The sequence below is a fragment of the Nonomuraea sp. NPDC023979 genome (assembly GCF_040639085.1).
Taxonomy (GTDB): domain Bacteria; phylum Actinomycetota; class Actinomycetes; order Streptosporangiales; family Streptosporangiaceae; genus Nonomuraea; species Nonomuraea ceibae.
This window is the reverse complement of the sequence record NZ_JBEZZG010000021.1, coordinates 1-166,380: the sequence shown is the minus strand read 5'-3', so window position 1 is coordinate 166,380 and position 166,380 is coordinate 1. Positions and strand designations below refer to the sequence as shown.

At 71.4% G+C, this 166,380-nt stretch carries 159 protein-coding genes, 3 tRNA genes and 1 riboswitch; of the genes, 71 read left to right on the top strand and 91 right to left on the bottom strand.

The genetic code is table 11. The features are described 5' to 3' along the window. Positions 1-403 precede the first annotated feature (403 nt). From AB0G11_RS31230 to AB0G11_RS31205, 6 genes are all read right to left on the bottom strand, one after another. Complete coding sequence (locus tag AB0G11_RS31230; protein ID WP_357590204.1) at positions 404-2,971, bottom strand: valine--tRNA ligase; 2,568 nt, start codon at positions 2,969-2,971, stop codon at positions 404-406. 90 nt (positions 2,972-3,061) lie between these two features. Next, positions 3,062-4,345, bottom strand: coding sequence for an ATP-dependent Clp protease ATP-binding subunit ClpX (gene clpX / locus AB0G11_RS31225; RefSeq protein ID WP_049576077.1), 1,284 nt, complete (start codon positions 4,343-4,345; stop codon positions 3,062-3,064). Between the two features lie 183 nt (positions 4,346-4,528). Further along, positions 4,529-5,152 (bottom strand): ATP-dependent Clp protease proteolytic subunit, encoded by a 624-nt coding sequence (locus AB0G11_RS31220; protein WP_219516066.1) that lies wholly within the window; start codon positions 5,150-5,152, stop codon positions 4,529-4,531. Between the two features lie 11 nt (positions 5,153-5,163). Then, positions 5,164-5,796, bottom strand: coding sequence for an ATP-dependent Clp protease proteolytic subunit (locus tag AB0G11_RS31215; RefSeq protein WP_219516065.1), 633 nt, complete (start codon positions 5,794-5,796; stop codon positions 5,164-5,166). A 175-nt stretch (positions 5,797-5,971) separates the two neighbouring features. Next, a complete protein-coding gene (gene tig, locus AB0G11_RS31210; protein ID WP_219516063.1) occupies positions 5,972-7,348 on the bottom strand; it encodes a trigger factor in 1,377 nt (458 codons plus the stop codon). Between the two features lie 148 nt (positions 7,349-7,496). After that, positions 7,497-8,363 carry a helix-turn-helix transcriptional regulator gene (locus AB0G11_RS31205; protein ID WP_219516053.1) on the bottom strand — a complete coding sequence of 289 codons (867 nt, stop codon included), beginning with the start codon at positions 8,361-8,363 and terminating at the stop codon, positions 7,497-7,499. 232 nt (positions 8,364-8,595) lie between these two features. Between AB0G11_RS31205 and AB0G11_RS31200 the strand changes: the two genes are divergently transcribed. Next, on the top strand, positions 8,596-9,075 hold the full coding sequence (locus AB0G11_RS31200; RefSeq protein ID WP_219516045.1) for an ATP-binding protein: 480 nt from the start codon (positions 8,596-8,598) through the stop codon (positions 9,073-9,075). 3 nt (positions 9,076-9,078) lie between these two features. On the opposite strand, the gene AB0G11_RS31195 is transcribed toward AB0G11_RS31200, so the two are convergent. Further along, positions 9,079-9,576, bottom strand: a complete 498-nt coding sequence (locus AB0G11_RS31195) for a hypothetical protein (RefSeq protein WP_357590202.1) — start codon at positions 9,574-9,576, stop codon at positions 9,079-9,081. A gap of 94 nt (positions 9,577-9,670) precedes the next feature. On the opposite strand from AB0G11_RS31195, the gene AB0G11_RS31190 reads away from it, so the two are divergent. Beyond that, positions 9,671-9,901, top strand: a complete 231-nt coding sequence (locus tag AB0G11_RS31190) for a cold shock domain-containing protein (RefSeq protein ID WP_357590201.1) — start codon at positions 9,671-9,673, stop codon at positions 9,899-9,901. Positions 9,902-10,012: 111 nt separating this feature from the next. On the opposite strand, the gene AB0G11_RS31185 is transcribed toward AB0G11_RS31190, so the two are convergent. Beyond that, positions 10,013-10,086: transfer RNA gene (locus AB0G11_RS31185), tRNA-Pro, on the bottom strand. Between the two features lie 90 nt (positions 10,087-10,176). On the opposite strand from AB0G11_RS31185, the gene AB0G11_RS31180 reads away from it, so the two are divergent. Next, positions 10,177-10,250, top strand: a tRNA-Gly gene (locus AB0G11_RS31180). A gap of 33 nt (positions 10,251-10,283) precedes the next feature. Here AB0G11_RS31180 and AB0G11_RS31175 read toward each other — a convergent pair. Beyond that, positions 10,284-10,868: a hypothetical protein gene (locus tag AB0G11_RS31175; RefSeq protein ID WP_357590199.1), complete on the bottom strand. Its 585-nt coding sequence runs from the start codon at positions 10,866-10,868 to the stop codon at positions 10,284-10,286. A 79-nt stretch (positions 10,869-10,947) separates the two neighbouring features. On the opposite strand from AB0G11_RS31175, the gene AB0G11_RS31170 reads away from it, so the two are divergent. From AB0G11_RS31170 to AB0G11_RS31140, 7 genes are all read left to right on the top strand, one after another. Further along, entirely contained in the window at positions 10,948-11,613 is a 666-nt protein-coding gene (locus tag AB0G11_RS31170) for a uridine kinase (protein ID WP_357590197.1), read from the top strand. Then, positions 11,610-12,920 (top strand): TrpB-like pyridoxal phosphate-dependent enzyme, encoded by a 1,311-nt coding sequence (locus AB0G11_RS31165; RefSeq protein WP_357590195.1) that lies wholly within the window; start codon positions 11,610-11,612, stop codon positions 12,918-12,920. Before AB0G11_RS31170 ends, AB0G11_RS31165 begins: the two co-directional genes overlap by 4 nt. A gap of 213 nt (positions 12,921-13,133) precedes the next feature. Further along, on the top strand, positions 13,134-13,913 hold the full coding sequence (locus tag AB0G11_RS31160; protein ID WP_357590193.1) for a DeoR/GlpR family DNA-binding transcription regulator: 780 nt from the start codon (positions 13,134-13,136) through the stop codon (positions 13,911-13,913). Then, complete coding sequence (galT, locus tag AB0G11_RS31155; protein ID WP_357590191.1) at positions 13,910-14,992, top strand: galactose-1-phosphate uridylyltransferase; 1,083 nt, start codon at positions 13,910-13,912, stop codon at positions 14,990-14,992. The genes AB0G11_RS31160 and galT overlap by 4 nt, the downstream gene beginning before the upstream one ends. A 65-nt stretch (positions 14,993-15,057) precedes the next feature. Continuing rightward, positions 15,058-15,199: riboswitch (cyclic di-AMP (ydaO/yuaA leader) on the top strand. Between the two features lie 7 nt (positions 15,200-15,206). After that, on the top strand, positions 15,207-16,166 hold the full coding sequence (locus tag AB0G11_RS31150; RefSeq protein WP_357590189.1) for a hypothetical protein: 960 nt from the start codon (positions 15,207-15,209) through the stop codon (positions 16,164-16,166). Between the two features lie 55 nt (positions 16,167-16,221). Then, positions 16,222-16,752 carry a TetR/AcrR family transcriptional regulator gene (locus tag AB0G11_RS31145; protein WP_219515997.1) on the top strand — a complete coding sequence of 177 codons (531 nt, stop codon included), beginning with the start codon at positions 16,222-16,224 and terminating at the stop codon, positions 16,750-16,752. A gap of 81 nt (positions 16,753-16,833) precedes the next feature. Next, positions 16,834-18,498 carry an alpha/beta fold hydrolase gene (locus tag AB0G11_RS31140; RefSeq protein WP_357590187.1) on the top strand — a complete coding sequence of 555 codons (1,665 nt, stop codon included), beginning with the start codon at positions 16,834-16,836 and terminating at the stop codon, positions 18,496-18,498. Here AB0G11_RS31140 and AB0G11_RS31135 read toward each other — a convergent pair. Both AB0G11_RS31135 and AB0G11_RS31130 read right to left on the bottom strand, forming a co-directional pair. Next, entirely contained in the window at positions 18,470-18,835 is a 366-nt protein-coding gene (locus AB0G11_RS31135) for an MmcQ/YjbR family DNA-binding protein (protein ID WP_357590185.1), read from the bottom strand. The two genes, AB0G11_RS31140 and AB0G11_RS31135, sit on opposite strands and share 29 nt — an antisense overlap. Then, complete coding sequence (locus AB0G11_RS31130) at positions 18,832-20,136, bottom strand: site-2 protease family protein (protein ID WP_219515970.1); 1,305 nt, start codon at positions 20,134-20,136, stop codon at positions 18,832-18,834. The genes AB0G11_RS31135 and AB0G11_RS31130 overlap by 4 nt, the downstream gene beginning before the upstream one ends. A 142-nt stretch (positions 20,137-20,278) precedes the next feature. Between AB0G11_RS31130 and AB0G11_RS31125 the strand changes: the two genes are divergently transcribed. Further along, a complete protein-coding gene (locus AB0G11_RS31125; RefSeq protein WP_219515962.1) occupies positions 20,279-20,884 on the top strand; it encodes a response regulator transcription factor in 606 nt (201 codons plus the stop codon). 162 nt (positions 20,885-21,046) lie between these two features. On the opposite strand, the gene AB0G11_RS31120 is transcribed toward AB0G11_RS31125, so the two are convergent. Next, positions 21,047-22,159, bottom strand: a complete 1,113-nt coding sequence (locus AB0G11_RS31120) for a PP2C family protein-serine/threonine phosphatase (RefSeq protein WP_219515955.1) — start codon at positions 22,157-22,159, stop codon at positions 21,047-21,049. 118 nt (positions 22,160-22,277) lie between these two features. Between AB0G11_RS31120 and AB0G11_RS31115 the strand changes: the two genes are divergently transcribed. Next, on the top strand, positions 22,278-23,507 hold the full coding sequence (locus AB0G11_RS31115) for a GNAT family N-acetyltransferase (RefSeq protein ID WP_357590183.1): 1,230 nt from the start codon (positions 22,278-22,280) through the stop codon (positions 23,505-23,507). A gap of 15 nt (positions 23,508-23,522) precedes the next feature. Next, positions 23,523-23,669, top strand: coding sequence for a hypothetical protein (locus AB0G11_RS31110; protein WP_219515938.1), 147 nt, complete (start codon positions 23,523-23,525; stop codon positions 23,667-23,669). 12 nt (positions 23,670-23,681) lie between these two features. Here the strand turns inward: AB0G11_RS31110 and AB0G11_RS31105 are convergent, their stop codons facing one another. Further along, on the bottom strand, positions 23,682-24,155 hold the full coding sequence (locus AB0G11_RS31105; RefSeq protein ID WP_219515936.1) for a ribose-5-phosphate isomerase: 474 nt from the start codon (positions 24,153-24,155) through the stop codon (positions 23,682-23,684). 102 nt (positions 24,156-24,257) lie between these two features. Here AB0G11_RS31105 and def point away from each other — a divergent pair, with 102 nt between their 5' ends. Together def and AB0G11_RS31095 are read left to right on the top strand one after the other, a co-directional pair. Continuing rightward, positions 24,258-24,743 carry a peptide deformylase gene (gene def, locus AB0G11_RS31100; protein ID WP_219515919.1) on the top strand — a complete coding sequence of 162 codons (486 nt, stop codon included), beginning with the start codon at positions 24,258-24,260 and terminating at the stop codon, positions 24,741-24,743. Positions 24,744-24,752: 9 nt separating this feature from the next. After that, on the top strand, positions 24,753-25,478 hold the full coding sequence (locus AB0G11_RS31095; RefSeq protein ID WP_357590181.1) for an SDR family oxidoreductase: 726 nt from the start codon (positions 24,753-24,755) through the stop codon (positions 25,476-25,478). 2 nt (positions 25,479-25,480) lie between these two features. Here AB0G11_RS31095 and AB0G11_RS31090 read toward each other — a convergent pair whose 3' ends face one another. Next, positions 25,481-26,884 (bottom strand): aldehyde dehydrogenase family protein, encoded by a 1,404-nt coding sequence (locus AB0G11_RS31090; protein WP_357590179.1) that lies wholly within the window; start codon positions 26,882-26,884, stop codon positions 25,481-25,483. 103 nt (positions 26,885-26,987) lie between these two features. Next, a complete protein-coding gene (locus tag AB0G11_RS31085) occupies positions 26,988-27,608 on the bottom strand; it encodes a DsbA family protein (RefSeq protein WP_219520008.1) in 621 nt (206 codons plus the stop codon). A 90-nt stretch (positions 27,609-27,698) separates the two neighbouring features. On the opposite strand from AB0G11_RS31085, the gene pepN reads away from it, so the two are divergent. From pepN to AB0G11_RS31040, 9 genes are all read left to right on the top strand, one after another. Next, positions 27,699-30,230, top strand: coding sequence for an aminopeptidase N (gene pepN / locus AB0G11_RS31080; protein WP_357590177.1), 2,532 nt, complete (start codon positions 27,699-27,701; stop codon positions 30,228-30,230). A gap of 123 nt (positions 30,231-30,353) precedes the next feature. Then, positions 30,354-31,802 carry an ROK family transcriptional regulator gene (locus AB0G11_RS31075; RefSeq protein WP_357590175.1) on the top strand — a complete coding sequence of 483 codons (1,449 nt, stop codon included), beginning with the start codon at positions 30,354-30,356 and terminating at the stop codon, positions 31,800-31,802. Positions 31,803-31,866: 64 nt separating this feature from the next. After that, positions 31,867-32,796 (top strand): sugar ABC transporter permease, encoded by a 930-nt coding sequence (locus tag AB0G11_RS31070; RefSeq protein WP_357590173.1) that lies wholly within the window; start codon positions 31,867-31,869, stop codon positions 32,794-32,796. Next, entirely contained in the window at positions 32,789-33,595 is an 807-nt protein-coding gene (locus tag AB0G11_RS31065; RefSeq protein WP_219519792.1) for a carbohydrate ABC transporter permease, read from the top strand. The genes AB0G11_RS31070 and AB0G11_RS31065 overlap by 8 nt, the downstream gene beginning before the upstream one ends. Positions 33,596-33,607: 12 nt before the next feature. After that, positions 33,608-34,867, top strand: a complete 1,260-nt coding sequence (locus tag AB0G11_RS31060) for a sugar ABC transporter substrate-binding protein (RefSeq protein ID WP_357590171.1) — start codon at positions 33,608-33,610, stop codon at positions 34,865-34,867. Positions 34,868-34,897: 30 nt separating this feature from the next. Next, complete coding sequence (locus tag AB0G11_RS31055; protein WP_219519798.1) at positions 34,898-35,983, top strand: glycoside hydrolase family 15 protein; 1,086 nt, start codon at positions 34,898-34,900, stop codon at positions 35,981-35,983. After that, entirely contained in the window at positions 35,980-38,190 is a 2,211-nt protein-coding gene (locus AB0G11_RS31050; protein ID WP_357590169.1) for a TIM-barrel domain-containing protein, read from the top strand. The genes AB0G11_RS31055 and AB0G11_RS31050 overlap by 4 nt, the downstream gene beginning before the upstream one ends. Before the next feature lie 77 nt (positions 38,191-38,267). Continuing rightward, positions 38,268-39,551: a serine/threonine-protein kinase gene (locus AB0G11_RS31045; protein ID WP_219518721.1), complete on the top strand. Its 1,284-nt coding sequence runs from the start codon at positions 38,268-38,270 to the stop codon at positions 39,549-39,551. Positions 39,552-39,614: 63 nt separating this feature from the next. Then, a complete protein-coding gene (locus AB0G11_RS31040; RefSeq protein ID WP_219518718.1) occupies positions 39,615-40,478 on the top strand; it encodes a hypothetical protein in 864 nt (287 codons plus the stop codon). On the opposite strand, the gene rarD is transcribed toward AB0G11_RS31040, so the two are convergent. Further along, the gene (gene rarD, locus AB0G11_RS31035) at positions 40,372-41,334 is read right to left on the bottom strand and encodes an EamA family transporter RarD (protein ID WP_357590167.1); all 963 of its coding nucleotides are present in this window, start codon (positions 41,332-41,334) and stop codon (positions 40,372-40,374) included. The two genes, AB0G11_RS31040 and rarD, sit on opposite strands and share 107 nt — an antisense overlap. Positions 41,335-41,500: 166 nt before the next feature. Here rarD and AB0G11_RS31030 point away from each other — a divergent pair, with 166 nt between their 5' ends. Further along, positions 41,501-42,457: a hypothetical protein gene (locus AB0G11_RS31030; RefSeq protein ID WP_219518708.1), complete on the top strand. Its 957-nt coding sequence runs from the start codon at positions 41,501-41,503 to the stop codon at positions 42,455-42,457. Positions 42,458-42,545: 88 nt separating this feature from the next. Here the strand turns inward: AB0G11_RS31030 and AB0G11_RS31025 are convergent, their stop codons facing one another. Then, the gene (locus AB0G11_RS31025) at positions 42,546-42,908 is read right to left on the bottom strand and encodes a TPM domain-containing protein (RefSeq protein ID WP_357590165.1); all 363 of its coding nucleotides are present in this window, start codon (positions 42,906-42,908) and stop codon (positions 42,546-42,548) included. Between the two features lie 5 nt (positions 42,909-42,913). Beyond that, the gene (locus AB0G11_RS31020; protein WP_219518701.1) at positions 42,914-43,204 is read right to left on the bottom strand and encodes a hypothetical protein; all 291 of its coding nucleotides are present in this window, start codon (positions 43,202-43,204) and stop codon (positions 42,914-42,916) included. Positions 43,205-43,257: 53 nt separating this feature from the next. Between AB0G11_RS31020 and AB0G11_RS31015 the strand changes: the two genes are divergently transcribed. Next, entirely contained in the window at positions 43,258-45,024 is a 1,767-nt protein-coding gene (locus AB0G11_RS31015; protein WP_357590163.1) for a serine/threonine-protein kinase, read from the top strand. On the opposite strand, the gene AB0G11_RS31010 is transcribed toward AB0G11_RS31015, so the two are convergent. Next, positions 45,012-45,737 (bottom strand): winged helix-turn-helix domain-containing protein, encoded by a 726-nt coding sequence (locus AB0G11_RS31010; RefSeq protein ID WP_357590161.1) that lies wholly within the window; start codon positions 45,735-45,737, stop codon positions 45,012-45,014. The genes AB0G11_RS31015 and AB0G11_RS31010 overlap by 13 nt on opposite strands. A gap of 239 nt (positions 45,738-45,976) precedes the next feature. Here AB0G11_RS31010 and AB0G11_RS31005 point away from each other — a divergent pair, with 239 nt between their 5' ends. The 4 genes from AB0G11_RS31005 (at position 45,977) to AB0G11_RS30990 (ending at position 50,623) form a co-directional block, all read left to right on the top strand. After that, positions 45,977-46,753 (top strand): nuclease-related domain-containing protein, encoded by a 777-nt coding sequence (locus tag AB0G11_RS31005; RefSeq protein WP_308126235.1) that lies wholly within the window; start codon positions 45,977-45,979, stop codon positions 46,751-46,753. 98 nt (positions 46,754-46,851) lie between these two features. Next, complete coding sequence (gene ilvD / locus AB0G11_RS31000) at positions 46,852-48,690, top strand: dihydroxy-acid dehydratase (protein WP_219518690.1); 1,839 nt, start codon at positions 46,852-46,854, stop codon at positions 48,688-48,690. 71 nt (positions 48,691-48,761) lie between these two features. Beyond that, a complete protein-coding gene (locus tag AB0G11_RS30995) occupies positions 48,762-49,268 on the top strand; it encodes a WYL domain-containing protein (RefSeq protein ID WP_357590159.1) in 507 nt (168 codons plus the stop codon). 479 nt (positions 49,269-49,747) lie between these two features. Continuing rightward, positions 49,748-50,623 carry a serine hydrolase gene (locus AB0G11_RS30990; RefSeq protein WP_357590157.1) on the top strand — a complete coding sequence of 292 codons (876 nt, stop codon included), beginning with the start codon at positions 49,748-49,750 and terminating at the stop codon, positions 50,621-50,623. 9 nt (positions 50,624-50,632) lie between these two features. On the opposite strand, the gene AB0G11_RS30985 is transcribed toward AB0G11_RS30990, so the two are convergent. The 3 genes from AB0G11_RS30985 to AB0G11_RS30975 all read right to left on the bottom strand — a co-directional run bounded on the left by AB0G11_RS30985 (position 50,633) and on the right by AB0G11_RS30975 (position 52,276). Further along, positions 50,633-50,842 (bottom strand): zinc ribbon domain-containing protein, encoded by a 210-nt coding sequence (locus tag AB0G11_RS30985; protein WP_357590155.1) that lies wholly within the window; start codon positions 50,840-50,842, stop codon positions 50,633-50,635. A 9-nt stretch (positions 50,843-50,851) separates the two neighbouring features. Beyond that, positions 50,852-51,655, bottom strand: a complete 804-nt coding sequence (locus tag AB0G11_RS30980; protein WP_357590153.1) for a GNAT family N-acetyltransferase — start codon at positions 51,653-51,655, stop codon at positions 50,852-50,854. 114 nt (positions 51,656-51,769) lie between these two features. After that, on the bottom strand, positions 51,770-52,276 hold the full coding sequence (locus AB0G11_RS30975; RefSeq protein WP_219504114.1) for an HNH endonuclease: 507 nt from the start codon (positions 52,274-52,276) through the stop codon (positions 51,770-51,772). A 292-nt stretch (positions 52,277-52,568) separates the two neighbouring features. Here AB0G11_RS30975 and AB0G11_RS30970 point away from each other — a divergent pair, with 292 nt between their 5' ends. After that, positions 52,569-54,623 carry a prolyl oligopeptidase family serine peptidase gene (locus AB0G11_RS30970; RefSeq protein ID WP_357590151.1) on the top strand — a complete coding sequence of 685 codons (2,055 nt, stop codon included), beginning with the start codon at positions 52,569-52,571 and terminating at the stop codon, positions 54,621-54,623. Between the two features lie 18 nt (positions 54,624-54,641). Here the strand turns inward: AB0G11_RS30970 and AB0G11_RS30965 are convergent, their stop codons facing one another. The 9 genes from AB0G11_RS30965 to purU all read right to left on the bottom strand — a co-directional run bounded on the left by AB0G11_RS30965 (position 54,642) and on the right by purU (position 61,430). After that, positions 54,642-55,433, bottom strand: coding sequence for a polyphosphate polymerase domain-containing protein (locus AB0G11_RS30965; protein ID WP_219504111.1), 792 nt, complete (start codon positions 55,431-55,433; stop codon positions 54,642-54,644). After that, positions 55,430-55,981, bottom strand: coding sequence for a DUF4956 domain-containing protein (locus AB0G11_RS30960; RefSeq protein WP_219504108.1), 552 nt, complete (start codon positions 55,979-55,981; stop codon positions 55,430-55,432). Before AB0G11_RS30960 ends, AB0G11_RS30965 begins: the two co-directional genes overlap by 4 nt. A 161-nt stretch (positions 55,982-56,142) precedes the next feature. Continuing rightward, positions 56,143-56,703: a class F sortase gene (locus tag AB0G11_RS30955; protein WP_357590150.1), complete on the bottom strand. Its 561-nt coding sequence runs from the start codon at positions 56,701-56,703 to the stop codon at positions 56,143-56,145. 1 nt (position 56,704) lies between these two features. Continuing rightward, complete coding sequence (locus AB0G11_RS30950; protein ID WP_357590148.1) at positions 56,705-57,076, bottom strand: hypothetical protein; 372 nt, start codon at positions 57,074-57,076, stop codon at positions 56,705-56,707. Between the two features lie 87 nt (positions 57,077-57,163). After that, entirely contained in the window at positions 57,164-57,826 is a 663-nt protein-coding gene (locus AB0G11_RS30945; protein WP_219504024.1) for a response regulator transcription factor, read from the bottom strand. After that, positions 57,823-59,223 (bottom strand): HAMP domain-containing sensor histidine kinase, encoded by a 1,401-nt coding sequence (locus AB0G11_RS30940; RefSeq protein WP_219504021.1) that lies wholly within the window; start codon positions 59,221-59,223, stop codon positions 57,823-57,825. Before AB0G11_RS30940 ends, AB0G11_RS30945 begins: the two co-directional genes overlap by 4 nt. Before the next feature lie 12 nt (positions 59,224-59,235). Then, complete coding sequence (locus AB0G11_RS30935) at positions 59,236-59,619, bottom strand: hypothetical protein (RefSeq protein WP_357590146.1); 384 nt, start codon at positions 59,617-59,619, stop codon at positions 59,236-59,238. A 60-nt stretch (positions 59,620-59,679) separates the two neighbouring features. Continuing rightward, positions 59,680-60,543, bottom strand: coding sequence for an SDR family oxidoreductase (locus AB0G11_RS30930; RefSeq protein ID WP_219504016.1), 864 nt, complete (start codon positions 60,541-60,543; stop codon positions 59,680-59,682). A gap of 35 nt (positions 60,544-60,578) precedes the next feature. Continuing rightward, positions 60,579-61,430, bottom strand: a complete 852-nt coding sequence (purU, locus tag AB0G11_RS30925) for a formyltetrahydrofolate deformylase (protein WP_357590144.1) — start codon at positions 61,428-61,430, stop codon at positions 60,579-60,581. A 95-nt stretch (positions 61,431-61,525) separates the two neighbouring features. Here purU and AB0G11_RS30920 point away from each other — a divergent pair, with 95 nt between their 5' ends. The 3 genes from AB0G11_RS30920 to AB0G11_RS30910 are packed head-to-tail and all read left to right on the top strand — an operon-like array spanning position 61,526 to position 63,550. Then, entirely contained in the window at positions 61,526-62,470 is a 945-nt protein-coding gene (locus tag AB0G11_RS30920) for an inorganic phosphate transporter (RefSeq protein WP_308125715.1), read from the top strand. Further along, positions 62,467-63,099, top strand: coding sequence for a DUF47 family protein (locus tag AB0G11_RS30915; protein ID WP_219504010.1), 633 nt, complete (start codon positions 62,467-62,469; stop codon positions 63,097-63,099). Before AB0G11_RS30920 ends, AB0G11_RS30915 begins: the two co-directional genes overlap by 4 nt. A gap of 4 nt (positions 63,100-63,103) precedes the next feature. After that, positions 63,104-63,550, top strand: a complete 447-nt coding sequence (locus AB0G11_RS30910) for an NUDIX domain-containing protein (RefSeq protein ID WP_357590142.1) — start codon at positions 63,104-63,106, stop codon at positions 63,548-63,550. Here AB0G11_RS30910 and AB0G11_RS30905 read toward each other — a convergent pair. The 6 genes from AB0G11_RS30905 to AB0G11_RS30880 form a co-directional block, all read right to left on the bottom strand. After that, on the bottom strand, positions 63,532-64,314 hold the full coding sequence (locus AB0G11_RS30905; RefSeq protein ID WP_219504003.1) for a hypothetical protein: 783 nt from the start codon (positions 64,312-64,314) through the stop codon (positions 63,532-63,534). The two genes, AB0G11_RS30910 and AB0G11_RS30905, sit on opposite strands and share 19 nt — an antisense overlap. Before the next feature lie 30 nt (positions 64,315-64,344). Next, positions 64,345-64,797 carry a hypothetical protein gene (locus tag AB0G11_RS30900; RefSeq protein WP_219504000.1) on the bottom strand — a complete coding sequence of 151 codons (453 nt, stop codon included), beginning with the start codon at positions 64,795-64,797 and terminating at the stop codon, positions 64,345-64,347. 12 nt (positions 64,798-64,809) lie between these two features. Then, positions 64,810-66,396: a tetratricopeptide repeat protein gene (locus tag AB0G11_RS30895; protein ID WP_357590140.1), complete on the bottom strand. Its 1,587-nt coding sequence runs from the start codon at positions 66,394-66,396 to the stop codon at positions 64,810-64,812. 309 nt (positions 66,397-66,705) lie between these two features. Continuing rightward, positions 66,706-67,926: a DMT family transporter gene (locus AB0G11_RS30890; protein ID WP_219503997.1), complete on the bottom strand. Its 1,221-nt coding sequence runs from the start codon at positions 67,924-67,926 to the stop codon at positions 66,706-66,708. A 263-nt stretch (positions 67,927-68,189) separates the two neighbouring features. Further along, positions 68,190-68,675 carry a GNAT family N-acetyltransferase gene (locus AB0G11_RS30885; RefSeq protein ID WP_357590138.1) on the bottom strand — a complete coding sequence of 162 codons (486 nt, stop codon included), beginning with the start codon at positions 68,673-68,675 and terminating at the stop codon, positions 68,190-68,192. Next, a complete protein-coding gene (locus tag AB0G11_RS30880) occupies positions 68,672-70,237 on the bottom strand; it encodes an XRE family transcriptional regulator (protein ID WP_219503991.1) in 1,566 nt (521 codons plus the stop codon). The genes AB0G11_RS30885 and AB0G11_RS30880 overlap by 4 nt, the downstream gene beginning before the upstream one ends. Before the next feature lie 313 nt (positions 70,238-70,550). Between AB0G11_RS30880 and AB0G11_RS30875 the strand changes: the two genes are divergently transcribed. The 4 genes from AB0G11_RS30875 (at position 70,551) to AB0G11_RS30860 (ending at position 74,113) form a co-directional block, all read left to right on the top strand. Next, positions 70,551-70,799 carry a hypothetical protein gene (locus tag AB0G11_RS30875; RefSeq protein WP_308125713.1) on the top strand — a complete coding sequence of 83 codons (249 nt, stop codon included), beginning with the start codon at positions 70,551-70,553 and terminating at the stop codon, positions 70,797-70,799. A 480-nt stretch (positions 70,800-71,279) separates the two neighbouring features. Beyond that, complete coding sequence (locus AB0G11_RS30870) at positions 71,280-72,194, top strand: mechanosensitive ion channel family protein (RefSeq protein WP_219503983.1); 915 nt, start codon at positions 71,280-71,282, stop codon at positions 72,192-72,194. Between the two features lie 9 nt (positions 72,195-72,203). After that, entirely contained in the window at positions 72,204-72,584 is a 381-nt protein-coding gene (locus tag AB0G11_RS30865) for a globin (protein WP_308125712.1), read from the top strand. A 5-nt stretch (positions 72,585-72,589) separates the two neighbouring features. Beyond that, entirely contained in the window at positions 72,590-74,113 is a 1,524-nt protein-coding gene (locus AB0G11_RS30860; protein WP_357590136.1) for an alpha-amylase family glycosyl hydrolase, read from the top strand. On the opposite strand, the gene AB0G11_RS30855 is transcribed toward AB0G11_RS30860, so the two are convergent. Together AB0G11_RS30855 and AB0G11_RS30850 are read right to left on the bottom strand one after the other, a co-directional pair. Further along, positions 74,106-75,284, bottom strand: a complete 1,179-nt coding sequence (locus AB0G11_RS30855) for an MFS transporter (RefSeq protein WP_357590134.1) — start codon at positions 75,282-75,284, stop codon at positions 74,106-74,108. The two genes, AB0G11_RS30860 and AB0G11_RS30855, sit on opposite strands and share 8 nt — an antisense overlap. After that, entirely contained in the window at positions 75,281-75,655 is a 375-nt protein-coding gene (locus tag AB0G11_RS30850) for a thioesterase family protein (RefSeq protein WP_219503980.1), read from the bottom strand. Before AB0G11_RS30850 ends, AB0G11_RS30855 begins: the two co-directional genes overlap by 4 nt. A 155-nt stretch (positions 75,656-75,810) precedes the next feature. On the opposite strand from AB0G11_RS30850, the gene AB0G11_RS30845 reads away from it, so the two are divergent. Together AB0G11_RS30845 and AB0G11_RS30840 are read left to right on the top strand one after the other, a co-directional pair. Further along, complete coding sequence (locus tag AB0G11_RS30845) at positions 75,811-76,707, top strand: SDR family oxidoreductase (protein ID WP_219503968.1); 897 nt, start codon at positions 75,811-75,813, stop codon at positions 76,705-76,707. Between the two features lies 1 nt (position 76,708). Further along, positions 76,709-77,530, top strand: coding sequence for a MaoC/PaaZ C-terminal domain-containing protein (locus AB0G11_RS30840; protein WP_357590132.1), 822 nt, complete (start codon positions 76,709-76,711; stop codon positions 77,528-77,530). A 24-nt stretch (positions 77,531-77,554) separates the two neighbouring features. On the opposite strand, the gene AB0G11_RS30835 is transcribed toward AB0G11_RS30840, so the two are convergent. Next, positions 77,555-78,160: a TetR/AcrR family transcriptional regulator gene (locus tag AB0G11_RS30835; RefSeq protein WP_219503963.1), complete on the bottom strand. Its 606-nt coding sequence runs from the start codon at positions 78,158-78,160 to the stop codon at positions 77,555-77,557. Between the two features lie 105 nt (positions 78,161-78,265). Between AB0G11_RS30835 and AB0G11_RS30830 the strand changes: the two genes are divergently transcribed. Then, complete coding sequence (locus AB0G11_RS30830; protein WP_219503961.1) at positions 78,266-79,420, top strand: acyl-CoA dehydrogenase family protein; 1,155 nt, start codon at positions 78,266-78,268, stop codon at positions 79,418-79,420. Positions 79,421-79,437: 17 nt separating this feature from the next. On the opposite strand, the gene AB0G11_RS30825 is transcribed toward AB0G11_RS30830, so the two are convergent. The 15 genes from AB0G11_RS30825 to AB0G11_RS30755 form a co-directional block, all read right to left on the bottom strand. Next, positions 79,438-79,893 (bottom strand): hypothetical protein, encoded by a 456-nt coding sequence (locus tag AB0G11_RS30825; protein WP_357590130.1) that lies wholly within the window; start codon positions 79,891-79,893, stop codon positions 79,438-79,440. Positions 79,894-79,965: 72 nt separating this feature from the next. Then, entirely contained in the window at positions 79,966-81,102 is a 1,137-nt protein-coding gene (locus tag AB0G11_RS30820) for a thiolase (protein ID WP_308125711.1), read from the bottom strand. Then, a complete protein-coding gene (locus AB0G11_RS30815) occupies positions 81,099-81,506 on the bottom strand; it encodes a Zn-ribbon domain-containing OB-fold protein (protein ID WP_357590128.1) in 408 nt (135 codons plus the stop codon). Before AB0G11_RS30815 ends, AB0G11_RS30820 begins: the two co-directional genes overlap by 4 nt. A gap of 88 nt (positions 81,507-81,594) precedes the next feature. Next, on the bottom strand, positions 81,595-82,107 hold the full coding sequence (locus AB0G11_RS30810) for a VOC family protein (protein ID WP_219503955.1): 513 nt from the start codon (positions 82,105-82,107) through the stop codon (positions 81,595-81,597). A gap of 171 nt (positions 82,108-82,278) precedes the next feature. Continuing rightward, positions 82,279-83,943, bottom strand: a complete 1,665-nt coding sequence (gene ettA, locus AB0G11_RS30805) for an energy-dependent translational throttle protein EttA (RefSeq protein WP_219503938.1) — start codon at positions 83,941-83,943, stop codon at positions 82,279-82,281. A 653-nt stretch (positions 83,944-84,596) separates the two neighbouring features. Then, the gene (locus AB0G11_RS30800) at positions 84,597-85,886 is read right to left on the bottom strand and encodes a GGDEF domain-containing protein (RefSeq protein WP_219503935.1); all 1,290 of its coding nucleotides are present in this window, start codon (positions 85,884-85,886) and stop codon (positions 84,597-84,599) included. 872 nt (positions 85,887-86,758) lie between these two features. Beyond that, positions 86,759-87,358: a single-stranded DNA-binding protein gene (locus AB0G11_RS30795; protein WP_219503930.1), complete on the bottom strand. Its 600-nt coding sequence runs from the start codon at positions 87,356-87,358 to the stop codon at positions 86,759-86,761. 351 nt (positions 87,359-87,709) lie between these two features. Beyond that, complete coding sequence (locus AB0G11_RS30790) at positions 87,710-89,332, bottom strand: GTP-binding protein (protein ID WP_357590127.1); 1,623 nt, start codon at positions 89,330-89,332, stop codon at positions 87,710-87,712. Continuing rightward, entirely contained in the window at positions 89,329-91,713 is a 2,385-nt protein-coding gene (locus AB0G11_RS30785) for a dynamin family protein (protein ID WP_357590125.1), read from the bottom strand. Before AB0G11_RS30785 ends, AB0G11_RS30790 begins: the two co-directional genes overlap by 4 nt. A gap of 23 nt (positions 91,714-91,736) precedes the next feature. Further along, positions 91,737-92,969 (bottom strand): uroporphyrinogen-III C-methyltransferase, encoded by a 1,233-nt coding sequence (cobA, locus tag AB0G11_RS30780; RefSeq protein ID WP_357590123.1) that lies wholly within the window; start codon positions 92,967-92,969, stop codon positions 91,737-91,739. 83 nt (positions 92,970-93,052) lie between these two features. Next, positions 93,053-94,066, bottom strand: a complete 1,014-nt coding sequence (gene speB, locus AB0G11_RS30775) for an agmatinase (RefSeq protein ID WP_308125710.1) — start codon at positions 94,064-94,066, stop codon at positions 93,053-93,055. Positions 94,067-94,102: 36 nt separating this feature from the next. Continuing rightward, complete coding sequence (locus AB0G11_RS30770; RefSeq protein ID WP_308125709.1) at positions 94,103-95,257, bottom strand: nicotinate-nucleotide--dimethylbenzimidazole phosphoribosyltransferase; 1,155 nt, start codon at positions 95,255-95,257, stop codon at positions 94,103-94,105. 14 nt (positions 95,258-95,271) lie between these two features. Then, the gene (locus AB0G11_RS30765) at positions 95,272-96,117 is read right to left on the bottom strand and encodes a sirohydrochlorin chelatase (RefSeq protein WP_219503903.1); all 846 of its coding nucleotides are present in this window, start codon (positions 96,115-96,117) and stop codon (positions 95,272-95,274) included. Between the two features lie 67 nt (positions 96,118-96,184). Then, on the bottom strand, positions 96,185-97,360 hold the full coding sequence (locus tag AB0G11_RS30760) for a bifunctional cobalt-precorrin-7 (C(5))-methyltransferase CbiE/decarboxylating cobalt-precorrin-6B (C(15))-methyltransferase CbiT (protein WP_219503901.1): 1,176 nt from the start codon (positions 97,358-97,360) through the stop codon (positions 96,185-96,187). Positions 97,361-97,430: 70 nt separating this feature from the next. Beyond that, entirely contained in the window at positions 97,431-98,510 is a 1,080-nt protein-coding gene (locus AB0G11_RS30755) for a GNAT family N-acetyltransferase (RefSeq protein ID WP_357590121.1), read from the bottom strand. Positions 98,511-98,585: 75 nt separating this feature from the next. On the opposite strand from AB0G11_RS30755, the gene AB0G11_RS30750 reads away from it, so the two are divergent. Together AB0G11_RS30750 and AB0G11_RS30745 are read left to right on the top strand one after the other, a co-directional pair. Beyond that, positions 98,586-98,996 carry a DUF2795 domain-containing protein gene (locus AB0G11_RS30750; RefSeq protein ID WP_219503895.1) on the top strand — a complete coding sequence of 137 codons (411 nt, stop codon included), beginning with the start codon at positions 98,586-98,588 and terminating at the stop codon, positions 98,994-98,996. 3 nt (positions 98,997-98,999) lie between these two features. Continuing rightward, positions 99,000-100,010, top strand: a complete 1,011-nt coding sequence (locus AB0G11_RS30745) for a Vms1/Ankzf1 family peptidyl-tRNA hydrolase (protein WP_357590119.1) — start codon at positions 99,000-99,002, stop codon at positions 100,008-100,010. Here the strand turns inward: AB0G11_RS30745 and AB0G11_RS30740 are convergent. Genes AB0G11_RS30740 through AB0G11_RS30730 form a run of 3 tightly spaced genes read right to left on the bottom strand, consistent with a single transcriptional unit; the run spans position 100,000 to position 102,678 of the window. Further along, positions 100,000-100,572, bottom strand: coding sequence for an LUD domain-containing protein (locus AB0G11_RS30740; RefSeq protein ID WP_219503890.1), 573 nt, complete (start codon positions 100,570-100,572; stop codon positions 100,000-100,002). The two genes, AB0G11_RS30745 and AB0G11_RS30740, sit on opposite strands and share 11 nt — an antisense overlap. Further along, a complete protein-coding gene (locus AB0G11_RS30735) occupies positions 100,559-101,950 on the bottom strand; it encodes a lactate utilization protein B (RefSeq protein ID WP_357590117.1) in 1,392 nt (463 codons plus the stop codon). Before AB0G11_RS30735 ends, AB0G11_RS30740 begins: the two co-directional genes overlap by 14 nt. Then, positions 101,947-102,678, bottom strand: coding sequence for a (Fe-S)-binding protein (locus AB0G11_RS30730; RefSeq protein ID WP_357590116.1), 732 nt, complete (start codon positions 102,676-102,678; stop codon positions 101,947-101,949). The genes AB0G11_RS30735 and AB0G11_RS30730 overlap by 4 nt, the downstream gene beginning before the upstream one ends. A gap of 95 nt (positions 102,679-102,773) precedes the next feature. On the opposite strand from AB0G11_RS30730, the gene AB0G11_RS30725 reads away from it, so the two are divergent. After that, positions 102,774-103,466 (top strand): FCD domain-containing protein, encoded by a 693-nt coding sequence (locus tag AB0G11_RS30725; RefSeq protein WP_357590114.1) that lies wholly within the window; start codon positions 102,774-102,776, stop codon positions 103,464-103,466. A 50-nt stretch (positions 103,467-103,516) separates the two neighbouring features. After that, positions 103,517-104,428 carry a class I SAM-dependent methyltransferase gene (locus tag AB0G11_RS30720; RefSeq protein WP_357590112.1) on the top strand — a complete coding sequence of 304 codons (912 nt, stop codon included), beginning with the start codon at positions 103,517-103,519 and terminating at the stop codon, positions 104,426-104,428. Positions 104,429-104,654: 226 nt separating this feature from the next. On the opposite strand, the gene AB0G11_RS30715 is transcribed toward AB0G11_RS30720, so the two are convergent. After that, a complete protein-coding gene (locus tag AB0G11_RS30715) occupies positions 104,655-105,503 on the bottom strand; it encodes an NAD(P)H-binding protein (RefSeq protein ID WP_357590110.1) in 849 nt (282 codons plus the stop codon). A gap of 50 nt (positions 105,504-105,553) precedes the next feature. Between AB0G11_RS30715 and AB0G11_RS30710 the strand changes: the two genes are divergently transcribed. Next, complete coding sequence (locus AB0G11_RS30710) at positions 105,554-106,273, top strand: helix-turn-helix domain-containing protein (RefSeq protein ID WP_357590108.1); 720 nt, start codon at positions 105,554-105,556, stop codon at positions 106,271-106,273. On the opposite strand, the gene AB0G11_RS30705 is transcribed toward AB0G11_RS30710, so the two are convergent. Then, positions 106,262-107,722 carry a sulfatase gene (locus AB0G11_RS30705; RefSeq protein WP_357590106.1) on the bottom strand — a complete coding sequence of 487 codons (1,461 nt, stop codon included), beginning with the start codon at positions 107,720-107,722 and terminating at the stop codon, positions 106,262-106,264. The two genes, AB0G11_RS30710 and AB0G11_RS30705, sit on opposite strands and share 12 nt — an antisense overlap. A gap of 53 nt (positions 107,723-107,775) precedes the next feature. Between AB0G11_RS30705 and AB0G11_RS30700 the strand changes: the two genes are divergently transcribed. Then, positions 107,776-108,777 carry an LLM class F420-dependent oxidoreductase gene (locus tag AB0G11_RS30700; protein ID WP_219503852.1) on the top strand — a complete coding sequence of 334 codons (1,002 nt, stop codon included), beginning with the start codon at positions 107,776-107,778 and terminating at the stop codon, positions 108,775-108,777. Between the two features lie 84 nt (positions 108,778-108,861). On the opposite strand, the gene AB0G11_RS30695 is transcribed toward AB0G11_RS30700, so the two are convergent. The 3 genes from AB0G11_RS30695 to AB0G11_RS30685 all read right to left on the bottom strand — a co-directional run bounded on the left by AB0G11_RS30695 (position 108,862) and on the right by AB0G11_RS30685 (position 112,807). Then, positions 108,862-109,848: an NAD-dependent epimerase/dehydratase family protein gene (locus AB0G11_RS30695; RefSeq protein WP_357590104.1), complete on the bottom strand. Its 987-nt coding sequence runs from the start codon at positions 109,846-109,848 to the stop codon at positions 108,862-108,864. A gap of 356 nt (positions 109,849-110,204) precedes the next feature. Continuing rightward, positions 110,205-112,133, bottom strand: a complete 1,929-nt coding sequence (locus AB0G11_RS30690) for an FtsX-like permease family protein (RefSeq protein ID WP_357590103.1) — start codon at positions 112,131-112,133, stop codon at positions 110,205-110,207. Then, positions 112,130-112,807, bottom strand: coding sequence for an ABC transporter ATP-binding protein (locus AB0G11_RS30685; protein ID WP_357590101.1), 678 nt, complete (start codon positions 112,805-112,807; stop codon positions 112,130-112,132). Before AB0G11_RS30685 ends, AB0G11_RS30690 begins: the two co-directional genes overlap by 4 nt. 90 nt (positions 112,808-112,897) lie before the next feature. Between AB0G11_RS30685 and AB0G11_RS30680 the strand changes: the two genes are divergently transcribed. Together AB0G11_RS30680 and AB0G11_RS30675 are read left to right on the top strand one after the other, a co-directional pair. Beyond that, a complete protein-coding gene (locus tag AB0G11_RS30680) occupies positions 112,898-113,545 on the top strand; it encodes a response regulator transcription factor (RefSeq protein WP_219503836.1) in 648 nt (215 codons plus the stop codon). A 68-nt stretch (positions 113,546-113,613) separates the two neighbouring features. Next, positions 113,614-114,297, top strand: coding sequence for a DUF4328 domain-containing protein (locus AB0G11_RS30675; RefSeq protein WP_357590099.1), 684 nt, complete (start codon positions 113,614-113,616; stop codon positions 114,295-114,297). Here the strand turns inward: AB0G11_RS30675 and AB0G11_RS30670 are convergent. The 3 genes from AB0G11_RS30670 to AB0G11_RS30660 all read right to left on the bottom strand — a co-directional run bounded on the left by AB0G11_RS30670 (position 114,294) and on the right by AB0G11_RS30660 (position 118,718). Continuing rightward, entirely contained in the window at positions 114,294-115,544 is a 1,251-nt protein-coding gene (locus AB0G11_RS30670; protein ID WP_219503830.1) for an extracellular solute-binding protein, read from the bottom strand. The genes AB0G11_RS30675 and AB0G11_RS30670 overlap by 4 nt on opposite strands. A gap of 21 nt (positions 115,545-115,565) precedes the next feature. Then, positions 115,566-117,443: an ABC transporter permease subunit gene (locus tag AB0G11_RS30665; protein ID WP_219503827.1), complete on the bottom strand. Its 1,878-nt coding sequence runs from the start codon at positions 117,441-117,443 to the stop codon at positions 115,566-115,568. A gap of 165 nt (positions 117,444-117,608) precedes the next feature. Continuing rightward, positions 117,609-118,718, bottom strand: coding sequence for an ROK family transcriptional regulator (locus AB0G11_RS30660; protein WP_219503824.1), 1,110 nt, complete (start codon positions 118,716-118,718; stop codon positions 117,609-117,611). Positions 118,719-118,778: 60 nt separating this feature from the next. Between AB0G11_RS30660 and AB0G11_RS30655 the strand changes: the two genes are divergently transcribed. Both AB0G11_RS30655 and AB0G11_RS30650 read left to right on the top strand, forming a co-directional pair. Continuing rightward, a complete protein-coding gene (locus tag AB0G11_RS30655) occupies positions 118,779-119,900 on the top strand; it encodes an MFS transporter (protein ID WP_357590097.1) in 1,122 nt (373 codons plus the stop codon). Further along, positions 119,897-121,528, top strand: coding sequence for a beta-N-acetylhexosaminidase (locus tag AB0G11_RS30650; RefSeq protein ID WP_219503819.1), 1,632 nt, complete (start codon positions 119,897-119,899; stop codon positions 121,526-121,528). The genes AB0G11_RS30655 and AB0G11_RS30650 overlap by 4 nt, the downstream gene beginning before the upstream one ends. 85 nt (positions 121,529-121,613) lie before the next feature. Here AB0G11_RS30650 and AB0G11_RS30645 read toward each other — a convergent pair whose 3' ends face one another. The 3 genes from AB0G11_RS30645 to AB0G11_RS30635 all read right to left on the bottom strand — a co-directional run bounded on the left by AB0G11_RS30645 (position 121,614) and on the right by AB0G11_RS30635 (position 126,108). Further along, positions 121,614-122,141: a hypothetical protein gene (locus AB0G11_RS30645; protein ID WP_357590095.1), complete on the bottom strand. Its 528-nt coding sequence runs from the start codon at positions 122,139-122,141 to the stop codon at positions 121,614-121,616. 125 nt (positions 122,142-122,266) lie between these two features. Continuing rightward, positions 122,267-125,842, bottom strand: coding sequence for a DNA polymerase III subunit alpha (gene dnaE / locus AB0G11_RS30640; protein WP_357590210.1), 3,576 nt, complete (start codon positions 125,840-125,842; stop codon positions 122,267-122,269). Then, a complete protein-coding gene (locus AB0G11_RS30635; protein WP_219503810.1) occupies positions 125,842-126,108 on the bottom strand; it encodes a DUF6504 family protein in 267 nt (88 codons plus the stop codon). Before AB0G11_RS30635 ends, dnaE begins: the two co-directional genes overlap by 1 nt. A gap of 187 nt (positions 126,109-126,295) precedes the next feature. Between AB0G11_RS30635 and AB0G11_RS30630 the strand changes: the two genes are divergently transcribed. Continuing rightward, positions 126,296-127,246 carry a hypothetical protein gene (locus tag AB0G11_RS30630; protein ID WP_357590093.1) on the top strand — a complete coding sequence of 317 codons (951 nt, stop codon included), beginning with the start codon at positions 126,296-126,298 and terminating at the stop codon, positions 127,244-127,246. Positions 127,247-127,252: 6 nt separating this feature from the next. Further along, complete coding sequence (locus tag AB0G11_RS30625; protein ID WP_308125706.1) at positions 127,253-128,878, top strand: serine/threonine-protein kinase; 1,626 nt, start codon at positions 127,253-127,255, stop codon at positions 128,876-128,878. Between the two features lie 7 nt (positions 128,879-128,885). Here AB0G11_RS30625 and AB0G11_RS30620 read toward each other — a convergent pair whose 3' ends face one another. Then, positions 128,886-129,434, bottom strand: a complete 549-nt coding sequence (locus AB0G11_RS30620; protein WP_219503804.1) for a TetR/AcrR family transcriptional regulator — start codon at positions 129,432-129,434, stop codon at positions 128,886-128,888. Positions 129,435-129,592: 158 nt separating this feature from the next. Here AB0G11_RS30620 and AB0G11_RS30615 point away from each other — a divergent pair, with 158 nt between their 5' ends. Together AB0G11_RS30615 and AB0G11_RS30610 are read left to right on the top strand one after the other, a co-directional pair. Next, positions 129,593-131,113 (top strand): ABC-F family ATP-binding cassette domain-containing protein, encoded by a 1,521-nt coding sequence (locus tag AB0G11_RS30615; RefSeq protein ID WP_357590091.1) that lies wholly within the window; start codon positions 129,593-129,595, stop codon positions 131,111-131,113. Next, entirely contained in the window at positions 131,104-131,976 is an 873-nt protein-coding gene (locus AB0G11_RS30610) for a virginiamycin B lyase (protein WP_357590089.1), read from the top strand. The genes AB0G11_RS30615 and AB0G11_RS30610 overlap by 10 nt, the downstream gene beginning before the upstream one ends. A 240-nt stretch (positions 131,977-132,216) precedes the next feature. Here the strand turns inward: AB0G11_RS30610 and AB0G11_RS30605 are convergent, their stop codons facing one another. Beyond that, positions 132,217-132,360: a DUF1330 domain-containing protein gene (locus AB0G11_RS30605; RefSeq protein ID WP_357590208.1), complete on the bottom strand. Its 144-nt coding sequence runs from the start codon at positions 132,358-132,360 to the stop codon at positions 132,217-132,219. Positions 132,361-132,479: 119 nt separating this feature from the next. Here AB0G11_RS30605 and AB0G11_RS30600 point away from each other — a divergent pair, with 119 nt between their 5' ends. Together AB0G11_RS30600 and AB0G11_RS30595 are read left to right on the top strand one after the other, a co-directional pair. Continuing rightward, on the top strand, positions 132,480-133,427 hold the full coding sequence (locus AB0G11_RS30600; protein ID WP_219503795.1) for a quinone oxidoreductase: 948 nt from the start codon (positions 132,480-132,482) through the stop codon (positions 133,425-133,427). A gap of 69 nt (positions 133,428-133,496) precedes the next feature. Next, positions 133,497-134,102, top strand: a complete 606-nt coding sequence (locus AB0G11_RS30595) for a LysE family translocator (protein ID WP_357590088.1) — start codon at positions 133,497-133,499, stop codon at positions 134,100-134,102. 314 nt (positions 134,103-134,416) lie between these two features. On the opposite strand, the gene AB0G11_RS30590 is transcribed toward AB0G11_RS30595, so the two are convergent. From AB0G11_RS30590 to AB0G11_RS30580, 3 genes are read right to left on the bottom strand one after another with little or no spacing between them, the layout of a single operon-like run. After that, positions 134,417-135,436: a helix-turn-helix domain-containing protein gene (locus AB0G11_RS30590; protein ID WP_357590086.1), complete on the bottom strand. Its 1,020-nt coding sequence runs from the start codon at positions 135,434-135,436 to the stop codon at positions 134,417-134,419. 2 nt (positions 135,437-135,438) lie between these two features. Further along, positions 135,439-136,230 carry an ABC transporter permease subunit gene (locus AB0G11_RS30585; protein WP_219503787.1) on the bottom strand — a complete coding sequence of 264 codons (792 nt, stop codon included), beginning with the start codon at positions 136,228-136,230 and terminating at the stop codon, positions 135,439-135,441. Then, positions 136,208-137,119, bottom strand: a complete 912-nt coding sequence (locus AB0G11_RS30580) for an ABC transporter ATP-binding protein (protein WP_219503784.1) — start codon at positions 137,117-137,119, stop codon at positions 136,208-136,210. Before AB0G11_RS30580 ends, AB0G11_RS30585 begins: the two co-directional genes overlap by 23 nt. A gap of 121 nt (positions 137,120-137,240) precedes the next feature. On the opposite strand from AB0G11_RS30580, the gene AB0G11_RS30575 reads away from it, so the two are divergent. After that, positions 137,241-137,699, top strand: coding sequence for a winged helix-turn-helix domain-containing protein (locus AB0G11_RS30575; RefSeq protein WP_357590084.1), 459 nt, complete (start codon positions 137,241-137,243; stop codon positions 137,697-137,699). A gap of 25 nt (positions 137,700-137,724) precedes the next feature. On the opposite strand, the gene AB0G11_RS30570 is transcribed toward AB0G11_RS30575, so the two are convergent. Then, positions 137,725-139,218: a cobyric acid synthase gene (locus AB0G11_RS30570; RefSeq protein WP_357590082.1), complete on the bottom strand. Its 1,494-nt coding sequence runs from the start codon at positions 139,216-139,218 to the stop codon at positions 137,725-137,727. Between the two features lie 122 nt (positions 139,219-139,340). Between AB0G11_RS30570 and AB0G11_RS30565 the strand changes: the two genes are divergently transcribed. The 4 genes from AB0G11_RS30565 (at position 139,341) to AB0G11_RS30550 (ending at position 141,932) form a co-directional block, all read left to right on the top strand. Next, entirely contained in the window at positions 139,341-140,717 is a 1,377-nt protein-coding gene (locus AB0G11_RS30565) for an MFS transporter (protein ID WP_357590080.1), read from the top strand. 99 nt (positions 140,718-140,816) lie between these two features. Next, a complete protein-coding gene (locus AB0G11_RS30560; protein ID WP_357590078.1) occupies positions 140,817-141,401 on the top strand; it encodes a helix-turn-helix domain-containing protein in 585 nt (194 codons plus the stop codon). 22 nt (positions 141,402-141,423) lie between these two features. Continuing rightward, positions 141,424-141,639, top strand: coding sequence for a hypothetical protein (locus tag AB0G11_RS30555; RefSeq protein WP_357590076.1), 216 nt, complete (start codon positions 141,424-141,426; stop codon positions 141,637-141,639). Between the two features lie 59 nt (positions 141,640-141,698). Further along, positions 141,699-141,932: a hypothetical protein gene (locus tag AB0G11_RS30550; RefSeq protein ID WP_219503765.1), complete on the top strand. Its 234-nt coding sequence runs from the start codon at positions 141,699-141,701 to the stop codon at positions 141,930-141,932. Between the two features lie 19 nt (positions 141,933-141,951). Here the strand turns inward: AB0G11_RS30550 and AB0G11_RS30545 are convergent, their stop codons facing one another. Both AB0G11_RS30545 and AB0G11_RS30540 read right to left on the bottom strand, forming a co-directional pair. Next, positions 141,952-142,887 carry a cobalamin biosynthesis protein gene (locus AB0G11_RS30545; RefSeq protein ID WP_357590074.1) on the bottom strand — a complete coding sequence of 312 codons (936 nt, stop codon included), beginning with the start codon at positions 142,885-142,887 and terminating at the stop codon, positions 141,952-141,954. Positions 142,888-142,895: 8 nt separating this feature from the next. Beyond that, complete coding sequence (locus AB0G11_RS30540; protein WP_219503760.1) at positions 142,896-143,678, bottom strand: aminoglycoside phosphotransferase family protein; 783 nt, start codon at positions 143,676-143,678, stop codon at positions 142,896-142,898. 45 nt (positions 143,679-143,723) lie between these two features. Here AB0G11_RS30540 and AB0G11_RS30535 point away from each other — a divergent pair, with 45 nt between their 5' ends. Then, positions 143,724-144,794 carry an NADPH:quinone reductase gene (locus AB0G11_RS30535; RefSeq protein ID WP_357590072.1) on the top strand — a complete coding sequence of 357 codons (1,071 nt, stop codon included), beginning with the start codon at positions 143,724-143,726 and terminating at the stop codon, positions 144,792-144,794. Between the two features lie 54 nt (positions 144,795-144,848). Next, positions 144,849-144,922: transfer RNA gene (locus AB0G11_RS30530), tRNA-Arg, on the top strand. 222 nt (positions 144,923-145,144) lie between these two features. Here the strand turns inward: AB0G11_RS30530 and AB0G11_RS30525 are convergent. The 8 genes from AB0G11_RS30525 to AB0G11_RS30490 form a co-directional block, all read right to left on the bottom strand. Further along, positions 145,145-146,527 (bottom strand): tyrosine-type recombinase/integrase, encoded by a 1,383-nt coding sequence (locus tag AB0G11_RS30525; protein WP_357590070.1) that lies wholly within the window; start codon positions 146,525-146,527, stop codon positions 145,145-145,147. Further along, entirely contained in the window at positions 146,524-146,715 is a 192-nt protein-coding gene (locus tag AB0G11_RS30520; RefSeq protein ID WP_357590068.1) for a helix-turn-helix domain-containing protein, read from the bottom strand. The genes AB0G11_RS30525 and AB0G11_RS30520 overlap by 4 nt, the downstream gene beginning before the upstream one ends. After that, the gene (locus AB0G11_RS30515) at positions 146,712-148,325 is read right to left on the bottom strand and encodes a replication initiator (protein WP_357590066.1); all 1,614 of its coding nucleotides are present in this window, start codon (positions 148,323-148,325) and stop codon (positions 146,712-146,714) included. The genes AB0G11_RS30520 and AB0G11_RS30515 overlap by 4 nt, the downstream gene beginning before the upstream one ends. Next, complete coding sequence (locus AB0G11_RS30510; RefSeq protein ID WP_357590064.1) at positions 148,322-149,746, bottom strand: FtsK/SpoIIIE domain-containing protein; 1,425 nt, start codon at positions 149,744-149,746, stop codon at positions 148,322-148,324. The genes AB0G11_RS30515 and AB0G11_RS30510 overlap by 4 nt, the downstream gene beginning before the upstream one ends. 84 nt (positions 149,747-149,830) lie before the next feature. Next, complete coding sequence (locus AB0G11_RS30505; RefSeq protein ID WP_357590062.1) at positions 149,831-150,142, bottom strand: hypothetical protein; 312 nt, start codon at positions 150,140-150,142, stop codon at positions 149,831-149,833. Then, complete coding sequence (locus tag AB0G11_RS30500) at positions 150,139-150,366, bottom strand: hypothetical protein (RefSeq protein ID WP_357590060.1); 228 nt, start codon at positions 150,364-150,366, stop codon at positions 150,139-150,141. Before AB0G11_RS30500 ends, AB0G11_RS30505 begins: the two co-directional genes overlap by 4 nt. A 39-nt stretch (positions 150,367-150,405) precedes the next feature. After that, positions 150,406-150,828 carry a plasmid replication, integration and excision activator gene (locus AB0G11_RS30495; RefSeq protein WP_357590059.1) on the bottom strand — a complete coding sequence of 141 codons (423 nt, stop codon included), beginning with the start codon at positions 150,826-150,828 and terminating at the stop codon, positions 150,406-150,408. Positions 150,829-150,843: 15 nt separating this feature from the next. Then, positions 150,844-151,098: a hypothetical protein gene (locus AB0G11_RS30490; RefSeq protein WP_357590057.1), complete on the bottom strand. Its 255-nt coding sequence runs from the start codon at positions 151,096-151,098 to the stop codon at positions 150,844-150,846. Positions 151,099-151,267: 169 nt separating this feature from the next. On the opposite strand from AB0G11_RS30490, the gene AB0G11_RS30485 reads away from it, so the two are divergent. From AB0G11_RS30485 to AB0G11_RS30475, 3 genes are read left to right on the top strand one after another with little or no spacing between them, the layout of a single operon-like run. Beyond that, positions 151,268-151,597, top strand: coding sequence for a hypothetical protein (locus AB0G11_RS30485; RefSeq protein WP_357590055.1), 330 nt, complete (start codon positions 151,268-151,270; stop codon positions 151,595-151,597). Positions 151,598-151,599: 2 nt separating this feature from the next. Continuing rightward, the gene (locus AB0G11_RS30480; RefSeq protein WP_357590053.1) at positions 151,600-152,151 is read left to right on the top strand and encodes a hypothetical protein; all 552 of its coding nucleotides are present in this window, start codon (positions 151,600-151,602) and stop codon (positions 152,149-152,151) included. 24 nt (positions 152,152-152,175) lie between these two features. Beyond that, positions 152,176-152,547 (top strand): hypothetical protein, encoded by a 372-nt coding sequence (locus AB0G11_RS30475; protein ID WP_357590051.1) that lies wholly within the window; start codon positions 152,176-152,178, stop codon positions 152,545-152,547. 369 nt (positions 152,548-152,916) lie between these two features. On the opposite strand, the gene AB0G11_RS30470 is transcribed toward AB0G11_RS30475, so the two are convergent. Then, a complete protein-coding gene (locus tag AB0G11_RS30470; protein WP_357590050.1) occupies positions 152,917-153,504 on the bottom strand; it encodes a hypothetical protein in 588 nt (195 codons plus the stop codon). A 407-nt stretch (positions 153,505-153,911) separates the two neighbouring features. On the opposite strand from AB0G11_RS30470, the gene AB0G11_RS30465 reads away from it, so the two are divergent. Together AB0G11_RS30465 and AB0G11_RS30460 are read left to right on the top strand one after the other, a co-directional pair. Further along, the gene (locus tag AB0G11_RS30465) at positions 153,912-154,391 is read left to right on the top strand and encodes a GntR family transcriptional regulator (RefSeq protein ID WP_357590048.1); all 480 of its coding nucleotides are present in this window, start codon (positions 153,912-153,914) and stop codon (positions 154,389-154,391) included. A 237-nt stretch (positions 154,392-154,628) separates the two neighbouring features. Further along, positions 154,629-155,492: an RNA-binding domain-containing protein gene (locus AB0G11_RS30460; protein ID WP_357590046.1), complete on the top strand. Its 864-nt coding sequence runs from the start codon at positions 154,629-154,631 to the stop codon at positions 155,490-155,492. A gap of 64 nt (positions 155,493-155,556) precedes the next feature. Here the strand turns inward: AB0G11_RS30460 and AB0G11_RS30455 are convergent, their stop codons facing one another. The 5 genes from AB0G11_RS30455 to AB0G11_RS30435 form a co-directional block, all read right to left on the bottom strand. After that, positions 155,557-156,666, bottom strand: a complete 1,110-nt coding sequence (locus AB0G11_RS30455; RefSeq protein WP_357590044.1) for a hypothetical protein — start codon at positions 156,664-156,666, stop codon at positions 155,557-155,559. 1,186 nt (positions 156,667-157,852) lie between these two features. After that, positions 157,853-158,905, bottom strand: coding sequence for a hypothetical protein (locus AB0G11_RS30450; protein ID WP_357590042.1), 1,053 nt, complete (start codon positions 158,903-158,905; stop codon positions 157,853-157,855). After that, positions 158,902-163,317, bottom strand: coding sequence for a hypothetical protein (locus AB0G11_RS30445; RefSeq protein ID WP_357590040.1), 4,416 nt, complete (start codon positions 163,315-163,317; stop codon positions 158,902-158,904). The genes AB0G11_RS30450 and AB0G11_RS30445 overlap by 4 nt, the downstream gene beginning before the upstream one ends. Beyond that, a complete protein-coding gene (locus AB0G11_RS30440; RefSeq protein WP_357590038.1) occupies positions 163,314-164,045 on the bottom strand; it encodes a hypothetical protein in 732 nt (243 codons plus the stop codon). The genes AB0G11_RS30445 and AB0G11_RS30440 overlap by 4 nt, the downstream gene beginning before the upstream one ends. Continuing rightward, positions 164,042-165,574, bottom strand: coding sequence for a hypothetical protein (locus AB0G11_RS30435; RefSeq protein ID WP_357590036.1), 1,533 nt, complete (start codon positions 165,572-165,574; stop codon positions 164,042-164,044). Before AB0G11_RS30435 ends, AB0G11_RS30440 begins: the two co-directional genes overlap by 4 nt. Positions 165,575-166,042: 468 nt before the next feature. Between AB0G11_RS30435 and AB0G11_RS30430 the strand changes: the two genes are divergently transcribed. Both AB0G11_RS30430 and AB0G11_RS30425 read left to right on the top strand, forming a co-directional pair. Continuing rightward, the gene (locus tag AB0G11_RS30430) at positions 166,043-166,201 is read left to right on the top strand and encodes a hypothetical protein (protein WP_357590034.1); all 159 of its coding nucleotides are present in this window, start codon (positions 166,043-166,045) and stop codon (positions 166,199-166,201) included. A 27-nt stretch (positions 166,202-166,228) separates the two neighbouring features. Then, the coding region (locus AB0G11_RS30425; protein WP_357590206.1) for a glycosyl hydrolase family 18 protein at positions 166,229-166,380 on the top strand (152 nt) is incomplete at its 3' end.

Below are 166,380 nucleotides of genomic sequence, written 5' to 3'. Positions count from 1 at the left end.
GGCAACATTATCTCCGTCATATTTGACGAGGTGTTGCATGAAAAACTTCATGCACTGGCTTTTGACACACTGTTGAGTTCTCAAGAAACGGACGCGTACTTCCTTGACCGAGACCGTGGGTCTCAGCGCCGGAGGCGCTCGTTTCAGCTCCGCTAGCTTATCAGATCCGGACGATCCTTGTCAAACCGCCCGATCCGGTAGCTTCCGGACGCCCCTTCCGAGGCAACCCTCGTAACTTACCCGAACTTTCGCGCCGTGTCCAATCACGCTCTGACACGGCCGGTTGCCCGGAGATCCGTTGCAAGGGGTTTGGGGGCTGAACCGCCCCGCGTGGAAAACTGTAGCAGCCTCTGGACCGTGGAAGGTCCATTCTCGGTAACGAATGAACCTTCCCCTCGTCCGGCTAGCTCAAACCCAGCGCGGCGAGCTGGGACTCGAGGCGCTCGATGTCGGCGGCGGCCTGGTCGGCCCGCCCCCGCACCTTGGCCACCACGTCGGCCGGCGCCTTGGCCATGAACTGCTCGTTGCCGAGCTTGCCGGCGACCTGGGCGGCCTCCTTGCGCGCGGCGGCCAGGTCCTTCTCCAGTCGCTTGCGCTCGGCGACCACGTCGATCGCGCCCGCCGTGTCGATCTCGACGCCCACCCCGCCCACGGCGAACCTGGCCGTCGGGTTGAAGGTCTCCGACGGCTCGGTGAGCCGAAGCAGCGAACGGGCGGCCGACTCCTGCCCCTCGAGCGGGGTGCCGGCCAGCGCCAGCCGCGCGGCCACCTTCTGGCCGGGCTTGAGGCCCTGGTCGGAGCGGAACCGGCGCACCTCGGTCACCAGCTCCTGCAGCGCGACGATCTCCGCCTCCGCCTCGGGATCGGCGTAGCGCTGATCGGCCTGCGGCCAGGAGGACACCACGACGGACTCCCCGCCGGTGACCGCCCGCCACAGCTCCTCGGTGACGAACGGGACGAGCGGGTGCATGAGCCGCAGCAGCGCGTCGAGCACGTGCCCGAGCACCAGCCGGGTGTGCTCCAGCCCCTCGCCGAGCTGGATCTTGGCCAGCTCCAGGTACCAGTCGCAGACCTCGTCCCAGGCGAAGTGGTAGAGCAGGTCGGATGCCTTGGCGAACTCGAACTCCTCGAACGCCTCGTCAGCCGCCTTGATCACACTCTGCAGCCGCGACAGGATCCACCGGTCGGCCGCCGTCAGCGTGAGCCCTTCGAGGGGGCCGACGGTGGCGCCGTTCATCAGCGCGAACCGGGTGGCGTTCCAGATCTTGTTGCAGAAGTTGCGCGAGCCCGCCGCCCACTCCTCGCTGACCGCCACGTCCGCGCCGGGGTTGGCCCCGCGCAGCAGCGTGAAGCGGGTGGCGTCGGCGCCGAAGCGCTCCACCCAGTCGAGCGGGTCGACGACGTTGCCGAACGACTTCGACATCTTCTTGCCGTACTGGTCGCGGACCATGCCGTGCAGGGCCACCACGCGGAACGGCGGCTCGCCGTCCATCGCGTACAGGCCGAACATCATCATCCGCGCGACCCAGAAGAACAGGATGTCGTAGCCGGTGACGAGCACCGAGGTCGGGTAGAAGCGGGCCAGCTCGGGCGTGGCGTCGGGCCAGCCGAGCGTCGAGAACGGCCACAGGCCGGAGGAGAACCAGGTGTCGAGCACGTCCGGGTCCTGGACGTAGCCCTCCGGCGGGGTCTCGTCGGGGCCCACGCAGACGACCTCGCCGCCCGGGCCGTACCAGACCGGGATGCGGTGACCCCACCACAGCTGCCGGGAGATGCACCAGTCGTGCATGTCGTCGACCCAGTCGAAGTAGCGCTTGGCCAGCTCCGGCGGGTGGATGCGGGTGCGCCCGTCGCGCACCGCGTCGCCGGCCTCCTTGGCGAGCGGCGCCACGTTGACGAACCACTGCAGCGACAGCCGCGGCTCGACCACGGTCTTGCAGCGCGAGCAGTGGCCGACGGAGTGGACGTACGGGCGCTTCTCGGCGACGATGCGCCCCTCGGCGCGCAGGGCCGCGACCACGGCGGGCCGTGCCTCGAACCGGTCGAGCCCCTCGAACGGGCCGTGCGCGGTGATGACGCCGCGCTCGTCCATGACGGTCAGCGACGGCAGCGAGTGGCGGCGGCCGATCTCGAAGTCGTTGGGGTCGTGCGCGGGCGTCACCTTGACGGCGCCGGTGCCGAAGGCCGGGTCGACGTGCTCGTCGGCGACCACCGGGATCATGCGGCCGGTCAGCGGCACCTCGACCAGGGTGCCGACCAGGTGCGCGTAGCGTTCGTCGGACGGGTGGACGGCCACGGCGGTGTCGCCGAGCATGGTCTCGGCCCGGGTGGTGGCGACCACGATCTCGTCGGAGTAGCGGATCGAGACGAGCTCGCCCTCGTCCTCGCTGTGCTCCACCTCGATGTCGGACAGCGCGGTCAGGCAGCGCGGGCACCAGTTGATGATGCGCTCGGCGCGGTAGATCAGCCCGTCGTCGAAGAGCTTCTTGAAGATGGTCTGCACGGCCCGGGACAGGCCCTCGTCCATGGTGAAGCGCTCGCGCGACCAGTCGACGCCGTCACCGAGCTTGCGCATCTGGCCGAGGATCTGGCCGCCGGACTCCTCCTTCCACTCCCAGACCCGCTGGACGAACGCCTCGCGGCCCAGGTCGTGGCGGGACAGGCCCTCGGCGGCGAGCTTGCGCTCGACGACGTTCTGCGTGGCGATGCCGGCGTGGTCCATGCCGGGCAGCCACAGCGTCTCGTGCCCGCGCATGCGGGCGCGGCGGCTCAGGGCGTCCTGGATGGAGTGGTCGAGCGCGTGACCGATGTGCAGCACGCCGGTGACGTTGGGCGGGGGCAGGACGATGCTGTACGGCTCCCGCGAGCTGCCCGGGTCGGCGTGGAAGTAGCCTTCGGACACCCATCGCTCGTAGCTTCGGGTCTCGACGTCGGCCGGGGTGTACTGGGTAGGCAGCTCTGGCGTTGTCACAGTGACCAATTCTAGGGAGACGGGAAAGGGAAACGCCCCATGGACCGGGTCCACGGGGCGTTGCCGCTGTCGCGGCGGCTCGGCGGCGGCTCAGGCCGACTTCTCGCGCGGAGTCCGCTGCTGCTTGGCGGCGAGCTGGTCGCGCGGGACGAGCGTCGGGATGGCGTGCTCCAGGACCGATTCGCGGGTGATGACCACGCGGGCCACATCCTGCCGGGACGGTACCTCGTACATGACCGACAGGAGCACCTCCTCCAGGATGGCGCGCAGGCCGCGGGCGCCGGTGCCGCGCAGGATCGCCTGGTCGGCGATGGCCTCGAGCGCGTCGTCGGTGAACTCCAGCTCGACCCCGTCGAGCTCGAAGAGCTTGCGGTATTGCTTGACGAGGGCGTTGCGCGGCTCGGTGAGGATCTGGATGAGCGCCTCGCGGTCGAGGTTGTGCACCGAGGTGATGACCGGCAGGCGGCCGACGAACTCGGGGATCATGCCGAACTTCAGCAGGTCCTCGGGCATCACGTCGGCGAAGATGTCGACCGAGTCGATCTCTTCCTTGGAGCGGATGACGGCGTTGAAGCCAATGCCCTTCTTGCCGATGCGCGACTCGATGATCTTCTCGAGGCCGGCGAAGGCGCCACCGCAGATGAACAGCACGTTGGTGGTGTCGATCTGGATGAACTCCTGGTGCGGGTGCTTGCGGCCGCCCTGCGGGGGCACCGAGGCGGTGGTGCCTTCGAGGATCTTCAGCAGGGCCTGCTGCACGCCTTCACCGGAGACGTCGCGGGTGATCGACGGGTTCTCGCTCTTGCGGGCGATCTTGTCGACCTCGTCGATGTAGATGATGCCCGTCTCGGCCTTCTTGACGTCGTAGTCAGCGGCCTGGATGAGCTTGAGCAGGATGTTCTCGACGTCCTCGCCCACGTAACCGGCCTCGGTGAGGGCGGTGGCGTCGGCGATGGCGAAGGGCACGTTGAGCATCTTCGCCAGCGTCTGGGCGAGCAGCGTCTTGCCCGAGCCCGTGGGGCCCAGCAGCAGGATGTTGCTCTTGGACAGCTCCAGGCCGTCGTCTCTGCCCCGGTCGCCGGACTGCACCCGCTTGTAGTGGTTGTAGACCGCCACCGAGAGCGCCTTCTTCGCCTTGTCCTGACCGATGACGTAGGCGTCGAGGAACTCGAAGATCTCCCTCGGCTTGGGCAGGTTGTCCCACTTGAGCTCGGAGGACTCGGAGAGCTCCTCCTCGATGATCTCGTTGCAGAGATCGATGCACTCATCGCAGATGTAGACGCCTGGACCGGCAATGAGCTTTTTGACTTGCTTCTGGCTCTTTCCACAGAACGAGCACTTCAGCAGGTCTCCCCCGTCGCCGATGCGTGCCACCCCAGATACTCCTTTGCGTGGGACCGCCCTGCTCATCGAGCAGTGTCGCCGGACATCCTCCGGACTAGGCCGAACCGCTCAGGTTTCGACGTTACCGTCTTCTGGGCCCTCAGTGAGCCCCCTAGCGGCGAGTCGCACCGGAACGTGCCCTATTGGGCACCGCTCCGGTGCGGGTCGTCTCGTCTAGGAAGCCACAGCCTGAGCTCGCTTCTTCCTGGACGGGATGATGTCGTCGATCAGACCATACGCCTTTGCCTCATCCGCGTTGAGAATTTTGTCGCGTTCGATGTCCTTGCGGACTTCGGCAGAGGTCTTTCCCGAGTGCTTCGCCACGATGTCCTCAAGGAGGGTCCGCATGCGAAGGATCTCGCGGGCCTGGATCTCGATGTCGCTGCCCTGGCCGCCGCCCTCGGTGGACGGCTGGTGGATCAGCACCCGGGCGTTGGGCAGCGCGAAGCGCTTGCCCGGGGTGCCGCCGGCCAGCAGCACGGCCGCCGCGGAGGCGGCCTGGCCGAGGCAGACGGTCTGGATCTCCGGCCGGACGAACTGCATCGTGTCGTAGATCGCCGTCATGGCGGTGAAGGAGCCGCCCGGCGAGTTGATGTAGATGCTGATGTCACGGTCGGGGTCGAGGGACTCCAGCGTCAGCAGCTGCGACATGACGTCGTTGGCCGACGCGTCGTCGATCTGCACGCCGAGGAAGATGATGCGGTCCTCGAACAGCTTGGTGTACGGGTCCATGGTCTTGGTCCCGTAGGACGTGCGCTCGGTGAACTGCGGGAGCACGTAGCGGCTTTCGATGTTCACAGTAGATACCCCTAGGAAACCGGGCCCTGCGAGGGCACCTGCCGAGCACTGCGCACGACATGGTCGATGAAGCCGTAGTCCTTGGCCTCGTCGGCCGTGAACCAGCGGTCGCGGTCGGAGTCGGCCTCGATCTGCTCCAGCGGCTGGCCGGTGTGGAAGGCGATCCGCTCGGCCAGCGTCTTCTTCACGTAGAGCATCTGCTCGGCCTGGATGGCGATGTCGGCCGCGGTGCCGCCGATGCCGCCCGAGGGCTGGTGCATCATGACGCGGGCGTGCGGCAGCGCGTAGCGCTTGCCCGGCGCCCCCGCCGAGAGCAGGAACTGCCCCATCGAGGCCGCCATGCCCATCACCACGGTGGAGACGTCGTTGGGCACGTACTCCATCATGTCGTAAATCGCCATGCCGGCACTCACGGAGCCGCCGGGCGAGTTGATGTAAAGACTGATGTCGCGATCCGGGTCGTCGGCGGCCAGCAGGAGCAGCTCGGCGCAGATCCGGTTGGCGATCTCGTCGTTGACCTCCTGGCCGAGCACGATGATGCGCTCGCGCAGCAGGCGCTGGTAAAGCTGGTCCTCAAGCCGGAAGGACGTGCCGTTCTCACGGCCTCGCGACTCAGGCTGATAGAAGGTCGGCGGGCTGGTCACAGCGTCACCTTCCGATGCGTCGTAATCGATGGGCTTTGCTTGTGACCCTAACGCGCGCCGCCCCCCGGTCATGCCCGGTCCACGTACTGTTCGCTGACGGCGCAGGTCGGGTCTCCGGCACGCGCGAAGCCCCCAGGCCAGGGGCTTGGGGGCTTCGCGCGCGCTGGGGCGGGGATCAGGCCTCGGCCTTCTCCTCGGACTCGTCCTCTTCCTCGACGACCTCTTCACCGTTGATCTCGGTGTAGATGGCCTTGAGGTCGACCTCGTTGCCCTCGGTGTCGACGACCTTGGCGGCGTCACCGATGACGGACTTGGCCTTGTCACGGACGATCTCGACCATGGCCAGCGTGAGCTGGTCGTTGTCGGCCAGGTGCTGGGCCAGCTGGTTGGGCTGGACGCCCATCTCCATGGCGCGGCGCACCACGAAGTTGGTCAGCTCCTGCTCGGTCACGCCGAGCTCCTCGGCCTTGACGATCTTGTCGAGCACGAAGCCGACCTTGATCGCCTTGGCGGAGCTGGTCTCGAACTCGGCGAAGCGCTCCTCCTCCGTCGTCTGGTAGAGACGGAAGAAGGCGTCACGGCTCAGGCCGCTCTCGGCGATCTGGTGGTCGAGGTTGTGCTTGCGGGCGTCGATCTCGGCCTTGAGCGCGCTGTCGGGGATCGGGATGTCGATCTTCTCGAGCAGCGTGTCGAGGGCCTTCTCGCGGGTCTGGACGACCTGCTCGATGAGCTTGTTGCGGCGGGCCTGCTCGCGGATGCTCGCCTTGAGCTCGTCGAGCGTGTCGAACTCGCTGGCCAGCTGGGCGAACTCGTCGTCGAGCTCGGGCAGGACCTTCTCCTTGACCGACTTGACGTTGATGATCACGTCAGCCTCCTCGCCGGCGTTGGCGCCGCCGACGAGCTCGGTCCTGAAGGTCTTCTCCTCGCCCGCGGACATGCCCTCGAGGGCGGCGTCGAGGCCCTGGAGCACCGAGCCGGCGCCGACCTCGTACGAGACCTCGCTGGCCTGCTGCTCCTCGATGTTCTGACCGTCGATCTCGGCACGCAGGTCCATGACGACGAAGTCGCCGGTGGCAGCGGGCCGCTCGACGCCGGTCAGCGTGGCGAAACGCTGGCGCAGCGAGTCGAGCTGGGCGTCGATGTCGGCGTCGGAGACCTCGGCGGCGTCGACGGTGACCTCGGCGCCCTTGTAGTCGGGGACGTCGAAGTTGGGCCGGATGTCGACCTCGGCGGTGAACTCGATCTGCTCACCGTCCTCGATCTTCGTGACCTCGATGTCGGGCTGGCTGACCGGGAACACGTCTACCTCGTCCACGGCCTGGCCGTAGAGCTTGGGCACCGCGTCGTTGAGGGTCTCCTCCAGCACTACCGCCCGGCCGAAGCGCTGCTCGATGATGCGGGCCGGGACCTTGCCAGGACGGAACCCGGGGACGCGCACCTGCTGCGCGACCTTCTTGTACGCCGCATCCATGCTCGGGCGCAGCTCGTCGAACGGCACCTCGACAGTGAGCTTCACCCGGGTCGGGCTGAGCTCCTCGACAGCGGTCTTCACGGGGTGGTCTCCTTGATCAAGCTTCTGGTGATCGCGGGCGCGTCCATTCGGTACGGCTCGCGCGCCGCGCCCACGTATTGGCGCTGGGCATGCTCCGCCACGGCGGATCCAAACGCCGTCCGTCAGTCTAGGGCAGAGCAGGTAGCTCTCAGAACTCTTCGGCGATGACGCGCAGCAGCTCGATGGTCTCGTCCGGGGTTGTGCTGACGGCGCACAACCTCTCCATGACCTCGGTGTAGCGGTCCACGTCCTCACGCTTGTCCAGGTAGAGGGCGCTGGCGAGCTGCTCGACGTAGATCACGTCGGGCAGGTCGCTGTCGGGGAAGCGCAGGATGCTGAACGCGCCGCCCTCCGCGCTGTGGCCGCCGAAGCTGAACGGCATGATCTGGATGGTGATGTTCGGCTGGCGCATGAGGTCGATGAGGTGCTGCAGCTGCGCCTTCATGACCTCGGCGCCGCCGATGGGCCGGCGCAGCGCCGCCTCGTCGATCACCGCCCAGAAGACCGGGCCGTCGGGCCTGTCGATCACGCGCTGGCGTTCGAGCCGCAGGTCGACCCGCCGCGCGATCTCCTCCGCGCCGACCCCGGCGGATCCCGCCGTGACGACCGCGCGCGCGTACTCCTTGGTCTGCAGCAGTCCCGGCACGAACTGGACCTCGTACGTCCTGATCCGGGCGGCGGCCTCCTCGAGGCCGACGTACGCCTGGAACCAGGTGGGGAGGATGTCGTTGAAGCGGTGCCACCAGCCGGGTTCGTTGGCGGTCGCGACCAGGTCCAGCACGGCTGCGCGGGCCCCGTCGTCGACCACTCCGTACAGGGTGAGCAGGTCGGCCACGTCACGCTCCTTGAACCCGACCCGGCCCAGCTCCATACGGCTGATCTTGGACTCGGACCCCCGGATGAGGTGGCCCGCCTCCTCGCGCGTGACGCCCCTGCTTTCCCTGAGCCTGCGCAGCTGGGAACCCAGGAGGATGCGCAGCGCCGTAGGCCCGGAACCCGGCTGGTTCTGCGTCACTTTGCCTCCTATCAAGGTCCGCACACACAGTGACATCTGTTTGCCGGGTATGACAAGGTCTCAACCTGGTGTCCGATTCGGATACGTATGCGGAAATCGCTCATGCTGCTGCACATTGCACATGCACGTGCATTTGGGTCTTGCAGCGACACGGGATCGTGACCCATGATGGCCTAGTGCATATTGGGCCAAACATGCACTAAACCGAAGGCGACTGGGAGGTATCGGCGGGATGGTGGAGGATCCTCTGGCCACTGCCGACTGCCTGCAGATCACCCGTGAGGTGGGCTTCGACCAGCTCCTCACCTCGGGCAAGCCGTACACCACCGCGTGCCCGCTGCCCTTCCAGGCCGACTCGGTCAAGACCGCCAGGGACGTCACCCGCACCACGCTGAGCGGCTGGGGCCTGTCCGAACTGAGCGACGACGCGGCGCTCGTGGTCTCCGAGCTGGTGACGAACGCGGTCCGTTACGCCATGTACGCCCGGGGCGGGCGCGAGATCACGCTGCTGCTCATGCGCGTGGCGCCGCACGTCCTGCTGGCCGTGGCCGACCCGAGCGACGACGTGCCCACGCCCAAGGAGCCCGACTTCATCTCCGAGAACGGGCGCGGCCTCTACATCGTCGAGACGTACAGCCAGTGCTGGGGCTGGGACCCGCTGGCGCGCGGCGGCAAGGCCGTGTGGGCCCTGTTCCGCACCGACGAGTCCTGACCTTCAGCGCGTCCGCCGCTGGTAGGCCAGCGTGACGGCGGCCAGCAGCGGCGCCCACGTGACCAGCGGCAGATAGACGAACCCCACCAGCAGGTGCCCGGTGGCCGTCATGTCACCGTGCGGCACCGCCCACCAGAACAGGAACGGCGTCCACAGCACCGCCAGCACCACGACGCCCGCCCACGCCACCGCGAGCACCGCGCGGCGCGGGATCACCCTGCCTCCCGCGTACGGGACCCAGCGCGGCACCACCTCGCCCCACGGCCGCACCAGGCCGAGCGTCAGCAGCCCCGCCCCCTCGGTCAGCACGCTCAGCGCCACCAGGTACGCCGGCCCCGCCGCCCCCGTCCCCAGCAACGCGCGCAGGCCCTCCTCCGTGTAGCCGAGCGGGAAGCCGAGCACCAGGCCGATCCGCCACAGCCCGGACGGGAGCGCCACGAGGGCGGCGGCGTGCGCGGCCACCACCGGCCAGCGGGGGACGACGACGAGGTTCGTACGCATGGGTCCATCGTCGTGATCACGCGCTGGCGCCGCCTCCCGCCCGCGGGCCACCGCGCTCCCCCGCCCGGGGGACGCCCGTGCCAGGATGGGCGGCATGTCCGACAGCACGGTTCACGGCACGGTCAAGGTCTGGCACGCCGAGGAAGGATGGGGCGTCCTCTCCTCGCCGTCCCTTCCGGACGGGCACGACGCCTGGGCGCACTTCAGCGACATCATCGCCGACGGGTACCGGAGCCTGCGGGCGGGCGAACGCGTCACGTTCGAGTTGGTCCGGCGCGAGCAGGACGGCTTCCAGTACGTCGCCGAAAACGTACGGAGCCTCTGACCGCCGCCGCCCGGTCCGGCGTCCTGGAACTCGACCCGCGACCTCCCAAAAGCCACCCACTCAGTCACGCAGAAGGCCCCACCCGGGATCGGATGGGGCCTTTGAGCTGGGTCGGGGCGACAGGATTTGAACCTGCGACTTCTTGCTCCCAAAGCAAGCGCGCTGCCAAGCTGCGCCACGCCCCGTCGGCGCCGGGTACGCACACGCTCCGGGACTCCGGTACGCTTACGCCCTGACGACCGGATGAAGTCTAGACCAGAGTTCGACCGGTTCGCGCGGACGTAGCTCAATGGTAGAGCCCTAGTCTTCCAAACTAGCTACGCGGGTTCGATTCCCGTCGTCCGCTCCACAGCCGTAAGGCCCGCTCCGGCCCCCTGCCGTGTCAGGCGGGGGTGCACAGTCTGTTGAGTTCCGCGATGTCGGTCCGGATGTCTGCGAGCACCTCGTTCGGGTCGTTCATGACCATGCCGGTCAGGCGGAAGTTCAGTTCCTGGAACTCTCTGGCCAGCCTGGTGACCTTCTGCCCGACCGCTCCCTGGGCGTTCAGGGCCACGCCCATCAGCTCCGAGTACGCCTGCTGGGCCGCGCCTGCATGGCTGCTGCGGGTGTCGCCGGCGTTCCGGCTGTAGGCGTTGAGTGCGGCCGTCGCCTCGGCGCAGCCGATGGGGGGAACCGGGGGCAGCACCACGGACGTGACAGGGGCAGCGCGGGTGGTTTCCGGGTCGGGGGGCGGCGGGTCCGAAGGCGGGCGGCTGGTCTCCCGGTCGCGCGACGGGATGTACGGGGACGCGGACGGGGACGGAGTTTCTGTCCCGATGGGTTGCCCGGCGGGCGGGGCCAGGTACGCGATCAGCGCGACCACGGCCGCCACCGAGGCGGCGAGGGCGCTCACGGTCGCCGGCCAGTTCAGCTGACGGCCCTTGTCCCCGTCCGTCGCGGGCCGCTGCGCCGATCCGTTCTGCGTCATGGCCTCATCGTGGCCGAGTGATCGGGCCGGGTCCAGGAACGCGGGAGCACGCGCATCGGAGCCCGTAGGCTCGGACGTGATGCGTGCACGACCGATCTCGATGGAGGCGCTGGTCGAGGAGCTGGCCGAGGCGATCGCGGCGGGGCCGGGCGACGGCTGGGCGCGGGTGGTCGTCGACGGGGCTCCGGCGGCGGCGCCCGGGGAGCTGGCCGACCGGCTGGCGGCGCCGCTGCGGGTGCGCGGGCGGCAGGTGCTGCGGGTGTCGGCGGGTGACTTCCTGCGGCCTGCGTCGCTGCGGCTGGAGCACGGGCGGACCGATCCTGACGTGTTCTACGACGACTGGCTCGACGTGAAGGGGCTGCTGCGGGAGGTGCTGGAGCCGCTGGGCCCGGGCGGCTCGGGGCGGGTGCTGCCCGCGCTGTGGGACAGCCGCATCGACCGGGCCTTCCGGCTGCCGTACGAGACGCTGGCGCCGGGCGGGGTGCTGCTGCTGGACGGGACGCTGCTGCTGGGGCGGGGGCTGCCGGTCGAGCTGAGCGTGCACCTGTGGCTGTCGGCGGGTGCGCTGGAACGGCGCACGCCCGAGTCCGAACGGTGGCGGTTGCCGGCATATGACCGCTACGAGCGGGACGTGCGGCCCGCCGAGACGGCGGACGTGCTCGTACGGGCCGATCATCCGGGGCGGCTGGCCATGCGGGAAGGCGACTGGAACGGCGGCGCGCGGCGGCGCAGACTGGGTGGATGATCCCCAGCCACTGGTACAACATCGTTCCCGACCTGCCCGCTCCGCCTCCTCCGCCGCTGCATCCGGCCACCCGGGAGCCGGTGGGGCCGGACGATCTGGCGCCGCTGTTCCCGATGGAGCTGATCGGGCAGGAGGTGAGCCAGGAGCGGTTCGTGCCGGTGCCGCAGGAGGTGCTCGACGTCTACCGGCTGTGGCGGCCGACGCCGCTGGTGCGGGCGCGCCGGCTGGAGCGGGCGCTGGGCACCCCGGCCAGGATCTACTACAAGTACGAGGGTGTCTCGCCCGCCGGGTCGCACAAGCCCAACACGGCGGTCCCGCAGGCGTACTACAACGCGCGTGAGGGCGTGCGCCGGCTCACCACCGAGACCGGCGCGGGGCAGTGGGGCAGCGCGCTGGCGTTCGCGTGCGCCCAGTTCGGGGTGGAGTGCGAGGTCTGGATGGTACGGGCCTCCTACGACCAGAAGCCCTACCGGCGCTCCCTCATGGGGGTGTACGGCGCGACGGTGCACGCGAGCCCGTCACCGGTGACGATGTCCGGCAGCAAGGTGCTGGCCGGCCACCCGGACTCGCCGGGGAGCCTGGGCATCGCGATCAGCGAGGCGGTCGAGGCGGCGGCCGGGGCGGCCGACACCCGGTACGCGCTCGGGTCGGTGCTCAACCACGTGCTGATGCACCAGACGGTGATCGGCGAGGAGGCGCTGGCGCAGCTCGACGAGCGGCCCGACCTGGTCATCGGCTGCACCGGCGGCGGGTCGAACTTCGCCGGGCTGGCCTTCCCGTTCCTGCGCGGCAAGCTCGCCGGGGAGGGCGGGCCGGTGCTGCGGGCCGTCGAGCCGGCCGCCTGCCCGTCGTTCACACGCGGCCGCTACGCCTACGACTTCGGCGACACGGCCGGGCTGACGCCGCTGCTCAAGATGCACACGCTCGGCCACGGGTTCGTGCCCGACCCGATCCACGCCGGCGGGCTGCGTTATCACGGGATGTCGCCGCTGCTGTCGCACCTGTACGAGCTCGGGCTGTTCGAGGCGGTGACCCGGTCGCAGACCGAGTGTTTCGAGGCCGGGGTGACGTTCGCCAGGACGGAGGGCATCGTGCCCGCGCCGGAGCCGACGCACGCGCTGGCCGAGACCATCGCCGAGGCGCGGCGGTGCGCGGAGAGCGGCGAGGCGAAGGTCATCCTGACGGCGCTGTGCGGGCACGGGCACTTCGACCTCGCCGCCTACGACCGTTACCTGTCGGGCGAGATGACGGACTTCACGCTGCCGCAGGAGCGGATCGACGAGGCGCTGAGCGAGCTGCCCGGGTGAGTCAGCGCGCCGTGGGGCGCTTGCCGTGGTTGGCCTTCTTCTTCTTGCGTGCCTTGCCCTTGCGTGCGCGCTTGGCCATGTCGCATCCCTCCTGGTGATGGGGCTCTCTCAATGTCTCCCGCATCGGGGCGCTGGACAAGCGTCCCGGTGACCTAACATTCCCCAACATATTCGTGTCATAATTTGGTGGAATCTGTTGGAAGGAGCGGGGGCGTGCTCGCACAGCAGCGTCAGCAGGCGATTCTCGAACGCGTCCGCAGCGCAGGCGGGGTCCGGGTGGCCGATCTCGTGCGCGAGCTCGGCGTCTCCGACATGACGATCCGCCGCGACCTGGAGGTGCTCGCCGAGCGCGGGCTGCTGGAGAAGGTCCACGGCGGCGCCACGACGCTCGGCCCCGGCTCGACCGAGGAGCCGGGTTTCACCGCCAAGTCGGCCCGCCAGCAGCAGGAGAAGGAGTCCATCGCGCGGCGCGCCGCCCAGCTCGTCCGGCCCGGCACCGCGGTCGCCCTGTCGGCCGGCACCACGACGTGGGCGCTGGCCCGTCACCTGATCGGGGTGCCGGAGCTGACCGTCATCACCAACTCGATCCCCGTGGCCGAGGTCTTCCACCGCAATCCGCGCGCCGATCGCACGGTCGTGCTCACCGGCGGCGTCCGCACCCCCTCCGACGCGCTCGTCGGCCCGGTGGCCGTGGCCGCGATCCGGCGCCTGCACGTGGACACCCTGTTCCTGGGGGTGCACGGGATGAGCGTGCGGGCCGGGTTCACCACGCCCAACCTGCTGGAGTCCGAGACCGACCGGGAGCTGGTCAGCGCCGCGCACCGGCTGGTCGTGCCCGCCGACCACACCAAGTGGAACACGGTCGGCATCAGCACGATCGCGGAGCTGCGCGAGGCCGACGTGGTCATCAGCGACCCCGGGCTGCCCCAGGAGGCACGTACGGAGCTGGCCGAACGCGCCGGCGAACTGATCATCGCGGAGGGCTCGCAGTGAAGCGCACCATCACCCATCTGGCCGACGGCCGGGAGCTGATCTACTTCGACCGGCGTGACGACGCCGACCGGAGCGCGATCGACCGGCGGCCGCTCGATCCCCGGCCGGTGGCGTCGGAGCTGCGCTACGACCCGCTGACCGAGGAGTGGATCGCGATCGCCGGGCACCGGCAGACGCGCACGTTCCTTCCTCCGGCCGACGAGTGCCCGTTGTGCCCGTCGTCCGACACGCGGGCGTCGGAGATCCCGGCGGACGACTACGACGTGGTGGTGTTCGAGAACCGGTTCCCGTCGTTCTCCCGCAATCTCGGCAGTTACGCGGACGTGGGCGGGCTGAGCGAGGTCCGGCCGGGGGTGGGGCGGTGCGAGGTGATGTGCTTCACCTCCGAGCACGCCTCGTCGTTCTCGCAGCTCTCCGACGACCGGGTGGAGCTGGTCATGGAGGCGTGGGCCGACCGCACGGCCGAGCTGTCCTCGATCGAGGGCGTGGAGCAGGTGTTCTGCTTCGAGAACCGGGGCGAGGAGATCGGCATCACGCTCTTCCACCCGCACGGCCAGATTTACGCCTATCCGTACGTCACGCCGCGCACCAAGCTGCAGCTCGGCGCCGCCAGGCGCTATGCGGCGCGGCGGCCGGGGCGCAACCTGTTCGCCGACGTGCTGGCGGCCGAGCGGGAGGCGGGCACCCGGGTGGTGGCCGCCAACGAGCTGTGGACGGCGTTCGTGCCCGCCGCCGCGCGGTGGCCGTTCGAGGTGCATCTCTACCCGCATCGCCGGGTGCCGGACCTGGCGGCGCTGTCGGAGGCCGAGCGGGCGGCGTTCGCCCCGCTCTACACCTCGGTGCTGCGCGCGCTGGACGGGCTGTTCGGCGTCGCGATGCCGTACATCTCGGCCTGGCACCAGGCGCCGGTCCGGCAGGACCGTGAGCTGGGCTATCTTCATCTGGAGCTGTTCAGCATCCGGCGGGCGCCGGGCAAGCTGAAGTACCTGGCGGGATCGGAGTCGGCCATGGGAGCCTTCGTCAACGACGTGCTCCCGGAAGAGGCGGCACGCATGCTTCGATCACAGGTAGATCACTAATTGATTTCCGATTGATGTCGCATTACTCGTGATCTACCACTACTATCCCTTCAAGCGCGGTCATAGCACCGTGTACGCCTAATCCCGGGCGAGTTGCCCGGGAGCCGGGGACCCATCCGCACCTGGGGTGAATCCACTTCGGTGGTAGGGAAGCGACTCCCATGCCCGAACCCGTCAGCTAACCCGGCCGGCAGAGGGAGAGGAAACCCCGCACGTGGCGTCAGCGTCCCCCACGCGACTTGCCATCGGCGTCGTCACCGCGGCAGCGATGATGTTCGCCACCTGGTCAGCACCGGCCGCGGCCGAGCCCAAGCCGTCCGAGAGCCAGCTCCGCGGCGACCTGAAGCAGCTCAACAAGAAGGTCGACCAGCTCATCGAGCGCTACAACGCCAAACGCGTCGAGCTCGCCAAGGCCCGCGAGGCCGCCGAGGCGGCCAAGAAGCGGCTCGCCGCCGCCGACCAGGCGCTCGCCGCCGCCCAGTTGAAGGTGGGCGAGCTCGCCAGACTTCGTTACCAGAGCGGCACGCTGGGTCTGCCCTACTACATGGTGCCGCCCGACGGGGCCGGCGCGGCCGTGGTCGAACAGCTCACCGCCGAGCAGCAGGCCATCGTGGCCGGCGTGGCCGCCGCCCGCGACGAGCAGAAGAAGGCCGCCGACGCGGCCGCCGCCCTGGCCCGCCGGCTCAGCGCCGACACGACCGAGGTGGCCAAGCAGCGCGACGAGGCCGAGGACGTCATCGGCGACATCGAGAAGAAGCTGGAGGACCTGATCCCGTTCAGCACCGGGCGGCGCTCCGACGGCACCTGGGCCCCGCAGCTGCCGAGCGGCACCGACAACATCACCGCCCGCACCCGGGCGATGAAGGCGCAGATCGAGAAGAGCTTCAAGCTGCCGTTCAGCGTCGGCTGCTTCCGCTCGGGCTCCAGCGGCGAGCATCCGCTGGGGCGGGCCTGCGACTTCATGATGAGCGCCGGCGGCTCCATGCCCACCGCGGCCAACAACGCCCTCGGCGACCGCATCGCCGAATGGACCGTGAAGAACCGGGACAAGCTCGGGGTCAAGTACGTGATCTGGAAGCAGCGGATCAATCACGGCTCCGGCTGGAACGCCATGTCCAACCGCGGCAGCATCACCGAGAACCACTACGACCACGTCCACATCTCGATGCACTGACGTGGCCGACCGGCTCGGCGTTGACAGAATATGTAGATCGGTCTAGTTTTTCGGCATGGGCAAGAAGGGGGCCGAGACCCGGCTGCGGATCCTGGAGGCGACCCAGGAGCTGGTCGAGGCGGGCGGCTATGCCAATGCCGGGCTCAACCAGGTGATCGCCGCCAGCGGGGCGCCGCGCGGGTCGCTGTACTTCCACTTCCCCGAGGGCAAGGACCAGCTGGTCGGCGAGTCGATCCGGCGCGCCGGGGCGGCGATCGGGTCGGCCTTCGACGACCTGGCCGTGGACGAGGTGCTGCGGCTGCTGGGCGACCGGCTGGAGGAGTCGGGCTGGCGCAAGGGCTGCCCGGTGGCCACCGTGGCGCTCGAGATGGCCGCCGCCAGCGACCCGCTCCAGCAGGCGTGTTCGGAGGTCTACACGTCGTGGGAGGCCGCCCTGCGGGCGCGGCTCGCGGGGCGGCCGGACGCCGACGATCTCGCCGTCACCGTCCTGGCGCTGATCGAGGGGGCGCTGCTGCTGGCCAAGGCGCACCGCAGCCGGGAGCCGCTGGACCGCGTCGCCGCCGTGCTCGCCGGGCTGCTGCGCTGACCCCTGGGGCCGCCTCCCCGCCACGGAGGCGGCTCTTTTTATGGCCAGAAAATATGTAGACCGATCTATTAATGAGCTTCCTTGGACGCGATCGTCTTCGGCGCGACCGGCTTCGTCGGCCGGGCACTCGTCGCCGAGCTGCTGGGCCGCGGGCAGCGGGTGGCGGCGGCCGTGCGGACCGACACCCTCACCCCGTGGCTGGCCGAGCGGGGCGTCGCCACCGGCGGGCTGAACGTCGTCACCGCCGACCTCACCCGCCCGCTCACCGGACTCCCCCAGGCACGCGACGTCTACAACGCCGCGGCGCGCTTCGCGTTCGGCCTCGGCGTCGAGGAGGCTCGCGCCGTGAACGTGACCGGGGCGCTCCACGTGCTCGAATGGGCCGCCACGCTCCCCCGCCTGCGGCGGCTCGTGCACATCAGCGGCTACCGGGTGAGCGGCGTCCGCCCCGACTACGCCCGGCTGGGCGCGTACGAGGCGTCCAAGGCCGAGGCCGACCTCGCCGTTCATGCCAGGGCGCGCGAGCTGGGCGTCCCGCTGACCGTCGCCAACCCCAGCACGGTGATCGGCCCCGGCCAGCACCTCGGCCTGGCCTCCCTCGTCGGCGACCTGTGGAACGGGCGGCTCGCGGCGCTGCCCGGCGGCCCGGACGTCTTCCTGCCGGTCGTCACGTTGGACTACTTCACGCGCTTCCTGGCGGAGATCCCCGCCGCCCCGGCGGGCGAGGACCACTGGGTGCTCGACGACGACACGCCGCCGCTGCCCGAGCTGATCGGCCTGGTCGCCCGGCACCTCGGCGTGCGCGCGCCGCGCCGGACGATCCCCGTCGGCCTGGTGCGGCGGCTGCCGCGGGCGCTCACCGGCGCCGATCCGGAGACGCTGTCGTTCCTGTCGCCGGACCGCTATCCGACGGCCTCGGCCCGCGCCCTCGCCGCCCGGGCCGGCCTGGAGATGCCGCCGGTCGCCGACGCCCTGCGCGCCTGGGCGGACGACCTGGTGGCGGCCCGCTTCGGCGCGGCGACGCCGGGGCTGCGCCCGTACGGGTTCCGGGACCGTACGTGGGTGATGGGGGACGCCCGCGACCCCGGGCACGTGCTGCTCCACGGGCTGCCGGTGAACGCCGACGTGTGGGCGCGGGTGGCCGCCCTGCTGCCGGGGCCGGTTCTCGCGCCCGATCTGCCCGGGCTGGGGCGGTCCGCGCCTTCTGACCGGCCGGTGGAAGCGTGGCTGGCCGGGCTGATGGGGGGCGTGCGGACGCGGCCGACGCTGGTGGCGCACTCGCTGGCCTGCGGGCCCGCGCTGCGGTTCGCGGTCGAGCATCCCGAGCGGGTGGGCGGGCTCGTGCTCGTGGCTCCGGCGTTCCTCCAGGCTCCGGCGTCGTGGGCGGCGCGTTCGGCCGTGGCCGCGCCCCTGCTGCGCCGCATGTCCGCCGCCCGGCTGGCCGCCACGCTGGGCGTGCCGGAAGGGCCGGAGGTGGCGAGCGCCGCGCTGGACCTGCGCCGCCCGGGGGTGGCGCGGCGCGTGGTCGCGGCGCTGCGGGCGGCGTCGGCCGCGCGGGACGCCACGCGGGCGCTGCTGACACGGGTGCGGGTGCCCGTCGAGATCGTGACGGGCTCGGCCGACCCGCTGACGGCCGACCCGGGGCATCCGGTGACCGAGATCGCCGGAGCCGGGCACTATCCGCAGCTCACCCACCCCGACCAGGTCGCCCGGGTGCTCAGCCGGCCGGTGGCATCCGCTCGATGAGGGACTTGGGCGCGACCTGCCGGTAGGCGTCGGCGACGATCTCGCCGATCTCCGCCCAGTCGACGTCCACGTCCAGGAAGACGCCCAGCCAGCCGCGATGGCCCACGTACGGGGGCCGGAAGAAGCGGGCCGGGTCCTCGGCCACCAGCTCCTGCTGGACGCCGGGCGGGGCCGCGCACCAGAACGCGAGGCGGTCGTCGTGGTGGTGGTCGGCGAACATGACGAACGTCTTCTTGCCCCGCACGAACCAGGTGGGCTCGCCGTGGCTGAGCCGCTCGGTCGTCTCCGGCAGCGCGAGGCACAGCCGCCGGAGCTCGTCGAGCGGGCCCGCGGTCATCCGGTGAGCCTCAGCGGGTTGATCAGGTCGGCGTAGACCAGCAGCCCGGCCATGATGATCATGACGAAGGCGAGCGCGTAGGTGAGCGGCAGCACCTTGGCGATGTCCACGTACGCGGGCTCGGGGCGGCGGCGGACCCGGGCGTAGGCCCGCTTGAGGCCCTCCCACAGGCCGCCCGCGATGTGGCCGCCGTCGAGCGGCAGCAGCGGGATCAGGTTGAACATGCCGATCGCCAGGTTGAAGCCGGCCAGCAGGTTGACGAAGATGTGGAACTTCTGGATGCCGGTCAGGTCGGAGGCGAGGATCTCGCCGCCCATCCGCCCGGCGCCGACGACGCCGACCGGGCCCTCGGGGTCGCGTTCCTCGCCGGAGAAGGCGGCGTGCCACACGCCGACCATCTTCTCCGGCAGGTTGACCAGCGACTGCGCCACCCTGCCCGTGAGCTCGGCCATGTGACCGGCGACCGCGCCGATGCTCTGCTGCTGCATGACCTCGGTGGGCATGACGCCGAGGAAGCCGACGTTCTTCTCGATCACCTTGGGGTCGTCGGGCTTGGGCCGGTCCTGGGCGATGAGCGTGACGTCGAGCGTCATCGGCTTCCCGTCGCGCACGATGCCGAGCGCCACCTCGCCCGCGCCGTGGGAGCGGATCAGCCGGGTCGCGTCGGCCCACGAGCCGATCTTCTGGCCGTCGAAGGAGACGAGCTGGTCACCGACCTTGAGCTTGGCCTTCGCCGCGGGCGTCGCCTGGTCGCCGGGCCGGCACTCGGTGCGCTGCTCGCTGACCGGGATCACGCACGTGGTGGTGTCGGGCGAGACCACCGGCACCAGCGTGGGCATGCCGATGCCGACGAACAGCAGCGTGTAGAGGACGAAGGCGAGCACGAAGTTCATCGCCGGGCCGCCGGACATGATGATGACCTTCTGCCACCACTTCTTCCGGTAGAAGACCCGCTCCTCGTCGCCCGGGCGCACCTCTTCCTGGGCGGCCTCCCTGGCGGTCTCGATGAGGCTCTGGAACGGGCCCGTCGAGCTGCCGCGCAGCTTGGTCGGGTCGTCGCCGGGCCGGGGCGGCAGCATGCCGATCATGCGGATGTAGCCGCCGAGCGGCAGCCACTTGATGCCGTACTCGGTCTCGCCACGACGCCAGGACCAGGCGGTGGAGCCGAAGCCGACCATGTACTGCGTCACGCGGACGCCGAAGAGCTTGGCGGGCACGAGATGGCCGACCTCGTGCAGCGCGATGGACGCCATCAGTCCGATGAAGAAGATGACGATGCCCGCGACGAAGAGCCAATCCATGTACGCGCGCTCCAGGGAAGACGGAAATCCCGACCTACCCAAGGGTAGTCGAACTCCGCACACCTGGACGGGGGCTGCGCATGAACCGCCGTTGACAGTCCGCAGTCGGACGATCACCCTGGGACGTGACGGAGGGAGCGATTTGATCCGGATCCTGGTCGCCGAGCATCTGGCGCTGGTGCGGCGTGGTCTGGTGGCCTCGCTGGAGGCCGAGCCGGACCTGCGGGTGGTCGCGGAGGTGGCGAGCGCCGAGGACGTGCTGCCTCGCGCGCTGGAGTGCGAGCCGGACGCGGCGGTGGTCGACGCCGACCTGCCGGGCGTGGGCGGGCTGGGCGCGGCGGAGGCGCTGCGGGAGAAGGCGCCCGGGTGCGCGGTGCTGATCCTGTCGGCCCAGCCGCATCCGGGGCAGGTGCGCGGGGCGCTGGCGGCGCACGCCCGCGGGTTCATGACGCTCGACGTGGCGCCGGAGCAGCTCGCCGAGGGGTTGCGGCGGATCGCGGCGGGCGGCCGGGCGATCGACGCCGAGCTGGCCGTGGCCGCCCTGCAGTCGCCGGTCAATCCGCTGACCAGGCGGGAGATCGACGTGCTGCGGATCGCGGCGGGCGGCGCCCGGTCGGCGGAGATCGCCGACGAGCTCTTCCTGTCGGTGGGAACCGTGCGCAACCACCTGTCGCGGATCATGTGCAAGACCGGCGCGCGCAACCGGGTCGACGCGGTGCGCATCGCCAGCGACTCGGGCTGGCTGTGAGCGGGCTGGTGGTGTGCGGGCTGGTGATGCGGGCTGGTGGTGTGCGGGCGGGCCCCGGAGGAGCCGCGCCGTTCCCCCGGAGCCCGCGACTCTATGACGATCTCAGGATGCCGGGCCGGCGGCCAGTGACCGCGATCACGACCGCACCCGTGTGATTCGTCACTACGGGCGCCAGATGAGCACCAGCGCGCAGTCGTCGTTGTGGCCCGAGGCCATGGCGTTGACCAGGGCCCTGGCGCCGTCGCGGAACCCGGAGGGCAGCAGCCGCTCGGCCTCGCCCAGCAGCCGGTCGAGCCCGGCGTCGATGTCGCGGCCCGGCTGCTCGATGAGCCCGTCGGTGTAGAGCAGCAGCGCGTCGCCCTTGCGCAGGGTGCCGCTGTCGGGCTCGCAGTGCAGGTCGGGCACCACGCCGAGCACCACGCCCTTGGCGGAGGCGACCTGCCAGTTGCCGGTCCCGGCGTCGAACTTGACGACCGGCGGATGCCCGGCCGAGGTGATCGTGTAGTCGCCGGTGGCCAGGTCGAGCCGGACGTGCACGGCGGTGACGAAGCCCTCGTCGCCGCGCTGGCGGTGCAGGTAGGCGTTGCACGCGGGCAGGAAGTCGTCGACGGAGCCGAGCAGCCCGCCGAACGTGCCCGACAGCAGCAGTGCCCTGGTGCCGGCGTCGACGCCCTTGCCGGACACGTCGACGAGCGCGATGTCGACCCGGTCGCCGTCGCGCAGCGACACCAGGAAGTCGCCGCCGAACGAGGAGCCGCCCGCCTGCTTGAGCACCACCTTGCCGCCCCAGTCCTTGGGCAGCGGCGGCAGCTCGCCCTGGCTCCTGAGCCGGTCGCGCAGCTCCAGCAGCATCGCGTCGCCGCGCAGTCCCTGCACGCCGAGCTTGCCCCGGGTGCGGGCCATGAGCACGGCCAGCACCGTGGTGAAGCCGATCGTCACGAGCAGGCCGAGCCCGACGCTGCCCGGGCCGAGCTGCGTGGCCACGTAGCCGAGCGCGACGGCCACGGCGACGAGCAGCTTGACCAGGCTGCGCAGCCGCAGTTGCAGCCCGCCCACGAGGGTGACGAGGATGAGCAGCGACGGCGAGAACCACTCCGTGGACACCTCGGCGGCCAGCAGCCCGATCACCAGCGACACCACGGTCAGCGTGAGGAGCAGGTTGCGGTCGCGGGCCAGCGGGCGCCGCACCAGCCGTACGGCCTGCACCAGCAGCGGCACCCGCACGAGCAGGGCGCGGAGCCGTGGCGGGATCAGCGGCGCCGGACGGGAACTCATGATGCGCCTGACTGTATCGGTCTGGACCATGTTTGGGCAGCCCACTTGACCAGAGCCTTGATCATCGGGACCGGATACCCGGTGGCCGAGGCGCGGCGGCGCCTCGTACGGTGGACGGATGACGTTTCAGATCCGCCCGATAGCCGAGGCCGAGTGGCCGGCGTTCTCCGACGTGCTGGGCGAGGGGTTCGGCTGGACCCCGCATCCCCGCCAGCTGGACCGCTGGAAGAAGCAGACCGAGTTCGACCGCACGCTCGCGGCGTTCGACGGCGACACCATCGTGGGCTGCACGGGGGTGTACAGCCTGCGGATGACGGTTCCCGGCAGGGTGCTCCCGGTCGCGGGGGTGACCGCGGTCAGCGTGCTCCCCTCGCACCGCCGCCGTGGCGTGCTGTCGTCGCTGATGCGCAGGCAGCTCGCCGACGTGCGCGAGCGTGGCGAGTCGGTGGCCGCGCTCTACGCCTCCGAGGCGCCCATCTACGGCCGGTTCGGCTACGGCAGGGCGGCGGAGCTGATGTCGTTCACCATCGACAGGGCCGGCTCGGCGTTCGTGCGCGACGCGCCGCAGGACCCGTCGCTGCGGCTGCGGGTGGTCAAGCCCGCCGAGGCGCGCGGCGACTTCGAGGCGCTGTTCGCCGCCGTGTCGCCCCGGCGTCCGGGGATGTACGAGCGCCGGGCGGAGTTCTGGGACGCGGCGCTGGCCGACGAGGAGTTCGACCAGCAGGGCGCGGGCGCGCTCCGCTCGGTGGTCGCCGAGGACGACCAGGGGGTGCGCGGCTACGCGACGTTCCGGATCAGGCCCGGCATGGACGCCAGCGGCGTGCCCGACGGGGAGCTGAAGCTGCACGAGCTGTTCGCCGCCGATCCGGCCGCCTGCGCGCTGCTGTGGCGCAGCGTCCTCGACCGTGACCTGGTCGCGAGGGTGGTCGTCGAGAGCCGGCCGGTGGACGACCCGCTGTTCGCGCTGATGGCCGACTCGCGCCGGCTGCGCGCCCGCTGGACGGACGAGCTGTGGGTGCGCCTGGTCGACGTGGCCGAGGCGCTGGCCTCGCGCTCCTACGCGGCGCCGGTCGACGTGGTGATCGAGGTCGAGGACGACGTGTGCCCGTGGAACGCCCGCCGCTGGCGGCTGACCGCCGACACCTCGGGGGCCGCGTGCAAGCCGGTGGACGACGAGCCGGACCTGGTGCTCAAGGTCGCGTCGCTGGGCTCCGCCTACCTGGGCGACGGCGCGCTGGCCGAGCAGCACGCGGCGGGGCTGCTGGAGGAGCGCACCCCGGGCGCGGTGCGGGCGCTGACGACGGCGATGTCGTGGAGCCCGAAGCCGTGGGCGGGGCTGACGTTCTGACGTAGGGTCGGGGGCATGGCCCTGCAGAGCTTGCAGATCACCGCGATCACCGCGATGCGGGCGCGCGACGTGTCGCGCCCGTCGAAGGAGCAGCAGGAGGCCGCCGACCGGCGGCCCCTGCGTGACGAGACGCCCAGACGCGAGGCCCGGCGCCGCTCCTAGCCGCCCTCGGTGCTACTCCTGGGGCAGCGACGGGAGCTGGCCGATGGTCTCGTACGTCTCCAGCTGGGCGATGCGGCGGCTGTGGCGCTCGCTGCCGGAGAACGAGGTGGCCAGGAACGTCTCGACGAAACTGGTGGCCTCGTCGGCCGAGTGCATGCGCGCGCCCACGGCGATCACGTTGGCGTTGTTGTGCTCGCGGGCCAGGCGGGCCGTGTCGTCGCTCCAGGCGAGCGCGGCCCGGATGCCGCGCACCTTGTTGGCGGCGATCTGCTCGCCGTTGCCCGAGCCGCCGATGACCACGCCGAGGCTGCCCGGGTCGCCGGCCACGCCCTCCGCGGCCCGAAGGCAGAACGCCGGGTAGTCGTCCTCGGCGTCGTAGACGAAGGGACCGCAGTCGGTCACCTCGTGCCCGTGGTCCTTCAACCAGGACACGAGATGGTTCTTGAGCTCATAGCCGGCATGGTCGGCACCGATGTAGACACGCACGCCACCAGTCTTCCACAGCCCGGCCGACGCGGCTCCTGGCCCGCGCCCGCTCGCTAGAGTAAGGGTCAGCACCGCCCAGTAGTCCTTACGAGAGGAGCCGCCATGCGCGAGATCCGTTCGATCGGCGACCCGGTCCTGCGCACGCCCGCCGAGCCCGTCGAGGCGTTCGACCGCGAGCTGCGCAAGCTGATCGACGACATGTTCCAGGCCATGTACGCGGTCGACGGGGTGGGCCTGGCCGGTCCGCAGATCGGCGTCTCGCGGCGGCTGTTCGTCTATGACATCAGCGGGCGCAAGGGTCATCTCATCAACCCGGTGCTGACCGTGGACGACCCGGCGGAGGTCCTCGACGAGGAGGGCTGCCTGTCGGTGCCCGACCGGCGGACCGGCAGCCCGATCTACGCGCCGGTGGCCAGGGCGGCCGGGGTGACGGTCGAGGGGGTCGACCGGCTGGAGCGGCCGGTGCGGATCACCGCCAGGGGCTCGCTGGCGCGCTGCTTCCAGCACGAGACCGACCACCTCGGCGGCAAGCTGTACGTCGACCGGCTGCCGAAGAACGAGGCTCGCAAGATCATGCAAAAGGCGTAAGTTGGCCGTATGACTGTGCTTTCCGGCAAGGGCGCACTGGTGACGGGCGGCTCACGCGGCATCGGCAGAGCGGTCGTGGAGCGGCTGACGTCCGACGGGGCGAGCGTGGTGTTCAGCTATCGCCATGACAGGGAGGCGGCCGAGCGGGTCGCCAAGGAGACGGGCGCGCACGCGGTCCAGGCCGACCAGGCGGACAAGGACGACCTGCGGCGGCTGTTCGCCGAGGCGGAGGCCCGGCTGCCGGGCCTGGACATCCTGGTCAACAACGCGGCGGAGACCGGCCAGGCGCTGATCTCCGAGGTGACGGACGAGGTCTACGAGCGGGTGTTCGCGGTCAACGCCCGCGCGACGTTCCTGGCCATCCAGTGGGCGGGCCGGGTGATGCACGACGGCGGGCGCATCGTCAACGTCTCGACGCTCAACACCGAGCTGGCCGCCCCCGGCGTGGCCGTCTACGCCGCCAGCAAGGCCGCGGTCGAGCAGTTCGCCAAGGTGGCGGCGCGCGAGCTCGGCGGGCGCGGCATCACCGCCAACACGGTGCTGCCCGGCGCGACCGACACCGACATGCTGCGCTCGTCCAACCCGCCGGAGGCCCTGGTCCAGACGGTCGCGCTGACCTCGCTGGGCCGGCTCGGCCGGCCCGAGGACGTGGCGTCGGTGATCGCGTTCCTGGCCGGGCCGGACGGCGGCTGGGTGACCGGGCAGAGCATCCGCGCCACCGGCGGGCTCTACTAGCCCTACAGCTGCATCGACTTGACCTCGAAGAACTCCTCCAAGCCGTGCTCGCCGAGCTCGCGGCCGATCCCGGAGCGCTTGTAGCCGCCGAAGGGGGCCATCGGGTTGAACCGGCCCCCGTTGACGGCCACCTGCCCGGTGCGCAGCCTGCGCGCCACGGCGACCGCGCGCTCCTCGGTGCCCGCCCACACCGCGCCGGCGAGCCCGTACGGGGTGCCGTTGGCGATCTCGACGGCCTGGTCCTCGGCGGTGTAGGGGATGATCGTCAGAACCGGGCCGAAGATCTCCTCCTGCTCGATCGTCATGCCGGGCTCGACCGCGGCGAAGACGGTCGGCTCGACGTAGAAGCCGCGGGGCAGCGGGCGCTCGGTGCCGCCGGCCACCAGCCGGGCGCCCTCCTCGTGGCCCCGGTTGATGTAGCGGACGACGCGGTCGCGCTGGGCGGCGGAGACGAGCGGGCCGATCCTGGTGGCCTCGTCGAACGGGTCGCCGACGGTGTACTTGGCGGTGGCCTCGACGGCCAGGCGGACGGCCTGGTCGTACTGGTCACGGTGGACGATCATGCGTGACCAGGCGGAGCAGGTCTGGCCGGCGTTGACGAAGCAGTTGGCGACGCCCGCCTTGACGGCGGCGGTGAGGTCGGCGTCGGGCAGGATGAGGTTGGCGGACTTGCCGCCGAGCTCCAGCGCGACGCGCTTGACGCCGTCGGCGGCCAGCGTGGCGACCCGGCGGCCGGCCGCCGTGGAGCCGGTGAAGGAGACCAGGTCGACGGCCGGGTGGGCGGCCAGGGCCTCGCCGACGACCGGGCCGCGCCCGCTGACCAGGTTGAACACGCCGGGCGGCAGGCCGACCTCTTGCAGGATGTCGGCCAGCGCGTAGGCGGCCAGCGGGGCGACCTCGCTGGGCTTGAGCACGACCGTGCAGCCGGCCGCGAGCGCCGGGGCGACCTTGGCGACGATCTGGTGCAGCGGGTAGTTCCACGGCGTGATGGCGGCGACGACGCCGACCGGCTCCTTGACGACGAGCGAGTTGCCGACGCGGGTCTCGCGCGGGTGGGTCTCGGCGAGCTGGGCGTAGGAGGCCAGGACGCCGGCGGGCATGAGCGTCTGCACCTTGAGCGCGAAGCCGAGCGGCGAGCCCATGTCGGCGGCGATGGTCCTGGCGATGTCGTCGGCGCGCTGCACGAGCAGCTCGGCCGCGGCGGCCAGCGGTTTGGCCCGGTCGGCGGGCGGCAGCGACGACCAGGCGGGGAAGGCCCGCGCGGCCGCGCGCACGGCGGCGTCGACGTCTCCGGACGCGCCCGCGGGCACCCGGTCGATGATCTCCTCGGTGGCCGGGTTGACGACCTCGACGGCTTCTCCCGAGACGGAGGCGGTCCAGGCACCGCCGATGTAAAGCTGACGCATGACGCCATCCTGGCGTGCTCCGCGTCACAATGCGAGGCGGCCACGGATCCGGGGATGAGCACTGCCACCCCCGGACGCAGCTTCTTCTACCGGCGCGGGGTGTTCAGTCGAAGCGCGGCGAGCCGTCGCGGGTGCGCTTGAGCTCGAAGAAGTTCTCGAAGCCGGTCACGAGCAGGACTCCGTCCCAGAGCCGGCCGGCGTCCTCGCCCCTGGGGATGGAGTTGATCACCGGGCCGAAGAACGCGTTGCTGCCGACGCGAATGACGGGCGTGCCGACGTCCTGGCCGACCAGGCCGATGCCCTCGTTGTGCGAGCGCCGTACGGCCTCGTCGTGGGCGTCGGAGTCCATCGCGGCGGCGAGCTCGCGGTCGAGGCCGGCGCCGGCGAGGGCGTCCTCGACGGTGGCGCGCAGGTCGTCGAGCCGGTCGATGGCGCGCTGGTTGTGCAGGCGGGTGCCGAGCTCGGTGTAGAGGGGGCCGACGACGTGGTCGCCGTACTTGGCGGCCGCCGCGGCGACGACGCGCACCGGGCCGATGGCCTTGGCGATCTGCTCCCGATAGGCCTCCGGGACGTCCTTGTCCTCGTTGAGCACGTTGAGGCTCATGATGTGCCAGCGCGCCTCGACGGGACGGACCTTCTCGACCTCTACCAGCCACCGCGACGTCGCCCAGGCGAACGGGCAGAAAGGATCGAACCAGAGATCCACAGGAGTCTTCTCAGTCATGTGTGGTCATAACCTGGGGAGGTCGGCGTCCTATTCCTGGCGTGGCAGGATACCGACAAACCCCAACGAAGTGGTGAAAAGGAGCGCAACTTGGCAGGCAACCTCACCCGGGACGAAGCGCGCGAGCGGGCCCGGCTGTTGAAGGTCGAGTCGTACGAGGTCGCACTCGACCTCACGACGGGGGACGAGCGCTTCGACAGCGTGACGACGGTCCGTTTCGGCAGCACCAGCCCCGGCGCTTCCACCTTCGTCGACCTGCACGGCGCGCGCGTGCGCAAGGTCACGCTGAACGGCGAGGAGCTCGACCCCGGCAGCTACGACGCCGACCAGGGCCGCTTCCCGCTGCCCTCGCTCGCCGCCGCCAACGAGCTGCGCGTCGAGGCCGAGTGCGCCTACATGCGCACCGGCGAGGGCCTGCACCGCTTCGTCGACCCCGTCGACCAGAACGTCTACCTGCACAGCCAGTTCGAGACGGCCGACGCGCACCGCATGTACGCCTGCTTCGACCAGCCCGACCTCAAGGCCACCTTCCAGCTCGCCGTGCGCGCTCCCGAGAGCTGGGAGGTCGTCTCCAACGCCGCCGCGGGCAGCGTCGAGCCCGCCGGCGACGGGGCCAAGCAGTGGACGTTCCCCGCCACGCCGGTCATGTCCACCTACATCACGGCGCTCGTCGCGGGCCCGTACCACAAGGTGACCTCCGAGCACGACGGCATCCCGCTGGGCGTCTACTGCCGCGCCTCGCTGGCCGAGCACCTCGACGCCGACAACATCCTGGAGGTCACCCGGCAGGGGTTCGACTTCTTCCACTCGGTGTTCGGCGTGCGCTACCCGTTCGGCAAGTACGACCAGCTCTTCGTGCCGGAGTTCAACGCCGGAGCCATGGAGAACGCCGGCTGCGTGACGTTCCTGGAGGACTACGTCTTCCGCTCCCGCGTCACCGACGCCGTCGTCGAGCGGCGCGCCGAGACCATCCTGCACGAGATGGCCCACATGTGGTTCGGCGACCTGGTCACCATGCGCTGGTGGGACGACCTGTGGCTGAACGAGTCGTTCGCCACCTACATGTCCGTGCTCGCGCAGGCCGAGGCCACCCGGTGGGGCGGCGGCGCGTGGACCACGTTCGCCAACGTGGAGAAGGCCTGGGCCTACCGCCAGGACCAGCTTCCCTCCACCCACCCGATCGCCGCCGACATCCCCGACATGCAGGCCGTCGAGGTCAACTTCGACGGCATCACCTACGCCAAGGGCGCCTCGGTGCTCAAGCAGCTCGTCGCCTACGTCGGGCTGGACAACTTCCTGGCCGGGGTGCGCGACTACTTCGCCGAGCACGCCTGGGGCAACACCGAGCTGAAGGACCTGCTCGGCGCGCTGGAGCGGACCTCCGGGCGCGACCTGTCGTCGTGGTCGAAGGAGTGGCTGGAGACCTCCTGGGTCAACACGCTGCGCCCGTCGTTCGAGGTCGCCGACGGCCGCTTCACCTCCTTCGAGGTGCTGCAGGAGGCCCCGGCCGACTACCCGACGCTTCGCTCGCACCGCGTCGCGATCGGCCTGTACGCGCTGCGCGACGGCGCGCTCACCCGCACCAAGCGGGTCGAGCTGGACGTCGTCGGCGCCCGCACCACCGTGGCCGAGCTGATCGGCGAGGAGCAGCCCGACCTGGTCCTCGTCAACGACGACGACCTCACCTACGCCAAGATCCGGCTCGACGAGCGGTCGCTGCGCACGCTCGTCGACGGCGGCATCGCGGCGTTCACCGAGTCGCTGCCGCGCGCGCTGTGCTGGTCGGCGGCCTGGGACATGACCCGCGACGGCGAGATGTCCACCCGCGACTACGTCAAGCTGGTCATCTCGGGCATCGCCACCGTCAAGGACCTCACGGTCCTCCAGGCGGTGCTGCGGCAGGCCCGGCAGGCCGTCCAGCAGTACGCCGAGCCCGCCTGGCGCGGCGAGGGCCTGGCCCTGCTGGCCGACGCGCTGCGCTCGCTCATCGGCTCCGCCGAGCCCGGCTCCGACCACCAGCTCGCCTACCTCCAGGCGTTCGCGCCGGTGGCCACCTCCGAGGCCGACCTGGCCATGCTGGCGGCCATCCTCGACGGCTCCGAGGTGCCCGACGGGCTGACCGTCGACGCCGACCTGCGCTGGACCCTGGTCAACGCGCTCGTCGTGGGCGGCAAGCTCGGCGAGGCCGACATCGAGGCCGAGCTCAAGCGCGACCCGACGGCCACCGGCGAGCGGTCGGCGGCGCAGTGCCGGGCCGCCGTGCCCACCGCCGAGGCCAAGGCCGCCGCCTGGGAGCGGATCATCGGCGGCAAGCTGGCCAACCACATCGCCCGTACGACGATCGGCGGCTTCCAGGACCCGCACCACCCCGAGCTGCTGGAGCCGTACCGGGAGAAGTACTTCGCCGAAGTGGGGCGGATCTACCGGGAGTGGACGTTCGACCAGGCGTCGACGTTCGCGGTCGGCTGCTTCCCGACGCTGATCATCGAGGAGGCGACCGTCCAGGCCGCCCGCGACTACCTGGCCGCCGAGCAGCCGCCGCAGGCTCTGCGCCGGCTCATCCTGGAGGGCGCCGACGGCGTCAGCCGCGCGCTGCGCAACCAGGCGCGGGACGCCTCCTAGTCCCCCGCACACAGACCCCGGAAGGCCGTGCGCCTTCCGGGGTTTTCTGTTGCCCCTTGACAGGCGGGCGGCCCCGGGCTCATATTCTTCACCACTAACTTTATGTCTAAAGAAAGTGGTGGCATGGCCGGAAGCGACCGCGGCGACCTCACCAGGACCGCGATCCTCGCCCTGCTCGGCACCGTCGGGCCGCTCAGCCGCAGCGAGATCGCGCGGGAGCTGGACGTCAGCCCCGCGACCGTCACGCAGCTGACCCGCGAGCTGATGGGACACGGCATGGTCGAGGAGCTCGACCTCAAGCCGTCCCGGGGCGGGCGGCCCGCCCAGCGGCTCGGCCTCGTCGGCGGCGCCGGGCGCGCCCTCGGCGTCAAGGTCACCGCCGACCACCTCGTCCTCGTCGACGTGCGGCTGGACGGCGAGGTGCTCGGGTCCTGGGTGCGGCCCTTCGATCCCGCGGCCGCCGACGCGCCCGGCGACCTCGCCGACGCCGTCTCCTCCGTCCTGACGGCCATCACCGGGGGGCCGCCGCTGCTCGGCGTCGGCGTCGGCGTGCCCGGCTCCGTCGACGACCAGGGCGTCGGCACCGTCAACGCGCCCACGCTGGGATGGCAGGCCATGCCCGTCGGCGAACGGCTGCGGCGGCGGCTCGACCTGCCCGTGCTCGTCGAGAACGACGTCAACGCGCTCGCGGCGGCCGAACGGCTGTACGGCAGGGGGCGGACGCACCGGGACTTCCTCGTGCTGACCATCGGGCGCGGCGTCGGCGCGGCCATCGTCGCCGACGGGCGCGTGTACCGGGGGGCGCGCGGTGGCGCCGGCGAGTTCGGCCACCTGTGCGTGGACCCCGCCGGGCCGCCGTGCGGGTGCGGCGCCCGGGGCTGCCTGGAGGCCTTCGTCGGCTCCACCGGCCTCCTCGCCGCCGCCCGGGCCAAGACCGCCCACCCCAACCCCAGCACCCCCTCGGAGGGAGCACCCCACGGCGAGGGCACCCCCCTCACGGAAAGCGGGCCTCTCGGGGGGACCGGGGCCCTCGGGGGCAGCGGGACCCTCGGGGAGATCGGGGCCGTCGGGGGCAGCGGGATCCTCGGGGAGATCGGGGGCCTCGGGGGAACCGGGGGCCTTGGGGAGGGAGCGGCTCACCGGAGCCCCGCCCCCCTTAGGGACGGCGCGCCCCTTGGGGAGGGGGCCGGGGGGGCGTTGGGAGCGGTGGCGGCGTTGGGGCGGGCGGCCGTGCGGGGGGACGCGGTGGCGCGGGAGGTGTTCGCCGAGGCCGGGGAGATCCTGGGGCGGGCCACGGCCGGGCTGGTGAACGTGGTGGACCCGGAGGTGGTGGTGGTGCTCGGCGAGGGCACCGCCGACTGGCCGTTCTGGCAGGTGGGGTTCGATCGGGCGCTTCGGGCGCAGCTCTACCCGGGGCGGCGGGACATCGCGGTCGAGGTGGAGAGCTGGGACGAGACGAGCTGGGCGCAGGGAGCGGCGGCGCTGGTGCTGGCGACGCCGTTCGACGCGGCCGGGGCCGCCGGGGAGCAGGGCCGCCTGGTGCGCGCCCGCCTCATCGGGACCACGCCGTGAGCGCCGTCCGTGACCGCGCGGGCGTTCTCGCGCGCGGCACGCGTACCGGAGAGGGAGCGAGCTGATGACACTCACCGCGGCCCCGCCCGAGGCGGGGGCCACGCACGGGCGGAGGGCGCCGCGACGGCGGTGGCGTCACGCGGGGACCGTCGCGGTGTTCCTGCTGCCGAGCCTGGTGCCGCTGACCCTGTACACGCTGGTCCCGATGGTGGCGTCGCTGTGGACGAGCCTGCACGAGTGGGATCTGATCACGGAGATGCGCTGGGTGGGCCTGGGCAACTACGTGGAGCTGATCGGCGATCCGGGGACGCGGGCGGCGTTCGGGCACACGCTGTACTTCATCGCCGGTTACCTGCCGCTGGTCTACCTGGGCGGGCTGGGCCTGGCGCTGCTGCTGAACCGGGCGATGGCGGGCCGGAGCCTGCTGCGCGGGATCTACTTCCTGCCGGTCATCACGAGCTGGGTCGTGGTGGCGCTGATGTGGAAGTGGCTGCTGAACCCGGCGAGCGGGATCGTGAACTGGGCGCTGGGGCTGGTCGGGGTGAGCGGGCCGGGCTGGTGGACGGATCCGGCCTGGGCGATGCCGTCGGTGATCCTCGCCTCGGCGTGGAAGGACCTGGGCTTCGTGATGATCATCCTGCTGGCGGGGCTGCAGGCGATCCCGAAGGAGTACCAGGAGGCGGCCATGGTCGACGGGGCGTCGGCGGTGCGCCGGTTCCGGCACATCACGCTGCCGCTGCTGTCGCCGTCGTCGTTCTTCGTCGTGGTGATCTCGCTGATCAACGGGTTCCAGGTGTTCGACCAGGTCAAGATCATGACCGGGGGCGGGCCGGGCGGGGCGACGCAGGTGGTGGTGTCGCAGATCTACGACCTGACGTTCCGTTACGGCCGGGCGGGGGCGGCCTCGGCGCTGTCGTGGCTGCTGTTCGCGCTCGTGCTGCTGGTGACGATCGTGCAGATCCGCGGGCAGAAGCGGTGGGTGACCTATGGGTAGGGCGCTGCGCTACCTCGCGGTGGGGCTGGGCGCGGTGGTGATGCTGTTCCCGTTCGCGTGGGCGCTCATCACCTCGATCACGCCGAGCGACGCGGTGCTGGCGGTGCCGCCGGACTTCACGCCGGAGGGTGCGAGCCTGGACGCGTACGGCAAGCTGCTGGAGACGCTGCCGTTCTGGCGGATCGTGGCCAACAGCGCGTGGATCGGCGCGGCGTCCACGCTGCTGCAGCTCGTGACCAGCGCGATGGCCGCGTACGCGTTCGCCCGGCTGCCGTTCCCGGGGCGGGGGGCGCTGTTCGCGGTCTACCTGGCGACGCTGATGATGCCGCTGCCGGTGCTGGTGGTGCCGCTGTTCATCGAGATGCGGATGTTCAACCTGGTCGACACCTATTTCGCGCTGCTGGCTCCGACGATCGCCTCGGCGTTCGGGGTGTTCCTGCTGCGGCAGGCGATCCGGCAGGTGCCCCGGGAGTTCGACGAGGCGGCCGTACTCGACGGCGCCGGACATTTCAGGATCTTTCTGTACGTGGTCCTGCCGCTCATCCGCCCGGCCCTGGCCACCTTCGCCATCTTCGGCTTCATGGCCAGTTGGAACAGCTACCTGTGGCCGCTGATCATCATCAAGTCGCCCGAGTTCATGACGCTGCCGCTGGGCCTGGCCACGCTGCACGGCCAGTTCACCACCGAGTGGGACGTGGTCATGGCCGGCTCGGTGATCAGCGTCGTGCCGATCCTCGTTCTCTACGTCTTCGCCCAGAAACACGTCATCGCCAGCGTCGCGCAGAGCGGGCTCAAGTAAAGGAAACCCCCCATGAAGACACGTACCAAGGTGGCCGCCGCGCTCGCGGCCGCGCTGCTCGCCTCCGCCTGCTCCCAGGGTTCGGCCACGAAGGCGCCGAGCGGCGAGGGCGGCAGGACGACGCTGCGCTACTTCACGTTCTCGGCGGCGCCGGACCACGTGAAGGACCTCGACGCGATCGTGGCCGCGTTCGAGAAGCAGAACCCGTCGATCGACGTCGTGGTGGAGACCGCGCCGTTCGACGAGTACTTCACCAAGCTCCAGACCAGCATCGCGGGCGGCACCGCGCCCGACACCTTCGAGCTGAACTACGAGAACTTCGTCACCTACGCCGGCGCCGGTTCGCTGCTCGACCTGGGCGCCGTGGGCGGAGACGGCGACCTGTCGGCGTACGCGGCCGAGTCGCTGAACGCCTTCAAGCGCGACGGCAAGCAGTACGCGCTGCCCGCGTCGTTCTCGACCGTGGTGCTCTTCTACAACAAGGACCTGTTCGAGAAGGCCGGCGTCGACCTGCCCACCGCCGACTGGACGTGGGCGGACGAGCAGGCGGCGGCGGAGAAGCTGACGGACAAGAAGAAGGGCGTCTACGGCGACTTCCAGCCGGTGCAGTTCTTCGAGTTCTACAAGACGCTCAAGCAGGCAGGCGGCGAGTTCCTGTCGGCCGACGGCAAGAAGTCCGCCTTCGACAGCCCGCAGGGCGTCAAGGCGGCCGAGTGGCTGGTGTCGAAGGTCGGCAGGACGATGCCCACCGAGGCGGAGATCGGCGGCACCGCAGACTACGACACGAACCTGTTCAAGTCCGGCAAGCTCGCGATGTGGCACAACGGCATCTGGCAGTTCGCCGGGCTGAAGGACGTGCCGTTCGAGTGGGACGTCGTCGTCGAGCCCGGTGACGCGGGCAAGGCCAGCGCGGTCTTCCACAACGCGGTCGCCGTCTCGTCCACGACCAAGCTGGGCAAGGAGGCGTACGCCTGGGCCCGCTTCCTGTCGTCGTCCGACGTCGCCGCGAGCACCCGCATCGCCTCGTCGTGGGAGCTGCCACCGGTCGCCGACCAGCAGGTGCTGGCCGGCTACCTCAAGGACCCGAAGCCCGCCAACCGGCAGGCGGTCTTCGACGCGCTGGAGTCGATCGCGCTGCCGCCGGTCATCAAGCGCCAGCAGGAGATGCAGGACGCCGTGACCAAGGAGCTGAGCGAGGCCGCCTCCGGCCGCAAGCCGGTGCCGGACGCGCTCAAGGCGGCCGCCGCCGAGGTCGACGCACTGCTCGGCTAGATCCCCGACCCTTTCAGGAGACCAGTTCCCGTGACCCTCGTGTCGCACAGCCTCGACGTGATCCAGAGGCTCCAGTCGTCCACCGGCGCCTATCCGGCCTCGCCGACCTTCTCCGCCTACCGCGGCTACTCGTGGCTGCGGGACGGCTCGTTCATCGCCGAGGGGGTGAGCAGGCACGGCGACGTGGCCGGGGCCGACGCCTTCCACGCCTGGAGCGCCCGGGTGGTCGGCGACCGCGCCGGGCAGGTGGACGCGCTCGTCGCCCGCGCCGCGCGCGGGGAGCCGGTCGCGCAGGCCGAGATGCTGCCCACCCGGTTCACGCTGGACGGCGTGGACGGCACGGACGAGTGGTGGGACTTCCAGCTCGACGGCTACGGCACCTGGCTGTGGGCGCTGCGCGAGCACACCGCCCGGCACGGGCGCGCCGTCCCGGGCGTGGAGAAGGGGGTACGGGCCACCGCCCGCTACCTGTCGGCCTTCTGGGACCGGCCCTGCTACGACTGGTGGGAGGAGCACGTCGAGCAGCGGCACGTGGCGACGCTCGGCGCGGTGCACGCCGGGCTGCGCGCGGCCCTGGAGCTGGACGTGCTGAGCGCCGCCGAGGCCGAGGCCGCCTCGGCGGCGGTGGCGGGCGTCGCGGCGCTGGTGGCCGCCGAGGGCGTCGCCCCGGGCGGGCACCTGCGCAAGTGGCTGGGCAGCGACGCCGTGGACGGCAGCCTGCTGGCGTGCGTGGAGCCGTTCGGGCTGTACGCGGCCACGCACCCGGTGGGGGCGGCGACCGTGGCGGAGGTGGAGCGGCAGCTCGCCCGCGACGGCGGCGTCTACCGCTACCTGGACGACACCTTCTACGGCGGCGGCCGGTGGGTGCTGCTGGCCGGGTTCCTCGGCTGGAACCACGCGCGGGCCGGGCGGCCCGGCCGGGCGCGGCATCACCTGGACTGGATGGCCGCGCAGGCGACGCCCGCGGGCGACCTGCCCGAGCAGGTGCCCGGCCTGCTGCTCTGGCCGGAACGCCGCCAGGAGTGGCTGGACCGGTGGGGCCCGGTGGCCACGCCGCTGCTGTGGTCGCACGGCATGTACCTGATCCTCGCCGACGAGCTGGGGGTGCGGGCATGATCCGGCATCGTCCCTTCGGGTCCGGGCACCCGTACGCGGTCACCGAGGACCAGCGCGTCCCGGCGCGCCCGCTCGCCGGTGAGGCCGTGGAGCTGCGCGTGCGCGCGTCGCCCGCGGTGGCGTCGGTGGTGTGCGAGTGGGTGACGGACGGCGGGGCTCCGCTGGAGCTCGCGCTCGCGCCGCACGGCGGCCCCGGCGCGTGGGAGGCGGGCGCCGACGGCGGGCACCTGGCCGCCGCGCAGGCGCGGGCCGCGCGGGCCGCCGCCGGGTCGTGGGCGGTGCGGACGCCGCCGCTGGAGGCCGGGCGGCGCTACGCCTACCGGTTCCGGGCCGCCGACGGGGAGGGGCGGACCCGTGCCTCCCGGTGGTTCGAGGTGACGGCGGCGGTGTGGGGCGCGGCCGGCGGCAAGCTGGACGTGCGCGGCGGCGACCGGGTGGTGCCGGGGAGCGTGCGGTGGCTGGCCGACGGCGACGGGCCGCTGCGCGTCCGGTTCGAGCTGGAGCTGCGCGACGGCGAGCACGTGGTCGGGTTCGGCGAGCGGTTCGACGCGGTGGACCAGCGCGGCCGGGAGCTGGACGCGGTGGTGTTCGAGCAGTACAAGGCGCAGGGCGCGCACGGCAGGACGTACCTGCCGATGCCGTTCGCCCTGGTCGTCGGCGCGCGGGCGACGTGGGGCCTCCACGTGGTCACGAGCCGCCGGACCTGGTACGACGTGGGCGCGAGCGTGCCCGGCCGGCTGCGCGTCGAGGCGGAGCTCGGCCCGGACGGCGAGCTGGCCGTCGAGCTGTACGAGGGCGGCGCCCCGGCGGACGTGCTGCGGCGCTTCCTGGACGACGTGGGGCGGCCGGAGGAGCTGCCGTCGTGGGTGTTCCGCCTGTGGGCCAGCGGCAACGAGTGGAACACGCAGGAGCGCGTGATGGCCGAGATGGACCGGCACCGCGAGCACCGCATCCCGGTCGGCGCGCTGGTCATCGAGGCGTGGAGCGACGAGACGACGTTCACCGCGTTCCGCGGGGCCCGCTACGAGGCGTCGGAGGAGCCGCACCGGCTGGCCGACTACGCCTTCCCGGCGGACGGGCCGTGGCCCGACCCGAAGGGCATGGTGGACGAGCTGCACGAACGCGGCGTCAAGGTGCTGCTGTGGCAGATCCCGCTGCAGAAGACGCGCCCGCACCCGCGCCACCAGGCGGCCGTGGACGCCCGGCAGCTCGTCGAGCGCGGCTACGGGGTCAAGGAGGCCGACGGCCGGCCGTACCGGAACCGGGGCTGGTGGTTCCCGCTGGCGCTCATGCCTGACCTGTCGTCGGCGCGGGTGCGCGACTGGTGGACGGCCAAGCGGGCGTACCTGGTGGACGAGGTGGGGATCGACGGGTTCAAGACCGACGGCGGCGAGCACGCCTGGGGTCACGACCTGCGTTACGCCGACGGCCGCCGGGGCGACGACGGCAACGGGCTGTTCCCGGTGCACTACGCGCGGGCGTTCGGCGACCTGCTGCGGCGGCACGGCAAGGCGCCGGTGACGTTCAGCCGGGCCGGGTTCGCCGGGTCGCAGGCGCACGGCGCGTTCTGGGCGGGGGACGAGGACTCCACGTGGGAGGCGTTCCGCTCCTCGGTCAGGGCGGGGATCACGGCCTCGGCGTGCGGGATCGTCTACTGGGGCTGGGACCTGGCCGGGTTCTCCGGCCCGGTGCCGGATGCGGAGCTCTATCTGCGGGCGGCCGGGGCGGCGGCGTTCATGCCGATCATGCAGTATCACTCGGAGTTCAACCACCATCGCACGCCGATCCGGGACCGGACGCCGTGGAACGTCGCGGCGCAGACCGGGGACGAGCGGGTGATCCCGGTGTTCAGGCGGCTTGTGGAGGTGCGCGAGCGGCTGGTGCCCTACCTGGCGGAGCAGGCGCGCCGGGCGCTGGACGGGGCGCCGCTGATGCGCGGGCTGTTCTTCGACCATCCGGGCGATCCGGCGGTGTGGCGGCGTCCGTTGCAGTTCAAGCTGGGGGACGCGTTGCTGGTGGCACCGGTGACCGATCCCGACGTTTCGGAAATTTCGGTCTATCTCCCTGAGGGGGACTGGGTGGACGTCTGGACCGGCCGCCCGCTCGGCGGCGGCCGGGAGGTCGTGCTGCCCGCCCCGCTCGACCGCCCGCCGGTGCTGTGCGCGGCGGAGCGCTGGCCAGAGCTGTCGCCCGTGTTCGCCGCTTGAGGGGCGCCACGACGGGCGCGTTCTGAGCGGCGGCGAAAGGGCGTGTGCAGCCGAGCGGCGGTGTTAGCCTCGATAACGTGCTCGGTTCCGGGACCACGCTCAACGACCGCTACACGCTGACCAGCCGCCTGGGCGGTGGCGGCATGGGCGAGGTCTGGCGTGCCGACGACACGGTCCTCGGCCGCACCGTCGCCGTCAAGGTGCTGATGCCGGCCCTGAGCGAGGACGCCACGTTCCTGCGGCGCTTCCACAACGAGGCCAGGGCCATGGCCACGCTCCGCCATCCGGGCGTGGTCGACGTCTACGACTACGGCACCTGCGAGATCGGCGAGCGCCGGCTCAGCTTCCTGGTGATGGAGTTCGTCCAGGGCGAGTCCCTCGACCGGGTGCTGAGCCGCGGCCCGCTCAGCCCGGCGGCGACCATGCGGCTGATCGCCGAGGTCGGCGACGCGCTGGCCGCCGCCCACCGGCAGGGCATCGTGCACCGCGACGTCAAGCCCGCCAACCTGCTGATCAGGCCAGGCGGCTCGGTGGCGCTCACCGACTTCGGCATCGCGCATTCGGCGTCGGCAGGTCAGCTCACCGCCACCGGGGCGATGCTCTGCTCGGCCGGCTACTGCGCGCCCGAGCTGGCCACGGCCAGCGAGGTGACGCCCGCGGTCGACGTCTACGCGCTGGGCGTGGTGGGCTTCGAGTGCCTGACCGGCCGGCTCCCGTTCGAGGGCGACACGCCCGTCCAGATCATCTACAAGCACCTGCACGCGGCCACGCCCACGCTGCCGTCGGAGGTGCCGCCGGGGCCGCGCCACGTCGTGGCGAAGGCGCTGGAGAAAGCGCCCGAGCGGCGCTGGGAGTCGGCCGAGCAGATGGCCGAGGCCGCCCGCCGCGCCTTCGACGCGCCCGCCTCGTTCGCGGAGCCGCGCCGCCGCCGCCTGGCCCCGGCCGTGCTGGCCGTGGCCGCCGCCGTGATCGTCAGCGCCGCCGTCGCGGGCGGGGTGTGGCTGCGCCCGGCCCAGACCGCGGGCGGCGAGCAGGGCGTCGTCCCGGCGCTCACCCAGCAGGCGTCGGCGGGCGTCACCACCGGCGCCGCGCCGTCGCCGGGCACGAAGCTCGCCCCGCCGTCCAAGCGCTCCCCCGGCACGCGCCCCAGCCAGGCCACGCCCACCCCGACGCCCACGTCCACCGTGACGGCCGGCCCGACCGTCACGCCCACCACGACGCCCACTCCGCCGCCGGACCCCGAGCCCGAGCCCGAGCCGACGGAGCAGCCGACCACCCCGCCGTCCGAGGAGCCGACCAGCGAACCGACCGTGTCGGAGCCGCCGGGCGACATACAGTGCATCCGGGCACCCTGCCCGTGACTCTCACCATGATCGACTATATTTGCGCCTTGTCCCCCCACGCCCTGCCCTGGGAGCCCCCTGGTGAAGAGGCCCGCCAAAAGGCATTCGATCATCGTCGACCCCGTCCTGATCATCGGCACCGGCCTGTCGGTCCTCCTGGCGGTGATCTTCTACGTCCGTGAGGACGCCGCGCAGGCGCTGGGCACCGTGGCCGGGCTCATCGGCGGCGTCATCACCCTGCAGATCCAGACCCTGCTGCGGGAGAAGCGCCGGATCGACCACGAGACCCGGGTCGGCCACATGGTCTCCACCATCGAGAAGATCCCCTGGCTGCCCGACCTGATGGAGCCCATGCTCCGGGCCGCCAAGCACGTCGAGCGCGAGTACAAGGGCACCCCCGCCGAGGACGCCTGCCGCAACGCCTTCGAGGAGTGCCTGCGCACGCTCGCCGACCTGGAGCGCGGCCACTTCCGCGCCCCCTACGGCGACGCCGGGGTGTTCCTCAAGCTGATCGAGCAGTCACGCGAGTCGATGTGCGTCACCAGCGTGCCGTCGGTCGACCTGTCGTGGTGGCTCCAGCCTGTGGGCAGGCAATACTGGCAGGCGCAGGTCGAGGCGCTCAGGCGGGGCGTGGAGATCCGCCGGGTGTTCATCTACCACGAGTGGACCGACGCGCTCGACGCGCTGGCCCGCGAGCAGATCGAGGCCGGGGTCAAGGTGCGCCGCGTGCAGGTCGACCGGCTGCCCCCGGCCATGCGGGTGATCACCGGCGTGTGGGACGGGGCGTGCGGCCACGAGCTCAGCTACACCGCCGCGGGCGAGGCCGTGCACGACACGTTCACGGTGTCCCCTCCTGACCTCGAACGTCTGATGCGGCAGTTCGAGATGATCGAGCGGAGCGCGCTCGAGGTGGGCGAGCGCCGCGACCCCGACCCCGTGGCCTGAGCCCGTCGGCCGTCAGCACCGCCAGCGCCACCCACAGCAGCCCGAAGGCCAGCCAGCGGGTGGCCGGCATCGGCTCGCGGAAGACCAGCAGCCCGACGAGGAACTGCACGATCGGCTCGATGTACTGCAGCATGCCGGTCACGCTCAGCGGGATCTTCGTCGCGGCGGCGCTGAACAGCAGCATCGGCACCATCATGACGAACCCGGAGCCGATCCCGAGCAGCGTGTTGGCCCACGACACGTGCCCGAACGTGGCCTGTCCCGACGCCTGCAGCCACACCGTCCAGACCAGGGCGAACGGGAACAGCACCGCGGTCTCCACCATGAGCCCCTCGATGGAGCCCACGGCCAGCCGCTTCTTGATCAGGCCGTAGCTGCCGAACGTCACCGCCAGGCCCAGCGCGATCCAGGGCGGCCCCCCGTACTCGATCGTCAGGACGACGACCGTGACGGCGGCGAGCGCGATCGCGGCCCACTGCCACGGGCGCAGCCGCTCCCGGAAGACGATCACCCCGAAGGCGACGCTGACCAGCGGCGTGATGAAGTAGCCGAGCGAGGCGTCGACCACGTGCCCGTTCATCGTCGCCCAGATGAACAGCGCCCAGTTGACCGAGGTCAGCAGGCTGGCCAGGGTGAGCAGCGCCACGTCGCGGGGCCGCCGCAGGATCTCCAGCACCCGGCGGGCGCGGCCGAGGGCGAGCACGAGCAGGCCGATCGCGACCGGCGACCAGACCACCCGCAGCGCCAGGATCTCCATCGGCCCGGTCGGCTCGACCAGCGGCCAGTAGAGCGCCGACAACCCCCACAGGACGTACGCCGCGACACCGAACAGGACTCCACGCGACGCAACGGACACCCTGCCCAGACTACGTGGTGATCAGCTCCCGTCGCGTTCGTCGTCGAGGTGCACGTAACTTGACACAGTCCAATGCATGTCCATGGCTGACAGTCCAGCGTGCCGGTGCGCCCGCGGCCATCTCTAAGGTTTCAGGATGGTTCGCGCACCGTGAGAGGGTGATCAAGTGGAGACGACCCGTGACCTGTTCATCGCACTGGCCAGGCGCTACGCCTTCGCGGACCTCGGCGCGCTGGCGCCCGGCGAGCGCATCGCCGAGGTCTGCGAGTTCGGGCAGCGGCTGTTGTCACTCGACGCCGAGGATTTCGCCGCCGACGCCAAGGCGGTTCCCGCCGGGCTGCGGCGCCAGGCGCGCGCCTGCCACATGCCGCAGACGCCGCGCGAGCAGCCCAGGGGCGCGCTGGAGTCGCTGCGCCCCGCCTACGAGCTGCTGCTCGAGGTCATCGCCGTCCGGTGGCACCGGCGCGAGCTGAGCCCGATGATCGCCGCCGTGCACATCGCGGCCGAATACCTGCCGCTGCTCGCCTTCGAGCCGCATCTCGGCCACGCCGGCGACCCGGCGCGCTGGCCGGCCGGGCTGAGCGCGACGGGCAGCAGGTTCGGCGTGATCGGCGACCGCGACTGCGACCACACCAAGTCCGAGCAGTCCGCCACCAACCGGACCCTCCGCGTCGCCGGTGAGCCCGCCGAGGGCTGGCGCGCGTACTTCGACCGGCAGCACAGCCAGGTCGCCGGGGCGCTCGCCGTCTGCGTGGCGGGCTGCCGCAACCCCTGCACGGCCATGGACTGGATCGAGCCGGAGCCGCGCGCCGACCTGCACGTGCGGGCCCGCACCGCGCTGGCGTTCGCGGACACCCCGCTGGTACGGCTGCGCCACGCGGCCCCGGTGGGCCACGGCTTCGGGGTGCCGTCGCCGGAGGAGGTGCTGGAGGCGTGGGAGCGCAGCCGGGCCGTCCTGGACAAGAACCCGGTCGGCGCGGCGGCGGCCAAGGACGACGGCTTCCCGCTGCCGGGGCTGCCGTCGCTGTTCTCGGCCGTGGCCGCCGCGCCGCTCGGCCCGGCCACGCTGCTGGCCGGGGTCAGCCGGCACATCGTCGAGCTGCTGGAACAGCAGACCCCCTGAAACCCTCCAGGCTGACCCCGGCGGCCCCCTCGGCTAGGAAGGAGCATGAGGGCGCCGCCTTCCGCGGGGGCGCAGGTGGCGCCTTCGCCTACCGTCTGGCGGTGGCCTGTTCGGCGAGCGCGCCGATGCCGTACAGGATGCCGCCGACGAGGTCGCCGGCGCCGAAGGCGGTGGCCATGGACATGCCGGTGAGCCGGCAGGAGGCGTCCGGGAGGCGGCGGCGGGCGTTCTCGCCGGTGACGATCTCCAGGGCGCGGCCCCGTACGTCGACGAGGACGACGACCGCGTCGGGCGACTCGGCGCCGAGCGCGGCGTGCAGCTTCTCGGCGAAGTGGCGGCGGCCGCCGCGGGGCGGGCCGAGGTAGAGGCCGAAGCGCAGCCCGGTGCGCCGCTCGGCGGCGAGCAGCGCGCGCCTGACGTCGTCGGCCTGCGGGGCGGTGAGCGTGCGCATCGCGGTCACCAGCCCGCCGACGCGCCGCCGACCCGTCTGCTGGGCTCGGCCGTCTCGGCGGCCGTCGCCCAGTCGGCGCCGGGCTCGGGCAGCCAGCTCGGCGGCCGGTCGACCAGCACCAGGCCGGACGTGCTCACGCCGTGCTCGCCGCGCCCCGGCCCGCCGAACCACACCGGCGCCGCCTCCGCCCTGCGTGCCGAGCCCCGGCCCGGCACCATGACCAGCAGGCTGATCAGCAGGAACAGGGCCAGCGACATCCCGACGAGGAAGAGCAGGATCTCCAGCGCGCTGTCCACACCAAGACCGTAATCCCGGTTCGTCTGTCCGGCCAGACCCTCCCATGAGAGTCTTGACACAAGATCCCCAAGACGAGGTCAACATCACGGTGGTAGCTCCAGAGACGATCGGCCGGTATCCCGTCGAACGCCCCCTCGGCTCGGGCGCCTTCGCGACCGTCTGGCTGGCCATGGACGAGCGGCTCGACTCGTACGTGGCGATCAAGGTGCTGGCCGACAACTGGGCAGCCGAGCCGGAGGTGCGCGAGCGGTTCGTCAAGGAGGCGCGGCTGTTGCGGCAGGCCGACTCGCCGCGCATCGTGCAGGTGCACGACATCGGCGAACTGCCCGACGGGCGGCCGTATTTCGTCATGACTTATGCCGACATGGGCTCTTTGTCCGGCCGGTTGCGTGACGGGCCGCTGCCGGTCGGCGAGGCCGTCCGCGTCATCGGCGAGGTCGCCGAGGGCGTCGAGGTGCTGCACCGGATGGGCATCGTGCACCGCGACCTCAAGCCGTCCAACGTGCTGTTCCGCTCGCTGGCCGGAGGCGGCGAGCGGCTGATGGTGGCCGACCTCGGCGTGGCCCGCTCCCTCGCCGACGCCACCAGCCACACCATCGCGGCCGGGTCGCCCGGTTACATGGCGCCCGAACAGATGCGCATGGACGGCTCCCCCGACCGGCGCGCCGACGTCCACGGGCTCGGTGCGATGGCCTACCACCTGCTTACCGGCCGGATCCCCGGCTCAGGCGCGGTCCGCCTCGCGCCCCACCGGCTGCGGCCCGACGTCCCCGAGCACGTGAGCGCGGCCGTCATGAAGGCCATCGACCCGGACCCCGAGCGCCGCTGGCCCACCGCCGCCGCCTTCGCCGCCGCGCTCGCGGCCGATCCTCTCCCGACCGGCCACCTCCCGGCCGGCCACGTCCCGGCCGGGCCGCTCCCGGCCGGGCCGCCGGAGGGCCACGGCGCCGCTGGGGTCCAGCCGCCCGTGGAGACGATCCCCCCGGGTGCCGCGAGCGAGCCGTCAGGCGGTCGCGGCGCCCCCACGACCCCGTCCGCCATCCACGGACTCCACGAACCCGGCCCGGGGGTCTCTCCGCACCCTGCGGACGCCCCGGCGGCCTCCGCCCGGCCCGGAGAGGAGCAGGCGGGGCCGGAGCACACCGTGCCGCCGTTCCGGCCCGCCGCGGGCGAGCCGCCGGAGCCCCCCGCCCCTGAAATCCTGGAGAAGCGGCCGGTCGACCGGATGCGCGTGGTCACGGTCGCCGGGGCGGCGCTGGCGCTGGCCGTGGCGGTGACCGCCGCCGTGCTGGCCCTGCGCACTCCGGGCGGCGGGACACCCCAGGGCGGCACGACGAGCACGGGCAGCACAGTGGCGGCGGGCCTGCGCACCGACGCCGGCATCCCGCCGCAGTACCGGGAGCTGATCATCGAGGCCGGCACCTGGTGCCACGACGTCGACGGGCTCTCCCCCGCGCTGATCGCCGCGATCCTCAAGGTGCAGAGCGACTTCGACCCCGACCTGAGCGACCCGGAAGGCGACGAGTACGGCATCGCCCGCTGGACGCCCTCGGTGCTGCAGCACTGGCAGCCGGGCGGCCTGGAGGACCCGATCCCGAAGCCGCCGCTGAGCCCCGAGCTGTCGATCCCGGCGATGGGCCGGTTCTTCTGCGCGCTCGGCCCGAAGGTCGCCGACGTGCCGATGGACCCGGCGGCCCGGCTGTCGGCGCTGTTCGTGACGGGCGTGGACCCGGTGCGCCGCGACATGGGCGTGCCGTCGAAGTGGAAGAAGCACGTCGAGGAGGTCCTGCGCTACCGCGACCAGTATCAGGAGAAGTGACCGCCCGCCGCTGACGGCCCCGGCAGCAGCCGCAGGTCGGCGTCCCTCACCAGGTCGAAGCGGAGCGCCAGGTTGATGAGCGCGGCCCGCTGCCAGTCGGCCTTGCCGGCGTCGTCGGCCTGCTTGACGCGGAGCTTGGTCCTGGCCAGGTAGTCGATGTGGAAGTTGACGCCGCTCCTGGTCAGGCCGTGACCGGCCAGGCGTTCGATGAGCTGGGGCACGGTGGGCACGACGGTGCTGGACGGGTCGCGCAGCCGGGGCTCGCAGAGCGCGACGAGGATGAGGAAGTACTTGGCGGTCCTGTCCAGCGGGTAGACGCCCCGGGTGGCCTCGCCGGTGGCCGCGGGCGCGGCGGCCGTCCCGTACAGGTGCTCGGGCGCGAACACCAGGAAGCCGGTCGTGCCGTGCTCGCCCGGCAGGATCACCCGCGAGAACTCGAACGGCACCGGCATCGACAGGCGGCGCGGCGGCACCTTGACGAACTCGCCGCCGCCTTCGGGGTTCTCCACGACGTAGGTGCGGTCGGGGGTGAGGTTGCTGATGAGCCAGTAGTCCTCGACGGCCTGGATGCGCCCGGCGAGCCTGGACACGGCCCGGTCGGCCACCACGATGTCCACGGGGACGTCCTGGGCGCCGCGGCCGAACGTGGCGGTCTCGCCCGGCGCGAGCTCGGCGGCCACGCTGGTGTCGGTCTGGATCAGCACCGTACGCATGCGCATGGTTGTACGCCCTCCGCTGGTCGCGCGGCCACCTGTAATCTTGCAGGAGCCGGGGCGCACCTCTCTAGAGAGGAAGGTATAAGTACCCGGAAATCGGGCGTAGAACACGGTGAGCTGGGCCATAAAACTATGGACAAGGCAACACTAGGAATCGATCGAAACCTCGGGCTACGGTGAGTTGCGTGGACTCCGACCCTCAGCGTGAAGACGGTCACAACACCTCTCCCATCTGGGTGAGCGACAGACCCGAAAGCGAGCAGACCGCCGCCGCCAAACCTTCGGCGCCCACCTCCACGTTCGCGCCGGTCGAGCGCGCGTCCGTGCGCAGCCTGTTGCAGCAGCCGAGGTTCCGCCGGCTGCGCAACAGGGCGCTGGTGGCGCTCGCGGTCGGCGTCGTCGTGGGCTTCCTGGTGAGCGACTGGCGCGCGGGCGCGACCGCGGCCGTGGTCGCGGCGATCCTGGAGACGGTCTACCGGGCCCGCTCCAACTCGACGGTGCCGGCGTGGCGGCGGTCCTCCGTGGCCGAGCGCCGCACGGAGGCCCAGCTGCGCAAGCTGGAGCGCGGCGGCTACCGCACGCTCCACGCCAGGGCGATCCCGGGCAGCGAGGCGCAGATCGACCACCTCGTGGTCGGCCCCACAGGCGTCTACGCGGTCGACTCGGAGAAGTGGGACAAGCGCCTTCCCGTACGGGTCCAGATGGGCAAGAAGCTCTTCCACGGCCCGTTCGACATGAAGCCCCGCATCACCGAGGCCAAGTGGGAGGCCGCCCAGGCCAGCGAGCTGATCAGCAAGTCCTACGGCCGGGAGGTCTCGGTCACGCCGTCGCTGGCGATCTACGGCCCGCCCGTGCCCTGGAAGATCATGACGATCCGCGGCGTCGACGTCTACGAGGGCGGCCGCGCCCGCAGGTGGATCACCAAGCGGGAGCGCGCGCTGACCGACACGGAGATCGACCGGATCTACGAGATCGCCGAGCAGGTGCTGCCTCCGCGCTACGGCGAGGGCTGACACTCCACCCGTCGCTGGTGTCCGCGCTGTGGACAACCGTCTCAGCTACCGAGCGGTTGGCCGTACCATGTGTAGACGCTAGCGATGGGAGAACGCCGATGCCCGCCCTCAGGTCACGTACAGTCACCCACGGCAGGAACATGGCCGGTGCCCGGGCCCTGCTCCGGGCGACCGGCGTAGCCGGGAGCGACCTCGGGAAACCGATCATCGCGGTGGCCAACAGCTTCACCCAGTTCGTCCCCGGTCACGTGCACCTGCGCGACGTGGGTGACGTGGTGTCCGCGGCGATCCGCGAGGCGGGGGCCATCCCGCGCGAGTTCAACACCATCGCCGTCGACGACGGCATCGCGATGGGCCACGGCGGCATGCTCTACTCGCTGCCGTCGCGCGAGCTGATCGCCGACGCCGTCGAGTACATGGTCAACGCCCACTGCGCCGACGCGCTGATCTGCGTCTCCAACTGCGACAAGATCACGCCGGGCATGCTGCTGGCCGCCTTCCGGCTCAACATCCCCACGGTCTTCGTCTCCGGCGGGCCGATGGAGGCGGGCAAGACGCCCGGCCGCAAGCTCGACCTCATCGACCCGATGATCGCCGCCGCCGACGAGTCGGTGTCCGACGCCGAGCTGCTGGAGCTGGAGGAGAACGCCTGCCCCACCTGCGGCTCGTGCTCCGGCATGTTCACCGCCAACTCCATGAACTGCCTGGCCGAGGCGATGGGCCTGGCCCTGCCTGGCAACGGCACGATCCTGGCCACGCACAAGCGCCGCAAGCAGCTCTTCGAGGACGCCGGCCGCACGCTCGTGGAGATCACCCGGCGCTACTACGAGGACGACGACGCGTCGGTGCTGCCGCGCTCGATCGCCACCCGCGACGCCTTCGAGAACGCGATGGCGCTCGACGTGGCGATGGGCGGCTCCACCAACACGATCCTGCACATCCTGGCCGCCGCCCGCGAGGCCGAGGTCGACTTCGGCCTCAAGGAGATCAACGAGATCTCGCAGCGCGTGCCGTGCCTGTGCAAGGTCGCCCCGGCGACGAACAAGTACCACATCGAGGACGTCCACCGGGCCGGCGGCATCCCCGCCATCCTCGGCGAGCTCGACCGCGCCGGGCTGCTCCACCGCGACGTGCCCACGGTCAACGGCGGCACCCTCGGCGAGACGCTCGCCGCCTGGGACCCGGCCTCCCCGACCGTGCTGCCCGAGGCCGTCGAGCTGTGGCACGCCGCGCCGGGCAACGTCCGCACCGTCAAGCCCTATTCGCAGGACAACCGCTGGGACGACCTCGACCTCGACCGCGCCGCCGGATGCGTGCGCGACCTGGAGCACGCCTACACCGCCGACGGCGGCCTGGCCGTCCTCTACGGCAACATCTCGCGCGACGGCGCCGTCGTGAAGACCGCCGGGGTCGACGAGTCGATCTGGAAGTTCAGCGGGCCCGCGGTCGTGTTCGAGTCGCAGGAGGACGCCGTCGACGGCATCCTCGGCGGGCGCGTCAAGGAGGGCGACGTGGTGGTCATCCGCTACGAGGGCCCCAAGGGCGGGCCCGGCATGCAGGAGATGCTCTACCCGACCTCGTTCCTCAAGGGCAAGGGCCTGGGCAAGGCGTGCGCGCTCGTCACCGACGGCCGCTTCTCCGGCGGCACCTCGGGCCTGTCCATCGGCCACGCCTCCCCCGAGGCCGCCGAGGGCGGCGCGATCGCGCTCGTCGAGGACGGCGACCTGATCGACATCGACATCCCGGCCCGCAAGCTGGAGCTGCGCGTTCCCGAGGCCGAGCTGGCCGCCCGCCGCGAACGGCTGCTCGCCGACCTCGGCGGCTACCGGCCGCGCGAGCGCCAGCGTCCGGTCAGCGCCGCCCTCCAGGCGTACGCGGCCATGACCACGTCCGCCTCCACCGGCGCGTCCCGCGACCTGTCGCAGCTCTCCCGCTGACCTCGTCAACCTGTACGGCGATGCCGTACAGGTTTTCGAAAACTGTCGGTGGCGTTACCTATTCTTGGGGTATGGCTACAGTCGTGAAGCCCCAGACCCGCCCGCTGACGACCGCCGAGATCGCCGCCCTCGCCCTGTCCCTCGCACACCTGGGATCGGGCCCCCAGGCCGTCACCGCCAGGCGCGGCCTCCAGCACGCCTTCGACCATCTGGACCTCGACGACGCCGTCATCGCGACCACGCTCGCGACCCTCACCGACCCGCTCCCCGTCGACGTCGCCTCCCGCGCCCGGCTCATCGCCGACGCCATCACCAGCCGGATGATGGTCCGCCTCCACTACCGCGACGCCTCCGGCACCGTCACCAGCCGCGACGTCGAGCCCGTCACCTGCCTGGTGCACCGCGAACACTGGTACCTCGTCGGCGTCTGCCGGATGCGCCGGGGCATCAGGGCGTTCCGCTTCGACCGCATCATCGCCGTCGAGCCCACCCTGACCCCCTCCCGCCCCCACCTCGCCGACCGCTTCCTCCCCTTCCAGCGCCGCAAGCGCCCCAGGCCCACCCAGATCCCGGCCTGACGGCCCTGTCTTGGGCTGCGGCGCCCACCCAGGCGCGCCGCAGCCTTTTGAACGTGATGCCTGGCCTGGGCAGCCGTGACTGAGCCCCTTGGGATGGGCCCCTGGGACGGCCCCTTCCTCCCGGAGCCTCCCGCCGTCCGCGCCACCCGGCCTGGGGCGCGGGCCGCGAAGGCGGTGCTCTCCCAGGGGAGCGGCCCTGCCCCGGAACTGGCCCTGGCGCGCGGCCCCTCCGCGCGGCCCCCGTACGGCCCCTCCATACGGCCTCCTCCGGAGGCGGCCGCCAGGCCGACTCCGGAGGAGGCGGCCGCCAGGCCGACTCCCGTAAGCGCCGCCCCGCCCGAAGCGCGCGCCTTCTCGGGCGGTCGTCCGGGGCGGGCTCGTGGGCCCGTGGAGGGAGGGGCCCGGTGGGGGGAAACGTGGGGGTGGCTTGACCGTTGGGGACCCCGGGGGTTGGCATCGGGGGTGGCAGGCTCGCGTGCATGCGCGCTCGGGGGATCTCGCTGATAGGCGTCCTGCTGGTCGTCGTGTCCGGTTGCGCCGAGGGGCGGGCCGGGGCGCCGCGTCCCGTCGCGCAGGGGGTGGTGGCCCAGCAGGTCCCCCGGGTGGCGGTGGCCGAGGGGGCGTTGCCGGCGCGGGAACGGGAGCGGCTGGATCGGGCGCTGGGCCGGTACGTGGCGGGCCGGCCGGGCCGGGTGGCGGTGGCGGTGTTCGACCGGACGGCGAACGTGCGGTACGCGTTCCGGGACCGGGAGCCGTTCATGCTGGCCAGCGTGGCGAAGGTGGACATTCTGCTGGCGTTGCTGCTGCGGCGGCAGCGTGAGCGTCGCGGGCTCGACGCGTACGAGCGGACGCTGGCCTCGCGCATGATCCGCTACAGCGACAACGACTGCGCGCACGAGCTGTATCTGACGATCGGCGGGCGGCGGGGCCTGGCCCGGATGCTGCACGCGCAGGGAGTGCGGCACACGACGCCGGGGGCGGGCCTGTACTGGGGGGCGACGTTGAGCCGGGCGTCGGATCAGGTGCGGGTGCTGGAGCGGCTGACCGATCCGGTGGGGCCGGTGTCGGCGGCGAACCGGCGGTACGCGCTGGGGCTGATGTCGTCGGTGGAGCCGTCGCAGGCGTGGGGGGTGAGCGCGGCGGGCAAGCGGGTGGCGTTGAAGAACGGCTGGCTGCCCGCCGACGCGCACGACGGCCTGTGGACGGTCAACAGCGTGGGGCGGCTCGTGGTGCACGGGCACGAGGTGCTGGTGGCCGTGCTGTCGGAGCGCAGCCCCACGATGGAGACGGGGGTGGCGACGGTGGAGCATGTCGCCGAGCTTGCCGTGGGGGCGGTCACGGCGTCGGCGCTGTGACCGTGGGGGCTACCCGCAGCAGCCGCCTCCGCAGCAGCCGCCGCCTCCGCCGGTGGGGCGGGGGGTGGCGGCCGAGCCGGTCATGGCGACGGTGGACAGCAGCTTGACCGTGTCGGCGTGGCCCTCGGGGCAGGTGGCCGGGTCGTCGGCGGCCGACATGGGGCGGGACAGCTCGAACGTGGAGCCGCAGGCGCGGCAGCGGTAGTCGTATCGCGGCATGCCACCAGGTTAAGCCTGGAAGGTCACCTGGGCGTAGTCGGAGACGGGTTCGAAGCCGATCGAGCGGTAGATCGCGTTGCTGGTGGGGTTGGCCAGGTCGGTGAACAGGACGACCTGGTCGCAGCGTTCGGCGAGGCCGGTGCGGCTGGCGAAGGCGGTGACGGCGGCGCCGTACCCTCGTCTGCGCCGGGACGGCGGGGTGTAGACGGGGCCGATGCGGCAGACGCCGCCGGCGGCGGGTGAGAGCGCGGCGAGCGAGACGGGGGCGCCGTCGTCCTCCCAGAGGAACAGCTCGCGGGCGGCGAGCCGCCGGGCGGTGTGGGTGACGAGGTCCTCGCCGGCGTTGAGGCGCACCTCGGCGAAGAACGCCTGGGTCCAGGCGATGAGGACGGGCAGGTCGGCGCCGGTGGCGAGGCGGCCGGCGCCGGGCACGCCGGGGGTGGTGAGGGCGCCGAGCCGGTAGAGGCGTTCGGCGAGCACGTCGCCGGTGCGGCCGAGGGCGCGGGCGACGGCCCGGGTGAGTTCGAGGGGGCCGACGACTTCGGGGATGTCGCCGCCGAGCGCCTCGACCAGCGGGGGGACGGCTTCGGCGGGCATGAGGCCGAGGCAGACGGGCCGGGGCGGGGTGCGGAAGGCCGCACCCCGCACCTGCCCGCCGTCGGTCCACCAGCCGAAGCGGGCGCCGTCGGCGGGCATGCCCTGCCTCAGGTCGGCGAGCACGGTGAGGAGCACCGTGTTGCCGACCGGGTCGGTCAGCAGGAACGGCTCGGCCTCGCGGGCGTAGGCCTCGACGTCGGTCGTGATGGTCCACATGCGTGCATGGTGCCAGGGCGCAAGGCAAGCCGTCAGGGCAGGCCGTCAGGGCAAGCCGTCAGTGCAGGCCGGTCAGTGCAGGCCGTCAGGGCGGGGGGAGGGCACGCCGGGGGCTCATGCCGCCGCTTCCAGGTAGGGCGCCCATTGGGGGTCGCCGACGAGCGAGGCGCCGATGAGCCTCCAGTGAGCGCCCCGTGGCACCGCCGGGGCGACGCGGAGCGTCCACCCCAGCTCCTCCAGGAACTTGTCGGCCTTGCGGTGGTTGCACTGCGAGCACGAGGCGACGCAGTTCTCCCACGAGTGGGGTCCTCCCCTGGACCTGGGGATGACGTGGTCGATGGTCTCGGCCCGCTGCCCGCAGTAGGCGCAGCGGTAGTCGTCGCGCCGCATGAGGGCGGCCCTGGTCAGCGGGATCCGGGACCGGTAGGGGATGCGGACGTATCGTCTGAGCCTGATCACCGAGGGCACGTCGAGCGTGCAGGTCGCGGAGCGCAGCACGGCGCCGCGGCCGTCGCGGTGCACGACGTCGGCTTTCTCCCGCAGCACGAGCACGATGGCGCGGTGCAGCGAGAGCGTGGTCAGGGGCTCGTAGGTGGCGTTCAGCAGCAGAACCTGGCGCATCATCGGGCCTCTCCCCGCTGCGCGCGAACCAGAGGAGACATGCCGTGGCATGTCCCGGCTATTCGCCCCTCCTGGGGCTTGGACGTTACCGTCACGTGGACCTCCGCCGGACGGTCCAGCGGATGGACACCACGGCACCGTCCTGTCAGCAGTCTGGCGTTTCCCGCGTGGTCCCCGCCACCCCTTAACCTCCAGCCGGAATGACCAGAGGGACGCACGGTACGTTTTATGCCCGCATCACCTGGGCTTTACGCCATCCCCGGAGCGTTCGCCGTTGCCGTAGGGTTCGAGCATGACGCGAGAGCCCTATCCAGCCGCCCCCCGCGAGGAGACCGTCGATCTGGTCCACGGCACGCCGGTGCCCGACCCGTACCGCTGGCTGGAGGATCCGGACAGCCCGGAGACGGAGAGATGGCTGCTCGCGCAGGCTGAGCTGTTCAAGCGGGAGGCGGAGCCGCAGCGGTTCAAGGAGCGCATCGGGGAGCTGCTGCGCTCGGGGTCGGTGGGCACGCCGGCGTGGCGGGGCGAGCGGCGCTTCTTCAGCCGCCGCACGCCGGACCAGGAGCACGCCGTCTACTACGTGGCCGACGGCGACGGCGCGGAGCGGGCGCTGGTCGACCCGATGGCGCTGGACCCGACGGGGCTGACGACGCTCGACACGGTGCAGCCCGACAAGGAGGGCCGCCTGCTGGCCTACCAGATCTCGGTGGGCGGCACCGAGGAGTCGGTCCTGTACGTGCTGGACGTGGCGACGGGCGAGCGCGTCGAGGGGCCGATCGACCGGTGCCGCTATTCGCCGGTGGCGTGGCTGCCGGGCGGCGAGGCCTACTACTACGTGCGCCGGCTGCCCGCCACGGAGGTGCCGGAGAACGAGCGGCAGTTCCACCGCCGCGTCTACCTGCACCGGGTGGGCACGTCCACCGAGGACGACGTGCTGATCTTCGGCGACGGCATGAAGATGACCAACTACTACGGCGTCTCGGTGTCGCGTGACGGCCGCTGGCTGCAGGTGTCGGCCAGCGAGGGCACGGCGCCGCGCAACGACCTGTGGGTGGCCGACCTGACGCTCTCGCCGCCGGAGCGGCCGGAGCTGCGCGTGGTCCAGGAGGGCGTCGACGCGCAGACGGGGCTGGTGTTCGGCCGCGACGGCCGGCTGTACGTGCACACCGACCGTGACGCGCCGCGTGCCCGGGTGTGCGTCGCCGACCCGGCCGAACCGGGGTTCGAGGGCTGGCGTGACCTGATCCCGCAGGACCCGGAGGCGGTGCTGGCGGACTTCGCGATCCTCGACGACCTGGAGCGCCCGGTCATGCTGGTGAGCTGGACGCGCCACGCGATCAGCGAGATCACCGTGCACGACCTGGAGACGGGCGAGCGGCTGGGCGAGGTGCCGACGCCGGGCCTGGGCACGATCGGCGGCCTGGCCGAGCGGCCGGAGGGCGGCCACGAGGCGTGGTTCGGCTACACCGACAACACCACGCCGCCGTCGATCCAGCGCTACGACGCCCGCACGGGCGAGACGACGCTGTGGGCGGCCTCGCCGGGCGCGGTCGAGGTGCCGCCGGTCCGCACCGAGCAGGTGGTCTACCGGTCGCAGGACGGCACCGACGTGCGCATGCTGGTGATCTCGCCGGTGTCCGGCTCGGGTCCGCGCCCGACCATCCTGTACGGCTACGGCGGCTTCGGGCTGTCGATGACGCCTGGTTACTCGGCTTCGATCCTGGCCTGGGTGGAGGCGGGCGGCGTCTACGCCATCGCCCAGTTGCGCGGCGGCGGCGAGGAGGGCGAGGACTGGCACCGGGCGGGCATGCTCGGCAACAAGCAGAACGTGTTCGACGACTTCCACGCGGCGGCCGAGCACCTGATCGCGACCGGGGTGACCACGGCCGACCGGCTCGGCATCTCGGGGGGCTCCAACGGCGGCCTGCTGGTGGGGGCCGCGCTGACGCAGCGTCCTGAGCTGTACGCGGCGGCCGTCTGCTCGGCGCCGCTGCTCGACATGGTGCGGTACGAGCGCTTCGGCCTCGGCGCGACGTGGAACGTGGAGTACGGGTCCGCCGAGGACCCCGAGCAGTTCCGCTGGCTGCTGGCCTACTCGCCCTACCATCACGTCGTGGAGTCGGTGAACTATCCGGCGACGCTGTTCACGGTCTTCCAGTCCGACACGCGTGTGCATCCCCTTCACGCGTGGAAGATGTGCGCGGCGTTGCAGCACGCGTCCACGGGTGACCGGCCGATCCTGCTGCGCAACGAGACCGAGGTGGGTCACGGCGCCCGCTCGATCAGCCGCAGCGTCGACCTGTCGGCCGACACGCTCACGTTCCTGGCCAAGCACCTGCGCCTGTAGCCGGCCCGCCCAGGCACGCTACCGTCCCTGACGGGCGGGCTGCCTGGGGAAGTAGTGGCGCAGCACCGGGTGCCACGGGTTGGCGGTGACTCCGTGCAGCGCCGCCACGCCCAGGCAGTACTTGCTGACGCTGACCGGCCGCACGCCCAGGCGACGCAGGATGCGGTCGGCCGCCGCGTCGCCGCCCGCCGACTTCGACTCCAGCAGCACCCGGTCGTGCCGGGTGGCCAGGGCGCGCCGCCCGTCGCCGCAGACCAGGCCGGTGTCGCAGGTGAGCCGGGCCGAGCCGGAGCGGTCGACCAGCGTCACCCGGCGGTAGTCGGTGGACAGCACCGGCCCGAGCGACTCCGGCCTGGCCAGCCGCAGCCCGCCCGCCAGCGTGTCGGCGACGTAGTCGAGCGCCTCCTGGGTGAGCGCGTCGGACGGGCCCGAGTCGTACGGGATGCGGTGCTTGTCGGTGCTGCCCGAGGCCCCCTTGAGCTTGACCTCCAGCCACCGGCCGCCGCCGTCCAGGTACGTGCGCGTACGGATCTTGTAGCGGAGACGGCGGTCCTGCCGGTGCTGGCGGTAGGTGAGCAGGTCGGGGGTGTCGAAATAGGTCGAGGTATAGCGGAACTGGCGCCGCCCGCCGATCCGCAGCACCGCGAACCGGTCGCCGAGCTCGGCCGCGAGCCGGGCCATCGTGGCGGCGCTCACCAGATACTTGCGGTCCACCCGGGACATCAGCCGGGAGGTCGCCAGGACCTCCTCCAGCGTGACCGGCGGCAGCCCCGCGGCCACCCCGGCGAGCACGATCCCCGCGTCCGTCATCGCCACGCCCCCGCCTTCGTCTCGCGCGGCTGCGGCACCTGGTAGCGCACGTCGACCACGGACACGTCCCTCACGTAGTCCACCTGGGTGACGGAGCACTGCAGCACCTGGGCGCCGAGCCGGCTCTCCAGGTCGGCGCGGAGCAGGGCCGGGTCGGAGTGCACGACGTCCAGCGTCACCACCTGGTGGCGGGTGCGGCCCAGCAGCCTGGGGTGGTCGGCCACGTACATGACGGTCAGCAGCACCACGTCCAGGAAGAGCGCGGTCAGCGGCCAGGTCGCGGCGATGGCGTTCACCAGGCCGAGCGCGATCGCCACGAAGTAGTAGGCGATCTCCTCCTGGGTGATCTCGTCCGAGCGGAGCCGGATGATCGCCAGCACGCCGAACAGGCCGAACCCGACCGCCAGGTCCACCCGCTGCACGAGCAGCAGGGACACCACGGCGAAGATGCCGACGTTCAGCGCCACGTAGGCGAACAGCAGGTCGCGCCGGTGATGCCGGCGGAAGTACAGGCCGTAGGCGAGCGTGATGATCGCCGCCAGGTCCATCGCGAACCCGAGAATCGTGGTCGCCCGCAAGGTGTGCCTCCGTCTTTCTGAGCTGTCGGTGAACAGCCTGGCGAGCGGCGGTGAAGCGTCAGTGAGGCGATGGTGAGGGTGTTCTCATGCGCGTGCCGCCGGGGGGCTGCCCCCGGCGGCACGGCGGATGTCTAGGACGCGAAGACGATCACGTTGTCGCGGTAGCTGCGGCGCTCGCGGTCGAACGCGCCGCCGCAGGTGATCAGGCGGAGCTCGGCGCCCTTGCCCGGTCCGTACACCTTCGCGTCGGGGATGCGGTTCTTCGGGTAGCGGGCCTGGCCGGTGACCGTGAACGTCACCGTGGTGCCGTCGGCCCGGTCGACGTGCACGCGCGCGCCCCGCCTGAGCTCGCGCAGCCGGTAGAAGACGGCGGGGCCGGTGCGGGAGTCGACGTGGCCGGCGATCACGGCCACGCCCTTCTCCCCCGGCTCGGGCCCGGCCCGGTGCCAGCCCGCCCGGTCGAACCGCTCGGGCGCCATCAGCCGGCCCTTGGCGTCGAGCCGCAGCGGGACGACCGGGGTGGTGACGCCGATGGCCGGGATGCGTAACCGGACCGGGTTCGCCGCGTCGGCCACGGCGACCACCGGAGCGGCGTGTGAGAGTGTCGTGCCCGCCGCACCGGCCGGCGAGGCGGCGGCCGTCACGGCGATGACGCCCGCGGCGAGTGCGGCCCGCGTCCCTCGCGCCGCCACCTCAGCTCCCGCCCAGCTTCCGGGACGCCAGGTACGCGCCGCCCAGCAGGAGGCTGATGCCGCCCAGGGCCAGCACGACGGTCGTGACGTCGGAGCCGTCGGCGCTCTGCGCGGACACGGGCTGCTGGTCGATCGACCAGGTGGCGTCGCCCTCGACGGCCGCCGTGCCGCCCTGCCCGGTCTCGACCCCGCCGCGCGGCCGGTCGTCGTCATCGTCGTCGTCAGCGCCGTCGTCGTCAGCGGCGTCGTCGTCAGCGGAGACGTACGCGGTGCTCGTGGCGAGCGCGTGGGGAGCGGCGAGCGACATGCCCGCGATGCCCAGCCCGGACACGATCGCGATGGCGAGCATCAGCCGCCGTAGTGCCAGTACCATCGGTGCCTCCTGTGGAGCCGTTCCTGTGGACGTCTCCACCTTCCGGCGCGCCGGTTGGCCCACCGTGAGCACCACATGAGAGACCTGTCACGAAGCCCGCAGCCGGTAGCCGGTGCCCCGGACGGTCTCGATCCGGTCGGCGCCGATCTTGCGCCGCAGGTAGCGCACGTACACGTCGACCACGTTCGAGCCGGGGTCGAAGTCGAACCCCCACACGTGGCTCAGCAGCTGCTCGCGCGTCAGCACCTGGTCGGGGTGGCGGCAGAACACCTCCGCGAGCGCGAACTCGCGCGTGGACAGGTCCACCGACCGCTCCCCCACGTACGCCCGCCGGGTCCGCAGGTCGAGCGCCAGGTCGGAGACGCGCAGCACGGTCACCTCGGGCGCCCGGTCGGCGCGCAGCCGCAGCCGGACCCGCGCCAGCAGCTCCTCGAACGCGAACGGCTTGGCGATGTAGTCGTCGGCCCCGCCCTCCAGCCCGGCGACGGTGTCGGTGACGCTGTCGCGGGCGGTCAGGATGATGACGGGGATGGCGACCTTGGCCTCGCGCAGCCGCCGCAGCACGGTGAACCCGTCGCTGAGCGGCAGCCCGATGTCGAGGATGAGCAGGTCGAACGCGCCGCTGCTGGCGACGTCGTAGGCCGCTACGCCGTCCTCGACGACGGCGGTGACGAAACCGTTGCCGCGCAGCCCCTTCTCCAGGAAGGAGGCGATCCTGGCCTCGTCCTCGGCGATCAGAATGCGGTTCACAGCATCTCCCGGAGCGGAATGGTCATGACGAAACACGCCCCGCCGCCGGGGGCGTCCACCACTTCGACGGTGCCTCCGTGCGCCTCGGCGATGGTGGTGACGATGGCCAGGCCGAGCCCGGCGCCGTCGTGCCCGCCGGTGCGGCCGGAGCCGCGCATGAACCGGCGGAAGATGCGCTCGCGGTCGGCCGGCGGCACGCCGGGCCCGCTGTCGCGTACCCACAGCTCCACCGAGGAGCCGCGGACGGCCGAGCCGACGGCGATGAGGTCGCCGTCGCCGGTGTGGCGGACGGCGTTGGCGACGAGCTGCATCAGGGCCTGGGTGAGCCGCTGCCGGTCGGCGGGCATGCGGGCCTCGGCCACCTCGTCGACGCGCCAGCGCCGCTCGCCGAGCGCGCGGGCCTTGGCGACGACGCTCACGGTGAGGTCGGCCAGCTCGACCTCGTCGATGTCGAGGAAGCCGGGCTGTTCGGCCTTGGCGAGCGTGAGCAGGTCGTCGACCATGCGGTTCATGCGGTCGAGCTCGTCGGTGACCAGGGCGAGCGTCTCGGCCCGGTCGGCCGGGTCGTCGCCCATGAGCTCCAGGTGGCCGCGGATGACGGTGATCGGGGTGCGCAGCTCGTGCCCGGCGTCGTCGACGAAGTGGCGCTGCACGGCGAACGCCTGCTCCAGCCGGTCGAGCATGTGGTTGAAGGTCGCGGCGAGCGCGGCCACGTCGTCGTTGCCGGGCACGTCGAGCCGCCGGGTCAGGTCGGAGGAGTCGCTGATCTGCTCGGCGGTCTGGCGCACCAGCCGGACGGGGGCGAGCACCCGGCCGGCGACGAACCAGCCGGCGGTGCCGGCCAGCGCGAGCGCGCCCAGCGCGGTCAGCGACAGCACCCGGATGGCGTCCATGGTGTCGTCGCGGTGCTGGTCGTAGAAGAGCGCGATGACGAAGTGCCCCTGGCGCGGGTCGCCGGCCACGGTGACGGGGATGACCGCGTACCAGACGGCGCCCGCGGCGCTCTCCCACCTGCCGTCGACCGGCTCCGTCGCGGTGGCCAGCTTGGCGACGAGCGCGGCGTCGTTGTCGAGCGGGGCGGGCGGGGTGACGCCGCTGACCTTGTCGGGGGCGCCGTCGACGATGCTGAAGAACGTCTCCCACCGGTCGGGCGGGTTGTAGGCGAGGTAGCCGGACATCAGCTTGGCCACGTCGTCGACCGGCCGCCCGGTCTGCGGGTCGAGCGCGGTGACGGCGTAGCGGCGCAGCTTCTCGGCCTCGTTGCTGAGCTCGGACTCCATCCGGCCGTCGAGCCGGTTGAGCAGGATGGTCCAAGTGGCGAAGATGGAGACGAACAGGGCCAGGCCGACGACCGCGAGCATCCAGCCCACGATCCGGCCCCTGGCGGTCACGCGCATGCCGGAGCCTGATCAGTCGTCGTCATCGCCGCCGTCGTCATCGTCATCGTCGTCGCCCCCTGGCCTGGGTGACGGCGGTCTGACCGGTTCGGCCTTGGTCTTGCGCTTGGACGGCGAGGCCGCCGGCTCGGGCGTTCCGGCGGGGGTCCCCTCCGGCGTGGCCTCCGGCGTGGCCTCCGGCGTGGCCTTTGGCGTGCTTTCCGGCGTGGTTTCCGGGGCCGGCTCCGGCGCGGTCCGCTCCGGGGTGGCGGCGCCCTCCGAGCCGGCGCTGCGTGACACGACGACGGGACCGCCCAGCTCCGGCCCGCTGCCCGCGGCCAGCGTGAACCCGTACACCATGAACCCGGCCAGGACCACGCCGGCCACGATCATGACCAGGGGTGCTCGACGTTTCATGGCACCGAGCATGCCGTCTTCCGAGGAGACGAGTCTGAGGCTCTGATGAGAAAACTCTCATCAGCCGGGCAGCGTCTCCCCTCCGATCGGCGCCAGGATCTCGCCGGTGTAGTACGAGGAGAGCCGTTCGGCGGCGAAGAAGACGTACGAGGGCGCGATCTCGTCGGGGTCGGCCGCCCGTTTCATCGGCACCTGCTTGCCGAACTCGTCGACCTTCTCCGGCGGGAACGTGGCGGGGATGAGCGGGGTCCAGACCGGGCCGGGAGCCACGGCGTTGACCCGGATGCCGCGTTCGACCAGGTTCTGGGCCATCGAGTAGGTGAAGGCGTTGATCGCTCCCTTCGTGGCGGCGTAGTCGATGAGCGTCTTGTTGCCGCGCAGCCCGTTGATGGAGGAGGTGTTGATGATGGCGGCGCCCTCGCGCAGGTGCGGCAGGGCGGCCTTGGTCACCCGGTAGTAGCTGTGGATGTTGACGGCGAACGTGTGCTCCCACTGCTCGTCGGTCAGCTCGTCGAGCGAGTCGACCGGGGCCTGGTAGGCGACGTTGTTGACGACGATGTCCAGGCCGCCGAGCTCGGAGACGGCCCGTTCGACGGCTTGCAGGCAGTTGTCGCGGTCGGCGAGGTCGCCGGGGATCAGCACGCAGCGCCGCCCGGCCTCCTCGACGAGCTTCCTGGTGTGGTTGGCGTCCTCGTGCTCGCTCAGGTAGGCGATGGCCACGTCGGCGCCCTCCTTGGCGAAGGCGACGCAGACCGCCCGGCCGATGCCGGAGTCGCCCCCGGTCACCAGCGCGCGCTTGCCGTCGAGCAGGCCGCGGCCGGTGTAGCCGCGCATCTCGTCGCGCGGCTCGGGCGCCATCTGCCCGGTGTGTCCGGGGTAGGGCTGGTCCTGGGCCGGCGGCGTGGAATTCGGTTGTTCTGGCATGCCGTCGCCGTGCCCCCTCCGGCGGCCGGTTAACGTCAGCGAGGGAAGACGACGGTCTTGTGTCCGTCAAGAAGAACCCGCTGCTCGGCGTGCCATTTCACGGCTCTGGCCAGGGCCGTGCACTCGACGTCGCGGCCGATGGCGGCCAGGTCCTCGGGCGAGTGGCTGTGGTTGACCCTGGCCACCTCCTGCTCGATGATCGGCCCCTCGTCGAGGTCGGAGGTGACGTAGTGGGCGGTGGCGCCGATGAGCTTGACGCCGCGCCCGTGGGCCTGGTGGTAGGGCCTGGCGCCCTTGAACGACGGCAGGAACGAGTGGTGGATGTTGATCGCCCGCCCGGCGAGCTTGGCGCACAGGTCCTCCGACAGCACCTGCATGTAGCGGGCCAGCACGACCAGGTCGATCCGGTAGTGCTCGACCAGCGCCAGCACCTCGGCCTCCTGCCTGGGCTTGGTGTCGGGGGTGACGGGCAGGTGGTGGTAGTCGATGCCATGCGACTGGGTGAGCGGGCGCAGGTCGGGGTGGTTGGAGACGACGGCGGCGATCTCGACGTCGAGGCTGCCGGAGCGCACCCGGTAGAGCAGGTCGTTGAGACAGTGGTCGAACTTGCTGACCATGATGAGCACGCGCGGCCTGGTGGCCGTGTCGCGGAGCTGGATCTGCATGCCGAACTCCGGCGCCAGCGCGGCGAACGCGGCGCGCACCTCGTCGCCGGGCAGCGTGGCGGTGAACTGCACGCGCATGAAGAAGCGCGCCTGCTCCCGGTCGCCGAACTGCTGGCTCTCGGTGATGTTGCAGCCGTGCCGCGCCAGAAGGCCGGCGACGGCGGCCACCACCCCGGGGCGGTCCGGGCAGGACAGCGTGAGGACGTATTCGGCAGCGTTCATGGTGGTCAGAGCCTACCGGCCGGGCGGGTGCGCTGATCCACCCGATCTTGGGTAGGTATTAGGACATTACGGACGTTTCTTGCCAGGGGGTGTGTGTGCCGCTCGACGCGGTGGTGCTGGTCGCGATCGCGGGCCTGTTCGCCGTCGTGACCGGGATGAACGACGGCGGGGCGCTGCTGGCCACCGGCCTCAAGCTGCCCACGGTCCGGCCCGTCACGGGCATCCTCACGCTCGTCGTGCTCGTCGCGCTCGTCCCGCTCGTCACGCACCAGGTGGCGCTGACGTTCGTGACGCGACTGGCCACCTTCGACGGCCCCGGCGGCCGGATCGCCACGATCATCGCCGTGCTCAGCGCGCTGACCGTGGTGCTCGTGCTCAGCGCCAAGGGCAGGCCGACCAGCCTCACACTGGCCGTCGTCGGCGGCCTCACCGGGGCCGGGCTCGGCTGGGGGCTGCCGGTCTCGGGCGGTTCCGTCGCGCTCGTGCTCGCCTTCGGCCTGGCCGCCCCCGTCGTCGGCGGGCTGCTGGCCTGGGCGACGACCGTGCTGCTGCTCAAGCTCACGACCGCGCGCGGCCTGTGGAACTGGCACCGGGCCGGCTTCCTGCTCCAGACCGTCGCGTACGCGGCCAACGACGGGCAGAAGATGCTCGCCGTCTTCATGATCGCGCTCGGCTTCTCCGGCGCGCCGCTGCCGTACACGTCGCTGGTGGCCGTCCTGTTCGGCCTCGGAGCCCTGTACGGCCTGCCCAAGGCGGGCCGCACGCTCAGCCGGGAGATCATCGCCTTCCGCCCGCTGCACGGGGTGTCGGCGGAGCTGTCGGCCGGGGCCGCGGTGCTGGGCTGCTCGGCCCTCGGCATGCCGGTCAGCATGACTCAGGCCATCGCCGGCGGGCTGATCGGCGCCGGAGTCAACCACGGCGGCGGCCGGGTCCGCTGGTATGCCGCCGTCAAGATCGTGACCGCGTGGCTGCTGACGCTGCCGGCCAGCGCGGCGCTCGCGGCACTGGCGGCGTACGCGGGGAAGGGAGTTGCGGGGTGAGGCGGCTGCGCCGGATCCGGGACCTGCTGGCCGGGCGGATGGACAGCGCGCTGTCCGAAGCGCTGCTCGGCCAGCTGGCGGCGACCAAGGAGGGCGCCTGGCTGGCCATGGCGATGATCGGCGGCGAGGTGGGCAGGACGGGCGCGCACGAGCAGATGCGCTCGATCGAGCACCTGGGCGACGAGGAGCGCCGCCGCCTGGTCGAGGAGCTCAAGTCGGCCCTGGTCACGCCCATCGACCGGGAGGACCTGTTCCGGCTGTCGCGCTCGATCGACGACGTGCTCGACTCGCTGCGCGACTTCGTCCGCGAGTCGCACCTGTACCAGGTGAAGGACCAGATCCGCTTCACGCCCCTGCTCGACCAGGTCATCGTCGGCATCGACGCGCTGGAGAACGCGGTGCGCGACCTGGTCTCCAGCCCGTCGGCCGTGGTGCAGGACGCGCTGGAGGCCAAGAAGACGGGCAGCGCGATCCGGCGCATGTACCAGTACGAGATCTCGCGCATCTTCTCCGGCGAGCTGACGGCCGAGGCGATGAAGGAGCGCGAGCTCGTCCGCCGCCTGGAGATCGTCGGCATCGCGATCAGCGAGGCCGCCGATGCCATAGCGGACGGAGCCATGAAACGCTGACCGGATGGAGCTCACCAGCGACCGCCCCGCCGCCCGGGTCGTCTGCCTCGACCGCGACGGCCGGGTGCTGCTCATGCACTGGTACGACAAGGTCAGCGGCCAGGACGTGTGGGAGCCGCCGGGCGGCGGGCTCGACCCGGGCGAGACGCCGCTGGAGGCGGCCAGGCGGGAGCTGACCGAGGAGACCGGGCTGCCGGGCTCGGCCGTGCTGGACCGGCACGTCGCGGTCGAGCGCGACTTCACCTGGCTGGGCGTGCGCTACGTCAAGACCGAGGCGTTCTTCCTGGCGCGCTTCGACGCCGCCCGGCCGCCGGTCGAGCCGCGCGATCTCACCCCGGAGGAGCGCGAGGCCTATCTCGGCCACCTGTGGGCCCGGGAGCTGCCCGAGCGGGTCGACCCGCCCACGCTGGCCGCGGTGGTCGCCGAGCTGGGTCAGGGCGTGTCGCGGTAGCCCAGCTCGGCCAGCGTCTCGGCCATCAGGGCGCGCAGCAGCGGCCCCGCTATCCGCTCGTGCTCGCCCTCGACCGGCTGCCCGTCGGCCGCCCTGGCGTGGTAGGTCTCGCGCTCGTGCGCGTCGGTGTAGGGCTGGGCGGTGAGCGCGACCACGACCGTGGCCCGGGTGCCGCCGCTGGGCAGCACGGCGACCGCGTGGGTGCGCAGGCACGTCTCGTCCGGCTCGCCGAACCAGCCGCACTTGACCCCGGCCTCCGGCGCCTCCAGCACCTCACGCGCGCCGAACGCCTGCGAGCCCTCCACCCGGCGCATCCACTCCAGCACGTCGCCCGCGACCGGGTCGCCGGCCAGCGCCGCCTGGGCGAGCGCGGCGTAGGCGGTGGCGACCTCCTCGGCGGCCACCTCGACGGAGCCGAACCGTGACGGGTCGCCGTTGTGCATCGACCAGGCGACGCCGGTGCGCTGGTAGATGTCGTCGAGGATGACCAGCGGCCCGACGGCGAGCCACAGGCTGCGGGTGTCGGCGTTGGACGAGATCACCACGGCAGGCTCGGCGTGGCGGCGCCAGCGCTCGGCGTCGGGGATGCGCCCGGCCGTCACCCAGGCGTACAGCGGCTTGAGCAGCGAGGCGCAGCGCAGCCGGTGCGGCCCCGACCTGACGGCGACGGTGCGCGCGGGCGGGCCGCCATGGCCCCGGCTGATGCCGGCCGCCTGGGCGCCGGCTCCTCGTTGCAGATCACGTAGCAGCGCGTTGAAGCCCACCCGCCCACCGTAACCGGATTCCGGCGGCATTCAGAGTGGCGCGCGGAGCCAGATCGCCATCAGGGCGAGCGGCACCAGCGCCAGCACCCCGAGCGCGGTCAGCCGCCGCCACCGGGCGGCCAGGCCGGGCGTGGTGGCGAACCCGGCGGCGCCGCCCGCGACCGCGAACGCCGCCGCCGCGGTGGCGGCCTGCGGCCAGGAGGCGGTCCACGACGGCAGCGCCTCTCCGGCGAGCCGGAGCACCGCGAGCATCCAGGCGGCCCGCACCGCCACCCGGCGGCCGTGCGCGACCCCCACGCGGCCCAGCACCCAGGCGGCTCCCGCCAGGAACGCCGCGGTGATGAGGACGAGCGCGGCGACGCTGGGAGCCAGGCACGGCCAGTCGCCGCAGGACATCCCCCTCCGGGCGAGCCGGATCGTGGCCCACCAGAGAAGCCCGAGTGCCGCGTACACCCCTGCGGATCGCCCGGTTCGTCCTGCCATGCGGCCATGATGTCACCGGGAGGCGCGCTCGTCGTCCGCCTCGGCCTCGGCCGTGCGGCCCAGCGCCCGCAGCGCGACGGCGCGGTTGGCGTACAGGTCGGGCTGCGGCTCCAGCGTGATCGCCTGGGTCAGGTCCGCGACCGCGCCCGCGAGGTCGCCCGCCTCGTAGCGGAGCACGCCCCGGTTGCCCCATGCGGCGGCCAGCCCGGGGGCCAGGCCGATGGCCGCGTCGAGCGCCCGCCTGGCCTCCGGCAGCCGCCCGGCGGCCGTCTCGAGCTGGCCGAGCACCGTGAGCAGGTGCGGGCTGTCCGGCTTCAGCGCCAGCCCGGCCGTGACGTCGGCCCTGGCCTCGTCGTCGCGTTCGAGCGCGGCCAGCAGCCCGGCGCGGTTGACGTAGGCGTCCACGAAGGACGGGTCGAGCTCGACGACCCGGCCCAGGTCGGCCAGCGCCCCCTCCACGTCACCTGCGGCGATGCGCAGCTCCGCCCGGTTGTAGTGCGCCTCCGGCAGCGGCGGCCCCACCCGCAGCGCCGTCTCGTAGTCGGCCAGCGCCTCGGCGTCGCGGCCCAGCCTGGCCAGCAGGTTCCCGCGGTCCAGGTAGTGGTCGGGGAACATCGGGTCGATCGCGATCGCGGCGGCGTAGTCCTCCAGCGCCTCCTTGGCCCGGCCCGTCGCCGCCAGCAGCTGCGCCCGGTTGGCCAGCAGCACCATGCGGTGCACCGGATGCCGTTCCCCCAGCTCGCGGGCCAGCTCGATGGCCGACTCGACCAGCGCCAGCGCCCGGTCGGGCCGCCCCTGCCTGAACTCGATCAGCGCCAGCCCGTTACGGTCGAAGCCGAGCTTGAACGCCCGCTGCGCCGGGTCGGGCAGCAGCGTCGAGATGGCGATCGCCTCGTTGATCCAGCCCCGGGCCCGGCCCAGGTCGCGCCGCTCGGGGTCGGGGTCGCGGGCGTCCAGCATGGCCAGGCCGTACGCGCTCGCGGCGTGCACGGCGGGGTCGCGGCTGGCGCGGCGGGCCTGCTCCCACAGCTCCCGCGCCTCCCCCCGCCGCCCGAGCCCGCCGAGCGCCGTCGCGGCCCGCTGCGCGAACCGCCACCACTGCTCGCCGCCCGGCTCGCTCAGCGTCAGCCCGCGCCCGGCGAGCTCGGCCACCGCGTGCAGGAACCCTTCGTGTACGCACCGGTCCACGAGGGTCCAGAGCTCGGCGGCGTCACGGGTGTCGGGAGGCGGTTCGGGGCCGCCGGAGTAGAGGGTGATGGCCAGCGTGGCGGGCGGCACGCGGCGCATCAGCACGCCGATCAGCTCGACGTCGGTGGGGTCGGCCTGGTCGCCGTTGCAGACGGCCAGGTCGTGGCCGGGCGGCACGGCCGTACGGACGAACTCGGCGATCCCGTTGGCCAGCCGGAGCGTGCGGCGGGGGGCGGGCACCAGGATGCGCTCGTCCTCGGGCAGGTCCGCGTCGACGGTCACCCGCCGGGCGGGCACCAGGCGCCGCAGCTCGGGCGCGACGGCGCGGATCTCGATGTCGTGGCGGGCCACCAGGTCGGCGGACCGTTCCAAAACGGCCGGGACCAGGTGGGCCAGCAGCGCTGCTCCCACGGTGTAAGGACCGCGCGGCCGCCGATGCCCGTCGATCATCGGCATCAGCGGCCGCGCCTCTCGCGTGCGGGCGGACGGACCGCCCACGACCTCGAGGTGGGACCTTTCCTCGATCACCCCTTGTGAATGACGCTGGAGGTCCCACCCAACCGCGCGGTACCGGGCTTGCGGACGGCGATGCGTTTCATGGTGCACCTCTCCACTGGGGGTAATTCTATTATTCGGACACTCCACCGATTATCAAGATTAACGATGAATAAGTGAGGGCATAATAGCCATTCGTGCTCTTAGTTTTGTGGTGATTTGTGCCTATTGAGGACGAAACCAGCCGGGCAAAGGCTGAGAAGATCCCCTTTCTTCAGATTCCGCCATCAGCTCGCACAGGCATCGGCCCAGCAAGGTCACCGATTGGCAGCAGCCGGGAGGCGAAAGATTCTTGGAACGCACGATCAAAGTCGCGCGTTCGATCAGCCGCTCCAGGCTCGGCTCGCGCACGCCCTTGAGCGAATGCTCGGTCCGCGGACATTGCCCGATGCTCGCGCACGAGCGCTTGACGAGCACGGGGGCGATCTCGCCCGACAGGTTCAGCGGGTCGCCGCGCCTGACCTTGAGCTCGCCCAGCACCCGCGAGGCCCGCCGCGACACCACGAGCAGGCGGCGGCGCTCGGCGTCGGTCTCGTCGACCGCGCCGGACGACGGCACCGCGAGCAGCATCGAGACCGCCATCAGCCCGCCGCCCACCACCATGCTCCAGCCGAGCGCCTCGTCGAACCAGATCACGGCGATCGCCGCCACCCAGAACGGCTGCGACGACATCAGCACCGCACTGGGCACCGCGGGCACGTGCGCCTGACCGTACGAGCGAGCCAGGAAGCCCAGCGCGCAGGAGATGACCGACAGGTGCGCGAGCACCGCCCAGTCGGGCACGGACGCCGGCAGCGAGACCCCGTCGCGCACCGCCAGCACGCCCGTCAGCGCCCCGATGGAGCCGAGCTGGATCACGGTCAGCGCGTAGGCGTTGAAGCCCTCGCCCTTCCTCGACAGCCGCGCCAGCATCAGCGTGTGGCCCGAGTAGAGCGCCGCGGCCGAGAGCGTCACGCCGAGCGCCAGCATCTCGACAGGGTGGTCCTCCGAGTTGCGCAGCAGCGTGAACACGGTCATCCCGGCCAGCGCGAGCCCCACCCCGATCCAGACCCGCACCGGCACCCGGACCCGGAACAGCGCCAGCGCCATCAGCGGCGTGATCACCACGTTGCAGCCGACGGCGAACCCCGACACGGACGCCGACAGGCTGTCCAGCGCGACGGCCTGCGCCGCCTGCCCGACCCCGAACATGACCCCCAGGACGATCCCGTTGACCCACGTCCCCCGTGACAGCCCGCGCAGGCAGCGGGGCCGGATGAGCAGCAGCGTGACGGCCGCCAGCGAGTAGCGCTCGGCGAGCAGGTCGTCCACTGGTAACCGCTCGATGAGATCCTTCATCAGCGGGAACGCCGACCCCCATGCGGCGCTGACGAACAACAGAAGCACGGCTCCCGTAAGGGGGCGGGGAGCGGGCACGACTGCCATGCCAGGAAGCATGCCACTACGATGTGAAGCCGCCGGAGTACAGGCAGCGTCTGGTGATGTTCCTCTACCACCTGGAGTGAAGACCCTCACTCGAAGGACCGGGCAACCTTATCCTCTGGCTCAGCCGAAACGCCGATTCCCCTCCATATCGCCGCGCCCCTCCGGCACCGTCCGGAGAGGCGGGGAACAAGGCAGGTGGCGCGTCCGGGAGGGGCGGACCGGAGCTACAGCTCGACGGTCGCCGGGACGAGGCGCTTCTCACCGTAGACGACGGTGAGCGGGCCGATCTGGCGGCGGGAGGTCTCACGCCAGCCCTGACGGGCGTACAGGGCCAGGGCGGCCCCCTGGTTGAGCGTGGTGTCGCCGCGCAGGCAGCGGAAGCCGAGCTCGACGGCCCGGGCCTCCAGCGCCGACAGCATGGCGGCGCCGAAACCGCGCCGCTGGTGCGCCGGGTGGACACGGAGCCGGCACACCTCGGCCGTCTCCGTGTCGACCGGCTTGAGGCCGCCCATGGCGACCACGTGCGAGTCGGCCTCGCCGACCAGGAAGTCGCCCCCGCACGCCAGGTAGAGCTCCTGGATGCGGGGGAAGTCGTCGTCGTAGTAGACACCGTCGCCCGGCGTCAGGCCCACCTCGGCGAGGCAGATCTTGTGCAGGGTCTGGATGGTGTCGAGGTCAGACCAGCGGTAGCGGCGTATCCGGAGACTCATGCACCGCCACTCCCTTCCTTGTGGAGCTGGCGGGGCTGCCGCAGCTCCTCCCTGAAGGCCGGCAGGTCCGGATGGTTGGGGTTCTTGGCGACGATCGCCTGCTCCAGCGCCATCGCCGGCCGCATGATGAAGTCGGTGCGGTATTCGGGCCCGAGCAGCCGCAGCGCCTCCCGGCCGATCCTGATCGCGTCGTCGAGGTCGCCCTCGATGACGCGGCACTGCGCCCGGTCGAACCTGATCAGCGTCTGATCGAGGATGTGGTCCTGATACTTGTCGAGGGCCTGGTCGAGGACGACCTCGGCCTCCAGGGTCTGGCCGAGCTTGGTGAGCACGTCGCCCTGGTAGAAGTAGAGCTGCTTCTCGGTGTAGCCGAACGCCATGTCCTCCTGGTCGTCGGTCTTCATGTGGGCGAACGCGCTGCGGGCCCGGGCCAGCGCCCGCTTGGCCTGGTCGACGACCTCCTTCTTGCTGTCGGTGCCCGACAGCATGGCCAGCGCCCTGGCCTCGACGACCGGCGCCATCGCCTGGGCGACGCAGGGCGTCTGGCCGGCCAGGTCGCGGCTCTTCTTGGCCAGCGTGAGCGCTTCGCGGGCGTCGCCGTAATAGAGCGGGACGAGCGCTTCGCGGGCGGTCACCCAGGCGCGCAGGGCGCGGTCGCCGGTCTCGTCGGCGGCCGTGCGCCCGGTGCGGAAGAACGAGCGGGCGAGCCGCTGGTCACCGAGGTTTATCATGATCATGCCGCTCAGCCCGGCGAGCTGCGCGGCCATGCGGCACAGGCGCTCCTGGAGGTCGATCGGCTGCCGCCGCGACATCGCGTTGCGCACGGCGCTCAGCTCCAGCAGCACGTCGCACAGCAGCCGGAGCGGAGCCGTGGTCGTGTATTGCCGGCCGAACGCGAGCGTCGCCTCCTCCCACTGGTCGAGCATCGCCGGGGAGACGGTGGCCGACACGAGCGTGTAGTCCATCCGCCGCCGGATGCCTTCACAAGCGCCGAGCACCGGCCCGTCGAGCTTGGCCTCGCTCGGATCGCTGGACAGAAGCTGTAAAAGCGTGCGCCGGAGGATGTTCTCATCCTCCTCGCTGTCGGAGATCCGGTCCGGATGCGCCGAGGGCTTCGGCAGATCCGGCGGCACCGCCAGCGCGGCGCCGTGCCGCCCCTCCAGATCGAGGGCCACCGTGCCCGGCATCCGGTGGTTGTGGCCGCAGATGCACGGCCCGTCGAAGCCGAGCGCGGCCGGCTCCACCCGGTAGACGGTGCACAGGTAGTGCAGGTATTCGGGGCCTGGGCGTTTCAGCCCGCTCTCGTAGGCCGACAGCAGCGTCTCGCCGATGCCCGGCGCCGCCTTGTCGTCACGCTGGAACAACGCCCGGATCTGCTCGATGACGTCGGCCAGCGCGATGCCGCACGCCAGCCGCTGAGCCTTGACCCGGGTCGTGCCGTACTGGGCGCTGCACGCCTCGTAGATCTCTTCAGCGATCTGGGCAGCGGTGCGCCCGACGGCAAGGCCCTTGGCCCTGATCCGCCGTGCCTGCTCCGTTTCCCTGTGCTGTCTGCCGGACATCCCGGCCCCTCTCACGCTGAGTCCTGACCGGCTCACAGCCTAGTCACTCTGAGTAGCGTCTAGGTTGCAGTCCGCCTAACCACGACTATGGACTATTGATGACAGGAAGAAAACGCTCTTCTGAAGCTTACGGTTAAGGATCGTCCTACCGCGGACTGTTTCTTACATCCCCCGGGTGAGAAGGCAACTCCCTGTGAGCAGAGGGCCGCGTTGCGCCGCCCGCCGCCATGAGTCATCTTTGGCGCACCGGTTCCGGAATCACAGGGAGGGACGAAAGGTGGGGGACGACAACTTCGGGCATTTGGAGCGTCTGGTGTCCGAACTCGACGCCCGCGGCTTGCTCGCGCGAGTGGTCAGAACACAGAGTGGACGCGTTTTCGTCCGCGTGATCAATCCGAACGCGACGAGCCTGACCGAGAACGTCACCTGTCGGCCGGCGCAGGCCGCCGACCTGCCGGACTGGTGGTACTGCTGGTCCTGGGGGGAGCGGATGCACACCGTCGACGATCCGGCCGGCGCGGCGACCAAGGTCGCCCGCGTGCTCGCCGCCGTGGGGGAGTGACAGGGCGGTGATCCCGGTGGAGCGCAGCCACCGCGGTTCACCGTCCCCACGGCGGCTCCACGGAGCCGGCGGGGCGGCCGGTGCGGAGGGTCCCCGGTTCCGGGGGCCTCTGGCCACCCCGTCGGCTCCGACCATCACAGAGAGTAACCAGACCACGTCTCCCGGGCAGTCCCGGGAGACGTCGGGGACCCCCTCCCCGGAAACGGAACGGGACGCGCTTCCGGGTGCGCGTCCCGTCCGAGCCGTCCGTCATCGGAGCGTCAGGCACCGCCCTCCGCGGCCCAGGTGCCCGGCGACCCCGTCTTCCCCGGCGTGATGTGACGGCGGCCGGTTCGGTCGGCGGTATCTTTTGGGGCGAATCGGCCCTATGCCGCCGACCGAACCGCTTCCTAGGAGGGCCCCTCCGTGCTCGTGCTGTCCCCGCCGCCAAAGACTCCGGAATCTACCGGACTGCCCGATTTGGACAAGGTAGGCAGCCAGATGGCGGACATCTGCAACGCGGACACGTTCCTCTGCAAGGCCCTGGTCGGCTGGTTCCAGAACGCGACCTGGGCCCCGTTCGTGGCCAGCGCGATCACGATCGCGCTGATCCTGATCATCGGCTTCGTGATCCGCAACATCGCGCACCGGCTGATCACCAGGGTCGTCAACCGCGCCGCCACCCGCAGCTCGCTGGCCAGCCGCTTCCGGCGCGGCCCCGCGCCCGAGGGCATCGACGCCCTGCTGCACGAGCGCCGCAGGCAGCGCGCCGAGACGATGGGCTCGGTGCTCAAGCACGTCGCCACCATCGTGATCCTCGGCACCACGGTGCTGACCGTGCTCGACCGGCTGACGATCCCCATCGCGCCGCTGCTCACCAGCGTCGGCATCCTCGGCGTGGCCATCGGCTTCGGCGCCCAGGAGCTGGTCAAGGACTTCATCGCCGGCATGTTCATGCTGCTGGAGGACCAGTACGGGGTCGGCGACGTGATCGACGCGGGCGCCGCGGTGGGCACGGTCGAGGCGGTCACCCTGCGCGTGACCCGGCTGCGCGACGCCGACGGCCGGGTCTGGTACGTACGCAACGGCACCATCACCCGCGTCGGCAACGAGTCGCAGGGCTGGTCGCGCGCCTACATGGACGTCCCGGTCGGCTACGACAGCGACATCACCACCGTCCGGCTGATCCTGGAGCAGGTGGCCGAGGAGATCTGGGCCGACTCCGAGTTCCGCGAGTCGAAGATCGTGGAGCCGCCGGAGGTGTTCGGCGTGGAGCAGCTCTCCGACAGCATGCTGGTCTTCCGCCTGGCGGCCAAGACGCTGCCCGCGCAGCAGGCTCCGGTGGCGCGTGAGCTGAGGGTGCGGGTGAAGGCGGCGCTCGACTCCGCGGGCATCGCCATGGTCCCCAACGCATAGGCTGGAGACGTGACTGAGATCTCCTTCTATGAGGCCGTCGGGGGTGAGGAGACGTTCCGGCGTCTCGTCCACCGTTTCTACGAAGGGGTGGCCGACGACCCGCTGCTGCGCCCGCTCTACCCGGAGGAAGACCTCACGGGCGCCGAAGACCGGCTGCGCGGCTTCCTGATCCAGTACTGGGGCGGCCCCAACACCTACAGCCAGCAGCGCGGCCACCCCCGGCTGCGGATGCGGCACGTGCCGTTCGTGATCGGCGAGGCCGAGCGTGACGCGTGGCTCAAGCACATGCGCGACGCCGTCGACTCGCTGGAGCTGCCCGAGGACCAGGACAAGCGCCTGTGGGACTACCTCGTGTACGCGGCGCAGAGCTTGGTGAACTCCCCTGCATAACGGGCATGACACGCCACATGGACATCCCCTGGTGGCGCGACGCCGTCGTCTATGAGATCTACGTTCGCAGCTTCGCCGACGCCTCGGGAGACGGCGTCGGCGATCTGGCCGGCGCGCGCGAGCGCCTGACCCATCTGAAGGAGCTGGGCGTCGACGCCGTCTGGCTCACCCCCTTCTACACCTCCCCCATGGCCGACGGCGGCTACGACGTGGCCGACTACCGCGACGTCGATCCGCTGTTCGGCTCGCTGGCCGACTTCGACGCGCTGGTGGCCGACGCGCACGCGCTCGGGCTGCGGGTGCTGGTCGACATCGTGCCCAACCACAGCTCCGAGGCGCACCCGTGGTTCCAGGCGGCGCGGCGCGGCGAGGGCCGCGACCGCTACATCTTCCGCGACCGGCCCAACAACTGGCAGTCGACCTTCAGCGGCCCGGCGTGGACGCGGTTGCCGGACGGGAGCTGGTACCTGCACCTGTTCGCCCCGGGACAGCCCGACTTCAACTGGCGCAACCCCGAGGTGCGCGCGGAGTTCCTGGACATCCTGCGGTTCTGGCTGGACCGGGGCGTCGACGGGTTCCGCATCGACGTGGCGATGGGGCTGTTCAAGGCCGAGGGGCTGCCGGACGTCGAGGACCAGTCGTTCATGTCGGACTCGCCGGTGTGGGGGCAGCCGGAGGTGCACGGCGTCTACCGGGAGTGGCGCGAGCTGCTCGACAGCTACCCGGGCGAGCGGATGGCCGTGGGCGAGGTGTGGACCGACACCCTGGAGGATCTGGCGCTGTACGTGCGGCCGGACGAGCTGCAGCAGAGCTTCAACTTCGCCTGGCTCCAGGCGCCCTGGTCGGCGACGGCGTTCCGGAAGGTCATCGACGAGACGCTGGCGACGGTGCCGTTCGCCACCTGGGTGCTGTCCAACCATGACGTCGTGCGGCACGTCACCCGGTACGAGACCGCCGACCCCGGGACCGGACTTTCCCGGGCGAAAGCTGCATTGCTCGCCATGCTTGCGCTGCCCGGGTCGGCATATCTCTACCAGGGGGAGGAACTGGGCCTCCCCCAGGTACAGGACATTCCACCGGAGGCGCGGCAGGACCCGGTGTTCATCCAGTCGGAGGGCAAGCTGCCGGGCCGGGACGGCTGCCGGGTGCCGATGCCCTGGTCCCCCGGCGGCGACTCCTTCGGGTTCTCGCCCGAGGGCGTGACGCCGTGGCTGCCGCAGCCCGGCTCGTTCGCGGCGCTCAGCGTGGCGAGCCAGACCGGCGACCCGGGCTCGACGCTGGAGTTCTACCGGCGCGCCCTGGCCTGCCGCCGCGAGCTGGTCCGCACGATCCCGTACGAGCTGGAGTGGCTCGCCTCGGACGAGGACGCGCTGGTGTTCGCGCGCGGGCCGCTGGTGTGCGCGCTCAACTGCGGCACCCGTCCGGTACGGCTGCCGCCCCACGAGAACGTGCTGCTGGCCACCGGCCCGGTCGAGGGCGGCCTGCTGCCTCCGGATCACGCGGTGTGGCTGCAGCGCCAGGTCAGCTAGTTTCCCTCTTCTCGTCGCGTACCGGGATGACCGGGATGGAGAGCAGCGCGCACGCGAGGCCGGCCGCGAAGGCCGCCCAGTAGCCGGAGCTGGTGATCAGCAGTCCGGCCAGCGGCGCCACGGCCAGCAGGACCACGTTCTGGACGGTGTTGTGCAGGCCCAGCACGCGGCCGGCCGCCGCGGGCCCGGCGAGCTCGCCCGCCTTGAGGTAGGCGAGCCCGTTGCCCGCGACGGTGATCACCGCGCCCGCGGCCAGCGCGGCCGAGCCCAGCCAGGACCCGGTGAGCGTGGCCGGGACCAGCAGGGCCAGCACGGCGACCGTGGCGTAGGTGAGCAGCCGCAGCGGGGCCATGCGCAACCCGCTCACGTCGGACCAGCGGCCGACGGCGACCCTGGTGATCGCGCCGCCGATGGCCGCGAAGCCGAACAGCCACCCGGCGTCCACCCCGCCCCACCCGTACAGGTTGACCAGGCAGGCCACGCCGTAGGTGCCGACGATCACCTGGGGCACCGCGTGCAGCGCGCTGGTGGCGTGCACGCGCCAGAGCGCGGGCCGGCTGTACGGGGAGCCGGGGGGCGCGGCGACGACCCGGGTGCGGGCGTGCGGCGGCTCGGCCAGGAAGAGCGCGGCCAGGACGGCGGCCAGCAGGCACACGCCCGCGCAGACCATGAGGACGCCGGAGATCCCGTGGGCCCGCGCCACGGGCGGCAGCAGGAACGCGGCGACGGCCATGCCGAGCGTGTAGGACACCTGGCGCACGCCCATGGCGACGCCGCGTTCGGGCGGCTCGAACCAGCCCAGCACGATCCGCCCGCCGCCGACCAGGGCGGCGCAGCCCGCGGCGCCGGCCAGCGCGAGCAGCACGACCACGGCCCAGGTCCGCTCGGCGAGTGAGACGGCGGCGAACAGCAGCCCGGCCAGCCCGACGCCGACGCCCAGGACCAGCCGCTCGCCGTGCCGGTCGGCCAGCCAGCCCCAGGCCACCAGCGCGAACAGCACGCCGATGCCCGGCGCGTTGCCGATGATGCCGGCGACCGGCAGGGAGACGCCGAAGTGGCGTTGGATGTCCGGGATGACCAGGGGCAGCCCGGACAGGCCCAGGGTGACGCCGGCGTGCGCGTTGACCCCCAGGGCCAGCATCAGCCAGCGCCGCGGGGTCGGCTCGCTCAAGCGAAGCGCTTGAGGTAGGCCAGCTCGTCGGCGGTGAGCCGGCGCGGGGCCTCGCGCTCCACGTCGTAGGCGACGAGCACCGAGCTCGCGGTCACGTACAGGTCGTCGTCGTCGCGGATCTCGTAGCTGAGCGTGAAGCGGACCGGCCGGATCTCGGTGACCCAGGTCTCGACGCGGACGGGCTCGGCGCGGTAGCCGAGCGGGCGGCGGTAGTCGATCTCGTGGCGGGACACGACCAGGCCCTTGAACGGCACCTCGCCCGCCTTGAACGGGTCGACGTGCAACATTCCCCAGCGGGCGTCCTCCAGGTAGTCGAGGAAGCGGACATTGTTCACATGTCCTTGGGAGTCGATGTCCGCGAATCTCACCATGCGAAGGAAGACGTGCCGCTGTGCGAGGGAGTGTTGAACCACGGGACAAACGCTACCGGGTCGGTGCGTGAGGTCCGTCGTGGCCTGGGCCTACCATTTCTAGATTTGGTTACTAGAATTTTGTTCGCATCGTCTGCGAAGGAGCGAGGAGACACATGAGCGGGATCGTCGACGGCCGCGTGGTGATCGTCACGGGCGCGGCCAGGGGCATCGGGCGCGGCCACGCGCTGGAGTTCGCCAGGCAGGGGGCCAAGGTGGTGGTCAACGACCTGGGCGCCGAGGTGGACGGGACCGGCTCGTCCGGCGCCGCCGCCGAGGTCGTCGCCGAGATCGAGGCCCTGGGCGGGGAGGCGATCGTCAACGGCGAGGACGTCTCGGACTTCGACGGCGCCGAACGGCTGGTCCGGGCCGCGATCGAGCGCTTCGGCGACCTGCACGTGCTGGTCAACAACGCCGGCATCCTGCGCGACCGGATGCTGGTCAACATGTCGGCCGAGGAGTGGGACGCGGTCATCCGGGTCCACCTGCGCGGCACGTTCGCGCCGCTGCGGCACGCGGCCGCCTACTGGCGGGGCAAGGCCAAGGCGGGCGAGGCGGTCGACGCCCGGATCATCAACACCACCTCGTCCTCCGGCATCTACGGCAACCCCGGCCAGGGCAACTACGGCGCGGCCAAGGCGGGCATCGCCGGGCTGACCGTGATCGCCGCCAGGGAACTGGAGCGCTACGGCGTCACGGTGAACGCGATCGCGCCCGCCGCGCTGACCCGCATGACCGAGGGCCTCATCCCGAGCGGCGCGAACGCCGACGCCGACGACATCGCGCCGCTGGTCGTGTGGCTGTCGAGCGCGGAGGCGCGCGGCATCACCGGCCGGGTGTTCAACGTGCGCGCCGGGGTGATCAGCGTGGCCGAGGGCTGGCACGCCGGCCCGGCCGTGGACAAGGGCGGCCGCTGGGACCCGGCCGAGCTCGGCGCGGTCATCCCGGCGCTGGTCGACAAGGCGGCGCCGAACGCGCTGACCAACGGCCAGATCCCCGGACGGGAGGCCTGACATGCCGCTCGACCACTCCGTCGTCGGCGTCGAGGGCGAGCCCTGCGAGCGGAGGTGGACCGCCAAGGACACCATGCTGTACGCGCTCGGCGTCGGCGCGGGCACCGGCGAGCCGGCCTTCGCCACCGAGAAGGGCCAGCGGGTGCTGCCCACGTTCGCGGTGCTCGCGGCCCAGGCGCCAGGGCGGCGGCTCGGCGACTACGACCCGGCCATGCTCGTCCACGCCGAGCAGTCCTTCGAGCTGCACCGCGAGCTCCCGGCGGCGGGCGCGGTGCGGACGACGTCGAAGGTCACCGGCATCTACGACAAGGGGTCGGGCGCGCTGGTCACCACCGAGGCGCTGGCCGTCGACCCCGGCAGCGGCGAGCCGGTCGTCACCAGCCGCAGCGCCGTCTTCATCAGGGGCGAGGGCGGCTTCGGCGGCGAGCGCGGGCCCCGCGAGGAGTGGGCGGCGCCGGACCGGGCGCCCGACCACAAGGTGACCTACCCGACGCGGCCCGACCAGGCGCTGCTCTACCGGCTGTCGGGCGACTACAACCCGCTGCACTCCGACCCGGAGTTCGCCGCGCGGGCCGGGTTCGACCGGCCGATCCTGCACGGGCTGTGCACGTACGGGATCACCGGGCGGGCGCTGCTGCACGCGGTGGCGGGCTCGGACCCGGCGCGGTTCCGCGCCATGTCGGGGCGGTTCAGCAGCCCGGTCCTGCCCGGGGAGTCGCTGACGGTGTCGATCTGGGTGGACGGGCCCGCCGTGCTGTTCCGCACGGCGAAGGACGACGGGACCGTGGTGATCGACCGGGGCCGTGCAGTGATCAGCCCGTGATCAGCCCCGTGATCAGGCCCGGGGTCAGCTCAGGGGCTTGAGCGGGTCGAGGCGGCGGATGAGGGCCATCGCCGCCTCGGCCACCTCGCGCGCCTCCTCCTCGGTGTCGCTGGTGGCGACCTCGCGGGCGGCCTCGCCGATGATGCTGGTCAGCACCGCGACCGTGAACCTGTCGAGCGGGTCGCCGCCGGCGCCGAGCAGCACGGCGTTCTGCCGCACCCACTCGCGGCCCCGGGTGCGGCGGATCAGCTCGAAGCCGGGCGGGCCGTCGCCGTCGATGAAGAGCCTGACCAGGTCGCGGCGCTCCCAGGCGCCGTCGAGGTAGGCGCGGGCGCCGGCGATGAGCAGCTCGACCGGGTCGGAGACGCCCGACTGCTTGGCCCGCGACACGCTGGTGGCCGACGCCTGCTCGTGGGCGGCCTGGTGGTCCTCGTAGAGGGCCAGGAACAGCTCGGTCTTGCCGCCGAAGTGGTGGTAGAGGCTGCCGACGCTGGATCCGGCGCGGGCCACCACCTCCGAGACGCTGGCCTCGGCGAAGCCGTGCTCGCCGAACACCTCGCGCGCCGCCTGCAGCATGCTCTTGCGCGTCTGGGCGGTGCGGCTCCACTCCCAGGAGGACTTGCGTGCCATGGAGGACATCGTACTCCGTCGAATTCTAGAATCATGTTCTTGACACGTCGCGGACCGGCGTTGGAACCTCTTCCTAGAGGACGGTTCTAGAAATGTGGAGGCGGCGTGGACTTCTCGCTCAGCACCGAGGAACGGCAGATCAGGGACACCGTGCGGGCGTTCGTCGAGAAGGAGGTCATGCCGCTGGAGCCGGAGGTGCTGCGCAACGAACGCGCCGGCCTGCCGGGAGTCCCCGCCGACGTGCTGCGCGAGCTGCGGCTCAAGGCCAAGCGGATGGGCTTCTGGGGCATCAACACGCCCGAGGAGTACGGCGGGGCCGCGCTCGGGCCGATCATGTCCGCCATCATCGCGATGGAGCTCGGCCGGACGTTCGTGCCGTTCAGCTTCGGCGGCAGCGCCGACAACATCCTCTACGCGGGCAACGAGGAGCAGAAACGGCGCTACCTCATCCCCACCATCGAGGGCGAGCGGCGCTCCTGCTTCGCCATCACCGAACCCGGCGCCGGCTCCGACGCCCGCAACATCCGCACCCGCGCCGTGCGCGACGGCTCCGAATGGCTGATCAGCGGCGAGAAGACGTTCATCACCGGCGGCAGCGAGGCCGACTTCGTCATGGTCTTCGCCGTGGCCGAGCCGTACGGGGTGACGTGCTTCCTGGTCGACCGCGACATGGGCTGGAAGTCCGAGCCGATCCCGACCATGGGCGAATGGGGTCCCGCCTCCCTGGTGTTCGAGGACGTACGGGTGCCGGAGGAGAACGTCCTGGGCGAGCTCGGCAAGGGGTTCGAGCTGGCCATGCAGTGGATCGGGCAGGGCCGGTACATGATCCCGGCGCGGGCCATCGGCTCGGCCGAGCGCATGCTGGGCATGGCCGTGGACTACGCCAAGATCCGCAAGTCGATGGGGCAGGCGATCTCCGAGTATCAGGCGATCCAGTGGATGATCGCCGACTCGCAGGTGGAGATCGAGGCGGCCAAGTGGCTCACGCTGTACGCCGCCTGGCGGGTGCAGGAGGGCATGGACGCCCGGCACGCCTCCTCGATCGCCAAGCTCAACGGGGCCGTGATGGCCAACCAGGTCGTCGACCGGGTGCTGCAGATCCACGGCGGCATGGGCTACACCAAGGAGCTGCCGATCGAGCGGTGGTACCGGGAGCTGCGGCTGCTGCGCATCTTCGAGGGCACCGACGAGATTCAGCGCCGCACCATCGCCCGCAACCTGCTCAAGGGCCACGCCCGGCTCGGCGCCATCGGCGAGTGACGGCGCCGAGCCCGGCCTCAGGGCATCTGGTACGCAGCGGCGGGGCCGCAGTAGCTGATCCCGATCGGCGTGTTGCTGAAGCGGCACACGCGCACCACCACCTGGTCGATCCCGGCGACCCCGGCCGGGTCGGCCAGCTCGAAGGTGAACGAGGCCTCGCCGTCGTCGGCCTTCACCGACTCGGTGTCGACCACGGCGGCGCCGTCGTAGGCGGTGAACGTGGCCCGGGAGTACAGGCCGTCCGCGGTGCACCACGACAGCGGCCCGCTGTCGGACAGGGTGCCCTCGACGCGCACGGTCGGCTTGACCACCGGGCCCTCCAGCCAGTCCAGCACGCCTCCGGTGACCCCGTGCGGGCAGGAGTCACCGGAGTCGGCGTGGAACCTCACCTCCGCCTGCGCCGCCGCCGGGGTGGTCACGGGCAGGGCCATCAGGAGGGCGGCGACCAGCACCGCCCACGCGCGTGCACGCATGGCATCGACCTTCCGTGTGATGGGGGATCCGCGCCCCCATCGTGAACGAAAGATCGATGCCCGGCCAGCGGATCAGGGCAAGCGGTTGGCCAGCACCAGCGTCGCCGCCGAGGCGAACATGCCGCCGTTGCCCAGCACCACGCTCACCTCCACACCCGGCACCTGCGCCGCCGCCTCGCCGCGCAACTGCCTGACCGCCTCCTGGATGGCGAACATCCCGTACATCCCGGTATGGGTGTACGACAGGCCGCCGCCGTTCGTGTTGAGCGGGAGCCTCCCGCCCGGCGAGGTGTGCCCCTCCGCGATGAACGCGCCCGCCTCGCCCCGCTTGACGAACCCGAGATCCTCCAGTCCGTAGATCGGCACGTGCGCGAAGGCGTCGTACACCATCAGATGGTCCACGTCGTCGTGCGAGATGCCCGCCTCGGCGAACGCCGCCTCGCCCGACAGCCGGAACCCCTTCGACGTGGTGAAGTCCTCCATCTGGGAGATCATCGGCGCGTCCATCGCCTCACCGGCGCCCAGCAGGTGCACCGGGTCACGCCGCGACCGCTCCCGCGAAGTGACGACCAGCGCCCCACCCCCGTCGGTCACCAGGCAGCACTCCAGCAGGTGGAACGGGTAGGCGACCAGCCGCGAGGCCAGCACGTCGTCCACGGTGATCAGGTCCCGGTACATCGCCCGCGGGTTCAGGTGCGCCCAGCGCCGCTGCGCCACCGCCACCTCGGCGAGCTGCTCGTGGGTGAGCCCGGTCTCCTTCATGTAGCGCAACGCCGTCAACGTGAACGTCGACGGCGGCCCCACCACCCCGTACGGCAGCTCGAACTGGCCCATCAGCGAGTCCGCGCCCAGCCCGAACCTGCCCGCCCCGACCCGCGACCTGCCGGACTCGCCGTGCGTGATCAGCACCGTGGTGCACAGGCCCGCCCGGATGGCCGCCGCCGCGTGCCGTACGTGGAACAGGAACGACGAGCCGCCCACGCCCGTGCCGTCCAGCCACGACGGCGTGATCCCGAGCGCGTGCGCCACCTGGATCGGGCCGGGCGTGCCGACGGTGGCGATGCCGTCGATGTCGTCCTTGGTCATGCCCGCGTCGGCCAGCGCGTTGCGGGCCGCCTCCAGGTGCAGGGACAGCGTGGAGTGCTGCGGCAGCCGCCCGACCTCGTCGGTCTCGGCGGCGCCGGCGATGACGATGCCCTCGGTGCTCACGCGGCGCCTCCGGCGGGCTCGAACAGCGGCACGTGCACGTCGCCGCGCCGCTCGAAGACGACTTTCAGGGCCAGGTCGAGCGGCAGGTTCTCGGGGGTGATCTCGGTGTTGACAATGTTGGTCATCATCCGCACCCCCTCCTCCAGCTCCACCACCGCGATCGCGTACGGGCCGCCCTCCTCGAAGCCGGGGGCCGGGCGGTGGTTGATCACGTAGGAGTAGAGGCTGGCCCGGCCGCTGGCCCGCACCCACTCGACGGCGCCCGAGCCGCAGTGGGGGCAGCTCGGGCGGGGGTAGAAGTAGTGCCGTTCGCAGGTCCGGCAGCGCTGGATCCTGAGCTCCCCGGCCGCCGTGCCGTCCCAGAACGGCTGGGTGTCCGGAGTCGGCTTCGGTACCGCCTTCATGGGGTCCCCAATCTCGTCGGATTTAGAACCCTATTCTAGATTTTAGTTCTACTCAGACTCAAGAGCCTGGCACCCGCCCAGCGCACGCTCAAGGGCTGGGGATGCCGTTGCCGTTCCTGCCGTTGCCGGCCAGCACCTCCTCCAGCGACGGCCGGGGCTCGCCCGGCTCGCGCGGTCCCGGCTGGGCGAGCTGGATGAGCACCCCGTGCGCCTCCTTCGGATGCAGGAACACCTCCCGCCAGCGGGGGTCGGACACGTTCAGGCCGTGCAGCCGGTAGCCCCGCTCGGTCAGCCGGGCCACCGCCGCGTCGAGGTCGCTGACGTGGAAGTTCAGGTGGTGCACGCCGCCCCGGCCTCGGGTGAGCTCGAAGAAGCTGTCGAAGAACGTGGACCCGGCCAGCGGCTCCATCAGCTCGACCTTGCTGCCGTTGGCGTAGGTCAGCTGGAAGGTGCGGTAACCGGCCACCCGGTTGTCACCTCCGCCGCCCAGATGCCGGCCGCCCAGCAGGTCGCGGTAGATGGGCAGCAGGTCCCTGATGCGGGGGGCGGCCACCGCCGTGTGGTCGAACGCGATCTCGATACCGTCGAGCTCCAGCTCCATGCGGACTCCCTTCGGGCCAATCCTAGAACTGTATTCTAGTCATGCCCCGGTGATCCGGCACGAACCGGTCTGCCGTCCTGCCGACCGGCCCACCCCTGGCCGAACGCGAAAACGCCGCACGGCAGGCCCTTTACGAACCTGCCGTGCGGCGCAATGCCAGCCGTCAGCCGATCAGTCGCGGTGCAGCTTCCGATACGTCACCCGATGCGGACGGGCCGCGTCGGCGCCGAGGCGCTCGATCTTGTTCTTCTCGTAGTCGGCAAAGTTGCCCTCGAACCAGAACCAGTTGGACCCCTCCTCCCACGCCAGGATGTGGGTCGCGATCCGATCGAGGAACCACCGGTCGTGAGAGGTGATGACCGCGCAGCCCGGGAACTCCAGCAGCGCGTTCTCCAGCGACGACAGCGTCTCCGTGTCGAGGTCGTTGGTGGGCTCGTCCAGCAGCAGCACGTTGCCGCCCTGCTTGAGGGTCAGCGCCAGGTTGAGCCGGTTGCGCTCGCCGCCCGACAGGACGCCGGCCTTCTTCTGCTGGTCAGGCCCCTTGAAGCCGAACGCGGCGATGTAGGCGCGCGACGGCATCTCGACGTTGCCGACCTTGATGTGGTCGAGCCCGTCGGAGACGACCTCCCACACGTTCTTGGCCGGGTCGATGCCGCCCCGGCTCTGGTCCGCGTACGAGATCTTGACGGTGTCGCCGACGACGATCGACCCGCTGTCAGGCGTCTCGCTGCCCGTGATCATGCGGAACAGCGTCGTCTTGCCGACGCCGTTGGGGCCGATGATGCCGACGATGCCATTACGCGGCAGGTCGAACGTCAGGCCCTCCATGAGCAGCCGGTCGCCGAAGCCCTTGGTGAGATCGTCCGACTTGATCACCGTGGTGCCCAGACGCGGGCCCGGCGGGATCTGGATCTCCTCGAAGTCCAGCTTGCGGTGCTTGTCCGCCTCGGCCGCCATCTCCTCGTAGCGCTGGAGACGGGCCTTGCTCTTCGTCTGGCGGGCCTTCGGGTTCGAACGAACCCACTCCAGCTCGTCCTCCAGGCGCTTCTTGCGCTTGACGTCCTTCTGACCCTCGACCTTGAGCCGCTGGGCCTTGGCCTCCAGGTAGGTGGAGTAGTTGCCCTCGTAGGCGTAGGCGCGGCCCCGGTCGAGCTCCAGGATCCAGGTGGCGACGTTGTCGAGGAAGTAGCGGTCGTGGGTGACGGCCAGCACGGTGCCCGCGTACTTCTCCAGGTGCGACTCCAGCCACTGGACGCTCTCCGCGTCGAGGTGGTTGGTGGGCTCGTCGAGCAGCAGCAGGTCAGGCGCCTCCAGCAGCAGCTTGCACAGCGCGACCCGGCGGCGCTCACCACCCGACAGCTTCGTCACCTCGGCGTCCGGCGGCGGACAGCGCAGCGCGTCCATCGCCTGCTCAAGCTGGCTGTCGAGATCCCACGCGTTACGGTGCTCAAGCTGCTCCTGCAGCTTGCCCATCTCCTCCAGCAACTCGTCGCTGTAGTCGGTGGCCATCTGCTCCGCGATGTCGTTGTAGCGCTGGAGCATCGCCACCGTCTCCGCGACGCCTTCCTGCACGTTGCCGAGGACGGTCTTCTCCTCGTTCAGCGGCGGCTCCTGCTGGAGCATCCCCACCGTGAACCCAGGCATCAGCTTGGCCTCACCGTTGGACGGCTGCTCCAGGCCGGCCATCATCCGGAGCAGCGTCGACTTCCCGGTGCCGTTCGGCCCCAGGACACCGATCTTGGCTCCAGGCAGGAACGACAGCGTGACGTCGTCAAGGACAACCTTGTCGCCATGCGCCTTGCGCACGCGCTGCAGCGTGTAGATGTACTCCGGCATGCCACCTAGCTTAGGGGCTCCCGCCCCACACTTCCGCCGCCCAGCACCCCCATCCCCCACCCACACCCCAGCAGCACCCCGGTCACCCCCACTCGGTCGGCACACCCCACGGTCGCCCCCCTCTCCGGGCGGCACACCCCGTTCGCACCCTCCCCGGTCGGCGCGCCCCAATCGCACCCCTCCCCGCCAGCACACCCCGGTCGGGCCCCCGGTCGGCGCACCCCCGACCGCGCCCCTCCCCATCGGCGCACGCCGGTCGCGCCTCCGGTCGCCCCATGCCGGTCAGCACCCTCCCGGTCGCACCCTTTGGTCGGTACACCCCGGTCGCACCCTGCCGGTCGGCGCTCCCCAGTCGGCGCTCCCCAGGCAGCACCCTGTCGGTGGACACCCCCTGGCCTGCGCAGCCGGGTCGACACCAACCCCGTGCTCACCGTCCGCAGCCACCGCCCAGCGCCCGCCACCTCGCGCTCGCCACCGCAGCCCCAGCGGCAGCGCCAGCGCCAGGGTCACTGCAGCCGCAGAACGCAGCCACCATCCTCAGCGCCAGCAGCCGTTCACCCCAGCGCCACGGCCGAACCGCCGAGCCTCGGCCACGACCCGGCCCGCACCACACTCAGGCTGGCCGACTCTCTCACCCGTACGCCCGCTGGCCGTCAGGCCGACGTCTCTCCCGGTAGGCGGGGGCGTGGGGGCGCGGCCGGGATGCAGACGCGGTTCCGGCCCAATTCCTTGGCGCGGTAGAGGGCGAGGTCGGCGGCGGCCAGCAGGTCTATGAGGTCGTCACCGTGCACGTTCATGAGCGCCACCCCCACTGAGATGGTCACCGTGATGAGGGCTTCGTCCACCGGAACGGACATGCGGCCGATACGGGTGCGGAGGCGTTCGGCGACCTGCCGGGCTTCCAACAGGTCGGCACGCGGCAGCAGGACGACGAACTCCTCGCCGCCGAAACGCCCCACCACGTCGTAATCGCGCAGCTGGCTGCGCAACATGCCCGCCACACCGATCAGCACCTGGTCGCCGACCAGGTGCCCATGAGCGTCGTTGACCCGTTTGAAGTGGTCGATGTCGACGATGAGCAACGCCAGCGTCTCACCCGTGCGCCGGGCCCGGACGATCTCGGTGTCGGCCTCCCGCTGCCAGGCGGCGGCGTTGAGCAGCCCCGTCTTCGGGTCGGTACGCGCGGCCGCCTGGAGCTGGGCGTGCAACAGGCTGCGTTGGAGCAGGACGACAGGCGGCAGCGCCAGCACAAGCAGGGCGAGGTTGAGCGCGCACGCGATGGCGACGATGACGCCGAGGCACAGCTCCACGACGTCGAGCAGCGCGCTCTCCCGATCCCACAACACCTCACGCCAGCGTGAGTCGGGATTGGCGGTGTGCGCGGCCACGGCCACCAGCCCGGTGTTGAGCAGCGCGAACACGAGCGCCGCCGCCACCGCCAGCATGATCGCGCTCCCGCTCCCCTGGGCCAGCAGCAGCGGATCGGGCACGAGCCGGTGGTACGTCAGGGACGCGGCGCCTCCGGCCAGCCCGATCGCCGCCGAGCTCAGCACCCGCCGGTGCAGCACGGTCGCCCGAACCCGGAACTGGAGCAACGCCTGCAAAACGATCGGCGCCAGCAGCGCGTAGAGCGGCGGCAGCAGCAGCGCTACCGGCAGCCACCAGGCCGACAGCAGGTCACGCGAGACTCCGGCCGGCATGCCAAGCCGCCGGGTCGCCTCGATGCAGACCGCCCCGCAGCTCATCAGCGCGGCGAACGTCAGCACGTCGGGCCAGCGAATCGCGGTGGAGGCGGCGAAGAACACGATCGCCGCGAGGTCGAGCAGGACGATGGCGCTGACGTAGGCGACGAGCAGCCGCCCCTGGCCCAGCAGCGGCCATCGGCCGACCAGACTCGACACACCGCCGCGAGGCTTCGTCGAGGTGTGACTGGTCGCCGCCATCTCGTCTCCTCCCTGACTAACGATGTGTAACACAATAATTGCGGAGTGTGCGATGTGCGAAGGGAAACGATACGTTGGGCGGAGCGACCACATACGTGATGTGGTTAGTTACGGGACATTGCTCAATCCGCGAGCAACCGTTCGGAAAGGAGCACTCATCGTGCGGGGCGTAACCTGGACCTGATAGATGCCCTGGCCAGCTTTCGGGCAGCACCCATCGGCCGCTCCCCCGGTGCCTGAGCACCGTCGGCCGATCCCCCCTCCGCCCGACCACCCCTTTCAGGCCCAGCACCGCTCAGCCCCGCACGCCGCCCCACCCAGCCTCGTCCATGTCGGTCACTGATCACGTACGGCCAGTGGGCTGTCAGAACTGGCGCCGCGTACGATCCGCCGAGCTCCGCAACAGACGCCGACCCCGGCCGACAGGTGAGCGTGACCCTGTACGTGACGGCCACCATCACGTACGCGACGGCCACCAACCCGTCACCATCACGGACATGACCGCCACCGGCCCATCTCGATCACGGACGTGACCGCCACCGGCCCGTCTCGATCATGGGTATGACGGCCACCAGCCCATCTCGATCACGGACGTGACGGCCACAGCGCGTTCCCATCCCGGACGTGACAGCCACCGACCCGTTCCCATCCCGGACATGGCGGCGTCGTCCCGCGTCGGCCTCAGCGTGTGGGCCCACGCCGAACCCCTCGCACGCCGTACCGACTTCACCTCCCTTACGCCGTGCGCGAGTTCCCCGAGAGCTGGGCAGCAACGAGGGAACGGGCAACTGGAAGGCGCGACGGCCCAGCCCAGCGAAGCGCCGAGCCGTCGCCCTCGACGCCCAGGCGGAAACCCGAAGCCCGGGCCGGGGTCAGGCTGCGGCGCGCTCCTCAACCGGCCACTCGGCGTCCTCGCTCTCGGTCTCGTTGTCGTCCGCGCCGAGGATGCGCACGGTGGCGCCCTCCGGTGGCTGGAAGTCGGCGGCCGGGTCGGGGATCGAGTCCAAAGCGCCCCGGCGGGAGCCCGTGCGGGTGGCGCCCATCGCCCAGTCCTGGATCTCCTCGTCGAGCCGCTCACGCACCTCGGGGCTCACCGACGACGCGGCGCCGCCCCGCTCCGGCTTGACGAAGGTGCCGGTGCCCCAGCGCAGGTCGTGACCCACAGCGCTGGCCTCCACCTCCGGCATGAACCGGCGATCCCCCTCGGGCCCGAACTCCCGGATGCGCAGCTTGCCGGAGACCACCACGGGCTGCCCGACGCGGACCGAACGCGCGACGTTGTCGGCCAGGGTCCGCCAGCAGCGGATCGCGAAGCAGACCCTCTCCCCGTCCATCCACTGGCCCGTCTTCCGGTCGAAGTAGCGGTGAGAGGTGAGCACCCGCAGCGAGGTCACCTTGACGCCGTCGTCGAAGGTGTGCTGCCTGGGCTCTGCCGCGACGTTGCCGGTTAGCGTGATGTAGATGTCGTTCATTCCGTGCCTCCCATGCAGCGGGCCGGACGCCCGCGACCTGGGAACACAGTGCCGCGCCGGGGACCTCCGGCAGGCGGGCGAACCGCGTTCTGTGGATGACGCCGCCGGAGCGCGACCCGCCCTGTGGACGACCGGCACAGACGGGCGACACGGGCCAACAGCGCAGAGGAGCGACGCGGGCGAACAACGTGGGAGGACGGGCGGCAACAGGCGGGCTACCACGGACGGGCGGCCGCGGACGGGCGGGCACAGGGCGAGCGGGCACGGACGGGCAAGCACGCACAAAGCAGGCACACGGCGGAACGAGCCGCGACGAGCGGCCGGGGCCGCGTCGTCCGCGCGAAGTGGGCGTCAGCCTGCCAGGCCGCGCATCGCCTGGTAGAACGCGTGATGCCGGCCCAGCTCACGCTCCACCGGCTCGACCACCGCCTTCTCGGCGATCACCGCCACCCGACGGCGCATCTCCCGCTCCAGCCGCTCCCGCTCACGGGACGCGCCGAGCTCCACGAAGTTGCGTGACGCGATGCCGGACAAAATGCCCAGCCCCAGCACCGAGGCCATCATCAGCGCCACCCACGGCAGCGCCGACGTGTCGCCCAGCAGTTGCAGCGACGCCGGCAGCCGCCCGGGCAGCAGCAGCCCGAACCCGAGCCACACCAGCCCGACGCCGAACGCCGCCACCAGGGCGTACTGCCACACCTTGAGCGCCCGCCACCATCCCGGCACCCTGTCGAGCCGGGGCGCGACCTGGGTGAGGTCCTCGGTGAGCGTGCGCGGCAGCATGCCGAGCTGCGAGCGGGCCGCCCGGTGCACGGCGCTGCGCCACACCGGGTGCATCCCGACCGTCAGGCCGTCGGCCAGCGCCTGCACGGCGTTGGCCACCTCGGCCGACTGCGCGCTGACCGAGCCCGTGGTGATGCCGCGGATCTCGTCGCCCACATCCTGCAGCCGCAGGCGCTTGACCGGGTCGGGGCGGAAGCGGTCCAGCCAGCGCGGGTACGGCCAGCCGACCCAGCGGCCGGAGCGTTCGGCGTACACGTTCTCCATGGCCTCGCCCACGGCGGGAACGCCGACGGCGTCGCAGAGCGCGTCGGTGAGGCCCATGCGGCGGGCCTCGTCGACGGACGCCGGCACGTTCAGGGCCTCGCCCACCGGCATGCTGCGAGTGAGCCGCTGCTCCAGCCGGTGCAGGTCGGCCTCCAGCTTCTGGATGGCGGCCCGGCGGCGGGACACGGCCCCGGCGATGACGCTCTTGAGGCTCTCGATTCCGCGCCCGCTGACCGCCGAGGTGGGCACCACGCTCGGATGCTCGACGCCCTCGCGGCGGAGCAGGTCGTTGAGGTCGATCACCAGCTCGGCCAGCTCCTCGGCGGACAGCCGGTCGGCCTGGTTGAGCGCGAACACGGTGACCGCGTCGTGCCCGGCCAGCTCGGTGACGTAGCGGCGGTGGGTGGAGGCGTCGGCGTACTTCTGCGGGTCGAGGACCCACACCACCAGGTCGGCCAGGCCGATGAGCCGGTCGGCCTCGGTGTCGGTGAGCGCCCGGATCGAGTCGTGGTCGGGCAGGTCGAGCAGGATCAGGCCGTGCAGCTGGCTCTCGCCCTTGTCGAGCGCGCTCGCCCTGGCGAACCGGTGCCGCCACTCGATCTGCAGCCAGTCGAGCAGCGGCGCCGCCCCCTCCAGCCCCCACACGCAGGCGTGGGTGTGGGCGGTGGTGGGCCGGCGCACGCCGGTGGGCGACAGCTCCAGCCCGGACACGGCGTTGAACAGCGACGACTTGCCGCTGCCGGTGCCGCCCGCGAGGGCGACCACGGTGTGCTCCGACGACAGCTTGAGCCGGTCGCCGGCCCGCAGCAGCAGGTTCTGGGCCTCGGACACCAGCTTGTCGTCCAGCCGGCCGGGGCCGAGCTCGACGACCTTGGTGAGGGCGGACAGCCGCGGCGCGAGCCCCGGCCTGGTCGTGACGGTGGTCATCGTGCGACCTCGAGGTTGTACGTCGCCTGGTAGAGGTGGGTGGCGGCGGACTCGTCGGGGATCCCCGCCGAGTCGAGCGCCTGCACGTAACGCATGGACTCCTCGTCGAACAGCATGCCGATCCTGGCTCTCAGATCGCTGAGCGCCTTGGCGCCGATGCCGCGCAGCGACTCGGCCCCGAGCAGCGCCTTGACCAGCCGGTGCGGCACCCCTTCGGTGCGTCCGCCGCTGAACATCGCCACCATGAAGATCAGCGACAGCGAGTCGGCGTCGAACGACACCAGCTTGGACACCGACCGCTTGGCCACGCCCTCGGTGCGGACCAGCTCGATCACATGCTCCTGCCAGGACGCGACGGCCCGGCCCGCATGCCGTACGAGCTCGTCGGACGGCCGCTCCAGCCCCTCGGCCAGCGTGGCGCCCACCTCGGCGCGGTGCCGCCAGCGGCCCGCGACCTCCTCGGCCGCGCGGCCGGCCGCGGCCACGATCACCGACTCCAGCCCCGCCTTCAACGCCCCACGGAACGCGGTGATCCGCTCCGGCGCCTGCGAGGAACGGGGGCGCTTACGCAACTGGAGCGAGCGCATCAGGTCGCCCGAACCGGCGAAGTCCTGCCAGCGGGCCAGCACCTCACCCTGAATGATCATGCCGCTGCGGAACGCCTTGTCGATCTCCGTCAGGGCGCTCATGTAGGCCGCCTCGACGTCGCCGCGCAGCTCGCTGCGGAACGCCACCTGCAGCTCAAGCTGCTTGGCCAGCGCCGGAACCCGGGTGCGGAAGCTGTCGAGCACCCCGTTGAGCGTCTTGCGCACGGCCTGCGCGCGGCGCTTGTCATCGACGGACAGCTCGGCGAGCCAGAGCCGCAGATCGGTCATCTCGCTGTCGGGCAGCCTGCCGTCGGTGACCGCCGACTCCTCGATGACGAACCGGTCGATCTCCCCCAGGCCGTATTCGGTGAGCATCCGGACGAAATGCTTGAGCACCACCTCGCGCGCCCTCGGCTGCACCCTGGACAGCACGATCGCCAGCCGGGCGCCGCGCTCCTTGGCCAGGCGCAGCAGGTTCCACGCGGGGGCGTCGGCGTAGCGGGCGGCGGTGGTGACGAAGATCCACAGGTCGGCCGCGTCGAGCATGCGGTGCGCGATCTCGTGGTGCTCCTCGACCACCGAGTCGATGTCCGGCGTGTCGAGCAGCGCGACGCCCTGCGGCAGCTTCTCCGTGGCGACCACGACGACGCTGCGCATGCCCGCGCCGGGCTCCGGCTTGTCGAGCCGCCGCAGCCCGCCCAGCAGCTCACCCTCGGTGAACCACTTGCGGTCGTCCGGGTGACACACGAGGACCGGCACGCCGGTGGTCGGCCGCCGTACCCCGGTGCGGGAGACGTTCTTCTCAGCCAGCGAGTTGACCAGCGTGGACTTGCCCGCGCCGGTCGAGCCCGCGATCACGATCAGCGCCGGCGCCGTCCGGGTGCGCACCCTCGGCAGCACGTAGTCCTCGAGCTGCGCCTGCAGGTCGGCCCGCGCCTGCCGCGCCTCCTCGGCACCCGGCAGGTCGAGCCCGAACCGCAGCCCGGCCACGCTCTCCCGCAGCGCCCCGAGCGCCGCCGTCAGCGCCTCGACGGTCTCGGGCGGCAGGTCCTCTTCGGCTTCACCGGGTACGTCCTCCGCCCCGGCGTCATCGTCAGCCGTGGCGGAAGCGGTCTCGTCCTCGTCGGAGGCGTCCTCGGCGACGTCGGAAGCGCCGTCGCCGTCGTCGGCGTCGGCGTCGGCGGCGTCGGCGTCGGCGGCCCCGGCGTCGGCGTCGGCGGCCCCGGCGAGGTCACCGGCCACGTCCGCCTCATCGGAGGGGGCATCGTCCTCTTCGGACGGGGCCTCGTCGGACGGCGCGTCGTCAAGCGGGGTTTCGTCGGAAGGGACGGCGTCGCTCTCGTCGTCGCCCCACAGCCACGCGCTGTCGGCGTCCTCGTCGGAGTCGTCCTCTTCGGCGAGGGCAGCCGTGGCGTCCTCAGGGGCGTGGTCGCTCTCAGCGGGAGCGTCCGCGCTGTCGGGAAGGTCCTCGTCGTCGGAGGAGGCGGCGGCGGTCTCCGTGAAGAGATCCTCGTCCCTCTCAGGGGAGGCGGGCGGGGCGGCAGGGGCCGGGCGGGACGGGCGTTCCCATACGGAGGTCGGCGCGGCGGGCGGGCGGCGTACGGGGACGTCCCACACTGACGTGGGCGCCTCGTCCTGGTCGCCTGTGTCGGCCTCCGCCGCAGGTGGAGGGGACGGCCGTGTGGGGCCGGGGGCGTCGGGGACCGCCGGGGCGGTGTCGGACGGGGGCACGTCAGTGATGGCGCGGAAGGTCAGGGTCTGCTCCCCCGGCGACTCCTCGCGCCCGTCATCCATGCGCCCGTCATCCATGGCCGTGTTCACGGCAAGCGCTCCGCTCGAACCATCTCGACCTCCTGGCCGACCTTTACGACGTCGCCGACGACGACGATCGCCGGTGGCCGTATCCCAGCCGCGGACACGCGGTCGGCCACGGTGGAAAGCGAGGCGCTTACCGCCCGCTGGGTCGGAAGGGTACCGTCCTGCACCACCATTACGGGAGTCTCCGGCGGACGTCCGTCTCGCACGAGCGTTTCGGCCACCTTGGCGAGCCGTTCGACGGCCATCATGAGCACCAGGGTGCCACGGGAGCGCGCCAGGCCGGGCCAGTCGACGGTGGATCGGGGGTCGTCCGGGGCGACGTGCACCGATATGACGTGGAACTCCTGGCTCACGCCTCGATGGGTCACCGGGACGCCCGCGGCGGCGGGCACGGCGACGGGGCTGGTGATGCCGGGCACGACCATCACCGGGATGCCGGCCCGGGCGCAGGCGATCATCTCCTCGCCGCCGCGCCCGAACACGAACGGGTCGCCGCCCTTGAGCCTGACCACGAACTTGCCCGCCCTGGCCCGGTCGACGAGCAGCTCGTTGATCGAGTCCTGGGACAGGGAGCGGCCATAGGGGACCTTGGCGGCGTCGACGAGCTCGACGTCGGGGGCCAGCTCGTCGAGCAGCGCGCGGGGCGCGAGCCGGTCGGCGATCACGACGTCGGCCTGCGCCAGGAGCTGGCGGCCGCGCACGGTGATGAGGCCGGGATCGCCGGGGCCGCCGCCGACCAGGGCGACGCCGACGGGTTTGGTGCGGTTGCGGCGGGCGTCGACGGTGCCGTCGCGCAGGGCGTCCACGACGGCGTCGCGGATGCCGGCCGCCCGGCGCGGGTCGCCGCCGGCGGTGATGGCCACGCTGACCTCGTCGACCCGGCCGGAAGCGGGGGTCCAGGCGGCGGAGGCGTCCTTGTCGTCGGCGCGCACGCACCAGATCCGCTTGGCCTCGGCCTCGGCGGCCACGGCCGTGTTGGCCGACCGGTCGTCGGTGCAGGCCTGCACGAGCCAGGCGCCGTCGCAGTCGCCCACCTCGTACGGGCGGGCGTGCCAGGTGATGCGGCCGGCGGCGATGAGATCGTCGAGAGCGGGGGTGACGCTCGGCGAGACCACGGTCACCTCCGCACCCGCCGCGAGCAGCGCCGGCACCCGCCGCTGAGCCACGCGCCCGCCGCCCACGACGAGGACCCGGCGGCCGGAAAGCCGCAGGCCGAGGAGGTAGGGACCCATTGTCGGGAATCTCCCGTTCGCGAAGGTTGGTGTGCTAGGACGTAAACCTACCGGGTCTCATCGCGTCATTCGTTTCGCATGGGTCAACGCCCGTCGAGAAGGGGTTGCCGAGGGTCCCAGCGCGGCCCGCCTTCGTCGTCCTTACGGCGTCTGGCCATCGCGGAGAGCGCCTCAAGGATAACCCTGTTCCCGAGGAACGCGGTCACGTCGGCGTGATCGTACGGCGGGGCGACCTCCACCACCTCCATCCCGGCCACGGGCAGCTCGTAACAGATCCGGCGGACGGCGTCGAGCAGCTCCCTGGCGGTCAGCCCGCCCGGCTCGGGGGTGCCGGTGCCGGGCGCGTGCCCGGGGTCGCACACGTCGATGTCGACCGAGAGGAAGATCCGGTCGCACTCGTCGAGCGCGATGCCGAACGCCTCCGTCAGGCACGTCTCCAGGCCGCGCGCCACGATCTCGGTCATCTCGTACGAGCGCATGTTCTGCTCGGCCATCCAGCTCAGGGTCTCCGGATCGGGCCAGTAGCCGCGCAGGCCGATCTGGAGGAACCGGTCACCGCGGATCGCCCCGGACTCGATGAGGCGGCGCATCGGCTGCCCGTGACCGTACAGGTGGCCGAACGAGATGTTGCCCGTGTCGGCGTGCGCGTCGAAGTGGATCATCGAGGTGCGGCCGGGGGCGTGGGCCCGCGCGGTGCCGCGCGCGTCCGGCAGCGCCACCGTGTGGTCGCCGCCCAGCACCAGCGGGATCGCGCCCGAGGACGCCACCCGGTGCACCGCGTCCTCGATCGCGGCCAGCGAGCCCTCCACGTCCCCCGAATAGCACTCCACGTCCCCGGCGTCGAGCACGCGCAGGTCGCGCAGCGCGTCGACGCGCAGGGCCAGGCTCGGGCGGGAGCCGTCGTGCGGCAGGTAGCAGGCCTGGCGCAGCGCCATCGGGCCGAACCTGGCGCCCGGGCGGTTGGAGGTGCCGCCGTCGAACGGCGCTCCGATGATCACCACGTCGGCGTCCGCGTACGTGGCGGGATCGCCGACGTCGCACCGCTCGACGCCGAGGAACGTGATGTCGGGACCGAACATCGGGCCGTATCGGGACACTGGTCACCTCACGTGGTCGTTGCCGTGTCCCCATCATCACACGGGCTTTTCGGTCACTCCCGCCGCGTCGAAGGTCGCCACGTCGTGCATCACCCGTACGGCGGCGCACACCAGCGGGTGGGCCAGCAGCCCGCCGGTGCCCTCGCCCAGGCGGAGCTCCAGGTCCACCAGGGGGCGCAGGCCCAGGTGGTCCAGGGCGGCCGAGTGGCCGGGCTCGGCCGAGCGGTGGCCCGCCACGCAGTGGTCGGTCGCGGCGGGGTCGAGCGCGGCGGCGGCCAGGGCGGCGGCGCCGGCGATCACGCCGTCGAGGATCACCGGAACCCGCAGGGCCGCGCCGCCCAGGATGAACCCGGCGATCGCGGCATGCTCGAACCCGCCGACGGCGGCGAGCACCCGCAACGCCTCGACCGCCTCCATGCCCTCCCCGGGAAGCCGCGCACCCTCCGCGCCTTCCTCTCCAGGAAGCCGCGCACCCGGGGCGGGGATGGCGTTGGCGTGGAGGGCCCGGCGGACGGTGCGGACCTTGAGGGCGTGGGTCTCGTCGGTGATGCCGGTGCCGCGCCCCGTGACGTCGGCCGGGTCGCGGCCGGTGAAGGCGGAGATGAGGGCGGCCGAGGCCGTGGTGTTGGCGATCCCCATGTCGCCGGTGATGAGGCAGCGGGCGCCCTGGGCGACGAGGTCGCGGGCGACGGCGATGCCGGTCTCCAGCGCCTGGACGGCCTGGTCGACGGTCATCGCGGGCCCCTGCGACAGGTCGGCCGTGCCGTACGCGACCTTGCGCCTGACCAGGCGGGGATCGTCCGGGAGGTCGGCGGCGACGCCGACGTCCACGACGGTGACGGTGGCGCCGGCCTGGGCGGCGAAGGCGTTGGCGACGGCGCCGCCGGCCAGGAAGTTGGCCACCATCTGGACCGTGACCTCCTGCGGCCACGGGCTGACACCCTGGGCGTGGACGCCGTGGTCGGCGGCGAAGATGGCCAGGGCGGCGGGCTCGGGCATGGGCGGCGGGGTGACGCCTGCCGCGCCGGCGAGGCGTACGGCGACGTCCTCCAGGGCGCCGAGCGAGCCGCGGGGCTTGGTGAGGCGGTCCTGGTGGGCGCGGGCGTCGGCGAGGACGGCGGGGTCGGCGGGGCGGATGGCGGCGAGGACCCCGGGTAGGGGCGACTGGCCGGGCTCGGTGTCGGCGGGCACTGCACTACCTCCGGTCACGGGACGAGCTGGAGTGCTTCCTCGTAGCGGTCGATGACGACGTCGGCGAGGGTCTCGCAGTCGCCGATCACCTCGGCGCAGCGGATGTCGAGCTCGGGGTGCCCGGCTCCGTAGGCGAGGGCCTGCGCCCAGACGCGCTCCAGCGTGGCCCCGGCGAACAGCAGGTAGGGCACGACGATGACGCGCTTGGCGCCGAGGCGGCGGCAGCGCTCCAGGCCGCCGGGGACGCCGGGCGGGGTGAGCGACACGAACGCGGTCTCGACGGTCATGAAGTCGTAGGCGTGCGTCTCCCAGAACAGCCGCGACACCCGGTGGACCTCGGCGTTGGCGACGGGGTCGGTGGCGCCTTCGCCGACCAGGACGACGGCGGTCTCGCCGGGCTCGACGTGCGTCTGGAGGCCGTCGGCGGGGGGCGTGTCGACGGCGCGGAGGCGGGGCCGGGCGCCGACGAGCTCCAGCGGGCGCAGCCGGGGGATGTCGGTGGCGGCGTCGTTGAGTCGTTCGGCCAGCAGGGAGAGCACGCGAGGGTCGGGGCCGAGCGGCCTGCCGTAGTCGTACATGAGCGTGGGGTGGCGGCGCTGCTCCTGCTCCAGGGCGGCGGGCAGCTCCTCGCTCAGCCGGTTGAGGCTGAGCGGCATGGCGACGAGCCGGTGGTGGCCGCGGGCGACGAGGGAGGCGACGGACTCGCTGAGGCGGGGCGTGGCACGCTCCAGGTAGCCGCCCGAGACGTCGGCGGCCGTCTGGTCGAGCCGGCAACGGAGCCGGTGGACGAACCGGCCGAACTCCGCGGAGTCGGCGTCGTCGTTCGATCCCTGCCCGATGAGCAGGAGCGGGGGCTTCATGGGAAGGTGCTCCGGTGCGTAGAGGAAGACACGCGAGGATAACCGATGGGCGCCGGTGGGCGACAGGTCACGCTGTGTGCGCGGGTGTCGCGTGCACGACGAAGACGGGGTCGGCGGCGGCCAGACTGTGGGAGCCGTCGGGTTCGAGGGCGATCCTGGCGGCCAGGATCTGGCTGCCTTCGGCGCGGTAGCCCTGCTCGCGCAGCAGGCCGAGCACGGTGGGGACGCGTTCGACGGAGTTGAGCGCGCACACGAGCGAGCGGGGGCGGCGCGCGGCGCAGGCGGCGACCACGTCGGGGCCGCCACCGCCGACGAACACGGCGTCGGGGTCGGGCAGCGGTTCGAGGGCGGGCGGGGCCTGTCCCCTGGTCAGCGCGACCTTGACGCCGTAGTGGAGGACGTTGGCGCGCAGCCGGTCGCAGGAGGCGGCGTCGCGTTCGACGGCGACGACGGCCGCGCCGAGCCTGGCGCACTCGACGGCGATCTCGCCGCCGCCCGCGCCCACGTCCCAGACGAGGTCGCCGAGCCGGGGGCCGAGCTTGGCCAGCACGTACGCCCTGACCTCCGCGGGCAGCCTGGACTCCAGCGGCAGCGCCCATTCGGCGGGGCCGGGGCGGGCGCCCGCCACCCAGCTCGGCTCCTTGGGCCGGTGCAGCGGGTCGAGGACGAGCACCACGTCGGGGTCCTTCCAGGGGCGCGTGGTGGCCTCGCCCATGCGGCTGTGGGTGACGCGCTCGCCGGGGCCGCCGAGGTCCTCGCAGACGATGAGGGAGCGCGGCGTGGTCGGGGCGAGCTCGCGGGCGACGTCGCCGGGGCCGACGCCGGGCGCGACGACGAGGGCGACCTTGGGGTGCGCGCGGCAGGCGTTGACGACGCGGTTGAGCTGATGCGCCCCGGCGGGGGCGACGACGAGGGCGTCCTCCCAGTTGAGGCCGGCGCGGGCGAAGGCCCGGCTGACGAGGGAGGTGGCGGGCAGCACGTCCGGCTTGAGCCCGTGGCCGCGCAGGGCGCGGACGGCGCCGAAGAAGCCGGGGTCGCCGGCGGCGAGCACGACGGCGGGGCCGGAGCCCTGTTCGAGGTGGAGGTCGAGGGTGTCGAGGAGGGCGTCGTCGGGGGCGGTCACGGCGGTCAGTGTGAGCCTGCCGAGCAGCGCCGCGGGCCCGACGACGAGGGTCGCCTCGCGCAGCCGGTCGACCGCCTGGGCCGACAGTTCGGATCCGTCCCACCCGACCACTGTGATCATGCGCCTCACCGTCCCCTCGTACCCAGAGTGACGGTTCTCCCGGCTTTTCACCACAGGGAGGCGGGGCGCTTCAGGGCAGGTCGGCCGGGATGAGGCTGAACACCACCAGGTCCTGGCCGCCCAGCGCGGCACGTTCGACGCCTTCGCGGACGAACCCGGCCTTCTCCGCGACGCGGAGGGAGGCGGTGTTGGCGGGGGCGGCGCGCAGGCGGAGCCGCTGGAAGCCCCGCTCGGCGAAGAGCCAGCGGGCGACGGCGGCGACGGCCTCGCCGGTGTAGCCGTGGCCGCGGGCCCACGGCGCGGCCATGTAGCCGACCTCGCAGGTCCGGTTGATCCAGTCGACGTCCCTGACGTCCAGGCTGAGCAGGAACCGGCCGGTCGTCCGGTCCGTCGCCGCCCAGGCGGCGCCGTGGCCGCGCAGCCTCGTCCGTTCGGAGGCGGCGACCCACTCGCGGGCGTCGTCCTCGGTGTAGCCGCGCGGGACGCCGGTGCCGGCCTGGGTGAGCGGGTCCGCGCCGGTCGCGGCCAGATCCGGTATGTCCTGCTCGGCGAGCGGCCTGAGCAGGAGGCGTACGGTGCTCAGTTCGGCGCGGGGCAGGGTGTCCGAGGGAAGCCGGGAGTCGCCGCGCAGCAGCCCGAACATGACCAGGTCGTGCGGCCCGTCGTCCTCCAGCACGGCGGCGCGGAGCACGCCTTCCCAGGTGAAGCCCGCTTTCTGGGCGACGCGCAGCGAGGCCAGGTTGTCCAGGTTGGCGGTCAGGTCGATGCGGCGCAGCGCGGTGGTGTCGAACACCCAGCCGGTCAGGCCGCGCAGCGCCTCGGTGGCGTAGCCCCGGCGCCGGTGCAGGGGGTGGACGCCGTAGCCGACCTCGGTGGTGCCCGCGCCCCAGGAGGTCTTGAACAGGCTGATCGCGCCCACGATGCGGCCTTCGGCGTCGGTCATGGCCAGGTGCCTGCCCTGGCCGGAGCGGTGCAGCTCGTGCACGCCGTGGGTGAGCCACTGCCGCACGCCCGACAGGTGGCCGGGGGCGCCGGGCGGCAGGAAGGGGACCCGCGCCTCGACGATCGAGCGGATCCGGCGCTCGTCGTGGGGGCCGAACGACCGGAGCACCAGCCGTTCGGTGGCGATGTCGGCGTCAGCGTCGAACACGCTCGGCAGCGTACACACTGGTGATGTTTGTCCACCAAAGCGGGGGTAGGGGCGCTTTGGGGAGGAGTGACATCTATGGAACGCGGAAGCTCGAAGCACGGTCCTCGCATCGATGAGCATCAGAAGCAGGAGACCGAGGGCCTGGTCCGAGGTGGGGGCACCTCGCACGCCGAGGAGTGGAAGGAGCCCGAGCCCATGCCCGCGCCCGGCGAGGAGGAGTCCGTCCGCAGCTACGCGCCCGGACGCGAGCCGGGAACGGCGGAAGGCATCACCGCCGAAGGGGTGGATGTCCGCAGCGATCTGGCCAAATGGCTCAGTGACACCGATTTCCCGGCGAAGAAGGGCGATCTGCTGCGGCACGCCCGTGAGATGGACGCCCCCGACAAGGTGACGGAGATGCTGCACGCCCTGCCGGAACGCCGCTTCGCCAACATCGCGGAGGTGGCGCGGGCGCTCGGGCTCGGCGTGGAGAAGCGGAGGTGGTGACCGGTGCGGCTCGACTTCATCCGTCCCCTCTATGAGCGCAGCGGGCCGTACGCGTCCGTGTACGTGGGCGCGATCACCGAGCGGGACAGGTCGACGCAGTGGACGAGCCTGCGCGACAAGCTGGAGCAGGCCGGGGTGAACCCGCCCGCGGCGCTGGAGGACGAGGTGCTGCGCCCGGCGCCCGGGCGGGCCGTGTTCTGCGCCGGGGGTGAGGTGGTGCTGGCCGAGACGTTCAGCGGGCAGCCGGTGCCGCTCGCGCACGTCTCGCCGCTGCCGCTGGTCACGCCCATGCTCATGCGGCGCGGCGAGAGCGTGCCGCACCTGCGCGTGATCATCGACCACGCGGGCGCCGAGGTGAGCGTGTACGCCAACGGCTCGCCGCGCACCGCGACCATCGAGGCCGAGTCCTGGCCGTTGCAGAAGACCGCGCAGGGCGGCTGGTCGCAGAAACGCTACGAGCGGGCCGTCGACGAGACCTGGGAGAAGAACGCCACGGCCGTCGCCCACGAGATCGACGAGCAGGTGCGGCGGATCGGCGCGGAGCTGGTCCTGGTCGCGGGCGAGCCGAAGTCGCGCTCGCTGCTCGGCGACCACCTCGGCACCAAGTCGGCCGACCGGATGCTCATGGTCGAGCACGGCCACCGCGGCGACCACGGCGGCTTCGAGCGCGACGTGCAGAGCGCGCTCGACAGCTGGCTGGACCGCAGGCGGGCCGAGCTGCTCAACCGCCACCGCGAGCAGAACGGGCCCACCGGGCTCGCCAGGGTCGCCCAGTCCCTGCGCGACGGCCGGGTGCACGCCCTGCTCCTGCCGGGCGAGCTGCCCGGCCGCGTCTGGACGGGCGAGAGCGCCACGCAGATCTCCACCGACGCCGGCGAGGTGCGCGCCTGGGGCGTGGCCGAGCCGGTCGAGGAGCGCGCCGACTCGGCGCTGGCCAGGGCGGCGGCCATGACGGACGCCGAGCTCTGGTTCTGCGACGACGTGGCGGACGTCGCGGCGGTGCTCAGATACTGACGATCACTTCGAGCGTCCTGGGGCCGTGCACGCCCTCCACCCGGTTGAGCTCGATGTCGCTGGTGGCGGACGGGCCGCTGATCCAGGTGAGCGGGCGGACCGGGTCGAGCCGGGCGACCGCCTCCGGGACGCTCGCCACGACCTGGTCCGCCCGCACCACGCACAGGTGGTAGTCGGGCACCAGCGTCTGGGCGCGGGTGCCCTGGCCGGGTCCCGCGTCCAGCACGATCGTGCCGGTCTCGGCGATCGCCACCGCGCAGCCGGTGACCACACCGTCGGCGCCGCTCAGCTCGGCCCCGCCCGCCGCGCCGCCCGTCCATTCGTCCGGCAGCCCGTCGGGGACGATCATCCGCCTGCCCCGCACCAGCTCCGCGACCTTGGCCGGCACCTCGGCCGCCGGCAGCACGTGCACGACGGCCCGGTAGTCGTCCACCCGCTCGGCGAACAGCCCCACCGGGTCGTCCACCGGGACACTCGTCCGGTAGTCGCGCGGGATCTCCACCTCGGGCGCGTCGCGGACGGCCCGCCTGATCCGGCCGAGGATCTCCTCACGGGCGCTCATGCCGCTCCCACCAGTCTCTGAACGATTCTTCCGGGATCTCGGGCAGATCCCTCGTGTCGGTCCAGGCCGACAGCGGGCCGGGCAGCCTGCGCGGCACCAGCCCGCGTACGCGCGAGGCCAGCCGCTGCGCCTTCGCCAGCCGCGCCTCGTCGCCGAGCACCCAGCCCGCCACCCGCATGCCCGCCCGCTCCGCGGCCCCGTGCGGGGCCTTGGCGCGCAGGTCGACCAGCACCTCGGGGATGTCGATCGCCACCGGGCACACGTCGAAGCACGCGCCGCACAGGCTGGAGGCGTACGGCAGCGAGGCGTCCAGCTCCGAGCCCATGCCGCGCAACTGCGGGGTGAGGATCGCGCCGATGGGCCCCGGATAGACCGACCCGTACGCGTGGCCGCCCGTACGCTCGTAGACCGGGCACACGTTCAGGCAGGCCGAGCAGCGGATGCAGCGCAGCGCCTGACGGCCCACCTCGTCGGCGAGCACGTCCGTGCGCCCGTTGTCGAGCAGCACCAGGTGGAACTCCTGGCCCTCGGTGGCTCCGGTCCACATGCTCGTGTACGGGTTCATCCGCTCGCCGGTCGAGCTGCGGGGCAGCAACTGCAGGAAGATCTCCAGGTCGCGCCAGGAGGGCAGCAGCTTCTCGATGCCGACCACGCTGATCAGCGTCTCGGGCAGCGTCAGGCACATGCGGCCGTTGCCCTCGGACTCCAGCACGACCAGCGTGCCGGTCTCCGCGATCATGAAGTTGGCGCCGGAGATCGCGACCTTGCTCCTGAGGAAGCGCTCGCGCAGGTGAAGCCGGGCGGCCTCGGCCAGCGCGGCGGGCTCGTCGCTCAGGCCGTCGGGCGTCTCGGGCATCCTCTCCAGGAAGATCTCGCGGATCTCTGCCCGGTTGCGGTGGATCGCCGGCACCAGGATGTGGCTCGGGAAGTCGTCGCCGAGCTGCACGATCAGCTCCGCCAGGTCCGTCTCGTACGCCGTGATGCCGTGCTCGGCCAGCGCCTCGTTGAGGCCGATCTCCTGGGTGGCCATCGACTTGACCTTGACGACCTCGCTCTCGCCGGTGGCCTGGACCAGGCCGGTGACGATGCGGTTGGCCTCGGCGGCGTCGCGGGCCCAGTGGACGTGGCCGCCCGCCCGGGTGACCGCCTCCTCCAGCTGGACGAGGTAGCGGTCGAGGTGGCGCAGGGTCTCGTCCTTGACGGCCTTGGCGGCGGCGCGGAGCTCCTTCCAGTCGGGCAGCTCGGCCACGACGCTCGCGCGCTTCCCCCGGATGGTGTGCGTAGCCTTGCGGAGGTTGAAGCGGAGTTGCGAGTTCTGAACCGCCTTTTCGGCATTTTTCGGGAAATTGCCTGGCATGCCGAGGAAAGTGCCGCTCATCCCGTCGCCTCCGTCGTGGCCAGGATCTCGGCGAGGTGCATGACCCGTACGCCCGCCTTCTGCCGGTCGAGCGTGCCGCCGAGGTGCATCAGGCAGGAGTTGTCCGCCGCGCACAGCACCTCGGCGCCGGTGCCGAGCACGTTGCGCACCTTGTCGGCGCCCATGGCGGCGGAGACGGCCGGGTTCTTCACCGCGAACGTGCCGCCGAAGCCGCAGCACTCGTCGGCCGCCGGGAGCGGGACCAGCTCCAGGCCGCGCACGCGGCTCAGGAGCCGGGCCGGGCGGTCGCCCAGGCGCAGGCCGCGGAGGGAGTGGCACGTCGGGTGATATGTCACCCGGTGCGGGAAATATGCGCCGACGTCCTCCACCTTCAGGACGTCCACCAGGAACTCCGACAGCTCGTACACCTTCGGCGCCACCTCCGCGACGGCCGCCGCTCCCCTGCTGCCGGGCCGCACCAGCTTCGGGTACTGCTCGCGGACCATCGCGGCACACGAACCGGAAGGCGCCACCACCGCGTCGTACCCCGAGAACACCTCGGTGAAGTGACGCGCCAGCCGTACGCCGTCCGCGCGGTAGCCGGTGTTGACGTGCATCTGCCCGCAGCAGGTCTGCGCGGCGGGGAAGTCGACCTCGCAGCCCAGCCTGCGCAGGAGCGACACGACGGCCTTGCCGGTGCCGGGGAAGAGCGTGTCGTTCACACACGTGATGAACAGGGCGACTCGCACGCCTCTCCTTCAGGTATGGTCGGACCACAGTATGGTCAGACCATATCCGATGGCATCGGCGGACCGCATCCCCGCCACGCTCCGAGGGGGCCTCGTTGACCGACACCCGCTGGCGTCCCGTCAAGCGGACCCGCACGTTCGAGGACGTGCTCGCGCAGATCGAGCACCGCATCTCCGAGGACGGCCTCACCGCCGGCGACCGGCTCCCCGCCGAGCGGCAGCTCGCCGAGCAGCTCGGGGTCAGCCGGTCGTCGGTACGCGAGGCGATGCGCGTGCTGGAGACGCTCGGCGTCGTGTCCTCCCAGGCCGGCCGGGGCCCCGACGCGGGCGCCGTGCTCGTCTCCCGTCCCGACACCGCACTGACTGACCTGCTCCGGCTGCACCTCGGCCTGGCCGCCCTGGAGCTGCGCGAGGTCGTCGACACCCGGCTGATGATCGAACGCTGGGCCGCCGGCCACGCCGCCACCGCCCGCGCCGACACCTCGGCCCTCACCGCCGCCTACGAAGGGACGGCGGCGGCGCGCACGCCGGAGGAGTTCGTGGAGCACGACACCGCCTTCCACTGCGCGCTCGCCGACGCCTCAGGCAACCGGCTGACCGGGGCCATCATGCGGTCGCTGCGCGACTCCATGCGGCGCTACGCGGTCGAGGCGGTGGAACGGCTGGGCGACACCACGGCGCTCCAGGCCGACCACGCGCGCATCCTCGCCGCCATCACCGGCGGCGACCCCGGCGAGGCCGAGCGGGCGGTCACGGACCACCTCGCCCGCGCCTACCCCTCGCTCTGACGGCGTAAATAGCTGGCGACGTCCGGAACGTCCTGGCTAGTCTCGCCCGGGTGATCCACGAGCACCCCCTGGCCTACCTGCTGGGCATCGAAGGGGCCGCCCTGCTGCGGTCCTTCACCGGCGGGCACGACCGCGCGTTCGTCGAGGCCCGCATCGCCGAGATCCGCAGGCTGCTGGACGACGAGGCGCTGGCCGACGCCGCCGTCGAGGTCGCGCGGGTGGAGTCGGCCGAGGGATACCGGATCTGGTCCGGCACCTACGACGGGCCGAACGGGCTGTTCGACATCGACGAGCCCCTCGTGGCCGGGATCGTCGGCGAGCTGCCGCCGGGCGCCGCCCTGGACGCCGCCTGCGGCACCGGCCGGATGGCGGCGGCCCTCGCCGGGCGCGGCCACCGGGTCATCGGCGTGGACAGCTCGCCGGACATGCTCGCCCTGGCCCGCGAACGGGTGCCGCAGGGCGACTTCCGCCACGGCGAGCTGGACCGGCTGCCGGTGCCCGACGACGCCGTGGACCTCGTGACCTGCTCCCTGGCGCTGACGCACGTGCCGTCGCTCGGGCCCGCGATGGCGGAGTTCGCCCGGGTGCTGCGGCCCGGCGGCCACCTCGTGATCTCCGACATGCACCCCGAGGGGGTCGCGCGCGGCTTCGTCCCCACGGTGCGCCTGCCCGACGGACGGCCCGGGCGGATCGCCACCTACCACCACCCGGTGGGCGACTACCTGCGCGCCGCCCTGGCCGCCGGCCTCCAGCTCCGCGCCTGCGAGGAACCCCGCCTCCCCCCGGCTCCCGCCCCGGCCGAACCCCTCACCACCTCGGAGGCGGTCGCCCGGTGGGACGTCTGGCCCTGGATCCTCACCGCCGTGGTCCCCGAAGCCACCCAGGCCGCCAACACCGACCGCCCCACCATGATCATCTGGCACTTCACCCTCCCTGCCGAAACCCCCGCCTCCACCGACTGACGAGCACTACCGTTTCCGCCGTGCGCACCCCACGGAAGGGCGGTGCCGGCTTGTGGCGGGAAGCGTTCGGGCACTTGGCCGGGGTGCTGCGGTGGTGTCTTTCCGGCCGTACCCGGTCCAGGGTGACCGGGTACGCTCCGGCGCCCGGGTCGCGGTGGGCGGCCCTTCCGGCGGCGGCCCGCCGACTGGGCCGGGGAGGTCGTGCCTCGGGCGGGACGTACGGCGATCAGCTACCGGTGAAGGCGGTCAGGTGGTCGGCGGCCCAGGTGGCGTAGGTGGCCGCGGGGCGGCCCAGGATGCGCGGGACCGTGTCGGTGACGCCCGGCGAGCCGCCGTCCCGGAGCATCGCCCAGCCCGAGGCGGCGAGGTCGGCCAGCACCGGGTCGGCGCCGGCGGCGACCATCTGCTCGCGGGCGGCGGCGGCCGGCACGTCGACGGCCTCCAGGGGGCGGCCGAGCAGCCGTGCCAGGGTCGCGACCTGGTCGGGGACGCTCACCATCGCGGGCCCGGTCAGGTCGTGGGAGCGCCCCTCGTGGCCCGGCGAGGTGAGCGCGGCGACGGCGACCGCCGCCACGTCGCGCGGGTCGACGACGGGGTGCGTGCCGTCGCCGGTGAAGTTCGGGATCGGCGCGCCCGTCCGTACGGCCTCGGCCCAGGCCAGCGAGTTGGACGCGAACCCGGCGGGCCGCAGCAGCGTCCAGGCCAGGCCGCCGGCCGCGACGGCCCGCTCGCCGGGCCGGTGCCAGGCGCCGGGGTCGGCGCCGCCGGTCGCGGCGACGGGGATGGTGGAGAGCTTCACCACCTTCTTGACGCCCGCCGCGCGGGCGGCCTCGACCAGGGCGAGGTCGTGGGCGGGCAGGGCGGGGCCGAACGCGGTGGCGAGGAACGCGGCGGTGACGCCGTCGAAGGCGGCGGCGAGCGAGCGGGGGTCGGCGTAGTCGGCGCGGACGACGCCGGCCCCGGCGGGGGCGCGTGCCGGGTCGCGGACCAGGACGCGGACCGGCTCGCCGCGGCCGGTGAGCAGGCGGGTCACGTGGCCGCCGATGGTGCCCGTGGCACCGGTGATCAGGATCATGGGTTCACCGTGCCGCCGCACCCGCCCGCGACTCTAGGAAGAATCGGCATATGAAGGACGCCGCCTCCGCTCACCTCTCCTTCCACGTCCGCGAGCCCGACACGGCGGCCACGGTGGCCTTCCGCACGGGCACCGACGGCGCGGGCGAGCTGTACGCGCTCGGGCCCCGCACCCGGGCCTCGTGCCTGGAGCCCAAGCTGGTGCCGCACTGCGTGACGGTACGGCTGCGGCCGGGGCGGGCCCGGCCGCTGCTCGGGGTGGCGCTGGACGAGCTCGCCGACCGGGTCGTGCCGCTGCGGGAGCTGTGGGGCGTACGGGCCGACCGGCTGGCGGACGAGCTGGCCGGGCAGGCGGGCGGCGACGGCTGGGAGCGGCGGGCTCGGGAGCGGATCGAGGCGGCGTTCCTGGAACGGCTGGCCGGGCAGCCGCGCGCCGACCTCGACCGCGCGCACCTGGTGGACGCGGCGGCGAGGCTGCTGCCCCGGGCCGGCGTGCGGGCGGTGGCGGGCGAGCTGGGGGTGAGCGAGCGGCATCTGCGTGACGTGTTCACGGCGGGCGTCGGGGTGGCGCCCAAGCGGTTCGCCAGGATCGACCGGGTACGTCGGGTGCTGGGCGAGGTGTGCCGCCGGCCGGCCGCGGCGCTGGCCGCCGACGCGGGCTACTACGACCAGTCGCACATGACCGCCGAGTTCCGCGCGGTGATGGGGGTGCCGCCGAGCGCCTACCGGGCGGGCCGGCTGCCCGCGCCCGCTCCGTGCTCAGCCGCGTGAGTCGGCCACCCGGCACGACGCCCCGGAGCACGCGCGCATCCCGTCGAGCCGGGCGCGCAGCCGCGCCACCAGCCTCGGGTCGGCGTCCGCGGCCAGGTTGTGGAGCTGGTACGGGTCCGTCCGCAGGTCGTACAGCTGCTCCTCCCCCGTCGCATATCTGACGTACGTGTGGCGTTCGGTGCGCAACGCCTGGTAGGGCGGCACCGGGGTCTGCGCGGCCGAGGACCGCTTGGCCGGGCGGGCGAACTCGACCAGCACGTTCCTGCGCCGCGTGGCGGGCCGCTCGCCGCGCAGCAGCGGCGCCAGCGAGCGCCCCTCGGCGAACGGCGGCACCTCGGCCCCGCCGAGCTCGGCGAACGTCGGCGCCAGGTCCACGGTCGCGCCCAGCTCGCTGATCGTCGTCCCGGGGCGCACCCCGGGCCCGCGTACGGCCAGCGGCACCCTGATGGCCTCGTCGAACGGCGTGGTCTTGCCCTGCGCGAGCCGGTGCGTGCCCTGGTGGAAGCCGTTGTCGGAGCCGAAGAACAGGTACGTGTTGTCCAGTTTGCCGCTCTCCTCCAGGGCGGCGACCACGGCGCCGACGAGGTCGTCGACGCCGAGCATGGCGCGCATCCGGTTGCGGTGGCGCCGGTCGACGGCGGCGAGCTCGCGTTCGTCCAGCGGCGGCCGGGAGCGCAGCCAGAGGGGTTCGCGGCTCACGTCCTCCTGGTTGAACGACGGCGGCCGGGGCGCCCTGGCCCAGGCGAAGGCGTCGGTGTGGCGCAGCGCCGGGTTGGCCGGCAGGTGCGGCGCGATGGGGTTGAGGAACAGGAAGAACGGCCCCCGGGAGCCGGTGATGAAGTCGCGCGCCTTGTCGGCCAGCACGTCGGCGAGGTAGTCCTGCTCGCCCCAGCCGTACTCGGCCAGGTCGCCGTTGGCATTGAGCCGGTAGCCGTACTCGTCGTACAGGTTGCGCACCGGGACATGCCATTCGTCCCAGCCCGGCGGCACGTAGTCGTCGGGGGCCGCCCTGTCCGGGTAGTGGTTGAGGTACTTGCCCATGAGCGCGGTGCGATATCCGGCATCGCGCATCCACGTGCCGATGGTGGAACGTTCCCGGCCGAGCTCGTGAAAGCGCTCGAATCCGCCCTCGGGTGGCGTGTTCGTCCAGACGCCGTGGCTGTGGACGTACTGGGATCTGAGGATCGAGGCGCGTGACGGGCAGCACCAGGAGTTCGTCACGAAGAATCGGTCGAACGACGCGCCCTGCTGCACGATATGGCGCGAAATATTGGGAAATTGCGCCAGATTTCCCGCTTCGAGGTCGTCCGCCATGACGAACACGATGTTCGGCCGCGACCCGCCGGAAACGACCACCGGCTCGGCTCCAGGCACTAGGAGGAGCAGGACGCACACCACATGCCGCAGACCCTTGAGCACGAAAGCACTCGTCCCCGGATGATCCCGCATTGACACCCGCCCCCGCGCCACCCGTAAATGGAACTTGATTCGGGAGGCGCCTCATGAAGCTCGGCCTGAACCTCGGCTACTGGCAACGCCACGCCGACGACGCGACCGACTCGGTGCTCGCCGCCGAGCGGCTCGGCTACGACTCGGTGTGGACCGCCGAGGCGTACGGCAGCGACGTGTTCACCCCGCTGGCCTGGTACGGCGCGCGCACCACGCGCATCAAACTGGGCACCTCGATCGCCCAGATGTCAGCCCGGCCGCCGGTCACCACCGCCATGACCGCGATGACGCTCGACCACCTCACCGGCGGACGCCTGCTGCTCGGCATCGGCGCCTCCGGCCCCCAGGTCGTCGAGGGCTGGTACGGCCAGCCGTTCGCCAAGCCGCTGGCCAGGACCCGCGAGTACGTCGACATCATGCGCCAGGTGTGGCGCCGCGAGCACCCGGTCACCTCCGGCGGCCCCCACTACCCGCTCCCCCTGCCGGGCGGCCTCGGCAAACCGCTCAAGCCCATCACCCACCCGCTGCGCCCCGACATCCCCGTCTACCTGGGCGCCGAAGGCCCCAAGAACGTCGCCCTGGCCGCCGAACTCGGCCAGGGCTGGCTCCCGCTGTTCGCCCTGCCCGGCAAGATCGAGGAGATGTACGGCCCGGCCCTCGCCGGCCGCGACCCGGGCTTCGACATCGCCGCCATGGTCATGGTCGTCATCTCCGACGACGTCCGGTCCGCCCTGGACGGGGTCAAGATGATGCTCACCCTCTACATCGGCGGCATGGGCGCCAAACAGCGCAACTTCCACGCCGACATCATCGGCCGCATGGGCTACGCCGAGGCCGCCGAGCGCATCCAGGCGCTCTACCTCGCCGGGCGCAAGGACGAGGCGTTCCGCGCCATCCCCGACGAACTCGCCGACGGCATCTCCCTGGTCGGGCCGCCGGGCCGCATCAAGGAACGCCTGGAACCCTGGCACAAGTCCCCCGTCACGACCCTGCTGGTCATGGGCCCCCGCGACGAGCCCTCCCTCCGCCTCACCCGCGACCTCGTCCTGAGCTGACCCCGCCAACCCGAGCCCTCCCGGCACGGAGACCCGCCCGCCTGCCGCAGGCCGGCCCCGGGAGGCGCCGGCCCGGAAGGGACGTCAGCCAAGGGCGGCCAGGAGTTCCTGTTCGCGGGCGGCGCTGAGACCGGCTCGGCGCTCGCGGTCGAGGCCCTGCTCGCGCTCCCAGCTCAGGATGTCGGCCAGCAGCTCGGCGCGCGGCCGGTGGCTGAGCCCGGCGGCGCGCGCGGCCGCCCCGGTGCGGGCCGACCAGCCCTCCCAGCCCGGCTCCGGCAGCCACATCGGCAGCGACTCAGGCCCCATGTACTGGCCCACGCCGTTGGCCACCAGCCAGTCGGAGCTCGCGGTGACGACCGGACCGGTGTGGCCGCCGACCGTACGGGCCAGCTCGATCCACTCCCCGAACGGCACCGTCGGCCCCACGGCGTCGAACGTGCCCGTGCCGCCCTTCTCGGCCGAGTCCAGCAGCCACGCGCTCAGGTCACGCACATCCACGGCCTGCGTCGGGCTGTCCGGTTCGTCCGGGACCAGCATCGGGCCGAGCGGGTCGCGGGCCGCCCGCGCCACCCAGTAGCCGGAGCGCCCGCTGTGGTCGCCCGGCCCGCCGATGAGCCCCGCCCGGGCGACCAGCAGCCGGTCCCCGGCAGCCGCCGCCGACGCCTGCTCGCAGGCGACCTTCGCCTCACCGTAGAGCTCACGGTCCACCTCGTCCCGGTCGGTGGGCGCGAGCAGCTCCGCCGACTCGTCCGCGCCCGGGGAGGCGTGAGAGGCGTACGCGTTGACGGAGGAGACGTACGTCCAGTGCCGCGCCCGCCCGGCCAGCGCGTCCAGCGCCCCGCGCACGAAGCCCGGCTGCCACGACACCTCGACCACCGCGTCCCAGTCACGCCCGGCCAGCCGCTCGTACGCCGCGGGGTCACGCCGGTCGGCGGCCACCAGCGTCGCCCCGTCGGCCACCTGCCCGCTCTCGCCGCGCGCCAGGCACGTCACCCGGTGCCCGCGTTCGATCGCCTGCCGCGACAGCTCCCGCCCCACCCAGGCGGTCCCGCCCAGTACCAAGATCTCCATTCCGCCATCCAAACACCCCACCCACCCCAAACCCACCCAGATTCGCCCACAGCGCACCCACGCACCACCCCGGCCCACCCCCGCAACGCCCTCACGACGGCACCCCCCTTACGGAGCCGGCGGCGACCTCGCAGCGCCGAGCGGCCCACACCGCGAGCGGCCGGTCCGCCACCCCGGGGCCGACCGGGTGGGACAGCCGGGGGCGCGCGCCACTCTCCGGAGGCCGAAGACCGGGGGTGGCGGAGGAGCCGCCCGCCCGCTCGGCGGTCGGGAGCGGGCGGGGCCGCCGATCTGCTCGGCGGCCGGGGGCGGCGGTCCTTCCCAAGGGGCAACCCCGGTCCGACGTCCCGTGAAGGTCAGTCGGGGCGGGGGGCGGGGTCGGTGGTGACCGCGCGGAGGAGGGGGCGGCTGAGGGCGCCGGCGGCGAGGACGCCGGCGAAGCCGAGCCCGACGCACACCAGCAGCATGATCAGCCCATTGGCGTTCGGCGCGCCGAACATGAACGGCGTGGCGCAGAAGGCCCCGACCAGGATGGAGCCGCCGCCCATGACGGTGAGCGGGATGAGCGTCTCGGCCCGCCGGGCCCGGTCGAGCACGGCGAGGGGGGTGCCCGCGAGCCTGAGCAGCCCGTACGTCTGCCGCCGGTCCAGGATGGAGGAGGCGGCGGTGATGCCGGCGCTCGCGATGGCGACGAGGAAGGACACCGACAGCACGACGACGGTGCCGACGCCGATGTCGGCGAGGAGCTGGGCGCCGGTGTGGTCGTCGTCGGCCCCGGTGGTGGCGGTGCGACCGGGGACGAGGCCGGCGAGCGCGGTGCGGCCGCGGTCAAGAGTGGCGGGGTCGTCGCGGTCGGCCACGGTGACGGCGACGACGTCGTCGGACTGCTTGACGGTGGCGGTGACGCCGGCTTCGCGGAGCCGGTCGCGGGCGTGTTCGGCGACGGTGGCGGACGAGCCTTCGGGGACGAGGACGCGGAGCTGGCCTGGGACGGCGTCGCTGGTGAGCACGCCGGGGCTGAGCAGGGCGAGGAACCCGGCGACGAACCCGGTGAGCGCGACGCCGCTGACGGTGCGCCAGGCCGAGCGGGGGTCGTCGACGAGCCGCCGTCCGGCCAGCAGCCGGGCGGGCCCGCGGGCGCCGCGGGCGGTGATGCGGCCGATGAGGGCGACGACCCACGGCCCGACCAGGTTGACGGACAGGAACGCGAGCCCGATCGCCGCCACGATGATCGCGATGCCGGTGTCACGCCCCATCAGAGGGAACGCGGCGAGCGCGGCGAGCAGGACGAGGACGCGCAGGAAGCGCATGGCGGGCGGCGTCTCGCGTTTGGCGACGCCGAGCGGGCTGACCACGACGCGGCGCAGCCCGGCGACGGCGGACAGGCCGACCAGCAGGGGCACGGCGACGACGGTGGCGGCGAGCACGGGCGGGTCGGGCCACAGGTCTGCGGCGAACCAGGGGCCGCCGCTCATGCGGATGCCGGTCAGCAGCGGCAGGGCGAGGGCGTAGGCGACGGTGCCGGTGAGCACGCCGGCGAACGCGACGATGACGGCTTCGGCGACGGTCATGCCGACGACCTGGCCGGGGGTCGCGCCGACGAGCCGGAGGGCGGCGAGCCGCTGGTCGCGTCTGGCGACGGTGAGCCGGGCGGCGGCCCCGCCGAAGACGAGCAGCGGCACCACCATGAGCACGCTGCCGATGAGCGCGAGGATGCGGTAGCCCTGGGAGTCCATGGACGGCTCCCCGGCGAGGTCGGCGACGCGTACGGGGGCGTCGTCGGCGCCGCGTGGCGCGGTCATGACGGGCGCGTCGGGGCGCTGGCCGACGACGGCGACCAGCTCTTCGGGGTGGACGAGGGCTTCCTCGCCGAGCACGCCGGTCATGGCGGGGAAGCGCCCGGCGAGCTGCGCGGCGGGCAGTTGCTTGGCCAGGGCGGCGAGCGCGGGCGAGAAGTACGCCTCGCCGGGCGCGGGGAAGCGCGGCATGCCGGGCGGGACGGGCGGGGAGCTGCCGAGGGCGGCGAGGTCGACGATGACGATCTGCCGGTCGCGTACGTAGTCGAGCCGGGTGCCTTCGACGGCGACGGCCCGCTGCCCCTGGGCGGCGGGGACCGGGTTGCGCCAGGCGCCGCGCTCGCCCCTGTCCTCGAAGGCGAAGTTGGCGGTGACGGCGAACAGCAGCAGCGCCGTGGAGACCGCCACGGCGCCGAGGGTGAGCCAGGTGCCGAGCAGGCCGCGGCGGCCGCCGCCTTTGAGCAGCCGCCAGGTGAGTTCGAGGTTCACGCCGGGACCCCGCCAGCGAGGAGCTTGCCGTCGCGGACCTCGACGGTGCGGTCGCACCAGGCGGCCACGTTCGGGTCGTGGGTGACGACGATCAGGGAGGCCCCGTTGGCGCGGGTCGCCTCGACGAGCAGGCGCATCGTGTCGTGGCCGGTGCTCTGGTCGAGCGCGCCGGTGGGCTCGTCGGCGAACACGACGGCGGGCTTGGTGACGAGGGCGCGGGCGATCGCCACGCGCTGGGCCTGGCCCCCGGACAGCTCGCCGGGCCGCCGCGTCTCCATGCCCTGGAGCCCGAGGGGCCCGAACCACTCGCGTGCCTGGCGGACGGCCTGGGCCCTGGCGACGCCGCCGAGCATGAGCGGGAGCGCGACGTTCTCCTCGGCGGGCAGCTCCGGCAGGAGCTGGCCGAACTGGAACACGAACCCGAACCGGGTGCGGCGCAGGGCGCTGCGCTCGCGCTCGCCCATGGCGTCGATGCGCTGCCCGAGCAGGTGCACCTCGCCGTCGTCCGGCTTCATGATCCCGGCCAGGCAGTGGAGCAGGGTGGACTTGCCGGAGCCGCTCGGCCCCATGATCGCCACCGCTTCGGCGGCCCGTACGGTGATGTCCACGCCACCGAGGGCGACTGTCTGCCCGAACCTCTTGGTCAGGGCCAATCCCGCAAGCACGTCGTTCATGCGGGCAAGCCTCCCGCCGGGGCGGGGTGCGGCGGATCGGCCTTGTGACCGGTTGCGCCTCGGCCGAACGGCTGATCCTAGAGTTGGGCCGTGACTATTCGGGTACTCATCGCCGACGACCAGCAGCTCGTGCGCACCGGCTTCCAGATGATCCTGGACGCCCAACCGGACATGGAGGTCGTCGCCGCGGTGGCCGACGGCGCCGACGCGGTCGCGGAGGCCAGGCGGCTCAGGCCGGACGTGTGCCTGCTCGACATCCGGATGCCGAGGCTCGACGGGCTGGAGGCGACCCGGGCGCTGGCCGGCCCGGGGGTGGAGAGCCCGCTGCGGGTGGTCATCGTCACCACGTTCGACCTGGACGAGTACGTGTACGGGGCGCTGCGGGCGGGGGCGACCGGGTTCCTGCTGAAGGACAGCGGGCCGACGCTGCTGGTGGAGGCGGTCAGGGCGGCGGCGAGCGGGGAGTCGCTGGTGTCGCCGTCGGTGACCGTGCGGCTGCTGCGGCATCTGGCGCAGCCGCAGCGCCGGGCCGCGCCGCTGCCCGAGCCGCTGACCGACCGGGAGCTCGACGTGGTGCGGCTGATCGCGCGGGGGCGGACCAACCAGGAGGTGGCCGCCGAGCTGTTCGTGTCGCTGTCGACGGTCAAGACGCACCTGGGCAGCATCTTCGCCAAACTCGGCGCTCGGAACCGGGTGGAAATCGCGGCTTGGGCGTGGGAATCGGGGGTCGTGAGCTGATTAACCGAGGTGCCCGCGGGATAGAAGTGAAGGCAGAACCTCAGCGCATGGCCCGGGGGGAGAACATCGTGCGCTTTGCCCAGGCACCGCCCGTCAAAGCGGCCAATGCCGTCTACCTCACGCTTGCCGCGCAGGTCGTCTCCTTGAGCGCTCTGGTCGTCTTCGAGCAGGTGCGCGGGCGCAGCCTCGCCGCCCAGCTCGCCGCGTACGGGGGCCGCCCGCAGGGGGCCGACGCCGAGGCCGTGGTCGGGGCGGTGACGGCGTTCGCGGTGCTGATGATGCTGGCCACGGGCGCGACCGTGGCGGCCGGGGCCGCCTACGTCACCTGGCTGGTGCGCGCCCGGCAGGTCAACGACCCGGCGGCGACGACCGGGCCGGTGGCTGCCGCGTGGCTGATCCCCGGCGTCAACCTGCTGGCCCCGGCGATGCTGGTGCACGAGGTGTGGCAGGGCGCCCGCCCGCCCGAGGGCGAGCGGTGGCGCTGGCTGGCGCTCGTGTCGGGCTGGTGGCTGAGCTGGCTGACGGCGCTGGCCCTGATCACGATCGTGCTGCCGCTGGACGCCGCCGAGGGCGACCTGACCGGCCTCGGCGTCCCGCAGCTCGCCTGCGCCGCGCTGGCCGCGCTGCTGTGCGCGGCCACCGTACGGCGGATCACCCGGGTCCAGCAGTCGGCCTGCGCGGAGCGTGAGGCTCCCGAGCCGGTGGCGGCGCTGGCGCCGTTCACGCCGCCGGGGCTCGGCAGCGCCACCTAGGAGCCTTCGGCGATCTTCTGCAGCTTGTCGAGGGTCGCGCGGGGGTCGCCGGTGGGGGCGAGGGCGTTGCCCAGGTCGGCCGCCATGGTGCCGCGCAGCTCGGCCCAGACCGGCTGCGACGTCGGGTCGAAGCGGGCCTTGGCCACCATGTCGACGTAGGGGCTGACCTTGGGGTCCTTCCGCATGGCCTCGGTGGCGGAGGCGGTGGTCGGCAGCAGGCCCTCGACCTTCAGATACTTGGTGTAGTTGTCGACCTGGTAGAAGTAGTCGAGGAACTCGCGGACGAGCTGCTGGTTGCCGTCCTTCTTGAAGGCCATCAGATAGTCCTGGATGCCGTGCGTGGCGGGCTCGGCGCCGTGGTTGGTGGGGTGCGTGGTGGCGCCGTAGTCGATCTTCGCCTGGTCGACCTGCTCCAGGAAGGCGCGGGTGCCGAAGGAGGCGTAGACCATGCCGACCTTGCCCTGGGCGAACAGCGGCCAGGTGCCGTCGGGCCGGTTGGTCTGGCCGGGGTTCGGCTGGGTGTAGCCCTCCTGCGCGAGCGACTTGAGGAACTGCAGCGCCTCGACGCTGCGCTCGCCGTTGACGGTCCACTTGCCGTCGGTGCGCCAGTCGCCGCCGTTGGCGCGCACCCAGGTGCCGAGCTCGTAGTCGCCGGCCTCGGCGCCGAGCGCCAGCGCGTAGGGCACGTAGCCGCCGGGCAGCGCCTTGATCGCCTTCGCGGCGGCGCGGAACTCGTCCCAGGTGGCCGGGGGCTTGTCGTAGCCGGCCTCCTTGAGGATCTTCTTGTTGTAGTACATGCCGTTGACGGTGGCGACGAACGGCAGTCCGTACTGGGCGCCGTCGTAGGAGGCGTTCTCGGCGAAGGACGGCAGGAAGTCCGACAGCACCTCCTTGGAGACGACCTCGTCGGCGCGGTAGAGCAGCCCGGCCTCGGCGTAGTCGGCGAAGACGTTGATGTTGAGCACGTCGGGGAACTGCTTGGTCTGCACCATGGTGTTGACCTGGCTCTGCAGGTTGCCCCAGTCGATGACCTGGAGGTCGACGTTCTTGCCGGGGTGCGCGGTCTCGAAGGACTTGATCAGCTCGTCCCAGTAGGGCCGGGTGCCCTCGGTGTACTGCGCGACGACCAGTTTGATCGACTGCTGGTCGCCGCCGCCACCGCCCGAGCCGCCGCCGCACGCCGCCGTCGTGAGGACGAGGCCGGCCAGCGCGGCCAGGGCGCCAAGTCGTGATCTTCTTCTGGTCATGTCACGCCAGTCCTTCTCTAGTCACTTGGTGCTGCCTGCGGTCAGGCCGCTCACCAGATGCTTCTCGATGAGCGCGAAGAGGATCACCGCGGGCACGATCGCCATGAGGGCCGCGGCGAACAGGTACTGATAGTTGGTCTCGTACAGGCCGATGAACTGCTGGACGCCGACGGTGAGCGGCACGCGGCCGGTGGCCGGGTCGTTGAAGAGGGTCAGCGCGATGACGAACTCGTTCCACACCTGGATGAACGTGAAGATCATCACGGTGACGAGGCCGGGGGCGGCCAGCGGGAGGATCATCCGCACCATGATCCGGAACCGGCCGAGGCCGTCCATCATCGCCGCCTCGTCGATCTCCACGGGGATCGAGCTGAAGTGCGCGTGCAGGATCCACACGGCGAAGGCCAGGTTGAACGCGGAGTTGATGGCGATGATCACGCCGTAGCTGTTGATCCCGTCGACGAACAGCGCCTGCTGGTAGAGGCCGATGAGCAGCGCGACCGCGGGGAACATCTGCGTCACGAGGATCACGCCGAGGAACGCCGTACGCCCCCGGAACCTGGAGCGTGCCAGCACGTACGCGGCCGGCGCGGCGACCACGAGCACGAGCGCGGTGGAGACGAGTGCGACGGTCAGGCTGACGCGGAAGTAGTCGGCCAGCGGGATCTTGTTCCACACGTCGGCGTAGTTGGACCAGGCCCAGGTCCCGGGCAGGTAGTCGGCGGGGACGGCGAACAGCTCGGCGTCGGTCTTGAGCGAGCCCGACAGCATCGCGGCGTAGGGCGCGAGGAAGAACAGCGCCACGGCGAACCCCACGACCGGCAGGACGACGGGCCGCACGCGCCGCCAGGCCCGGCCGGCCCGGACCAGCGCGGGACTGCTCCGCCTGATCCGCGCGGGACGCGCCACGGCGACGGCCGCCGCAGTGGACGCAGCTGTGGACGGAGCTGCGACCTTCGTGGAGCGCTCCTCGGTCGTCGCGGGGTTGCGGTGGGGCCGCAGCACCAGCACGAAGAGCAGGATGAGCAGCAGCAGGAAGACGACGTTGAGCACGCCGAGCGCCGCCGCCTCGCCGGAGTCGAGCTGGGCGGTGAACGCGATCTTGTACAGCCAGGTGACGGTGGTGTCGGCGTGGTTGCCCGACGTCTTGCCCATGATCACCCAGATCACGGTGAACGCGTTGAAGACGTGCAGCATGTTGAGGATCAGCGCGATCATCAGCGACGGCCGCAGGATCGGCAGCGTCACCCGGCGCCAGGTCGCCCACGCCCCGGCCCCGTCGATCTTCGCGGCCTCCAGCACGTCGTGCGGCACCGTCTGCAGTCCCGACAGCAGCACGTACGTGGTGAACGGCATCGAGGTGATGATGCCGACCGCCATGACGGAGTAGAGGGCGGTGGCGGGGTCCTTGTACCAGTCGACCGGGGCGGAGATGATCGACAGGTCCATGAGCAGCCGGTTGAGCAGCCCGTTGCCGCCCTCGTAGATGAAGCGCCACACGGTCGCGGTCATCACCAGCGAGGTCGCCCAGGGCACCAGCAGCGCGAGCCGGACGAACCTGCGGCCGAAGAACTCCTTGGACAGGAACTGCGCCAGCCCGAGCGAGAGCAGCACGGTCAGGCCGACGACGATGACCAGCCACAGCAGCGTGTTGCCGACGACGGTGCCGAGCGCGTCCTCGGCCAGGAGCCTGGCGTAGTTGTCGAACCCGGCGAAGCCCCTGACCAGCCCGATCCGGCTGATGTCCAGGAAGGACATGTAGACCATGTAGAGGGCCGGGAAGAGGACGACGCACGCGATGAGGACCGTGCTCGGGGTGAGCCAGCGCCAGGGGACGGTGCGATGCCACAGGTCGGCCGTTCGCTGCATCAGGCCGGCGCCCTCGGTGCGGCTCCTCATCTCACAGGACCTTTCGTCGACAGTGGGCGCAATGGTGTTCCACCATTTTGAGCAATGTCAAGCGATTGGCCGCAAATTCAAGCATCTTCAAGCAATGCCGCGCATGTACCGCTCACTGCCGCGAATCGGGCGCCAGGCATCGAACATGCCTGGTCAGCCCGCTCGTCAGGTCGTCAGGCCGAACGTCTGCCGGTGCAGCCGCTCCAGGGCGATGACCACGGCGCCGCGCAGCACCGGGTCGCCCTCCACGGTGCCGGCGGCGACCTGGGTGGGCAGCGGGGTGGCCTCCCGGAGCCGCTCCTCCACCCGGGCGGCCAGCGCGGGCCCGCCCGCCCGGCCGACCTCGCCGGCCAGCACCACGAAGCCGGGGTCGAGGACGGCGCAGACGCCCTGGGCGGCGACCGTGACCCGCTCGGCCAGCTCGTCCAGGAACCGCGGGGTGGCCTGCCGCACGGCCTCGACCGCGTCGCCGGCGGGCAGCCCGTGCCGCGCGGCCAGCGCACGGACGGCAGGCCCGTCGACGAGCTGGTTCAGCCTGCCGCCGCCGACGCCGGTCGGGGCGTAGGCGAGCTCGCCCGCCCCGCCGGACCTGCCCCGGTGCAGGCGGCCGTCCAGGATCACCGCCCCGCCGAGCCCCTCGCCGAGCGACAGCAGCGCGAACGTGTCGTGCCCGCGGGCCGCGCCCAGCCGGTGCTCGGCCAGGCCGACCAGGTTGACCTCGTTCTCCACCAGGACGGGCACGCCGAGCCGGGCACGCAGGCCGGGCAGCAGATTGGAGTGCCAGGTGGGCAGCGCCTGGATGTAGGCGACGTCGCCGCTGACCGGGTCCACCACGCCGAGCGTGCCGATGACGACGCCGTCGAGGCCGCCGATCCGGGCGTCGGCCAGCGCCGCCGTGATGGCGTCGTAGACGAGCCTGTCGGGCTCGGCGGCCGGGTCCTGGGGCAGCTCGGCGGTGCCGAGCTGGTGTCCGGTGACGTCGTTGACCGAGACGAGGATGCGGTCGGGGCGCACCTCCACGCCCGCCACGTGCGCCCGGTCGGCGACCACGCCGTAGAGCAGCGCGTTGGGGCCGCGCCTGCGGGTCTGCGCCTGACCGGCCTGGGAGATCAGGCCCGACTCCACCATGCGGTCGACCAGCTCGGCGACCGTCGCCCTGGACAGGCCCGTGCGCTGCTGCAGCTCCGCCCGGGACAGCGGGCCGTGGGACAGCAGCACCTCGTACGCCATCCGGTCGTTGATCAGTCGCGCGGTGTGCGGGGAGGCGGTGTGCATGGCGACTGTGTATCACACGGCCTCTTTCTTTCTGGATCCCATCCTGTTAATTTGCCGGGTATGCCCCTGTCGCTGTTCTTCTTCCTGGACGGCGTCGTCTTCGCCACCTGGGTGGTGCGCATCCCCTCCATCAAGGACCACCTGGGCGTCACCACCGGCGGCCTCGGCGTCGCGCTCATGTGCATGTCCATCGGCACCGGCCTGGCCATGACCGTGAGCGGGCGGCTGTGCGCGCGGTTCGGCACCCGGCCGGTCGTCCTGGCCGCGATCACCATGCTCAGCCTGGCCGTGCCGCTGATCGCGCTGCCCGGCACGATCGTGGCGCTGTGCGTGACGCTCGCGGGCACCGGGCTCTGCTACGGGGTGCTCAACATCGGGCTGAACAGCGCCGCCGTCGAGGCCGAACAGGCCACGGAACGGCCGGTCATGTCGATGCTGCACGGGCTGTGGAGCGCGGGCGGCCTCGCGGGGGCGCTGCTCGGCGGCCTGCTGGCCACCCTGCTCACCACCCTGCAGCACTTCCTGCTGGTGTCGGCCCTCGTCCTCACCTGCACCGCCGTGCTCGCCCGGCCGCTGCTGCGCGGGCGGCTGCCCGCCGTGCGGCCCGCGCGGGGCGGGCGCGGCGGGTTCGGCCTGGCCCTGGCCCTGTGCGGGGCGCTGGCCGGGTGCGCGGCCTTCGGCGAGGGCGCCGTGGCCGACTGGAGCGTGCTCCACCTGCGCGACGACCTGCACGCGGAGGCGAGCCTGGCGGCCTTCGGCTTCTCGGCCTACTCCGTGGCGATCGCGTTCGCCCGGCTGACGGGCAGCCACCTGGTGCGCCGGCACGGCCCGACGGCCGTGCTCGTCACCGGCGCGCTGCTGGCGCTGGGCGGCATCCTCGCCGCCTCCTGGACGGGCTCGGTCGCGGTGGCGTTCGCCGGGTTCGTCGCGGTCGGGCTCGGGCTGGCGAACGTGTTCCCGCTGGCCATCGCGCAGGCCGGGGCGCTCGGCGGGCCCTCGGGCGTGAGCCTGGCCTCCACCATCGGGCACACGGGGATGCTCGGCGGGCCGCCGCTGATCGGCTTCCTCGCCGAGCAGATCGGGCTGGCGGGCGCGCTCAGCGCCGTCGCCGTCACCTCGGGCGCCATCGTGCCCCTCGCTCTCTATTTCCGCACCGGAAGCTCACGAAAGGCACTGACATGACCGATCCGTACCGGACATTGCTGCCCGCTCCCCGTCGTGCGGCCGGCTCCGGGGGCACGTTCGCCCTCGGCGCCGTGCACGGCGAGCCCGCTTTGGTCGAGGCGGTCCAGTCGCTGCTCGGGCCGCTGCCCGTGGCCGCCGGGCCCGAGGGCGCGCTGTCCGTGCGCCTGGAGGCGGGCCGGCCCGAGTCCTACCGGCTGCGCGTCTCGGCCGGCGGCGCCGAGATCGTGGCCGCGGACCTCGCCGGGGTACGGCACGCCGTGCAGACGCTCAGGCAGTTGCGCGGCCCTGACGCGTACCGGGTCGCCGGGCGGGCGGGCGGCGTGGTGCCGTGCGGCGAGGTCGAGGACGAGCCCGCGCTGGGCTGGCGCGGCGGCATGCTGGACGTCGCCCGGCATTTCATGACCAAGCACACGTTGCTGCGCTATGTCGACCTGCTGGCCATGCACCGGATGAACCGCCTCCACCTGCACCTGACCGACGACCAGGGCTGGCGCATCGAGAGCAGGAAATATCCGGAGATCAACAGGCTGGCCACACACCGCCCCGAGACCATGTCCGGCCACCACCACGGGCCGACGACCTTCGACGGCACCCCGCACGGCGGCTACTACACCCTCGACGACCTGGCCGAGGTGGCCGCCTACGCCGCCGAGCGCGGGATCGTCGTCGTCCCCGAGATCGATCTGCCCGGCCACGCCTCCGCGCTGCTGACCGCCTTCCCCGAGCTGGGCACCGGCACCCGCGAGGTGCTGCGCGGCTGGGGCATCTCGGCCGGGGTCCTCAAGCCGGTCCCCGCCGCGGTCAAGCTGGTGTGCGAGCTCCTCGACGAGCTGCTCACCGCCATCGACACCCCGTACGTGCACCTGGGCGGCGACGAGTGCGTCACCTCCGACTGGCCGGGCGACCCGGAGGTGGCCGCGCACATGGCGGCGATCGGCGCCAGGACGCCGGGCGACCTGCACGGCTGGTTCCTGCGCGAGGTCGGCGCCTACCTGGCCGGGCGCGGCAAGCGCATGGTGGTGTGGGACGAGGCGTTCCAGACGGGCGGCGTGCTGCCCGACACGATCGTGATGTGCTGGCGCGGCGACGCCATCTCCCGGGAGGCCGCCGCCGCCGGGCACGACGTGGTCCGCGCGTCCACGTACCCGACCTACCTCGACTACGACCAGTCCGACCGGCCCGACGAGCCGCTGGCCATCGGCGGACCGATCACGCTGGAGGACGCGGCGGCGTTCGCGCCGCTGCCCGCGTCGTGGACGGACGAGGAGCGGGCCAGGGTGCTCGGCGGGCAGTTCCAGGCGTGGAGCGAGTACATCCCGCACGAGCGGCACCTGGACTACATGGTGTTCCCCCGGGCCTGCGCCATCGCCGAGGCGGTCTGGTCCGGCGCGCCGGTCGGCTACGCGTCGCTGGTCGAGCGGCTGAGCGGGGGGCATCTGGCCCGGCTGGACGCGGCGGGCTGCGAGTACCGGCCGCTGGAGGGGCCGCGACCCTGGCAGATGGGCGGCACCGGGGCGCGTGCCCACTCCTCGGAGGTGCGCACCACCCGGGAGCACTGGCAGGAGTGGGCCGCCCGGCTGCCCGACTCCGGCGTGGTCGCGGAGCCCACCGCCCACAGCGCCTGAGCACCGCACCCGCCTGAGCACCACCCGCGCTTGAACGCGACGCCGCCCACCCCGGAGGAGACCGGGGTGGGCGGCGGGGGCGCGGCTATCGGAGCCAGGGAGTGCGGCGCACGACCGGCAGCCCGCCCAGGCCGAACGTGGTCCCGGCGTCGGCCAGCGCCAGCCCGGCCAGCACGACGGCGTAGATCAGGTGGTCGTCCAGGAACGGGTTGGTGGCCAGCGGCAGCGCCGCCGCCCACATCAGCACGAGCAGCAGGCCGCCGGTGACCGCGGCGACCCGCAGCCCGACGCCCAGCACGAGCGCGCCGCCGATCCCGAGCAGACCGGCCATGAACAGCCAGTCGACCCACGCCTGACCGGCAAGGCCGGCGAAGAAGCCGCCGAGCGCGTTCTCCCCGGCCCCCTTCAGGAACCCGGTCGTCGGGCTCCCTCCCGCGATCCACGCCTTGTCCGCTGGGGTGGCGAGCCCCCAGCCGAACGTCTTGTCCAGGAAGGCCCAGAGGAAGATCCAGCCGAGCGCGATCCGGGCGACCGCCCAGACGTGGTCGGCCGGGCGGCGGGCGCCGGCGGTGACGGTGTGACGCCTGACGGGCTGCTGCACATGGACGGCCATGACGGGCACCTCTCTGCGTGGATCGCTGTCGTCACGTCCCATCACATCGGCTCCGGCCCGCGCCCGGCAGTGCCGCAAGGCCCGCCGTCGAAGGACTTCGGTCCCTGTTGGACCTCGGTCCCCGTTCACGCCGCCGTGGGCCCGGAGCTGCCCGGGCTGGTGTGCCAGAGGCGACGCGGCGGCTCGGTGATCGCCGGGCCGAGGTCGGAGTAGGGCGACAGCCTGAACCCGTTGGCGTACTCGATCGCCCGCCCGCCGACGCCGCCCCGCTCCTCCGGGGTCTCGGCGATGATCGCCCGGACCGCGTCGAGCCCGCGCGAGCGCCAGACGGCGTCGAGGTCCACCAGGTTCCAGCAGTCGACCGCGCGCATGGAGACGGCCCGGGCGCCGGTGCGCCTGACCACCCCCCGCACGACCATGAGCCACGACCCGAACACCGTCGAGGCGCACCTGCCCTGCACCGACTCGAAGAAGGTCAGGTCGACCGGCCCCGTCGAGTCGTCCAGCGTGACGAAGACGATGCGCTGGCCGGAGCGGATGGCGGGCGTCTGGGTGGCGACCTTGACCCCCGCCACCAGCACCTCGGCGCCGTTGCGCAGCGTGAGCAGGTCCTTGGCGCGCACCACGCCGAGGCCGTCGAGCAGCTCGTCGTGGAAGCTGATGACGTGGCGGCTGACGTCCATGCCGAGGATCTCCAGCTCGGCCTCGACCATCTCCGTCTCGGTCATCTCGGGCAGTTCGCCGGGCGGGATGTGCTCGGCGAACCCGAGCGGGAGCTGCACGGCGGCCAGGTGGCGTTCGGGGGCGGCCTGGCGGGGCGTGTAGCGCTTGGTGGCGCGCGGCCCGGACCGCACGCCGTGGGCCGAGGTCCGCTCCAGCACGCCGACCTGGGCGATCAGGTCGCGCCTGGTGAGCTCGCCGGGCTTCCAGCGGGGGCCGCCGGGGCGCAGGCCGTGCAGCGCGTCCAGGCCGCCGACCTGGACGATCCGCTCCAGCGTCGGCCTGGACGGGCGGGCCCGGTCCCAGAAGTCGGCGAGCGAGGTGTACGGCTGGCCCTCGACCATGCGCGCCACCTCGGCCTCGCTCACCCCCTTGACCGCCGAGAACGGCACGCGCAGCGCGTAGCCCTTGCCGATCTCCTCGATCCTGAAGTCGCGCCGCCGCCGGGGCGGCTCGTCGCTCCCGGCCAGGTCGGCGGGGTCGACGCGGAGCTGGAGTCGTTCGACCCGCCAGTCCTTGGCCGACTTGTTCACGTCCAGCGGCAGGATCCGCACCCCGCACTGGCGCGCCTCGTCGATGAGGACGCGCGGCGGGTACATGCCGGGGTCGTGCGTCAGCACCCCGGCGAAGAACGCGGCGGCGTGGTGCCGTTTGAGCCAGGCCGACTGGTAGGTGGGCAGCGCGAACGCCGCCGCGTGCGCCTTGCAGAACCCGAACCCGCCGAACGCGTCGAGCACCTTCCAGGCGCGTTCCACGGCGCCGTCGTCGAACCCGTTCGCCTTGGCCAGCGGCACGAAGTGGCGGCGCACCCGGTCGCGGCCCTCGGGCGTGCCGAGCGTGCGCCGCAGCGCCTCGGCGTAGGACAGGTCCCTGCCCGTCATCACCTGGATGATCTTCAGCACCTGCTCGTGGAAGACCACCACGCCGTGCGTCTCCTTCAGCGCCTCGCGCAGCTTCTCGTGCGGATAGTACGGTCTGCGCCATCCGTGCCTGGCCTCCAGGTACGGGGTGACCATGTCGGAGTTGACCGGTCCCGGCCTGAACAGGGAGATGTCCACGATCAGGTCGTGCATCCTGCGCGGCTCCAGCTTGGCGACCAGCTCGCGCTGTCCCGGCGACTCGATCTGGAAGCAGCCGAGGGTCCGGCCCGCGCAGATCATGTCGTACGTCTCCTGGTCGTCGTGCGGGACGTACTGGACGCCGGGCTCGTCGCCGCTCTGCGTGTCGAGCTCGACGACGACGTCGTCCACCCGCTTGATCTCGCCGAGCGCGTACGCGAGCGCCGACTGCATCCGCACGCCGAGCACGTCGAGCTTGAGCAGCCCGGCCTCCTCCACGTCGTCCTTGTCGAACTGCGACATGGGGAACTCCAGCAGGCTGCGCTCCACGGGCGTGCGGTCGCGCAGGCCGGAGTTGCCGACGAGCACCCCGCACGGGTGCAGCGCGATGTGCCGGGGCAGCCCGTCGAGCTTCTCGGCCAGCCGGAACACCCGGTCCAGGCCGGCCTCGCCGAGGCGGCTGTCGCGCAGCTCCGGCAGGTCGCGCAGGGAGGCGGTGATCTGCATGGCCCTGATGTGCGGGAACGCCTTGGCGATGGCGTCGATCTCGTGCGGCGGCAGCCCCATGGCCCCGGCCACGTCGCGGATCGCGCTGCGCGCCCGGTAGGTCTCCATCATGGACACGCAGGCCACCCGCGACTCGCCGTAGCGGTCGAAGATCGCCTTGTAGCAGTCGAGGCGGCGGGCGGACTCGACGTCCACGTCGATGTCGGGCAGCCCGACGCGGCCCTCCGACAGGAAGCGCTCCATGAGCAGGCCGTGGTCGAGCGGGTTCACCTCGCCGATGCCGATGAGGTAGTTGACCAGGCTGCCGGCGCCGGAGCCGCGGATGGCGCAGCGCACGCCCATCTCGCGGATCATGTCGGTGATGCCGGCGACCGCGATGAAGTAACCGGACAGGCGCTTCTTCTCGATGATGTGCAGCTCGGCCGCCAGCCGCTCCCGCGCCTCCCGCGACCTGTCCAGCCCGCGCTCGGCCAGCCCGTCCTCCACCCGGTGGCGCAGCAGCGGCACCGGGTCGCGGCCGATCTCCGGCAGGTGCAGGTCCGGCGGGCTCTTGCGGAGCGCGAGCAGCTCGGCCGCCTCCATCGCGCACGCCTCGGCGACCTGCCGGGTGGCGCGCAGCAGCCGGGTGACGCGGTCCTGGTCGCCGCCGCAGATCTTGGCGGCCACCTGCAGCATCTCCTTGCCGCTCTTGAGATAGGCGTGCGAGGTGGTGCGTTCCAGGTGGCGCGGGTGCAGCGGGACGAGCTGGCGGGCCGCGTCGAGCACGTCGCCCACCTGGTGGTCGGCCGGGTCCAGGTAGCGCGCCGCGTTGCTCAGCACCGCGGGCACCCCGGCCGACTCGGCCAGCGCGAGCATCCGCAGCGCCGTCGTGGCGTCGCCGAACCCGTACTGGTCGACCACCTCGACCACCACGCCGGGCAGCGCGTCGCGCCAGAGTGCGAGCAGCGCGCGGGCGCGGTCGTCGCGCCGCTCGGCCACCGCCCGGCCCACGTCGGAGCGCGGCCCGAGCAGCACCACGAGCCCGCCGTCGGCGCCGTCGTGCTCGCCGATCAGCTCCCGGCTCACCCGGGGGTCGCCGCGCTCGCCCGTGTAATGGGCGGCCGTGACCAGCCGCGCCAGCCGCGACCAGCCGTGCGAGCGCGCCAGCACGGTCACCCGGTCCTGCGCCCCCGGGCCGGTCCGCGGCCGCCGCTCCCCCGTCGGGGCGAGCGCCAGGTTCGCCCCGAAGACCGGGGAGATCCCGGCGTCCGCGCACGCCTGCGCGTGCTTGACCGCCCCGTACAGCCCGTCGCGGTCGGTCAGCGCGAGGATGTCCATCCCGTGCTCGGCGGCCCGCGCCACCAGCGCCTTCGGGAACGCGGTGCCGTAGCGCATCGAGTACGCGGAGCTCACGTTGAGGTGCGGGAACGGCGCCATCAGTCCCACGCCCGCAGCAGCAGCCAGCCGTTGCTGGCGGTGTCGAACCTCAGCTCGTACGAGCCGACCTCGCGGCCGGGGCTGGCCTCGACCCGCCAGAACCGGCGCTCGCCGGGGTCGCCCTCGCCGGTCTTCCACCACTCGCGCGCCACGACCCAGTGGTCGAGCACGCGCCTGACGAGATAGAGACGATCGCGCCAGACGAACTGGGTCGGCTCCCCGTCCCGGGTCCACACCTCTATCGGATCGCCATAGAGTCTGCTCAAGACGCTTCTCCCCGCGGCTCTCGTTCTTCCTGCTGAGCCACCCGGGGGAAGGCGGGCGCTTACGAATCGAACATAAGTTCTCACGCCCCCTCAACGCAAGTCGCGGCGGCGTTCTCCCCCGCGCGGGGGACTCGCCTGGCCCCGGGCGGGGATCCGCGGGCCGCGCCGCCGCAGCAGGATCGGCGTCATGGACAGCACACGACCCGACCGGCTCACCGCGTTCGCGCTGGCTCTGGCGCTCCTGTACGGGGCGCTGCGCACGTACTGGCAGCTGGGGCACATGCCGGAGCGGCTCTCGCCGGTCGGACCCGACCTGGTGGTGTTCACCGGGTGGTGGGCCGTCGCGCTGTGCGCGGCGGCGGCGCTGCTCCTGGCCGCCATGCTCGCGGCCGACCCGCCGAGGCCGGTGCGGGCGGCGCTGCCGGTGGCGTCGTGGGCCGTGGGGGCCGCGCTGATCGTGGCGGGGGCGCTGCTGCTGCTCGACGTCGTCGGCGGCGTCCTGCCCGGCCTCGGGATCTCCTTCCACCCGCTGGGCGCGCTGAGCAAGGCCGCCTGCGTGACCACGGGGGCGCTGCTGCTGCGGGCCGCGTTCCGCTACCGGCGGCGGACCGGCCGGCACGCCCTGCCCTCGCTGGCCTCGACGCCCCGGTGGGCCTACGCGGCCGCCTACACCGCCGTGGCCGGCTGCGCGATCAGGGTCGCGGCGCAGGCCGTCGTGGGGTTCGGGGAGACGCCTCTTGAGGACGGCTGGATGATGCCGGTGTTCGAGGCCGGCTTCCTGCTGGGCGGAACGCTGCTGCCGCTGGCGCTGGTGCACCGGTGGGGGCGGATCTGGCCGCGCTGGGTCCCCGGGCTGGCCGGGCGGCGGGTGCCCAGGCCGCTGGTGCTGTGGCCGGGCGCGGGCGTGTCGGCCGGGCTGGTGGCCTACTTCGGCGCGGGGCTCGGGCAGATGGTGTCCGAGCGGCTGAACGGGCGCAACCCCTTCCCGCCTCAGGACGGGCTCGCGCTGCCCGAGGCGTTCTTCTGGGTGTCGGTCCCCGCGTACCTGGTGTGGGGCGCCGGGATGGCGGTGGCGGCGATCTCGTACGCGCTCCGTACCCGCGACACTGCGCGTGAGGGGCACCTGTCGGTAAGCTGACCCGCCGTGAGCGGTGATTCCTCCCACATCGGGCGCTACAGACTGCTGAACGTGCTGGGCAGGGGTGGGATGGGCACGGTCCATCTCGCCGAGGACCCCTCCGGGCAACAGGTCGCCATCAAGGTGATCAACCCGGAATTCAGCCAGCACGAGCAGTTCCGCATGCGCTTCCGCAGGGAGGCGGACGCGGCGCAGCGGGTGCGCCGCTTCTGCACCGCGGCGGTGCTGGAGGCGGCGCTCGACGGCGGCCAGCTCTACGTCGTCACCGAGTACGTGCCCGGCCCCAACCTGGAGCAGGCCGTCCAGCAGTCCGGCCCGCTGCGCGGCTCCAGCCTCGACGCGCTGGCCGTCAGCGTCGCCACCGCGCTCACCGCCATCCACGCGGCCGGGGTGGTGCACCGCGACCTCAAGCCGTCCAACGTGCTGCTCTCCCCCGTCGGCCCGCGCGTGATCGACTTCGGCATCGCGCGGGCGCTCGACACCCTCGGCGGCGTCACCGGCACCGGCGAGCTGATCGGCACCCCCCGCTACATGGCGCCCGAGGTCCTGCGCGGCGACCCCGTCTCGCCGGCGTGCGACGTGTTCTCCTGGGGCTGCCTGATCGCGTACGCGGCGAGCGGCCGCTCACCGTTCGGCGGCGAGACGCTGCCGGCCATCGTCTACCAGGTGCTCAACACCGAGCCGAACCTCGACGACGTCGAGCCCGGCCTGCGCGAGCTCGTGCGGGCCGCCCTGCACAAGGACCCCGCCCAGCGGCCTACCGCCCAGCAGCTCCTCGACCACCTCGTCGGCCGGGCCGCCGGGCCCGAGCAGGTGGCCCAGACCGTCCAGGTCGCCTGGCAGCGCGCCACCACGCCGCTGACCGCCGCCGGCGGCCCCCCGCCGGGCCCGCCGCGGCGGGGCCGCCTCTACGCCGGGATCGCGGCGGCCGTGGCCGTCGCCGCCGGGCTCGGGATCGCCGGCTGGGTCGCCCTCTCCTCCGGCGGGCCGCCCGAGCTGGGCGTCCTGCACCGCGAGGACTTCACGCAGACCTCCGGCGGCTGGTCCGGCACCTACGACGCCGAGGACGAGGCCAGCTTCGGCTACCGCACCGACGGCACTTATGGGCTCGACGTCGAGCAGGGCGACGAGGAGAACTGGGCCGAGGCCGCCGTCCCCTTCCTGACCGAGACGCCCACCGCCGCCCCCGAGCCGTCCGCCACGCCCACCCCGATGCTGCCCGAGACCGTCCTCGTGGCCGTCAGCGCCGAGGTCGAGCACATCACCGGGAGCGGCGTCTACGGCGTCTACTGCCACGCGGCCGAGGACGGCACCTACTACGAGTTCGGCCTCGACACCGCCGGCACCGCCCGGATCCGGCGCATCTGGGACGGCTCCGGCGGCACCCTCGCCCAGGGCGAGGCCGGCAAGCCGGAGGGCAAGGTCCGCATCGAGGCCGCCTGCGAGCAGACGGGCAAGACGGTGCGGCTGTCCATGTGGGTGAACGGCGACCGCGTCGTGCAGGCCGACGACCCCAACGGCATCGCCAACGGCCCGGTCGGGCTGTTCGCCCGCGTCCCCAAGGACGGCGAGTCCCTGCTGAAGACCACCTGGGACGACTTCGAGCTGCGGGGCGCCCGGCAGCAGCCGTGACCCGCGCTCAGAGCACCCCCGCGCGGGCCGCCGCCAGGGCGGCGTCGGCGGCGCGGTCGGCGTCGTCCCGCGTCACCGGCTCGTGGGCGACGAACAGCCGGTAGTAGATCGGCGCGACCGCCACTCTGATCACCTCGCGCACGTCCACCGTGTCCGGCAGCTCGCCGCGCTCGACCGCCCGCCGCACCACCTGGGACGACTGCTCGTGGCGCGACTCGAAGAAGTCGTGCAGGGCGCGGGCCGCCTCGGGACTCTGCATGGCCGCCGCCACGAACGCCGACGACACCGGCCCCAGCTCCGGGTCGTCGAACCCGCTCTGCACCAGCCTGGCGACGCCGCGCAGGTCGCCCTCGACGCTGCCGGTGTCGGGGATGGGCCACGGCTCGGTGCGGGCCAGCTCCAGCGCGTCGGAGACCAGCCCTTCGACGCTGCCCCAGCGCCGGTAGACGGTCGTCTTGTGCACGCCGGAGCGCTCGGCGACGTTCTCCACGGTGAGGCCGCGGAAGCCGTGCTCGGCGAGCTCGGCGAGGGTGGCCTGGCGCACGGCGTCGCGCACCCTGGCGCTCCGCCCTCCCGGACGTTTGCTCGTCTCCAAAGACTACTCCAGTTGCGTTTGTCGGGCAGGCTGTGGCAAGCTAAAGCTACCTCAGTTGCGATTGGAGCTCCATCCTGACCATCCTCCGAGACGTTTCCAAGACGTACGGCCTGCACCGGGTGCTGGCCGGCGTGTCGATGGCCGTGCGGCCGGGCGAGCGCCTGGGCATCGTCGGCGAGAACGGATCCGGCAAGTCCACGCTGCTCCGCCTCCTGGCGGGGGTCGAGCGGCCCGACGAGGGCGAGGCCGTCCCGCCCGCCGACGCGGGCTATCTCGGCCAGACGCTCGACCTGCCGCCCGGCCACACGGTGCGGCAGGCGATCGACGCCGCCCTGGCCGGCCTGCGGGCCATCGAGCGCCGGATGCGCGAGCTGGAGTCCGACCTCACCCCCGACCGGATGGAGGAGTACGGGGAGCTCGCGACCGCGTTCGAGACCCGGGGCGGCTACGAGGCCGACGCCCGGGTGGACAAGTCGCTGCACGGGCTCGGCCTGACCCATGTCGGGCGCGACCGGGTGCTGTCCAGCCTGTCGGGCGGGGAGCAGGCCCGGCTCGGCCTGGCCTGCCTGCTGGCCGCCTCCCCCGAGACGCTGCTGCTCGACGAGCCGACCAACCACCTCGACGAGTCGGCGCTGACCTGGCTCGAAGAGCGGCTGCGCGACCACCGCGGCACCGTCGTCGCCGTCTCGCACGACCGGGCCTTCCTCGACCGGGTGGCGACCTCGGTGCTGGAGGTCGAGTCGGGCGGCGTGACGCGCTTCGGCGGCGGCTACTCGGGCTTCCTGGAGGCCAAGGCCGCCGCCCGCGCCCGGCAGGAGCAGGCCCACGCGGCCTGGCGTGACGAGGTCCGCCAGGTGCGCGAGCACGCCGCCACCACCGCCCACCGCGTCGCCGCCGGGCGGGCGATGCGCGACAACAACAAGATGGCCTACGACCGCAACGCCGGCCGCGTGCAGAGCTCGATCGCCAGCCGCGTCCGCAACGCGCAGGAGCGCCTGCGCAGGCTGGAGGCCGACCCGGTGCCGCCGCCGCCCCGGCCGCTCCGCTTCCGCGGCTCCTTCGCCCAGTCCCCCCGCTCCGGCCAGGCGCCGGAGGAGGTCGGGCGCGTGCTCGCCGAGGTGCGCGACGTACGGGTGGGCGACCGGCTGGTCGTCGAGCGGTTCAGCGTCGCGGCCGGTGACCGGGTGCTGATCCGCGGGGCCAACGGCGCGGGCAAGTCCACGCTGCTCCACACCGTCGCCGAGCAGGCGCGCGGGTCCGTCGGCCTGCTCCCGCAGGAGGTCGCCTACGATCCGGCGCTGCCAGTGCTGGACGCCTACGGGCACGGCCCCCGCCACGAGCGCCGGGCGGCGCTGCTGGCCACCGGGCTGTTCCGGCCCGAGACGCTCGACCTGCGGGTGGGGGCGCTGTCCGTCGGGCAGCGGCGCCGGCTCGCGCTGGCCACGCTGCTGGCCGGCGAGCACGACCTGCTGCTGCTCGACGAGCCCACCAACCACCTGTCGCTGACGCTGGTGGAAGAGCTGGAGCAGGCACTCGACCACTACCGGGGCGCGCTCGTCGTCGTGTCCCACGACCGCACGCTGTGCCGCCGCTGGCGGGGCGCCACGCTGGAGATATCGGGGGAACTCGCATGCACGTAACCAAGATCACCGCAGGTGCCCCCTACGGCATCGCGACCGGGGCCGACGGCGCGCTGTGGTTCACGCTCGTCCACGAGGGCCGCATCGGCAGGCTGCTCCCCGGCGGTGAGCCGGTGATCCACCAGCTCACCCCGGCCGACGGCGGGCCCACCGTCATCACGCCCGGGCCGGGCGGGGAGGCGATGTGGTTCACCGAATTCCAGGGCGGCCGCGTCGGGCGGATCTCCGCGACCGGCGAGGTCACCTCGTACGAGGCCGACTCGCCCTACGGCATCGTGGCCGGGCCCGACGGGGCCATGTGGTTCACCTCGATGCGCTCCGACACGATCGGCCGGATCGCGCCCACCGGCGAGATCACCGAGTTCCCGGTCCCGGTGCCGGGAGGCATGCCCTCGGGCATCGCCGCCGGTGCCGACGGCGCGCTCTGGTTCACCCTCAACCAGGGCAACGCCGTCGGCCGGATCACCACCGGGGGCGAGGTGACCGTCCACCCCCTGCCCACGGAGGGCGCCGCCCCGGTCCACATCACCCCCGGCCCCGACGGGGCGCTCTGGTTCGCCGAGATCGGCGCCGGCCAGATCGGGCGCATCGACGTCACAGGCAAGATCGACGAGTTCCCGCTCCCCGACCGCGCCTCCCGCCCGCACGCCATCGTCACCGGTCCCGACGGGGCGCTCTGGTTCACCCTCTGGGCGACCGGCCGCCTGGGCCGCATCACCACCACCGGGGCGGTGGACGAGCACCCCCTCCCCGCCACCCCCGACACCCCCGCCGAGCCGCACGGCCTCACCCTGGGGCCCGACGGCGCCATCTGGACGGCCCTCGAATCCGGCGCCCTCGCCCGCATGGAACCTCCTGCCTGACGACCCCCGGGGCACCGGTGCGCCGGGGGCACCGGGTGTGCGGGTACGGCGTGTGCGCAACCGGCACCCGCCGTACCGGCCGTCCCATGACCGGCGCACGCGAGGTCCCGTCCTCCGCGACCGAGCTCCCACTCTCCGATCCGGCCGCTCCGAGCTTGCGGGAGGCGTACTGCATCACGCTGGCCGCACCAGCGAAAGCCGAGATGGTGGATCTTCAGTGATGAGCCGGCCGGACCTCGGTCAGTCGAGGCCTTCGATGATGCGGAAGTCGCGCTCGAAGCCGTCGGGGAGTTCGGCCAGCGCCTTCTGGTAGACCGCGCTCGCGCGTGCGGCGACCGCCTGTTCGAAGCTGTCGAACTCGATCAGGACGACGCGCTCGGCGATTCCAGCTCCGTATGCGTCGACTGGGCGCAGGGGTTGGGGTTGGGCAGGTTCTGGGGGCGGATTCGCTGGAGGGGTGGGGCGGTGCGGGGGGAAGGGCGTGGGCGGGGTTGACTAGGGGCATGCGTGCCATCGTGATCGCCGCCCAGGGCGGCCCAGAGGTTCTCGAGTACGTCGAGCGTCCGGATCCGGAGCCCGGTGCCGGGGAGGTGGTGGTGGATGTCGCTGCGAGCGGCGTGAACTTCATCGACATCTACCACCGCTCCGGCCTGTACCCGCTTCAGCTGCCCAGCGGGATCGGGTCGGAGGGCGCGGGGGTGGTGTCGGCCGTCGGGTCCGGGGTGGACGGGGTGGCCGTGGGCGACACCGTGGCGTGGGCCGGGGTGATGGGGTCCTACGCGGAGAAGGCCGTGGTCGCGGCGGACCGGGTGGTGCCGGTGCCGGACGGGGTGCCGGCCGAGCTGGCGGCGGCCGTGATGCTCCAGGGCATGACGGCCCACTACCTGACGCACTCGACGCACGAGGTGAAGCCGGGCGACACGGTGCTGGTGCACGCGGCGGCCGGCGGGGTGGGGCTGCTGCTGACGCAGCTGGCGAAGCTGCGGGGGGCGCGGGTGCTGGCGACGGCGTCGACGGAGGCGAAGGCGAAGCTGGCCCGCGAGGCGGGGGCGGACGAGGTCCGGCAGTACGACGACTTCGCGCAGGCGTGGCGCGGCGAGGTCGACGTGGTCTACGACGGGGTGGGCGCCGCGACGTTCGACGCGGGGCTGGAGGTGCTGCGGAGGCGCGGGCTGATGGTGCTGTACGGGGCGGCGAGCGGGCCGGTGCCGCCGGTGGATCCGCAGCGGCTCAACCGGGCGGGTTCGGTGTTCCTGACGCGGCCGACGATGGTGGATTACGTGGCGGAGCGGGAGGAACTGCTGTGGCGGGCGCGTGACCTGTTCGGCTGGATCGCCTCGGGCGAGCTGAAGGTGACGGTGTCGGGGCGTTATCCGCTGGCGGAGGCGGGGCGGGCGCAGGAGGATCTGGCGGCCCGCCGGACCACGGGGAAGCTGCTCCTGATCCCCTGACGCGACCGGCCCTCGCCTCCATCTCTTCAGGGGAAATCTCCCCGCACGAAATCCCTTACTGTGACCCGCATGGACATAGCGGGATTCGCCTTAGTTGTCGCGCTGTTGACCGTCACGCCGGGGCTGGACACGGCGCTCATCCTGCGGACGTCGCTGCTGGCCGGGCGGCGTCCGGCGTGGGGGGTGGCGCTGGGAGTCCAGCTCGGGGTGCTGGTGTGGGGGCTGGTGTCGGTCGCCGGGCTGTCCACGCTGCTGGCGGCCTCGCAGTTCGCCTACGACGTGCTGCGCTGGGCGGGGGCGGCGTACCTGGTGTGGATGGGGCTGCGCCTGCTGTTCGTCAGGAAGGACGCGCACGTGGAGGCGCCGGCCGAGCGGGAGGTGAGGTTCCGCACCGGGTTCCGGCGCGGGCTGGTCACGAACCTGCTCAATCCCAAGGTGGGCGCCTTCTACGTGGCGATGCTGCCGCAGTTCCTGCCGTCGGACCAGACGGACGCGGCGTCGGGCCTGCTGCTGGCGGGGGTGCACGTGGCGGAGGGGCTGGTGTGGAGCGGGGTGCTGATCGCGTTCGCGGCCGTGATGGGCGGGCTGCTGCGCGCCCCGGCCGTGCGCCGGCTGCTGGACCGCGTCACGGGGGTGGTCATCGTGGGGTTCGGCGTACGGCTCGCGGTGGAGTGATCACATCTGGTACGCGGTGGTCCAGAAGTCGCGGTGCAACCGGGGCGTCGTGGCGGAGTCCATCGCGGCCTGGGTGAGCAGCCTCCCTCGAACACGGGCGGCCTGCTGTACTTGCCGCCTTCGGCCTCGTCCCAGACGACGAGCTCGCCGGTGACGGGGTCGTGCGCGTAGCTGGCCGGCAGCCGGTGCAGGTCTCCGGCGGGCACGTGGAAGCCGGTGTCGGTCATCCCCTGGGCCTGATCGAGCTGGGGCCGAACCTGCTGCGACAGCCGGAGCGGCTGCTCGCTTCCTCGACGGCCTGCAGACCAGGCTCGTCACTCCCACGGCCAGTCCAGCAGGCGGGCGCCGAGAACGGCGGTCTCCAGCGTGAAGCGCTGGGTGGGGTCGTCGGGCGAGAAGCCGGTCAGGCGGCGGATGCGCTGCAGCCGGTAGGTGACGGCGCGGGCGCTGAGCCCGAGCCTGCGGGCGGCGGCCGTCTGGTTGCCCTGGGCGGCGAAGACGGCCTCCAGGGTCTCCAGGAGCGGCGCGTGACCGCCGCGCGCCTCCAGCAGCGGGCTCAGCACGCTGGTCACCAGGTCCTCCATGGCGCTCCTGTCGCGCAGCAGCACGGGGAAGACGAGCAGGTCGGCGGCCCTGACGACGTCGTGCTTGAGCCCGAGCCTGTCGGCCAGGTCCAGGGCTCCGGCGGCCTCGCGGTAGGAGGCGACGATGCCGCCGGGGCCGCGCTGCGGACGTCCTACGCCGACGCGCCAGCCTGCCGGGAAGCGGGCGCGTACGTGATGGGTGAACTCGCCGACGGCGGCGGGCAGCGTGGCGGGGGCGACGCACACGAGCAGGCCGTCGCGGACGGCGAGCAGGATGTTGTGGGAGCCGAAGCGGGCGATGAGGTCGCGTTCGATGCGTTCGGGCTGGGCGGCGTCCGCCGGGTCGGCGAGGCCGCGGGCGGCGGCCACGACGTACGACTCGGCCAGGCGCAGGCCGAAGTGCTCGGCGCGTTCGGCGAGGCGTTCGGCGCGGCCCAGCAGCAGGTCGTCGACGAACTGCCGGCGCTCGGCCGAGGCGCCGCGCAGGGCGTCGAGCTGGGCCTGCTCGTACCCGGCGAGGAGCGCGGCGATGGCCCTGCGCAGGGCGGGCAGCACGCCGGGGAGCCCGTCGGCGGCGGCGAGCGCGGCGTCGACCAGCGCCGGGAGCGGGACGCCCAGCTCGGCGGCGCGGGCTCCGGCGGCGCGGTTGGCGTCGAGCGCGGCCCGGTCGGGCAGCCGGCCGCTGCGGGCGGCCAGCCGGAGCGCGTGAAGGTGCCCGCCGAGCAGCTCAGCGGGCACCTCGGGGGTCACGGTCAGACTCCTACGTCGCGTCTGTCGAAGGCGAGCACGGCGGTGAGCACGAGCACGGCGCTCGCGCCCGCCAGCACAAGGTAGTCCCCCACGGGAAGCCCCTGGTAGAGGGGGCGTCCGGCGGCGTAGTAGTGGAACGGCGAGATCCACTTGAGCCAGGCGACCGCCTCGACGTTCTGGCCGACGGTGACGACCACGTAGCCGAGCACGGCCCACACGCCGGCCAGGGCCAGCGAGGGGGCCCGGCGGCCGGAGGCGGCGCCGGCGGCGAGCGTGAGGCTGCCGAAGAAGAGCCCGACCAGGTAGACGCCGATGTGGGCGGCGATCAGCCGGTCGGCGCCGACGCCGAGCGCGACGCCCTCGGCCAGCGCCCAGGTGACCAGCAGCGTGACGACGGCCACGGCCAGCAGGCCGAGCGCGAAGGCGGCGAAGCGCTCCAGGAGCAGCCGCCGCCGGGCCACCGGCAGCGTGACGACGAGCTCCAGCGTGCCGGCCTCCTCGGGCTGGGCCAGGGCGCGGTTGGCGACGAGCATCGCGCACACCGCGAACAGCATGGGCACGAACAGCTGGTAGACGACCGACTGCAGGTAGCCGGCGCCGCTGGTCATGTCCTGCAGCCCGCCCATGAGGTCACGCAGCGCGCCGGGGAACTTGGCCAACGCCTGCGCCCCATAAAGATCGGGATTCTCCCGAATACTGGGATAAATCCCTAAATACATGGTCATGAAGGCGCTGATCCCGATCGCCCACCAGATCAGCGACCGCCTGAAGTCACGCAGGCTCTTGGCGATCATCGTCTCGCCCCTCCTCGCTGTAGTAGGTGAGGAAGATCTCCTCCAGATCCGGCTCCTCGCTGACCAGGTGCACCACGGTGAACCGGGCCGCCGCCTTGACCAGCGCGTCCGGCCGCCCGTCGATCGTGCAGCTCAGCGCCGCCCCCTCCACGCGCAGCTCCCGCACCCCGGGCAGCCCGGCGAACGCCTCGGCCGGGACCGGCGCGTCGAAGTGCAGCTCCACCCGGCGCACCGCCTTCTCCCGCAGCGCCGCCACGTTCTCGACCGCGACCAGCCGCCCGGCCCGTACGATGCCGACCCGGTCGGAGACGTGCTCCACCTCGGCCAGCACGTGCGAGGACATGAGCACGGTCCGGCCGGAGGCGCGCACCTCGCGCACCATGGCCAGGAACTCCTGCTGCACCAGCGGGTCGAGCCCGCCGGTCGGCTCGTCGAGGACGAGCAGCTCCGGCTCGTGCATGAACGCCTGGATGAGCCCGACCTTCTGCTTGTTGCCCTTGGAGAGCTTGCGCATCGGCACGGACAGGTCGGCGTCCAGCCGTTCGGCCAGCGCCCGGATCCGGGCGGGCGGCACGCCGCCGCGCACCCGGGCGAGGAAGGCGAGGTAGTCCCGGGCCCGTTCCCTGCCCTCCAGCGCCAGCTCGCCCGGCAGGTAGCCGATCCTGGCGCGCACGGCGGCCTCCCGCGAGCCGGCGCCGAGGACGGTGACGTGGCCGCGGGTGGGCCTGATCACGTCGAGGAGCAGCCGGATCGTGGTGGTCTTGCCCGCGCCGTTCGGTCCCAGGTAGCCGAAGACCTCTCCCGGCCGGATCTCCAGCGTGAGATCCTCCAGGCCCCGGCGCCTGCCGTAGTACTTCGTCAGCCCTTCGGCCCGCACCACCGCTGTCATGCCGGAATGATCCCGCCCGATGCCCGTCCGCGTCACCGGCCGGATCCGGCAGCGAGGGAGGCGGTTCGCTTCCGGCACCCGGCAACACCGTTTATCCGGATTTCCTGAGTACAGTGCTGGCGTGGACATCGAGGAACGGATGCGCGCCCTGGAGGCCCGCGTCGCCGCCCTGGAAGGCGGGCAGGCCGTCGCGGCCCCCGCCGACGACGACACCGGCCGCGTCGTCTACGGCGGCGAGGCCAGGCTGGGCGGCTACCGGTGGCGGTGGGAGTCGGCCCGCTCCCCCGGCTGGCTCGTCGAGCGCCCGGCCGCGCCGATGGCCGCCGTGCTCGCCGCCGCCGGCCACCCCGCCAGGCTGCGCATCCTGCAACTGCTGCTCAGCGGTCCGCGCCCGATCGCCGACCTCCAGAGCGAGCTGGCGCTGGCCTCGCAGGGGCAGCTCTACCACCATCTCAAGACGCTCGCCTCGGCCGGCCTGGTCGAGCAGCCCGAACGCGGCGTCTACCGGGTGCCGCCGCAGGCCGTGTTCCCGGTGCTGGCCCTGGCGGCCGCGGCCACGGACGTCGCCGGCCGGGAGTGAGCCGGGGCGGAGACCGCGCTGGAGGTCATCGGCGCCTGGGTCGCGGAGCGCCGGGCGGCAGCGTCGGCGCCCCGGGCGGGCCGTCCGTGATGAGGTCGAGCAGCGCGCCGGTGTCGAGGTGCTGCTCGACGAGGTCGCCGAGCGCGTCCAGGCGCTCCTCGCGCAGCCGGGCGAAGTCGGTGGCGGGGTCGGGGACGAAGTCACGCCCGGCGCGGGCCGCCACGTCGGCCAGGAAGGCGCGCCTGAACCCGTCGTTCTCCAGCGCGCCGTGCCAGGTGGTGCCCTGAACGGCGCCCACCCGGCAGCCGTCCAGGAACGGCTCGCCGCCCTCGACCGTGGCCCGGCCGTGGTGGATCTCGTAGCCGCGCACCGGCTGCCCGTACGCCTCGCCGTACGGCCTGCCCAGGATCTTGCCGGCGGCGAACTCGACGCGCACGGGCAGCAGCCCGAGGCCGTCGACGCGGCCCGCGCCCGACTCCACCTCGTCGACGATCTCGCGCCCGAGCATCTGGAAGCCGCCGCAGATGCCGAGGATCGGCCCGGTACGTGACACGAGCGCGTCGGCCAGGCCGGTGCGGCGCAGCCAGGCCAGGTCGGACACGGTGGCGCGGCTGCCGGGCAGCACCACGAGGTCGGCGTCCTCCAGCCCGGCGGGGTCGGTGACGAAGCGCACCACCACGCCCGGCTCGGCGGCCAGGGCGTCCACGTCGGTGAAGTTGGAGATGCGGGGCAGCCGCACGACCGCCACGCGCAGCGTCCGCCTGCCGTACGGGGGGCGCGCCGCGACCGTGCGGCCGTCCAGGGCCAGCGAGTCCTCCACGTCCATCCACAGCCCGTCGAGCCAGGGCAGCACCCCGTACACGCGCCGCCCGGTCAGCTCCCTGAGCTGGTCGAGGCCCGGTTCGAGCAGCTCACGCGCGCCGCGGAACTTGTTGACCACGAACCCGGCGACGAGCGCCTGGTCGGCGGCCTCCAGCAGGCCGACGGTGCCGTAGAAGGCGGCGAACACCCCACCCCTGTCGATGTCGCCGACCACGATCACCGGCAGGTTCGCGGCCCTGGCCAGGCCCATGTTGGCGATGTCGCCGGGGCGCAGGTTGATCTCGGCGGGGCTGCCCGCGCCCTCGCAGACGACCACGTCGTAGCTGTCGCGCAGCCGCGCCAGCGACTCCAGCGCGGTGGCGCGCAGCAGGTCGCGCAGCTCGCCGTACTCCATCGCGTCGACGTCGGCGACGGGGCGGCCCATGAGCACGACCTGGCTGCGCCGGTCGCTACCGGGCTTGAGCAGGATCGGGTTCATGTCGGCGACCGGCTCCAGGCCCGCGGCCTGCGCCTGCATCGCCTGCGCCCGGCCGATCTCCGCGCCGTCGGCGGTGACGTACGAGTTGAGCGACATGTTCTGCGCCTTGTACGGCGCGACGCGCACGCCCTGGCGGGCCAGCCAGCGGCAGATGCCCGCGGTGACCACGCTCTTGCCGGCGTCGGAGGTGGTGCCCGCGACCAGGAGTGCGCCCTTCACCTGGAGCAGGTTAGTGGGAAATCGTGAGGAACCACCCATTTACGAATCCTGTGACTTCTGCCACTCTAACTAGAACGTTCGCCTAGAACAGAATTCTAGATTTTCCTCCTGGAAGGTGAGGCATGGTCGGAACGCTGGGTTCGCCCCGGACCGGCAGGATCGACGCGGCCGCCCGGGCGCCGTTCGGCTGGGCGCCGCTGGTGGTGCTCTTCATCGTCGGACTCGTCGACCGCATGGAAGCCAACCTGCTGTCGGGCGTGCTCCCCCTGGTGCAGCGGGAATGGGGCTTCAGCGACACCGCGGCCGGCTCCATCCCCACGGCGGCGGCGCTGGCGGGGGCGATCGTGGCCATCCCGGCCGGCTACTTCGCCGACCGGTACAACCGCACGCGGATCATCGCCGTCGTGGTCTTCATCTGGGCCGTCGCCACGCTCGGCACCGGCCTGGCGACCGGATTCGTCATGTTCTACCTGATGCGGGTGCTGCTCGCCGCCGCCGAGAACATCGACAACCCCGCCTCCGGCAGCCTGCTCGCCGACTACTACCCGCCTGTCACCCGGGCCAAGGCGTACGGCCTGACCCGCGTGACGACCTACCTGGGCGGCGTCGGCACCCTGCTCGGCGGGGTGCTCGGTGAGGCGTACGGGTGGCGGAACGCGTTCATGATCATGGTGATCCCGGGCCTGCTCACCGCCGTTCTCGTCTGGATGCTCAAGGAGCCCCGCCGGGGCGAGCTGGACCGGATCGTCGCCCGCTCGGCCGCCGCCACCGGCACCACCGGCACCACCGGCACCGTCGGCGCCGAGCCGGTGCCCGCCCCGACGCCCGACACCGTCCCGACCACGGAGAAGGTGCCGTTCGGCAGGCAGATGCGGCAGGTGCTCACCATCCCGTCGCTGGTGTTCGTCTGCGTGGGGCTCGGGCTGCTCACGCTGGGCCTGGCCGGGGTGTTCTTCTGGCTGCCGACGCTCATGGTCCGCACCTTCGGCGTCGCGGCCGGCACCGCGGGCTCGGTGTCCGGCCTGATCACCATCGCGGGCACGCTGACCGGCACGCTGATCGGCTCCTGGCTGGGCCGCACCTGGCACGGCACCCGCAAGGGCGGACGTCTGCTGGCCGGAGGCGGCGGCATCACGATCGGCGCGCTCGTCCTGGCCGTCGCGCTGTCGATGGACTCGCTGTGGCCGATGGCGATCCTCACCCTCATCGCCTGCACGTCCATGTCGGTCGCCATCCCCAACATGACCGCCTGCCTGGCGGACGTGGTGCCGGCCAGCGCCCGGGGGCTCGGCTTCGCCGCGCTCCAGCTCCTCATCACCGGCTGCGGAGCGTTCGGCTCGCTCATCGTCGGCATCGCCTCGGACCAGCTCGGCTCGCTGGTCGGCGGCATGTACATCCTGATCGTCCCGATGGTGATCGGCGGCCTGCTCACGCTCGGCGCCCGCGCCTCCTTCGAGCGCGACGCCGCGAAGGTCCTCGACGCCGCCCGCCACTCCTGACCCGCCCCCGGCCCCCGCACACCCCGGGGGCCGGGCCTCAGGGTGCTGAGATACGAAAGAAAAGTTGCGCAATTTTTGCTTCGCATCTACGCTCGGGGCATGGCACGGGATGAGAACCGCCGCATCACCGATCTCGGCACGCTCAAGGCACTGGCCCACCCGCTGCGCCTGAAGCTCTACCGGGCGCTGTCCCACGCGGGCACGGCCACCGCCTCCCACCTGGCCGACCAGGTCGACGAGGCGGTCTCCCTCGTGAGCTACCACCTGCGCAAGCTCGCCGCCCACGGCCTCATCCTGGAGGCCGAGCCGCAGAGCGCCGACGGCCGCGAGCGCTGGTGGCAGATCGACCGCGGCCTGCAGATCCAGGACCGCGACTTCCGCGACGCCCCCGAACGGGCAGCCGCCTACGCGTCCTTCACCCGGCTGGCCTTCCGCGAGCACAACGAGCTCTACGAGCGCTACCTCGACGAGCAGTCCGCCTGGGACCCGGAGTGGCGCGCCGCCGCCTTCAGCTCCCAGTATCTGCCCCGGCTCACCGCCGACGAGCTGACCCGGCTCAACGACGAGCTCGCCGAGGTGCTGCGGCGCTGGGAGGCGCACGCCACGTCAGCCGCCGAGGCGGGCGACGTCGAAGGCCGCGAGAACGTCGTCCTGCACCTCTACGGATTCCCCACGCGCCCCTGACCGGCGCAAGGAGGCCACCCCCATGCATCCCGACATCCACTTGCGCCTCGACCGCATCCGCGCCGCCGAGCTGCGCGCGGACGCCCGGCGGTGGCGGCGGGCCCGCCATCACCGGCCCGCCCGCACCGCCTGGGCGGGCGCGCTCGGCTGGGCCATGATCGAGGCGGGTCTGAGGCTGGTGCAACACAGCGCGACCAGGCGGGCAGCAGTGACTGAAATTTCAGGAGATTTGATCTGAACTTATGGTGTATCAAGGTGCACGGCCCGTACTCCTTCTGGGTGTCAGAGGAGGCTTTCGTGAATTCTTCAGATGGCCGCGTCATCCTGTTCCTGATCATCGCCGTCACCGTGTTCGTCGCCGGGCGCCGCTACCAGTCGCTGATCTCGTCACGTCAGGTGTGGCGCGACACCATGAAGGCGGCCTCGGCGCGCAAGCTCGTCGCGTCCAACGCCGCCAGGTCCATGCTGTGGGTGGGCGTCGTGACCCTGTTCGTCTTCTGGCTGGTCGCCAACCTCAATCGCATCATGTGAGCCTCGCCGCCGGGCGCGCTCAGGCCCGCCGCCGGGCCACGCGCCCGGCGGCGGCCAGCACGGCGGCGCCGGCGGCAGCCCAGCACACGGCCCGCGTCAGCCGCACGGCCCGCCGGATGTCGGCCACCTCCGGCTTGCGCCCGTCGCCCATCGTGGGCCGGTGCTCCGTACGCCCCCCGTACACGTTGGCCCCGCCCAGCGTCACGTCCAGCGCCCCCGCGAACGCCGCCTCGCACCGCCCGGAGTTGGGGCTGGGGTGCCGCCCGCCGTCGCGCAGCAGCACGGCGAGCGTCCGCGCCGGCGCGGGCCCGGCCAGTACGGTGATCAGCCCGGTCAGCCGGGCCGGCGCGTAGTTGGCCACGTCGTCCAGCCGCGCCGCCGCCCATCCGAAGCGCCGGTAGCGCGGCGAACGGTGCCCGACCATCGCGTCCAGCGTGTTGATCGCCCGGTAGGCCAGCAGCCCCGGAATCCCCGCCACCGCCCCCCAGAACAGCGGCGCCACCGCCGCGTCCGAGGCGTTCTCGGCCAGCGACTCCACCGTGGCCCTGGCCAGCTCGGGCGCCTCCAGCCCGGACGGGTCGCGCCCGCACAGGTGCGGCAGCCGGGCCCGGGCCGCCGCCAGGTCGCCGGCCTCCAGCGCCGCCGCCATGTGGGCGCCCTCGCGGGCCAGCGTGGTGCCGCCGAGCACGGCCCACGTCGCCGCCGCGGTCAGCGCGACGCGGGCCGGACGGTTCGGCACCCGCTCGGCCAGCACGCCGAGCGCCGCCGCGCTCCCCACGCAGATGCCCACGTGGAGCACGCCGTTGGCCTTCGCGTCCGCGTACAGCCTGGACTCCAGCTTGGCGGCGGCGCTGCCGAACAGCGCGACGGGATGCCCCCGGCGCGGGTCGCCGACGACCGCGTCGAGCACCACTCCCAGCGCGAGCCCGGCGGCACGATCACCCTGAATACGCATGAAGCACATCAGATCAGATGCGCGTACAGCTCATCCTCGTGGGAGTCCAGCCAGGCCGACGCCCGGCGGATCCGCTCCCCCGCGCCGTCCGCCCACATCCGCGCCCAGTTCCCGCCGCCGTCCGCGCGGGTGCGCATGACCTCGTACGACCGGTGGAAACGCAGTCTGGCCAGCTCCAGCAGCCGGCGCCGATCCCGGGGCGGAACCCCGTACACGTCGCAGAACACCCGCAACCGCTCCCCCACCTCGACGCCGCGCAGCAGCGGATGCCGGTCGACGGGGTCGGCGATGGGCGCCCAGTGCCGCAGCGTGGTCACGACGTCGAACAGCCGCGTGGTCGGCCGGGCCAGGTCGAAGTCGATCATCCCCACCGGCACCTGATCACGAAAAATCACGTTGTCCGGTCGTAAGTCACAATGCCCGATGATCTGCGGTGGCGCGTCGTCGTTCGACCCGCCCTCCCACCGGTGCCCGCTCAACGGGAACCCGGCCGTCGCGTCATGGAACTCGCGCAGCAGCCCCGCCACCCCCGCGAGCGCCTCCTCACCGGCGCTCGCCGCGCTCAGCCCGCTCGCGCCCGGCAGAAAACTGAGCACCTCACGCCCGAGCCCGTCGACCCCCAGCACCCTCGGCGCCCCCTCGAACCCGGCCGCCTCCAGGTGCCTGAGCAGGGCGTGCACAGCGGGCGTGGCCGGACTGACGGGCCTGCGCACGGTGTCACCGACGCGCACCACCCCGTCGGTCACATCCCCGCCCTGCAGGGGTATTTCATGCAGGAGCGTCGCGAACATGCCAAGAGATCCTAGACCGAAACCGCCGTTCCGATGGAGAAAATCATGCACGCCGCCTACATCACCGCCCCCGGCCCGCCGGAGGCCATCACCTGGGGCGAACTCCCCGTCCCCGGCCGCGGCCCCACGGACGTGCTGGTACGGGTGCGCGCCGTGGCGGCCGACCCGGTGGACACGTTCGTACGCTCCGGCGCCTACCCCGTCCCCATGCCCCTCCCCTTCGTCATCGGCCGCGACCTCGTCGGCCACGTCGAAGCGTCCGAAACCACCGCCTTCCCGCCCGGCCTGCCCGTCTGGTGCAACAGCCTCGGCCACGGCGGCAGGCAGGGCTCCTTCGCCGAGTACGTCACGGTCCCCGCCGACCGCCTCTACCCCGCCCCCGACGACCTCGACCCGCTCGACCTGGTCGCCGCCGCGCACCCCGCCGCCACCGCCTGGCTCGCCCTCGTCCGCCACGGCCACCTGCGCCCCGGCCACCGCGTCTTCATCGGCGGCGCGGCCGGGAACGTCGGCTCCGCCGCCGTCGCCCTCGCCGCCTCCTCAGGCGCCACCGTCATCGCCACGGCCCACCCGCGCGACCACGCCCACGTCCGCGCCCTCGGCGCCGCCGACGTCCGCGACTACCGCACCGACCCCCCAGCCGCCCACCCAGCCGCCCACCTGGTCCGCGACCCCGATGACTCCGGCGACCCCGGTGACTCCGGCGGCCCCGGCGACTCCGGCGACCAGACACCCGACCACCCGGACATCCGCGACTCCATCGACCTGTACGTGGACACCTCCGGCCAGGGCGACCCCGCCACGGCCATCGACCGCCTCGCCCACCGCGGCCGCCTCGTCATCATGTCCGGCCTCCGCCAGGCCCCCGCCCTCCCCCTCGGCCGCCTCTACACCAAGTACGCCACCGTCACCGGCTTCGCCATCAGCAACGCCACCGTCCCCGAACTCGCCGACGCGGCCGCCGGCGTCATCCACCTCCTCCGCACCACCGCCTGGCGCCCCCGCATCACCGCCCGTCTGCCCTTGTCACAGGCGGCCGAGGCCCACCGCATGCTGGAGGACGGCCGAGCCCGCGGCAGGGTGATCCTGGAGGCGCCCGGGGGCGGCGGGAGCTGACACGGAGAAAACGTGTGCATGACAAGTCGCCGGATCATGCACAATAAGGCAGGAGCGCCCTTAGCTCAGCTGGATAGAGCACCGGACTTCTAATCCGACGGTCGCAGGTTCGAATCCTGCAGGGCGCGCTTCCGAGACCAGCTCAAACACCGTCTGAGCTGGTCTTTTGCATGATCGACCCAGTTGCGCCGTACGCAGCGGGAGGCCGCCGAAAGCAGCCCTGTGCCACTGCTCGCGGAACATACGCGGAATGCTCGCCGCCACGTTTCCCCAGGTCGGAGCGGCTGTTTGGGTGCCCGGAACGGCGAAAGGACCCCGAGGTGTCCCGGGGTCCTGCCGTAGCTCCTGCGTCACGCCGCGAGTGCTTCCAAGATGCGCCGGTTGGCGATCTCCTGTTGGCCGTCGATGCACTTGGCGTAGACGCGGAGCATCACGTCCACGCCGTGTCCCGCTCTCTCAGCCGCTTCCGGGGCGTGCACGCCCGCGTTGAGCCAGAGTGACACGGCCGCGTGCCGGAGATCGTACGGTCGGCCCGCCAGAGGAGAGGCAACGTGGTCGGGGGTGAAGGCGTACGTCCGAGCCTCCTGCCATACCTTCGCGTAAGCCGAACCGGAGATCACACCACCCGTGCGAGTACGGAAGAGCCGGCCGTCCTCGCCGACTCCGAACGCCGCGATGTGAGCCCGCAGGATGGCCACCAGTTCGGGCGGGATGGGCACGGTGCGCGTGTCCTTCGCGTCCCGGTGCTTCAGTCCGCGCTCCTCGTAAGCCTGTCCAGAGTCGGTGTACCGGCTGTTGCTCTGTGGCCTGGTCTTCTCCAGGGTCAGCAGCCCCCAGCCCCTCTCTGGGAGTCGGCAGTCCTTCTGCCTCAGTCCCGCCGCCTCCGCCGGACGAAGACCGCCGAAGTACATGCAGGCGAACATGGCGGCCAGCATCGGCCCGCGCGACCTCCCCACGTAGGTCACTGCGGTGAGCAGTTCACGCGCCTGGCTGGGGCTGACCACCGAGCGCCGATCGACCTCGCCGCTCACCTTGGCCTTGCGGAACTTGACCTTGTGCAGCGGATTTGCCGAAAGCTCTTCCAGCTCCACGGCGTATTCGAGCGCGTGATGGAAGACGGCCCGCTTGCGGCGGTAGGTCGAGGTCGCCGCAGGCTTGCCGTCCAGGCACAGCGCCAGGGCTTCCAACGCCGCACGGGCGTGCTTGGTCTCTTCCAGAGCGCTCAGCGGAAGCGAAGCACCTTCCAGCCAGCGGACAGCGCGAACGATCTCCGGTGTCGGCTCTTGCCTGCGCTCGTCGGGCAGGAAGGAGTACTCGCGCAGTGCCCGCCGGATGATCTCGTCGGATGGACGGCCGGGCGCGTCGCCGGCCAAGACGCGGGTAACGGTGGCCAGCGTGTCGGTCATGCCCTCTCGGGACTTCGCCGCCGCATGAGGCCACCACGCACGGACGTACGCGACGGCGAAGGCGTACCAGGTCCGCGCATTCTTGGCCTTCGCCATCGAAGCGGGAAGACCGCTATCCAGATCGAAGGCTTCGCCCTTCTTGGCCGCCTGCCGCAGATCGGACAGAAAGCTCTCGGCCAGGCCCTTGGTCTTGAAGGTCTGCGACTTCTCGCGGCTGCCGACCGTCCACCGCACGGTGTGGGAGACGATCCGGGGCTTCTTGCCGGGCTTGTCTGCTCTGGTGTTGGTACGGATGTCCCAGAATTTGACCTTGTAGGAGGTGGTCATGCGGCGCTCCTGAGGGATTCGAGCCAGGCTTCGAGGTCGCTGCGGTAGATGCGGAGTTCGCCGTTGGGCAGGCGGATGCCGTTCGGTGCCTTGCCGATCTCGCGCCAGCGGTAGAAGGTGCGGCGGGAGACGCCGCCGAGTTCGTCGAGGACCTGGGCGACGGTCAGCAGCTCATCTCGTCTGCTCACGCGGCCCTCCCCATGTCCTCGGTTGCCGAAGGATCTTGTCCGGCTGCTCTCGCTTCCAGCTCCCTGAGGTGGGCTCGCCAGCGTTGGCGTTCGGCCACGGTGCGCAAGAGGCGCACGGCGAGGGGAGGCACGTTGGCGTCTCCGGCTGGGAGGGGACGCCAGATGTAGCGGTGCGGGTCGGTCGGTTCGTTGGCCTGGCCGAGGGCTTCCAGGACCCAGGTGCGGCGGTCCTGCCGGTGTTCGGCGAGGGTCTTGTTGGACCACTTGCGGGAGACCAGGACGCGGCGCCCGCCGTAGCCGAGGTGTTCGGGCTTGTGCGCCTTGGACCGGCACCGGCCGGGCTGCATGCCGGGCTTGGCGTTCTTGGGCTGGACGCCGTAGCGGAGCCAGTTCGGGCAGGTGGGCGAGCAAGGTTCGTAGCGGAGGGCGTCGACCATGCGGGCGGCGTGCTCGCGTTGGGCCTGGCCGTCGTCGAGGGCGTCGCCGATGGACTTGGTCAGGTACTTGGACAGATACCGGATGCACTGGTCAGCGTCCGGCGTACCGGCAAGAACACCTTGTACGTCCACCTGATCGCCGAAGCGGATCACGTGGAGCGGCTCGGCGTCCTCGTCGAGGGAGTCGAGTGCCTCGTCCCAGGTGGCCAGGACCTCACCGGTGATCGGGTCGAGATAGCCGGCCTCCTCGTCCCACACCGGTAGTTGATCACCGTCGAAACGCGCTTCGTCGGCTTGAGGCCACCACACCTGGTGATAGGTGGCCGCCACGATCTGCTTGATCTCCGTGCGCGGCAGGGTGCCCCGGATGGCCATGTGCAGGTGCGGAGCGAGTCGCTTCTGAGGCTCGACAGCCGCGAAGTACTGCACGTCATAGCCCGCGACCCGGCGAAGGTTCTGCACGAAGCGGTCTACGAGCTTGGAGAAGTGCAGCGCGTCCCGCGCGGCGCGCCGGTAGTCGTAGGTGTCGGGATCGGTTGGGACGCCGTCGCGGATCTTGCCGTAGCTGGGCAGGGTGAGCGTGACGAACAGCGACGGCCGGTAGGTCTTGCCGTCCGTGCTGGTGAAGGTGCGCCCAAGAGTGGTGTTGGTCATCTTCCGCTTGGGCAGATCCGGAGCATCCTGCCGACGCCGGGTCGAGCGGGAGCGCTTGGGCACCGCGGATCCGGTGACGCTGCCCCGCACGCCAGCGGCGTTGATCTCGACATCGAGGCCGGACAGGACGGCGTCCAGGTCGGTCGTGTCGTCGCCGGCCTGCTCAGCGGTATCACGCTTGGCCTGCATGTCAGCGCGGAACTCGACCAACCAGCGCTGTTCCTCGTTCGGCTCATCCGGCGTGATGGCCGGTTCGGTGCCGAGGTGCCAACCCTCGCGGCATTGCGCCATGCGGAGCTGCCGGTTGCGCTTGGCGCACGGCGGGCACTTGCTGTCGAGGACGGCCCCACACGGAACGTCAATGATCTCGGACTTGCCGGTGACCATGTCGAGTCGCCGCAGCGGGACGGGCCTGATGCAGACCCCGTGAAGCTTGGCGACCTCTTCGAGTACGTCACGGGCCATCGGCATGGCCTGGCGGACGGCCCGAGGTAGAGCGCGGTCGTGCACATGGGTCATGCGGCCCTCCCTTCGTCGGCGGCGGCGACCATGGAGCAGATGTCGTGATCGGAGACGTAGGTGGCGCGGACCCGGACGGGTTCGGGGCTGGCTTCCAAGCGGACGTAGCCGACGCCCGCGCCCAGCTCCGGAACGGGTGAGATGTGGTCAGCGAGGGCGCCCTGGTCGCGTGCGCCGTCGCCGAGGACCATGTCCACCTGTTCCGACTCGTCCAGCCGCAGGGCGATCTTGTCGGGGAACAGGTTGCGGATGTTCATGACCTCTTTGCGTGGGTCCTGGAGCGCGGCCAGGACGCCGACGCCGACCGCGCGACCTTGAGTGGTGAGCGTGGCCAGCGCGGCGGAGATGCGTTGCCGCAGTTGCCGGTCGGACTGGTAGGCGGTCAGGAACGCCACCTCGTCGACCACGACCAGAACGAACGGGTCATCGACGGTGGGGGTGTGAGAGCGCTGGAGACCGGCGAACCGGGTGGCCCGCTTCTGCATGACGCTCACGGCCTCGTCCAGCAGGTCGGCGCACTCTTCCGGACTGGCCGCGTACCTGGAGCCGAAGAGAGCGCGTCCGTAGGAGAGCTCCATCAGCTTGGGGTCCAGAGCCCACAACTCGACCAGGCCCGCTCTGGCGGCGGGGAGCAGGGCGCGGATGACAGACCAGATGATCGACCCCTTGCCGGCCCCGGTCGCGCCAGCGACGAGGACATGGGTGCCATGCACCTTCAACCGCCACGGTCGCCCGTCTTCCCGTCTGCCGATCTCGACCGGTCCCACGGTCGGTTCTTCTCGCAGGGGAAGGGCTGGTAGAGGCGAGGCGAGTGGGTCCTTACGTGGGAAGGTCAGTGTCAGCCGACCGGCCTGAGACAGAGCGACTCGGCACGACTTCGCGCCGAACCCCTGGGCCAGGTGATCGCTACGGTCGGTCCAGTCCTTGACCGCCTGGCCCTTGAGCATGCGCACGGTGACCAGGTCGGCCCACGATGAACACGTGACCTTGCACAGCCGAGGCAGGTAGTCACGGCCCCGAAGGTGACGGCCGAGACCTGAGACGACCATGACGGGCTGCCAGTGCCGCCGGTAGATCCAGACGAGGCGCCACCAGGCCAGTAGCCGGTAGCCGACCAGGAGGGCGAAGGACGGCCGGTCGATGTACCCCCATGAGGCCAGGGCCAGGGCGACTGTGCCGAGCAGGGACGCCGCCATGGGCCAGCCGTAGACGTACCAGGTAGCGCCGAGGACAGCCGGGACGGCGGTGGCGATGGGGTGGCGGCAGATCGTACGGACGAGCCCGGCGAGCAGACGCCAGGCGAGGATGATGATGGTGAGGATGGCGGGAGTGGTGACGACGGCCGGGCGGAAGACAACGGCCGTGTCGGGCGTGGTGGAGACGAGGTTGCGCGCCTCGTCGCCAGGCAGCCGCTTGAACATAAGCTGGGAACCTCTCGTGATGTGGAGTCAGGGGAGAACCGAGGGGCCGCCGGAAGTTGCCGCTTCCAGCGGCCCCGCCTCATGTCAGGTCGCCGGGTCGGTGGCGTCCTTGTCGGCCTGTTCGGCGTGCAACTGCTCGCAGTCGGCCAGGTAGCGGGCAGCGGCGGTGAAGATCTCGCGGGCGGTGGCCAGGTCGGCGTCGGTGACCGGGCCGGCTCCGGTGGTGGAGATGTGCACGTTCGCCTCCGGGGAGCTGAACTTCAGGTACGGTTGCGGCTCGTTGAGCAGCAGCCCGGCGCAGACCGTCAGGCGCGGCGTGTAGAAGGAGACGTGGACCTGAGGCGTGGACTCCGGTCGTATGAACAAGGTGACGTAGGTGTACGAGCCGAGAGTCACGCCGCCACCCCCTTGCCATCGGGCAGTCCGTAGAAGCTGCGCTCCAGGGATCGGGCAAAGCGGTGGGCCTCGCGAGCGAGCTGGCGTGCGAACTCCAGGTCCTCCGCCGTCACGGGTCCATCCGTGGTGACCAGGACGGAGGTCGCGCCGAAGTCGAGCGCCAGGACGGGCTGACGGCGCGGGAACGGGTGGTTGAGCGTGCGAGCGGCATGCCCGGTGGTCAACCGGATCACGCTGTTTCGCGGGGTACGGCGACGAGTCATCTAGGCGGCGTCCTTTCCGGCCGAAGCCTTGCCCGCTGCCTGCGCGGGCTGGGTGAGTGCGTGCATCTCACGGACCTTGATCGAGTACGCGAGACGGCCCGTGGCGTTGACGTACGGCGTAACCGTGATGCCGTCGAAGGCGACCGGGGTGAACGGCAGGCCCGGCATCGGCTGAGGCGGGACCGGTTGAACCGGCGCCAGGATCTTGACCGCGACCGTCTTCTGCGCGGGCTTGAGGGTCGGGTCACCGTCCATGACCGCGACCTGCCAGACCAGCTCTCCGGTCTGCTTGTCGCGGGCCTGCACGAACCGGCCGCTGGACGAGGCGTCGAAGTCCTTGACGGGCTCGACCTCGCCCACGACGTAGCAGCCGTGCGGGAAGACCATGGCGAAGGTAACGGGAATGGGGCCTTGCAGAGCCATAACGGCTCTCCTCTCTTACCTGTCTGACGTTTGAGCTCGCGGTGCTTCCGCAAGCACCGTTACGTGCTTCTGAAAAGCGCCCGCAGACGCGTCTGGGCAGTGCTCCAGGATGTCCGCCACGGCGTGAAGCGCAATGATCACTATCAGCAGCACCGTGGTGGCCAGCACCGTGGAAGCCAGGCCATCCGCGCAGTTGTCCATCAACTCGGCCACGATGCGGATAGTCATGATCAAACGGGAGCGTTTGGCATCTTCGAGACCCAACACCATTGATCACTCCAATCCCTCATCGTTGGCCGCAGCAGCCGTTTCCCCTGACGGGGCCCCGTGTAGGGGGGGCTGCACGAATGAACGTACAGGGGGCCCTACACGTCCGTCAAGGGGGGGCTACACGTGTTGCGGTATAGCCCCCTCTGAACGGAGCGCGTACGCTGCCCCCATGGCGAAGGAAGACGTGAGCGAGGCGGTTCAGACCGCGCTTGCATCCCTCGAACACGCCTTCGATGCCGCGCTTGCAGTGATCAATGCAGAGCCTGACCCGAGTCAGGCGTATGCGGGTGCGACGGAACTGGTCGAGACGCTCAGGCGGCTTGTCGAGACCTCAGGCGATCAACGAGCCCTGTCCGCAGCCCGCATTTTTGAGCATGAGCAGATGTCGTTGGCCGGCCTGGCTGACCGCATCGGGGTATCGAAAGCTCGCGCAGCCCAACTGATGAAAACTGCCAAAGATGTCGGTGGGCGAAGCGGAAATTCAGCGGAGGGAAGCTAATAATGAGCAAGCCGACAGAGGTGATCGTTGAGGTCTGGCCCGTTTCGGCCGACAACGTTGGCCTATGGCTCATCAGCGGCACCGATGCCTGGCGCTCGGGTCCAGTACAGCAGGACAGCGATCCTCACAGCGCCGTAATCGGCCTCCTGGCGAAGTACGACGCGGAAGACGGCGTAAAGCTCCTCCACTCGACATCCTGGCGCGCAGATGGAACCGCCGTCATTCTCACTTACGTAGCCGTACTCGGATGCGGCGCTTTCGTACGCGATAAGTGGGAGCAGGCTGCCCCGATCAGTCCCGCCCTCCCCGATGCGGTCGGAAAGCCGATTCCCGTCGAGGCCACGGACGCACCGATCCCGAGGTATATCGACGTCCTCATGCATGGCTTGCGACATCTGCAATTCCTACTGCAAACAGACTCTGCCGCGCGTACGGCCTTGTGTGGGAGGTGGCCGGATCACCTAGCAGCCTTTCGCCCAGCGCTGGCCGGTATGTACGACCACGAGCACGGACAAGAGCCGATCACTCTTCCCGAAGGGCTGGAGGCGCGCTAGTCGGGGAGACCTATGCACGATGACATGGAAACGATCGGCGAGAACGGGGAGCGTTTCGTGCAGGAGCGGGAACAGACAAGAAGCGCCGAACTGGATCAGCTACATGTCCAGCAGCGCGCCATGGAAGCACTTCGGGACCTTCTTTCACGTACCGAGAATGAGGGCCTTCCAGTACTCACCTGGACTATCGCAAGCAGCCCATCAACATCAGCCCTCGTCGCGGTCTGTGACACAGGTGATGCAGGCGAACGCCGCAGAGGATTCGAAGAATGGTGCGACGCTCTCGGGGCTACCCGACTAGCCGACGAGGTTAGTGGCCAAGGGAGTACCAGGCTGCGGGCACGAGTGGTGGACACCTATCTTGACCTGTCCATCGATCTTGTTGCTGACGTGTGAGCTCCGTCCAGGCAGGTCAGCGTGCCGAAGGCTGCCAAAGCCCTCGGGCATGCAGCTAGGACGCGGCCCTGCGACGGGCGGCCCTGATTAGCTGATCTGCGCGTGCCTTCGAGATACCCAGCTTGTCCGCCAACCTCCTTCGCGAGAGATTCTCGGCGTCAGAAATCTTTGCAGCACACCTGGCCCGAGCCAGCGCAGCATCATCGGCGAGCTTTCGCATGCAATCCGCTAAACAAGTGGCAATATGGTACGCCGCATCGAGGTCAGCCATTCCCTGGAGGCTCGCGTTGATCTGCTCGTATGCATGCTTGATCGGTTCGAGGGCGGCAGAATCATTCGACGTACGAGAGATGTCTTCTCCAGGGGAGTTCATTCGGCAGCCTCGCTCGTCGTATCCTTAACTCTCCCTCTTTTCTGCGCGCCAACCTTCCGAACCATCGGCAGATGCGTTTTGCGGTGTTCTTCCAGCAGGTGATCCCATTTTTGGCGTGCGAACCTATATTGTCCTCTGGCTGTTTCTAGAAGGCCGTCGGCGGTACGCTGGAGCACGAAGAAGAGTCCGCCCTGAGACGCCCATTCGTATATGCCGCAGCAGGATGTCTCACGGATTCGGACTGTGCCCGCCGGCACGAATGGTATCCAGGTTGTCTCAGCACTATGTGACATCTTTGGCACTCCGTACTGACTCAGTATCTCGTGATGTTGCTCATGTGCCAGCACTAGAATGTCCCAGACGGGGCGAGCCTCTTCCCATGCGCCTCTTGCTGCCATTTCCGGGCCGTCTTTCGTTTTCCGCAGGACGACGTATGTGTCATTATCGATTGCCCATACATACGTATTGCAGCACGCAATGACTTCGATGATGGACGGCTCCTTTGAAGAGTTGAAAGGCTCCCATGAGATGCCTGCCGCATGTTTGATCGCCGCGAACCTGGCCGCCCTACCCTTCCTGCCCATTGGCCGACTCCAATCAGAAATAGCCGACGGTTGCACGGCGGTTCCTGCGCCAAATGCACAGAATGGCCAGCGAGATCACAGAGTCCGCCGTCAGTTCGGAAGCGCTACAACGGGAGCCCTCAAACGCAGTCACCTTTGGCATTGGTCTCGCATGCCACAGGCCCGAGGTGTCGCGCCAGACATAGAAGCGCCGGAAGGCCGCACGCAAGCTCGGGTCAAGCAACTGACCCGAGCGCGCGTCTTCGGCCGGGCGGTGTCGCGGCAGGTTAGGGCCCTCTCGATCTCCATGGCGAGTCACACAAGAAGCATACCTCTATAGGTATAGCCTCCTTTAGTACTTGTACACACTCCTACATCTACGGGTAGCGCACTGATAGTGCAGGTAGGCGCTTGCTTAGTGTTCGAGCGTGCTCGACCGTGAGGGGCCTGTACTCCTATATGTGCAGATTGCAGACCAGATCAGGCAGCGCGTCGCTTCCGGCGATCTCGCGCCCGGTTCTGCCGTGCCCTCCGAGGTAGAGATGGTGAGGACCTACGGTGTGACACGACAGACGGTCCGTCGAGCGATCCAGCTCCTCAAGGAGGAGGGCGCCGTCTACACCGAGCAAGGACGTGGCACCTTCGTCGGGCCGAGGAGCGCACCCCAGAGTCCTCGCAAGGTCCCGGTCTATCAGCAGATCGCCAACGAGATCATCGAGGAGATCAAGGCAGGGGTCTACGCCCCGAACCGCCTCATCCCCAGCGAGAAGACGCTCGGGCAGCGATTCGACAGAGCGCCAGGGACGATCAGGCAGGCGATCGCCTACATGCGTGAGCTTGGTTGGGTCTTCACCGTGCCGCAGAAGGGCACGTACGTCTCCAAGCGCGAGGACTGGCCCGAGAGATAGGCCAGGGCTGCCAACGCCCGCACGACGCCGGCCGTCCTCAGCTCAGAAGAGCTGGCACAGCTCGCGGTGCGCTGCCGAATTGTTCTCTTAGGTATCAAGGGCGGCGCTGCGCGCCGCCACGCGGCCCGAGCTTGCGGGCCGCGCGCTGCGCGTGCGGCCTGGGGGCCGTTCTCGCGCGCACCCGCCACTCGGGCCGCGCCACACCAGCAAGCCACAACTAGGCCTTATCGTACGTTCATGGAATTACTCGATCGCTTCGGCGTGCCAGCTGACCTTACATCTCTCCGAGGGCTTGAACGCTTGGTAAGCGAGCACACGCCAGAGACGAGGCACCTCGACTTCAAGCGTCAACTTAGCAGCTCCGAAGATCTCGCTGACGACTTAGTTGCGATGGTAAACAGCGGTGGAGGCGTGCTAGTGATTGGAGTGGGCACGGACCGACACGATCGCGCATCATCCCTACACCCCCTCGCACTCCGAACTGCTGAACAGCAGGCCGTCCAAGCCGCTCGCGAAGGCGTAGATGAATCCATAAGGATCGACCCGATTCCGATCCCGATAGAAAATGACCCAGGTGCTGGCTACCTTGTCATCCTTATACCACCGAGCAGCAGGCTTCCGCACCTAAGCTCGAAGCGAGGGCGAGTTCTTCACCGAGTCGGGACGCACAACAAGCCCATGACGCGAAGAGAAATAGGTGCCGCCTTCTGTGCGGGTGGAGCAAATTTTGCACGCGAGTTCGGGTTAATTGCAGCGAGCGAACCTGCATCCTTAGTGGCATCTGTGAGCCAGCAGTACGCCAGCACACAAGGACGTATTCATTTAACAAACAGGGGTGGATCCACCGCCTTCAACATCACAATTTCTGCTCTAGCGTGCCCGCTTCTATATGAAGCACCGCCCGGCCCCGACGATCCACCCTGGGGGCCGATTGAGACCGAGACTCCGCCATACCTTCCTATAATCGCTCTACCGCCGGGCACAGAGGTCAGCTTCGCCGTTACTCGCACCTTTGGGGCCACTAGCCAGGACGTTCTCACTTTTACGTGGGATGACGAATTAGGGAGAACCCATCAAGCTAGTCAGGCGGTTACCTGGTAGTCGTGATTATTAGCGATGGCGCTTCAGGTGTACCCACTCAACACGCCTCCCTATTCGGCCCAATCTACTGTCCCTCGATCGATGGAATCTGACCTCTACGCAAAAGGGCACGACCTGCGGCTAGAGTGCTGTGGATCTGCTGGGCCGTAATTGGGATGGAGTCTTCGCCACTGCGCCTCACAATACTGATGTATGCGCCCTCCACGCGGCCATCAACGATGGCTCCGTGAACAAGGAAAGGCTTCAGTTCCTCTTCTTGTGCTGGAACAGAAATGACAACCAGGCCATGACCAGGAGTAGTTTCGACGGGCTCAATTTTGAGCGCTGCAGGAAACGGGAAGATTCGACTCTCTATAGCCTGCCGATAGCGGCGGATAGTAGCCGTGTCAACAGGAACTGGCCTAACGGACTTGATCACCTCGCCGCCAGGAATTCGCTTCGTATCCATGCCAACGACTACGACGCCGCCTTCCTCTGCGTTAGCAAACCGGCTCACGGCTTCGGCTAGCGATATCCTGCCCCGATCTACTGATAGGTCGTAATGGCAAGCCTTAACATCAAGCCATGGACCTTCCGAAAGGCCAATGAGAAGGTCAGGCCGTCCTCCTAGAACAAGATCTGCAACGGTTTTACGACTTACCTGTCTGGCGCAAGAGGCTTCCAGTAGGGCATTGATGCTAACCCCGATATCGTATAGCTGATTCAGGGTTTTATCGCGCGTGGCGGCTGTAATGAGAATATCGTGATAGTAAGGGGCGGTAGAGCGGTAGCTGTCCGCTCGAACGGCAACCAATTTAGCTCTCAGGCGTCGCAGTAGCGGTTCAATGAGTGGCGCGACTATTTCATGTACTTCTTCATCATCGTCCGCGTAGACGTCAGTAGAAAAGGTGCAGCGAATCGCGAGACTGCCATTACTAAGCAGAGTGAAAGAGGTGGGGTCAACGACGGATTCCTTCGGCGAGTATTCATCGTCGGGAGCGAGGTCGATAACTACATCAACCGGACAGGCGTCGTTCTGTCGCGCCCTCCGAAGAGCGCGAACAAGGTCAGTAGCCGTAGCTACATATAGATCAGCGCGCTTAATAACGAGAGAGTCGGCGCCGTCGAACGACCGCCGTTCATCACCGAACGACCACGCGTCGTTGCGAGGGACGTATCGAACCGTGGGAGTCACATCTGTTAGGTTCTCACAGATGCGGAGATCCGGCAGGCGACTATCTGTCTAGTAAGTGGAGGCAAGTAACCTCCTCGTCGGATCCAATGCGACCATTTGGTCGCGTCAATCCAGATGGGCCGCAGGGCGAGGCCAGCGCCCTGCCGTAAGGTCAGCTCCACTATCGTGCAGATACCGCTCTCACGATCGCCCGAAGCGGTCGAGCACCGTGCGTGGTCGGGGGCGATCGACGGATCGAAACTTCGTTCCTCAGCTCCGATCCACCGAGCAGCGCGGGTTGGGCAAGGTCGACGGGAGACCGACATCATAAGATCCGGAACATATGCGGAATGCTAGCTGTCTTGCAGGTTGAAACAGGAACATCAGTGGCAGGTCAGCATGCCGTCTGGCGAAGAAACAGCGTTCCACTTCTAATCCGACGGTCGCAGGTTCGAATCCTGCAGGGCGCGCTTCTCCACCAGCGGAAACTCCAGCCACGCCCTGGGCGGCATGGGGCAAACATGAAGGGAAGCTGAGTCAGCCGCCCCAGCACGGACGCAGCGGTCAACACCAGTCGGGCCGTCTCTCGGGCGGCGTGGTGGACCACGCAGCCACTGTCCAAGGGTGTTGCACCGTCGTGGTCGGCCGCGGCCAGGGCGCGGCCTCCGGCTTGGGCCTCCTTGGGGTCGGCGAAACCGCCCTGGTGGATGCGATGCCGCTGCCCGTCCAGATCGCACAACTGCACCGCGAAGTACCAGCTGCCGTGATCATCATCTACCGGCAGACGCGGACACGTCACTCCTCGCTGACGTCCTGTTTCCGTATCCACGCAGCCGCAGCGCCGGCTGCCTTCACACGAGTTTGTTTGCCATCTGTCCCACCTCCACCCCACGATGTGCTACGACAGACGCGCCAGCCAGGGCTCGCACTCGATCAGGGATGACCTCAGGTCACGTGTCCGGGGAACGGGGAGGCTCAAGCCGCGACGGAACTGCTCAGTTGGCGCGAACGCGGGCTTGGTCACCTGCCGCTGCAATACGGTCAACTGGTGCCGTAACACCAGGATTTCGACCTCCATGCCACTACCGGTTTTCGGCGAAGCAGTTCCAGGGACGAGAAGGTGGTCGGCACCGTGGGGTAGGCCAAGACGGCGGACGAGTCACCTTACCCTCACACCAACCTACCCACCAAGATCCTCGGAACACTCCTAAACCCTGTAGAGCACATCCGGGCAAGTCGACAACAGCTCGTATCCAACCGCTTCCTGCGGAAGCCGGATGCCACTGACCAGCACGTTCCTGGCTCGTCCGGCGAGCAGGCCCAGCCACGCCGACACGCGCGCAGCCGAATCCGCTGGTACGGGCGCGGCAGGCCGTTCGCGGCCTGCCGCGAAGAGCAGTTCGTAGAGCGGAAGTGCCGGCACAACCGCGGGGAGGCCGGCAAGGACGGCGCTGGCGCTGGCCGCTGCGGGGATCTGCAGTCCTTGCAGATCCACGTCGCCGAAGTAGACGATCCGATTGGGTCTCGGGGACAGCAGCGGTACCGACAACACCGCCGATGGGAACTGGTTACCGGTACCGTAGCCCACATGCCGTCCCGGACCTGCGGCGGCGTGGCGCCGAGTGGCCTCCAGGAGCGAGGTATACGTGTGGTGGTTCTCCGCGATCAGCAGTGCCGTACCACGGGGGTCAGGGCGCCCAGGAACCCATTGCGAGACGAACGGGATGGGCACCGGGTGACAACGCAGCAGTTCGAGCGTCAGCGCCCCTGAGACGAAAAGCCGGGTCGTCACGAGCCCATCAAGCCGTTTCTCATCGCCGAACAGTTCCAAGGAGCGTTCTCTCATCGGCACGCTCGGCCGCGTCGCGCCTCCGTCGCGAAGAAAGGCGGCCACCGCCTCGAGCACGCTGAGCTCGTCGTCCCTGGTTGCGATCCGTCCGGCGGATTCAAGCGCGGGCGGCCAGACCCGTACCGCTCTCGCCTCGCGCACGACCCGTTCACGAGGAGGGCGGCGGACCCAGAGCGGCATGGGAGGCGCGTCTCGCGTATCGAAATGCCGGGAGGTGCTCGGGAATATCACCGACTCGGTAACGGCCAGCTCGTTCAGCGCGTCGCGTATCTCGGCACGCGCGGTCGGCGCCGTCGCCAGGCGTCGATCGAATGCGACCGCTGCGTCGTACAGCGTCTCGATCTCAATCTTCTGTCGCGGTGATGCCGCGACCTGATCGGCGAGATGTTGGGCCAGGGAGCTCAGCTTCACGACGCGGCGCCGTCCGTCGTCTCATCACGTGTCAGACGGACGGCGGTGATGCCCTCCACTGCAGATCCGAAGCGTTCCTCCAGAACAACGTATCTCCGCGTACGGAGTGCCCCTGGCGCGTTGCGCATTCGCAGCACGTTTGGGAACTGGCCGACAGCGCCGAGGTCCTCTACCCCGGTGGTGTAGACGAGTTGCACGCCATGAGCGGTCGCCACCTCACGCTGCAGTCTCAGGAGCGCCACGTGGCTCGCGGTGCCCAGCGGATTGTCCAGCACGAGGGTGCCGCCAAGCGCTGCCCTGCTCCTGCCCCGGTTGACGGCGCGCAGCCGGGCGAGTGTGCAGTAGAGCGCGACGCACACGGTCAGCTTCTCGCCGCCGGAAAACTTGCCGAGGCGGGTCACGTCGACCGGTTCGACCGCCAGATCGCTGTTGGGTTTGAGTACCTTGACGGTGAACCCGCGTGGTGCCACAGCTTCGTGGACACATCGCTTGAGGAGCGCGAAACCCTCGGGTTTCGACTTTTCAACCACGATCCGGTCGACGACTGCGTCAATGCGTGCATGCAGGTCCTCCTCGCTGCTGGGGCGGGCGAACCGGATTCGGAGGAAGTGCTGATCGGCCCATCCGCCCAGGGTTCCGGGCAGTTTAGAGTGCCGGTTTGCGGACTCCAGGTTCGCGAGCACGTCCTGAACTAGTGCAGCGATCTCCACCACGACGAGCCGCTGGTCGCGTCCGATGTCGGAGAGCTGGCCGTCTATGGTGGTGCGGCGCGCCCGCATCTCTTCGGCGCGGGCGGCGGCACGCTCGCCGAGCGTTACAGGATCGTCACTGGCGAATCGTTCTCTGATCGCATCGGGGATCCCGGAGAACCTGCCCTCCGACGCCAGCCTGCGCACAGCGTCGATGGCTTCGTTCGTCTTGATCCTCGCTACGGTTACGATCTCCGCTGTAGAGGCCAGACGACCGAGTACCGCCTGTGTCTCCGCCTCGGCCCGCGCATCGTCGCCGTCGAACGCTGCCACTCCGTCCACCACGTCGGCCGGCGCGGCAGCGTCGGTGAGACGATGTGCACGCTGTGCGAGCACCTGCGCCGCGGTGTCCGCCTCGCTCGCGGCTGAGGCTGCGTCGTCGGCCTCCCTGTTCAGGGCCGTCACCTGTCCACTCAGTTCGGTCGCAGTCGCCGCCTGTCGCGCGGCGAGCTCCCGCGCCTCGACTTCGCCTGCGGGCTCGACGTCGAGTTGGGCGTGCCGCAGCCTGTCGCGCGGCGTCCGCTCAGTGACCTCTTTGCGCGCCTGTTCGAGCTGGAGATTGGCACGGCTCAACCCCTGCTGGGCCTGGTCGGCCTTCTCCCGGGATCGGCGTCGCGCGATGGCACGCCGTTCAGGGTCCTGCCCATTGCCGGTTTCGAGCAACGACGCCGCACGTTCGCGGATGGCCTCCGCATATCCCGCGAGCGCCTGTTCGGCGCGCTCGGCGCGCTCGATGAGCCCCGCGAGCCGTTCTGCGAGCACGGATTGCGCCGCCACCGTACGCCATTGCGCGTCGAGATCCTTGAAACGGCTCGTCAATATGGACAGGGGGTCGCCCACCGGGTTGGCCACGTCCTGGCGGTCCGCATCGAGCATGGAGATCGCGCGGCCTTCGCGTTCGTATCGTTCCTTGTTGGATCTGTGCTCGGCGGCTTCTCGCTCGGCGGTGCGCTCGGTCTTGCGCCACTCGTTCGCGCGAGTAGTGGCTTCGTCGGCGACCCGCGTGTACGCCCGGACGTCCCGGTCTCGTTGTTCGATTTCTCGCTCGAGTTCCGGCAGTGTTGAAACCTTGGCGACGAGGGCTGTCAGGCGCTCGATTCTGCCCGCGAGAAGGGTGAGCTTGCCGGACAGCCATTCCTCCGTGGCCGCATCCGTGAGGTCATCGGCTTCGAGCTCGTCGATCTGAGAACCAAGTGTCGCGTCGGTGTCGTCAATCATGTCGATGGCCTGCCGGCATTCCTCAGCCTTGATCTCCAAGGTGTGCAGGTAACCGGTTGGGCAGTCGCGCAGCAGGGCTTCGAGCACCTCCAGCAGCGTTCGGTCCGCCTGCGTCTGCTGGTGAAGTTCGGCGATCCGCTGTTCCTGCTCATGGCGCCGCTGTTCACGTTCTACCCGCGCGTGCTCCGCTGCGGCCGGATCGTACAACGCCGGGTCGCTGGGAACCGCCGACCATTCAGGGGCGGTCGAACTCAACGCCTGCTGCATCTGCGTCGCGGAGCACACAGTGACGTGAGCGATCGACCGGCAGCTCTGCTTTTCCAGAGCGAGGAGGGCGTTGCCGAGGTCGGCGTCCGCGACGACCACGCCTGCGGCGAGTTCCGCAACGGTGGAGTTCCGCAACGCGACGGCGCGTGCGGGCTCGGTCACCAGGTCGCGCAGCAGCTCCCACCCCGGCCGCGCCGTCACTTCGCCGGCGATCGCCTCAGCAACACGCTGGGCATCACGCGTGGTCGGGAGGAACGCGTCGGTGCGCAACCCGTCCAGCGCACGATCGTCGTCGGCCGCATCGACACGGGTTTCCACGATGACCGATTCGGCTGTCGAGATCGCATGTGTCAGCGCGGCACGAAGGTTGGCCGCTTCGGCCCACAGGTCGAGCCGCCCATCCTCGCTGAGCTCCATGAGTTCGGCGAACCTGGCGTTGGTGGCGAGCATGTTGACGCGAGCGGAGAGCTTCTCATGGTCGGAGACGAGTTGATCCCGTTCTGCGTTCCTGGCGGCCCGCTCAGTCGCCAGGGCCCTCCGCTGCTCACTCAGTGATGTGCGCCGCGCCGGCCGGTCAGCGCGCCGTGCGCGTACCCCATCCAGCAGTTGGTCCGCCTCATTCTTGGCTGCCCATGAGTCGCCGAGGACCTCAGCGGGAACCGCTTCTCGATCGGAAAGGTCACCCTGGTTGGCTGCGGTTTCGATTGCTTCTTCGATACTTGCCGTCTGCAGGCGGAGGTTGTCCGCGCGTTCCTCCGCCTTGGCTGAGAGCTCCCGATTGGCGCGCACGCACTCCTCTTCGGTCGCGGCATTGGATCTCGCGGTCTCCGCCGCTGAGATCTTCTGCTCCTCAGCGGTGCGTTCATCAGCCGCGAGAGCGGCGTAGCGGGCCTTGAGAACGGCTGCGGCGTCATCCCGTGCCTCGCGCAGCGGAGCGGTCGTTCGCTCCGCCTCGGTCATCTGCTGGCGCACCGACCGTGCTTGATCCTCTGCCTCCGCCCGCTCGGCCAGGGGGCCGACCGCTTCCCAGGCCAGGTCGTCATCCCTTGTGGCCGTGGCTGCCGACTTCGCCTCATCGGCTGCCTTGGTCATCGCAGCGAGCCGATATGTAGCCGCGATCCTGAGCAATTCATTCGCGACGTCATTGAGTCGGCCGCGTTCGCTGTCCAGCCTATGCGCCTCGCCGCGAAGCCGCTGCGCCTCCCCGGCGAACCATTCTCTGTCGGTTTCCTGCGCCGAAGCCGCGCTTTGAAACGCGGCTGCCAGCAGTGCGGCCGCCTGCTTCGCCTCACCTGCTTCTCGGCCCGCTTCGTTGGCGAGATCGTGTCTTTCGGCCAGCGTGTCAAGTCTGCCTGACATCTCAGCGCAGAAGTCGCGATCCACAAGCAGATCTGGTTTCCGACCAAGGACGTCGATGACTTTCCGCAGATTGGCCGCGACGAGCTCCGGTTGAGCGCTGTCCACGGTCAAATCGATCAGGAAGTCGATGAACTTATCCGTGGAGGGGAAATTGAACAGCTCGGCGACCCCGCCCTCTGAGTGGTTCATCTCCTTCTGATAGCTGAACAAGGTCGGGTCGAGATTTCGCGCAATGAGTGTTTCGGTCCACACCCCGCGCTGATCGGTGATCGCGAACGAGAACTGCTGCGGCCGTGACGCCGCAGTCTCCCGCAACAGGCGAACGAACTCGGCCATCGGCCGACTGCGGCCCGTTTCATCGTGAACGGGAAGGTGATCGAGATCGAGCACACCAGGAACCTCGAAGAACGAGTAGTACCAACCCCGGAGCTTTTCACGATCACGATCGGGGTCGACGGGCCTGCGGCGGTCGATCCATTCGTACACGGCTCCGGTGATGAGCCGCGGCGGGGGCAACAAGCTGTCATCGGACTGCGCGATCCATTCAGCGACTGTGTGGCTCGTGTCGCCGGAGGCGACGTAGTCCTCCAGATACCGCTTGACGGACCTGCCCATGAAGTCTTTCCGCAAGGGCAGGAGCAGGGCGAAGAAGAGCGAGAGCAGACTCGACTTGCCGCCTCCGTTACGCAGCCAGAGGATTGAGTCAACGGGCTCACTCGAACCGTCTGCGCCTGACGACACGTCCAGCGTGAGATCTGTGAACCGGGCAGCCCTGTCGCCGACGTTCGCCAGCCGCAGACGAGACAGCTGATAGGTCACGGTGCCACCCTCCGGTCGTGATCGCCACGTCTGATGGCGGCCAATATGTCGTATGCGGCGTTGCCGGCGAGTTCAGCGGCCTGGATCCGGAAGCGTTCGAGCAGTTGGAAGACCTCAGGGCCGCGTGAGGGCGCCGATCGGGCGAGCGCCTGGTCGACCATCCAGGTGAGCACGTGCGCTATCCAGTAGGTAGAGGACGCGGGGGACCGGCGTGCCTTGCCCTTTCCTCTGTCCGCCTTGTAGCCGGGCGACAGACGGTCATAGGTACGCCACGCCTCGTCAAGCGATCCCTGTGCCTGCTCGGGTGTGCGCTTGAACCGTTCGCATGTCTCGCGGAGAAAGCGTTCGAGCTCGTCGACCGACACCCACCGAACTCGGTCGTCATCGAAGTCGGCCGGCGTCGGGAACGTATAGGCGGCGATCGCGACGCTGACGAGTCCCACCAGCAATCGTTCGGTCACACCACTGACATTCGGCAGGTCCGAGATGCGATAGGCGAAGACCGACTCGCGGCGCACACCGAGGACAAGTCCCAGATCCGAATCGGATAGCACCTGAGCGTCGAGTCCGTCGAGGACGCTGTCCACGGCGTTGCGGAACTCCACGTCAGCGCGGTAGCGGCTCAGCAGTGCGCGATAGTCGCTGTCCGCTCCGGGCCGCATCTTCGGCCGTAGGGCGTAGCCGATGAGCACACCCACATCGGCGAGATCGCGTTGGCCGAGGGTCATGAGGCCTCCCGGTCCGCCGCCGCCGTCCACCGGCTGAGCGCCTCCTCGTCCTGCGCGACGATCAGATCGTCGCCCGACCAGCCGGGCAGGGTGATCCGCGCGCCATCCGCGTCGACCGCCGCCGAGGGGCCGAGGACACGGGCAGCCGTGTCCACCGCCGTGGACACGTCCTGCGCCGTCTCGGGCGCGTACTTCCACAGCGCGGCGAGAACGATGACCTGCTCGACCTCCGCGGGCAGGTCCGCCGCCCGGGCGGAAAGCAGGAGATCTGACAGGCGCGCAGGTAGTCCGACCTCGACCACCAGACGTGCGGCGGCCTCCAGCACCTCCGGAGGTATGGCGGGAGGATCGGGATCACCGAGCTCCTCGTCGGGAACCGGCGAATCTTCCGGTGAAGGCGCGCGTCGTGGCGCGAGGAGGTCATCGACCAGGTCGGCGACGCGCACGACCCTCGGCGCCTGGCCGCCTGAGACCAGGACGGCGAAGGTCTCGGCAGGCTCCACCGCCACGTCGGCACGCAGGATGAGCAGTGGGAGGAACAGGCCGTCCATGATGTCGGGGTTCCGTAGCCCGCCGACCGGCCGAAACGATTGGCGGGCCTGCTCGTCAAGAAAGATCGTCCGTGCGTTGACCAGCTTCCCGTGGAGCTCCGTGTGCCGTTGACGGCACTTCTCCAGCAGTGCTGCGATGCGCGCCGAGGCCTTGGCGACCTCCGGTTCGGTGTCGGGCGCGTCCAGGGCTCCTCGGAGATGGCCGAGCAACCTGGACTCTGTCGCGAGCCGTTCCTCCAGGTGTGTACGGTTGCGCTCCAACTGTTCCGGCACCTCCCTGACCCATTGGGGGAGCACGGTCCGAATGTCCCGCACCGTGTCCGCCAGCAGCGTCCGCAGCTCATCGGCATAGCGGATGGACAGGAGCAGCGATCGTTCGGCCGCCTTCTCCGCCTGTCCGAAGGCGCCACGTTCGAGCTGCCGCGCGAGCATGAGCTCGATCGCAGCCTGCTCATCCTCGACGTCGAACTCCAGCCCGCCCACCAGGGCGTTGATGGCGTCCGTTGAAGCCCGCAGGACGTTGACGCCTCTACGGTGATCCTCATGCTCGGTCAATAGCCGGAACTCGGCCGTCCCGACCCGATGGCGGACCGCGCCATCATTGTCACGTCCGAAGAACGAGACCTGGTAGCTGAACGGCGCCTCGCGTTCCTTGCGGTTGAGCAGCGCGTCCACCACATACCGCGCCACCGCGCCGTGTTCATCGATGGAACGTTCCGGATGAGCGGCGGCGGCCAGCACGGCCAGCCCCGCAACCGCTTCGTCATAGGTGACCTCTTGATCGAATCCCTGCTTTGCGATCACAGCATCGATGGCGGCCAAGGCAAGCGTCACGACGTCGTACTCGCATCCGCCCCACATCTGCCGTGCGGCGTTGTCCGCCGCGTCGGCCACCGGCCGGGCCCGCAGGAGCGCTCGCACGCGATCTCCGAACGACTCCTCGAACACCGCCCCGCCCACGATCGAGAGATCGTTCACTCAGGCGTACCCCCTTGGTGTGCCGACATCCCACCGCAACTATGTGATGGCCGGGTAGCACCCACAAGTCACATCTTTGATCGCGGGAAATCCGTCAACGGTTACATGCGGCGAGTTGCGGGAGCCTATCTCGGGGCTGGCCCTGTTTCGACTATGAACGAATGCAGCCCACTCGACGGCCCACCGAGCCAAGAGCTTCGCGGTCGGGCGGCCGGTGTCCGGAGTGGTGATGAAGCCGTTCCCTAAAGCCTGGCTCGATGGCCCAGCATCTCACCGCCGCGGCTACGCATCGCCGTTCTCCCGAGGGCTGGCCGTTGCGGAGGCGGACACGCGGGTCCTGGCCAGCACGGCGACGCTGGACAGCGTCAACGCCGTCGCCACGACCGCGGCGAAACAGTACGGATCGCCGGCGCCACCGACCGGGGCGGCGCGCCGGCCGTACAGCCGGCCGCCCCCCGCGGCGCCGGGGTGATCGCTACCGCCCGCCCCGGCGCGGAAGCCGCCATCGGCACCGGCCTCACCGACGCCACGATCGAGATCGTGCACTACAGCTGCGACCTGCCGGCCCGGGCCCACTTGCTCATCCCCGAGGGTGTGAACGCGGCGTTTACCGTCACCTGCTTCTGAAGTTCGCCCCTCTCTCCCACACCTGAGCTGACGGCGTTCCTGCCCGCCGCCCCCCGCGTCATCGACGCCGGCCTCGAGGTGCCGAAGATCTTCCGCAACCTCGACTACGCCACCATCCAGGGCTACGACCTGCACGGCCCGTGGGACAAGATCACCGGCCACCACTCCAACCTCTTCAA

Bases quoted from the DNA above. Each gene is read 5' to 3' on its own strand.
- AB0G11_RS31200 (WP_219516045.1), top strand. From the start codon at position 8,596: ATGGTGGAGGATCCTCTGGCCACTGCCGACTGCCTGCAGATCACCCGT.
- AB0G11_RS30510 (WP_357590064.1), bottom strand. From the start codon at position 149,746: ATGTTCAAGCGGCTGCCTGGCGACGAGGCGCGCAACCTCGTCTCCACC.
- AB0G11_RS30670 (WP_219503830.1), bottom strand. From the start codon at position 115,544: ATGACCAGAAGAAGATCACGACTTGGCGCCCTGGCCGCGCTGGCCGGC.
- AB0G11_RS31115 (WP_357590183.1), top strand. From the start codon at position 22,278: ATGACGTTTCAGATCCGCCCGATAGCCGAGGCCGAGTGGCCGGCGTTC.
- AB0G11_RS30600 (WP_219503795.1), top strand. From the start codon at position 132,480: ATGCGTGCCATCGTGATCGCCGCCCAGGGCGGCCCAGAGGTTCTCGAG.
- AB0G11_RS30485 (WP_357590055.1), top strand. From the start codon at position 151,268: ATGGCGAAGGAAGACGTGAGCGAGGCGGTTCAGACCGCGCTTGCATCC.
- AB0G11_RS30975 (WP_219504114.1), bottom strand. From the start codon at position 52,276: ATGCGCCAGGTTCTGCTGCTGAACGCCACCTACGAGCCCCTGACCACG.
- AB0G11_RS31090 (WP_357590179.1), bottom strand. From the start codon at position 26,884: ATGCGTCAGCTTTACATCGGCGGTGCCTGGACCGCCTCCGTCTCGGGA.
- AB0G11_RS31025 (WP_357590165.1), bottom strand. From the start codon at position 42,908: ATGCGCACGCTCACCGCCCCGCAGGCCGACGACGTCAGGCGCGCGCTG.
- cobA (WP_357590123.1), bottom strand. From the start codon at position 92,969: ATGGGTCCCTACCTCCTCGGCCTGCGGCTTTCCGGCCGCCGGGTCCTC.
- AB0G11_RS30995 (WP_357590159.1), top strand. From the start codon at position 48,762: ATGGCTACAGTCGTGAAGCCCCAGACCCGCCCGCTGACGACCGCCGAG.
- AB0G11_RS30935 (WP_357590146.1), bottom strand. From the start codon at position 59,619: ATGAAACGTCGAGCACCCCTGGTCATGATCGTGGCCGGCGTGGTCCTG.
- AB0G11_RS30810 (WP_219503955.1), bottom strand. From the start codon at position 82,107: ATGGAGCTGGAGCTCGACGGTATCGAGATCGCGTTCGACCACACGGCG.
- AB0G11_RS30795 (WP_219503930.1), bottom strand. From the start codon at position 87,358: ATGAACGACATCTACATCACGCTAACCGGCAACGTCGCGGCAGAGCCC.
- AB0G11_RS30495 (WP_357590059.1), bottom strand. From the start codon at position 150,828: ATGGCTCTGCAAGGCCCCATTCCCGTTACCTTCGCCATGGTCTTCCCG.
- AB0G11_RS31195 (WP_357590202.1), bottom strand. From the start codon at position 9,576: ATGCGTACGAACCTCGTCGTCGTCCCCCGCTGGCCGGTGGTGGCCGCG.
- AB0G11_RS30665 (WP_219503827.1), bottom strand. From the start codon at position 117,443: ATGAGGAGCCGCACCGAGGGCGCCGGCCTGATGCAGCGAACGGCCGAC.
- AB0G11_RS31070 (WP_357590173.1), top strand. From the start codon at position 31,867: ATGACACTCACCGCGGCCCCGCCCGAGGCGGGGGCCACGCACGGGCGG.
- AB0G11_RS30790 (WP_357590127.1), bottom strand. From the start codon at position 89,332: ATGACCACCGTCACGACCAGGCCGGGGCTCGCGCCGCGGCTGTCCGCC.
- ilvD (WP_219518690.1), top strand. From the start codon at position 46,852: ATGCCCGCCCTCAGGTCACGTACAGTCACCCACGGCAGGAACATGGCC.
- AB0G11_RS30560 (WP_357590078.1), top strand. From the start codon at position 140,817: ATGGCACGGGATGAGAACCGCCGCATCACCGATCTCGGCACGCTCAAG.
- AB0G11_RS30980 (WP_357590153.1), bottom strand. From the start codon at position 51,655: ATGTGGACCATCACGACCGACGTCGAGGCCTACGCCCGCGAGGCCGAG.
- AB0G11_RS30685 (WP_357590101.1), bottom strand. From the start codon at position 112,807: ATGAACGACGTGCTTGCGGGATTGGCCCTGACCAAGAGGTTCGGGCAG.
- AB0G11_RS30515 (WP_357590066.1), bottom strand. From the start codon at position 148,325: ATGACCCATGTGCACGACCGCGCTCTACCTCGGGCCGTCCGCCAGGCC.
- AB0G11_RS30990 (WP_357590157.1), top strand. From the start codon at position 49,748: ATGCGCGCTCGGGGGATCTCGCTGATAGGCGTCCTGCTGGTCGTCGTG.
- AB0G11_RS31085 (WP_219520008.1), bottom strand. From the start codon at position 27,608: ATGACTGAGAAGACTCCTGTGGATCTCTGGTTCGATCCTTTCTGCCCG.
- AB0G11_RS30840 (WP_357590132.1), top strand. From the start codon at position 76,709: ATGCCGCTCGACCACTCCGTCGTCGGCGTCGAGGGCGAGCCCTGCGAG.
- AB0G11_RS30630 (WP_357590093.1), top strand. From the start codon at position 126,296: ATGGACAGCACACGACCCGACCGGCTCACCGCGTTCGCGCTGGCTCTG.
- AB0G11_RS30650 (WP_219503819.1), top strand. From the start codon at position 119,897: ATGACCGATCCGTACCGGACATTGCTGCCCGCTCCCCGTCGTGCGGCC.
- AB0G11_RS31065 (WP_219519792.1), top strand. From the start codon at position 32,789: ATGGGTAGGGCGCTGCGCTACCTCGCGGTGGGGCTGGGCGCGGTGGTG.
- AB0G11_RS30940 (WP_219504021.1), bottom strand. From the start codon at position 59,223: ATGCGCGTGACCGCCAGGGGCCGGATCGTGGGCTGGATGCTCGCGGTC.
- AB0G11_RS31145 (WP_219515997.1), top strand. From the start codon at position 16,222: ATGGGCAAGAAGGGGGCCGAGACCCGGCTGCGGATCCTGGAGGCGACC.
- AB0G11_RS31170 (WP_357590197.1), top strand. From the start codon at position 10,948: ATGCGTGCACGACCGATCTCGATGGAGGCGCTGGTCGAGGAGCTGGCC.
- AB0G11_RS30850 (WP_219503980.1), bottom strand. From the start codon at position 75,655: ATGGTGAGATTCGCGGACATCGACTCCCAAGGACATGTGAACAATGTC.
- AB0G11_RS30700 (WP_219503852.1), top strand. From the start codon at position 107,776: ATGAAGCTCGGCCTGAACCTCGGCTACTGGCAACGCCACGCCGACGAC.
- AB0G11_RS30910 (WP_357590142.1), top strand. From the start codon at position 63,104: ATGGAGCTCACCAGCGACCGCCCCGCCGCCCGGGTCGTCTGCCTCGAC.
- AB0G11_RS31050 (WP_357590169.1), top strand. From the start codon at position 35,980: ATGATCCGGCATCGTCCCTTCGGGTCCGGGCACCCGTACGCGGTCACC.
- AB0G11_RS30785 (WP_357590125.1), bottom strand. From the start codon at position 91,713: ATGGATGACGGGCGCGAGGAGTCGCCGGGGGAGCAGACCCTGACCTTC.
- AB0G11_RS30750 (WP_219503895.1), top strand. From the start codon at position 98,586: ATGGAACGCGGAAGCTCGAAGCACGGTCCTCGCATCGATGAGCATCAG.
- dnaE (WP_357590210.1), bottom strand. From the start codon at position 125,842: ATGGCGCCGTTCCCGCACCTCAACGTGAGCTCCGCGTACTCGATGCGC.
- AB0G11_RS30765 (WP_219503903.1), bottom strand. From the start codon at position 96,117: ATGAAGCCCCCGCTCCTGCTCATCGGGCAGGGATCGAACGACGACGCC.
- AB0G11_RS31120 (WP_219515955.1), bottom strand. From the start codon at position 22,159: ATGAGTTCCCGTCCGGCGCCGCTGATCCCGCCACGGCTCCGCGCCCTG.
- AB0G11_RS30825 (WP_357590130.1), bottom strand. From the start codon at position 79,893: ATGCGTGCACGCGCGTGGGCGGTGCTGGTCGCCGCCCTCCTGATGGCC.
- AB0G11_RS30460 (WP_357590046.1), top strand. From the start codon at position 154,629: ATGGAATTACTCGATCGCTTCGGCGTGCCAGCTGACCTTACATCTCTC.
- AB0G11_RS31095 (WP_357590181.1), top strand. From the start codon at position 24,753: ATGACTGTGCTTTCCGGCAAGGGCGCACTGGTGACGGGCGGCTCACGC.
- AB0G11_RS30800 (WP_219503935.1), bottom strand. From the start codon at position 85,886: ATGGCGGCGACCAGTCACACCTCGACGAAGCCTCGCGGCGGTGTGTCG.
- ettA (WP_219503938.1), bottom strand. From the start codon at position 83,943: ATGCCGGAGTACATCTACACGCTGCAGCGCGTGCGCAAGGCGCATGGC.
- AB0G11_RS30960 (WP_219504108.1), bottom strand. From the start codon at position 55,981: ATGGACCTGGCGGCGATCATCACGCTCGCCTACGGCCTGTACTTCCGC.
- AB0G11_RS30845 (WP_219503968.1), top strand. From the start codon at position 75,811: ATGAGCGGGATCGTCGACGGCCGCGTGGTGATCGTCACGGGCGCGGCC.
- AB0G11_RS30705 (WP_357590106.1), bottom strand. From the start codon at position 107,722: ATGCGGGATCATCCGGGGACGAGTGCTTTCGTGCTCAAGGGTCTGCGG.
- AB0G11_RS30715 (WP_357590110.1), bottom strand. From the start codon at position 105,503: ATGATCCTGATCACCGGTGCCACGGGCACCATCGGCGGCCACGTGACC.
- AB0G11_RS30490 (WP_357590057.1), bottom strand. From the start codon at position 151,098: ATGGTGTTGGGTCTCGAAGATGCCAAACGCTCCCGTTTGATCATGACT.
- AB0G11_RS30710 (WP_357590108.1), top strand. From the start codon at position 105,554: ATGAAGGACGCCGCCTCCGCTCACCTCTCCTTCCACGTCCGCGAGCCC.
- AB0G11_RS30985 (WP_357590155.1), bottom strand. From the start codon at position 50,842: ATGCCGCGATACGACTACCGCTGCCGCGCCTGCGGCTCCACGTTCGAG.
- AB0G11_RS30555 (WP_357590076.1), top strand. From the start codon at position 141,424: ATGCATCCCGACATCCACTTGCGCCTCGACCGCATCCGCGCCGCCGAG.
- AB0G11_RS30880 (WP_219503991.1), bottom strand. From the start codon at position 70,237: ATGTCCGGCAGACAGCACAGGGAAACGGAGCAGGCACGGCGGATCAGG.
- AB0G11_RS31175 (WP_357590199.1), bottom strand. From the start codon at position 10,868: ATGACGCAGAACGGATCGGCGCAGCGGCCCGCGACGGACGGGGACAAG.
- AB0G11_RS31190 (WP_357590201.1), top strand. From the start codon at position 9,671: ATGTCCGACAGCACGGTTCACGGCACGGTCAAGGTCTGGCACGCCGAG.
- AB0G11_RS30735 (WP_357590117.1), bottom strand. From the start codon at position 101,950: ATGAGCGGCACTTTCCTCGGCATGCCAGGCAATTTCCCGAAAAATGCC.
- AB0G11_RS30540 (WP_219503760.1), bottom strand. From the start codon at position 143,678: ATGTTCGCGACGCTCCTGCATGAAATACCCCTGCAGGGCGGGGATGTG.
- AB0G11_RS31075 (WP_357590175.1), top strand. From the start codon at position 30,354: ATGGCCGGAAGCGACCGCGGCGACCTCACCAGGACCGCGATCCTCGCC.
- AB0G11_RS31130 (WP_219515970.1), bottom strand. From the start codon at position 20,136: ATGGATTGGCTCTTCGTCGCGGGCATCGTCATCTTCTTCATCGGACTG.
- AB0G11_RS31010 (WP_357590161.1), bottom strand. From the start codon at position 45,737: ATGCGTACGGTGCTGATCCAGACCGACACCAGCGTGGCCGCCGAGCTC.
- AB0G11_RS30930 (WP_219504016.1), bottom strand. From the start codon at position 60,543: ATGCCAGAACAACCGAATTCCACGCCGCCGGCCCAGGACCAGCCCTAC.
- AB0G11_RS30535 (WP_357590072.1), top strand. From the start codon at position 143,724: ATGCACGCCGCCTACATCACCGCCCCCGGCCCGCCGGAGGCCATCACC.
- AB0G11_RS30900 (WP_219504000.1), bottom strand. From the start codon at position 64,797: ATGGCAGGACGAACCGGGCGATCCGCAGGGGTGTACGCGGCACTCGGG.
- AB0G11_RS30565 (WP_357590080.1), top strand. From the start codon at position 139,341: ATGGTCGGAACGCTGGGTTCGCCCCGGACCGGCAGGATCGACGCGGCC.
- AB0G11_RS31110 (WP_219515938.1), top strand. From the start codon at position 23,523: ATGGCCCTGCAGAGCTTGCAGATCACCGCGATCACCGCGATGCGGGCG.
- AB0G11_RS30970 (WP_357590151.1), top strand. From the start codon at position 52,569: ATGACGCGAGAGCCCTATCCAGCCGCCCCCCGCGAGGAGACCGTCGAT.
- AB0G11_RS31165 (WP_357590195.1), top strand. From the start codon at position 11,610: ATGATCCCCAGCCACTGGTACAACATCGTTCCCGACCTGCCCGCTCCG.
- AB0G11_RS30595 (WP_357590088.1), top strand. From the start codon at position 133,497: ATGGACATAGCGGGATTCGCCTTAGTTGTCGCGCTGTTGACCGTCACG.
- AB0G11_RS30655 (WP_357590097.1), top strand. From the start codon at position 118,779: ATGCCCCTGTCGCTGTTCTTCTTCCTGGACGGCGTCGTCTTCGCCACC.
- AB0G11_RS31135 (WP_357590185.1), bottom strand. From the start codon at position 18,835: ATGACCGCGGGCCCGCTCGACGAGCTCCGGCGGCTGTGCCTCGCGCTG.
- AB0G11_RS30480 (WP_357590053.1), top strand. From the start codon at position 151,600: ATGAGCAAGCCGACAGAGGTGATCGTTGAGGTCTGGCCCGTTTCGGCC.
- AB0G11_RS30585 (WP_219503787.1), bottom strand. From the start codon at position 136,230: ATGATCGCCAAGAGCCTGCGTGACTTCAGGCGGTCGCTGATCTGGTGG.
- AB0G11_RS30645 (WP_357590095.1), bottom strand. From the start codon at position 122,141: ATGGCCGTCCATGTGCAGCAGCCCGTCAGGCGTCACACCGTCACCGCC.
- AB0G11_RS30695 (WP_357590104.1), bottom strand. From the start codon at position 109,848: ATGGAGATCTTGGTACTGGGCGGGACCGCCTGGGTGGGGCGGGAGCTG.
- purU (WP_357590144.1), bottom strand. From the start codon at position 61,430: ATGAACGCTGCCGAATACGTCCTCACGCTGTCCTGCCCGGACCGCCCC.
- AB0G11_RS30580 (WP_219503784.1), bottom strand. From the start codon at position 137,119: ATGACAGCGGTGGTGCGGGCCGAAGGGCTGACGAAGTACTACGGCAGG.
- AB0G11_RS30545 (WP_357590074.1), bottom strand. From the start codon at position 142,887: ATGCGTATTCAGGGTGATCGTGCCGCCGGGCTCGCGCTGGGAGTGGTG.
- AB0G11_RS31060 (WP_357590171.1), top strand. From the start codon at position 33,608: ATGAAGACACGTACCAAGGTGGCCGCCGCGCTCGCGGCCGCGCTGCTC.
- AB0G11_RS30440 (WP_357590038.1), bottom strand. From the start codon at position 164,045: ATGACCCTCGGCCAACGCGATCTCGCCGATGTGGGTGTGCTCATCGGC.
- AB0G11_RS30610 (WP_357590089.1), top strand. From the start codon at position 131,104: ATGCACGTAACCAAGATCACCGCAGGTGCCCCCTACGGCATCGCGACC.
- AB0G11_RS30475 (WP_357590051.1), top strand. From the start codon at position 152,176: ATGGAAACGATCGGCGAGAACGGGGAGCGTTTCGTGCAGGAGCGGGAA.
- AB0G11_RS30950 (WP_357590148.1), bottom strand. From the start codon at position 57,076: ATGGTACTGGCACTACGGCGGCTGATGCTCGCCATCGCGATCGTGTCC.
- AB0G11_RS30870 (WP_219503983.1), top strand. From the start codon at position 71,280: ATGGCGGACATCTGCAACGCGGACACGTTCCTCTGCAAGGCCCTGGTC.
- AB0G11_RS30525 (WP_357590070.1), bottom strand. From the start codon at position 146,527: ATGACCACCTCCTACAAGGTCAAATTCTGGGACATCCGTACCAACACC.
- def (WP_219515919.1), top strand. From the start codon at position 24,258: ATGCGCGAGATCCGTTCGATCGGCGACCCGGTCCTGCGCACGCCCGCC.
- AB0G11_RS30740 (WP_219503890.1), bottom strand. From the start codon at position 100,572: ATGAGCGCCCGTGAGGAGATCCTCGGCCGGATCAGGCGGGCCGTCCGC.
- AB0G11_RS30965 (WP_219504111.1), bottom strand. From the start codon at position 55,433: ATGACGGACGCGGGGATCGTGCTCGCCGGGGTGGCCGCGGGGCTGCCG.
- AB0G11_RS30835 (WP_219503963.1), bottom strand. From the start codon at position 78,160: ATGGCACGCAAGTCCTCCTGGGAGTGGAGCCGCACCGCCCAGACGCGC.
- AB0G11_RS30660 (WP_219503824.1), bottom strand. From the start codon at position 118,718: ATGCACACCGCCTCCCCGCACACCGCGCGACTGATCAACGACCGGATG.
- AB0G11_RS30815 (WP_357590128.1), bottom strand. From the start codon at position 81,506: ATGAAGGCGGTACCGAAGCCGACTCCGGACACCCAGCCGTTCTGGGAC.
- AB0G11_RS30885 (WP_357590138.1), bottom strand. From the start codon at position 68,675: ATGAGTCTCCGGATACGCCGCTACCGCTGGTCTGACCTCGACACCATC.
- AB0G11_RS30760 (WP_219503901.1), bottom strand. From the start codon at position 97,360: ATGATCACAGTGGTCGGGTGGGACGGATCCGAACTGTCGGCCCAGGCG.
- AB0G11_RS30470 (WP_357590050.1), bottom strand. From the start codon at position 153,504: ATGGGCAGGAAGGGTAGGGCGGCCAGGTTCGCGGCGATCAAACATGCG.
- AB0G11_RS30860 (WP_357590136.1), top strand. From the start codon at position 72,590: ATGACACGCCACATGGACATCCCCTGGTGGCGCGACGCCGTCGTCTAT.